Raw genomic sequence first — 230,686 nt, 5'->3', positions numbered from 1 at the left:
TGCTTAAGACCTCTTACTTTCTACAACTAAGAAACCTGTCCAGCTGTACGATTGATTGTTAAATTCGATGGTTGTTTGACTTGTTTCTGTGGCATCTTTAGCGTTATTGATCATTACGGTTAACGCGATATCTTCACCTAACACTTCGATTACAGAGGCTTGTTCATTAAAGCCAATAATATTAATGGTGTGTATCTTTCCGCGTGCATCTAAACTCGCCTCAACTGACTCATTGAAGTAACCATGTGTTTCGATAACATTAGCGAATAGGCTATTTTTTGCTTGTCGACGAAGAATTAAGCTAGTTTCACTGCGTAAGTTAAAGTCAGGATCATTAGCGCCAGTACGGGTAAAGAATAGAGTATCATCAGCGCTACTTGCACTTAACCAAGTGTAATAGCTGCTGCCTTGTAACCAACTTACTAAGTTAGTGTTTTGGCCTTTTCCTTCACTGACATTCCAAAGGTGTTGGTAACCGGCATCATCACCCATAGGATTGAGCGTAGAATGTTGTTTATGTTCAACATTAGTGCGGATGATTTGGCCTTGGTATTGCAGTGAATAATCATACTGATGGTCTTTATCACTGCTTAATCGGAATAAATCTAACAACAATGGCTGTGTTAATTGTTGATGTTCAATTAACACCAATGAACGCTGTTGCTCAACACCTGGGTAAAAGTCTTCAGCAAAGGCACTCATCGCTTGTATTTTTCCTTCACCGATAAAGAAGTGCGGAATACCATGTTTGCTATCAGCAAGCTCAACATCAAAGTCATTCTGACAACCCGCATCAACGGAGACTAGGTTGTGGGCGATTGTTTGGCGTGCATAGGATTTGTTTTCATCAAGGTATCGACCACCGAATTTAGGTTCAATGTTCACCCAACGACCAAAGCCATAATCGCGCAATACTTCTTGATCATTATTAAAGTAAGTCATACCTAAAGTATCAAAGTGACCATGGCCCATGCCGTGTTGGCCATAGTTCATCACTAATTGGCTGATGTCGCCTTGTGAATTTTGCATACGGATAAAGCCTTGTGCGCCTTTATCTCCATCTGGCCCTTCATTTAATTCAACACTTGGTAAGCAAGGCACTTCAACGGATGCTTGTGCTTGGTAAGCTTGAGATAAAGCAACACCGCAACCACTGATCCAAATTTGCTCTTGGATGTTGGCAATGCCATATAGGTTAGTGTCTTCTGGGTAATGCTTCGCATATAAGCTGACGGCAATCACTACGCCTTCATCTTTAATATCCATACTTTTTGATGCATCGTTTAATGATGGGAATACACCATTAGGGTAAGCCGTTGATAATAAAGATTGGATAGTTTTACCAATCACCTGATTTTTAAAGTTAAAAATATCTAATTCAGGGCGGAAACGTTGTGTTAACTCAGCTAATAAACACAAAGGACGAATCGCATAACGATGGTAATAAGGTCCTTCAATGTAATAACCTGAAGGTGCAAATAAATTACTTAACTGCGCAAGAAATCCACCTTGGATATCATCGCCCGCTAAACCATGTAAGGCTAAATCAATATACTTTTCTTGTCCTATGGCTGCACCGCATGCTGCTGTTGCGGCAACCGCCCATACACCGTGATTATGAATACGATCAAAATCAAAGTGATACTTGACTGTTGCTACCTCTAACATAGGTTCAAATAACTGTTTCACAATATGCTGACGTTGTGCTTCCGTTAACCAGTGTTTAATACAGCTATAGCCTAGGCTCGAATATAACAACCAAACATGTTCATTGAGCATTTGGTGGAATAAACGACCCGGTGGGTTGGTATTACGCTGCTCTTGAAACCCTAGTACTAAGTACTTGTCCGCATATTGCGTTAATAACGCTGCTGCAAACTGTGCATATTTATCTTCACCAGTAATCAGAAATAAACGGCCAGCTTGTTCAATATATTTATAGTTTTGTTGGTGTTTATTATGCGCATAGCCACCGGCTGGGCTATGCCCAGGTACGTCTATTGGTAAGGTTAGGTATTTATCGGTATCTTTGATTAAAGCATCTAAACTACGGCCCATTAGACTGGTTTTTCCTAGCTCCTGCTGAATGGCTTCAACTTCTTGCTGATTCATCAGAACAGCGTTAACAGTGGAGAGCATTATGACCTCGCTACATATAAAGTGGATAAAAATTGCTTAATAAAGTAATACAAATAAACCTTAAAATCACTTTAATTTTTTAATTTTTAAGGATGACCTCTCTATTTTTAGATTTTAAATAACACTAAAAAAGCTAAAGCCTTTTATAATCTCACTGCTTCAACCAGCGATTTACTTTGCTTTTTATTCTTTATCTACCATAAGCACCTAGGCGGGTTGGCTGAATATGTTCCAGCTTACTTAATGTTTATATAGGATAATTTTTTGATTGTGATGTCGGTGGATGATCTAGATCACACATAGTGTCTTTTTGTATTACAAATTGAGTTGTGTGATGTACAATTTTTAACTTATAAATTGTATCAATAAGATGTAAATGCATTGTGACCGTTTAGTGTGTTGATGCTGCAATTGATCTTAATACCGCGCTTTATACCGAGTGCATCAAGCGACGCTATTCGCTGCAACAGATTGAGATAGTTAAGTACAAAGACAATGAATCCATTTTTAGAATAGAGGTAGCAAATGGCTAATTTCAATATCGCTTTGATCGGCGAATGTATGATTGAATTACAGGAAGTAAATGGCGTTTTACGTAGAAGTTTTGGCGGAGATACTCTAAATACAGCTGTATATTTGTCACGTTTAACATCAGGTAAAGATGTTAATGTTAGTTATGTAACTGCCTTAGGTGAAGACAATATAAGCCAAGAAATGATCGATGCTTGGAACAAAGAAGGCATTGATGCACAATTTGTACAACGCTCCGCAACCAGACAACCTGGTTTATATATGGTTGAAACCGATGAAACAGGTGAGCGTAGTTTTTTATATTGGCGTGATGCTGCCGCTGCTAAATTTTGGCTCGAAACAGCAAGTGATGAATATATTGAATCGTTATTAAAACAAGATGTTATTTACCTTTCAGGCATTAGTTTAGCGATATTACCACCTGCTAGCCGTGAAAAGCTTTATGATCTATTAGCTCGTTATAAAGCAGCTGGTGGTAAAGTTTATTTCGATAATAACTATCGTCCGAAGTTGTGGGATTCTGCTGAACAGGCTGCTGAAGGATTTAAACGTATCCTAGCTGTTACGCATACGGGGTTATTAACATTTGATGACGAACAAGCTTTATTTGGTGATACAGACGTTGAGCAATGTATTGAGCGTACCCGTGCATTAGGCGTGCAAGAAATTGTTATCAAACAAGGTGGCAGTGAATGTTTGATCATTACTGCTGATGATTCAATTAGTGTTGCTGCACAAAAAATAGCACCTGAAAAGGTTATCGATACCACAGCTGCGGGTGATTCATTTGCTGCTGGTTATTTATCAAAACGAACTTTAGGTGGAACAACAGTGGCTTCTGCTGAAAAAGCACACCAAGTAGCAAGTACTGTGATACAGCATAAAGGTGCAATTATTGATATGGAATATATTGCCCCATTTGTAGATTAATCATTCATATTTAGGATAGTAGAAATGACAACATTAAATGAAAAGTTACAATCACTGAAAGTGATCCCTGTTATTGCCATTAAAGATGCTAATGATGCTGTACCACTGGGTAAAGTATTAGTTGAAAATGGCATGCCTTGTGCGGAAATTACATTCCGTACTCCAGCAGCTGCACAATCAATTAAAAATTTACGTGAAGCATTTCCTGAAATGTTAATTGGTGCTGGCACAGTACTAAACAGTGAAACTGTTGATTTAGCCATTGATGCGGGTGTTGATTTTATCGTTAGTCCTGGCTTTAACCCAACAACCGTTAAATACTGTCAACAACGTAATATGCCAATTATTCCTGGTGTGAACAATCCATCGTTAGTTGAGCAAGCAATGGAAATGGGATTAACTACCCTTAAATTTTTCCCTGCTGGACCATCGGGTGGCGTTGCAATGTTAAAGTCGCTAACAGCTGTTTATCCAGTTAGCTTTATGCCAACTGGCGGTGTTTCACCTGCTAATATTAATGATTACTTAAATATTAATGCAGTATTAGCCTGTGGTGGTACGTGGATGGTACCTGCTGATCTGATTGATAACCGTGAATGGGATAAGATTGGTGAATTAGTGAAAGAAGCCGTTGCTGCACTAAACTAATTACAGTCATCGCATCTAGTTAAGCTATAAAAACCTCAATAAGCGCAGCTTATGAGGTTTTTTATTTGATACGTTTATTTAGCTGACTTGCTTAAGGTCTCTGAAATATTGACGTTTTGACTTTTATCTAGCTCATCATCTTCAGGTAAAGGTTGACCAGTATAAGCATGTAAAAAAGCTTCGCATAACAGTTCACTGTTAGTTGCATGACGTAAGTTATTCACCTGACGACGAGTACGTTCGTCTGTCAATATCTTCAATACCTTCGTAGGTATAGACACAGTCACTTTTTTTACCTGCTCACTTTTTTTCCCGTGTTCGGCATAAGGGCTGATATATTCACCGTTCCATTGTGTTGACATAGTAATAACCTTTTAAAAAATATGCTTTATTTTACCTCGATAAATTAAACATGGCAATCTATACGTACAGAGGGCTAGAAGTCTATAATTTAAAAGAGAATAGAAACAAAAGAGAATAGAAACAAAAGAGAATAGGGGAAGGCTTAAGATTTTTCTTTAACAGGGCTAAGTGCCGAGATTAAATCCTGTGCAGAAGCAACTAATTTACTGCTTTTAAAAGGGTTTAGTGACAATGTTTTATCTTCATTGAGGGTAATATCATAAAATTGTGGCAGATTAAAATTAACCTGTTCAGTGTCGGCATTAGGTAAATGATTATTAGAAGTATAAAAACGGTTTACGTTTTGTACAAACTCATTTTTTGAGCCAGCAAAGTTTAAGAATGTTTCGACATCATTTTCTGCATTAGCAATATAAACATTAAAACCATTATGGTAATTCTCAAAAGAATTGAATCAAACCTTCACTAATGTGGGATTCAATCACATCGGCGGTTTGATCGTAATGCGTGGTTTTTAAATTCAATGAACTTGTGGATAACTTCTTCTTCGAGATATGGCTATAAATATCCACCGCACTTTCTAAATGTTGCAGTGATACACCTTTACGCTCAAAGTAAAAACCAAATTTTCTGCCACCCGTCCACAATGTTTGTACCGAACGAGTATGTACGGTATGTAAACGTAGTTGAATGAATTCATTAAGTTTACTACCAAAGGCCTTACAGATTTGCTCACTAAAATGACGGCTATAACAGAAAAGGTCTATTTGTTGAGGGGGATGCATCTTGATGCATTTTCGACAAAATAGTATTAAGTGCTTCAACCACCGAGAATTGACTATTAAAGTGCAAAGTACGTACTTCATTCCATGAATTTCGGTAAATAAAGTCGATACTACCAATCAAACTCTCTTTATGTTCACCATAAGCCATTACGTTGTCGACTTGGTTTAATTCACTCTCTTCTGTATCTTGCCAATGACGTGTTGGATCTTTTTCAACATTTAAGAAAATAGATAAATGTTTAATTGCACAGGGTTCACTGAGTGCTTTATCACTGGCTTTAGGTACATAGATAGGGAAAACCGCATACAAGTCTCTGGCAAATTGATTAAGATTTTTATCAACGAGGTCAGAGCCTTGATTATATAAATGTAGAGTAGTGTCTTCATCATACAGTCCATTCACATAACTCCAAGCAACCAGCTTAGATAAATAAGGTGAATAACCTAGGTTAGGTGTTGATGCTAATTCAAATGGATCCAGCGTACTATTAAATAAATACCAACCGGCTTTATTTTTGCGATGTTCTGGAATTTGGATCAGGCTAAGGTCATGCTCAATTAGATTCGGTGAGATATTAGGGTTAATAATATCCACTTTACCAGGCAGTGTTTCATGAGCTGCATAGAGCTTACGCGATAATATACCAATATCTTCGGCACTGATCGATTCACTAATATCATTGACTCGAGCAAATTTTATTAAGTTACTGTAACTTAACATTAATGCATCAAGTAAAAGGTGATTAGCTTGTTTTACTTCGCTTATTTTCCAGTTATTACGATTATCTAAATCAACAATTTGGCTAGCAGTCCAACCCCATTGTTTCACAAGTTTTTTTAAAATAGTACGGCGCCAAGCATGACTTTCATTGTAAGAGGGTTTAGATAACATCTCTTCAGTTTTAAAGTAGAAACAAACACGCACTAACTCTAAACGCTGTAAATCATTAATGCTGATTAAGTAATGACTTACTTTTTCTAACATTAAACAATAGGGATCAAGGTGTTCATCATAACAATCTTGTTCTTGGAAACTTTTTTTGTAGGAAGTCGAGATCAGCTCTGTATTGGGGTATTCCCAAGAGTAAGCTTCCATTAATATGGTTTTTAAGGTGGCTTTATACGGGTTATCAATCCCTTTATATAGCTGCCATAAGGTTGCACCAAATAATTCTTCAGCTGGTACACGGTGTAAACCACCTAGGTCTAACCAATCATCTGGATTGATTTTTCCAGTGTCATAAAGATTTTTCACATAATTATCATAATCATGCTCATGTTCATGCGGAATTTGTCGCCATAGAATTCGACGGCCAGCAACACGCAATGAAGTACGATAAAACTCATCTAATAACAGCATATGCTGTGAGCTACCACAGGACTCATTACTTAATGATGCTTTATTTTTAACTCTGAACTTATTATCAGGAATAAGGAAGAAGTTAAGTTCTACGCCTAAACTTTCTGCCCAATAAGTAATTTCCCAAGATTTTTCATTAAGTAATGCTACTCGGTCTGCACCCAAGGTATGTGAATAACAGATCCAAATATCAAAATCACTTTCAGAGCATTGCCCAATAGAGGAAGTACTGCCCATTGCATATAGGCCAATAATTTCGTTTTTTTCTACAGGTGGCTCAGGGACAACGGAAAAAAGTTGCTTGGCAAGCGTTTGATGTTCTTGGGTTGGATTGAATTGGCTAATGCCCGTTGGTACATCACCTTCAACATATCCCGGAAGGCTAGGGGAGTGATAATGAAATAGGAAAGGACAAATTTGAAATACGTTGGCTTCGTCTTGTTTCATTAATGCGAGAGCAGATCTAACACGCAAACGAGAAAACTCATCTGATTTATCGCGTAATTGAATGATTTCTTGGCTCAAGCTGTGTTCCATTAGTACAGGTATTAGTGTTAATTCAACCTTATAAAAAGTGTGAGCATCATAGCATTAATTCTGGTTGTTGGTAAATATAGTGTGAAATGAGTTGATTTTGGGAGGAACTAGCCCTCAGCATAACTGAGGGCTAGTTAACTTAATCTTCGGTTATTTGGTAAGGTAAAGGAGCGCAATACAGTGTTGAACCCTCAAGTTCTTTTACTTGGAAAATATCATCAGTATTTGTATCTTTTGGTAATACCGCGAGTACCTCAATGTGCCCATCGCCATATTGACTAGCAGACACGATAGTACCTACTCTTTTCCAGTTATTATTTAATAATACTTCCACTGTTTGCCCCGCTTTAGGACAATCCGCTGAACGACCTGTTAGAATAAACATGGCACGCTTGTTTGCGCCTCGGTACTTGGCGCGCGCTACGGTTTCTTGCCCAATGTAACAACCTTTAGTAAAGCTAATACCATCTAATGCCTGTAGATTTAGCATTTGAGGAATAAACTGCGCGGTTGTTTCCGCAGTTAAAAAGCCAACACCTGCAGCAATATTCATTGCATTCCATAAGCTGTCGTCAAAGACTTGTGCTTTGTCTTCTAAATCTACTAACAATGCTTCTGCTACAGCATTCTTCATGACCGCAAGGTAACGCAATGAAGGGTAAGGTTGTTTGATTAATACTGTGCCAGTGTCTAATAATCGGCTAGTATCATGAGTTGCTGCTGTATCCACCTCTTCTGCAATATATTCTGCTGATTTGTGACCCGCTAAGCCTAATATCTTATATTCAGTCTCTTTTTCAATAGTGACTTTAGAGAATGCGGCATACTTTTTAAGTTCAGGTAGTTGCACCTCTGACACAGAGCTAGGTTGGGTTAATAGAATACGATCAGCTAATATAATCACTCGGGCAATGGTCCATGCTTTACCTTGAGGGTTACAGTGTGCCGCTAATGTTTGCTCACCCGGTACTAATTGCGTTAAATCACAAGTTAGTTGTCCTTGTAAAAAAGTAACACGGTCTTCACCTGTAATGCTGATCAAGTCCCAGCTATCGAGTGGACAGAGAACAAGATCGGGTAATTGGCTAATATTCTCAAGTTGGCTAAGTGTTAGCATGGTTGGCCTCATTTATGGACGAATGTGTTTTTTTACAATGTTATCGCCAATCGTCTATTTTACAACTGCTAAATGATGGTATTGATGTCGTACACGCTATATTTCTTAGAATAAATAACTGACTAATATAGGTGCTTATAATAAGCTACTGGTTTGTTTCAACGTTTATACGTATAAGTTGATAAGCAACTTAACGTTTTCATTTAAAAAGGAAGGTTTAGTCATGCCAAAAGAGGTTCCTCTTTCTCGTTTAATATGGGCTTGTCGTCGTGGTATGTTAGAACTCGATGTTTTGCTTATGCCATTTGCAAAAGAAGCATACAGTGATTTAAGCGAACAACATAAGCTGTACTTCCAACGTTTATTAACCTGTGAAGATCCCGAGTTATTTGCGTGGTTTATGGGCCATGAGAAATGTCCAGATCCACAGTTGGCTGAAATTGTCGATGTCATCCTTAAGCGCGTTAAAATATAAGATAAGCACCGATCCTTCTGTTATCGCCAAAGTCTTGGCGATAACTTTACTGCTGCTCAGTGCTATTATACTTTACTTATTATGGGGAGTTGGTTGGTTTAGTGCTCTGTTATTAATCATATATATTCTTGTCTCTGCCTATTTTGTTTGTTCTTCGGTACAACTGCCTTTCAGCTGTCTTTTATCCGATGCTGGTCATATTGAAATAAGCGAACCGAAACAGCTGATAGGGGTGATCGATAGGCGCTCTTTTTATAATGCTTGGGTGATGTTTTTATGTGTAGAGCAAGTGGATGCATTATTGGTAGAAGTAAAACACGATAATCCTAGAAAGTGGTTTATCGTGTTTTATGACAGTGTAACGGAACAAGAGTATCGATTACTGGCACGTTTGATTAATACAGCATACGCAGGTTAATTATTATTAGGATTTAAAATCGTTGGCTTGGGATTATCATTTTGTTCGGGGTAATCTAAGTTGTAATGTAGGCCACGACTCTCTTTCCTTTGTATTGCACTCTTGATAATCAACTCAGCGACTTGTACTAGATTTCTTAGTTCTAATAAATTATTACCAACTTTAAAGTTACTATAATACTCAGTGATCTCATGCTGTAATAATTCAACACGACTTAAAGCACGTTGTAGGCGTTTGTCTGTACGTACTATACCGACATAATCCCACATAAATAAACGTAGCTCGTGCCAGTTATGCTGAATAACCACTTGCTCGTCGGAGTTTTCGACTTGGCTGTCATCCCAGTCTGGAATCTTGGCAAATTTACGTTGTTTATAAAAAGGAATTCGATTAATAATATCTTTAGCGCTAGCATGCGCATAAACAATACATTCTAATAATGAGTTAGAAGCCAAGCGGTTAGCACCATGTAAACCGGTATAAGTGACTTCACCAATAGCATATAAACCATCAATATCGGTTTGACCGTGATGGTCGATCATCACACCACCGCAGGTATAGTGAGCCGCTGGGACAATAGGCATTGGCTGCTCTGCGATATCTAACCCTAGTGATAAACAACGTTGGTATATAGTAGGGAAGTGCTTAATAATAAATTCTTTGGGTTTATGGCTAATATCTAGATACATACAATCCACACCTAAGCGCTTCATCTCATAATCAATCGCTCGTGCGACAATATCACGTGGCGCTAATTCACCACGTTCATCAAAGTCGGGCATAAAGCGAGTCCCGTCGGGGCGTAATAATAGTGCCCCTTCGCCACGTAATGCTTCAGTTAATAAAAAGTTTTTTGCATCTTTATGGTACAGGCAGGTTGGATGAAATTGATTAAATTCCATATTAGCGACGCGACAACCGCTTCGCCATGCCAGTGCAACACCATCTCCACTAGAGACATCCGGATTACTAGTATATTGATATACCTTACTTGCACCGCCTGTCGCTAGAGTGACAAAGTGAGCGTTAACGGTTTCAACTTGTTCAGCTTCTCTATTCCAAACATAAGCTCCTAATACACGGTTGGCAGGTAAATTTAATTTACGTGTCGTGATTAAATCAATGGCGTTATAACCTTCCATTAGGGTGATGTTTGGGTGGTTTTTAACGGCACTTAATAAAGACTCTTCAATCTCTCTGCCCGTCGCATCGGCGGCATGTAATATTCGACGATGAGAGTGACCGCCTTCACGCGTTAAATGATATTGTGTTTCTGATTGGTCGTTGGTTTCTGTATCAAAATCAACGCCCGTATCAATTAACCATTGCATACTTTCTTTAGCGTTAGTGACGGTAAAGTTAACTGCATCTTCATCACATAAGCCGGCACCGGCTATCAGTGTGTCTTCAAAATGTGAGTCGGTACTATCGTCATCAGAGAATACCGCTGCTACACCGCCTTGTGCATAATAAGTGGAACCTTCAGAAAGTTTTCCTTTACTTAAGACTCTTACATTGCTGTGATCTGCAATTTTTAAGGCTAATGATAAGCCCGCTGCACCTGCGCCAATAATTAATACATCACAAGTGTATTGATGTTCAGGTGTTGTTTTATTCTCTGCCATGGCATTATATGCTCTGTTTTGGGTAAAGTAGTGTAACTAACATTTCGAATAACTAGAGAGTTTATCCAAAAACATCATTGTTTTGAATTAATTTGGAACTTTCTTTTTTATAAAAGTCATATCTGTGAGAATTGATAGCTCACTATAATATAGGTAGAAAAGCTCAATGAATGAGCGTGAATTAGATTTACAGTTAATACAACGTATACAAAATGGTGAGCAACAAGCATTTGCATTATTAGTACGTAAGTACCAGACGCGTGTGGCCAATATATTAACACGTTATGTGCGTAGTTCAGGTGATATACCTGATGTATCGCAAGAAGTGTTTATAAAAGTATATAAATCATTACCTAACTTTAGAGGTGATAGTGCTTTTTATACTTGGCTGTTTCGCATTACGGTTAATACTGCAAAAAATTACTTAACCAGTCAAAGTCGTCGTCCGCCTGCGTCAGATATAGATGCAGAAGAAGCTGATAGTTACGATGGCAGTGGTGCTTTAAAAGATGAGGACAACCCTGAGTCTCTTTTACATTCTCAGGAAATAAAAGAAGTCATCTTAAAAGTGATTGGTGGTTTACCAGATGAGTTAAAGTCTGCGATTACTTTGCGCGAACTTGAAGGAATGAGCTATGACGAAATTGCACAAATTGAAAATTGTCCAATTGGTACCGTCCGTTCTCGTATCTTCAGAGCACGTGAAGCAATTGACAAACAACTCAAACCCTTATTAGAAAATTAATTGGAATTGATGATGAAAGAATACTCACAAGATCTGTCATCGCTCATTGATAATGAGTTTGATGACCAAGAGATCATCGACACAGTACTTGAGGATGTTGAATTACAGCAACAATTCTCAAGATACCAGCTAATTGGTGACGTTCTTCGTGAAGAAAGCGATGGCTTAGATTTACGCGTTGATGTGACTGATAGTGTAATGGCAGCGATTGCTAACGAAGTTCAACAAGATAATGTTGTGCCATTAGTAACTCCTGATAAACAAGAAACTAACGTTGTCCCATTCATGAAGCGTTTTGGTCAATATGCAATTGCTGCCTCGGTAGCAGGTGTTGTAGTGGTCAGTAGCCTAGTGGTGAATCAAGACAATGCAACCGATGCAAGCTCAACACCAGTACTGAATACCGTACCTTTTGGTGGCGCAGCTGCACCAGTAAGTTTGCAGGCGACACCAGCACAAACAGAAAGTGACATTAAAGAGCGTAATGAACGTTTAGAAGCGTTAGTGAAGGACCATCAGTTACAGTTGCAAACAAAACCTTAAGGTTGGCGATGAAACATCGATTATTTTTAGTTGCGTTAGTGTCACTTATTTCGTTAATAGTGTCACCGCAACTAATGGCAAGCTCTGAGTCCGAAGTAGCACAACCTGAGCAAGCAAAAACAGCGCAAGTAGCTTTACCATCTGCATTAACTTATTTAAATAACATGAAGCAAGCTTATAATAACTTGAATTATACGCTGCTTTATTTAAATACAGCCCAAAATAAAATAGAGCCAAAGCAATTAGTCCATGGCGTGATTGATGGTAAGCGTATCAGTTACTTTACCTACTTAAATGGGGCAATGCGTGAGTCGTTACAATTTGATGGTAAAATTAGTTTTTATCAACAAGGCACTAAACCATACAGCTTAATCAGTCACCAGGATCAAAGTGTGTTTGCTGATATTGCTAACTTTGATTTCAAAAGTGGCAATAGAAGTTATGAATACATTATCCTAGGGAAAGACAGAATCGCAGGCAAAAAAGCCATAGCGATACGTATGATAAGTAAAGATAAATATCGTTACAGCTATATAGTCTGGTTAGATCTAGGCAGTTATTTACCCCTGCGTTTAGATATTATTAACAAATCCAATATAATACTTGAGCAAACCATGGTTGTTTCAATGAATATTAGTCATACCGTCAGCCCTTGGATAAAACAACTCAGTACACAATCCACACCAGATATATTAACCTTGCCACAAACGACTACATCAAATATTGCACAGTGGAATGTCGATTGGCTACCAACTGGCTTTAAAGTCATAAAAGACGATCAACATAAATTAATGATGCATGATACTGATCCAGTCTCTTACTTAATGTTGAATGACGGTATTGTTAGCGTGTCAGTGTATATTTCTAGTAATAAATCTTTATTGGCTGATCAGCAAAACATTATTCAACGTGGTGGTACTCTAATCTATACTAAACAAGTCAATAATGCTGAAGTTAATATTATTGGACAAATACCATTGGTCACAGCTGAAAAAATAGCAGCATCAATTAAACCGGTACATTAATGTTAAAAGAAACAGGTCGTATCATTGAGATAACCGAAATAAACGGTGAAAAGAGTGTCATTGTCGAGTGCATCTCTAAATCTGCCTGTAAATCTTGCAGTAGTAATGATAATTGTGGTGTTGGTGTCGTTGCCAAAGGCATTAGTGATAAGTCTCACCACATCTCCATGCCATATAAAGAAGGGATGGAAGTAAATAAACAAATAGAATTATTAGTTAATAATAAAGATATCGTACAAAGTTCTTTGGTTGTTTATATCATTCCGCTTATTTTATTTGTTGTTACTTGCATCATTTCCAACTTAATCACCGATAATGAACCTCTTATTATCCTATTTTCAGTATCTGCATTACTTATTGGTAGTGTTATTGCCAAACTTCTATCCGCAATCCTTTATCCTGCTAACAGTTTAAACAAGATAATAAGCACAAAATAACAGCATAAAAGCGTGTTATTTTGAGCGGTTTGTTGGTTAATTAAGCGGTCAGTAAAATAATCAAAAAAACAGTAATAAACGCTTGCTTACCTTTTCAAGATCCCTATAATGCGCATCCACAGACACGGGACGGAACGCAAGTTACCCAGCGAGTTTGAGAACAAAACAAACGCAGTAAACGCTTCGAAGTTCGCTTCGAAATAAAGTTGAAAATTAACGTTGACATTGTTCGAAAGGCGCGTAATATACGCCGCCTAGCCGAAAGGCACGCTCTTTAACAATTTAATCAAACAATCTGTGTGAGCACTTATTGTTGATGTGATTTCAAATTAGAAATCCTAACTTAGTTAGGTAACATCAATGCTTAGTGACACACGAATTAATTCATTAATTCAGAATAACATTGTACTTCGGTACATAGTTTTAGTCAGTAATATTGAGTCGCAACTTAGGTTGCAAATTAAACTTTAAATTGAAGAGTTTGATCATGGCTCAGATTGAACGCTGGCGGCAGGCTTAACACATGCAAGTCGAACGGTAACAGAAAGTAGCTTGCTACTTTGCTGACGAGTGGCGGACGGGTGAGTAATGCTTGGGAATATGCCTTATGGTGGGGGACAACAGTTGGAAACGACTGCTAATACCGCATAACATCTCCGGATCAAAGTGGGGACCTTCGGGCCTCACGCCATAAGAGTAGCCCAAGTGGGATTAGCTAGTTGGTAAGGTAATGGCTTACCAAGGCGACGATCCCTAGTTGGTCTTAGAGGATGACCAGCCACACTGGAACTGAGACACGGTCCAGACTCCTACGGGAGGCAGCAGTGGGGAATATTGCACAATGGGCGCAAGCCTGATGCAGCCATGCCGCGTGTGTGAAGAAGGCTTTCGGGTTGTAAAGCACTTTCAGCGAGGAGGAAAGGTTGTACTTTAATAGAGTGCAGCTGTGACGTTACTCGCAGAAGAAGCACCGGCTAACTCCGTGCCAGCAGCCGCGGTAATACGGAGGGTGCGAGCGTTAATCGGAATTACTGGGCGTAAAGCGCGCGTAGGCGGTTAATTAAGTCAGATGTGAAATCCCGTGGCTCAACCTTGGAACTGCATTTGAAACTGGTTAACTAGAGTTTTGTAGAGGGTGGTAGAATTTCAGGTGTAGCGGTGAAATGCGTAGAGATCTGAAGGAATACCAGTGGCGAAGGCGGCCACCTGGACAAAGACTGACGCTGAGGCGCGAAGGCGTGGGGAGCAAACGGGATTAGATACCCTGGTAGTCCACGCAGTAAACGATGTCTATTAGAATTTTGTAGCTATATGCTGTGGGATTCAAAGCTAACGCATTAAATAGACCGCCTGGGGAGTACGGCCGCAAGGTTAAAACTCAAATGAATTGACGGGGGCCCGCACAAGCGGTGGAGCATGTGGTTTAATTCGATGCAACGCGAAGAACCTTACCATCCCTTGACATCCAGAGAATCTGTTAGAGATAGTAGAGTGCCTTCGGGAGCTCTGAGACAGGTGCTGCATGGCTGTCGTCAGCTCGTGTTGTGAAATGTTGGGTTAAGTCCCGCAACGAGCGCAACCCTTATCCTTATTTGCCAGCGGGTTATGCCGGGAACTCTAGGGACACTGCCGGTGATAAACCGGAGGAAGGTGGGGACGACGTCAAGTCATCATGGCCCTTACGGGATGGGCTACACACGTGCTACAATGGCAAATACAAAGGGCAGCTAACCAGCGATGGTATGCGAATCTCCTAAAGTTTGTCGTAGTCCGGATCGGAGTCTGCAACTCGACTCCGTGAAGTTGGAATCGCTAGTAATCGTGGATCAGAATGCCACGGTGAATACGTTCCTGGGCCTTGTACACACCGCCCGTCACACCATGGGAGTGGGCTGCACCAGAAGTCATTAGCTTAACCTTCGGGATGGCGATGACCACGGTGTGGTTCATGACTGGGGTGAAGTCGTAACAAGGTAGCCCTAGGGGAACCTGGGGCTGGATCACCTCCTTACGTAAAGAAACACATTGACAAGCCTTCCGGTGAATTTGCTTAGGCAAATAAACCTACCGGCATGAGTTTTTGCTCCGCAAATACTCATCGAGTGCCCACACAGATTGTTTGATTAGAATGATAAAGCGCAAAGTAGTTTCCGGTCCCCATCGTCTAGAGGCCTAGGACACCGCCCTTTCACGGCGGTAACAGGGGTTCAAATCCCCTTGGGGATACCAACTACTACTTTCAAAGATACTTAATAACTATTTTATACATAGAATAATTATTAAGTGTTTTTAACACTGCTCTTTAATAATTAGGAAAGCTGATAAATGTTCTTATTTATCGCACAAAAACAATGAGTTACTTGTAACTTGATTGGTGTGATAAATAAAACGAAATGTTTAATTCATTAACGTGAATTAAACGAGTTCTCAATATTAAAACTTCGGTTTTAGTATTGTAATCAAGCAAATAGTTCATTTTTACGAAGTAAATGTGAACACAAATGCACATTACATGCAAATGTAATGAGTACGTATCTACACACTCTTAGAGTGTTAGGTGCACGAAAAACGTAAACGTTTTTCATATGTAAATATGAGAGTCGCAAGCGTCTTGGAAACAACATACACATTTAGACACTGTTTAGGTGTTGTATGGTTAAGTGAATAAGCGTGCACGGTGGATGCCTAGGCAATTAGAGGCGATGAAGGACGTGGTAATCTGCGATAAGTCCAGGGAGTTGATAACAAGCGTTATATCCTGGAATTTCCGAATGGGGCAACCCGGCACTTAGTGTCATCGTTATGTGAATACATAGCATAGCGAAGCAAACGAGGGGAACTGAAACATCTAAGTACCCTTAGGAAAAGAAATCAACCGAGATTCCGACAGTAGCGGCGAGCGAAATCGGAACAGCCCTTAAGCTGTTTAAAAGTTAGTGGAAGGCTCTGGAAAGTGCCACGGTACAGGGTGATAGTCCCGTACACAAAAACTTCTTTACAGTGAAAACGAGTAAGTCGGGACACGAGAAATCCTGATTGAATATGGGGGGACCATCCTCCAAGGCTAAATACTCCTAATTGACCGATAGTGAACCAGTACCGTGAGGGAAAGGCGAAAAGAACCCCTGTGAGGGGAGTGAAATAGAACCTGAAACCGTGTACGTACAAGCAGTAGGAGCGGATTTATTCCGTGACTGCGTACCTTTTGTATAATGGGTCAACGACTTAATTTCAGTAGCAAGGTTAACCATTTAGGGGAGCCGTAGGGAAACCGAGTCTTAACTGGGCGAATAGTTGCTGGGATTAGACCCGAAACTTGGTGATCTAGCCATGAGCAGGTTGAAGATTGAGTAACATCAATTGGAGGACCGAACCCACTAATGTTGAAAAATTAGGGGATGACTTGTGGCTGGGGGTGAAAGGCCAATCAAACCAAGAGATAGCTGGTTCTCCTCGAAAGCTATTTAGGTAGCGCCTCATGTATCACTGTTGGGGGTAGAGCACTGTTAAGGCTAGGGGGTCATCCCGACTTACCAACCCTTTGCAAACTCCGAATACCAACAAGTGCAATCATGGGAGACACACGGCGGGTGCTAACGTCCGTCGTGGAAAGGGAAACAACCCAGACCGCCAGCTAAGGTCCCAAAGTATATGTTAAGTGGGAAACGATGTGGGAAGGCTTAGACAGCTAGGAAGTTGGCTTAGAAGCAGCCATCTTTTAAAGAAAGCGTAATAGCTCACTAGTCGAGTCGGCCTGCGCGGAAGATTTAACGGGGCTAAACATATCACCGAAGCTGCGGACGCATATTTATATGCGTGGTAGAGGAGCGTTCTGTAAGCCGTCGAAGGGAAAGGTGTAAACCATCCTGGAGGTATCAGAAGTGCGAATGTTGACATGAGTAACGATAAGGGGGGTGAAAAACCTCCCCGCCGGAAGACCAAGGGTTCCTGTCCAACGTTAATCGGGGCAGGGTGAGTCGACCCCTAAGGCGAGGCCGAAAGGCGTAGTCGATGGGAAACGGGTTAATATTCCCGTACCCTTATATTTTGCGATGGGAGGACGGAGAAGGCTAGGTGGGCCTGGCGATGGTTGTCCAGGTTCAAGCGTGTAGGTAGGTGACTTAGGTAAATCCGGGTTGCTATATACTGAGACGCGATGTCGAGCTACTAAGGTAGTGAAGTCATTGATGCCATACTTCCAGGAAAAGTCTCTAAGCTTCAGAAATATGAGGATCGTACCCCAAACCGACACAGGTGGTCAGGTAGAGAATACCAAGGCGCTTGAGAGAACTCGGGTGAAGGAACTAGGCAAAATGGTACCGTAACTTCGGGAGAAGGTACGCCCTTGACGGTGATGAGACTTGCTCTCTAAGCTGTTGGGGGCCGAAGATACCAGATGGCTGCAACTGTTTATTAAAAACACAGCACTCTGCTAAATCGTAAGATGACGTATAGGGTGTGACGCCTGCCCGGTGCCGGAAGGTTAATTGATGTGGTTAGACTTAGGTCGAAGCTATTGATCGAAGCCCCGGTAAACGGCGGCCGTAACTATAACGGTCCTAAGGTAGCGAAATTCCTTGTCGGGTAAGTTCCGACCTGCACGAATGGCGTAATGATGGCCATGCTGTCTCCACCCGAGACTCAGTGAAGTTGAAATCGCAGTGAAGATGCTGTGTACCCGCGGCTAGACGGAAAGACCCCGTGAACCTTTACTATAGCTTAGCAGTGAACTTAGAGCCTACATGTGTAGGATAGGTGGGAGGCTTTGAAACCGCGTCGCCAGATGCGGTGGAGCCGACCTTGAAATACCACCCTTGTATGTTTTGAGTTCTAACCATGGCCCCTGAATCGGGGTTTGGGACACTGTTTGGTGGGTAGTTTGACTGGGGCGGTCTCCTCCCAAAGAGTAACGGAGGAGTACGAAGGTTGGCTAATCACGGTCGGACATCGTGAGGTTAGTACAATGGTATAAGCCAGCTTAACTGCGAGACAGACACGTCGAGCAGGTACGAAAGTAGGTCATAGTGATCCGGTGGTTCTGAATGGAAGGGCCATCGCTCAACGGATAAAAGGTACTCCGGGGATAACAGGCTGATACCGCCCAAGAGTTCATATCGACGGCGGTGTTTGGCACCTCGATGTCGGCTCATCACATCCTGGGGCTGAAGTCGGTCCCAAGGGTATGGCTGTTCGCCATTTAAAGTGGTACGCGAGCTGGGTTTAGAACGTCGTGAGACAGTTCGGTCCCTATCTGCCGTGGGCGTTTGAGAATTGAGAGGAGCTGCTCCTAGTACGAGAGGACCGGAGTGGACGAACCGCTGGTGTTCGGGTTGTTATGCCAATAGCATTGCCCGGTAGCTACGTTCGGAATCGATAACCGCTGAAAGCATCTAAGCGGGAAGCGAGCCTCAAGATGAGTTCTCACTGGAACTTTAAGTTCCCTAAAGGGCCGTTGGAGACTACAACGTTGATAGGCAAGGTGTGTAAGTACGGCAACGTATTGAGCTAACTTGTACTAATTACCCGTGAGGCTTAACCATACAACACCTAAGTAGTGTTGTTATGTGACCAAGATAGTCAAAGAAGACGTTAAAATATAAGCGCTTGTGATAGCGTATTTACATAGAGCTGATTAAACAGAACAACAACAAAAAAGAACATTAGAATGTCACTTTCCTAATTACAATTTATGCTTGGCGGCCATAGCGCTGTGGTACCACCTGATCCCATGCCGAACTCAGAAGTGAAACGCAGCTGCGCCGATGATAGTGTGGGGTCTCCCCATGTGAAAGTAGGTCATCGCCAAGCGCCTTATTCAAAACCCCAGTCTAAACGGCTGGGGTTTTAATATTTATAATAAGTTATAAATAAACGATTTTTTCTGATAATAATAGCGCTGTGGTACCACCTGATCCCTTGCCGAACTCAGAAGTGAAACGCAGTTGCGCCGATGATAGTGTGGGGCCTCCCCATGTGAAAGTAGGTCATTATCAGATCCCCTTTTGCTGATATGGCTCAGTTGGTAGAGCGCACCCTTGGTAAGGGTGAGGTCGGCGGTTCAAATCCGCCTATCAGCACCATTTATGGTTCCCTCATCTTTAATCCTATTATTTTAACTCCCTATTTATACTTCTAATATTATCCCCATCTTCTATTTATACCAATCATAGTAAGTAACTGATCTATTTTACTTGTTAAAACAACTTATTTTTTCGTTGTAAGTTTCGTATAGGGAACAACCATTTACATCAACTTACGCCTCAAACTAAGCCATTTTTCCGGCGCAAAATTTAGATCAGTTATTTAATACAATTGGTATTATTTTTATTTTCCTATATTTTTTATTAAGCATTTTTATTTTCTGTATTTTGTGGTTCTATTCTTTATTGTTATTGGCACTAGGGAATGATGGAACTGACACAGTATTGTGATTGTAGATAAACTTATTTTATGGATGAATGGAGTTCGGTACTGTGTCTTTTAAGAAATCTTTTACTCAGCAGGAAGCTATTCCTGATGAAGGTATTGAAGCGGCAATAGAGATAATGAAGTCGGGTAGGTTGCATCGTTATAACGTTAACTCTGGTGAAAAGAGTTTAACGGATCAACTTGAGTTAGCCTTCAGCCAATACATGGGAGTTGATAACTGCTTAGCTTGTGCTTCTTGCGGTTATGCACTGCATATTGCATTAAAAGCATTAGGCGTAAAAGAAGGCGATAAAGTCCTTTGTAATGCGTTTACTTTAGCCCCTGTCCCTGGTGCAATAGATAATGCTGGCGGTGTGCCAGTATTAGTCGATATTGATAAACAACTTTGTATCGACTTAGATGATTTAGAAAATAAAGCGCGTGCCAGTGGCGCTAAATATTTATTACTTTCCCATATGCGTGGTCACATCTCTGATATGGATCGCATCATGAAAATTTGTAAAGACTTCAATCTATTATTAATCGAAGATTGTGCTCATACCATGGGGGCAAAATGGAATGGTAAAATGAGTGGTAGTTTTGGTGATGTTGCTTGTTTTAGTACTCAAACCTATAAACATATGAATTCAGGTGAAGGTGGGTTATTAATTACGCCTCACAGCGATGTGATTAGCAAAGCTATTATCTACTCTGGCTCTTACATGCTTTATGATAAACACTATGCTGCGCCTGATAAGCAAGCCTTTGATGCCGTTAAGTATACGACCCCTAATTACAGTGGGCGTATGGATAACTTGAGAGCTGCGATATTATTGCCACAGCTTGAGTTACTCGATAAAAAATGTACTGCCTGGAATGACAGATATTTTGCAATGAGTGATATTTTTAAAACAAGTAATGAGATTGTGTTAATTGAACGTGATATCAAAGAGCAGTTTGTGGCTAGTTCTATACAGTTCTTTATCCCTGCTTTATCTCCTACTCAATTTCCATTACTTATTCAGGCGTGTGAAGCACAAGGAGTCTCTATTAAATGGTTTGGTGATAGTGAGCCAAACGGATATACCAGTAAATATGATAGTTGGCATTACATTAGTGATAAAACTAGCTTAGTAGATACTGAGCGTATTTTAGCGACTTTAATTGATATTCGTATTCCACTTACTTTTACCTCGAAGATTGTATGACGGTTGCCAAGATTATAAATACACAGGTCGAACTGGCAGTGGCTAAAATTTGAGGCTGGTGAAGTAAAAGAATTATATAAAAAGACCAGTAACATAAGTGACTGGTCTTGGTGTAAACGGTATTTAGTGTAAGTACTATGTCTTTTTCATCATATATTGACGGAAAACTTCAATCACCCACATCCATAAAATATGTCCTAATGTTTCAGAAACAAGTTCATTTATCGGTAAATCCCATATCGCAGGTGCCCAGCCAAACACAGGTAAGGTAATGCCGTGGAAAAGGATTGTTAATAAGATACCAACCCCAACCCCCTGCCATAACGTTATTTTGGGACAACGTTCTGCAAGTACACAGTAAAGCATTGCAAAAAAGATAGAGAATAGGTGATGAACACCTGCAATACCCCAGTTAACAACATGCTCAGAATAAGTGTAAGTCATATTTTGATTGGTATAATAAGTGATATTAATCGAGCCAATGTCGGCACTTAATAATATCTTACGACAAGAGTATCGTTTTATCTGTCTGAACTTTTATATGACAAATTTATTTAGTAAAAAATTCGTCCATTTTATTTAACATAAGTATAGGAATAGAAGGTTATAGAGGTCAGCATTAATGAGTTATTAAATACAATCTTATTATGAGAAAAATATGTAGAAGTCATTACGACCCTACATTTTTTAAATGTAGGGTTTAGGTCTCTGTGTCTTGTATCTTGCCAACTAATAATACTGGTGCAGCATCTAATTCAGTGGCGTCCATCATTGAGGCAATGCGTTCTACAGCAGAAAGCAGTTGGCTTTGCTCCCATTCATCAAGGTTCTTATAACGTTTTATAAAATGTTCTTGTAACGGTTTTGGCGATGAACTTAAGACTTCTTTACCCGCTTCACTTAATGATAAGTGGACCTTGCGTTTATCTGTTTTGCTGCGCGTTCTAATAATAAAGCTGCGCTTTTCAAGCCTATCAAGAATCGTGGTGACAGTTGCGGCACTCAAGGTTATTTCTTGAGCAATTTGTTTTGCTAGCGGCGCATCAAGTTGATCAATTTTTTGCATCACTAACAACTGCGGGCCAGTTAAGCCTGATTCTTTATTTAATTGACGTGAGTGTATACTGATAGCCCTGATCACACGGCGTAACGAAATTAATAACTGCTCTTGCTTTTCCATAATACTCACCTCAAATTTTTGCGTAGGATAGCAAAAAAATCATAGGGCTCATGTTTAAAATCATAAAAAAGCAGAATAACGGAGCTTGTTATTCTGCTTTTTATTGAACAGCTACTATTGAGGATATTAAATGTTAAATTTGTTTAACTTCACCCTATAGTTATTGTTTTTAATCCATTAATTCAATTTTAGTAAAATCGATTTTATTCTCTTTTGGAGAGCGTTCAATATCTGCAACTTTACGTAAATATTTTAATAGAATATAAGCAAAGCAACCTAAGATTAAGCCAATTGCCAATGCACCAACCCATTGAATTTGTAGAAAGTTTAATTTAAATAATAATGTTAAACCACTCAACAAAGCAATATTACCAATGATGTAAGGTATCTTACCAAAACGTTTTACTGTTAAGTTTAGGTTATCCGTGTATAAGCGGATTAGCGAATCAAGCGAGTTGACAACAAATGTAATACCAACAATCACCATCGCTAAGTTATAAAAACCTGCTGTCGGGATTGAATTTGCACTGTAGTAATAAAGGACAGTAAACCAAACTGCAATTGGAATTGATGGGAATATCATCATTGCACCAAGTACTTGATAAGTTCTCATTCCACTTACAAAGCGAGAAGTGAACTGACCAATCATAATACTCCAAGCAAACCACCAGAATAGGTAAAATTCATGGTAATCATTTAACGGTAATACAAAGTGATGTAAGTTAGCAAAATAGTCGCCGAGTAACCCAAAGGTCGTGAAGAATTCTCCAACGCTTGAACTTTCAGATAAAAAGGCACCTGCCCACATCATGATGATCAACGCAAAGAATAACCAACTACTACCTAGGCTTAAAATTCTTACATAGCGAATACTGGTACTTGAGTACACTGCTACGGCAATCGCTAAAAAGACAATCAGGTAGAAGCTACCAACAATAGATTCACCATCACCTATTCCCGGTAAGTACCAAGGTAAGTTAGTTAATAGCAAATAAGCTGTAAAAGCACAGGTACCAATGATAACTATGTTGTTAATCGCTTTGATTAGCGGTATTTCGAAAAATTTGACTCTTGGTTCTATCACGCAAAAATAGAAACAAGTAACAAAATAAAATGCCCAAATTAAGAAGGCCCAAAAACCAAATTCAATTGAAAGAGGGTTGGTAAAGCCATATTCTGGACTAGTAGCTAAATCTGCATATCCAGCAAACTCTGTCAGTGGGAACATAATTAAACCAACATCTAATCCAGAGGTAAAAAGGATTGCGATGAAAGTGAATTTACGCACAGGTGTAACACCTATACATTGCATGTTACCCCAACGGTATAAGATAAATGCAATTGCGGCAAAAACGAATAGAATGCCGGTTGAAAGCCAAAGCGTCATTATTTGGCCTCCCTAAAGAGTGTGTTAATCAACATAGATAATTCCTTATTTTATGTTTTAAAACGCAACGCTATTATTTTTTAAGACAACCTCTGCCCTCAAACCTTAAGTATCGTGATAATGCCGATAAATGGCATGTATGGATGACGATAGTTAAACCCTGAACAAATAACGTAACTAATAGATCATTTGCAGTAATTGCTTAGGCTGACCTTTAACCTCGTTATGTATTAGTAAACATTCACTGTCTACTAATACACAATATTCAATTTATAAATCGATGTGTCGTTTAGGGGATTGTAGTCGCTGTGTATTTTCCCAATCATCAGCGACTTTCACGTTAGCTTTGTTAGGGCTTAGTAGTGTCTTTCCTAAGATGATATCTGCGGCACGTTCTGCAACCATAATGGTTGGTGAATTTAGGTTGCCGTTAGGGATAGTAGGGAAGATAGAAGAGTCAACGACTCGTAGGTTCTCGATGCCATGTACTTTCGTTTCTGAGTTCACAACAGCCATTGCATCTTCACCCATTTTGCAAGAACAAGAAGGGTGGTAAGCACTTTCAACTGAGCTTCGAACAAATTGATCGATCTCTTGGTCGGTTTGTATTGCTGAGCCAGGCTGAATCTCTTCACCTCGGTATTCATCTAATCCAGGTTGATTAATAATCTCTCGGGTTAAACGAACACAAGCTCGAAAGCCTTCGATGTCATCTTGATGTGATAAATAGTTAAATTGTATTTGCGGAGCAACATTCACATCACTTGATACTACTTTGACAGAGCCACGACTTTTAGGCTTGTTATGCCCAACATGTACTTGGAAGCCGTGACCTGCAAAAGCTTCCTTACCGTCATAACGCATTGCAGCCGGTAAGAAATGATATTGAAGATCTGGCCATTCTAAGCTTGCTTTAGAGCGAATGAATCCACATGACTCAAAGTGATTTGTCGCACCTAAGCCTGATTTGTTTAAGATCCAACGCATACCAATTAATAGTTTATTAAGTGGATCAATTTTCCCGTTTAAAGAAATAGGTTTTAAGCACTTAAATTGAAAATAAAACTCTAAATGGTCTTGTAAGTTTTCACCCACACCTGGTAACTCATGACGTAGCTCAATACCAGCAGCTTTTAATATTTCACCTTTACCAATACCAGAAAGTTGTAAAATATGTGGAGAGCCGATAGAGCCTGCGCTGAGTAATACTTCTTTATTACACAGCTGATCGGTTAGTTTACCGTCTACTTCATAACGGACACCGACTGCTTTTTTACCTTCAAGTAATACTTTGTGCACTAATGCATGAGTTACAACGGTTAAGTTACTGCGTTTCATCGCAGGTCTTAAATAAGCATTAGCTGTAGACCAGCGTACACCGTTTTTGACCGTCATATGCATTGGCCCAAAACCTTCTTGCTGTTCAGCGTTGTAATCGGCAGTCGCCAAATAGCCAGCATCAACTCCTGCATCAACAAAAGCTTGATATAATGGGTTTTTCATATTGTTGCCATTATTAGTGGCTAGCGGACCAGAGTCACCACGGTAATCGTTACCGCCAAATGACCAAGTTTCAGCTTTCTTAAAATAAGGTAAACAATGCGCATAATCCCAATCTTTTGCACCGGCTTGTTGCCATTCATCAAAGTCTCGAGCATGACCACGAACATAAACCATGCCATTAATTGATGATGAACCGCCTAATACCTTACCGCGAGGACAATGCATGCGGCGATTATCTAAATAAGGTTCAGCTTCAGTTTCAAATTGCCAAGCATATTTTTTGGTGTTCATTGGAATTGATAAAGCAGTTGGCATTTGGATAAAAATACTTTTATCACTACCACCTGTTTCTAATAATAATATTTTATTTTTAGGATCTTCAGATAAGCGATTGGCTAGTACACAACCAGCGCTGCCTGCACCAACAATAATGTAATCATACTGATCGTTAGTCATAGTCATCCTTAAAATGGGCTTTCTAGATTTTGCATACCAACATAAACGGCTTTTATTTGGGTATACGCTTTTAAGGTTTCGCTACCATTTTCACGGCCGATACCTGACATTTTGTAACCACCTACAGGCATTTCCGATGGTGATGCACCATAGGCGTTAATCCAACAAATACCTGCTTCAATTTGGTGTATAACACGATGGGCTCTAGTGATGTCTTGAGTGAAGACAGCGGCTGCTAAACCTAGGCGAGTATCATTTGCTCGTTTAATAACATCTTCTTCATCCGTAAAGGTGAGTACTGACATTACAGGGCCAAATATCTCTTCTTTAACGATTGTCATTTGATCCGTACAATCAGTGAAAATCGTAGGAGCAACAAAGAAACCATTTTCGGCACTTTTAGGTTGTAATGCTTTACCGCCAGTTAATAACGTTGCGCCTTCTTTTTTGCCAGTTTCAATATAATCGAGCACTTTTTGTTGATGGTCTTTTGAAATTAACGCGCCAAAATTTGTCTCTGGGTTCATTGGATCGCCACAGATGATATTTTGCTCTGTACGCTCAACTAAACGTTTGATAAAGCGAGGGTAAATTTCTTCTTGAACAAATACGCGTGTACCGTTAGTGCATATTTCTCCTTGGGTGTAGAAGTTGCCTAACATGGCTGCTGAAACCGAATTTTCAATATCTGCATCATTAAAGATCATTAAAGGTGATTTACCACCTAATTCCATGGTGACTTCTTTTAATGAACTAGCAGCTGCAGCCATTACTTTTTTGCCCGTTCCCACTTCACCGGTGAAAGAAACTTTTGCAATATCTTCATTACCAGTTAACCAAGCGCCAACACCCCCATCGCCTTGTACAACGTTAAAAACACCATCAGGAATGCCGGCTTCAGTAAATATTTCAGCCAAACGCATTGCACCACGCGGTGTTTCTTCAGATGGTTTGAAAATCATTGCATTACCACAAGCTAAAGCGGGAGCGGCTTTCCAACAAGCAATTTGTAATGGATAGTTCCAAGCCCCAATGCCTGCACAAATACCTAATGGTTCACGACGAGTGTAATAAAAGTCATCGCCTACAGTTTGTTGGTTGCCTTCAATGCCCGGTGCTAAACCTGCAAAAAATTCGATTGAGTCTGCACCCGTTACGATGTCAACTTCGAGTGCTTCTTGTAGAGGTTTACCCGTATCGATAACTTCACTAGCAGCGAGGTCATCATTATACTTACGTAATAATTCGACTGCTTTAAGCAGTAATCGGCTACGTTCCATTGCGCTCATTTTCGACCACACAGCAAAACCAGTTTTTGCACTGTCGATAGCTGCTTGTTGGACAAGTTCTGTAGCTGTTTCAACTAAATAGCTTACTTCACCTGTGCCTGGATTAATTACTTCGAATGTTTCGCCTGTGCCATTAGCAATGTATTGCCCGTGCACATAATTTTGATGAACGACTAATGATGACATTTTTTTCTCCATACTGTGTAATGACAGTATTAATAAAGGCTTTAGATAGGGTCTGAGCTTGTTTAAAGTCGGCTTCAGGGGTTGAGCTCAACGCACTACGTAACCAGAATCCATCAATGATCGCGGCTGTTTGTTTTGCGGCATTAACTGCTTCAACATCTGTAAGTAGTTGTTTAAACGAATAGAGTAGGTTGCTGTATAAGCGTCGGTTATTGATATGTTGTAGTCTAGCCAAGCCAGGGTCATGCATTGCTTGAGACCAGAAGCTTAACCACGTTTTGGTGGCTGCATTGGAGCGCTGTAGTTCGGTAAAGTTAGCTTCAACAATCATGAATAGTCTGTCTTGAGCAGAGAGCGATTTATCAGATATTTTAGCTAACAACACTTGTTTTATTTGATCGATAAGGTATCTGAGAGTAGCTTCAATTAAGCCTTGCTTCCCCCCAAAATAATGGCTGATTATGCCAGATGACATGCCTGCTATTGCACTAATTGTATTAATAGTCGAGTGCTGTAAACCATAGCGTTCTACTGAGATTAATGTTGCCTCAATAAGCTCTTGCTGCCTGACTTCTTTCATCACAGGTCTTGCCATAAATCACTTCCTTTTAATGTTAAATCGTTCAAATAGTTAATTGATTGAACGATCAATTAACTATAATCCTAATGATTAGTGCACTAACTATCAAGGAATAATTTTTAGGTTTGATCAAATAATGAATTGGTTTGTTTGCCTGTTAAGTATTAAATTATTAACAAATTTACCCATGAAGTGTTGCGGTTGGTGGGGTTAAGCTAATGGTTTGTAAATGAAATGTAATAAAATAATGGTAGATTAAATTAGTTTGGTAGGTAACTATTTTCAATGCTTAATGAAGCGCTATAACGATAATAAGATGGTCACTTAATTATTATAAGGAGCCTTTTCCAAGGTCTGATTATCTTGATCGTGGTCAGTATCATGCACCATTTACTGAATATATTTGTATTTAATACAGCCTGTTTATCCATTGAGAGTGTTCGTATCTACATAATCTTATGTTGATTATTTAACTTAACTCTACTTTTTACTCATTTGTGCTCAATATAAGTATTAATTTAATTAATTACAGTGTTAATTAGAAAATATTTATGTTCTAATTTGAACATTAAAGTGCGTTACCGAACATTTTTTTAAAGGATTCCGAAATGAGCCTCAATAGAACGAACAATATTAAACAATTAGCTGAAGAAGAGTTAGATGTCCTTATTTTAGGGGGTGGTATCAATGGTGCCGTTGCTGCTGCATCTTTGGCGGCTAAAGGCGTTAAAGTTGGTCTAATCGATAAAGGAGATTTTGCAGGAGCAACTAGCTCTAATTCTTCAAATCTCGCATGGGGTGGTATTAAGTATTTAGAAAGTCATGAGTATCGTTTAGTTAATAAGCTTTGTAAGAGCCGTAATAACTTAATGAAGCATTACCCATCATCAGTGACTGAAGTTCGTTTTTTAACGACTATTCAAAAAGGTTTCCGTTTTCCTGTTTGGTTTGTATTTATGGGCACGCTTGCTTATTGGTTATTCGGCCGTTTATTCACTATGGCTCCTAAGTACTTGACGCGTAATACGATTAAACAACTTGAGCCAAGTATTAAGGTTACTGGTGCGCAAGCGGGTTTCGAATACTCAGATGCTTTCTTAAAAGATAATGATTCGCGCTTTGTATTTAACTTTATTACAGCCGCTGCAAAGCAGTCTGCTATCGTTGCAAATTATGTAGAGTCGGTTAACGCGGTGCGTGAAAATAACCAATGGGTAATTCAGGCAAAAGATAAAACCAACGATCAAGCATTTACAATTAAAGCCAAAACGCTAATAAATGCTTGTGGTCCATTAGTTGACCAAGTTAATAAAGGCACCAAACAGAAAACATCGCATCATCACTTATTCTCTAAAGGGGTGCACTTAACAGTTGATCGTATTTCAAAAGAGCATCGCGTGTTAGCCTTTTTTGCAAGTGATGGACGTTTATTCTTTGTGTTACCAATGGGTTCTAAAACCTGTATTGGTACAACGGATAACCAAGTTGAAAGCCATCAAACCTCAGTGACAGATGAAGATCGCAAATTCATTCTTGATAATGCGAATAATTTATTAGATTTAGATAAGCCATTAACTAAAGATGACATTATTGCTGAACGATGTGGAGTCCGACCATTAGCTATTGAAGCTGAAGAAGGGGTTGCTGATTGGGTTGCATTATCTCGTAAACATGCGATTGATGTTAATAAGGCAGATAAACACATCAGTATTTTCGGTGGTAAGTTGACTGACTGTATCAATGTTGGTGATGAAGTTGCTGATATTGTAGAAGATTTAGATATTCCAATGAATAGGTCTAATGCGCTTTGGTATGGTGAGCCTGCTGATCAAGTTAAGGCTAAGTTCATGACTGCGATGCAAGAGGTGGACAAGTTAACACCTAAAGGCGCTTTGGAACCTTTATCAAGTCGTTTTTGGCGCCGTTATGGAGAGGATGCATTTACTTTATTGAAAGCGATTAAAGAGAACCCAGCTAAAGCAGAGCTTGCATTAGAGCATACGGAGTTTACGTGGGCTGAAATTGATTGGGTTGCTGAGAATGAAATGATTGTTAACCTTGAGGATTTACTGCGTCGACGTTCAAAAGCAACACTAGTGATTCGCAAAGAGCTATTAGACAATGCTGAAGGGTTAGAAGCGGTAAGTAAGCGTTTATTTGGTGATGATGCACAACAAAAAATCGATGAATTCCGAACTTAAGCTTATTTTATTCATATTATAGTTAACCTCAACTCTGCATAAGAAACGCCGCTTATTGATGATTTTTATGTTAACAAGCGGTGTTTAGTTAGGCCATAATGTTCGTATTGCTTAGCGCATGTTCGTTTGATTATAGTATCAATCATAATATTCAAATTAACATCACTAATGCTATTGATAGCAATACGATACCTTGCTGGGACCTATTCAATAAAGACTGCGTGTTTTTAGTCCCATTTGCTCTACATCTTTAATCTCTATCTTATGTTTAGCCTTTCATCAGAAAAGTTTATTTCACCGATATCAGTGGAAGTTCTGATGGTAGGTTAGTGTAGTTACTATAAATCTGATCAAATTGAGATAATGCAGCGACTTTCACTGAAGCGGAGATTGCCCATTTAGTTGCATCGGCGACCAACCATGTTTGTCGTGAGTTGTTTACAATACACTTTGATATTTCTGCCTCAGCAGTTTCATGCTCCATTGCACAATGACTATTGGTAATCCCTGCGCAGCCTAATATGCCAATATCTGCTTCAAAATTATTGAAGAACTCTGTGACATTATTACCAACAACATCTTGTTGTTGCGATCTAAATAATCCACCTGCGATATAAACTTCAATATCTGGATTCATTTCTAGTATACGAACGACCTGAAGATTGTTAGTGATCACTCTGTGTTTGGTTTTTAAATAATAGGCAATACGTGTCACTGTGGTGCCTATCCCCATAATAATGGTCGAGCCATCAGGGATCGAATTAGCAACTTTTTGGGCTATTTTATCTTTTGCATCAAACTGTATATCACTACGATATTGATAACTGCTATTGCTCAATTGAACTGGTAGGCCAACGCCACCATGAATACGTCGAGCATAACCCGCTTTACAAAGTTGATTTACGTCTCGACGAATTGTTTGCGTTGTCACTTGAAAGTGTTCAGACATCGCATCTATCTGAACATCTTCTCTTTGACGTAAGCGTAATAGAATATTTTGCTGACGAGCATTAAGTTTTATCATGCTTTAACAAATACATCAGGTTTATCAGTAATAATCATTTCTACACCCCAAGATCTAAATTTATTGGCTTGTGTCACATCGTTCAGTGTCCAAATGATCAGTTTAAGCCCGGTATCAGTGACTTTTTTGGCCATGGTTTCTTCTAATATTTTATGGTCAACATGCACACTATATAAGTTTAAAGGCTTCAGCTTTTCTAATTTAATCAATGGATTTTTATCAGTAATATAACCTAAGCGAATACCCGGTATGACTCGATGACAGTGTGCTAATGCTAAATCAGAAAAGCTAGATATGATGAGCTTTTCATTGGGAAAATTTACTTTAGCTAATACTTTTGAAACTGCATCTACAAGTGGTTCAGCTTGCTCAGAATGATGAACCTTAATCTCAAGATTCATATTCAAATCATTTTCCATGAAGAAGAGTAAAGTCTGCTCCAAGGAAATAATCTGTTCGCCAATAAATGCCTCTGAAAACCAACTGCCAGCATCTAATGCTTGCAATTGACTCAATGTAAAATCAGCGACTAAGCCTTCACCGTTTGTACAACGATCAACGGTTTCATCATGGAAGATGACTGGGATTTTATCTGCGCTAAGTTGTGTGTCTAACTCAATCCATTTTGCACCTGATTGCAGTGCTTTTTTAAACGCTGATAATGTATTTTCTGGTGCCAATGACGCTGCACCGCGATGACCTGCGATCATAAATTTACCTAGTTATGTTCATTTGAACTTTTATGGTGTTGTTAATGATAATGTATTTTAGAAAATATAAAAGACTTAAAATATAGCAGTTTGTCATATTAACTTAACAGTTAATTGGTATTTATAGGTGCTGGTCTACATTTTTGTAACCTACTATTTGCACAATATATATTTTCATATGACTCTTTTGGTGTTCATATGAATAATTTTATGGGGTGAGAAGCACATACAAGTTATCTCACTCTTTTTGTTTTAATAAACGAATTGATTTATTAAAGCTAACTTTACAAACAAAGGTACTATTTATGATAAAGGTAATCGGAACCGTATTAACTGCTGTTGCATTGCTGGTTGGTTGTGGCGAAAAACCTGCTGAAACAACAAAAGGTGCTAAAACAGTTGAGCCAATTGATATCAACATGAGTTTGGTATTTACTCAAAACGAATTATTGACTAAAGAGCTAATCAAAGCGACGGATAAAATTCGAGAGCGTACTAATGGAGGTGTAAACATCAAAGTTTATCCTGGTGGGCAATTACCAGTTTATAAAGATAACCTTGAGCAAGTTGTTAATGGTGCCGATTGGATTGCGGTTGAAGATTTAAGTTACCTTGGAGATTATGTTCCTGACTTTGCTGCGTTAGCTGGTCCAATGTTATATAACTCTTACGACGAATACCTAGCCATGATGGATACTCAATTAGTCGCTGACTTAACTGCTGAAGTCGAAGAGAAAGGTATTAAAGTGTTAAATGCTGATTACATGTTTGGTTTCCGTCATATGATCACCAATAAAGAAATTAAAAACTCTGCAGATATGGCAGGCATGCGTATTCGTGTTCCTGGTAGCCAATTATTTATTAGTACATTAGCGTCGATGGGTGCTGCGCCAGCATCATTACCTTTTCCTGAAACCTATGCGGGTGTTCAACAAGGTGTGGTTGATGGTCTTGAAGGTTCAATTTTGACTATGTACTCAACTAAAATGTATGAAGTGGCTAAAAACATGTCATTAACCAAACACTTTTTAGGGACTGTAGGTCTTTATATCTCACCTAAAGTTTGGGATAAATTCACACCTGAGCAACAGCAAATCATTAATGAAGAGCTAGCGGCTGGTGCTGTGTCGAATACCACTGAGTTAGTTAAGTTAGATGCTGAATACACTCAAAAACTACAAGATTTAGACGTTAAATTTAACGAAGTTGATAGCGCTGAATTTAGTAAATTAACAGCTGATGTTTACAATCAATTCCCTGCTTGGAGTGATGACATCCGAAGCCGAATTGGTGCAGAGCTTGAAAAAATCCGTGCTGCTGAGTAAGTGATCAGTTTTAAAAGTACTATCAGATAACTGCTTTATTGGGCTTTCAATAAGGCAGTTATTTTTTACGTTATGAAATGTCATTCATACCATTATCGATTACTTCCATCGTTTTTAAATAGCCTATTTTGAAGGTTTAAAATGACGATGTTACTGCGTTTATAGTGAAGTAAGTGTGAATGATTAATAACGAATTTTACTTAACAATCATTATTTCAATGAGTTAATAAGTAGGAGAAGTCATGGGCTTCTTAGTTAAAAATTTTGAAGAGATATTCGCGTCCATTGCCATATCCATTACCATTTTGATGGTGATTATTAATGTATTTCTTCGTTATGGATTTGGTTTTGTTGTGCCATGGAGCGAAGAGCTAGCGGTTATCTGTTTTATTTGGTCAGTCTACTTTGGTATTAGCTCGTGTTACAAACATAAGCTACACATGGGGGTTGATGTTGTTATTGCATTATTACCTGAAAGAGCAAAGCTCCCATTTAATCTGTTGGTTTTATCATTTTTATTAGTCATTAATGTGATTCTTGCTTATTTAAGTTACGACTACATGATGCTATCTAATAAAGTTTCTCCTGTGATGGGGATGTCTTATTTTACCATTAACGGTGTGTTGTTTTTGTGCTTTTCTTTAATGACGATTCATACCATCAACTTCATTCGAAGTGATTTAAAACAGCTATTTAAAAAGCAACCCAATACTCTATAGGTGACACAGTGGAAATCTATCTTCCCATTATTATTTTGTTCGTTTTATTTTTATTAAACGTACCTATCGCATTTTCATTGATCGCCTCTTCGTTGGTTTATTTTTATTTATCAATACCTCGATTCCAGTCAGCTTAGTGATGCAACGCTTTATTTCATCTGCTTCATCCTTCCCGTTATTGGCGATTCCCTTTTTTATAATGGTGGGATCAGTGATGAATTATTCTGGAATAAGCCGTAGTTTGCTGTCATTTGCAGATTCAATCATTGGCCATAAAACCGGTGGTCTTGCACATGTGAACGTTGCGTTAAGTACGCTGATGGGCGGAATTTCTGGGTCTGCTAATGCAGACGCAGCAATGCAATCTAAAATACTGGCGCCTGAAATGACCAAACGAGGTTATGACTTGCCGTTTACTGCTGCGATAACTGCGGCATCATCAAGCATTAGTCCAGTGATCCCACCGGGGATTAATCTTATTATTTACGCGTTATTAGCGAATGTATCAGTGCATCAAATGTTTATTGCGGGGTATGTGCCTGCATTTATGATGGCACTATCTTTGATGGTGACTATTGCGATCATTGCTAGGCGACGTAATTATGCGCCTTCAAGGTCGCAAGCTGCATCAGTTAAAGAGCGCCTACATCATTTAGGCAAAGCCATTCCTGCTTTATTAATTCCATTTGGCATTATTCTAGGTATGCGTTTTGGTTTATTTACGCCAACAGAGGCAGGGGCTATTGCTGTTTTATTGTGTGCCATTATTGGGTTATTTGTTTACCGTGAATTAAAGTTTAGCCATTTCCTGGTGATCTTCAAAGAGACGATTCAAGGTACGAGCAGTGTATTGTTTATTATCGTCGGTGCGATGATCTTTGGCTATTACATGACATTAGAGCAAATTCCGCAGAATGTCGCTTCAGCTTTAATTTTAGTGACTGATAACAAGTTAGTTCTATTAATGCTGATTAACTTATTGTTATTGATTGTGGGTATGTTCATTGAGGGTGGAGCGGCAATGATCATCTTAACGCCATTATTACTACCTGCAGTGCTGAACCTTGGGGTTAACCCTGTTCACTTCGGCATTATCGTGATTGTTAATATTATGATTGGCGGTGTAACACCTCCATTTGGTTCGATGATGTTTACCGTTTGCTCGATACTAAAAGTAAAGCTGGTGGATTTTGTGCGTGAAGTGTTGCCTCTTTTATTGGCATTATTAGCTGTATTAATGCTGTTAACCTACTCAGAAGGTTTAGTGATGTTTTTGCCTAATTTGCTATAAGTTGAGCGTCTGTTTAATCATTAAATATAAGCTGATAAGCCCCATAGATATTAAGAGATATGATGAAATTACCAAAAAATACATTAACGAATGAATGGAAAGATGTGCAATGGGTGCTGACTGATGTTGATGATACGTTAACTTGGGAGGGGCAGTTACCACCAGAAACATTAATCGCTTTGTCTGCTTTACAACAAGCGGGTTTGAAAGTCGTTGCTGTGACTGGAGCATGCGCAGGCTGGTGTGATCACATTGCTCAGCTTTGGCCTGTCGATGCGGTAATTGGGGAGAATGGTGCTTTTCTTATGGAAAAGAAAAGTGGATTTTTAACTCTTACCTCAGGTGAATCAATGCCCACTATTATTAAAAAGCAATCAGTACTAAAACAGCAAATCATGGACATTTTAGCTGATTATCCCGATTTAAAATTAACATTAGATCAGTCGTACCGTCTATGTGAAGTTGCCATTGATATTGGGCAGAATCGAACTCCTGTCTCTCCTGATGTTATTGCCGAAGTGATCTCGAAAATCAAGGCTTTAGGTGCGAATTCCACAGCAAGTTCCATTCATATCAATAGTTGGTATGGAGATCATTCTAAAAAAGCTACCTCATTTAGTTTTTTGCAAGCAAAGGGGTTGTCTCAAGCACAGATCATAAAAACAGCCTGTTATATCGGTGACTCATTAAATGACGAGCTTATGTTTGCTAACTTACCTAAAAGTGTTGGTGTCGCTAACATTAAAAATTACTGGAGCAAGCTTAAGCATCACCCGCAAGTTGTCATGTCTGAATCGGGTGGATATGGCTTTGCAGAGTTTTCTAAACTTTTATTAGCTGTAAAAGAAACTAATTGAACGTAATACGGGTTTATTTTTTAGTATTTTTAATACAAGGAACAACAACATCATGATTCAATTACCAAACTTAAAAAAATGGTTAGTAACGGTTTTAATTGCAATACCCTTAGCTAACAGTGCATATGCAGAAAAAATAGTCGTCGCTCACCGAGGTGCAAGTGGTTATTTGCCTGAGCATTCCATGTCAGCTAAGTCAATGGCTTACGCTATGGGGGCAGATTATATTGAGCAAGACGTTGTTATGACGAAAGATAATGCGCTGGTGGTATTACATGACCATTATTTAGATCGTGTCACTAATGTTGCTGATATTTTTCCAAATCGTAAGCGTGAAGATGGGCGCTACTATGCGATCGACTTTACTTTAGCAGAAATTAAACAATTGGATATGACTGAAGCTTTTACTATTAAAGAGGGTAAGAAAACAGCTATTTATCCAAAACGTTTCCCGCTTTGGCAGTCGCATTTCAAAGTACACACCCTACAAGATGAAATTGAACTGATTCAAGGGCTCAACACTAGTACTGGGCATGATGTAGGTATCTATGTTGAAGTTAAAGCTCCTTGGTTTCATCGTCACGAAGGAAAGGACATCAGTAGTGCCGTGTTAGATGTATTTAAGCAATATGGCTACACTAAAAAAGCTGACCTAGCTTACTTACAGTCTTTTGATGTTAATGAACTCAAGCGTATTAAAGACGATTTATTACCTGAACGAAATATGGATATTAAGCTTATTCAGTTAATGGCGGAAACAAGTTGGGGTGAAACCAAAGAGTATATTGATGGTAAAGTCGTAGACTATAACTACGATTGGATGTACCAACCTGGTGCGATGAAACAGATTGCCGAATATGCTGATGGAGTAGGGCCTTGGTACCCAATGGTAGTCTCTCCTGATTCAAAACAAGGCGATTTAATCTTTACTCTTTAGTGGAAAATGCACATCAAGCAGGCATGAAAGTACATCCTTATACCTTTAGAATCGATGAAGGTCATGTACCTGGATACGCAAAGGATTTTGAAGACTTCTTAAATATCTTTTTCTATAAAGCGGATGTAGATGGTGTATTCACTGACTTTCCGGATCGTGCGGTTAATTTTTTAAAGGAAAAGAAAGGGTAAATTAACTTACTATTAATAATAGTTAACAGAGATTCGATAATACGTCATGTCCTGTTAACTATTGTTTAAGCTTAATCTAACCTCAATACTGGATAAGAAAAGCGAGTCAACACCGCTATTTATTACGGATTTCTGCATTAAATTATTTCTTAATAACCCGTTATTGCTTCAATAATTTGGCTTGAACTACGCACCACTAGCAGCATTGTCTATTACATGATTTAAGTATCTGATTTTATATGATGTTTCGCTTTCATTAACCAGAACTGAGGTTAATCTAATAATGTAGGGTCTTGAGCAATCATTAATGCTTTCATCTCCTCAAAATGTTTACGTGAGAAATCTTCTATTCCCTCCCAGTCTTTTGCTGTTTTCTCCGCGACTTCATTGGATAACACATTTAGTGGCTGCCCTGTCGACCAAGCAGTAACAAGAATCTGACAAGCACGTTCTAATGTCCAAATATCATCAAAGGCAACACCAATATCGGTGCCAGTTACCATCACTCCATGATTACCCATTAACAAACGGCTATTATCTTTTAATAAGCTACATAACCTTGCACCTTCCTCCGTTGTATCTGCCATCCCCCCAAACATAGTATCTATGGACACTCTGTTGAAGTATCGTGCTGTATTTTGATCTATAGGTGGAATATGTGGGTTTTTCATGGTGGAAACAGCTGTGGTATAGATCGGATGTAAATGCATGGCTACGCGTACATGGGGCAGGTTTTGGTGAAGTTGTCCGTGGATAGACCACGCAGTAGCATCTACATCTGGATGCTCTGTAGTACTAGGGTCGTCTGCATCTAATAAGAGCAGGTCACTGGCTCTTACTTGTGAAAAATGCTTCCATTTAGGGTTGATTAAGAATTTTTTACCATCTTCAGAAACTGCTGCACTGAAATGATTAGCAACCGCTTCGTGCATACCTAAATGTGCAATAATACGAAGCGATGCTGCAAGGTCTATTCGTGTTTGTTGTTCTATTGATAGAGTCATGGGTTACTCCCGTAAAAAGTGCACAGGCTTGACTGTGCACAATCATATTAAGATTTAGGCATTAGTTGTTCGATATCTTCAGCAGTAGGCGCTTGAAAATTATATTTTTTCAATAAAGTATCGTATTCCGATGTTTGTTTGAATTTCTCTAACCCCTCGATTAGTGCTTGTTTTACTTCATCATTACCCTTCTTGATACCAAAGCCATTAAGCACTGGATAGATTAAAGTTTCAGAAGAGATGGATACACGATTACCTAGTTTATCGACCACACCACGTGCAACTGCTGCATCGGTAATTTGTGCTTCTACTGCATGCGATAGCATAGCTTGTGTGGTTTGTGGGTCAGTAGGGTATTCACGAATAGAGATTGGTTCTAAACCAGAAGCAACACAATACTCAGCTGAAACTGTTTGTAACTGTTTTAACCAAGAAGTCCCCGCCATTGAGCCAACCGTATGACCACAAAAATCTTCTGGTACCTTTGGTTGGTAGTCACTGCCTTTTACTGACAAGATCGACTCACCACTTTTTAAATAGGGGATCATATCGATTATTTTTATACGCTCTGCAGTGATATACATAGAAGAGTTAGTAATATCAAACTTCCCTCCACGTAAGCCTGGGATTAAATTAGCCCAACGTGTATCAATAGTGACCGCCTCTTTGCCCATCACTTTTGCTAAGCCAGTGATAAATTCAATATCAAAACCAACAGGTTTGTTATTTTCCATATATTCATAAGGGAAAAAAGTAGCATCTGTGCCTGCTATGATTTTATCTGGTTCATTGAAAGCAAATGTATTAAAGGATAATGCAGCACCTACGATGCCTGCCAGTGCTGCTCGTGTTGTTAAACGTTTTTTCTTTATAAAGTCTTTCATAATAATTCCTTTCATTAGTTTAGATTTTAAGATTTAACCGAATCTGAACCGGCTTGTTGAACAAAAAACGAGGCGCCTTTAGGTTTTTCTGGCAATCGTAATTGATTAGGTGTGCTTCGGGTTTCACCGCTTTCTGTGCCATACACTAGTAGCCCTGTATGTATGCTTGGTAAAGGGTTTTCTCCGAAAGGCAGTGCATCTTCTGCTGCATAGACGCTAATGTATAAAGTTCGAGGTAATTCTGTTTCATTAGGGCTAGAAGCATGTAATAGGCGTGAATGCATAAAACAAACTGATCCTACAGGGCCGAAACAAGACACTGGATTTTGACAATATAAACGTTCAACTTCAGAGCTAACCGCACCAGTAAATTGGTCATTATGCCAATGAGTATAAAGTGGACCTTTATGGCTACCAGGAATGACCTGTAATGGGCCATTTTCCATAGTTACTTCACTGATCATTAATAGGCAAGTAACTAGGTCATCGTTGCTATGTGGTGTAAATGGAAAGTCTTGATGCCATTTCACCTGTGTTGCTGTATGCGGTAATTTCGAATTTACTTTACTGTGGTGTAAACGTGCACCACTACTGCCTACAAGTTGACCTGCAATTTCTGATACACGCGAATCTAATGCGGCTTTTTTGTAGGCTTCAGATATCTCGGTTGGAGAAGTTACACGGCGCAGTGATGGATGAGTTGCACTGTGGTCACTCTCTATATCAAAACGTGCGCGCTTATCTAATGTTTCACCCCAAGGTTCAGCGTGTTGACGGCTATCTTCAACCCAATCATCAAAGTCACTTTGTAACGTCGCAACTTCTGGAGCTGTTAATACATTTTCCACTACTAAAAAACCTTGTTCGTGGTATTTATCTATTTGCCATTGTTCAATCATAATAACTTTAACCTTATTTAATTTAGTGAAACATCTTTTAAGAAAGCGTCTACACGAGGGTTATTACCGTCTCGTAATACTTGAGGGGCGTCATCACAAACCACACGACCTTGTTCCATGAACACAATGAGATCAGAAAATTTGAAAGCAAAGTTCATTTCATAAATGACTATGCGCATTAAGATAATGCTTAGCAACTTTTGTTGTTTGATGGCCTCTATGCCACTAATCAACTTAAATAATTTTTGAAAATGACTTTTACGTTAAGCACTTTTTTATATGCAAACTACACCTGATTAAGAATCATATCCGCCGCTCTATCCGCAATCATGATTGTAGGTGCGTTAGTATTACCATTGATGAGCGACGGCATTACCGACGCGTCAACCACACGCAAACCAACAACACCATTTACTCTTAATTGTGGATCGACTACAGCCCCATCATCACTACCCATCCGACAAGTCCCAACAGGATGGTATACCGTCTCAGCATTTGAGCGAATAAATTCATCAATATCGGAGTCATCCGCATCCTGATTAGTTAGCCCTATACCCTCTCCGAGTACGTCCTTAAAAGAAGGCTGCTGTAAAACATTAAGCGTTGTTTTTACAGCATCACGAAGAATAGTCAGATCCTCTGGATCAGATAAGTAGTTAGCAATAATTTTAGGGTGTACACTGGAGTCTTTACTTGAAATTTTGATTGTGCCTCGACTTTTTGGGTATCCATGATTAACGTAAATCGTTAATCCGTGTTCTTTCGGCCAAGAACTATCATGACTGGTCACTAAAGCCGGAGTGAGATGAAGTTGTAAATCTGGATAAGCCAAATTTGGATCGCTTTTAAGGAATGCGCCTGTTGATAGTGGTGCTTGTGCCGCGATTCCCTTTCTTCCTGCCATATATTGTGTACCAACCATCAACGCACGGAATGGATTCAACCAATGATAAAGACTAATCGGCTTGGTGATTCGAGACATAATACAAACACAAAGATGATCCTGGAGATTTTCACCGACCTGAGAACGATCAGCTATGACATCTATACCAAGTTCATTCAGCAATTTTGCTGGCCCAACACCAGAAAGTTGCAATAATTGGGGCGAGTTAATTGCCCCCCCGATAAGATGACCTCTTTACTACTATGTACTTGATGTAGGTGACCTTGACTTCGGTACTCTACCCCGATAGCGCGGTTATCTTCCCACAGAATCCTAGATGCTAATGCACCGGTAATAACAGAAAGATTACTTCTTGACTTAATGGGTTTTAGGAAACCAGTAGCCGTACTCCAACGACGTCCTTGATATACAGTCGCATCAAATTCGCCAAAACCTTCCTGGTTTTCTCCGTTAAAATCATCATTGCATCTAAAGCCAGCTTGCTTCCCTGCTTCAATAAACAAACTAGATAATTCAGATGTAGGGACGGCACGCGTTACACGTAAAGGCCCCGTCTTTCCATGATAAATATTGTCATCACGTTCATTAGCCTCTACCTTCTTAAAATAAGGTAAAACATCCTTGTAAGACCAACCCGTTGCACCCAATTCTTCCCACTTATCGTAGCAACCTGCGTTACCACGGGTATATACCATTCCATTTATGGAACTTGATCCACCTACTACTTTACCTCTGGGCCAAAAAGTTCACGATTATTTAAACGATTTTCCTTTTCAGTATAATAACCCCAATTTATTTTTTCATTAGGAGCTACAGCTGGAAGTGCGGCAGGAATATGAATTAATGGATTTTTATCCCAGTTTCCTGCTTCTAGCAAAAGAACATTTATATTGGGATCTTCACTTAATCTATTGGCCAACACACATCCTGCCGAGCCTGCACCAACGATTATATAGTCATAAGTCATAATTAAATCCTTTTGAAAAATGTATAAAAATATAGTCAATCCAAGATAATCAAAGTGTGAAATAGCCGAGTCAAGACCGTACATGTTGCAGCATAAGCCAGATTAACGAAGTAACACACTTAAATTGAATCAACCAACTAGGTTTATAGAAAAATTATGCAGTAATATCTACAACGTCTAGTTTCTTGTTTTTGTTGACCAAGTAATACAAGGCACCTGCAAAGATAAACCCTATTATCGAGGCAATATCCACTCCGCCAAGCAACTCGAACAATGGGCCGGTATATAAGCTAATACCCATAAACGGCACTTCAATAAGTATGCTTAACCCGTAAACCATCATCGCATTAACATTCCAGCGTCCATATATTCCGCCTCCTGCTTCAAAAAAGGACGGTATATGATATTCACCTTTCTGAATCAAAAAGTAATCAACTAGATTAATTGCGGACCAAGGGACTAAGAAGTAAATGAGGAGATAGATGAAGTTTGTAAAGCTGGTTAAAAAGTCATCACCTACTGCCGTTGCCATAAAGAAAGCAATAACGTGAAAGATAACGACAGCAGAAATTCGTGTTGACGTGCTTATATCCGAATTAGGAAATACACCTTTAAACATGGTCAATATGCTCAATGTCGCAGTATAAGAATTAATACAATTGACCAGTGCTGTTGCAGCGAACATAACAACAAGAATAGACAGACCGATCCCCCCATAATTTTCTTTTAGTGCCATAAGCGGGTCACCAGCTGTTATCTGTGATCCCAAGAACGCACCGATTATCATGGCGATGACAGCTCCTAGGGTACATCCCAAATACGTCCCCCAAAATGCGGCGGCTTCATCGCTATCTGGAGACATGTATCTTGAATAATCAGACACGTAAGGAGCAAACCCAATCAACCAAGACGCAGTAATCATCATCATCATAAAGAATGAAGCAACCGAAAAGTTTCCCACTTCAGTAAGACTTGGGTAGTCTCCTATATTGAAAGCGGCTTCTGCTGCAATCAATAATAAGATAGCCCCTACTATCCAAGCAGCAACTGATGATAGATATCGAACGAGCGAGTATCCAACGATAGTAATAACTAGACTGGTCAATGTAGCAAACAAAATGGCATATGATGCTGGTATTCTCTGGTATTGCCAGTAGTAAGGCCTGTTCGGCAACGACCAAGTTCGAAACAAAAAAGCCAAGAAGTATCAAGAAAACGATTTTAGTCAGTATCCCTGCACCTCTTGATCCAAACTGCCCTCGAGCTTGCAACATCTGTGGTACACCAAGCTTCGGTCCTTGTGATGCATGAAGACCCATCGTAATTCCACCGATAAGTCCACCAATAATAATCGCTAATACGGACCACCAAAAAGACAATCCGCTAATGATACCGATTGCCCCAGTAATCAAGGCTAAAGGCACCATGTTAAAACCGAACCAGATGCCAAACAATTCGCGCGACTTTCCTGTACGTTCATCTAAAGGAATAAACTCAACGCTTCTTTTTTCCATACTTATCGACGTTTTCGTCGGCTTATCATTAATATTCATAAATCCCTCTATTACTAGTTAATGTTGTTAAAAATGTGTTGTATGTCCAATGCAAGAATTAAACAGAAATTAACTCTTACTTTAAGTACCAACCCAATGGTTCTTCGTTATGGTATGTTGTGATTTGTTTGGTTTCTAAGTAATTATCAAGACCCCAAGTGCCCAATTCTCGTCCTATTCCACTCTGTTTATAACCACCCCAAGGCGCTTGTAAAAATAAAGGTTGTGAACAATTCACCCAAACAATGCCTGCTTGTAGATTCCGAGCGACGCGGTTTGCTCTATCGATATCTTTAGAAATAACACCAGCAGCCAGACCCAACTCCGAATTATTAGCACTCGCGACAGCTTCTGCTTCATCTTTAAAACGACGAAGAGCAACGACAGGTCCAAAAATTTCATCTGTCCAGATAGGATGATCTTCTGGAACATCTCCAAAAACGGTCGGCTCAATAAAGTACCCTTTATCAAATCCGTCGGCTCGTTTACCACCAGTTAGTACATTGATGCCATCTGAATTACCCTGTTCAAGCGTGGCAATAATGGCATCGTACTGCTTTTTGTTGACAACTGGGCCTAACTGAACGTCCTGATCCATACCATAACCAATGACGACTTTTTCAGCCTCTTGTACTAAGCGTGATGTCAATTCGTCATAAATGCTGTCATGAACCAGTACTCTGGAGGTTGCAGAACAAACTTGGCCTTGGTTCCAAAAATACCAAACATGATCCATTCAACTACTGTTTCAATATTGACATCATCAAAAATAATCAGTGGAGATTTCCCACCAAGCTCAAGGCTTATGTTTTTGACTGTATTTGCGGCTGAACGCATAATCTGCTTGCCCACTGGGCCACTACCAGTAAACGCAACTTTATCAACAGCTGGATGTTCACATAAGATAGGGCCTATTTCTGAACCGTGACCGGTGACTATGTTTAAAACACCTTTAGGTAATCCGATTTTTTGACAGATACGGCCGAGCTCTATGGCAGTCATTGAGGTAACTTCTGAAGGTTTTAATACCATAGTACAACCCGCTGCGAGAGCAGGAGCGACTTTCCAAGCCGCCATATCGAGTGGAAAGTTCCATGGAATAATGGCACTGACGACACCTAATGGTTCTTTACGAACCAAACAGCTATAACCCTCACTATGAATCTCTACCTCAGACTCTTGGTTATTATCAAAATCTTCTGCTAGATTGGCGTAAAACTCAAAACAAGCGACTACACCGCTCATATCTAGCTGAGCTTCTGTAAAAGGTTTTCCGTTATCTTGTACTTCTAGCGTTGCCAAAAAATCCAAATTATCGTTAATTTCTTTGGCGATAGCTCGTAGATACTCAGCACGTTGTGTACCTGTTAATCCGGACCAGCTACCGCTATCAAATGCTTCTCTAGCGGCTTTGATAGCCACTTCTGCATCTTTAACAGTGGCGCTAGCTATCTCTGCAATCACACTTTCATTACTAGGGTCAATACTAGCAATGGTGGCTTCGTTTGATGGTGCTACCCATTTGCCATCAATATAAAGTTCGTTATACGTGCTCATTAGTTACTCCTATAGAAATACTGTGTATCAGCATGTGTTGTATCACTTTTGATTAAATTACCTGTTTTTACATCATGGTGGCATCGGTGCCGGCTTGTTGAACAAAAAACGAGGCGCCTTTAGGTTTTTCTGGCAATCGTAATTGATTAGGTGTGCTTCGGGTTTCACCGCTTTCTGTGCCATACACTAGTAGCCCTGTATGTATGCTTGGTAAAGGGTTTTCTCCGAAAGGCAGTGCATCTTCTGCTGCATAGACGCTAATGTATAAAGTACGAGGTAATTCTGTTTCATTAGGGCTAGAAGCATGTAATAGGCGTGAATGCATAAAACAAACTGATCCTACAGGGCCGAAACAAGACACTGGACTTTGACAATATAAACGTTCAACTTCAGAGCTAACCGCACCAGTAAATTGGTCATTATGCCAATGAGTATAAAGTGGACCTTTATGGCTACCAGGAATGACCTGTAATGGGCCATTTTCCATAGTTACTTCACTGATCATTAATAGGCAAGTAACTAGGTCATCGTTGCTATGTGGTGTAAATGGAAAGTCTTGATGCCATTTCACCTGTGTTGCTGTATGCGGTAATTTCGAATTTACTTTACTGTGGTGTAAACGTGCACCACTACTGCCTACAAGTTGACCTGCAATTTCTGATACACGCGAATCTAATGCGGCTTTTTTGTAGGCTTCAGATATCTCGGTTGGAGAAGTTACACGGCGCAGTGATGGATGAGTTGCACTGTGGTCACTCTCTATATCAAAACGTGCGCGCTTATCTAATGTTTCACCCCAAGGTTCAGCGTGTTGACGGCTATCTTCAACCCAATCATCAAAGTCACTTTGTAACGTCGCGACTTCTGGAGCTGTTAATACATTTTCCACTACTAAAAAACCTTGTTCGTGGTATTTATCTATTTGCCATTGTTCAATCATAATAACTTTAACCTTATCTAATTTAGTGAAACATCTTTTAAGAAAGCATCTACACGAGGGTTATTACCGTCTCGTAATACTTGAGGGGCGTCATCACAAACCACACGACCTTGTTCCATGAACACAATGCGATCAGAAACTTTGAAAGCAAAGTTCATTTCATGAGTGACAATCACCATGGTGATGCCTTCTCGAGCGAGGTCTTCAATCACTTGTAATACTTCATTAACCTTCTCTGGGTCTAATGCTGATGTTGGTTCATCGAATAACATAATTTGTGGGCGCATCATCAATGCACGGGCGATGGCTACGCGTTGTTGTTGTCCCCCTGATAACTGATGTGGGTATTTCCATGCGTGTTCTAACATACCTACTTTATTAAGGAGTTGGTAAGCCTGCATTTCTAGTTCTTTTTTATCACCTAAGTTATGATAACTTGGCGCTAACAATAAGTTTTTAAGTACAGTCATATTTGGAAATAAGTTAAAACTTTGGAATACCATCCCTATTTTGGTGCGATGTTCTTGATGCTCTTCGATATGAGGTTTAGTCGAAGCATGATGTACATACTTCAAAAAAGCTTCTCCATTTAATTCAATTTTTCCGTTATTTAATTCTTCAAGACCATTTAATAATCGGATTAAAGTGGTTTTACCTGAGCCTGAAGGCCCAATAATAGAAACGACTTCACCAGATTTTATCGTTAAGTCGACCGCGCCGAGTACCTCTACACCGTTGTACGCTTTATGTAATTTAGAAGCTTCTAGTGCTGGAATATCAGAATTAGGAGTTGGCTCTGTAACTATCGCAGGTGCATTTTTTACTTGCTCAATCAATGCTTCTGGTAATATATGGTCTTTGGTCGACTTTGTTACATCAAGGTAATTTTCTAATCTTTTTAATAGGAAATCGAATATCGTAACAATCGCAACATAATAAATTGCAACTGCAGCCATGGTTTCTAATACTAAAAAGTTTTGTGAGTATAAACGTTGCCCTACCATTAAGATTTCGGTCAACGAAATGACTGAGACTAATGAGGTTAGTTTTACAATAGAGATATATTCATTAGCAAGTGAAGGTAACGCAACACGTATCGCTTGTGGTATGACAACCAGCCACTGCATTCCCGTAAATCTTATGCCTAAGGCTCGAGCCGCTTCACCTTGCCCTTTAGGGACTGCAAGTAAACCACCACGATGAATTTCAGCAACATAAGCACTTTCACACAGTACCATTGCAATTAAACCAGCCCAAAAAGGTTCTGCTAAAAGGGCACCGGTCGCTGGGATGAGTTGTGGCATGTTATAAACAAATATGAGTAATACTAATAAAGGTACGCTTCGAAAAAACCAAATATAAAGTTTAGAAGGTAAATTGAGCATTGGATTTTTAGACTGTTTACCGAGCGCCAATATAAATCCAAATACGATACTTAATCCCCAACTTGCTAAACTAAGTTGAATAACTGTCCAGCTTGCGAGCCAAAAGTCAGCTAGGTTGAAAAGACTAAACATATAATCCCAATCAAATATCATAAAACGCACCTTCCTTGAAATATTGAGCAAGAGAATGATTTAAATCAATACGGCAATCTCTCTCTTGTGTGTTTACTATGCGATTGTTTTATGGAACGTGGCAATTATATTTTTTGTCTCTTCTAGTTAAAAAAATTTATCTAGTCTGGAAGACTGATACAAACTATGTTTAGGCTATTTAGCTTTTTATTTTCGCCCTAAAAAAGAGCGAGACTCACCAAAATAGAGCGCTGCAGAGGTGTTTAGGGGATTTAGAGTGTTGAGTTAACATCATGGGTTTTTGCAAGGATATGTATAAAATGCTTATGGCATTGCTTTTGCTTACTATCCAATATGCCAACCCAGTTAACGCTTATAAATAGAGTGCACATGAAAAATTTTACCCTTAAACAGCTCCATTATTTCTCTACAGTAGTAGAGACCAAAAGTATTGTTGAAGCCTCTAGAAAATTATTTATTGCGCAGCCTTCTATCTCTATAGCAATTAAAAATTTAGAGCATACCTTTGGTCAGCAACTATTAATTCGTCATCATGCGCAAGGTGTCTCATTAACACCCGATGGGCGTCGATTTTATGAAAAAGCACGTGAGTTATTACGTCTATCACATGAGTTTGAACAAAATACATTAGCTGACAATGATCATATCGGAGGCAAAATTTCCATTGGTAGCTTTGAGTCTGTTGCTCCTTTATATGTGCCTAAGTTGATTGCAGGTTTTAAAGGTTTATATCCAGATATTGAGATTCAACTCTGTGATGGTGAACAACATGAGATGATGATTGGTTTACATCGAGGAGAGTTTGATTTAGCTTTTTTGTATGACTTAGAGTTAGATAACTCGATTCGTAAAGAAGAGTTGAATGCTCCTCATAAACCTTATGCGTTACTTGCTGCAGATCATCCGTTAGCACAAAAAAAGTTAGTGACACTAGCAGAGCTTAGTCAAGAGCCGATGATCCTATTAGATGTTATTCCAAGCCGTAATTATTTTTAAGTTTGTTCACTGAGAAGGGGTTACATCCTAAAGTTGCTTATACATCACCTTCCATAGAGATTGTGCGTTGTATGGTGGGGCAAAAACAAGGTTTTTCAATTTTAGTTAGTCGCCCAAGTACCAAAGTTACCTATGACGGACAAACCTTAGCATATGTGGAAATTGATGATGAGATGGAAAGTTCTACCTTGATTATGGCGTATTTGAAAGTGAACCAGCCGACTAAACCTGCCAGGTTATTCATGGATTATTGTCGCCAAGCGAACTTAGATTACATCGAGAGTTAAGAATAAAAACAACCATCATTTTTATATCGCTATATTAAATCGGTCAACATTTTTCCTATTTAGAACCTATATTTATAATAATTTACTGCTTTTATTTGCTGCCATATTCTTTAGTTATGTTTTTAGAGTTAATGACTCTGTCATAGTGAGGATTGCATAAATGGAAGAGAATATTAGAGAAATAGATACACTTGTTATTGGTGCAGGCCAGGCTGGGGTTGCGATGAGTGAGCACCTAACACGTCAAGAAGTGCCACACTTAGTACTTGAAAAAAATCGCGTAGCAGAGGCATGGCGTACAGGTCGCTGGGACTCTCTAGTCGCGAATGGTCCTGCTTGGCATGATCGTTTTCCTAATATGGAGTTTGCAGACAATCACCCAGATCAGTTTGTTCCTAAAGAGCAAGTAGCTGACTATTTTGAAGCGTATGTTGATAAGTTTAAAATGCCTGTGGAAACGGGTGTTGAAGTATTGAGTGCATGTCGCGATCAAGGCAAAGGCGGTTTTATTGTTACGACGTCTAAAGGTGCATTTAAAGCGCAGCGTATTGTTTCTGCCACAGGGCCTTTCCAAATACCTATTATTCCTGCTATAGCTCCTAAAAATCCTGATTATCACCAAATTCATTCTGCAAAATACCGTAATCCAGAACAACTACCTGAAGGTGGAGTAATGGTGATTGGCGCAGGTTCATCAGGTGTTCAAATTGCTGATGAGTTACAACGCTCCGGCCGTGATGTGTATTTATCGGTTGGTCCACACGATCGGCCACCACGCACTTATCGTGGTCGTGATTTTGTCTGGTGGTTAGGCGTGTTAGGTTTATGGGATATTGCTGCCAATGAGCCTGGTAAAGAACATGTAACGATCGCCGTGAGCGGTGCAAATGGTGGTCAAACTATCGACTTCAGAGAGTTGGCTAAACAAGGCTTGAATCTAGTGGGGCGTACGCAATCTTTTACTGATGGTGTTGTACATTTTAATAATGACTTAGCAGACAATATTAATGCCGGTGATCAGAACTATTTATCGTTATTAGATAGAGCAGACCAATATGTGTTAGCAAATGGTTTAGATCTACCAGAAGAGCCAGATGCACGTAACTTATTAGCAGATCCTGAGTGCATGGTAAATCCAATTAAATCAATAGATCTTAAAGCAAATAATATTACAACAGTGATTTGGGCAACAGGTTATGCCACAAACTACGATTGGTTAAAGGTTGATGCGTTTGATGAAAATAATCAACCTAAGCATCACCGAGGTATCTCTACTGAACCTGGTGTTTACTTTCTAGGTTTACCTTGGCTATCTCGTCGAGGCTCATCATTTATCTGGGGTGTATGGCATGACGCTAAATACATTTGCGATCAAATTACTATCCAACGTCAATATCAACAGTACCAAAGTGTAGTTTAACTAAGGAGTTATTATGCCTACCCATACTCGTATTCGTATGTTTAACACAAAAGAAACATACCCTAACCAATCTCTTGATAACGACTTATGCCAAGCAGTAGTTGCAGGCAATACGGTTTATGTTCGTGGTCAAATTGGAACTGACTTTGAGGGAAATCTAATTGGCTTAGGTGATCCTAGAGCGCAAACAGAGCAGGCGATGAAGAATATAAAGCAATTGTTAGAAGAAGCTGGCAGTGATATGTCGCATATCGTTAAAACAACAACCTATATTACAGACCCACGCTTTAGAGAGCCTGTATATAAAGAAGCAGGAAAGTGGTTAAAAGGGGTTTTCCAATTTCTACTGGATTAGTGGTGTCAGGATTGGCACAACCTGAGTGGTTAGTTGAAATTGATGTAATTGCGGTTATCCCGGAATAATAAGGAGTTAATATGACTATTTCTATTGCAGGCTATTGTCCAGACACAGGACAGTTAGGCATCGCTATTAGTTCATCTAGTATTGCTGTTGGATCTCGTTGTCCTTGGTTACTAGCTAGTGTAGGGGCAGTTTCAAGTCAAAATATTACCTTGCCTGCACTAGGTCAACAAACCCTTGAGCAATTAGCTGAAGGGCTGAATGTTAAAGAAGCATTAGAGGCCGCATTAGCAACAGATCAATTTAGCGATTATCGCCAAGTAACGGTTATTGATGCAAAAGGTGAAAGTGCTTGTTTTAGTGGTGCTAAAACGCTTGGCATTCACAATATGGTACAAGGTAACAACTGTGTTGTTGCCGGTAATATGTTATCGCAACAATCAGTTATTGATGCCATGGTAAGTAACTTTGAGTCAACTAGCAGTGAATTAACAGAGCGTTTGATTGCTGCGTTAGAGGCTGGCGTTCAAGCTGGCGGCGAAGCGGGGCCCGTTCATTCTGCCGCAGTGAAAATAGTAGGTGATTGTTCTTGGCCGATAGTTGATTTACGTGTTGATTGGGCAGATGAAAATCCAATTCAGGAATTGTCTAAACTGTGGGAAAATTACCAACCACAAATGCAAGATTACATCACACGCGCATTAGACCCACGTGAAGCACCGAGTTATGGAGTGCCGGGTAATGAATGAGTCGGCCGAACCGTTATCAATCAAGGATTGGTTAACACAGTTGTTATCTTTTGATACAACTAGTCGTGAATCTAACCTAGCGTTAATTTTCACTATTAAAGCGTACCTTGAGAGCTTAGGTATTGAGCCTACCCTGATTTATAATAAAGAAGAAACAAAAGCTAATTTATATGCTCGCTTTGGTCCAGAAGGGAACGGCGGTGTTATGTTGTCTGGTCATACGGATGTCGTACCTGTAGATGGACAAGATTGGTCATATCCTCCTTTTCAGCTGACTGAACATGATGGTAAATGTTATGGCCGTGGTAGTGCTGATATGAAAGGCTTCCTTGCTTGTGTATTAGCCGCGATACCTATGTTTCAAAAAGCATCATTACGTATGCCGCTGTATTTAGCTTTTTCCTATGATGAGGAAGTAGGATGTTTGGGCGTACGTAGTTTAATTGAACATCTTAAAGCTTCTCCAGAAAAACCTGCTATGTGTATTATTGGCGAGCCTACTAATATGCTGCCAGTATATGGTCATAAGGGTAAAGTGGCGATGCGCTGTGATGTAACGGGGCATGCTTGTCACTCGGCTTATGCGCCCGAAGGTGTCAATGCCATTGAGTATGCTGCTAAGTTAATTAATAAATTAACGGAATTAGCTGAGCCATTAAAAAATGAACTTGATTCACGTTTTGATCCACCTTATAGCACTTTACAAACCGGTGTGATTAAAGGTGGTGCTGCCTTAAATATTGTGCCTGAATCCTGCCAGTTTGATATCGAAATGCGTTATTTGCCGGGCACCGAAGCTAATGAGACATTTAATCACTTGCAAGATTATGCGCAACAAACCTTAGTGCCACAAATGCAGGGTGTAGCTGAAAAAGCTAATATTGAGTTTAAGTCGTTAGCGCAATACCCGCCATTATTAACTGATCCGCAATCAGAGTTTGCACAATGGTTAGCATCATGGAGTAGCTGTGACAGTTTTCAGACTGTTGCGTTTGGTACCGAAGGCGGATTGTTTGATGAAGCTGGAGTCGCAACTTTAGTTTGTGGTCCTGGCAGTATGGAGCAAGGGCATAAGCCAGATGAATTTGTCAGTATTCAACAGCTTGAGTGTTGTAATTTAATGTTATCTAATTTATGCGATTGGATGAAAGTATAAATTTAAACATAATATAAGTGAGTTAATTTAATAACTTATATTAGGGGCTGTTGATCTTTCGAGTTTGTTTTTATAGCCAACAAATGGTGCCCTTCGGATTCAACACAGCACATTATGCTCTTTGTTGGCCGAGATTTGCTTAGAATGACTAGGCTACACCTCGTCTGCCTCGATCAAAACGCGCTGTGTTGAACAAAATTCGAACGGCAAAGATCAACAGCTCCTAGGCTATTACCATGGAGGAATAGATGAAAGAAATAAAAAAAGTCGTTTATTATAATATGCCTACTGATCTTGTATATGAACGTCAATTATTACAGGAATGGCAGATAGATGATCTTGAATTAGTTGAAGTAACTGGCAGTAACTTAATTGAAGATGTTCAGGAAGCTGACTCTTTAACCCTTGAATATACTGAAGTTAATGCAGCTAGCTTAAAAAGCCTGCCTAATCTTAAGATAATTGCGTTACAAAGTATTGGGGTTAATGAAATTGATATTGATTGTGCTGATCAAGAAGGTATTTATGTGACTAATTCACCAGGTTTTTGTGCCTATGAAGTCGCTTCGCATGTGATGGCGTTAATACTCGATTTAAATCGTAAAATCAGTTTTTATGATAATGCTGTGAAAGCAGGTCAATGGGCACCTTTCTCCGGATCTAAAATAGAGCGTTTACAAGGTAAAACAGTGGGGCTAGTTTCTTTAGGTTCTATTCCTTTAGCTTTAATCCCTATGTTAAAAGGCTTTGGTTTTAATATTGTTTTTTATAGCCCAAGTAAGACTGAGCAAGATGCACAAAGATTAGGTATTACTCGTTGTGAGTCATTAACAGATTTGTTGAATATTTCAGATATCGTTTCGTTACACACGCCATTATTGCCTAGTACCAAAAATATGATGAATGCAGACACTTTTGCGCAAATGAAAGACGGGGCAATGTTCATTAATACTGCTCGTGGCGAACTGGTTGATGAATCTGCTTTAGTGGCTTGTTTACAATCTAATAAAATTTCTGCAGCTGGTTTGGATGTGTTAGTGGATGAAGCAAACCATCAAAGCGAGTTAATTGGTATGGAAAATGTGATTGTTACTCCACATGTTGGTTTCTTATCGAAGCAGTCATTGTTAGATAGTAGAAAAATTGCCTTACAGCAAGTCGTGTCATGTTTATCTAAAGGTGAGAAACCAGCGGCAGCGGTGAATAAGAATATGCAAAAAATAAAAGGGTAAAAAATAGTATCGGTATTCTATACCGGAAAATCTTCTCTATTAATGTTTTCGGTATAGAGTAACGATAAAAATAGGTTGATGTGTTGTGATATTCTGCCATCATTTGCTTATTATTTTTATCAACAATGAGTGATCGCCATGTCGTTCTTATCTCAACCTTATTCATTAGTTAACCTATGAGCACAGCACTTACCCGCCAGGCTTTTCTAATCTTCTTTTCCGCGGTATTTCTACCGATGTTTTTGGCGGCTGTTGATCAAACCATTTTAGCAACAGCGACACCCAGTATTGTTGCTGACCTTGGTCAGTTGCATTTATCTTCATGGATTGCCATTGGTTATTTATTAGCAACGATAGCTACTGTGCCTATTTATGGCTGGTTAGGTGACCGTTACGGTCGTCGTAATGTATTAGTTTGGGCATTGGGGATTTTTTGTATTGGCTCAGTGGTTGGCGCAGTAGCTTCTGATATGCCTGAATTAATCATGGGACGAGTTATCCAAGGTTTGGGTGGCGGTGGTTTAATGAGCCTATCACAAGCGTTGATTGCAGAGTTGATTCCACCAAGGCAACGTGCCAAATATCAAGGTTACTTTGCCTCTATGTTTGCCTGTGCCAGCATTGGTGGGCCAGTGATTGGTGGGTTAGTGGTAACTCACTATACTTGGCATTGGTTATTTTGGGCCAATATCCCATTAGCGATGATCGCTGCTTGGCGTTTACTTCGCCTTACCCCTAAACCTATTTTAGAACACAGAAATAAACCCATTGATTGGGTTGGCTTATTGGTTTTTCCTTTGTTATGTACCGTCTTTTTATATTGGGCATCAGTGGGCGGACAAGACTTCCAATGGTTGTCTTTGACCAGTTTAGTGTATTGGGTTGTTTTCGTGGCCTTGGGGGGATTTTTTACCGCAACCAATGTCGTCATTCTACGCCTTTTTTACCTAACCATTTGCTGGTGGATAGGGCTATCTATATCCCGTTATTAACTTCATTATTGTTTGCTGCTTGTATGTTTGCATTAATCTTCTTCTTGCCTATTTATTTACAATTAGGATTAAAAACCAATGCGGCAACCTCGGGTTTATTATTATTACCTTTAACAGGTGGTCAAATCTTCGGGGCATTATGTAGTGGTCGCATTATGTCTAAAACAGGTGTGCCTAAATGGATACCTGTCATTGGTATGTCATTGTCTGCATCAGGCTTTATTGCGCTAGGGAGCTTGCCTCCAGAGCCAGTATTAATCGGTTTTTTGGGTATGCTTTGTGGTATTGGTTTCGGCACTGTGATGCCAACTACACAGTTAGTGATTCAGACTGTCGCAGGCAAAAGTAATGTCGGTACTGTGACGGCATTAGCTTCATTGAGTCGTAATTTAGGTGCTGCAACAGGCACTGCGTTGTTTGGCGTGTTGCTTTATGCCTTATTACCAGGGTTTGATCATAATACCAGTATCGAAGCGTTACGAAGTGGTTCTCATGAGCCGGTTGTTAATGCCTTCCAAACCAGCTTCTATGTTGCAGCTGTCATTGCTGTGCTAGCCGCTTTGAATGCCGCGAGGGCTCCACTGATTACACTTAGTAATGATTAATATTGTTATCTCTTCATATGAAAAGGACTTATCCACTGAAGTAATACTTCCCTCATTAGTTCATCGCTTAGCGTTAGCTTAATAAGCGATAAACTTGTCTCCTCATGTTAAATAGCAGTCTGTTTTTGGTTGAATAGTGACCGATGGCTCAATGATCAAAACCGGTTTTGATCATTTCCGATAACGAGACTTAGCTCAAACAATAACCAATAACATTTAAGGTAGACTGAATTAAATAAATAAAATTACTCAAATAAAGGTGATTTTATGAGTTAACTCCGACGCGATTAAACAGCCTAGAACGCTATTATCAAATGAGGAAATAACAATGAAAATCAGTAAATTAAGCCTTGGACTTGCAGCGGCAAGTTTACCCTTTTCTAGTTTAGTCAATGCAACAACCGTTGAATATTGGACCACACAAACTCAATCAGACCGCCTTCAAACCATTGAAATTATGGCAGATGTCTTTGAGGCATTAAATCCTGGTATTGATGTGAAAGTGATTGCAGTTGATGAGAACGATATGCCTAAACAAATTGCAGCAGCAGCAGCGGCTAATACTTTACCGGATATGATTGAAGTAGGTTCTGATTTGTCTTTAGCGTTTGCTGAAGAGGGCATTGTTGATGCGGATTCGAGCACTGAGTTAATTCAAACCATAGGCAAAGATCGTTTCTACTCGGGGGCGCTGAAATTAGTAGAAAGTGCAGCGTTGAATGAATATGTTTCTGTCCCTTACAGTGGTTGGGTGCAGGGGATCTGGTATCGTGCCGATTGGTTCAAAGAAGCTGGGCTTGCTCCCCCAACCACCTGGGAAGCGATTGAAGCGGCAGCCAAATACTTTTATAAACCCAGTGATAACCAATACGGTATTTTAATTGGTACCAAGGCAGATAATTATGCAGAGCAATGTTATACGCAATTTGCTTTATCTAATGCTGCTGGTCAGTTTAATAAAGATGGCGAGCTTATTTTTAACTCTGCAGCGCAAAAACAGGCTTTAGATTTTTATACCGAGTTAGCGCAATACAACCCACCTGGCCCGCAAAGCTGGCGCGCACGTGATTATTACCTGCAAGGTAAGTTAGCGATGTTCTTTTACTCTTCTTATATTTTAGATGATATTGCCTTAGCGGAAGCTGCTGCGAGCTCCTTGAGTTCCGATAACTTTAAAGATTTAAAAGGCGCCGCTTTTGATCCTGACTTAGCAAAAAATACCCGTTTAGCGACTACCATTACTAATACATCGCCTTCTTCATTCGGTACCTTAGTTGGCTTTACCATGATGAAAAATGATAACCAGGAAGAGGTCAAAGCGACTAAAGCCTTTATTCAATATATGAATGAAAAAGACCAAGTAGTTGCTTACTCGCATATGGCAGTGGGAGGGCACTTGCCTATGCTGCGTGATATTGCTGAAACAGATGAATTCCTTGATGATCCTAAAGGCATTTTTGCGCAATACGGTAAAGAATCGATCAAAGAGATTGTGGCTGGTTTTGACAGTATTAAAAACTTCTCTGTTGTCGAGGGTAAAACCTTTCCAAAATCCGGTGAAATCTTTGCAAAACAGATCATTCCTCGCATGATTTATCGTGCCGCAATTGAAAAAGAACCAACACAAACCGCCTTAGATTGGGCTGAAAAACAGATGCAAACGGTGATCGCAGAATAACTGTAGGTATTTTTTATTAAACCGTGTGGTGACTGTTTACTGTCATCGCACGTTATGTGAATGCCTGTAAGGAGAGATGATGACACCATTAGAGCGCGCTGAAGCTAGGTTTGGGTGGAAGTTAGTTGCACCAACCATTGCGATTTTAGGCTTACTCATTTTATATCCATTAATGTACAACGTGTATTTGAGTTTTTTCGATGTGCAATTAAACGGCTCTAAAACCTTTGTTGGTATTGAAAACTATATCAAGCTGTTATCTAACAGTGATTACTATAGTGCTATTGCCACCACTAGTTTGTATCTATTGGGGACTGTCGTCGGCACCACGTTACTTGGATTAGCGATGGCATTATTGCTACGTGATCCTTTTATGGGCAGAGGCTTAGTGAATGCGGCGATTATGTTGCCCTATGTTGCCCCTGTTATTTCGGTGGTATTTGGTTGGCAGTTTTTATTTGATCCTATTTCTGGGGTGGTGAATTACCTATTTGTTGATTTGCTAGGTTTGTGGAGTGAGCGTAGTAATTTGATTGGCGATCCTGATTCCGCGTTGTGGGTGGTGGTGCTATTTGATATTTGGAAACATGCACCGATTGCTTATTTGCTTATCTTATCTAAGTTGGTGTCTATTTCTCGAGATCAATATGAAGCAGCAGCCATTGATGGTTATGGCCCAATAGGACGATTTTTTCATGTCACCTTACCCGAGCTTTATTTTGTGTTAGCCACGGTAGTGTTGTTACGTTTAATTTGGAATTTAAATCGTTTTGAAGATGTTTATCTATTGGCTCCGAATGTAGAAACATTACCAATCTTTACTTACTACCAAGCGTTTACTGGTGTTATTGATCAAGGGTTAGCCGCAGCCACCTCTGTTATTCAATTAGGTGTATTGTCGATTTTTATCTGGTTCTATATTAAAAAAATCATGAAGTGGTAACGATTATGTTAGGAAAAAAAACCATAAAAGGACGTATCGGGTTTACGATTGCTATTTTACTGTTAGTGAGCTTTAGCTTATTACCCTTTGCGCAAATTCTATCAACGTCATTAAAGCACCAATATGATTGGGGGAATCCTTCATTGATTCCACAAAGTATTAATTTAGATGCTTATAAAGAGTTATTAGGGTTAACCGAAGCAGAGAAAGTAGAAATACCTGCGGCGATACAAAAAATACTCAACAACCCTAAGTTGTCAGCAGAGAAAAAGCAGGCAATAGCCGCTAAATATACGGCTAACGACAATCTATTTCCCTTTGGTAAATATATGTTAAACAGCGTGATATTTTCCGTGGGTGCAGCAAGCTTTTCGCTAGTTTTTTCAGTGATGGGCGCTTATTCGATCAGTCGTTTACGCTTTAAAGGACAGGTGGTGATACAACGATCTGTGTTATTTGTGTATATGGTCGGTGGCGTGTTGTTAATGGTGCCTCTCTATCAAATGGCGATGAATGTTGGGTTAGCATCTTCTTTATGGGGAAGCGCTTTTTGTTTGTTCCTTATTTATATTGTACAAACACTGCCTGTGGGTATGTATATGTTGGGTAACTATTTCCGTGGTATCCCATTTGCACTTGAAGAGGCAGCAATGATGGATGGCTGTTCTCGTAAAGAAGCGATTATTAAGGTGGTGTTACCTTTATCACTTCCTATGTTAGCCACGGTATTTATTTATTGTTTTATTATTGGTTGGAATGAGTATTTATTTGCGTCGGTATTTTTAAAGCAATATCCAGAATTTCATACTTTACCATTAGCACTTCAAGAGTTATTTGTTTCAAAAAATGCAATCTGGGATCGTATTATGGCGGCCTCTATGCTGACCCTTGCCCCGATTGTTATTTGTTTCCTATTAGCATCTCGCTTTATGAAAGGCGGTAAAACAGACGGTGGGGTTAAAGAATAATTATGGCTGCGATTAAATTAAAGAATATTGTCAAAAGCTTCGGTGACACAGCCGTGGTGAAAGGGATTGATTTAAGTATTGAGGATGGTGAGTTTGTGGTACTAGTAGGGCCATCTGGTTGTGGAAAATCAACGACCTTGAGGATGATTGCAGGTTTAGAGCAAGCCACTTCAGGGGACATTGTGATTGGTGAGCGAGTGGTGAATGATATTGAACCGCAACACCGTAATATTGCTATGGTGTTTCAAAACTACGCTTTATATCCGCATAAATCAGTGAGAGAGAATATTATCTTTGCCCTGCGTCGATTAAAGGTTGATAACGCGGATATTGAACGACGTTTAGCTGAAGTCTCTGAAATGTTGCAACTAGAAGAGTTATTAGATCGCAAACCTGCTGATTTATCTGGTGGGCAGCGTCAACGCGTTGCCATGGGACGGGCGATCATCCGTGAAGCGGATCTGTTCCTGTTTGACGAACCTTTATCAAACTTGGACTCCAAACTTCGTAGTCATATGCGCACAGAAATAGGCAAAATTCATAATAAATTCGGGCGAACTAGTGTTTATGTCACCCATGATCAAGTGGAGGCGATGACTTTAGCTGATAAGGTGGTGGTATTGCATGATGGTTATATCGCTCAAGCCGGCACACCAATGGAGGTGTATTTAAATCCTGCTAATGTATTTGTTGCGCAGTTTATTGGGTCTCCTTCCATGAATATTATTGAGGGCACCTTGTTTAACGATTATTTGCTGGTGGACAATTACCGTTTACCTAGAAAGCAGTTGTCTAATGTTGCTTTGCAAACAGTGATTGATCAGCAAGGGATACCGGTGAAAGTAGGTATTCGACCTGATTTCTTTAACGATAGTCGTTTATTTCCAGAGACCGACAACACCTTTAACTTTACTGGGCTGCAAATAGATTTAATAGAGCCGATGGGTTTTGATAAGGAGGTTTTGTTTAATTTAGCGGGTGAGGCGGTAAAAGCTAGATTGGATTTACGCTCTGAGTTGCAACGAGACCAGCAGATCGATTTAGTTGTAGAACTGTCACGGGTGTTGCTGTTTGATAGTGAAACTGATCAGCGCTTATAAGTGAGCATAATCAGATGTCTATTAAACAATTAGCCGATTACTTAGGACTCTCAAAATCAACTGTATCTAGAGCGTTAAATGGATATAGTGATGTTAACGCTGATACACGCTTAAAAGTGTTGGAAGCGGCTAAAATACTCGGTTATAGAGCCAACCCTACGGCGCAGCGATTAGCTTCAGGGCGCTCTAAAAACATTGGTATTATCTTACCTGCTAATGCGCGTATGTTTGTTTCATCTGCTTTTTCTAAGGTATTAGCGAGTGCTTCTGAGTTTTTAATCACACAGGGGTATCAACTGATAGTGACAACAATCTCTGACACGCAAGATGAGCAAAAAGTCTATTTTGATTTTATCACCAGTGGTTTGGTGGATGGGCTGTTTATCGTGAGAACTCGACACAATGATCCTCGCATTACGTTATTAAATGTTCATCACTTCCCCTATGTTTGTTTAGGTTATGAATCTGGTTATCAAGATGAACGATTTGTAGATGTGGATAATCAAGATGCTTTTTATCAATTAACACAACGTCAAATTAATGCAGGGCATCAGCGTATTGCTTTCCTTAATGGTCCAGATCAACTGACTTTAGCTACCGCTCGCCAATTGGGATATTTAAAAGCGATGCAAGAAGCTTCATTAACAGTTGAACAAGGTTATTTATTACATGGAGAGTTAACGGAGCGTGATGCTATTGAGATGACCAAGCAATTAATGGCCTTAACACAACCTCCAAGCTGTATTTTATGTGCTGATGATGCGATGGCTTTAGGGGCGATGGTAGCGTGTGAAAATTTAGGTTACCAACCTGGAGTGGATATTGCGATTGCGGGTTATGGTAACTACGAGCATAGCCAATACACTAAACCCTCAATCACCACACTTGATTACGATACACATGGCGTTGGTAAACAGATCAGTAAGCTGATATTGAATCAACTAGAGGGGAAAAACTTCACCATTCAAAACTGGTATCAAGCCTCTATTATTATTGGTGAATCCGATCTGTTGAAAGATAAGCCTATCTGTTAAAACCCAACTTTTATTAATATTTTTAACCTGCGATTTATTGATTTTTTTACAGAAATAGTGATTTGGCTGTTAAAATTCTATTAATCCTCTGAAAGTCACTCTTTTTGCTTTTTATTAACCATTAATTATGTATGTTAACCGACCACAAAAATATCCTAACTCGAGTTATAAATAAATGAATGAAGCCGTATCAAGTTTAAAATCGCGCTTAAATGCGTTTGGTCCCGGAATATTAATGGCAACCGCTTCTATTGGCGGTTCGCACCTTGTTGCATCTACCCAAGCAGGTGCTATTTTTGGTTGGCAACTGCTGTGGTTAGTGGTTGCGGTTAACGTTCTAAAATATCCTTTTTTCCGTTTTGGTGTTGAATATACATTAGCGACGGGTAATAACTTGATCGAAGGCTATAAAGGCAAAGGTCCTTGGTATTTCTACTGTTTTGCGGCATTAAATGTTCTTGCTGCTGTGGTGAGTACGGCGGGCGTACTATTATTAACAGCAAGCTTGCTACATTATGCGTTGCCAGTTAATGTATCGGTGACTCTATTATGTTGGTTGATACTGGGCGTGTGTTTAATGATCCTATTATTTGGTCATTTTAAAGCCTTAGATAATGTGGCTAAAGTGATCATGGTTATATTAACTATTACTACGGTAGCCGCTTTTATTGTTGCCTTTAATAATGGTCCTATGACACCTGCAGACTACGAAGGTCCATCACCTTATAAACTAGCTATGTTAGGTTTTATGGTGGCATTGATGGGGTGGATGCCAGCACCTATTGAAGTTTCTGCATTAAGCTCTCTTTGGTTAAAAGCAAAACAAAAACAACAGGTAATTACTAAAAAACAGGGATTATTAGACTTTAATCTTGGTTACTGGTTAACAGCTGTACTGGCGTTAGTGTTCTTTGGGTTAGGTGTCTTGGTACAGTATGGGCAAACCAGTGGTACGGTATTGGGTGGGGTTGCTTTTGCACAGCATTTAATTGATATGTACGCATTAACCATTGGTGAATGGTCTCGTCCTTTAGTCTCTATGATTGCTTTCTTATGTTTATTTGGTACTACAATCACAGTGTTAGATGGTTATTCACGTACCTTGAATGAATCACATAAGCTATTAGGTTTTAAACAGTCTAAACACAGTTTAAATATCTGGTTAATCATACAATCCTTAGCAGGTATGACGATTGTATTGTTCTTCAAATCAGCGTTAGCACCTATGTTAACCTTTGCGATGACCTTAGCTTTCATTACTACGCCTGTGTTTGCGTGGCTTAACTTTAGATTGGTAAGATCTGAGCCTAGTATTAAACATGGTAAGTTCTTACAAGGACTAACTTGGTTAGGCATGATCTCATTTAGTTGGATTTGCATTGGCGTTCTTGATTTGGAAGTTTTGTTGAATAACCATTTCATCTTTTTAAACGTTTTAAAAATGCCGCATTAAGCGGCATTTTTATTGCTTGCACTTTTCACTTAATCGGGAAGTAACATGGCTTTAATTAAACTGAGTTTAATCATTGTTATTATCATTTTATTGTTTGTTTTTAGTCGCTCTGTGAGTGCGGATATCTTTGGTTTTTTTAACCGAGAAACCTTTTTATTATCACCGCCGGTACAGGGGCAATTATTAGATGATGGTAAAGCGCTAGTAGGGAAAACAGTCTATAGAGAGCTATATTATGATGGTCGACATTTAGATCAAACTGTTACTGATCAGCAGGGGAGATTTATCTTTCCATCTTCTACTATAAAAACCTCAAAACCGTCCAGTATGTTTGGTAGTGGCTCACTGATGCAACATATCTATTTAGGTGAGCCGAGCGAGAATGAGTTTACCTTATGGTTAGCTAAGTTATTTTATAATGGCAACCAAAACTCATTAACCTTAAAAGATAAATTAAGCCGTTTACAGTGTGACATAACCAACACAGCAAAGACTTATGATGTTCCTGTGCAAGAAAACCCTGAACAGGAGATGGTTATTCATACTTTATGTAATAGGGAGTTAGGCCTGTAGATAAGTCACGATAGAGAAGGTAAGTACTTGTTAATGCAGATAAAAACACTGTGGTTTTATCTGCATTAAGAGAGGGTAATATATTGGATGCTTTAAAAAAGGCTTATTATTATTCAGCTTGCTCAGTGGTTTGGTTATTAATTACTTCTAATGGAATGTTATGCTCTTTTAAGATGCTAACGATCTCATTAGGTGGTGTTAAGTCTGTGATTAACATATCTAACTCACTGATATTACCTAGAGTTAACCATGGCATTACGACCAAATTTGGTATGGTCAACAGCAAGGAATACGCTACGGCTATTTTCGATAATCGCTTGTTTTACACGTACCTCATGATAATCAAAGTCTAATAGTGAACCATCATAATCGATTCCGCTGATACCGATAATGCCAAAGTCTAAACGGAATTGTTTGATAAAGTCTAAAGTCGCTTCACCAACAATACCACCATCTCTGTTACGAACTTCACCACCGGCTAGAATGACTTTAAAGTCATCGTTAGTCATTAAAATGCTCGCGACATTGATATTATTAGTAACAATGCGTAATCCTTTATGGTTTTTAACCAACTCTTTAGCGATGTATTCCGGCGTGGTACCGATATCAATAAATAGGGTCGCACCATTGGGAATGTATTTTACTAATGCTTGGGCAATGGCATCTTTAACATCTGACTGACGAGATTTACGATCATGGTATGAGCTATTCACTGAACTTTGTTGAGTTGTTGCTCCGCCATGGTGTCTACGAATTTTATTTTCATCGGCTAATTCATTGAGATCTCTACGGATAGTTTGAGGGCTAACATTGAAATGCTCAACAAGACTTTCAGTACTGACATAGCCATTTTTCTGTACTAAGTTAACGATCTCTTGGTGTCTTGTTGTCTGTTTCATTGAACCTCTCTCCTGCGCCCATGGCAAAATTTATTAAAAACAGTTTACTGTGTGGGGATTAGGAATAGCAAGTGTAATGCGCGTTTTACGTTCGAATGAGAGACAAATAGATAGGAATTTTACAATATAGATAACAAAAGAGCGCTCAAGGCGCTCTTTAATTGGATTTAATCAATGAGTTGGTTAAGGTGTATCTTCGTTATCTTCATTATGAAGGTCAGCCCATACCGTGGCACATTTTACTGCGCGCTTCCAACCATTATAGCGTTGCTGGCGTTTCTCTTGTACTGCAACGGGTTCAAAAGAGTGCTCAATAACGGCTTTGTTTTGTAGCTCATCTAAACTACTCCAGTAACCTACAGCAATACCTGCTAAATAGGCCGCACCTAGCGCTGTTACTTCAGTAACCGCAGGGCGTTGTACTGTTGTGTTAAGCACATCCGATTGGAATTGCATTAAGAAATTATTCGCTACAGCACCACCATCTACACGAAGAGAGGCTAGTTCCATTTCAGCATCTGCTTGCATTGCATCAAGTACATCACGAGTTTGATAAGCAATACTCTCTAATGTCGCGCGAATAATGTGATTCGAATTGGTGCCTCGTGTTAAACCAACAATAGTACCACGTGCATAAGGGTTCCAATAAGGTGCGCCTAAACCAGTAAAGGCTGGAACAACATAAACGCCGTTTGATGAACCAACTTTAGTAGCAAAATACTCAGAATCTTTTGCATCTGAGAGTATTTTCATCTCGTCGCGTAACCATTGGATAGAAGCACCACCCATGAATACAGCGCCTTCTAATGCGTAAGTGGCTTCACCTTTTGGACCACAAGCTAGCGTTGTTAGAAGACCATGTGTAGAAGTGATTTTCTCCTTACCAGTGTTCATTAATAGGAAACAGCCTGTACCGTAGGTGTTTTTAGCTTGTCCTTTTTCTACACACATATGACCGTATAATGCAGCTTGTTGATCACCTGCAATACCTGCAATTGGAATACGTGTGCCGCCTGTTCCACCAATATTAGTTTTACCGTAAACTTCAGAAGAGCTTTTACTTCCGCCATCATAGAAGCAGGAATGCCTAATTCAGCAAGTAGTTTTTCATCCCACTGTAATTTATTGATATTAAATAACATGGTACGAGAAGCATTGGTGTAATCAGTTACATGTACGCGACCTTGTGTCATTTTCCAGATTAACCAAGTATCCACCGTACCAAATAGTAATTTACCTGCTTCAGCATCTTCGCGTGCACCTTCGACGTTATCTAAGATCCATTTTACTTTAGTGCCTGAAAAGTAGGGGTCTAGCATTAAACCTGTATTTTCACGCACGTAGTCTTCTAAACCATCACGCTCTTTAAGCTCTTCACAAATGCTAGCTGTACGGCGACACTGCCAAACAATCGCGTTATAAACCGGTTTACCTGTCTCTTTATTCCAAACAATAGTGGTTTCACGTTGGTTAGTAATACCGATACCTGCCACTTGATCACTACGAATGCTCGCTTTCGCTAAACACTCTGTTAATACTGAACTTTGTGTTGCATAAATCTCCATTGGATCATGCTCTACCCAGCCAGAATGTGGATAAATTTGTGTAAATTCTCGTTGAGAAACACTAATGATATTTGCATCATGGTCAAGGATCACTGCTCGAGAGCTGGTTGTGCCTTGGTCTAACGCTACGATATATTTTTTATCTGTCATTATATTTTTCCTTTTACTATTTAATCTGGACAACTGTCGTTACTGTAAACAACATGTTTGTATTTTTTAATCACACTCATTTGGAATTGTGCAGCCAAAGCCTTCTTCTGGCAGGTATGGTGAAATCACTTTCGGGTAAACCCAGGCACCAAAACAAGCTCCTAAGATAGGCGCAATAATCGGTACGATGAAATATGGGATCTTCTTGCGCCTGTTAATGCAAAATCCCAACCTGCTATGTAAGCAAATAATTTAGGGCCAAAGTCACGAGCAGGGTTCATGGCAAAGCCAGTTAGTGGACCTAGAGAGCCACCAATAACTGCAATTAATACACCGATTAACACTGGGTTTAGTGGGCCTCGCGGTGCGCCATTATTTTCATCTCCTAATGCTAAGATTGCGAACATAAGTACTGTTGTAATGACAAACTCAACAAAAAATGCTGTTACTAAAGAAATGGACGGGTGTGGGTAAGTAGAGAAAATACCCGCCGTCGATAAGGCTTCTTGGCTACTTCTTACAAAGTTATGCGCAATCTCATAATCACTAAATAAGTTGCTATATAGTGCGTATACTAAGGCTGCGGAGCAAAATGCACCAAGTAACTGGGATATAATATACGGTAATACTTTTTCTTTGTTAAACCCATGAAATAACGCAAGTGCAATGGTAACAGCTGGATTAATGTGTGCCCCAGAAACACCTGCAGTACAATAAATGGCGATAGCTACGCCCATGCCCCACATGATACTAATTTCCCATTGGCCAAAGTTTGCGCCAGCTAATACTAATGCTGCTACACACCCAACACCAAAAAAGATTAATATTGCGGTGCCAATAAATTCAGCGACACACTGCCCCATTAATGAATGTTGTTTACTCATTTTGTATTCCTTTCGTTATTTAATGATTAACGCTCTGTGTTTTAATGTGCACAAAGATACTTATCATTAACATTTTTACTACAAAAATAGATTTATTTTGAGCGTTCGCTCGCATTTTGATTTAAATCGAGCGTTATTTGGTTGGTTTGATCATATTTTTGATTGATTAGATATTGGGGGTTAGGCTTGTATTATTAGAGGGATAATATTTATAAGGCTTTATTATCAATTAAATAGCTTGTTTTTAGTCGTATTGTATTATTAATTTGATTGAAAAGGTTAAATAATTAACTTTTCATTAAAGAAAATATTACTTTCGTTATAAATATTAATTCGAACATTTATACTATTGTCGTAATCTGGGTATCATTAGGTAGGAAAAGCGCTATTAAGCTTGTACAAGATTAACTAGCTGTTTGAGATAGCAATTAAGTTAAAGCGCTTATTTTTGTAAGCCGGATAGGCAGTGTTAGTGGTGATAATTACTCATTACATTCACCTTGATAAGGGATGCTGGCTTTTCTTATTTTTCCATTTTCTCCTGGAAAGTCAGTAAACATCGCCTCTAATAACTGTTCAAATACACCTGCCATGATTTCACACTCACCAATACTGGTGACTTGAGATTCATATACTTTGCTATTGTCTTGTGCACTGGTGATATCTAATGCTAATACACGGTTATAAGTCGTGACAATATTACTGGTTGGGCTATTAATCTTTTTATGGCGATCTCTGTGCTGGATTCGAGCGAACTTTCCGCGGTGTATTAACCTAGAGCGTGGGCGAGTATCAGGAATGGTTACAATATAGGTATTACCTTCATTAATGCCATAATCAATGGTGGCAATGTAGTCGGCTTGAGTGATGTCAGAAATAACACGGTAGCCTACCGTATTGAGTTTATTTGCTATTTTTTGCTTATAACTAGCGAGCTCTAATGAGTTGTTAGGTAGGCCTTCAGCTGTAGCGATATAAATACTACCTGTGGTGGTTAGTTGATCTTGATAAAAGGTAGTGCGAGTGGTGTCAACGCTATAGCTGCTACATGCACTGATTAGCATGATAAGTGTTAATAAAGCGGTTATTTTTATTTTTTTCATCTTCATACCCTTAACTATTACAGCGGTTAATTTCTGGTTTGTTTGGTATTGAAAAGGTGTTGCCTGAATTAATTAAATTCGCTTTGACCGTTAAACATCATGCTAATTAAACCTTCCCTTAATGCACCATTAGACAGTTGCATGTGTTGAATGTTCAAAGATTCGAAGAGCGCGATAAGAATCGCTAAACCACTGGCAAAAACAGGTACTCTAGAGTCTTCTAACCCGACAATGTTGAGTTGTTCCATGGTTTTACAGGCGATGCACTGTTGTTTAATTTGTTGTAATAACTCAAAGGATAGTGAATCGCTGAGTTGCTGTGCTTGATTCACTTCATTAACGGCTTGAATAGTACCTGATGCACCTAAGGTGAGTTCCCAATCATGTTCACTGTATTGAGGTTTAACGGTAGAGATGACTTGTCGTGCGGCATTGATGGCATTGTTGAAGTTGTATTCGCTGAGTTGTTGGTCTGCAAAATAATGATTTAACCAAGTGACGCAACCAATATTCATACTATTAGCTACATGTACTTGATTGCCTTGCCCTAAAACCAGTTCAGTACTAGCACCACCAATATCGATCACTAACAGACGCTTATCTGTTTGCTCTGTATAGGAAACGCCTTTGAAGATGGTTTTAGCTTCTTGAATACCTGAGATTAGATTAATTGGATGACCAAGTATGTTTTCAGCTACTTCAATAAACGCTTTATTATTAACGGCAATTCTTAATGCTGCAGTGGCGGTGATAAGTACTGTCACAGGTTGGATTTGGTCTAACAACAACCTAAAGTTTTCTAGGCAAGCCCATCCCCTTTGCATTGTTGTTTGATCAAGTTGTTTGTCGCCATTTAAACCAGCAGCTAAGCGTACTTTTTGCTTATGTTTTGAAACAACGTTAAAACCATTCCCTTGCTTACTGACAGTAAGCATGTGGAAGCTATTGGAGCCTAAATCAATAATGGTGTAACGCGCTGCTGTCATATTATCTTTTATGTGACCTATGATAGTTATCTTTACGGTTGTTATTAGAATGTACTTTATATTTAGTGACTTTCATAACCGGTAAAGAATCTAATAGGGAGTCTTTGTCGTATTCGCTCACTGGAATAGTATGTTTAATATATTCTTCAATAGAAGGCAAATTAAATACATATTTTTCACAAGCTAAACTGATTGCTAACCCTTTTTCGCCTGCTCGACCTGTTCGACCGATGCGATGAACGTAATCTTCACAGTCATCAGGTAGATCAAAATTGAATACATGGGACACTTTTGGAATATGCAATCCACGTGCAGCAACATCAGTAGCAATTAAAATGTCGATTTGACCTTCAGTAAATTGCTGTAAGATTTGTTCACGTTTCTTCTGTGGCACATCACCAGTTAATAACCCAGCACGATGACCGTCACCGGCAAGGTAACCCCACACTTTTTCACAAGCATGTTTAGTGTTAGCAAAGACAATTGCTTTTTCTGGCCATTCATCTTCCATTAAACTAAGTAATAACAACATCTTATCTTCGTTTGATGGGTAGAAAAGTTCTTCTGTGATATTGGCTGAAGTCATTACTTCAGGTTCAATTTGCACATGTTCAGGGCTATTCATATGTTCAAAAGCAAGCTCTTGCACTTTATGAGATAAGGTGGCTGAGAATAATAGATTAAGTCGTTGGTCTGCCGCTGGCATGCGACGGAATAGGTAACGAATATCTTTGATAAAGCCTAAATCGAACATACGATCGGCTTCATCTAGGACAACGGCTTGGATCGATTCTAGGTTGATAACGCCTTGTTTTGCGAAATCTATAATACGACCACAAGTCCCAATTAAAATATCAACGCCTTTTTCTAGTTTGGTCTGTTGAATTTCAACTTTCTCGCCCCCATAAGCTAAACCAAGGCGCAAAGATGTTGAGTCAGCTAATGACATGGCATCTTTATGGATCTGAATCGCAAGCTCTCGAGTAGGTGCTAAAATAATAGCCCTAGGTTGGTTCTTACGGCGGTTTTCAGGTGCTTTGTTAACCAATAGGTGATGGAATACGGCAGGTAGAAACGCCAAGGTTTTACCGGTACCTGTTTGAGCTTGTCCTGCAATATCTTTACCTTGTAAGGTAATTGGCAGTGACAGCGCTTGAATAGGTGTACAGTATTCGAACCCTTTAGCGGTTAAACCTGAAAGTAGACTTGGCTCTAGAGGCAAGTCTGAAAATTTTGTTTGAGTTAGGTGTGTTTTATTCATTTGCAGAGCATAGCAGTTTATACTTGCAATAAATATTGAGATCGATTCAAATATCAAAAAATATATTTTAGTGGTGAGCATGTTATAGTAGCTTTCTATTAATAAATTCCTTTCTGGAGAGAAAAATGAGCGAAAATATCGTAACCTTAAGTGATGCAACTTTTGATGCAGACGTAATCAATGCATCTACTCCTGTGCTAGTAGATTTCTGGGCAGAGTGGTGTGGACCTTGTAAAATGATTGCACCAATCTTAAGTGAAGTTGCTGTTGAATACGCAGGTAAAGTAACTGTTGGTAAACTAAACATCGACCAAAACAGCGATACACCACCAAAATTTGGTATTCGTGGTATCCCAACTTTATTACTATTTAAAGATGGTAAAGTTGCAGCAACTAAAGTGGGTGCACTTTCAAAATCACAACTTACTGAGTTTTTAGACGCTAACGTTTAATCATTCTTTATCAGAATGAAGGTTAAGTGCAGAACACTTCATCTTCATTCTGGACAGCTTCAAATATTAATGTTACCTTTACGCTCAAATTATGAGCAATTCACAATTTACGCTATCCAAACACGTTATCTACCCTTTATCCCAAATTTAAAAAACATCAAAAACAATTATGAATCTAACCGAATTAAAAAATACTCCCGTATCTGAGCTTGTTGAGCTTGGAAGTACCATGGGGCTTGAAAATTTAGCCCGTCTAAGAAAACAAGATATTATCTTCGCAATATTGAAAGCCCATGCTAAAAGTGGTGCTGATATTTTCGGTGCTGGTGTTTTAGAGATTCTACAAGATGGTTTTGGCTTTTTGCGTAGTTCAGACAGTTCGTATTTAGCTGGTCCTGATGATATTTACATTTCTCCTAGTCAAATTCGTCGTTTTAATTTACGTACGGGTGATAGTGTAGAAGGTAAAATCAGACCGCCTAAAGAAGGCGAGCGTTACTTTGCATTATTAAAAATCATGCAAGTAAACTTCAACAAACCTGAAAACTCTCGTAATAAAATATTATTTGAAAACTTAACGCCAATTCATCCTGATGAGCGTTTACGTTTAGAGAATGGTAGTGGTAGTACAGAAGATATTACAGCGCGTATTCTTGATTTAGTTTCTCCAATCGGTAAAGGTCAACGTGGTCTAATCGTTGCACCACCAAAAGCCGGTAAAACAATGTTGTTACAAAACATTGCGCAAAGTATTTCAATTAACCACCCTGAAGCAGAACTTATTGTTCTATTAATCGATGAGCGTCCGGAAGAAGTAACAGAAATGCGTCGTTTAGTACGCGGTGAAGTAGTTGCCTCTACCTTTGATGAGCCAGCTAACCGTCACGTTCAAGTAGCAGAAATGGTTATCGAAAAAGCAAAACGTTTAGTTGAGCACAAAAAAGATGTAATCATCTTACTGGACTCTATTACTCGTTTGGCACGTGCTTACAACACAGTGATCCCAAGTTCAGGTAAAGTATTAACCGGTGGTGTAGACGCTAACGCATTACATCGTCCTAAGCGTTTCTTTGGTGCTGCACGTAATGTTGAAGAGGGTGGTAGTTTAACTATCCTAGCAACAGCACTTATCGATACCGGTTCTAAAATGGATGAAGTTATCTATGAAGAATTTAAAGGTACGGGTAACTCTGAGATTCACTTAAACCGTAAGCTCGCTGAAAAACGTGTTTACCCTGCGATTGATATTACTCGCTCAGGTACGCGTCGTGAAGAATTGCTAACTAAAGCTGACGAATTACAACGTATGTGGATTTTACGTAAGATTGTTCATCCAATGGGTGAAATCGGCGCAACAGAATTCATGATTGATAAGCTTGGTTTAAGTAAAACAAATGATGATTTCTTTGAAGCAATGAAGAATCAGAAAGCTAAATAGTTTTATATAATAAAATAAAACAACAACGCTACTTAGGTAGCGTTTTTTTTATCTTAAATAACTGAACTAAAGTACTTTTATCAGCGTAAATTATATTTGTATTTTTACAGTTAATTAGTATAAACAACAGTTCATTAGTTTAATTGGTATAACGATGCTTCTCTTCTCTAGAAGCGAGGTTAAGTAGGTAAAATGAAGTTTGATGATTTACGTGATTTTTTAGATCAGCTAGAAGAAAAAGGGTTATTAAAGCGTATTAGCCAAGAGATCGATCCGAATTTAGAGATGACTGAAATCTCCGATCGTACTTTGCGTGCTGGGGGCCCTGCTTTATTATTTGAAAATCCAAAAGGGCATGATACGCCGGTACTCACCAATCTATTTGGTACACCTGAACGTGTTGCATTAGCCATGGGCAAAGAAAAGGTCAGTGAACTACGTGAAGTGGGTGAATGGTTAGCTTACTTAAAAGAGCCTGAGCCACCTAAAGGTGTGAAGGCAATGTGGGAAAAACTGCCGATCTTCAAACAAGTGCTGAATATGCCAACTAAGCGCGTTAAATCACCAGCTTGTCAGGAAGTGGTGATGGAAGGTGATGATGTTGATTTAACTAAACTGCCGATCATGAAGTGTTGGCCTGGTGATGTAGCACCGCTGATCACCTGGGGGTTGACTATTACTCGTGGTCCTTATAAAAAACGCCAAAATTTAGGTATCTACCGTCAGCAATTAATCTCTAAAAATAAAATTATTATGCGTTGGTTATCGCACCGTGGTGGTGCCATTGATTACCGTGAATGGGTGGAAGCAAATCCAGGCAAACCATTCCCTGTAAGTGTTGCCTTGGGTGCTGACCCTGCCACTATTTTAGGGGCTGTGACACCTGTACCAGATACTTTATCTGAATATGCATTTGCTGGTCTCTTACGTGGTTCAAGAACCAAAGTCGCGACGGGGTTAAGCAATGATTTAGATGTGCCAGCTACTGCTGAAATTATCTTGGAAGGATACTTAATGCCAGGTGAAGAAGCACCTGAAGGTCCTTATGGAGATCATACTGGTTATTACAATGAAGTGGATGATTTCCAAGTGATGACAGTGACGCATGTCACTACCCGAAAAGATCCTATTTACCACAGTACTTATACTGGTCGCCCACCTGATGAACCAGCTATTTTAGGCGTAGCATTAAATGAGGTCTTTGTGCCGATCATTAAGAAGCAATTTCCTGAGATTGTGGACTTTTATTTACCACCAGAAGGTTGCTCATACCGTATGGCGGTGGTCTCCATGAAGAAGAGTTACCCTGGACATGCAAAACGTGTGATGTTGGGCATTTGGTCCTTCCTGCGTCAGTTTATGTACACCAAGTTCATTATTGTATGTGATGATGATGTCAACGTACGTGATTGGAATGATGTGATCTGGGCGATAACAACACGTATGGATCCAAGTCGTGACACCACTATGGTAGAGAATACACCCATCGATTACTTAGATTTTGCCTCTCCTGTGTCAGGGTTAGGCTCAAAAATGGGCTTGGATGCTACTAACAAATGGCCGGGTGAAACCACACGAGAGTGGGGCGAGCCTATTGTCATGGATAAAGACGTTAAAGAAAAAATAGATGGTCTTTGGAATGACCTAGATATTTTGTCATAATACTATTTTAATCAAGCTATCGAACCGTTAGATATTGTTAGCCAATAATAAAAGAGAAAAGAATGCCACAAGTTACCTGTAATGTTGCTTCAATCGAGAAGTTAAATGCGTTTTTATACCGTATATTTTTAGCCCCTACGAAAGCTGTCTCTTTTAAAGCGGGACAATATGTATCAGTGATCATGGGAGAGGGCGATAAACGTCACTTTTCGATTGCTAACACACCATCAAGTGAGTTGGTTGAATTGCATATTGGTGCAACACCCGATAATAAATATGCAATGCAAGTGGTTGAAAAAATGCAGTCAGGTGAGCCTGTGGAAGTTGAAATTGCCAACGGTGCTGCTTATTTGCGTGAAGAGTCTACTCGCCCGATTATTTTAATGGCTGGCGGCACAGGTTTCTCTTACGTGAAATCAATTCTAGAGCAAATTGTAGAGGCGAACTTAGAAAACCCTGTTTACCTATACTGGGGCGTTAAAGAGTACTCACACTTCTATTTTGAAGATCAAGCTAAAAGCTGGTCAGAAGAGCATAATAATATCCACTTCCACCCAGTAGTTGAACTACCAGAGGAAGATTGGTTAGGCAAACATGGTTATGTACACCAAGCTGTTTTAGACGAGTTTGAAGACCTATCTGAGTTCGATATCTATATTGTTGGCCGTTTTGAAATGGCTAAAGTGGCGCGCGAAGACTTCATTAAGCGCGGTGCAGTTATCGATAATATCTATGGTGATGCGTTCGCTTTCATCTAGTTTGTAGCTATTCCCTTGCCTATTCTCATATAGGTAGGGGAAATATCTTGCTAGCATTTATAAATACAATCTTCAAAAGCGTGCATTAGGCCTTATTTAGGTTATAAAACAAGCAATAATAGCTGTATATTCGTTTAAATCTCCTCGCTGTTAGGCTGAAAAGCATGTAAAATGCGCCATCCATTTTCTAGAGAATCATAATATGCCAACTAACATTGATAAATTTAGTGATATTCGTCCCTATAATGACCAAGAGATACAACCAGCTATCAAACGTGTCATCAATAGCGAAGAATTTATGGACGCTATTTTAAGCTTCCGTTTTCCTAAGTTATCTAAGTGTTTAGGGTTTGTGATTAAGCCTCTATTACGTCGTTATTTCCTCTATAAATGGGGCAGTATCGATAGCATTGATAAAATGCAGAAAGTGGTGGGTGTGTATATGCAACATATGATCGATTCTACCACCACTAAATTCACTTATTCTGGCTTAGAAAATTTAGATCCTGAACAAAATTACTTATTTGTTTCTAATCATCGTGATATCGCAATGGACCCATCTTTTGTTAACTGGGCGCTTTTCACTGAAAACTTCCACACGGTACGTATTGCAATTGGCGATAACTTATTAAGTAAACCTTTTGTTTCAGACCTGATGCGCATGAACAAAAGTTTTATCGTAAAACGTTCTGTGACGGGTGTACGTGAAATGATGAAGTCATTATCGACCTTATCTGATTACATCAGTACTTCGTTAAAATTCGATAGTAGTATCTGGATTGCCCAAAAAGAGGGTAGAGCAAAGGATGGTTTTGATAAAACCGACCCTGCGATCATTAAAATGTTTTACGTAAACGGTAAAAAACAAAAAATTCCTTTTGATGAATATATTAAGTCATTAAATATTGTACCTGTTGCGGTTTCTTATGAGTTAGACCCATGTGACCAGCAAAAAGCACGTGAGTTATATGAGTTGTCTGAATCTGGTGAGTACAATAAAGGACAGTTTGAAGATATTGAAAGTATCGTTAGTGGTATTATCGGTCAAAAAGGCCACGTACATGTAGCCTTTGGTCAGCCATTAAGCGGTGATTTTGAAAATGCCGAACAAGTGGCTGAAGAGATTGATACCCAAATCTATCGAAACTATTACTTACACCCATCTAACTTAATTGCTGCGCAACAAGATGTTGATAACCTTTCTGCTAAAGATATCGCCGCATTCAAAGCGCGTATTCAAGCAATTCCTCCAGAATTACAGGAAACAGTATTAAAAATGTATGCCAACCCTGTTGGTCATTTTACTAGCTAAAAAGCGTTTTAATTAAACTGAATTAGGTAGATATCCCATTTGTTATGCACATTTAACATTTTGTTAAATGTGCATTTTTCGCGTGTCTGACTGTTTTATCTATTTGATATTTAAGTGTTATTTTTTATTTTTTGTTGTGGGTCAAATTTTAAATAAAATAGTTAACAGAGTTATCCACAGATGTTTATACAGCGAAAGTGAATGTCCACTTACCTTTTAACCACCTCGTAGACTGCTCTTTATTTTCTGTATTTACTCTTTAATCTATTTTTCTTGTTTAATTGCAGAATATCCAAAAACGAGGTCACTATTTTGAAGCGTGATAGGTATACTATCTACCCATTTTATTTGATTGGTAGTTATCTATGGCTGTAGTTCCTGAAAATCCTTTTGTGCTGGTTGACGGCTCTTCGTACTTATATCGTGCATTCTTCTCTCTCCACACTTAACTAACTCTGCTGGTGAAGCGACTGGTGCTGTGTATGGTGTGGTTAACATGCTGCAAAGTTTGTTAAAGCAATTTAGCCCAACACACATAGTGGTAGTGTTTGATGCAAAAGGAAAAACCTTCCGTGATGACATGTATGCAGAATACAAAGCAAACAGACCAAGCATGCCCGATGATTTACGAAGTCAAATTGAGCCTTTACATGCAGTTATCAAAGCGATGGGGTTACCAATATTAACGGTACCTGGTGTAGAAGCCGATGACGTTATTGGTACATTAGCCTTACAAGCGAGTAAAAAAGGGATTAAAACCCTGATCAGTACTGGCGATAAAGACATGGCGCAGTTAGTTGATGAGAATACTTATCTGATCAATACCATGACTGATACTGTACTTGATGTGCCTGGTGTGAATGAAAAATTTGGTATTCCACCGGAAATGATCATCGATTACTTAGCGTTAATGGGTGATAAGGTTGATAATATTCCTGGTGTACCTGGCGTTGGCGAAAAAACTGCTTTAGCAATGTTACAAGGTCTAGGTAACATGGATACCATCTATGAAAACCTAGATAAATTAGCGCCATTAGGCTTCCGTGGTAGTAAAACCATGGCCAAAAAGATGCAAGAAAATGAAGCCATGGCTCGTTTATCCTATCAACTTGCTACGATTAAATTAGATGTGGAATTAGAAGTAGGTCATGATGATTTTAAACCAATTCCACAAGACACTGATGAGCTGATTAAGTTATTTGGTAAGCTTGAATTTAAACGTTGGTTAGCCGCCTTATTATCGGGCGATAACTTAGTGGCTAAAGCCTCTTCAGGCCAAGAAAGCCAAGCTAACCCTGCCTTTGTTGCTGCCAAATCCATGGTTGACCGCGATAGTTACAAAACTATCTACACAAAAGGTCAATTACTGCAGTGGATTAAGAAATTAAAACAAGCGGATATCTTTGCTTTTGACACTGAAACAACTAGCTTAGATTACATGCAAGCTAAGATTGTCGGTTTATCTTTTGCGATTCAAACCAATGTTGGCGAGGAAGCTGACCCAATCATTGAAGCGGCATACTTGCCATTAACACACGATTATATCGATGCACCTGCACAGTTAGATTTAACTGACACATTGGCTTTATTAGAGCCAGTTTTATCATCAGAAGAGTACAAAAAAGTAGGTCAAAATTTAAAGTATGACCGCAGTGTATTACTGAATCACGGTATTACGCTAGGCGGTATTGCTTTTGATACTATGCTCGAATCCTATGTGTTAGATAGTACAGGTAAGCATGATATGGATACCTTAGCGCTAAAATACCTAGGCCATAAATGTATTAGCTTTGAAGATATTGCGGGTAAAGGTAAAAAACAGCTGACCTTTAATCAAATTGTAATTAAAGAAGCCGCACCTTATGCTGCTGAAGATGCTGATATCACGTTACGTTTGCACCTTGAATTACAAAGCCGCTTACAGGATACGCCTGAGTTATTAACTGTATTGAATGAGATTGAGATGCCGTTATTAACCGTACTTTCAGATATTGAAAGAGGTGGTGTTGAAATTGATAGCGAATTATTAAAAGTACAGAGTACTGAAATTGCGAAGCGTTTATTAGAGTTAGAAGAGCTAGCTTACGAAGAAGCAGGTAAACCGTTTAACTTAAGCTCGCCAAAACAGTTACAAACGATTCTATTTGAAGAATTAAACATTCCGGTGATCAAGAAAACACCAAAAGGTGCTCCTTCAACAGCGGAAGAAGTATTGCAGGAGTTAGCGCTTACTTACCCATTGCCTAAGTTAATTATAGAGCATCGTGGATTAAGTAAACTGAAATCAACGTATACAGATAAGCTACCATTAATGGTTAATGAAGAAACAGGTCGTCTTCATACTTCATACCATCAAGCGGTGACAGTGACAGGTCGTTTATCATCAAGCGATCCAAATTTACAAAACATTCCAATTCGTAGCAGTGAAGGTCGTCGTATTCGCCAAGCTTTTATTGCGCAACCTAAGTTATAAGATTGTGGCTGCCGATTACAGCCAAATTGAATTACGTATTATGGCGCATTTATCGCAAGATGAAGGTTTATTAACGGCATTCTCAACGGGTAAAGATATCCATAAAGCAACGGCCGCTGAAGTTTTCTCAGTTTCACTTGATGATGTCACTGTAGACCAACGCCGTAGCGCTAAAGCAATTAACTTTGGTTTAATTTACGGCATGAGCGCTTTTGGTTTAGCCAAGCAATTAAATATTGGTCGCCAAGAAGCACAAACCTATATGGACCGTTACTTTAGCCGTTACCCAGCTGTGTTAACTTACATGGAAGACACGCGTTTATTAGCGAATGAAAAAGCTTATGTAGAAACGATTTTTGGTCGTCGTCTACAGTTGCCTAACATTAACGCTAAAAACGGTATGTTAAAGAAAGCAGCGGAACGTGCAGCTATTAATGCACCAATGCAAGGTACAGCTGCTGATATCATCAAAAAAGCGATGATTGATATGGCAGAGTGGGTAAAACAGAAGCCACAGGGGAGCGTACAAATCTTAATGCAAGTGCACGATGAATTGGTGTTTGCAATTAAAGAAGAGCTTGTTGAAACTTACACAAAAGAGATTCAAGCGATTATGGCTGGTGCTGCTAAGTTAGACGTACCATTGATTGCTGATGCAGATGTTGGCGATAATTGGGATGAAGCTCATTAAACTAACAAATTGGTTTTGCTTAATTTGTGAACTAATTATAAATTGTCATGACTAATTACTGAAGATAGCGATTTCATAACATCTTCCCTGTTTCCCTCAATATGTATCCGTGTATTGAGGGTTTTTTTACCTTATGAAACACAACTCTCGCACACACCGTGCGCTTCTAATACTTTATTAGTGATATTAAACCCAAATTGCGATGCTTTATTTGAAAAAGCGTCATCAATGCTAGGATCACTCAGTTCAATCACACACTTACATTTATCACAAATCAATAGCTGCATAGGGTGTTCGCAACCAAGGTGACAGCACATCAAATAAGCATTCAAAGACTCAATGCGATGAATAAAGTGGTTTTCTAGTAAGAATTCTAGAGCACGATAGATAGTGGGGGCTTAGCTTTACTGTCAGTTTTTTGTAACTGTTCTAACAACTCATAGGCAGTAATTGCACCTTGGTGTTCAGCCATCAATGTAAACACTTGTTGGCGAACTGGAGTAAAGCGTACATTGTTTGACTTACAAATGTCGATCGCACGAGCGAGTAAAGGATGAGACATAATAACTACTTCTATCGGTAAAATTAGTCATCATAATAACATAGCGTTAGCAGATTGAAGTACTCAATTCGGATGTTAATTGACCTACTTCTTTTTTAATAATGAAGCGCTTAGGATTTATCTACAGTGCTGTCGGTGTTGCTTGGCTAATCACCGGGTGATGGTAGTGACCTGCACGTTGAATTGTTTGCGTTGGTGTTTCTCCAAATAACTCTTTGTAATAAGCATTAAAAGTACTGATATGAAAGAAGCCAAAGTTCAACGCAAGGTCGGCAATGCTATGTTGATTATCTTCACTTAATAAAACTCTTCTTATCTCATTCAAACGACAATCTCTAATATACTGAATAGGAGAAACGCCAAAGCCTTGCTCAAAACAATATTGTAATGTTCTACGACTGACATTGCTGATTTGACATAACTCAGTGATGGTAAGAGGGTAGTTACCTGTTTCTTGAATATATTCAGTGATATCAGTGATCACTCGTTGTGCTGTTTGTTGAGAAACACTCACCTGATGTTGTTGGTATTCGGTTTGGGTTAATAAGTCAGCCACCTTTGAAGTGATTAGCGGTGTTAAATGCTTTACTCGCTCAGGGGTTTTATTATCGAGTAAATGCATACTGCCAGTGGGCGAGTTGTTGTTGCCTAATAGTAAGCTGATCAGTTTCGCTAATTCGTAACTCACATAAGGGGTTGCTTTAGAAACTTGTAAGTGTGTACTTTTATTTTGCCAAAGGTCGTAATCAGCCCCGATCATTTCAGTATCTAAACTATGTTTATTGATCACTAGCCCATAAATATGGAAGTCAGGCGGTGTGATTAACTCAAATTCAATTCCTGAAGGGCGTGTCATTATTTGCCCTGCTAACACGTCACTATTATTGATTTTAGGGCGTTGTGTTTGTAAGGAAAAACCTAACCATAAATTATCGTCTTTTACACAACACTGTTGTTGTAAGGTGCGATTAGTAAACTCTTCAAAAAAGTGTACGCCCCCTAATGTTAATTCATCTAAGTATCCGCTAAATAAACCATTGCTATGTTGGTTATAGCGCTGTTCCCATTGTCGTAAACTTTCTGCCTGTTGATTAACATCAAAGGTAAAGGATTTGCACCGCTCTAGTGCAGAGGTGGTATTAACTTGGTGCTGCTTGGGAAATGTCATTTTACCGCCTCCTTTTTAACTGCATTAATATGATGCGGTTTTTATTTAACTTGTTGTTTTATATTTGTTTTTTTGTTGCGCAATTGCGTTATTTAGTTGGAACACTCTTCGCAACTACTACTTTATATTGAGTGCAAAGTTTGCGCCTAATTTTATTTTGAGGTACTAGAAATGTCCAATTATCGCTATCAGCTTGGTAGTCACCTTTATCAATTTGAGAGTTTAGCAGACTTAATGGCTAAGGCTTCCCCAATGCGATCCGGTGACCAGTTAGCTGGAGTAGCAGCATTATCTGCAGAACAACGTGCCGTCGCACAAATGTTATTGGCTGAGTTACCATTAAAAACCTTTCTTCAAGAAATGCTTATCCCCTATGAGCAAGATGAAATAACTCGACTGATTATCGATGAGCATGATGCGACTGCTTTTTCTGAAATATCGCACCTTACTGTGGGTGACTTTCGCAATTGGTTATTACAAGAGAGTACTACAGAGGCAGATTTTGCACGCATTCGTGCTGGTTTAACGCCTGAAATGGTGGCTGCAGTGAGTAAAATCATGCGTAACCAAGACCTTATTTTAGTGGCGAAAAAGTGCAACATCATTACTCAATTTAGAAATACCATCGGTTTGCCTGGTCACTTATCAACACGCTTACAACCTAATCACCCTACCGATGATGTCAGCGGCATCGCGGCGACGATTTTTGATGGACTGATGTACGGCAATGGTGATGCTGTATTAGGGATTAATCCTGCTACAGATAGTGTTTCACAGGCTGTGAAATTAATGAAGTTGATGGATGATGTGATTCAGAATTATGAGATCCCAACACAATCTTGTGTATTAACGCATGTAACAAATACCATCGAAGCGATTGAACTTGGTGCACCTGTTGATCTGGTTTTTCAATCTATTGGTGGCACTGAAGCAACTAACCAAGGCTTTGGCGTTAACCTTAATGTGTTAGATGAAGCCCATCAAGCAGCCCTTGAACTCAAGCGTGGCACTGTGGGTGATAACCTGATGTATTTTGAGACTGGACAAGGTAGTGCGTTATCTGCCAATGGTCATCACGGTGTTGATCAGCAAACCTGTGAAACACGCGCTTATGCAGTTGCACGTAAATTTAAACCATTACTCGTTAATACAGTGGTTGGTTTTATTGGCCCAGAATACTTGTTTGATGGAAAACAGATTATCCGTGCTGGATTAGAAGATCATTTCTGTGGGAAATTATTAGGCTTACCAATGGGGTGTGATATCTGTTACACCAATCATGCCTATGCAGATCAGAACGATATGGATAATTTACTGACCCTATTAGGAGTTGCTGAATGTTCTTTCATCATGGGCATTCCAGGCTCTGATGATATTATGTTGAATTACCAGACTACCTCTTTTCACGATGCCTTATATGCGCGCCAAGCATTAGGGTTACGTCCTGCGCCTGAGTTTGACCAGTGGCTTAAAAAGATGCAAATCTCCCCTGAAAATAATGCGACTCAGTTAAGTAATACGCTACCAGATAGCTTTGCTAAACCTCTGAATCTGATTAAGGAGTTGTCATGAGCAAACCTAATTCAACGGATCAGGCAAAACATTCACATAGTGTCCACCAAGACCCTTGGGCTAAGTTACGTCAATTCACTGATGCACGTATAGGTCTGGGACGTGCAGGAACTAGCTTACCAACCTCAGAGCTATTACGTTTTCAGCTCTCTCACGCACAGGCGATTGATGCTGTTCATGTTCCTTTGGATGTCGATAAATTATCCGAACAATTTGAGTGCTCATCAGTACTTTCTTCTTATTTACCGATACAACGTTTACATAGTAAGGCGGCTGATCGTATGGAGTATCTGCAACGTCCTGATTTAGGTCGTCAGTTAGATAAACCTTCTATTGAGCGTTTAGAAGCACTTAGTGGTGAAGCTTATGATCTGGTATTTGTGTTAGCCGATGGTTTGTCCTCCTATGCCATTAGTCATCATGCTAAAGCTTTCGTTGAACTGTTTATTCGTCGCTTACAAGAAGAATCTCCTCAACCATTAAAAATTGCCCCTATCTGTGTAGTGCAACAAGGGCGAGTCGCCGTTGGTGATGATGTCTGCGAGGCGTTAAATGCTAAGCAAGTGGTATTACTGATTGGTGAACGTCCTGGATTGAGTTCGCCTGACAGTATGGGATTGTATTTAACTTGGGGGCACAACGCGGCATGGAAGACTCGATGCGTAATTGCATTTCAAATATAAGACCTGAAGGGCTTAAATATCAGGCGGCAGTACATAAGAGTATTTATTTACTTAATGAGTCTCGTCGACTGTCTTTAACTGGTGTGAACTTAAAAGACAGATCCGAAGATTCATTAATAGAAACAGAGCAAACACAGCATTTTAGCTTGACCAATTTACCTTCAAGCGATGATAAAAGTTAGCACCAACCTATGCTTACAAAACATAACAACAAACATTTAATTATAATAATTTAACTACTAAAAAAGGAAGTACTACTATGTCTACTAATCAAGAATATCTTGCTCAAAGGCAATTAAAAAAAGGAGCAGCTGGATGGATCTTGCTTGCAGGTTTGGGGGTTTCATACGTTATCTCTGGTGATTTTGCAGGGTGGAACTTTGGTATCGCCCAAGCTGGGTGGGGTGGTTTTGTTATCGCCGCTGTATTAATGGGCGTGATGTACTTAACACTAGTATTATCTTTAGCTGAAATGTCAGCTGCAATACCAGCGGCAGGTGGCGGTTACAGTTTTGCTCGCCAAGCAATGGGACCGGCTGGTGGTTATCTCACCGGGTTAGCAGTATTGATTGAATATACATTGGCACCTGCTGCGATTGTTATCTTTATTGGATCATCAGTGAACGAGCTTTTAGGTTTTGATGGACCGATTGTTTATGCTTTGTTTTATCTAGCCTTTATCGGTATTCATATCTTTGGTGCTGGTGAAGCGTTAAAAGTGATGATGGTGATCAGTGCATTAGCGGTATTAGCGATTATTGCTACAGGCGTGGTGTTATTACCTGAGTTTGATACAAATAACTTATTTGATATTGAACCATTAATTGGTGGGACTGACTTCTTACCAATGGGTTATTACGGTGTGTGGGCTGCATTGCCTTTTGCAATGTGGTTATTCCTTGCTGTTGAAGGTGTACCGCTAGCCGCTGAAGAAGCAAAAGATCCAGCGAAAGATGTACCAAAAGGCATTATCGCTGCCATGATCTTCTTATTATGTACTGCAATATTAGTCGTTGTATTAGTAGCTGGCGCTGCTGGAGCACAAGTGACTGCAGGTAGTGCGGTACCATTAGTTGATGCCCTAAATATGACAGGTAACCCAAATGTTGCGACTATGGTTAATGTATTAGGTTTAGCGGGTTTAATTGCTTCATTCTTCTCAATTATCTACGGTTACAGCCGTTTAGTGTTTGCACTGTCTCGTGCAGGTTACTTGCCACAAAAACTATCATTAACCAGTAAACGTAAAGTACCTGTTCGTTCACTTATATTTCCTGGCATTTTAGGGTTTTTATTATCGTTAACAGGTGAAGGCGATTTAATGCTGTCAATGGCAGTGGTTGGTGCAACGGTTTCTTATGCCATGATGTCAGGTAGTCATATCTTATTACGCATCAAACAACCGGGTTTAGCACGTCCATATAAAACACCAGGTGGTGTGGTCACGTCTGGTATCTCGTTTGTATTATCACTAGTCGCATTAACCGGTGTGTATGCTTACGACGTAAGAGCGTTCTACTTCACGCTAGTTTTATTTGTAATCGGTATGCTGTATTACGCATTTATTGGTCGTAATAACCTCGTTGCTAAGTCTGCTGAAGAAGAGTTCGCGTTATTATCTCAAGCTGAAAATGAATTAGCCGCTAGTTAATGCTTCTCATATTGCTTTAATATTCAAAAACCCACCACTTTTGGTGGGTTTTTTTGATCTTTCTGTACTTATACCAATCATAGTAAGTAACTGATCTATTTTACTTGTTAAAACAACTTATTTTTTCGTTGTAAGTTTCGCATAGGGAACAACCATTTACATCAACTTACGCCTCAAACTAAGCCATTTTTCCGGCGCAAAATTTAGAACAGTTATTTAATACAATTGGTATTAGCCTAACTATTTCCACCTTCACTTATTATAAAGTAATTATAAATAGGTATTAGTTTGCGGTTAATTTCATCAAAATAAGGTGATTTTTTGCACGTAAATGATCTATGCCTCATTTTTTACCGTATGGTTCCGCTCTTTTGCACCATTATAAAAATAGAACGATATAAGTAAGGTAAAACAATGAATAAAGTAAATAGGGTCAACCAGGTTTTTTCAAGAATTTTAATATTATTATTCGTTGAATCTATTGTAATGGCGTTTGTGTATGGAACTTACTTAGAAGCTATTTTGATAGGTTTACCTGCGATGTTAGTACCATTATGGTTTATGAAAAGTATTCCTGACGCCGCTTTAACGAAACACGCCTCTGCTATAGCGGCTATGATTTTTGCATGTTTGCATATTCATCAAATGAACGGCTTGATTGAAGTGCATTTTGAGATTTTTATCTTAATGGCAATATTGATTATTTTCAGTGATTGGAAGGTCTTTATTTCAGGCACCTTATTAGTTGCGGTACATCATTTATCATTTTATTTTATGCAAGTTAATGGAGCTAATATATACGTTTTTGACCAAGATCGGCTGTTCTTTTCAACGGTGATTATTCATGCTGCTTATGCGGTGATTGAAGCTATTATCGCCGGTTGTATTGCTAAGGTGTTATATGATGATAGCCAAGTCGGAAAAGAGCTATCAAGAGTGACTGAGATATTAACGGAAGATGAACAATCTATTGATTTAAAAGTAAGAACTGATACCAATGGGAATATTATCTTAGGCGGATTTAACGATCTTTTATCGGTACTTGATAATGTTGTTAGTAGTGTAAAAATACAGGCGCAAGAGTTTATCGTCAACTCTGAAAAATTAACTTCTGCTAAAACAGACCTAGCATTTTCTGCTAATAACAGACAAGCCGAGACCGAAAAATATCGCCTCTTCAGTAGAAGAGATGGCAGTAACGGTTGGTTCAATTGCACAGGATACATCAACACTCAGCAATCAGATGAAAGAGGTTGCAGAGGCTGCGCAAACGGCAAATGTTTATATTGAAGAAATCAATGTGAAAAATGCTGAGCTCGCTGGGTCATTGAATAAAACGAGCACTGAAATCAATGCATTAGCTGACTCAAGTGATATTATTGCTGGGGTGTTGTCTGAAATTACCGGCATTGCTGATCAAACAAATTTACTCGCTTTAAATGCAGCGATAGAAGCCGCTCGTGCAGGTGAGCAAGGTAGAGGGTTTGCAGTAGTAGCGGATGAAGTGAGAGCGTTAGCAAATCGCACCAAAGAGAGCACTGAAAAAGTGAATGAAACGCTTGCCAAGTTGGTGACACACTCCCATTCATCCACGCAATCTATGGCGCAATGTATTGATGCTGTCGAATTAGTTATTGATGTAGCAGCTCAGGCCAGTAGAGAGATTGCTCACTCAACAGATTTAGCTTCATTATCTAGCGAAGTTGCTGATTCAGTGGCTGCAGCGGTAGAAGAACAATCAGTTGCAACGAACGATATCGCGCAAAGTACAGAAAGAGTGAGCTCTCTAAGTAAAGGTGATACTGCTAAAGTTGACATATTGGCACAAGAAGCCGCGAAGATATCTCAATCTGTTTTATTATTAGAGTCAAACATTGCCCGTTTCAAGTAGTAAGGTTAAGCCTGCACATTATATTATCTGTGGCATATGGTTAGTGCTCACTATCGCTGCTGCAATCTATTTTATAAATGGCCGTTTAGCTGATTTCGATCCAGAGCAAACGCTAAGCGGTACCGATCCTGTTTCATGGATGCAAAAAATAAGGGAAATAGATCAGCTCAAAGACCAAGATTTAAGCAATACTATTGTCCACTTCACTAGTCAAAATTGCTCATGTACTCAATACAGCGACAATCATAAAGGTGAAATTAACCAACGAGCAAGTGTAGAAGGCTTTAACGTTATTAATGTCATTGTATCTGAAAAAGTAGCCCCCTTAGTTCCTTCGACACCCGCCATTTTAATCACCGATCAAAAACAAAAGCTACTCTACTTTGGTCCTTATTCTGCTGGTTTAGCCTGTAGCGCTTCGAATGGCTATGTGGAAACGGTATTGGGTAATTATGCGAAAGGTTATAGTGCGAGCTTAATGGTGAATGATACTAGTGGTTGTTATTGCCATCTTTAGATAACCTTCAATATGACGATTAAAACTAAAATTTCAGGAGGTTGAAGTTTTATTGCTAATTGATCATTATGTTTGTACCAACAACCTAATAATAAAAACATCATGAACCGTTTTTCACCCTCAATAATTGCTCATATAAACAAGTTATGATGAAGGCTAGCCATGAACAAATTAAATATAGATAAGTTAATCGATCATTTCCCACTGCTCAAAACGTTAATTGCATTACAGCCTGTTAGTTGGTTTAACCCTGAAATTACACCTGTTGAACAAGGTATAAAGCAGGTCGGACTTAATCAGTTGGATATACAGCAAGCCAGTGACCGCTTAGCTCGATTTTCGAGTTACTTGAGGAAGGCTTTCCCTGATACGGCTAAAAACGACGGTATTATTGAATCTGAAATCATCGATATCGAAAAGATGAAGCAGCAATTGCAGCTTGACTATGGCAAGCCATTAGTTGGGCGCTTGATGTTGAAAAAGGATAGCCATTTACCCATTGCCGGTTCTATTAAAGCACGTGGTGGTATCTATGAGGTGTTAACTCATGCTGAAAAATTAGCGATACAAGCTGGTTTGTTAAAAGAGGAAGATGATTATGGCAAGTTGTATTCTGAATCCTTTAAGCAGTTTTTTAGCCAATACCGCATTGCTGTTGGCTCTACGGGGAACTTAGGCTTATCTATTGGTATTATCAGCGCTAAGTTAGGGTTTTCTGTCTCGGTACATATGTCTGCCGATGCACGCCAGTGGAAAAAAGATAAACTACGATCGCATGGTGTTAATGTCGTTGAATATGAGCAAGATTACGGTGTTGCGGTGGAGCAAGGGAGAAAAGAAGCTGAGCATGATGCTAATTGTTTCTTTATCGATGATGAAAATTCACAAACATTGTTCCTAGGTTACTCGGTGGCTGGCCAGCGTTTGCTTAAACAGTTTAATGACTTGCAGATCAAGGTCGACCAAGATCATCCTTTATTTGTTTACCTACCTTGTGGCGTTGGTGGTGGGCCCGGTGGAGTAACCTTTGGATTAAAAGCAGCCTTTGGTGACCATGTACATTGTATCTTTGCTGAGCCAACTCATTCCCCTTGTATGTTATTAGGTGTGCATACTGGTTTACATGATCAAATATCGGTACAAGATATCGGCATTGATAATGTCACCGCAGCTGATGGTTTAGCAGTAGGGCGCGCATCGGGATTTGTTGGTCGCTCAATGCAAGGTTTAATAGATGGGTATTACACACTTACCGATCAAACCATGTATAACTACCTGGGTAAAATGGCTCGCTTAGAAGGTTTACAACTAGAGCCTTCAGCGGTGGCTGGGGTAATCGGTCCGATGATCGTGTCTGAGAATAGTGAGTATTTACAAAGACTAAACTTAGAACATCATAAAATGGTTAATGCCACGCATTTAATATGGGCTACTGGCGGTAGCATGGTGCCTGAACAAGAGATGCAAGATTATATCGCGAAGAGTGTTCGTTAGTATTTAGGGTATAAAAAAACCGCCTATAGAGGCGGTTTATAAAGTGTGTTTAATCGTTAATACTTATAGAGATTCACTACGAATAATACGTTCATCAACCACTGTTTCATCAGCAATACTATCCGCTGTGCTGTAAGCGTTATCAGCATCTGGGTATTCTGATAATAAGTATTCAGCTAGTGCATCTTGCTCTGTACCTGTATCTGCAAAGCTTGAGTTACCTGGATCTTCAGTTGTCATAATTTCAGTAAGGTCTGTGTTCAACTCACTACAATCACCACCTGCCGCAGTACATGGGAACGGGTAACCATCACCACCTTCTGCAATGTAAGTGAGTGTAATAACAGAGAAGGTCATGCTGTCTTCATCTGCTAATTCACCACCAGAAACAACTGTGTAGTCATATGTACCGTCACCGTCAGTATCAACCGTTAGTTCTTGAACTCGCTCACCTTCAACGGTTTGCGTTAAAGTTGTTACGCCAGTCTCTTCGTCGGTAACTGTACTAAACTCACGAGCCGTTTGTGTTTCATCGTAAGTTAATGACATACCAGATAGTTGAGGGAAACGACCACCAGTGACATCAGATACAGCGTGTTCTGCAATCTCTTTTAGCTGTTCAGCCGTTAGGTCTAATACTGTTAACTCATTGTTGAATGATAAAGCAGTTTGTAAATCGTATTGTGAGATATCACCTTCTTCTTTACCTGCATTTGGGTAAGCTGCTGGTGGGTAGTACTCTAGATCTTCTGCACTTGTTGAACCTGCTGGGTAAGCAGCGTAACCAATCTCAGCACGGATACCACCACCATTTTTGATAGAGATTTGTGTATCAACACCGTCAATGAGGTTTGCGTACCAAAGGTTCGCTTCAGCAGTTAGATTACCTAGGTTGGTTTCTTCAGAGCGTACTGAAGCTCGAATACCATTTAAGAATACATCTGTATGCCCCACAATATTACTTTCAGACTCGATAATAACGTCGTTCACAGCATCAACGATGTTATCAACATCGGTATTAGCTTCACCAGATAATGACGTTACCATTGTTTCATCACTGATGTATGAACCGCTGACATCCTCATCAATTGAATCAACGATAATGTTACCGTTATCATCAAATTCAACGACTAAACGGCCTAAGTATTTGTAATCACCATCAACATTAACCAGTGCGACATCATTACCGTCAGCATCTTCAAATAGCTCAGGTACTCTCCAGCTGCTTCATCGCCATCCCATAAACGGTCTGTGCTATCTGCAAGTAATGTATTCGAGCCACCTGCGACAATGATATCGACGTCAGTAAGTAGCGTTGCTAATTCTTCTTCGATAGAAATACTTTGCATGTGTGCGAGTAAAATGACTTTATTGATACCTAGTGCTGTTAGTTCATCCACTTTTTCTTGGATTAGTACTGCAAGGTCTGCAGTATCGTCACTTGCAGGTAGTACCGTAATATCCCCTGTATCGGTAATGATTTCATTGGTTGGTGTTGTTGCACCTACGATACCGATTTGCTCACCATCTACTTCAATGATCGTGTATGACGCTAAGCTGTTCGGAATCTCACTAGCGATTAAACCATCTTCAACTACTAATGTTGCCGTGTTTTCGTCATCAGCAAAAATCATGTTTGAGCTTAGGTAAGGGAATTGTGCGCCTGGATAAGTGCCATCAACATCAATAATTGATGCAAATTCTTCAGTACCACCATCAAGGTCATGGTTACCCACAGCAGAAGCTTGTAAGCCCATTGCGTTAACCATTGCAATATCAGCACGGCCATTGCCCGGTACGTTGATACCATCAACATTGCTCATTGATTCATCACTACCTGCTACATAACGTACACCTGGATGTAGTTATCACCAGAGCTTAGGAATAGTGTGTTATCTGGGTATTGATCACGTAATGCATCAACGTTACTTGCAAAGTTACCAGCATTATCTAGTGCGGTTGCATTTGAGCCATCCATGTCGGCCATGTGTAATAGTTGTAACGTATAATTTGAGGTATCAGTAGTATCATCGTCATCACTATCGGTATTACAAGCGGTAAGTGAAGCGGCGATTAAAACAGAGGTGACAATTTGTGAGAGGTAACGTTTCTTAAAATATGGCTGTTGCATTGCTCTTTCCCTAGTAATTTTAATGTAAGTATATTGTTAATATTCAGTCCATTTAGTTGACCATCCAGTCAACCTGTTGTTTAAATTACCTTCACTTTGTGAAAGATGCATCACTTTTTTTAAAAAATGTATGTTTTTAACTCTAAATGATTAATTTTTGACCCTTTAAGGGGCTGGATTGTTAATCAAATATTAACGTTACACATAATGTATTTTTTAAAACAGTGATGGCCTTCATCCTTTTATCCAATGAATTTATTTAACGTTATGACCTAGTGGACAACAAATATTGAGAAGCATAATTACAAGGGATTGTTGTAGTTTTATTGCAGTTTTATCATATTTTTATGTCTAAAACGTAAAACACATATTAACGATTAACATACCGTTCACAGCTCAGCTCGCTTAGCCAGTATTCCTCTTTTTCATACCCTCTATTTTAATTCCTTTGTAAACCTCGTTAAAAAACATGATTATCAAACTTTCTTAATAGGTATTTTTCAAAGGGTTACCAACATGACGCATATTCTGCATCGCCACTGCCATGCTCAACTACCAACCGTTACTGGTGGTGAGGGGATTTATTTATTCGACCAAACTGGCAAACAGTATTTAGATGGTTGTGGAGGTGCTGCGGTGTCCAATCTAGGTCATAGCCATGCGGCAGTAAAAAAAGCCATGATCGAGCAGATTGAATCGATTCCCTTTGCTCATACTGGTTTCTTTACGAACCAGCCAAGTGAAGACTTAGCGACACTGCTAACGGATTTAGCGCCAGACCCGTTAAACCATGTTTACTTTGTTAGTGGTGGCTCGGAAGCTGTGGAGTCAGCATTAAAAATGGCTCGTCAGTATTTTGTGGAAATAGGACAGCCGAGTAAAACCCAATTTATTGCTAGACGCCAAAGTTATCATGGTAATACCTTAGGCGCGTTAGCCGTGGTGGAAACGAGTGGCGAAGAGAAAAATTCATGCCATTACTTTCTGAAGTAAAACATATCTCCCCTTGTTATGCGTATCGTGATCAACAAGACAATGAATCAGAATTAGATTATTCATTGCGTGTTGCCAATGAATTAGAAACTGAAATATTAGCTGTAGGCGCTGAGAATGTAATGGCCTTTGTTGCTGAGCCTGTAGTAGGCGCAACGGCAGGTGCTTTACCTGCAACTCAAGGTTACTTTAAGCATATTCGTGAGATCTGTGATAAATATGATGTGTTGCTTATTCTTGATGAAGTGATGTGTGGTATTGGGCGAACAGGTACTTTTTATGCCTTTGAACAAGATCAAATCGTTCCTGATTTAGTGACTATCGCAAAAGGTTTAGGTGCAGGGTATCAACCGATTGGTGGTGTCGTGATCAGTGACAAAATTTACGATGCTATTGCCAATGGCAGTGGATTTTTCCAGCATGGACATACGTTTATGGCGCATCCCGTTGCTTGTGCCGCAGCATTAGCGACGGTACAAACTATTGTCTCGGAGAACTTGTTAGATAAAGTACTCGAGCAAGGTATAAAATTACGCGCTAAGTTAAGAGAAGTATTATCTCCGTTACCTTATGTTGGAGATGTTAGAGGGCGTGGTTTATTTATTGGTGTTGAGCTGGTGGCTGATAAACAAAGCAAAACACCATTACCGACTTCAACCGAAGCAAACAAAGTGATTAAACAGCTAGCCATGAAGCATGGGTTAATGTGTTACCCGATGGCGGGTACTATTAATGGTCGTGCTGGGCATCATATTCTATTAGCTCCGCCATTTATAATTAATGATAAACAACTAGATGAGTTGGTGAGCAAACTAAAAGCAGCTTTGATCGAAGCAGCACAAGGTTGGGTATGATGATCTCTGAACAAACACATAAATCTGCGATTATTGTTGCGCCCAATGGTGCGCGTAAAACCCGACAAGATCATCCCGCTTTACCTGTGACTATTGAACAAATTGTTGATGATGTTGTTGCTTGCCGTGATGCTGGTGCAGCAATGGTGCATCTCCATGCACGTGATAAAAAAGGCCTACACTCCTTAGCGATTGACGATAATATCAAAACTTTAACAGCCGTTAAGCAGGCAGTTGGCGATTCAATTATAGTGCAATTGACTACGGAAGCCATTGGACAATATCAACCTCCAGAGCAGATGCAGCTGATCAAAGAAACCCTACCTGAAGCGGCTTCTTTTGCTTTGAAAGAGTTAATTCCTGATGACTCATATTTAGCAGTGGCAGAACAATTTTTTCATTGGGTAGAAGAGCGAGGTATTATTGCTCAATACATTCTCTATTCAGTGGAAGATGTACAACGTTACTTTTCGCTGATTAAACAAGGTATTTTACCGAGTAAAAACCACCATATTTTATTAGTGTTAGGACGTTACCATCAACAATTACGTTCTTCAGCCACTGACCTTGCGCCTTTTTTAAGTCAACAGTTATTAACAGCAAAAACGCGTTGGGCAACCTGTGCCTTTGGTCCTGAAGAGCATCAGTGTTTGATCAGTGCTATGTTGATGGGAGGCGATGTGCGTGTTGGTTTTGAAAACAATCATTTTAATAGTCAAGGAGGGGTGGCCGACAGTAATGCACAACAAATTATCGATATTAAAGCGGTGAGTCGTTTATTAAATATCGACTTACATGATGCTAATAGCTTTCGTCGTGCTTTGTGTGCTCAATAATAAAATTATAAATCGCTGTTTTCAGCTAGGTTTGCCGTGATCCATTGCTTAAATTCATAAATCTTTCGAGATGAAAGTCGGTAGCTTGGTATAAATGCATAATAGCCATAATCGGTGTTCATACTAATATCAAGGGGATTAACCAGTTCGCCACTGGCTAAAGATTTATGCACCATAAAGTCTGGCAAAAGTGCTAACCCTAATCCGCCTTTTGCCGCTTCTAAGGACATGTAGAAATGTTCAAAACCAGTGCAACTATAATTACTGCTAAAGGTTAACTGGTTTTGCTTTTTAAATTGCTCCCATAATCGCGGACGCGTTATATGAAAAATACCATCAAAGTGCTGTACATCTTGTATGGTGTTAATAGGTTTATTAGCCAGTAATTGAGGAGAGACAACTAACACTAACTTTTCTTTTCTTAATAGCGTGGCATTTTCATAATGTGTTGAGAGAGATAAACAACGAATGGCGATATCACTTTCTCCATTGGTCTTTTTGATAATACCATCACCGGTTTTTATTCTGACGCGAATATTTTTATTGAGATCATAAAATTGTTGGATATGTGGAATTAACCATAAGCTAGCAAAAGAAGGCGTCACATTTAATGATAAAACTTCTTCCACTTGATCGATCAACACTAAGCTTTCAGTCGTATATTGAATAATTTCCAGTGCTTCGATGATTTTAGGCAGATATTGCTCGCCTGCACTGGTTAACTCAATACCGTTTAAACGTCGATTGAATAGAGGTTGCCCAAGTTGTTTTTCTAAGGAGGCGATATTTTTACTCACTGCGCCTTGGCTAACAAAAAGCGCTTGTGCTGCTTTTGAAAAACTCATGTTATCGGCCACCGCCACAAAAGTACGTAATGCTTTTATTGAGGGTAAAGTGGTTTCATTAAGCACGGAGTTTCTCCTAAATTAGCTGGGGTTATAGTTAAGCTTTTCAGCGCCATTTAAGCAAGTCGTTTATGATTTGTGCCAACATGATCTGTATGAATTTCAAGCTATAAAGGCCATAAATCATCACCATTATAAAGTAAGTATCCATAAACTTGATTGGTGCATCGCAAAACCGAAATAAAAACGGCAGGTAATCTGCCCTTAAATGGTGCGAAAATAAAAATAACGCACCAAAAAAGAACGTGTAAGTGATTGTTTAATAAGCAATGTGTTTGAGTTTAATACAGCCCTTTCTGTAAGGACTTGAGAGTCCACATATTTTCCTCTATAGGCTTGATTCTTGCTTGTCTATATAGGAAAGTACCACCGAAATAAATCTAAAAGGAAGTTAAATATGTTTTTAAAAAAATTAGCAATGGCAGCGGCTGTAGGCGCAACATTCATGGCAAGTTATGCAATCGCAGAAACTAAACACGTAGTAATTGGTACTGGTGGTCAAACGGGTGTTTATTATCAAGTAGGTGGTGCTATTTGTCGTCTAGTAAACCGTGGTACAGCTGAGCACGAAATTAACTGTACTCATAAAACAGGTGGTTCAGTAACTAACATTAACGGTCTAAAATCTGGCGACCTTGATATGGGTGTTGCTCAATCAGATTGGCAGTTCCATGCATACAACGGTACTGCTCCAGAGCAATTCCCTGCAGGTGCATTTAAAGAATTACGCTCTGTATTCTCTGTATATGCAGAACCGTTCACAGTGGTTGCACGTGCCGATGCAGGTATTAAAAGCTTTGATGATTTAAAAGGTAAAAAAGTAAACGTAGGTAACCCTGGTTCTGGCCAACGCGGTACGATGGAAGTACTAATGGACAAAATGGGTTGGGAAATGAGTGATTTCGCTGTTGCGTCTGAACTTAAATCTTCAGAGCAAGCTGCTGCACTATGTGATGGTAAAGTAGATGCAATCGTATTCGTTGCTGGCCATCCAAATGGTTCAATCAAAGAAGCAACAACGTCTTGTGATGCAGTACTAGTACCTGTTGATAACGACGTTGCTCAAAAATTAGCATCTGATAACCCATACTACGCAATGACAAGTATCCCAGCTGGCATGTACAAAGGTACTGACACTGATACTGCAACATTTGGTGTAGCGGCTACGTTTGTTAGCTCAACTAAAACAGATTCAGAAACAGTTTACCAAATGGTAAAAGCTGTATTTGAAAACTTCAAACGTTTCAAGAAGATGCACCCTGCATTTGCTAACCTGAAAGAAAGCGATATGATCACTAAAAATCTATCTGCTCCACTTCATGAAGGCGCGATTCGTTACTACAAAGAAAAAGGTTGGATGTAATCTAACCCTTAGTTAAATAGAGCGGGAGTAGTTATACTTCCGCTTTTTTGTTTTAAAAAAGCAGATATACCAAAACTACTTATTTAAGTGTTTTTGGTATATCTCAGTTGTAAAGGGCAACCCAATGCCAATTACGATGGATATCAATATAGATAATCTAAAGCATCAATTACGCATTTTTAGAAAGATCTCTCGTTACACCAGATCGCATTGTCATGCGTACCAATAGGAATTTTCTGATGACTGAAAAAACACTAATGAATGATGAGGAATTACAAAATCTCGTCGCTTCCACCGATACAGGAGGAAGAAACCCAACCAATCAAAAGATAGTTAAGTTGATGGCGGGTGTGGCGTTAACTTGGTCTATATTCCAAGTTTGGATCGCCTCTCCCTTACCTTTTTTATTCGGGTGGGGTGTATTCTCAAGTGGAGAAGCAAGATCAATTCATTTAGGCTTTGCTATATTTTTAGCCTTCCTTGCATATCCCGCTTTTAAAGCATCTTCACGTAGTAAAGTGCCAATGGCTGATTGGGGGTTAGCGATCATTGCCAGCCTCTGTGCTTTGTATCCATTTATTGCTGACTCTATGTTAGTGGATAGCATCTTTGGTATTCGCCTAAGTGACCGTCCAAGTGCACCTAATCCAGTGGATATCGGTGTTGCTATTGTCGGTATGCTAACCTTACTAGAAGCGACTAGACGTGCCTTAGGCCCACCATTAATGGTCGTCGCTATGATCTTCTTAGGTTATACCTTCTTAGGGCCTTATGCGCCTGAGTTAATCGCTTGGAAAGGATCGACATTTGGTGGCGTTATGGATCACCAATGGTTATTTTCTGAAGGTGTATTTGGTATTGCTTTAGGTGTGTCAACTGACCTTGTATTCCTATTTGTCCTGTTTGGCGCATTGCTAGACCGTAGCGGGTGCAGGTAACTACTTTATCAAAGTTGCTTTCTCATTAATGGGGCACTTACGTGGTGGTCCAGCTAAAGCAGCGGTGGTAGCGTCGGGCATGACGGGCCTTATTTCAGGCTCATCGATTGCTAACGTAGTGACCACAGGTACCTTTACCATTCCGATGATGAAACGTGTTGGTTTCTCTTCTGAAAAAGCGGGTGCTGTAGAAGTGGCTTCTTCGGTTAATGGTCAAATCATGCCACCAGTAATGGGCGCCGCGGCGTTCTTAATGGTTGAATATGTGAATATTCCTTACTTTGACGTGGTTAAACATGCCTTTTTACCAGCTATCATCTCTTACATTGCATTGGTTTATATTGTGCATTTAGAAGCGATGAAATTAAATATGAAAGGGTTAACCCGTGAAGGCGAAGTGAAAACGGCTAAAGATGTATTAATCTCTTGGGCAATGACACTGTTACCAATTATCGCGTTAGCAGGCGGAGCATTTTACTTATCTGAGCTTTACGCTGCATTGGCAACTACAGAAGCTCGTTTAGGTTTAGTACTGGCGGTGATTGCGATTCAATACTTTGTCTTTAAAAAGATTAAAGCTAAATCTAGCGAAGATAAGTTGGCAAAAACGATTTCTACCGGTGCGATTGTATTAGGTAATTTAGTGATTGCTGCCTTTGGTTTATTCTTCGTGGTTAGCTTGTTGAAGTCTTTTGTTGCACCAGACTTACTATTCTGGGTAGTTGCTGCATTGGTTGCGGTCACTTATGTGGTATTAGTGAAAATAAGCTCTGCTTACCCTGATTTAGTGATGGACGATCCAAATTCTCCTGTACTTAGCTTGCCTGAAACAGGTCCAACGGTGAAGTCAGGATTACACTTCTTACTACCTGTAGTGGTGTTAATTTGGTGCTTGATGATCGAACGTAAATCACCGGGTTTGTCTGCATTCTATGCAACAACCTTGATGATTGTGATCCTGTTAACGCAACGTCATCTATTTGCTTTCTTCCGTAAAAAATCAACATCAGGCATGGTCAAACAAGGCTTTAATGAGTTGGTTGATGGCATGATCACCGGTGCAAGAAACATGATCGGTATTGCTATCGCAACAGCGGCAGCAGGTATTATCGTTGGTGCCGTATCGCAAACGGGTATTGGTTTAAAACTGGCTGCCTTGGTTGAGTTCTTGTCCATGGGACAGATCATGTTGATCTTGGTTTGGACAGGTATCCTTAGTCTTATTCTAGGTATGGGCTTGCCAACTACTGCAAACTACATTGTTGTATCGTCTTTACTAGCGCCTGTAATTGTTAGCTTAGGTCAACAAAATGGATTAATCGTACCACTGATTGCAGTACACATGTTTGTGTTCTACTTCGGGATCATGGCGGATGTAACGCCTCCAGTAGGTTTAGCATCCTTTGCCGCCGCTGCAGTATCGGGAGGCGACCCAATTAAGACTGGTTTTGTGGCCTTCTTCTATTCATTGCGTACTGCTTTATTGCCATTCCTATTCATCTTTAATACTGACTTACTGTTAATGGATGTGACCTTCTTAGAAGGGATAGCGATATTTATTACCGCCACCATGGCAATGTTGATATTTACCGCGGGCACACAAGGTTACTTCATTGCTAAATCTAAGCGTTGGGAGTCATTGGCATTATTAGTGATTGCATTTACATTGTTCCGCCCAGGTTTCTGGATGGATTATGTTATCCCACCTTACGATGAGCGCGCTGGTACTGAGTTAGTAAATGTCATGGAGGAGGTTGATCCAGGTACTGAGCTACGTGTATTAGTTAATGGCCAAAATGATGTAGGTGACCCAGTGACACTCACCATGTTAATGGTGGTTGGTGAAGGTGAAACAGGTCAGGAGCGCCTTGAAAATTATGGTTTAGAACTACTTCCACAGGAAGATGGTTCAATCATGGTAGATGGTATTGGTTTTGATAGTACTGCTGAAAAAGTAGGTTTCGACTTTGACCAAATCATTATTGATGTCGGTGTGCCAGTAGTACGTCCTGCTAAACAATGGTTCTATATACCAGCGCTATTATTGCTGTTTATTATCATTAGATTACAACGTAAACGTCGTGACCTTAATGATGCAGCTGAAGCCCGTTCAGAGAACACACAAACAGTGAATGCTTAACCTTTAAGGTTAAAACTGTTATTGATTTAATACCGCGCTTGCCTTGTAAGCGCGGTATTTTTTTGCATTCCATAAAGTTATACCCCTGTCTTTTTATTCCTTTGTCAGCTTCGATCAAACACATAACAATAGATCTTTATTTTCGATACTAAGACAGACCCATAAACAATGAATATTGAACAGATCAAAAAACTTACCTCAATGCCAGCTACAGCTCCAACTGTAGGACCAGATAAAGTCCGATGTATTAATAGAGAATTCTTTATTGTGACTTATGAGACAGACAGTGAAGCATTGCAAGCTGTTGTTCCTGAACCATTACAATTTGACCAGCCGATTGTTAAGTTTGAAGTGATTAAGATGGAGGACTTTAGAGGATTTGGTTCATTCACTGAGTCTGGGCAAGTAATTCCTGTGACTTTAGATGGTCAAGCAGGGAAGTATGTCCATCAAATGTATTTAAATAACTTTCCGGCTATCGCTGCGGGTCGTGAAATTTGGGGCTTCCCTAAAAAATATGCACAACCAGAATTATTGTACGATTCAGACTGTGTTTTAGGTCGAGTCTTTTTTGGTCAATGTGAAATTGCTAGAGCAACTATGCCCTACAAATGGCATGCTATGGACCTTAAACAAGTAAAACAGAGCATGGAAAGTGAGCCAGGTTACCTATTAAAAATCATTCCTAATGCGGATAACACACCATTAATTACACAACTAGTTAAGTATCATATGCAAGATGTGGTGGTGAAGGAGGCTTGGTCTGGACCGAGTGCCTTGGAGTTGTTTAACCATGCCTTAGCACCAATGGCAGAGTTACCCGTAAAGAAGGTGCTCAGCGCACAGCATATCATTGCTGATCTAACATTAAGCTGGGGTGAAGTCGTGGTTGATTATCAAAACGATTATTAACTGCTGCTGAGTTAACCCTAGTTTATTTGAAGCGATAAATTGGTGTTATTAAGGTCTAAACCACCATTAATAACACCAACCGTTATGTAGATTTAACGGAAAATAACCGTTTTATTACCGTATACAAAAGCACGGCTTTGCGTGTGTAGTTTTACCGCTTTTGCTAATGCCACGGTTTCTGTTGTACGACCAACCGCAACCAGTGATTCTGGTGAGAAGGTGTGATCAACATTCTGCACCGATTGTTCAATGATAGGACCTTCATCAAGGTCTGAAGTTACATAGTGAGCTGTTGCTCCAATCAGTTTCACACCACGTTCATGAGCTTGGTGATAAGGTTTTCCACCTTTAAAACCAGGTAAGAAAGAGTGATGAATATTAATCGCTCGACCCGCTAATTTGTCACATAGTTCATTAGATAAAATTTGCATATAACGTGCTAATACGACTAATTCTGTGCCCGTTTCTTCAACAATTTCCATTAACGCTTTTTCTTGTTCTGGTTTGTTTTCTTTGGTAACAGGTAAGTAGATAAAACGGATCCCTTCACGCTCTGCCATCGCGCGTAAATCTTTATGGTTAGAGACGATCGCAGTTACTTCCATATTGATTTCACCTTTGTGTAAGCGATATAAAAGATCGGCTAAACAGTGATCGAATTTACTCACCATTAATAGTACTTTACACGGTTTATCAGCGGGCTCTAATTTCCAATCCATATCGAATTTTTCGGCAACTTCTGGAAACTCTTTGCTGAGATCTTCAAAGGTGTGGTCCCCCGATTCAATATAACCGACGGCACGCATGAAGAAGCGTTTGGTAGTAGGGTCATCAAATTGAGATAGTTCACTTAAATAACAGCCTCGCCCTGATAAAAATGAAGTAACAGAAGCGACTATGTTACTGCTTGCTGAGCATGTTGCGGTAAAAATAAATTCTTTAGGTTTTTCAGTTGCCATTGTTAATGCCTTATATATTTTTAGCTTCAAATAGAAGCATTACACTGTTAGTTGATGAAGGTGAAACATGCTTGAAAATGTATTCACCATCGCTTAAATTTCATTACATATTCGGGTAGTTAGGCCCTCCTAACCCCTCTGGTACTTGCCAAGTAATATTTTGAGTTGGGTCTTTGATATCACATGTTTTACAATGCAAACAGTTCTGCGCATTAATCTGCAGTTGTTGTGCTTTGCTTTCTGGTTCTTCAACAAATTCATACACCCCTGCAGGGCAAAAGCGTGCTTCTGGACCTGCAAATAAAGCGAGATTTTTTTCTATAGGGATAGTTTGGCTTTGTAATTTAAGGTGACAAGGCTGATCTTCTTCGTGGTTTGTATTAGAAATAAACACAGAAGAAAGCTTATCAAAGCTGATTTTATTATCAGGTTTAGGGTAAGTAATATCAGCACACTGTGCAGCTGGTTTCAGCTGTTCATGGTCTGGCTTAGTATCATGCAGGGTAAAAGGCAGTTTTCCCTTGAACCAGTTTTGATCTAAGTAGTTGAAAGCACCACCCATGTAAGTACCAAACTTATGCATAGCGGGGCCAAAGTTACGTGTTTGATGTAACTCTTCATGCAACCAAGAAGCTTTGAAGGCATCTGTAAATGAACTTAATTCATTGCTCACAGGCGTTTCACTAGACAGGGCTGCAAAAATACTTTCTGCTGCTAATATGCCGCTTTTCATTGCCGTATGTGTGCCTTTTATCTTGGCAAAGTTTAATGTCCCTGCATCACAGCCAATTAACAACCCTCCCGGAAAGTGCATCTTAGGTAAGGAGTTCAAGCCACCCTTAGCAATCGCACGTGCACCGTAGGAAATACGCGTACCGCCTTCTAATGTGTCTTTAAAAATAGGGTGGTGCTTCATACGTTGCAGTTCATCAAATGGACTGATGTAAGGGTTTGAATAACTCAAATCAATGACAATACCTACCATCACTTGATTGTTTTCAGCGTGATAAAGGAACGACCCACCGCTTGTTTCTTTCGTTAACGGCCAGCCAGCGCCATGTACCACTAAGCCTGGCTTATGTTTACTTGGATCGATTTCCCATAACTCTTTAAGTCCAATACCGTAATGTTGGGTATCTGATTCACTATCAAGGTTATATTGCTTAATTAATTGTTTGCCTAAGTGGCCACGGCACCCTTCAGAGAAAATGGTGTATTTACCATGTAACTCCATGCCTGGCATGTAGTCCGCTTTTTCCTCTCCTTTTGCATCGATTCCCATATCACCAGTGATCACGCCTTTCACTTCGCCATCATCGCCATACAAAATATCTGCTGCGGGAAAGCCAGGAAAATTTCCACGCCCAATTCTTCTGCTTGTTCTGCTAACCAGCGACATAGGTTACCTACACTGATGATGTAGTTACCTTCATTGTGCATGGTTTTAGGGACTAAGCTATTAGGTAATTTTTGTGCCTTTTCTGCATTCTTTAATAGGTAAATTTCATCGCTAGTCACTGGCGTATTGAGTGGTGCGCCACGCTCTTTCCAATCTGGAAAGAGTTCGTCTAATGCGCGTGTTTCAAAGACTGCTCCAGAAAAAATATGAGCACCTACCTCTGAGCCTTTCTCTATGACACAAACGCTCAGCTCTCGCTCTTCTTTCTGTGATTGTTGCATTAATCGACAGGCCGTAGAGAGACCTGCCGGTCCTGCACCAACGATAACGACATCAAATTCCATTGATTCACGCATTGCTGGTCTCCTTTATTAATGAGTAAATATAGTTAACGCTTATAGTGCATTTTCTAGTTCAGGTAGTGTGTCGAATAGATCCGAAACAATTCCATAATCAGCGACTTGGAAAATAGGAGCTTCAGGATCTTTATTGATAGCAACAATCACTTTTGATTCTTTCATCCCCGCTAAATGTTGGATGGCACCAGACACACCAACTGCGATATATAAGTCAGGGGCAACAATTTTACCGGTTTGACCCACTTGCATATCATTAGGTACAAAGCCTGCATCTACTGCCGCACGTGTCGCACCTACCGCCGCTCCAATCTTATCCGCCACTTTTTCTAGCATGGAGAAGTTCTCCCCATTTTGCATTCCACGACCACCCGAAATAACGATTTTTGCAGAGGTTAACTCAGGGCGTTCATTGACGACTGTATCGTTATTAATAAATTGAGATAATGCTTCATTAAAGGCGCCATCTACTGCCTCTATGGTTGCGCTTCCATTTTGTTCTGAAGGAGAAAAAGATGTACCGCGAATCGTGAGTAGTTTAATTGGGTCAAGCGATTGTAAAGTAGCAATAATATTACCTGCATAAATAGAACGTTTGAACGTATCTGGACTTTCGACAGAAATAACATCCGATAAAAGGGACACATCGAGTTTTGCTGCGACGCGTGGCAATACGTTTTTGCCATTAGCTGTTGATGGAGCAAGTATATGGGTATAGTTACTGGCTATCGACATAATGAGTGCTGCTACATTTTCGGCTAGTTGGCCGTTATAGCAAGGCTTATCAGCGACTAAAACACGTGTGATGCCACTGATTTTCGCTGCAGCCTCTGCTGCTGCAGTACATGTTTCACCTGCGATTAATAGATCGATATCGCCGCCAATTTCTGTTGCTGCTGTAATTGTATTCAGAGTGATCTCTTTTAGGCTGCTGTTATCGTGCTCTGCGATAATTAAAATAGTCATTACAGTACTCCTTCAGTTGTTTTTAGTTTTTCAAGTAGCTCATCAACAGAGCCTAAAATATCACCCGCTTCACGTACTTGTGGCGACTCGACATTTAACATTTTAAAGCGAGGTGTTAAATCGAGACCAAATTCTTCGATTGGCTTAACCACTAACGGTTTACGTTTTGCTTTCATAATATTAGGTAAAGAAGCAAAACGAGGAGTGTTTAAACGTAAGTCACAGGTAACGACTGCCGGTAAAGTCAGTTCAATGGTTTGCAAGCCAGTATCAACTTCACGTGTTACTATCGCTTTTTCATTATTAATATCTAATTTAGAGGCAAATGTTGCTTGCCCCCAATCTTTGATGGCCGCTAACATTTGTCCTGTTTGGTTGTTATCTTTGTCACTAGACTGTTTACCCAGTAAGACGAGATCAATCTCTTCTTCTTCAATCACTTTAGCGGCTAGCTTCGCGATATTAAGTGGCTCTAACGTGGCGTCTGTTTCAATCAAAATACCTCGGTCAGCGCCCATTGCAAGTGACGTTCTGATTTGATCTTGAGATTGTTTATCACCGATAGACAGAACGATAATTTCAGAAGCGATACCTGCTTCTTTTAAACGAACAGCCTCTTCGGTGGCAATTTCACAGAAAGGGTTCATTGCCATTTTGACATTAGTCAGGTCAACATTACTACTGTCCGTGTTAGGTCTAATCGTCACATTTGGATCGGTTACTCGTTTTACCATAATTAATATTTTCATAACTTACCTTCTATCTGTTGTGCATAAATGCTAATTAAAATGTAGTCATCTTGGTGACTGGTTATTCTGTTTTTTCTTTGGGTTTAAATAAGCCTTGAATGATGCGGTCAATCATAATCGCGCAAAATAGAATCGCTAAACCTGCTAATAAACCTTGTCCTTTTGCTGCAAACTGCAGTGCTTGCAGTACGTCGGTTCCTAAGCCTTCTGCACCGATCAATGACGCGATAACCACCATTGATAAACACATTAAAATAGTTTGGTTAATACCGGCCAAAATGCTCTCTTTTGCTAATGGTAATTCCACATCCAGTAATAATTTTTTACGTGAACAACCAAAGGCTAGGGCACCTTCTACAATCGATGCGGGCACTTGTTGAATGCCTAATGTTGTTAAGCGTACTACCGGCGGCATACCGAAAATAATGGTCGCTAACACACCTGGTGGTTTGCCTGTGCCGAAGAATGCAATGATTGGAATTAAGTAAACAAAAGCGGGCATGGTTTGCATGAAATCCAGCGCAGGTTTAGTAATTGAATCGATAGTTTTGTTTTTGGCACATAACACTCCCAGCGGTACACCCACAACAACACAAATTACCGCAGCAGCGCCTAATAAAGAGATGGTCGCCATACTCTTTTCCCAGTAACCAAAAAACGCCAGGTAAGAAAGGGCAATTGCAGTATAAAAAGCGGCTTTGTAGCCTGAGATGCGCCATGATGTAAACACGATTAACATCATGATCACAGGCCAAGGTGTACCTACTAATAATGTTTCAATTGCATCTAGGAAAAGGTTAATTACTTGTGTGATAGCATCAAAGAAGTTCGCACCATTAAGCGCCAGGAAGTCGAACATTGAATTAAGCCAATTGGCAGTGGTGTTAAAAATAGTTTTATCCGAAGGAAACTCCACTAACCAGCAGATTTGTTCTGCGGAAATAAAACGGTATAGCGTTAATGGATAAATAAAGGCCAGAATAGCGATGCCACAGATCAGTGCTTTAATATGGAAACCGCTGCCGACCTCTGGGTCTTGTCGCCAGCGACAATATTGTTTCTCGTAAACAGCATTGGCGGTAAAACCTTGAATAAGGAAGATAATAAATAATAGTAAGCCCCCATAAATAGCGTTTTGACTAGCGCCTTTAGCATTCTCTTCGGCAGCGAGCACTGCTTTTTCTGCAGCTCTTCTTAGATTATCGGAGTTACGAAAGAAAGCCTTAGCGTTGGCTTCTCCATTGTTTAGTGCGGCTTGCCCTTTAGTGGCCATCTCTTGAGATTTAGCAAACAAACGGTCTGCTTGAGCAAGTTTACCGCCTCCTGCTTCACCCCAGATGCCTTGCCCAAGTAAAATGGATGAGATTAAAATAGCAATAGCACTCACCCAAAAGAATCCCCACACACTGCGTGAAGCAGCCCATAGCGGGCCAAATAAAGCGGCAAAAAAGTTAAAAGAGATATGCAAACGAGTGTCCGTTTGGATCTTAGTAAAATGCCCTTGATAATAACGACTTTGACGTTGAGTAAAGTGTTGAATGGGTTGCGTATAATCGACTTGGTTAAGCGAAGCTGTTTGTTGAGTATTCATCTTATTCTTCTCCCTTAATGCCTTTAAGCAGGGTATCTTTACTGATCACACCTATATCTTGGCCCGCATCATTAGTAACTATGATAGGCAATGTAGTGGTGACAGAGAGGTCGATTAATGCTTCTAGGCTAGTATTTTCATCTGCACGCAGTGCGGCTGTTTTATCAATGGAAATAGGTAATGTCGTATCGTTAATGGCTAACATAATTGAGTGGGCATTGATTAACTTGAGGTTAGAAATACCTTTTACAAAGTCTGCGACATAATCGTCAGCAGGTTGCATCACAATCTCTTCCGGTGTGCCTATTTGGATCAAACACCCATCTTTCATAATAGCAATACGGTCACCAATACGAATAGCTTCGTCTAAGTCATGGGTAATGAATACGGTGGTTTTTTGTAGGTTTTTAGTTAGTTGTACGAATTGGTTTTGTAGTTCATGGCGGATTAACGGATCGAGTGCACTAAAAGGTTCATCCATTAATAATACTTCAGGGTCGCTGGCTAGTGCTCTGGCTAAGCCAACACGTTGTTGCATCCCCTGATAGTTGATGGGGCAGTCGATACTCATAACCGGTTAAATTAACCAGTGATAAAGCATGCATTGATGTTTCCCAACGTTCTGCTTTAGGTAAACCTTGTACTTCCAATGGGAAAGCGACATTATCAGCAACGGTACGATGTGGTAATAATGCCATGTGTTGAAACACCATGCCGATATCTTTGGCACGCGTTTCTCGAAGCGCATTAGGAGTTAATGCAGACATATCTTGGTCGAGTACTTTAACCAAGCCTGCTGAAGGCTCAATTAAGCGGTTAAGGTGGCGAATAAGCGTAGACTTACCGCTACCCGAAAGGCCCATAATACAAAATATTTCACTTCGTGCTACTTTGAATGAAACATCTGCAATACCAACTACACAACCAAAACGTTCGAGTACAGTAGCCTTATCTAAGCCTTCGCTTTTAACTGCTTGCATTGCTTCTTCGGCTCTATCGCCAAATATTTTCCATACATTTTCTAATTGAATTACATCTGTCGTCATACTAAGCCATACCTGTTGTTAAGGTTTTTAGAAATATGAAACATTTGGGCATGCCCTTCATTAGTCCAAAGAAGGGCTGCTCACTGTTTAACTCGGTGTTATAGACCTAACCAAGCGTTGACTATATCTTGATTATTCTTAACCCATTCCGCTGCAACATCGGCTGGTGATTTCTTATCAACCACCACTGAATAACTCCACTCGCTCATAATGTCTGAGGTGATTGCGAAGTTTTTCAGGATCTCAGCTGCTTCTGGCTGATCTTTTTCCAATGATTTTGCATAGTGCATTTGCACATAAGTAACAGGCCAACCTGAATCTGCATTAGATTTTGCTAACCAATCCGGATCGTCTGTTGGTTGGACTGTTTTCCATGTTGCATCGTTATGTTTTGGTTCTGTTAAGAACACGATGTCATACAAAGCAAAGATATAATGTGGTGTGTAACAAGAGAAAACATAAGGTTTCTTAGCTTGTACTGCAGCATCCAGAGAAGCAAAGTTAACTGGAATATCCACTTGTACTAACTTCATGGTTTGGTCATAGCCATAGCTTTTAGCGCGGATGATTTCGACAGTCGTTGAAGCAGCGCCAGGTTCACCAGCCCAAATTTCACCTTCACCATCACCATCGCTATCTAATAGGGCTGATTTATCAGGATCGGTCAGGTCGTAAATCGATTTAATATCGTATTTATCTGACATCTCCTTAGTAATACACAGCCCTTGTTTTGCTTCTACACTATGTTGGTTTTTCACAACCGTGCCATTTTCAACCACATACTTCTGGTAGAGATTTTGTTGATTGGGTAACCAAACTTCAGGATGCAGTTGCATTGAACCTCGGTCCATCGCTTCCCAAATAATTGGGTTAGTGCCGCTTTGCATGCCCACATCTAAGCCTAAGTTCTCTTCTAGTACGATTTTAATCACATTCGAAGTAACTCCTGCTGATGGCCAACTTGGCACCCCTAAAACAAGGTCAGCTGCTTGTGCTGAAACGCCTGTTAAACCTAGTGATATTGCTAAGCATAATTTTGTTACCCTTTTCATATTACTCTCCATGGTTATAGTTTTATTTATTTACTTACTTCTCACTTTCTCGTTCTTCGAATCGTAAAGACAATCACTCACAACAATCGCTGGGTAAGCTGTCCCTATGATTTCTACATCTACTTTACTTCCTTCGACCGAGTATTCTGGGTCAATAAAGCCAAGTACAATGTTCTTCTCTACACGGTATCCATAAGCTGCAGAGGTCACCGTGCCGACTACTTTTCCATCGACACAAATAGAGTCGCCAGGATGTGCTGCTGCAATATCACAATCGACAGTGATGGTGACAAATTTTCTGCGCATTGGTTGACCTTGCTTAGCAAGCAATGCCGCTTTACCTGGGAAGTCAGCTTCTTTATCAATCTTAGTGAAGCGATCTAATGCACTTTCAAAGGGGTCAAACTCAGTGATAAGGTCTGCTTTCCAATGGCGGTAGCCTTTCTCAAGACGCATCGACTCTAGTGCCATTGAACCGAATGGGATAAGACCGTAATCAACACCTGCTTCAGTTAATAGCGTATGTGCGAGTAATAATTGTTCATTTGGAACATGTAGCTCCCAACCTAATTCACCACTGAAGCTCACGCGTAATGCTTGTGCTTGTGCATGACCGATGTATACCGGTTTAGTGGTTAACCATGGGAAAGCTTCGTTAGACCAATCTGTACGAGGTGATAGGCTCGCGATTAAATCGCGTGATTTAGGACCGGTTACAGATAAAATTGTGTGAGTATTTGTTAGAGAAGTAATTTCAACACCTTCTTTAGGTAGGTGTGAACGTAACCAATCCATATCTTTATATTCAGCTGCGGCAGCAGAGCCATACCAGAATGTATCTTCAGATAGTTTAGCGATAGTCGCTTCGCCTAATACGTTACCTTTTTCAGTTAGGAAGTAACAAAGACCAATACGGCCCACTGTCTTTGGAATATTTGAACACATTAAGCTGTCTAGCCATTCTGCTGCTTTTGGCCCTTTAATTTCAAAACGGTTAAAGCCATTGACTTCCATAATACCGACGTTTTCAGTTACGCCTTTTACTTCTGCAGCAACGATTTTCTTGTCAGTGTCAGTGAAGCGGAAGCTATGTTCAAACTTGTAATCAGCATCAGGTTTGAAGAACATTGCACGTTCCCAACCATTGACCACACCAAATTCTGCATGTTGCATTTTTAACGTAGTGTAAATAGGCGTTGTTTTAGCTAAACGGCCAGCAGGGCGTGCTTCATGCGGCATGTGGAAGCGGAATTCGTTTTGGTAATCTTCAATGGATTTTAATGCTGTAAACTCTGTGTTGGCATGCGATGTAAATCGAGCCAGGTCAATACACCATGTGTCCCATTCTGATTCACCGTGTACGATAATTTCAGCAAGGATCTTACCGTGACCACCACCTTCACCCAAACCAGCACGTAAGCCGATGATTGAGTATAAGTTGTCAAAACCAGGGGTTTTACCAACGAGCGGGTTACCATCTGCAGAGTAAGTGATCGGGCCGTTTACAATACTGTGAATACCGGTTTCTGCTAAGCATGGCATACGTTCAAATACACGCTCCATGTTATCTAAACAACGGTCAAGGTCATCAGGACAAAGTGCATTCACGAAGTTAGGATCAATACCATCCATACCCCATGTTTTACAACGTTGTTCATATATACCGACTAATAAACCATTTTTTTCTTGGCGGCTGTAGAAGTCATCAAGTGGATCACGTAATAGTGGGACACGCTTACCGAACGCTTCAATTTCTGGAATAGTTTCCGTTAAGAAGTACATGTGTTCCATTGAGATAACCGGATATTCAATACCCAGCATTTTGCCTAGCTCATTAACACGGTAACCACCGGCATTAACTAATTTGTCACAGCTCACTTCACCATTTTTAGTCTGCAGTACCCAAGTACCATCTTCTTTTTGGTGAATATCTTCTACTGGATTATGACGGAAAATTTCAGCACCTGCCTTACGTGCTTCACGCGCTAATGCTTGTGTTAATTGTGCCGGGTCGATATCGCCATCTAGCGGATCCCAAAGCCCACCAACTAATTCATGTGTTTCAATTAACGGGTGACGTTTAGCACATTCAGCAGGGTCTAATAGTTCAAAGTTAACCCCCATTCCTTTCGCTAATGAAATGAAGTGATTATAACCATCAAGGTGCTCTTGTGTTGAAGCAAGGCGAATACCACCTGAGGCGTGGTGATAGTTAATTGGATTCTCTGGGTCTGCTGCTAATTTCTTATAAAGCTGAATACTGTGGCTTTTTAAACCAACCATCGTTTGTGTTGCACCAAAGTTTGTTACTTGTGCCGCTGAATGCCACGTGGTCCCAGAAGTTAATTCATTACGTTCGATTAAGGCTACGTCAGTACATCCTTCCTGGGTTAGATGGTAAAGCGTACTACATCCCCCAATACCACCACCAATAACGATAACTTTGTAATGCGATTTCATAAACACTCTCCTAAAGTATGGGTATCAATTTTCTTAATTATGTTTGTAAGGTTCATGGCAAATATGATGATTCAGCTTAATTAAAATCAAAATGAATGCGCTTCCATTTTTAGTGTTTTGCAAGCTTGGTGCCGACTTTTTAAAATCATTAAAAAAATGTTTTTAATGCCTGATTTATATGACGTTAAGCTGATAAACCTGATTAAAAAATAAAATCCTAATTAATAAAAATATTTCTTCGCGCACAATTTTGGTGATGTTTCAATCAAAAACGCGCCATAATTGACCACGATCAATTATGGTGCTAACTCTTTTTCATCTCTATATGAACCGTTCCATAAGGGGATATGATTAAAATGGAGGTTATTATTTTTGTGTTATAATCTATTTATGCTGTTGAAGCACAACAGAGTATTAGTTCAGGAAGAGTTAAGTTGTGGCTTATGAGGGTAAACGTAATCACTCATTGTTAATGAGTCATATTAAATCATTGAGGATAGTATGAAAGCGCATAACAATTTGTCGGCTGATCCGACCATGAAAGACGTTGCCATTGCGGCGGGTGTTGCGTCAGTTACCGTCTCACGGTATTTAAATGATCCCGCTGTTGTGAGTGACAGAACAAAGCAGAAAATAGATGCGGCGATCAAACAGTTAAATTATGTTCCACATGCCGCCGCTCGCACATTAGCTTCAAAGCGTTCGAGGATGATAGGAGCTGTCATCCCCTCTTTGGATAGTAGTTTATTTGGGCGAACCATTGAAGTGTTTCAAAATCAAATTTCGACGGCAGGGTATAATATGATGCTGGCGTCCAATAACTACAACATCGAAAAAGAGTATGAACATATTACGCAAATGGTCTCACATGGGATGGATGCGTTAATATTGGTTGGTCAATCTCGCGATAAACACATTTATGAGTTACTCCAAGCTAAGTCTATTCCCTATGTATTAACATGGGCTGTGGATGATAATTTTGAACATCCGTGTATTGGTTTCGATAATCAAGCCGCCGCTGGAGACATTACACGTTATCTATTACATCTTGGGCACACTAAATTCGCGATGATCTCCGGCTTCACTGAAAATAATGATCGTGCATTAAACCGTTTGATAGGGGTGAGAGCCGCGCTAGAAAAGCAAGATTTGAGTTTATCTGACGATAACTTATTACAATCTAAATTTGGTATCGAAGAAGGGCGTGAAGCATTCCGTTTATTGATGTCGCGAGCAAATAAACCGACAGCCATTATTTGTGGCTCTGAACCATTCGCTTATGGAGTTATTTTTGAAGCTAAAAATATGGGCATTAAAATACCAGAAGAAGTCTCGATTGTTGGTTTTGATGATATGGCTTTAGCTTCTAATATTACGCCTAGATTAACCACGATCAGAACGCCACAGGAACAGATGGGTATGCTTGCCGCTAAGTATTTAGTCTCGAGGTTGAATGGAGAAGACATTCCATTACCACAACCTTTAGCCACTGAGCTGGTGGTGAGAGAATCTTGTGCTCCGCCACCCAAATCTTAATGGTATTGCTGTGATAGGCAGTAAAACCATCGAGTAGAATCGTGAGCTCGATGGTGTGAAGAGCAAAGGTGCTATTGGCAAGCTAGTAGTGTGTTCTCAATTAAGGTGGCTACTGTCATTGGGCCAACTCCGCCAGGTACTGGCGTGATAAAACTTGCTTTCTGTGCTGCAATATCAAATTCCACATCGCCGACGAGTTTACCAGTCGGTAGGCGGTTAATACCTACATCGATCACGACTGCACCCGGTTTTATCCAATCTCCTGGAATAAAGCCCGGTTTGCCAACGGCCACCACTAAAATATCAGCTTGTTCTACAAAACCTTGTAAGTTTTGTGTGAAACGATGGCAAACTGTGGTGGTACAACCCGCAAGTAATAGCTCCATGTTCATTGGGCGGCCTACGATATTAGAAGCACCTACAATCACTGCGTGCTTACCTTTGAGTGGAATATTATAACGTTCAAATAAGGTCATGATTCCTTTAGGTGTGCAAGACCGTAGTGTTGGAATACGCTGACAAAGGCGACCTACATTGTAAGGGTGAAAACCATCAACATCTTTTTCCGGTTTAATGCGTTCAATTATTTTAGTGGTGTCGATGCCTTCTGGTAAAGGCAGTTGTACTAAAATACCATTGATCTGTGGATCGTCATTGAGCGTATCAACTAGCGATAACAGATCTGCTTCATTGGTGGTTTCTGGTAGATCAAATGATTTAGAGGTAAAGCCAACTTCCTCACAAGCTTTACGTTTACTGTTCACATAAACTTGAGAGGCTGGGTCTTGTCCAACTAACACAACAGCTAAGCCAGGAATCGATAAACCATTTTCAGCACGTGTTTTGACCAGTGCTGCGACTTCGGAACGAACGGTTTTGGAAATAAGTTTTCCATCAATATACTTTGCTGTCATATTTATCCCTTATTGTTGGTTTTATAATCAATTAAAATCAGTATATGTTTTTTTAAAAAAAGATAATGCTATACATTTGCAATTCATTTTTACCTATATGTAACAATCAAGGGAGTTTTAGCGGTGGTATTTAGTCAGGGTAAAACCGAGAATGGCGGGGTTTGCACTAGTGTCAATAGCTTATTTTCTATTAAATCAGTAGGTTGTGATAATAGGGGGTAAAAGTGTTTTTATGCTAGAATGTCGCGCTTATTATTAAGCATAAAAGTCTAAAAATAAAAAAACGAGAGTCATTTGTTACCATGTATTTATGGTACGGAATAACTAATTAAATATTAATTTAATACGGAGCTGGTGTTTCTATTCACTAATATGAGTAGTTAAATATCAGAAGTTATGAAATTTAAATCTAAAAAATACAGTATCGATTCTACTGATTACCAAGTAGGCCAAGATAATATCAATAAGTGGGGCTTTGATGTCCACAACACCGTTTTCACCGCTTCAGTCGCGTTATCAATTCTTTTTATCGTCACGTTATTAATGCTTGAGCCAGCAGATGCAAAGGCAGCCATTGATTCAATTAAAGGCGCTGTTTTATCTAATTTCGACTACCTATTTATGTGGGGCGCGAATATTTTACTGTTGCTAGCTATCGGGATTGCATTTTCTCCCTTAGGTAAAATTCGCTTAGGTGGTGATAAAGCAACAACCGACTATTCAACCACTTCTTGGATTGCCATGTTATTTGCTGCTGGTATGGGCATTGGCTTAATCTTTTGGGGGTAGCAGAACCAACAGCGTTCTACACGGATTGGTACGGCACACCGTTAAATGCAGCACCTTTTACACCTGAAGGGCGTGAGTTAGCATTAGGCGCGACGGCGTTTCACTGGGGATTACATGCCTGGGCAATCTACGGTATGACAGCGTTATGCCTTGCTTACTTTGTGTATAACAAAGGCTTACCGTTATCGATGCGTTCTGTGTTTTACCCGATCTTAGGCGATAGAGTATGGGGGAAAATGGGGGATGTGATTGATGTATTGACCGTACTTGTGACTTTGTTTGGTCTAGCTACTTCGCTAGGTTTAGGGGGCTCACAAGCTGCGAGTGGCATTAGTCATGTATTTGGTTTTGAAAATAGCTTATATCTACAACAGTTTATTATTGTATTGATCATGGGCTTAGCGATTTTATCGGTAACGCGTGGTATGGACGGCGGTGTTAAGTTGTTAAGTAATATCAACATGGTCATTGCGTTTGTTTTCCTAGGGTTAATCGCTGTATTAAACTTCACTACGGTATTGGATTCTTTATTCACATCAGTGGTAGGTTATGTGAAAAATATCGTTCCATTAAGTCAAGCATCTGGTCGTGATGATACATCATGGTTACATGGTTGGACTGTGTTCTACTGGGCCTGGTGGGTAGCTTATGCTCCTTTCTTTGGTATGTTCGTAGCGCGCATCTCTAAAGGTCGTACAATCCGTGAATTCCTTGTTTGTGTCCTTGTGATCCCTACGTTAGTGACCACTTTATGGATGGCTGTTTTTGGTGGTGTGGCTATTGACCAAATCATTGAAAAAGTAGGTTTATTAGGCGCAGAGCAAGGCATTACTGACGTATCATTAAGCCTATTCTACATGTTAGATGCTTACCCGATTGGTGACATCCTATCTGTTATCGCAGTCGTGCTGATTGTTGTGTTTTTTGTGACAACCCTCGACTCTGGTTCTATCGTTATCGATAGCATGACAGCGGGTGGTAAGTTAGAAGTACCGATGAAACAAAAAATCGTTTGGGCCATTATTTCAGGTTTGATCGCAATGGTGATGTTATGGATTGGCGGTACGCAATCTATCCAAGCATTGCAATCGATTACTATCATTGCAGCACTCCCATTTACAGTGATTCTGCTGATTGGGTGTGTGAGCTTAATGAAAGGCATGTTAACTGAAGTTGAAAAAAGTAATTAAATAACAAGTGTCGCTACTCATTTAAAGAGTAGCAAATACACTTTTTATTGAAACGCCCTTATAACGATTACAAGGGCGTTTTTTTATGGGAATTGCCGAGTGATACCAATTGTATTAAATAACTGATCTAAATTTTGCGCCGGAAAAATGGCTTAGTTTGAGGCGTAAGTTGATGTAAATGGTTGTTCCCTATACGAAACTTACAACGAAAAAATAAGTTGTTTTAACAAGTAAAATAGATCAGTTACTTACTATGATTGGTATGAGTGCAACCTGATTTTTGCTCATAATGAATAGCTTTTACTGCTGATTTGATAATACCTGTCGACACTTTGAGTCGTTTTACCCCAGTCTGATGATTGAACCTGTTGTTGGTGGTATTCAAAAGCCATCTGGTCGATGGACTCTTTATAAATATTAAACCGATTAACATTACCCTTATCTGAGTCACAATAAAAACCAAACAACCTGCCTTAGAGCGTTGCTCTATTTTTTTGTCTAGACAATTTAATTTACACTCTATTTATCCCATAACCAGCGTAAATATTTCTTTGCCTTTAGCGTCGGTATGCCCTATGAACCTAAATACTTCAAGCCTGTATCATTTAGCAATTGCACTTACCATGGCAACTGTGTCCCATCGTAGACAAAGAAAGATCCAGAATGTTTGCTTTGCAGGTTTTCAATCACATTCATCATGCCTGTAATACTTTGCGCTGGCGTTATTTTACCATCGGCTCCGCCCATTGCTGTCTTTACCCAACCAGGGTGGATAACTGCCGCTTTTACGCCATCATCTGAGAGTCCGCCAGCAAGCGATTTGATGATTTGATTAAGCGCAGCTTTGGATGCGCGGTAACTATAGCGACCACCAGAGATTATTATCATCAATACTAGCGAGAATAGACGTAAGGCCAATAATAGTTTTCGCTTTACTCGCTAGAATATTTGCTAATAGCGCTTGAGTGATTAGCATCGGGGAAACGGTATTGACGGTTAATACTTCTAGCCAGCCTTTTTGATCCATATCTCCTAAGGCCTCACATTCAAATCCACCCACGCCAGCGTTATGAATAAGTACATCTATGGGTTGATTTTTAAATACTGTTGTTAACTCAGAGATCTGATCCTCATCCATCACATTCAGTTCATGAAGTTGAATATTGGAATGAAGTGTCGCTAACTGAGATAGCTCTGTTGCCTGCGTGAAGTGACGAGCACAGGCAATGACATGGTGACCTTGCTGCGCATATTGCTTTACGAATTCAAGACCTAATCCACGATTTGCACCGGTAATAAAAATAGTTGCCATTATTATTTCTCTATTAAAGCATCAAAAAAACACGAAAAAAGAAGCGATATTTTTATAAATATCGCTTCTAATGATAATGCGGTTAGACTCTATTAAGCATTAAGCATTAAGCATTAAGCATTAAGCAGTTCGTGTCACTGATGCCTTGTGTTGTGCTTTCTTGTCTAATGAGCCACTAAAGCGCGTTAATACAAGAGCGAATAACACCACAATCGCACCAATCCAAGGAGTATTCATTAGTCCCGCTTCTTCAACGATTAAACCGCCTCCCCAAGCACCTAGCGCAATACCCACGTTAAATGCGGCAATGTTAAGGCCAGATGCAACATCAACAGCGTTAGGCGTATGTTTTTCCGCCAGTTTTACAACGTAAACTTGCAGGCCAGGGACATTACCAAAGGCAAATGCGCCCCAAACTAAAATAGTAGCTACCGCTGCAATAGGGTTAACCGCAGTGAAGTTAAATACCAGTAGCACGGCAGCAAGACCTGTAAAAATAACGCTTAGCGCTTTAATTGGACCCAATTTATCCGCCATTTTGCCACCCCAGATATTACCAATAGCAACCGACACACCATAAACCAACATGATCAGACCGATAGCGCTGGAATCAAAACCAGAAACCTGTTCCAGAATCGGTGCTAAGTAAGTAAATGCTATGAAGGATCCACCGTAACCAATTGCTGTAATGGCGTAGACCAATAATAAACGAGGTTCCGAGAGTACTTTCAATTGCGCTGAAATCTTAGTTGCTGCTGCCTGCTTTAAGTTATTTGGTACTAATAGCGCGCTGCCAATAAGTGCAATTAACCCGAGTAGTGCTACGACTAAAAATGTTGACTGCCAGCCGAATGTTTGGCCAATATAGGTTCCCAGCGGAACGCCCGTCACCAATGCGACTGTTAAACCCGTAAACATGATCGCAATCGCACTCGCGGCTTTTTCTTTTGAAACTAAACCTGTCGCAATAGTCGTGCCTATTGAAAAGAACACACCATGCGCCAACCCTGTTAGGATACGAGCAGTAATCAAGGTTTCATATCCAGGGGCTTGCCATGCCAATAAGTTGCCTGCGACAAACAGTGCCATCACTGAAAGCAATACATGCTTACGGTTCCAGCTGCCAGTCAGTGCAGTTAAAACAGGTGCACCGATAGCAACACCCATTGCATAAAGGCTGACCAACAGTCCAGCTGAAGGTAATGAAACATTTAAATCTTGTGCCATGGTAGGGATTAACCCCACAATGACAAATTCGGTTGTACCGATCGCAAAGGCGCTGAGCGTCAATGCAAATAATGCTAAAGGCATATTTTTTCCCTCTTTTTGTATTTTGATATTGGAACACAATTTGTGTTTTCGTTTGATGGGCGCATTATTATTGATTTTTAAGTAGTTAAAAATCGAGTTATTAACAAATTACTTTTGTTAATATTGCAAATATAGTTATTGATAATGAAAGGTGAATAGCATGCTGACACGTTCTGATGATTTAGCAATCTTACTCACAGTGATCGACAGTGGTGGTTTTTCTGCTGCTGCTGACAGCTTAGATATTCAGGTCGCTAGAGTGTCTCGCGCGGTGAGCAAAGTCGAAAAACAACTGGGTGTCACTATTTTAAACCGCACCACAAGGCGGATAGAACTGACCGATGAAGGACGGCAATTTGTTGACTCAGTACGTGTCGGGTTGTTACAGATTCAGCAGGCAGAAGAAGAACTTGTCTCTCGCGGAGAGCTGCCCGCGGGCAGGTTACGGATCGACGCGGCAAGTCCTTTTGTATTTCATCAGCTGGTGCCACTGATTCACTCTTTTAAACAAGCTTTTCCAGATATTGAATTAGAGATCACTTCCAATGAAGGTTTTGTAGATCTATTGGAAAAAAGAACCGATCTGGCGATCCGTATCGGTAAATTAAACGATTCTACGTTACATGCGCGGCCGTTAGGGAAAAGTTTATTATATATAGTGGCATCACCAGAGTATCTAGCCAAAAGAGGCGTGCCTAAACAAGTCAGTGATTTATCGAGTCATGAACGGCTTGGTTTTGCCGGCGCAAAAGTATTAAACCGCTGGCCATTAGCTGGAAGTGATTATATTGAGCCAACATTGACCGCTAGTAATGGTGAAACTGTGCGGCAACTGGCACTCGCTGGCAATGGAATTGCTTGCTTATCAGGTTTTATGGTCAATAAAGATATCGCAGCTGGCAGGTTGGTGCCGTTATTAGAGCAAGGAAAACTGCTTAATACCGATCGCGAAAAAATTAATGCGGTCTTTTATAAGTCTTCTTCCGTTGCTAAACGGATATCCGCATTTATTGATTTTATTCAGCCAAGGCTGTCTTTGTAATCTGCCATATAAAAGCATTTTATTTTTGCAAATATTACAAAATTTATTTGTCATTGATGCACTGTCATTTACTCAGAGCACTCCTACAATGGGGCTTTTAAGGTCATCTAATATGACCGTCAATTCACCTATGGTAGGTATATATCACTATGAAAAACAAGCATATATCGGCTTGGTCGTATAATACTTCTCGCCATTCAGTTGAGCAATCAAGTGTCAGTCACTGTGAGATCAATGCAAACGAGATTTTGCTGGAAAATGAAATCGCAGGCATCAATCCAGTTGATTGGAAATTCATTCAAATCCGCTTAACTGGGAAGACGGGCACACGCCAGGAGTCGATGGGGTTGGTAGAGTTGTAAAAGTCGGCGAAGACGTGAGTGAGACTTTACTTGGCCAGAGAGTCGCATTTCATCAGTCATTAAAAAAGCAGGGCAGTTTTGCTCGTTTTAGCGTTTTAAATGCTGGGCGAGTGATGAAAGTACCAAAAAGCATGTCTTCTGCTTTGGCGGGGGCATTACCTTGCCCTATGCTGACAGCCTGGCAAGCTTTTAGTAAAATACCGGTTAAGGCAGGGCGCCGTGTCCTGATCGTTGGGGTTGATGTAGTCACGAATTTAACTGTGTTTTTAATCCTTTAGTTTATTAATTATGTGTCTAGCTATTATTGCAAGAAGCGATTTTGCTCCTTGCATCTTCCTTATTAATGATTGTGTTGGTCATCTTTTGATAGCTTTAAACAGTTGTTAAATGGCATTTTTAAGTAATTATTTTCTGTTATAATTCTTCTTTTGAAATGCCAGTTGAAGGTTAGTCGCAATCACATTTTTAATGTGGACGGGTTAGTACTCTGATTTGGCTTATTGATCGTTTTTCATTTTAATCTTGGTGTTTTATGCAAAATTTCCCTTCAAACCGTTTCTCTATTGCTCCGATGCTTGATTGGACTGATCAATATTGCCGTTACTTCCATCGTTTAATGAGTAAAAATACACTGCTTTACACTGAAATGGTGACCACCGGTGCGATCCTTTACGGTAAGGGCGATTACTTACAAAGAGATGCGGCGGAGCATCCAGTGGCATTACAATTAGGTGGATCTGCACCTTTAGATTTAGCGCAAGCTGCTAAAGCAGGGGCTGAGCGCGGGTTTGATGAAATTAATTTAAACGTGGGTTGCCCTTCTGATCGTGTGCAAAACGGTCGTTTTGGTGCTTGTTTAATGGCCGAAGGCGCATTGGTTGGTGATGCGGTTAAAGCGATGCGTGATGCTTGTGATTTACCGGTGACAGTGAAAACTCGTATTGGTATTGATGATTTAGATTCTTACGAATTTTTATGTGATTTTGTAGAAAAGGTCAAAGCGCAAGGGTGTGATACGTTTATTGTGCATGCGCGTAAAGCGTGGTTAAGTGGTTTAAGTCCAAAACAAAATCGAGACATTCCACCGTTAGATTATGAACGAGTTTATCAGTTAAAGCGTGATTTTCCTGAGCTAACTATTGCAATCAATGGTGGAATTAAAACCTTAGAAGACTGTCAAACTCACCTGCAACACCTTGATGGTGTGATGTTAGGGCGTGAAGTTTATGCTAACCCTTATATTTTAAGTACGGTTGATCAGCAACTATTTGGTTGTGATAAAGTACCGTTAACTCGTTTTGAGGTATTAGAAAAAATGTATCCCTACATTGAAGGGCAGTTAGCACAAGGTGTACATTTGAATCGTATTGCTCGTCATATGTTGGGGTTATTTCAAGGTTTATCGGGTGCACGCGCATGGCGACGTCATTTAAGTGAAAATGGGCATATCCCTGGTTCTGGTATTGAAGTGATGCAAAAGCAGCATCATTTGTTCACGAAGAGTAAGGAAGTGAGATGAAGAAGCATTTATTATTTCTGCTAGTAGCGGTGCAATTAGTTTTAGCGGGGTGTACTAGTACACCTGTCGTTAAAGAGGAGCCGATTATCGAACCTGAGCCGCTAACCTTAGTAAGTAGTGGCAAACCGAGCAAAGTGCTTCCCTCTTTTACAACCTACAGTTGGAATGATGATTACAACTTTGTCTTAGCCAAAGAAGAAGCGACTATGTTGGTGTTAACACCTTATATACGTCAGCAAGTTGCTAAGTATATGAGCAGCAAAGGTTACAAGTTGGTTAGCAATCCTGATCAAGCTGAAATGGTGATTGGTTTTTTATATGCGGCCGATGATGTGATTGCTAATAACCAAGTAGAGCAACGTTTTGGTTTAATTCCTGGAACCGTTCGTGAGAAAGGCGCTGACCCGCGTTATAAAAAAGGCTCATTAATATTAAGTGCTATGGATAATAGAATGACAAAAATCTATTGGCGTTCTGCAGTGAGGGGTTTTTCTGATTTAGAGAGAGATAAAGTCACTACAAACGGCAGTAAAATGCAGTATATTTTAAGTATGCTATTAGGTGATTTCCCTGAAGCAGGGCGTTAATTAACACGACTTAATTTTGCTATAAAAAAACACACCTAGGTGTGTTTTTTGTTTTTGATATGAAATTATACCAATTATATTAAATAGCTTTAACTGCTATCCCATCATTCACTTGGTAATCACTGTTCACTAAAAAGGCTTGAGTTGCTAGTTGTGCTGATTCGGCAACTTCTGTTAACGCGTATTCAACCTGTGTTACGCCTTCTGTTTTTAGTTGTTTTTCAACTTGTCTTAATAGGTTTTTACCTACACCGCGACGGCGTGTTAAGTCTCTGATTTGTAATTGGGATAGAGTGGCCGTTGTGTCTGATATTTGTACTTTAACTGCACCAATATGACGCTCATTAAACATAGTCATAAATAAGCGAGATCCTGAGTCATTTAATTGCTCAGTGATTGCTTCTGTGGTTAATGAGGTGGCAGGCAGGTAGTCGCTGTAAATTTTTTGTAAATCGATGACAAGTTGTGTTGATAAGGTATCAGCAATAAAAACGGATAATCGCATACAGTGCTCGCTATTATATTTATTGTATTTTGAGAGGGCTTACTTCGGAGTAAAGCAAGTGTTGATGATCATATTGTACTTTTTTCTGGTCTAACATCATACGCTGTTTTTCAGGTATCAGTTGGCTGAGTTTAACCAGTTGAAAGTCTCTATTCGGTGCACCTAAACGTTGTGATAAGTAGCTTAGAGTTTCTGGATAAGGGTGACCAATTAAGATGGTATAAGGTGTTGTTAAGCTATGTTTAACGGCTTGATCAAACTGTTTATCCATGGCTTCTGCGGTGCGCTCGTTATCTAAAAAGATGTGTCTTCTTAATGCGGGTAAACCCGCAGCAATAGCTGTTTTAGCAGCAACACTTTTAGCACTAGTTAAGCTATCAACAAAGAATAATCCCTGTTGTGATAATAATTCCATGGTCCACTGCATCGGCGTTGCTTCTTCTGTTAGCTTGCTGCCCATGTGATTATTCACCCCAATCGCATAGGGAATATCATTTAATGCATCAATTAAGGTGTGTTGAAAGCCATGTTTAGTCATCTGCTCCATCAATGCACCTTTGCCTAACAGGTGATTGTGGCTATGCGCTTGCATTGGAATATGTAGCAGTACTTCTCGATTTTGTTGATGTGCTAACTTGGCAATCTTAGTGGAATAAGGGGTAAAAGGGAGAATCGCAAAGGTGATTGCACTCGGTAGTTTCAAGAAGGCTTGATTATGACGGTTATAACCAATGTCATCGATGATGATCGCAATTTTACCAATGTTATTAGCGAAAGAGTTTGTTGAGCAGGTCATTAATCCGATACACAACAATAACTGACTCAGTTTTTTTAGTTGGATTAGCACGTGATCATCTTCTCGATAACCAACGTAACGGGTCTTCCGCGGTGCCTTTATGGCTTAATTCAAAGTACAAAGTATTTCTCTCTTGGCCACCACTGTGGCCTGCTAATGCAATGGCATCGCCCTCTAAAACGACGTCACCCGCTTTATATAAAAGCGTTTGGTTGTAGCCGTATAAAGTAATGTAATTATCACTATGGTCAAGTGCGATCACCATGCCGTAACCTTTAAAGTAACCGGCGAATAATACACGACCTGTTGCCACCGCGCGTACTTTTTCACCCTCATTGGTAGCGATTGCAATGCCTTTCCATTTTACTTGGCTGCTGCGTGCGCTACCAAAGCGATGCAGTACCTTACCTTCAATTGGCCATTTTAATTTGCCTTTTAAGCTGGCTAATTTTGAGTTGGTTTTTTGTTGTTTGTTTGCCGCGGCCTTGGCTTTTGCGTTGGCTGCTGCTTGTGCCTTGGCTTTTGCGATATTCTTATTTTTAAGGGCTTGTGCAGCGGCTAATTTAGCTGCCGCTTCTTGTTGTCTTTTACGTTCTTCAGCGGCTTTTTTAATACGCGCACGGAGTGCTTTTTCTGAATTATTGAGCTTTGCTATTTTGTTAGCTTGATAATTAATGTCTTTTCTTAATGCTTGTAAGGCTTTGTCTCGCTTACTTTTTTCTGCCGTTAAGTTCGCTTGTCTTTGTTTTTGTTGCTCGTAAAGCGTTTCTAATGAGGCTAATGTCTTGGTTTGAGACTCTTGGTTTTTAAGGAGTTTTTGCTCTGTTTCATGCAGTGATTCAATACTTTCCAAGCGAGCGTCATTTAGGTACTTGTAGTAGCTTCTAGCACGGACGACTTTACTTAAATCTTCTTGATTCAAAATCAATTTTACCAAGTCATTTTCACCTGTCATATAAGCACTGACTAGTTGCTGTTGTAATAATGACTGTTGAATGGATTTTTCTTCGTTGAGCTGTTTGGTTTCTTTTTGTAAGTTCACCAATACAGTGCGCTGTTGCTCGATGTCTGTTTTAGTTTGGTTTGCGGTTAAGGCGATGCCAGCAACGGCTTTTTCACTTTTTCTAGTTCATTTTCTAACTGCTTTTGTTGCTTTTCTTGCTGCGCTTTAGTTTGTTTATTTTCTTTAATTTGGCGTTGAATGGTATTTAAGTTAGCGGCGGTAACCGTCTGGCTAAATAGGACAGTGATAAAAAGAGCGATGAAAGTTAGGTAACTTAGTTTTCTGCCGTTAGATAAGTTAAACATCACTGTAATTTATGGCCTTATAGGGTGAATAGGGAGTTTCTTAAAAATATCAATTATGAATACGACTTACAAATGTTAATAAAGTTAGATAAAAATATTTAAGATGGCCGCTTATTGTATGCGAATCTAAATCAATGTGTAGGGGGTAGATGAAATTAAATGTCGTTATGCTGAGAAAGGTGAGCTGGATACCCTACCCCAAGGCAGAGTATCCAATAACCAAGATTACTTAACAGTAATGATTGGTTGACCTGTCATCTCTGCAGGAATTTCCATTCCCATTAGCGATAACATAGTTGGTGCGATATCACATAGACGTCCGCCTTCAGCGATAGTCGCTTCACGGCCCATGTAGATAAATGGCACTGGTAAGTTAGTATGAGCAGTGTGGATGCCGCCTGTATCAGGGTCAACCATTTGCTCTGCATTACCGTGGTCAGCTGTGATTAGACATTCACCGCCTACTTCTTGTAGTGCGCTGACTACTTCACCAATACAGCTATCAACTGCTTCACATGCTTTAACTGCTGCTTCAAATACACCAGTGTGACCTACCATGTCGCCATTCGGGTAGTTACAAATGATTACATCGTATTCATTACTCTTAATTGCACCAACTAGTTTTTCAGTTAGTTCAGCTGAGCTCATTTCTGGTTGTAGATCATAAGTTGCTACAGCAGGAGAGCTGATTAGTGAACGTTTTTCACCTTCAAACTCATCTTCAACACCGCCGTTAAAGAAGAAAGTCACGTGTGCGTATTTTTCTGTTTCAGAGATACGCAGTTGCGTTTTATCTTTTTTCGCTAACCATTCACCAAGTGTATTTGTTAGTGATTCACTTGGGTAAGCGGCAGGCGCTTTGATATCTGCAGCGTATTCAGTCAATGTTGCAAAGTGGATGTTTGGCACAACTGCGCGCTCAAAACCACTGAAGTTTTCATCTGTGAATGTGTAAGTTAGCTCACGTGCACGGTCAGCACGGAAGTTTAAGAATAATACTGCATCACCTTCGTTCATTGGTGCTGCTTCACCGATCACAGTCGCTTTTACGAACTCATCGTTTTCATCACGTGCGTAAGCTGCTTCAAGACCAGCTAGTGCGCTATCTGCTGTGTATGCACCTTTTGCTGCCGTTAATACGTTGTAGGCTTCTTCTACACGATCCCAACGATTGTCACGGTCCATTGCAAAGTAACGACCTACTAAAGAAACCGTACGGCCTACACCTAGCTCTTTGTATTTTTCTTCGTATTTAGTCAGTGTATCTTCTGCACTGCGTGGTGGCGTATCACGTCCATCTAAAAATGCGTGTACATAAATTTTAGTTGCGCCACGTTTAGCGGCTAGTTCGATTGCTGCTAGGATATGCTCATCGTGTGAGTGAACACCACCTGCAGAAGCTAGACCCATGATGTGTACTGCTTTGTCAGCTGCTACTGCTTTATCAACTGCTGCTGCAAATACTGGATTTTCGAAGAAATCACCATCTTGGATTGCTTTGGTTACTTTAGTTAAGTTTTGGTAAACAGTACGACCTGCACCGATGTTAGTATGGCCAACTTCAGAGTTACCCATTTGACCTTCTGGTAAACCTACATCCATACCTGAAGCAGAAATCAGACCATTTGCGTAGTCTTTACATAGTTGGTCTAGTACAGGTGTTTTAGCATTAGATACTGCGTTATCAGGTGTGTCTGGGCGATTTCCCCAGCCATCTAGAATTAATAAAACTAGTGGTTTTTTAGTCATTGTCATTTTAAACCTCTTTTAATGTCCTGGCATAATGTCCAAATTATCTCCACTTTGATTTTACAACATTTGTGCGTCTTGTCACTGAAAAAGCCCGACGTGAGATCAAAGCAAGTCAAAATAACCGTAAAAAAGTCGTTTTCATTTATTATTCTAAATCTCAAGGCTGATATTCTGTTTTTCACAGGGTATACTCAGATGCGAATTTATCCACAGAGAAGAAGAAACAACTTATGCAAGAGTATATTGATTTTATTAGTAATAACCCTATGTTATCTGCAGCATGGGTAGTTATTGCCGTTATGTTAATTCATAGCGTAGTCAAAAATAAATTAAGTAAAATTAACAATGTTAATCCACAACAAGCTACTTTATTAATTAATAAGCAAGACGCAATCGTTGTAGATGTGCGTAATGCGGACGAGTTTAAGAAAGGGCATATTGTGAATGCTAAAAACATTACCGTGTCACAAATTAATGAAGGAAAGTTTGCTGCTATTGAAAATCACAAACAGAGCCCCATTATAGTGGTATGTGCAACGGGAACACGTTCTTCTGGTGCCGGTGACAAACTAGCTAAAGCTGGTTTTGAGCAAGTAAATAACCTATTTTCAGGAATGAGTGGCTGGACAGCTGCAAATTTACCAACAACTAAAAGGTAACAGAAATTATGGCTACTATTACAATGTACACAACTCCTTATTGCCCATACTGCCAACGTGCAAAGCAATTATTGGATAGTAAACAGGCTGAATATCAAGAGATTGATGTGTCTGATCGTTCACTACGTCCGGAAATGACGAAAATCACTGGTGGGACGACTGTGCCACAAATCATTATTGATGGTGATCCTATCGGTGGTTGTGATGAATTATACGCATTAGAACGTGCTGAAAAGTTAGATGCACTATTAGCTTAAACAATAACAACATAATTTAATTAAAGATTAAGGGAAGATCATGCCAGAACAAGAAGACAAGCAAGTAGAATTCAATATCCAACGTGTTTACGTAAAAGACATCTCATTCGAATGCCCAAATTCACCAGAAATTTTCAAAAAAGAGTGGGCTCCAGAAGTTAAAATGGATATCGATACACAAGCTCAGAAATTAGAAGAGGGTGTATACGAAGTAACGTTATCATTAACTGCAACTGCAAAAGTTGAAGAAGATGTAGCGTTCTTATGTGAAGTACAACAAGCAGGTATCTTCTCTGTATCTGACCTTGAAGGTGCTCAATTAGCACATTGTCTCAATGCATTTTGTCCAAATATCTTATTCCCATATGCGCGTGAAGCGGTATCAAGTATGGTAACGCGTGGTACTTTCCCACAGTTAAACTTAGCGCCGGTTAACTTTGATGCTTTGTTTCAACAAGCAATGGCAAGTAAGCAAGCAGAAGCTGAAAAACTAAACTCTTAATATACACTGCTGACATATTCTAGGTAGGTAATGAATGGCTGAGAAAGCGACTATTTCGGTATTAGGTGCAGGATCTTACGGTACTGCACTGGCGTTATCACTGGCTCGTAATGGGCATGACACTTTAATTTGGGGTCACAACAGTGAACATATTGAACGTTTACAGTCAGATCGTGAAAACAAGGTGTTTTTGCCTAAGGTTACCTTCCTAGTAAGCTTCACCCTGAAGGTGATTTAGCCAAATGTATTGCTGCGACAGATACTATTTTATTAGTGGTGCCTAGCCATGTATTTGGCTCGGTATTGTCACAGGTTAAACCTTTTCTTCGACCTGAACATCGTATCGCTTGGGCCGCCAAGGGATTAGAAGCGGAAACAGGGCGTTTATTACAAGAAGTTGCTCGTGATATTGTCGGTGATGATTATCCACTGGCTGTTATTTCAGGGCCTACTTTTGCGATGGAAGTAGCGAAAGGCTTACCTACCGCTATTGCTGTTGCTGGATCTGACCGTGACTTTACACAAGATATTGCTGATCTATTCCATAATAACAAAAACTTTAGAACTTATGTTTCTGCAGATTTTGTTGCTGTGCAACTGGGTGGCGCAGTTAAGAATGTGATTGCGATTGGTGCCGGCTTAGCTGATGGTTTAGGGTTTGGCGCTAATGCACGTACAGCCTTAATTACTCGTGGTCTAGCCGAGTTAACTCGCTTAGGTGTGGCGTTAGGTGCTTCTGAGTCTTCTTTTATGGGAATGGCCGGATTAGGTGATCTCGTCCTTACTTGTACTGATAATCAATCTCGTAATCGTCGTTTTGGCTTAGCTTTAGGCAAAGGCAAAGGGATCGATCAAGCGCAGGTTGAGATCGGTCAGGTTGTTGAAGGTTACCGTAATACCGAAGAAGTGTATAACTTGGCAAAACGTGTTGGTATAGAGATGCCAATTTGTGAGCAAATCTATTACGTTTTATATCAAGGTAAAGCGGTGAATGTGGCTGCGATGGACTTATTATCTCGTACTAAACGAGGTGAGTAGTTTTAAGCTAATTTGAACTAGTTGTTTAGCAGACACAAAAAAGGCCTCAATTGAGGCCTTTTTTATTACTTTACTAACTAGCTTAATAAACGAGCTAAGAAAGCTTAGATTAAGCTTCTTGTAAGATGTTAAGCATGCGACGAAGTGGCTCAGCAGCACCCCATAGTAGTTGGTCGCCAACAGTGAATGCACTGATGTATTCAGGACCCATTGCGAGTTTACGGATACGACCTACAGGAATGCTTAATGTCCCTGTTACTTTAGCTGGAGATAGCTCAGAAACCGTTGCTTCACGCTCGTTAGGTACCACTTTAACCCACTCGTTGTGTGAACCTAAGATTTTTTCAATCTCTTCTACTGATACATCTTTTTTCAGTTTGATAGTCATTGCTTGGCTGTGACAACGCATCGCACCGATACGTACACATAAACCATCGATAGGTGTTTGCTTGTCGCTAGTGCCTAGAATTTTGTTGGCTTCAACTTGTGCTTTCCACTCTTCTTTAGATTGACCAGAAGGCATAGGCACGTCAATCCATGGGATTAAGCTACCTGCTAGCGGCGCACCAAACTGTTCAGTTGGTAATGCATCACTACGGATGAAGTCTGCCACTTGTTGGTCAATTTCTAAAATAGCAGATGCTGGATCAGCTAGTTTGTCTGCAACAGATGCTTCAATTGCACCCATTTGGCTAATTAGTTCACGCATATTACGTGCACCAGCACCTGATGCTGCTTGGTAAGTTTGTGGAGCAACCCAATCAATTAGGTCAGCTTCAAATAAACCACCTAATGCTAATAGCATTAAAGAAACCGTACAGTTACCACCAACGTAAGTTTTAATACCGTCAGTTAAACCTTGTTGAATGACATCTTTGTTAACTGGGTCTAATACGATGATGCTGTCATCTTTCATACGTAATGAAGATGCTGCGTCGATCCAGTAACCATCCCAACCGCTGTCACGTAGTGCAGGGTAAACAGAGTTAGTGTAATCGCCACCTTGACAGGTAATAATAATATCCATTTCAGATAACGCTTCAATTGAAGACGCATCTTTTAATGTGTCGGTTGGTTTACCAATTTCAGGAGATGCTAGACCAACTTGTGAGGTGGTGAAAAATACTGGCTCAATCGTTGCAAAATCATTTTCTTCACGCATTCTTTGCATAAGAACGAATCCAACCATACCGCGCCAACCAACTAAACCCACTTTTTTCATGGTCTATATTTCCTTAATTTTAATAGTTTAAAAGAGAACGATTAATCATTAACCGAGTACAGAATCTATCATTAGAGGCATTAGCAAGGCTAGTGATTTGATGGTTTGTAGGGAAAAAAGCGAGAAAGTTACCTTGATTGCTTAATTTTTATTAAACCATCAAGGTAAGTCATTGTTACTTGGAAATAGTCGTTTTAGCGGGAGAGGCTAAAAGGACAAGACTTAATCGTAAATTGTTGGGATTGGCTGACGTTTATGCTGTGTACGCAGGTAAATCGCAATCAATTTCTCTTCGATTTCAGGGGCAACGTCTTTGCCTTCTAAGAAATCATCAATTTGATCGTAAGTCATCCCTAACGCCACTTCATCTTCAAGTTGCGGTTGGTTTTCTTCAAGGTCAGCGGTTGGTGCTTTTTCCACTAATAAACTGGGTGCACCTAAGTGTCTTGCTAAAGCACGAACTTGACGTTTACTTAAACCAAATAGCGGTGCTAAATCACAAGCCCCATCACCGTGTTTGGTGTAGAAACCGGTAATGTTCTCTGCGCTATGGTCAGTCCCAACCACTAAACCATTGGTTAAACCTGCAATTTCATATTGTGCAATCATACGCATACGCGCTTTTACATTGCCTTTCACAAAGTCGAAATTTGCATTGTCAGTGAGTTTTACTTGGCTGCTCTGTAGTGCCGCGACTGTTGTTTCATGAATGCCGTCAGCACCAGATTGAACATTGACTGTGACACAACTAGTTGGTTGAATAAAGCTCACAGCAAGCTGCGCTTCATCTTCATCTTTTTGGACTGCGTAAGGTAAACGCACGGCAACAAATTGATAGTCACTGGTGTTTTCTTCTTGGTTTAGCTGGTCTACAGAAAGCTGGCATAAGCGACCTGCAGTGCTTGAATCAACACCACCACTGATACCTAATACCAGCGTTTTACAATAGGCTTTTTTTAAGGTGCTTTTAATAAAGTTAACGCGACGTTCAATTTCATTTTCTACATCGATGTCTGCTACAACACACATCTCTTTTAATATTGTTTGTTTCATGAGGTTGCCCATTAGTTTGAAGGTGAATGCATTAGTCTCAATGATTATGCAAAAAAGTAGGTGTCTTTTACAGTAATAATTATTTTTATAGTTGCTTCTTTATTTGATATCAAAATGTGCTGGTGAAAGTCCATTAAATAGCGCTCATTAAAAGACTAAACCTAGCAGCAAGCTAGTTTCAGTTTGTATGATACCTTTCACCGCACGAATTTCGCCTAATAACCCACCCAAAACAGAGATGCTATCAACTTGAATATCTGCGATTAAATCCCATTGACCATTAGTGTGGTATACCGATACGATTTCTGGAAAAGCACGCAAAGACTCAATAATTTTTTCTTCCTCTTTTGCCTCTACTAATAGGCTCATTAATACCCTGACGGCATCTTGCTGTGCTTCTTGTTTTAATTTAACCGTGTACCCAAGAATAACGCCTTCTCGTTCTAGCTTATTTAAACGGTTTTGTACCGTTGCACGAGAAACACCCAGCGCTTTACTTAAGTTAACCACCGGCATACGTGCATCTTTACGTAACAGAGCCAGTAACTTCCTATCTGTGTGATCTAGTTTATTCATGACGCTCAAACCCTTACATATTGTCATTTTATATATACATAATGCTATTTTATGATGCAAATTAATACATTTTTATGTCTTTTTGTTGGCTCAGTGGCTTGTTAAAATTTTTGCATTGAATATGCAGTTAGCAGTAGTGAAACAAGGGGAAATGAACATGACGTTATTTTTGGATGTAAATGCAGCAAGTAAGTTAGTGTCTAGATTAGGTGTTAGTGAGTTTATGTTTGGATTATTAGCATATATGGAAGATGATTTTTGTCATTGGTCTGAATTTGATAAGTCAGCAAGAACTGCTGCCCATAGTGACGTTGGTGTTATTGAATTAATGCCCGTTGCCGATCAAGTTCATTATGGTTTTAAGTATGTGAATGGTCATCCAACTAATCCGTTACAAGGTTTATCTACTGTGATGGCATTTGGTGCCTTATCGGACGTAAGCACTGGTTTTCCACGTTTATTAAGTGAATTAACTATCTCTACTGGATTACGCACTGCAGTAGCATCGGCGATGGCTACAAAAGCGTTAGCGAGAGCTGATTCGAGCACCTTAGGGTTGATTGGTTGTGGTGCCCAAAGTGCTTTTCAAGCGATTGCTTTACATTGTTTAGTGGGTATTCAAGAAGTCAGGTTATTTGATATCGATGCGGATGCCATTGATCAAGTTGCTATGCACTTGAGTGCTTACCCAGCATTAACTGTGATTAAAGCAGCATCAGCGAAAGCGTGTGTAAAAGGCGCTGATATCGTGACAACGGTGACTGCAGATAAAGCCTATGCGACTATTTTAACGCTGGATATGATAGAACCAGGTATGCATATAAATGGTGTTGGTGGAGATTGCCCAGGTAAAACTGAATTACATATTGATGTGTTAAAGGCTGGGAAAATATTTATTGAGCATGAGCCACAAACCCGTGTCGAAGGGGATATCCAACAGTTGCCAGCGGATTATCCTGTCCATCCTTTATGGAAAGTTATTAAAGGGGAAGAGCAAGGACGCGATGAGCCACAACAAATTACTATTTTTGATTCAGTGGGATTTGCTTTAGAAGACCTTTCTGTTTTGCGTTATCTCTTTGAGCAAGCGGTAAAGCATAACATAGGCGAAAAAATCGATTTAGTGCCCGAGATGGAAAACCCTAAAGATTTGTTTGGTTTAATGTTGGCGCGCAGTCAGGCGTAAAGCTAATAGTAGCAGAGAGGTTAGGCGATAGTTGGATTAGGCATGACGTTTCTGCCATTCATACATTCAAATACAGCGATTGTTAAGAATAAAAAACGCACTTTAACGGTGCGACCGCTACATTATTGAGCAATGGTAAAATAATAAAAATTAAAGCATTTTATTTACTGTGATTATTTTTATGTTAAGTCGTTTTTTATTAACCGTTAGTCGTAATATTTAATGGTGTGAAGTCTCTTTTGGCTGTTTTTATTGATTATTAGAGCGTTTTTGTTTTTTGGCGCGGTTGTTGCTCTTATTTAGTATCTGTTTAGCAAGACCACAATGGCATTTAGCCTATTTTACTTATCCATGTTGAAATAATAGAGGAATTACAAGCATGAAAAACAAACTGATCAAGTTAGCTTCTGCAACATCATTATTAGCCTTATCTATCGGTGCAGCAAATGCGAATACATTAGACGATATTAGCGAGTCTGGGGAATTAAGAGCCTGTTTTGATGCCGGTTATATGCCATTTGAAATGAAAGCAAAAAATGGTAATTACATCGGTTTTGATGTTGACCTTGGTAAGTTAATGGCCAAACAAATGGGCGTTAAATATGTACCAGTAAATACAGCATGGGACGGTATTATCCCTGCTCTATTAACCAATAAGTGTCATGTAATTATGGCGGGGATGACAATTACCGCTAAACGCAATATGCGTGTTAATTTTGCTGACCCTTACATTACTGTTGGCCAAGCGATTCTATTAAATCCAAAACATAAAGGCAAAATCCTGAGTTATAAAGACTTAAATAGCGCTGATTACATTGTTGCAAGTAAGTTAGGTACTTCTGGTGAAGAGTCAGTGAAAAAGATGTTACGCAATGCACAATATAATGCTTTTGAAACAGAAACGGATGCAGCTTTAGAAGTTGTTAATGGTAAAGCGGATGCAATGGTTTATGACATGCCTTTCATCTCTATTTACGCTGCACAAACTAAAGGCAAAACCTCAGCAATTCTTGAACCGTTTACTTATGAGCCATTGGGTTGGGCAGTAAGACAGGGTGATCCAGATATGCTGAACTTCTTAAATAACTTCTTAAAACAATCTAAAGGTGATGGTTCTTACCAACGCATTTATGACAAGTGGTTTAACAGTGACGCTTGGTTAAGCCAAATTAAATAAGTATCACTGCCTCATGATGAGATCTACCTTTGTAAATCAAGGGCGATCTCATCGTTAACACAATTAATCTGTAATTATTTAAAAAAATTAGCGTTATAACGTTGATTTTCCTTCCCCTTTACCAGGTGAAATTATGAAAGAACAACCACACAGGCTTAAATGGCATATATTATTTGTCATTACTATTTTTGCACTTGCTGCGGCAGTTTATTCTGCTTCTCAAACCATCAATTATAATTGGCAGTGGCATCGTGTATTACCCTATATTGTTGATACTTCTCCCGTTGATATTATTGCCCAAGGAGATGGTAGCGCTAGCATTAATAACAGCAGCTTAACCATTACCTATGATAACGGCGACCCAGATAGAGTGATCAGCAATGCTGATACGCTTTTAGTGTCCGATGGTGATATTATTTTTGAAGGCGACTTATTAGCTCGACAAGAAAGTGTCAGAATGGGAGTGTTAATAGAAGGTTTGTTAACTACTCTTGAAATATCCGTTATCTCTTTGTTTTTCTCACTATTTATTGGGTTAGTCGCGGCATTAATGCGTATCTCTAATAATCCATTTAGCAAAAATTTATCTCTGTTATATGTGGAAGTGATTCGTGGCACACCGCTATTAGTTCAGATTTTTATTGTTTATTTCTTCCTCGGTACCGTCTTTGATTTAGAACGTTTTACTGCCGGTATTGTCGCCTTATCAGTATTCACTGGGGCTTATGTCGCTGAGATTTTACGCTCAGGGATTCAATCAATTTCACCTGGACAAATGGAGGCTGCACGCTCTTTGGGGATGACTTACCCGAAGGCGATGATGTATGTCATCTTACCGCAAGCTTTTAAACGTACACTGCCACCAATGGCTAGCCAGCTCATTAATTTAATAAAAGACTCTTCATTGGTCTCGGTGATCTCTATTACTGATTTAACAAAAGCAGGGCGTGAAGTAGTAAGTGGTAGTTTTGCGACTTTTGAAGTGTGGTTTACGGTAGCTGCTTTATACCTATTGTTAACATCAACTCTATCTTGGGCAATTCAACGTATTGAAAAGAGGTTAGCAAATAATGGTTAATACATATAAAGGTCATGACATGGTAGTCACTGCTAATGTCGATAAAATCTATCCGAATAATTGTCATGCCTTAAAGAAGGTCACTACTAATATTAAACGTGGTGAAGTAGTGGTGATTATCGGGCCATCTGGCTCAGGTAAATCAACATTTTTAAGAACCTTAAACCAATTAGAAACCATTACCGATGGCGATATCATCGTGGATGGTGTGAATATGTATGACGATCGCACCAATATTAATAAGTTGCGTGAAAATGTCGGCATGGTATTCCAATCTTTTAATCTTTTTCCACATCTAACGGTTAAAGAAAATGTCATGTTAGCGCCACTTAAGGTCTCTAAACTGCCTAAAAGTGAAGTGGACGCTGAAGCTCAAACATTATTAAAACGTGTGGGCTTAGCCGAAAAAATGGATGTTTACCCTGCGCAACTATCGGGCGGTCAGCAACAGCGTGTTGCAATTGCTAGAGCCTTAGCGATGAAACCAGACATGATGTTATTTGATGAACCAACGTCTGCACTGGATCCTGAAATGGTAGGTGAAGTGTTAGATGTAATGAAGTCATTAGCAGCAGAAGGGATGACCATGATCGTAGTAACCCATGAAATGGGGTTTGCCAACGAAGTGGCGGATCGTGTGTTGTTTATGGAGGACGGTTCATTGCTTGTTGATGACATTCCTGAAAACATCTTTGGCACAGTGGCGAATCATCCTAGGTTACAAAGTTCTTATCCAACATTCTATAACCCTGTAGATGTTGTTGTATTTTATGAGGTAATTAATGTCATTAGTTCAATCTCCTAATGCGGTAGTGATGATCTGCCCTTGGAATTTCTATTCAAATCCTGAAACATCGCGTGATAATGCGTTTCAAAATATCACTAACAATGATGATAAGGATATTAGCGGTTTAGCTAAAAAGAGTTCGACTTAATGGTAGATAAATTAGAGTCGAATGGCGTTAGAGTACATGTCTTTAATGATTATGGTGAGAATGAAACACCAGATAGCGTTTTTCCTAATAATTGGTTTTCAACTCACTCAGGTGGAAATATTGCGATTCACTCTATGTATTCACCAAGTAGACGAAGAGAGCGCCGCAGTGATGTGATTGAACTATTGAAGCGTGAATATCGTGTTCAGTCAGTGGTCGATTTTTCAGGCCTTGAATGGGATGATATCTTCCTCGAAGGAACTGGTGCGATGGTGTTAGACCATATTGAGCGTGTTGCTTATACGGCTAAATCTAACCGTGCTAATGACATTTGTTTAGAAAGGTTTTGTACCATGTTTGGTTATGAGCCGATGGCTTTTGAAAGTGCAGATAAAAATGGGACGCCGATTTACCACACCAACGTCATGATGGCGATTGGTACTGATTATGCGATGGTTTGTTTGGATATGATTGTTGACCTTGAGCGCCGAGCTGAAATTAAGTTACGCCTTGAAGAGAGTGGTCGAGAGGTGATTGATTTAAGCTTTGAACAAATTGATCAATTTGCAGGTAATGCGCTAGAGCTAACTAATGCTGATGGTAAGTCTGTTTTAGCTTTATCGCAGAAAGCTTATGACGTATTAACAGCAGCACAAATTACGACCATTGAAAAATCAGCCATGTTACTGCCAATATCAATTCCAACCATTGAATTAGCAGGTGGTTCAGTACGTTGTATGTTAGCAGGAGTTCATCTGAAACGACGTACAAAATAAAGGGAGTGTTATGACTCAATGTTATGTTAGATCGGCAACTGGTGTATTGCAGCAAGTTTTACTATGCCCGCCTACCCATCTTGACCTGAACCCTATTAATAAAATAGCCGAAGACTGGCTGGACCAAGGGCAAAAAATTGACCTTGAAAAATGTGCTGCAGAACATCAGCAGCTTGTCTCTATTTATGAAAGAAATGGTGTCAAAGTAGAGTTACTAGAAGCCACTAAAGCCTTAGACAGTCAAGTGTTTGCACGTGATTTTGGCTTTAACTTAAAAGAAGGTTATGTCCTAGGTCGCTTTAAAGAAAAAGTAAGACAGGAAGAGTCACAAAAATACGCCGCCAAAATGAGAGAGTTAGGTGTACCTTTGATTGCAACTTGTGAGGAAGGTGTAGTTGAAGGCGGTGACTTTTGGCAATTAGACGATAAAACCTTAGCCATAGGCGTGCTACAACGTTCCAACGAACAAGGTATTGAGAGCATTAGAGCACAATTAGCCCCACTGGGTTATCAAGTGCTATCGGTGCAATCAAAACCTGAGTATCTGCATTTAGATATGATCTTTAATATTATTGGTGAAAAAACCGCAGTCACTTATTACGAAGGTTTGCCAACAGCCTTTCAGGAGTATTTGGATAAAGCAGGTTACGATTTAATTAAGATTGAAGAAGCCGGCGTATTTAAGCACTTTTGTAACCTGCAGGCATTAGGTAATAAAAAGGTGATTTCATTAGCTACTAATATCAAGGTGAATCAAGCACTGAGAGACAGAGGTTTCACTGTATTTGAATTAAATTCCACTGAAATTTTAAAAACCGGCGGCGGACCACACTGTATGACCTTTCCTGTTAGACGTACTTAATTTGTCTTGTCGATTGCTTTAAATTAGCCTCTATCTGAGGCTAATCTCTTAAACAACTACTTTTCTTATACGTTCTTATCTAAAACTCCGTTAAAATAATGTTTTATTCTTCAGATATTAAGGTTTCTATTATGTCGTTAAGTGTTGTTATTCTTGCTGCTGGCAAAGGCACACGCATGTGCTCTCTCCTACCTAAAGTACTTCATAAAATTGCAGACAAGCCAATGGTGCAACATGTTATTGATACGGTTAAAGGAATTGGCGCTGATAACATTCACTTAATATATGGTCATGGTGGAGACATCATGAAACAAAATATTCAAGATGCTCGTTTAAATTGGATTGAGCAAACTGAGCAGTTGGGAACTGGCCATGCAATGCAAATGGCACAACCGCACTTCAACTCAGGCGAGAAAATTTTAATCGTTTACGGTGATGTGCCTTTATTATCTGAAACAACGTTAGCCAAATTAGTGGATATTCAACCTGCTGGCGGTATTGGTTTATTAACCATTAAATTAGATGACCCAACAGGTTACGGGCGTATCGAACGTGCTAATGGCGAAGTAGTTGGGATTGTAGAGCAAAAAGATGCTAACCCGGAGCAATTAGCCATTAATGAAGTGAACACAGGTATCTTAGTGGCTGACGCTGATGCGTTAAATCGTTGGTTACCAGCGTTATCTAATAACAATGCGGCGGGCGAGTTTTACTTAACAGATATTATCCAGATGGCTTATCAAGAAGGGTTATCCATTGAAACGGTTCAACCAGAAAATGCATTTGAAGTGGAAGGGGTGAATAACCGTTTGCAACTGGCTAACCTAGAGCGTGCATATCAAGCTGATAAAGCAAATCAACTACTGTTAAGTGGTGTGATGTTACGTGACCCAAGCCGTTTTGATCTACGTGGTGAGTTAACCTGCGGTCAAGATGTAGATATTGATATCAACGTTATTATCGAAGGTAAAGTCAGTCTAGGTTATGGCGTTAAAATTGGCGCAGGTTGTATCTTAACTAATTGTACTATTGCCGATAATACAGAAATCAAAGCTAACTCTATTATTGAAGGTGCAAATATTGGTGAAAATGCATCAATTGGTCCGTTTGCTCGGATTCGCCCTGATACAGAGATTGCAAACGAAGTGCATATTGGTAACTTTGTTGAAGTGAAAAAATCATCGCTAGGCGAAGGCACTAAATGTGGGCATCTAAGCTACATCGGTGATAGCCAAGTAGGCAGCGGTGTTAATGTAGGGGCTGGTGTGATCACTTGTAATTATGATGGTGCGAATAAGCATCAAACCATTATCGGTAACGATGTATTTGTGGGCAGTGATTGCCAAATTGTTGCTCCAGTGAGAATTGGCCATGGTGCGACAACAGGTGCAGGAACGACAGTGGTTAATGATGTACCTGATAATGCATTATGTATTTCACGTACTAAGCAACGAAATATTGGAGGTTGGAAACGTCCTGTTAAGCATAAGTAGTTTTATATAGGGAAACTATGGATAGGTTGATAACAAAAATTATCAACCTATTTGTGTTTTACACTTTATTCTTCTAGGGCCTGTTTATCTTTGCCGTTTGAATTTTGTTCAACTCAGCGCATTTTGATCGAGGCAGACGAGGTGTAGCCTAGTATTCTAAGCAAATCTCGTCTAACAAAGAGCAAAACGCGCTGTGTTGAACCCGAAGGAAGCATTTGTTGACAATTTCTACTGCGTTTTGGCTTATTTATGTAGAATAACTACACCACATAAGCTCAGCCTTGTATAAATAGCCAACAAATTCCTGCAAAAACAAACTTGAAAGATAAACAGACCCTAATGTTTATTTAGCAGTATTTTTTAGTTCGACCTAAAAAGGTGCTTTTTTGAACATTTAAAGTGCATTTTTTATAAGTATTTAATAAGCCCATGCTACTTTCCTGACTCGCTTCATAGTTAATTCATCATTTTACGTAATTTTTTATGATTAATTTAACACTCGATTTAAGTTGTTAATTTCATAAGCTATATTCATTTTTTACATCATTGTGATTGATGCTTTTTATTTTATAAGTCCAGTGGAAGACCAGTATTAATGCGTATTTTGGTATTTAAAATACTCATTTTAAATACTCATTTTAAAATGTGCTTATCTGCTAATTAACACGTTGTAAACATTTCTGTTAACCCACCTCGTACCCACCTTTTATTGAATTTGTAAAAGTACTTTTTTTAGTTGGTATAGTTAATGCTAATGCTTTGAGTATCTCTTTTGACGGTAGTGGCACAAAAGTTGTTCAAGGTGATTAACGAATGGGAAACCTTCAAGGCGTACAAGAACAAGTAAAAATGATCGGTATGGATTTTGGCTCTACAACGAGTAGTGCAATGATCGCAGTCGCCGGAGTAGGGATGAACTCAGTAACGGGTCGTATGGCCTTTTCTGCACCTGAGATTGTTTATCGTTCTAAAGTAGAATTTACTCCATTTAAAGGGACTGAGATTGATACCGATGCGATTGCTAAGTTATTAGATACTTGGTTAGAGACCGGAGAAAATATTTTCTCCGGTGGGGTTATTATTACTGGACTCGCAGCATTACGTAACAATGCTGAGCATATTGCTGCATTAATTAAAGCACGCATTGGACAGGCGGTTATAGCAACCGTTGACGATCCTAATCTTGAGTCATGGTTAGCTTTTATGGGATGTGTTGCTTTATTATCCCGCCACTATAAACATGAGACGTTAATTAATCTTGATATTGGTGGAGGGACAACGAATCCTGCTGCAGGTCAAAATGGGCAAGTTAAAAGTACTGGGTGTTTCTACATTGGTGCAAGACATTTTCAATTTACCCCTGGGACTTATCAAGTAACAGGTATTTCAGAATATGGTTATGCAATATTAAAACACTTGAATACCAGTATTAACATTGGTGATATCTTACCGGCTGCGTTACTTGAGCAAATCCTCGATTTATATCTACAAGGATTAAAAGCCCTCACCTCAGGCAATACTGCTTTTTTCGACGCGAGTATTGGTAAAGCCTTATGCCAGACTCCATTTACGTTTTCTTCTCATATTCAAACACCATTAGTGACTTTTTCTGGTGGTGTTGGTGAACTGATTTACAAGTTCGCTGAAAAAGAATCTGTACCTGATACCACTTTTTTCGGTGACTTAGGCATTGATTTAGCTAAAAAAATTATCTCAGATCCTTACTTCTCACAACATATCTCTAATGTCCGTCCTGAAAATATGGGCAGAGCGACCGTTTATGGCCTTACTTTGCATAACACTGAGATATCAGGAGCAACTTTATTTTTACCTGATACATCTGCATTACCGTTAAACGATGTGCCTATTGTTGCACGGCTCGATATCACCTGTGATTTGGATGAGTTAATTAATGCGATTTCAGTGGTGGCACAACGCAGTGGTAAGGCATGTATTCAAATGCTGCCTATTATAAATGCTGAAGATCTTGTTATAGCGGCCACGTTAATACAAATCAAAGCGTTAGGTCAAAAGATACATCAAGCCTTATCTACTTTAACGATTGATCTGCCTCTCGTTATTCTTGTTCCTGGTAACTTTGGTAAGGCTTTGGGTAATTATGCAACAGATTGGGGGACTTCCTCTGCAAAGCTCATGATCATTGATGAAATTCCAGATCGTAATGCTCAATTTGTCAATATTGGCAGTCCCTATCGTGGTGTCGTGCCGGTTTCTTTTTATGGTATTTATTAGCGCTGAAGGTTGATTGAATGAAAAAATTATTCCACTTAAAAATATCCATGTGCCTGTTCCGGGCCCTGAGGAAGTGTATTCTTTTAAAATATTAAATGAAGTCTTTTATTTTCAGGGCCTTAAAGGTCTATTGGGCGCTGCAGATATTAGTAAAGCAGGTGATCGAACGACTAATCTCGCACCTAAAAATGCCATGGACAGAGAGGCTGCACGGGCTATTCTCGCATCATTAACATTACAGCATATTTACGATAATCCATTGACTACAGATGATGGCCATGTTGATTCAGTAATGAGAGCGGGTTATGAAATTGATATAGAATTATTTCAAAGTATTGCTGGCATGACTTTAGGTGAGTTAAAAGATCATTTATTAGCTAGTAATGGTACGCGAGTAGCGGCTGTCGGCTTGGCATTAACGCCTGTTATGGCTTCAGCCCTTACCAAGTTAATGGACGTACATGAGTTAGTTTATTTACCGGGTAAAATATTTCGCCCTACAAAAGCAAGAACCTTAATTGGAACGCCCAAAACACTCTCTTTTCGTTTGCAACCTAATCATCCCAAAGATAACTTAGATGCTATTTCAATGATGGTTTATAACGATTTGGCGATGGGAATGGGGGATTGTCTGATTGGAGTTAATCCTTCTGATGGTTCTGTCGATAATATCGCAGCCATGTTATGGCACATTGATAAGTTACGTCGAGAAACTGGAGCTCCGACTCAAATTTGTGTGCTTGGCCATATTAAAAGTCAGTTAACTGCCTTAAAGCAAGGCGCACCAGTAGAAATACTATTTCAAAGCTTTGCAGGAACTGATGAAACTTTAACAGGTGAATTTGATGTCACGGTTGAGTTTCTAGATCAAGCTGTTGAAACGATGAAAAAGGAAGGGCCATTAAAAGAAATAGCTGAGCAGTTTATGTATTTTGAAACTGGTCAAGGTAGTGAAATGACATACCGTAAACATAACGGAATGGATATGGCGACTTGTGAAGCTCTGTGTTACGGATTATGCAGAAGATATGATCCCTTTATGGTCAATAACGCTACAGGCTTTATTGGTCCAGAAACTCACCTTAATGATTTTGAGTTGATGGTATCAACGCTTCAAGATCACTTTATGGGGAAACTGTTGGGCTTACCAATGGGTATTAGCCCTAGTTATACACTACATTCAAATTCACATTTAGAAGGTCAGCAAATGGCTGTTCAATTGGCCACAGCAGCAGGCGCTAATTTCTTTATGGATATTTATTTAGGCACTGACCGGATGTTGGCTCACTTTGTTAATTCAGGTCATGATGATCAAACGTTAAGAGAAGTTTATCACCGTAATCCTGCTCCTGAATTCTTACAGTGGGCTGTAGAAAAAGGCATTTATATACAACACACTAATGGCAGTGTCGAGCGAGGCCCTAACTGGGGTAATCCAAGGTTGTTCATTAGCAGTGATTTAGAGTTTCAACGCCTTCATGAAGCAACCCCTAATGCTCACTGGGTTTGAAAATGCTGGCCCTCGTCCTGCACATAAGGTGCAAGAAGTCATCCGAATTAATCAATCCGTAGGGCGAGAAGCCGTTCATTCACATCTTAAACCTGAGTTATTTACTGGTTTTGATTTTAGAGAATTTGTTTCTACCGCAAAAGACCATGCCGAACATCTTAAAAACCCTGAAGTGGGGGCCAAGCTCCAGCAATCTGATTTAGATACATTATCTACAGAAGGTAATGACGTTCAAATTATTATTACTGATGGTTTATCCGCAGAAGCTGTTCATCACAATGTCCCAGATATGATTCCTGTTTTAATGGATGGATTAGCCAGCCGAAATTACTCTTTAGGCAAGCCGATTGTTACGCACTTTGGGCGCGTTAAGTTAGCGGAATGTATCGCGGATGCATTGGATTGTAATGTAGCTATTTTATTAGCTGGTGAGCGACCTGGTGGAGATGCTCTTTCTTCAAAAAGTATGTCAGCTTATCTCGTTTTAAAGTTAAAAAATGAAACTGCAAGACAAGCCGCCGCTATTTACAGTGAGCATGAAAAAATTCGTTATGAATACACATTAATTACCAATATTTATGAAGGAGGTTTACCGCCTATTGAAGGAGGAAGTGTTGTTGCAGAAAAAGTAATGGAAATTCTTGAGAATCAAGCTGCAGGTAACCGACTAGAGGATTTACTGAAAGCCAAAATCGCATAACCCAATTTAACAAAGTAATGGCCAATAATATTTTATGAATATTTAACATACATCTACATACATTAAATAAGGATATAAATAATGAGATTGAAAAAGATAGTGATTAAAAAAGTAACGTTAGCAACCACTTGTGTCATGTTATTGCTATCGCCGGTTGTTCAGGCTGATTCTATGCGACTTAAGTTTGCTCATCAAAATAATGTTTATGATGCGGATCAGTTATTAGCTGAAACCTTTAAAACGTTATTAGAAGAAAGACTGATGGAGATTTAAAAATTTCAATCTATCCTGGCACGCTAACTGGCTCTGAAGAGGAGGCGCTGGAATTTGCTAAGGCTGGTACTGTTGCTTTGGCTGCAACGAGTGCTGGACACATTGCTGGCTATTACGAAGATATTCAATTTTTACAATTACCTTATTTATTTAAAAGCTTAGAGCACTATAAAGTGGCGAGAAGTTCTGGTGTCGTAAAAGAAATTTTGGCTGGAGCAAGCAAAGCCACAGGGATGAAAGCTTTAGGGGTATATTCTGATTGTAATGGCTTTGCAATTGCAAGTAAGGAACCAATCAATAGTTTAGCTGATGCAAAAGGCGTCAAGTTACGTGCAATGCAGAATCCTCTGTTTATAGATATTTATGAAGCCTTTGGTTTCACTGTAACTCCGACAGATTGGGGGAATTATACACTTCTTTACAAACTGGAATGGTAGAGGCAGATGATTTAGGAGTTTATTGTAATGACATATTTAAAATGAGTGAAGTGGTTGATAGCTATGCAATTTTAAATCAAATGTGGACACAGAAAATCTTATTTATGTCGCCAAAAGTATGGGACAAATTAACTGATGAGCAAAAAGTTATTGTAACGGATATTGCTGATGAAGCAATTGAGCTTACAGATGCGTGGCAATATGCTCGTGAAGCAAAATTCATTGAACAAGTGAAAAAAGATAAAGAACAAACGATCACTTATCCTGATACTGATGAATTTAAAACTGCCTCTGAGTCTGTTTATACGAAATGGTTTGCAAAAGAGCCGCAATGGAAAAAATGGTATGAAGAAATTCAATACCTTGATCCAAATGCTCGTTTGCCTAAAGCCTTTAAATAACCGTATAAGTTTTGTATCCGTTATGTATTAAGCATCTGTTTTATGTAACGAGTACTAAATGGTGCAGTCTTTATGGTGAGACTGCACTGTTAACAGTATTGTATAAACAGTGAGGTAAATAAGATGCCTAATATAAAAGAGGCCTTACCAGATAATAAAATTGAATTGATAACTAATAAAATGAGTGACCTATGTGGTCGTATTTTATTAGTTTCTATGTGTTTTTTAATCATCTTACTTGGCGTGAATATCTTTCTAAGGTATCTCTTTGATTCCCCTATTGCTTGGTCTAATACCATATCAAGATATATCTATATTATTATTGCTTTAGTAGGGAGTGCTATTGCTTATACTCAGCAAGGTCATGCCCGCATTGATATTCTTTATAACCGTGTTGGCCCCACAACCCGTAAGGTGTTTGATCTTATACATTGCATGATCATGATGGCCCTTTGTATTATTTTCTTTGTGGTTGGTGGTGAGCATGTGGCAACTATGTGGCCTGTTAATCCCCCTATTATTCCTTGGCTTCCTGTAGGTAGCATATACCTGGCTATTCCCGTCTTTTCATTACTTATTTTCTTTTATCTATTAAGCAAAATAATATCGATTTTTAATAAGCGGAGTGTTTCATGACTTTTATTTTTTTAATGATTCTATGCTTTATTGTGCTAATGGCTATTCGTGTTCCGATTCCTTTTGCCCTACTTGCATCAACACTCGTTTACTTTATTGGTGCTGATATTCCATTAAGCATTATGGTGGTTAGGTTATTTCGCTCCTTCGATTCCTTTGTTTTATTAGCTATCCCATTCTTTATTTTAGCTGGGAAAGTGATGGCAGAGTCAGGTATTAGTGATCGTATTATTCGATTAGCTGATTTGATAGTAGGTCGAGTAAAGGGCAACTTGGCTTACGTTAATATTGTAGTCAGTATGTTTTTTGGAGGTATTACTGGAACTGCTATTTCAGATACCACTGCGATTGGCTCGGTTATGATTCCTGCAATGACTAAAGCTGGTTATAAGAAGAGTTTTAGTGCTGCGGTAACTGCTGCATCATCAACAATGGGACCAATTATCCCTCCTAGTTTAATGTTTATTCTTTATGGATCTATTGCACAAGTCTCTATTAAAGATATGTTTTTAGCAGGAGCAATACCTGGCGTAATGGTAGGTGTTGCACAAATTTTAGTTGTTTGGCTTTATGGGAAGAAAAATGATCTCCCTAGAAGAGAAGAAAAAATTAGCCGTAAAGAAGGTTTCAATATTGTAGGTAATGCTTTCTATGCGATGTTGTTACCTGTCATTATTTTAGGTGGCATTTTAATGGGAGTGGTTAGCCCAACAGAAGCCGCTGTTATTGCTGTTTTTTACGCCATCTTTGTTGCTATTTTTGTTTATCGTTCTTTAACTTGGAAAAGGTTAATGGGAGCGATTCGTGAGTCTACGGTCGAAACTGGTAGTGTCTCTATTATTATTGCTGCAGCTGGGATTTTTGGTTGGGCTTTATCAAACGAACAGTTACCCATGATATTTGCTGAGTACTTAGTGGAAAATATCGAAGCTACTTGGTTAATTTTGTTATTAATTAATGTGCTTTTATTTTTCTTAGGTATGTTTATGGATTCTATTCCAGCATTGATGATTGTGACACCTGTGTTGTTACCTGTCTTTGATATGCTAGGTATTGACCCATTACATGCAGGAATCTTTATGTGTGTGAACTTGATTACGGGTTTAGCAACCCCACCAGTAGGTTGTTGTTTATTTGCCTCTTCAATTATTTCTGGTGAATCAATGGAGAAAATAAGTAAAGCAATACTACCGTTTATTTTAGCGAATGTGATTATAGTATTGTTAATAACTTATGTGCCTTGGATTACGTTGTTCTTACCATCGTTATTGGGCTAGTAAGAATACTAGGGGCTGTTGACTTTGCCGTTCGAATTTTGTTCAACACAGCGCGTTTTGATCGAGGCAGACGAGGTGTAGCCTAGTCATTCTAAGCAAATCTCGGCTAACAAAGAGCATAACGTGCAGTGTTGAACCCGAAGGGAAGCATTTTTTGACTATTTCTACGGTGTTTTCGCTTATTTATGTAGATACACAAGCTCAGCCTTGTATAAATAGCTGCAAAAACAAACTCGAAAGATCAACAGCCCCTAATCATAATCAAGAGATTATCTTATTTTAAAGATATAAAAAAACCGATGTAAATATATTTACATCGGTTTTTAAAAGCGCTAACAGCAGATTATATAATCTGTATTAAATTAGCATTTTTTAAGGTTTAGCGGGCGTTTACACACTTGTACATTTTTTAAATGCGTTAGTGTTTCAGCTGGCATACCTTTTGGTAATTCAATCGTTGAGTGATCGTTGTTTAGACGAATATCACCAATGAAGCGACTATTGATGTTTGCTTCGTTTGCGATTGCACCTACGATGTTTTTAACTTGAACACCGTGCTCACGACCTACGTCTAAACGGAACATTTCTAGCTCTACATCAGTTGGACGACCACGACCACGTGGTTTGTCTTCGTTGCGTGAACGATCGTTGCGATCACCACGAGAACGGTCATTACGGTCACGACGAGGGCGATCACCACGAGAGAATTCACGGTCATTGCTACGTGGTTCAACAAATTTTTCTTCTACTGGTTGCAATGGTTTCTCTTTTGCGCCATTAGTAATAATGCAGCAGCAAGATCTAAATCATCAAGATCAGTGTTATTTTGAATTTGTTCGAACAATGTACGGAAGAACGTTAAGTCTTCACTTTCACATACAGAGAACAATTGCTTTTGGAAGTTATCAATACGTGTTTGTGTTACTTCATCACGTGTTGGTAAGTCCATAATAGTAATTGGTTGGCGAGTTGCACGTTCAATTGCTTGTAATAAACGACGCTCACGTGGTGCAGCAAATAAGATTGCTTTACCAGTACGGCCAGCACGACCAGTACGGCCGATACGGTGAACGTAAGATTCAGTATCTGTTGGGATATCGTAGTTTACTACTAGGCTGATACGCTCAACGTCTAGACCACGTGCTGCAACATCAGTTGCTACTAGAATGTCTAGGCTACCTGCTTTAAGACGTGCAATTGCGCGTTCACGTGTTTGTTGGTTCATATCACCGTTTAGTGCAGCACTGCGGTAACCGCGTGCTTCTAAACGTTCAGCTAATTCAACTGTTGCTGTTTTAGTACGAGCAAAGATGATTACACCATCAAACTCTTCAGTTTCTAACATACGTGTTAATGCATCTAGCTTGTTTACACCACGTACGATCCAACATTTTTGTTCAATGTTTGAAACCGTTGATGTTTTTGCTTTGATCTTAACTTCTGTTGGGTTGTTCATGTAACGCTTAGTAATGCGTTTAATTTGATCAGGCATTGTTGCAGAGAAAAGAGCTGTTTGGCGCTTTTCTGGCATCTCTTTCATGATCGTTTCAACATCATCAATGAAACCCATACGTAACATTTCATCTGCTTCATCTAATACTAATGCTTGCAGGTTTGAAAGGTCTAACGTTTTACGTTTTAGGTGGTCCATGATACGACCAGGTGTACCAACAACAACTTGTGGTCCACGAGCTAATTGTTTGAACTGAATGTTGTAGCTTTGACCACCGTAGATAGGCATAACGTGGAAACCACGTAGGTGACGTGAGTACGATTGGAATGCTTCTGCTACTTGGATTGCTAATTCACGTGTTGGTGCTAAAACCAATACTTGTGGATGGTTTTTAGATACATCGATATTAGCTAATAATGGTAATGCGAATGCCGCTGTTTTACCTGTACCTGTTTGTGCAAGACCTAATACGTCTTCACCGTTTAATAGGTGCGGGATAGTTTGTGCTTGAATTGGAGATGGTGATTCGTAACCCATTTCAGTAACAACTTTTACGATTGACTCTGGTAAGTTTAAATCTTGGAAAGTTGGTCCTGCTACTTGGTTTTCTGACTCTGACATAAGTGGCCTCTTGAGTTTATAAAATGCTGCACATTACTCGAATGTGCGTTAAATTCAGCCTATACCTACATCAGCTTAACAATTTAATATTGTTAAACGTGGTCCATTAACTTTTCGCGAAATCAATCGCGTAGTAGGTGTTACTCTGAATATTTTGCTTCGCTTTAGATGGATCATTTTGCGAGGGAGGCGCATTCTACTGTATTTGTGTATTAAATGCTCGCTTTATTTTGACAAACAGCACGTTTTTTACAAAAATATTGTGCTAAGCATAAGATATTTCGAAAATTATTTTGTTATCTTAAATGTTAGGTAGTTTGTCTTTTGATTTTTATTTCATTTAACTTTCCTATTACTTAGGTTATAACGGTGCGCAAAACATAATGTGTAACTAGGATGTGTAAATAATGGCAAAAGTAGAAAAATTATCAGTCATGCAGGGCGTCGCTATCTTGGTGTCTGCTTTACTGGGGTCTGGTGTCTTTATTATTCCTGCTATTGCCTCACAAGTATCTGGTAGTTGGTCATTATTAGCGTGGGCGATTATGGGTGTATTAATTGCCCCAATTGTTTTCACCTTTGCACAGCTTGGTAAGTTTTACCCTCATGCCGGTGGTACTGCTTATTATGTACAGCAAGCATTTGGAGAACGAAGTGGGCGGTTAGTGAGTTGGTTATTTATTTGGGTGGTGGCATTGGGCACACCAGTGATCACTATTACAGCAGCCAACTTTTTACAAAATGCGTTAGTTGAAATGAAATTACTGAGTGAGGTTGTTGATTACCGCTTAATGATTGCGATTGGTATTTTATGCTTAGTATTTGTAATTAATTTATTAGGCTTAAAGACCGCTGCGATTATTCAATCCGTATTAAGTGTGGTGATTGTTAGTACTTTATTATTTGCATCGGTAGATGTGCAGTTACAACAAAACTTACCCTTACCTACTTCTGAATTTAGTGTAAGTAAAGTCGCATTAACAGCTACCTTTATTCTGTGGTGCTTTTAGGTATAGAAGCAATCACCCATATTGCTGATGACTTTAGGCATCCTGAACGTGATTTCCCATTAACTATTTTTATCGGTATCACTATTGCGCTTGTGGTGTACGCCTTGATTAGTATTAGTTTATTAAAGATGGGGTTTTATGGTGATCAAGAGAAGAACTTAAACTCTGTAGTACACCTTGTTGAAGCAAGCTTAGGCAGTAAAGGTTATCTATTAGTGAACCTAGTAGGGTTTTGTACCTGCTTTATCTCTGTCAGTTTATATTTTGTAGGATTTTCTCGTTTATTACAAAGTATGGCAAAACAACAACAGATCCACAGTTCATTCCAATCTATTAACTCACACAAGGTTGCTTACTGGGGATTAAGCTTTGCTGTCGTGTTATGTTTAAGTATGTTGTTGGTTGCAGACTCAATGCAGTTAGCAATAGATAATCTGATCGCTTATGCGAATGGTTTATTTATCTTAATTTACTTAGCGGCGGGTATTGCAGGCGTGAAGTTATTAACAGGTAAAGGAAAGTATTTAGCTATGATTGCTAGTGTAACCTGTTTAGTGTTGTTTATTGCCTTGGGGAAAGAGATGTTATTTGCGTTGTGTTTAGTGGCTGTTTTAAGTGTTTATTATACGGCTATCTATTCTGCAGATAACCGTATTAAGATTAGCTAATCAGATTATTTATAGAAAGAGTGATCGCCTTGAGCATGTTCAGTTACATCACGTACTGCGTTTAGCTCACCCGAGAACTCTTCTAATAGCTCTTTCTCGATACCTTCTTTCAAGGTTAAATCTACTTGTGAACAACCGTTACAACCACCACCAAATTCGATGATAGCCACTTGATCTTCAGTCACTTCGATTAGTTTGATAAAACCACCGTGGCTCGCAAGCTGCGGGTTGATTTGTACTTGAATAACGTACTCAACACGTTCAATAAGTGGTGCATCATCATTCACTTTACGCATTTTAGCGTTTGGCGCTTTTAGCGTTAACTGTGTACCAGTATCTTCTTCTACTAGATCAACAAATGCATCTTCTAAGAAAGGCAAGCTTACTTCATCCACTAAAGCATCAAAACCTTCAAAGCTTAAACGTGTATCGCTCTCTTCAACTGCTTCTGGTGGGCAGTAAGATACACCACATTCTGCTTTTGGTGTGCCCGGGTTGATAACAAACACTCGGATGTTAGTGCCTTCTTTTTGCGGCGCTAGTAATTTTGCAAAGTGTGCTTGTGCAACTGGAGTAATTTCGATCATGTTAAACCTTTATGCTTGAGTAATTTACTTGGGCATTATAACGACAATTCCCTATAATAATAATGAAAACAGTAAAATTGCTAAAAATAATAAGCATATGATAGAACTGCTTATACTTTCACTAGAGAAGATAACCTATCAATACAGCTAGTTAGCTCGGTCTCCTAATTCAGTTCTGCTAATGCACCACACATCTACTTTACTAACGCCCGCATTCAGTAAACATTCACAAATGCTATTAATAGTTGCGCCAGTTGTCACCACATCATCAATTAAAACAATCTGTTTATCCTGTAAATTAAGCTGTGAACTATCTAAGGAAAACGCTTGCTTGAGGTTTAAGTTACGTTGTGTACGCGTTAAACCTTCCTGTGCAGTGGTTACTTTTATGCGGTTTATTGGCATCACTAATTGAGCGTTAAGCGGTAAGTATTGTAATAGTACTTGTGCAATTAACTGCGCTTGATTAAAACCGCGTGCTCGATGTTTTGCTTTATGTAAAGGCACTGCGATTAGGTAATCAAATTGTTGTAGTTGTTGGTTTGTGTAACTTTGTTTAACTCTGATTGCGAGAAGTTGCCCTAACAGGTCTGCATAGATCAGCTGATGATTATATTTGAGTTTTTTGATTAAACTTGGAAAGGGCGCTTGATAACCTGAAACAGCCACTAACTGATCAAATTTGAAGGGGTGCTTCAAACATTCTCCGCAAACATTTTGTGTTTGTGGTAAACCATAACCACAATGTAAACAACAAGGACGCTCTGTTAATATTGCTTGATAACAATATTGGCAGATTAATTGGTTAGCACTGTGCAGCCCACATAAAAGGCAATGGCTAGGTAAACAAGCTGTACATAAAGCTTGGCTTTGTTGCATTAGTCGCGCGAGAAAATATTGCACATAAGCCCCTACAGATTAACGAGGTAAGAGTGAGTATAGAACAAAATATTGCAATGACAGGTCCGTTGACCTATCAAACTATTGGCACAGGCCAAGATCTGGTATTAATTCATGGTTGGGGTGTCAGTAGTGCTATTTGGGAGCCTGTTGTTAAGCAATTAAGTGAACATTATTGCGTGCATTTAGTGAATCTACCTGGCTTTGCTGGAGAGCCAGAGTTAGAGACTTATAGTTTAGAGAATGTTGCTGAAACGTTATTAGCTTATCTACCCGAAAAAGCAGTTTGGTGTGGTTGGTCTTTAGGTGGATTAATTGCAACTTACATTGCTCATCATTACCCAGAGCGTGTGGAAAAGTTAATACAGGTATGTGCGGCACTTAAATTTGTAGAAGCGGCGCCATGGCAAGGGGTTAAAAAAGACGTTTTTAGTGCCTTTAAATTGGGCGTAACTAAACAACCACAGAAAACCTTGAATCGCTTTTTTCTCTATTAGCCATGGGCAGCGAGACAGTTAAAACGGATATAACAACAATAAAGCAGCTCATGTCAGATCAGATAGAAGCTAAACCATCTGCTTTGTTAGGTGGATTAATATTACTCGATGAAGTGGATTTACGTGAGGAGTTTAGTCAATTGACTATGCCATCCTTGAGCCTATTGGGTGAACACGATAATTTAGTGTCTGTGGCGAATAAAACAAAATTATCTGAGTTGTCTCCAATGAATCAACAGGTTATTTTGCAACAGTCATCTCATGCCCCCTTTATTAGTGAACCTATTTTATTTAACCAGGTCTTAATATCGTTCATTGATGCTTAAAAATCGTGAATACACTTTATTTTTGATTAAAAATTAACCATAATGGTGTGGTTATTACATTTTTATTGGGAGGATCTATGGAAATAAATTCAGCATTTTCTTCAGGTGTGAATAGCTTAAACAAAGCGTCACAACAAATTACTGAATCCAGCGATCGTATTGCTAAGCAAACAACCAGTAATCAAAATAGTGCGCAAAACCCAGAAGGAGTTAACCCTCATAGCTATGTGTCGGGTCCGGTAACTACTGAATTAGTGAATATGAAGTTAGCGGAAATTCAAGCTCAATCAGCTGCTAAGGTGATCACTACGGCAGACGACATGGTGGGCTCACTAATCGATGTGTCTGTTTAACCCTAACCATTATGGTTAATGTAAATGTTCAACTTCCTCCTGTTGTTGCAGCGCCTTTCCCTCAGGCTGCAGAAGGCTTACATCGTGAAAATCTTCTGCAATCTGCTATTCCCAAAACCGAAGAAGCACATGCTTACGCAAAAATACGTGGTGAGCAAGAGCGTGAAGATACAGCTTATCAATCACGAGAGATTATTCAGAATAATGAGCAGGGGAAGGGGAGTTCACATCAGCAGGAACAATCGCCTCACTCTCAACAAAGACGTAACTTTTTCTTTGCTGCAAAATTAAAGCTATTACCGCACGAAGTAGAAGCGTTGAATGTTGAACTGAACGGAATTACTGATTTTAATGAGGTTATTTCAGTGATACAGGCTAAATACAAAGATGCGGTTTCACCTTATCCACAGCCAACAGTTAATTACAATGTGTAGTCTCCATCAATAAAAAACACCGTAGTCATTGTAATGACTACGGCGCTTTTTTGTCAGTCTAATACCAATTATATGAATATTGGCTAGAGCAATCTTTTAATTAGTGAGTTTGACAGCTACCGCTGCTACAACAATCGCTTTCTGGTTTCGCACTATGAACATGTCCGTGAGATAACTCTTCAGCTGTTGCAGCACGAACTGATACTACTTCACCTACAAATTGCAGTGCCATGCCTGCTAGAGGATGGTTCGCATCAATACTTACATTTTCTTCAGTAACGGCCGTTACTTCAACAGTACGTGGGCCTTGATCTGTTTCAGCTTGGAATGACATGCCTACTTCAATTTCATCAACACCTTCAAATAAAGAGCGAGGTACTTCTTGTACTAGTGCTTCTTGGAAAGGACCGTAAGCATCTTCTGCTTCAAGTTTTACATCAAACTTGTAGCCGGCTTCTTTGCCTTCTAGCTCTTTTTCTAAACCTGGTACTAAGTATTGTGTACCTTGAATAAACTCAAGAGGACTACCGTTTTCTGTGCTATCTAGTGCATTACCGTCAACTTCAGCCACACCAAAGTGGATGGCAACTACTGAGTTCTTTTCAATTTTCATTATTTTCTCTCTTTATTCTTTATCGGGTTCAGATGGATCAAAAACACCAATTATTTGTTCAAATTGACGTGTTGCTGATTTAGCCTGGTTAGGCGTTTGTGTTTGTGTGTACCCACAGCTAACACACGTTAATGTCTCAACTGCGTTTTCTAATGTCAACGCAATACTATCAATCGTCTTACATTGTGGGCATTCTGCTCCGGCGATGAAGCGTTTTTTATTTTTAGATACTGACATAGTCCAATCACAATTAACAAAAAGTACGACATCATATACTGATGATAGTTGCAGATGCAAAGCATGCTAAAATAACTTGAAGTAACGCATTATCAAGTAAAGGCTAGTAGTGATGGCTGAACATTACAAATTTCGTTATCATCTTGCTCTAATTTTATCTGATTGACATTGAGACTCTGAATTTATGATTGTTGCTTCTAATATCGAATTTATCCGCGGCGGAAAACCTCTACTGGAAAATGCCAGTGCAACAATTAATCCAAAACAGAAAGTTGGCTTAGTCGGTGCTAATGGTTGTGGGAAATCTAGTTTCTTTACACTACTTAAACAACAGCATCAAGTTGATGCCGGTGAATTGACCATTCCACATCATTGGCGTTTAGCTAGTGTTGCACAGGAAACCCCTGCGTTAGACATGAATGCGTTGCAATATGTGATTGACGGAGACCATGAGTTTCGTGCGTTACAGGCTAGATTAAAGCAAGCTGAAGAGGCTGATGATGGGACTAAAATCGCAGAGATGCATATTCTCTTAGATAATGCGGGTGGTTATACCATTGAATCCCGTGCTGCAGAATTGTTAGCGGGTTTAGGGTTTACCGAGCAAGCACAAGGACGTCCCGTTAGCGACTTTTCAGGTGGCTGGCGTATGCGCCTTAACTTAGCACAAGCACTACTTTGTCCATCAGATCTATTATTACTCGATGAACCGACCAACCACTTAGACTTAGATGCGGTGATTTGGTTAGAAAAATGGTTACATCAATATCAAGGTACATTGATATTAATCTCTCATGACCGTGATTTTATCGATAGCATTGTGGATAAAATTATTCACATTGAACAAAACAAATTATTCGAATACACAGGTAACTACACTAGCTTTGAACGCCAACGAGCTGAAAAATTAGTACAGCAACAATCTTCCTATGAAAAGCAACAGGCGCAAATGGATCATATGCAGAGCTATATTGATCGTTTCCGTTATAAGGCGAATAAAGCCAAACAAGCACAAAGTCGTATTAAAGCTCTTGAGAAGATGGAGCAGATCTTACCTGCACACGTGGATAACCAATTTAGCTTTTCATTTAGAGAGCCTGAAGCCTTACCCATGCCGTTGTTAACATTAGACCAAGTGAGTGCTGGTTATGATGACTTGCTTATCCTAGACAAAATCGAGCTAAACCTAGTACCTGGTAGCCGTATTGGTTTACTTGGACGTAATGGCGCAGGTAAATCAACCTTAATTAAATTGCTCTCTGATCAAATGAAACCTAAATCAGGCAAGCTAGAGGTCAACACTAATGCAAAAGTAGGTTACTTTGCGCAGCACCAATTAGAGTTTCTAAATCTGGATGAAAGTCCAATGCAACACTTGGCTCGTCTAGCACCAGATGAAAAAGAATTACCTTTACGTAACTTTTTAGGTAGCTTTGGTTTCCAAGGTGATAAAGCCTTTGATCTTGTTGGCCCCTTTTCAGGTGGAGAAAAAGCGCGTTTAGTCTTAGCCTTACTCGTATGGCAAAAACCTAACTTACTGTTACTCGATGAACCAACCAACCATTTAGATTTAGAGATGCGTCACGCTCTAACGGTTGCGCTACAAGCATTTGAAGGTGCAATGGTGGTTGTATCACACGATAGACATTTATTACGTACTACGATTGATGACCTTTACTTGGTACATGATAAAAAAGTACAACCGTTTTCGGGTGATCTAGATGATTACCATCAATGGTTATCGGATCAACAGCGTATAGAAAAGCAAGCTGAGCAAGGAGAAGAAAAAGTTGTATCAGTGAGTGCAAACCGAAAAGATCAAAAAAGATTAGAAGCTGAGTTTCGTAAAAAACTAACGCCGTTCAAAAAACAATTAAGCACAGCGGAAAAAGCCATGGACACTGCTTCAGCACGTTTAACTGAAATAGAACAACAGCTGAGCGAAAGCGATCTCTATGAGCAAGAAAACAAAAAGAAACCAACTGATTTGTTAAAGGAACAAGGTGAAGTAAAAGACCTTTTAGAGGAAAATGAGATGCTCTGGATGGATGCACAGGAGCAAATAGAAACGCTGCAATCTGAATTCGAGGGTTGAGTTTTAGGTGCAGCTTCGCCATACTCTGTGCGCAATGATTCACCAATACATGAAATAAAAAGGGATTAAAATGAGTTTTGAAGCAAATGAATATTTCGATGGTAACGTTAAATCAATCGCATTCCAAAGTGAAACATTACCTGCAACAGTAGGTGTAATGGAAGTTGGTGAGTACACATTTGGTACCAGTGCTTACGAATACATGACAGTAGTGAGTGGTAGCCTAACAGTGCGTCTTGTAGATACAACTGAATGGAAAACCTACAAAGCTGGTGAAACATTTGAAGTTGAAGCAAACTCAAGCTTCGATGTGAAAGTCGTTGTACAAACTGCTTACCTTTGTTTATACAAAGCATAAAGTTTACTAAGGTAAACGAGCAATAATAGAATAAGGAGCTTAGGCTCCTTTTTTAATACCGATCAAAAATAGTAAGCTGATAGCTAGTTTTCAGTATTCGCCACAAATGTTATTTAGTTAACAAAATCATTTCATACTTAACAACCTAACTCTATTAATTCCAAGAAGATCACAATTAATCATACAATATTATTATAAATTGGCGTCCGTTAACTATCTACCAATCATATTAAGACAATAATCAGTGACTTATTATGATTAGTATTATCCATGAAAATGATCAATGAAGATAAGCGGGTACTCTAATGAAAAAAGTATATTTAAGTGCGATCGTTGCCACTTTGCTGGTGGGCTGTGCAAATACCGAATCAACGTCGAATAACCAAGTCACATATGAAACAGGCAAAGTAGCTAATTCGACGACACCTTTACCAGCGACTGCACATACAGCGACATTAATTGCTAATTTAGATCCTAATAAAGCACCATCACAAAACTTCGATCTGACTAAATGGAAAATCAATATTCCAATGGAAGATGATAAGCCTAACCGAGCAGGTAAAGTGATGGAAATTTCAGCTCAAACATTGGGTAGTACCACTGATCCATATACACATCCCGATTGGTTTTATACAGATGCAAGAACAGGTGCAATGGTTTTTGCTACACCAAATAAAGCAATGACAACGCCTAATAGCAAAAATGCCAGAAGTGAATTACGCGCAATGCTGGCTAAATCTTATAAAGATCCCAAAAACAATTTTGCAATAGCAGCTAATCCTGATGCAGCAGATTATGGCTCTATAGGTGGTGAATTATCTGCAACCTTATCTGTAGATTGGGTAAGCACTAGCGGTAACGCTGAAAAGAATGGTGCTTTCTCGTCTGTTATCGGTCAAATTCATGCTCAGAAAAATGAGCCGTTAAAAATTGCTTATCGTAAATTACCAGGACATGAGCATGGTTCGTTATATTGGCGTTATGAAATCAACGCGACTGGCGATAACTATAGTAAACGAAAAGATATCTATCATAATGTGTTTGGACAATATAATTTAAGAGCAGGATCAGTTGACCCAATTGATGGTATAAAATTAGGGGAAGTATTCTCCTACGACGTTAATGTCGAAGGCAATATGATGAACCTTACCTTTATTAAAAATATTGGTGAAGCAGATGAGGTCGTAAAAACATTCTCTATTGATTTATCTAAACCTCACTATCAGGGAGAGGAGTATGACGAAGGTTATGCAAACTCTTGGATGTATTTTAAAGCAGGTAATTATAATCAGTGTAATGTTGGTTCATCGGAATGCACAAACAATGGTATTGATGCTGGTGACTATGCCAAGGTTAGTTTTTATGAGTTAACTTTAGATCAATAATATTAGATTGGAAAACTAAGTGTTTTAACTATTAATGCCTTTCATTTTCGTGAAAGGCATTTTTTTATAGGTTTAGTTATTGCTTCATATCATTAACTCTCAATATATTAAGCATTATTAGTGCTTGTTAGCTAATTAAGTAAGATCTTAAGATCAGATTTATTCAATGTATTTCATTATATAAAGCATAAATTCATGTTGTTTTGTCTGAAATACACCCGTTTTGTTGCTTAATTGAACACTTAGACACTTTTTTACAAATAAACATAATAAAACGCTTGCTTACCTTTTCAAGATCCCTATAATGCGCATCCACAGACACGGGACGGAACGCAAGTTACCCAGCGAGTTTGAGAGCAAAACAAACGCAGTAAACGCTTCGAAGTTCGCTTCGAAATAAAGTTGAAAATTAACGTTGACATTGTTCGAAAGGCGCGTAATATACGCCGCCTAGCCGAAAGGCACGCTCTTTAACAATTTAATCAAACAATCTGTGTGAGCACTTATTGTTGATGTGATTTCAAATTAGAAATCCTAACTTAGTTAGGTAACATCAATACTTAGTGACACACGAATTAATTCATTAATTCAGAATAACATTGTACTTCGGTACATAGTTTTAGTCAGTAATATTGAGTCGCAACTTAGGTTGCAAATTAAACTTTAAATTGAAGAGTTTGATCATGGCTCAGATTGAACGCTGGCGGCAGGCTTAACACATGCAAGTCGAACGGTAACAGAAAGTAGCTTGCTACTTTGCTGACGAGTGGCGGACGGGTGAGTAATGCTTGGGAATATGCCTTATGGTGGGGGACAACAGTTGGAAACGACTGCTAATACCGCATAACATCTCCGGATCAAAGTGGGGGACCTTCGGGCCTCACGCCATAAGAGTAGCCCAAGTGGGATTAGCTAGTTGGTAAGGTAATGGCTTACCAAGGCGACGATCCCTAGTTGGTCTTAGAGGATGACCAGCCACACTGGAACTGAGACACGGTCCAGACTCCTACGGGAGGCAGCAGTGGGGAATATTGCACAATGGGCGCAAGCCTGATGCAGCCATGCCGCGTGTGTGAAGAAGGCTTTCGGGTTGTAAAGCACTTTCAGCGAGGAGGAAAGGTTGTACTTTAATAGAGTGCAGCTGTGACGTTACTCGCAGAAGAAGCACCGGCTAACTCCGTGCCAGCAGCCGCGGTAATACGGAGGGTGCGAGCGTTAATCGGAATTACTGGGCGTAAAGCGCGCGTAGGCGGTTAATTAAGTCAGATGTGAAATCCCAGGGCTCAACCTTGGAACTGCATTTGAAACTGGTTAACTAGAGTTTTGTAGAGGGTGGTAGAATTTCAGGTGTAGCGGTGAAATGCGTAGAGATCTGAAGGAATACCAGTGGCGAAGGCGGCCACCTGGACAAAGACTGACGCTGAGGCGCGAAGGCGTGGGGAGCAAACGGGATTAGATACCCTGGTAGTCCACGCAGTAAACGATGTCTATTAGAATTTTGTAGCTATATGCTGTGGGATTCAAAGCTAACGCATTAAATAGACCGCCTGGGGAGTACGGCCGCAAGGTTAAAACTCAAATGAATTGACGGGGGCCCGCACAAGCGGTGGAGCATGTGGTTTAATTCGATGCAACGCGAAGAACCTTACCATCCCTTGACATCCAGAGAATCTGTTAGAGATAGTAGAGTGCCTTCGGGAACTCTGAGACAGGTGCTGCATGGCTGTCGTCAGCTCGTGTTGTGAAATGTTGGGTTAAGTCCCGCAACGAGCGCAACCCTTATCCTTATTTGCCAGCGGGTTATGCCGGGAACTCTAGGGACACTGCCGGTGATAAACCGGAGGAAGGTGGGGACGACGTCAAGTCATCATGGCCCTTACGGGATGGGCTACACACGTGCTACAATGGCAAATACAAAGGGCAGCTAACCAGCGATGGTATGCGAATCTCCTAAAGTTTGTCGTAGTCCGGATCGGAGTCTGCAACTCGACTCCGTGAAGTTGGAATCGCTAGTAATCGTGGATCAGAATGCCACGGTGAATACGTTCCCGGCCTTGTACACACCGCCCGTCACACCATGGGAGTGGGCTGCACCAGAAGTCATTAGCTTAACCTTCGGGATGGCGATGACCACGGTGTGGTTCATGACTGGGGTGAAGTCGTAACAAGGTAGCCCTAGGGAACCTGGGCTGGATCACCTCCTCTACGTAAAGAAACACACAACAAGCTTTTTATAAGCCTTTATTCCTACTTGTAGGAATGATGTGAGTGCCCACACAGATTGTTTGATTAGAATGATAAAGCGCAAAGTAGTTTCCGGTCCCCATCGTCTAGAGGCTCTAGGACACCGCCCTTTCACGGCGGTAACAGGGGTTCAAATCCCCTTGGGGATACCAACTACTACTTTCAAAGATACTTAATAACTATTTTTACATAGAATAATTATTAAGTGTTTTTAACACTGCTCTTTAACAATTAGAAAGCTGATAAATGTTCTTATTTGTCGCACAAAAACAATGAGTTACTTGTAACTTGATTGGTGTGATAAATAAAACGAAATGTTTAATTCATTAACGTGAATTAAACGAGTTCTCAATATTAAAACTCAGGTTTTAGTATTGTAATCAAGCAAATAGTTCATTTTTACGAAGTAAATGTGAACACAAATGCACATTACATGCAAATGTAATGAGTACGTATCTACACACTCTTAGAGTGTTAGGTGCACGAAAAACGTAAACGTTTTTTATATGTAAATATGAGAATCGCAAGCGTCTTGGAAACAACATACACATTTAGACACTGTTTAGGTGTTGTATGGTTAAGTGAATAAGCGTGCACGGTGGATGCCTAGGCAATTAGAGGCGATGAAGGACGTGGTAATCCGCGATAAGTCCAGGGGAGTTGATAACAAGCGTTATATCCTGGAATTTCCGAATGGGGCAACCCGGCACTTAGTGTCATCGTTATGTGAATACATAGCATAGCGAAGCAAACGAGGGGAACTGAAACATCTAAGTACCCTTAGGAAAAGAAATCAACCGAGATTCCGACAGTAGCGGCGAGCGAAATCGGAACAGCCCTTAAGCTGTTTAAAAGTTAGTGGAAGGCTCTGGAAAGTGCCACGGTACAGGGTGATAGTCCCGTACACAAAAACTTCTTTACAGTGAAAACGAGTAAGTCGGGACACGAGAAATCCTGATTGAATATGGGGGGACCATCCTCCAAGGCTAAATACTCCTAATTGACCGATAGTGAACCAGTACCGTGAGGGAAAGGCGAAAAGAACCCCTGTGAGGGGAGTGAAATAGAACCTGAAACCGTGTACGTACAAGCAGTAGGAGCGGATTTATTCCGTGACTGCGTACCTTTTGTATAATGGGTCAACGACTTAATTTCAGTAGCAAGGTTAACCATTTAGGGGAGCCGTAGGGAAACCGAGTCTTAACTGGGCGAATAGTTGCTGGGATTAGACCCGAAACTTGGTGATCTAGCCATGAGCAGGTTGAAGATTGAGTAACATCAATTGGAGGACCGAACCCACTAATGTTGAAAAATTAGGGGATGACTTGTGGCTGGGGTGAAAGGCCAATCAAACCAAGAGATAGCTGGTTCTCCTCGAAAGCTATTTAGGTAGCGCCTCATGTATCACTGTTGGGGGTAGAGCACTGTTAAGGCTAGGGGGTCATCCCGACTTACCAACCCTTTGCAAACTCCGAATACCAACAAGTGCAATCATGGGAGACACACGGCGGGTGCTAACGTCCGTCGTGGAAAGGGAAACAACCCAGACCGCCAGCTAAGGTCCCAAAGTATATGTTAAGTGGGAAACGATGTGGGAAGGCTTAGACAGCTAGGAAGTTGGCTTAGAAGCAGCCATCTTTTAAAGAAAGCGTAATAGCTCACTAGTCGAGTCGGCCTGCGCGGAAGATTTAACGGGGCTAAACATATCACCGAAGCTGCGGACGCGTATTTATACGCGTGGTAGAGGAGCGTTCTGTAAGCCGTCGAAGGGAAAGGTGTAAACCATCCCGGAGGTATCAGAAGTGCGAATGTTGACATGAGTAACGATAAGGGGGTGAAAAACCTCCCCGCCGGAAGACCAAGGGTTCCTGTCCAACGTTAATCGGGGCAGGGTGAGTCGACCCCTAAGGCGAGGCCGAAAGGCGTAGTCGATGGGAAACGGGTTAATATTCCCGTACCCTTATATTTTGCGATGGGAGGACGGAGAAGGCTAGGTGGGCCTGGCGATGGTTGTCCAGGTTCAAGCGTGTAGGTAGGTGACTTAGGTAAATCCGGGTTGCTATATACTGAGACGCGATGTCGAGCTACTAAGGTAGTGAAGTCATTGATGCCATACTTCCAGGAAAAGTCTCTAAGCTTCAGAAATATGAGGATCGTACCCCAAACCGACACAGGTGGTCAGGTAGAGAATACCAAGGCGCTTGAGAGAACTCGGGTGAAGGAACTAGGCAAATGGTACCGTAACTTCGGGAGAAGGTACGCCCTTGACGGTGATGAGACTTGCTCTCTAAGCTGTTGGGGGCCGAAGATACCAGATGGCTGCAACTGTTTATTAAAAACACAGCACTCTGCTAAATCGTAAGATGACGTATAGGGTGTGACGCCTGCCCGGTGCCGGAAGGTTAATTGATGTGGTTAGACTTAGGTCGAAGCTATTGATCGAAGCCCTGGTAAACGGCGGCCGTAACTATAACGGTCCTAAGGTAGCGAAATTCCTTGTCGGGTAAGTTCCGACCTGCACGAATGGCGTAATGATGGCCATGCTGTCTCCACCCGAGACTCAGTGAAGTTGAAATCGCAGTGAAGATGCTGTGTACCCGCGGCTAGACGGAAAGACCCCGTGAACCTTTACTATAGCTTAGCAGTGAACTTAGAGCCTACATGTGTAGGATAGGTGGGAGGCTTTGAAACCGCGTCGCCAGATGCGGTGGAGCCGACCTTGAAATACCACCCTTGTATGTTTTGAGTTCTAACCATGGCCCGTGAACCCTGGTTTGGGACACTGTTTGGTGGGTAGTTTGACTGGGGCGGTCTCCTCCCAAAGAGTAACGGAGGAGTACGAAGGTTGGCTAATCACGGTCGGACATCGTGAGGTTAGTACAATGGTATAAGCCAGCTTAACTGCGAGACAGACACGTCGAGCAGGTACGAAAGTAGGTCATAGTGATCCGGTGGTTCTGAATGGAAGGGCCATCGCTCAACGGATAAAAGGTACTCCGGTGGATAACAGGCTGATACCGCCCAAGAGTTCATATCGACGGCGGTGTTTGGCACCTCGATGTCGGCTCATCACATCCTGGGGCTGAAGTCGGTCCCAAGGGTATGGCTGTTCGCCATTTAAAGTGGTACGCGAGCTGGGTTTAGAACGTCGTGAGACAGTTCGGTCCCTATCTGCCGTGGGCGTTTGAGAATTGAGAGGAGCTGCTCCTAGTACGAGAGGACCGGAGTGGACGAACCGCTGGTGTTCGGGTTGTTATGCCAATAGCATTGCCCGGTAGCTACGTTCGGAATCGATAACCGCTGAAAGCATCTAAGCGGGAAGCGAGCCTCAAGATGAGTTCTCACTGGAACTTTAAGTTCCCTAAAGGGCCGTTGGAGACTACAACGTTGATAGGCAAGGTGTGTAAGTACGGCAACGTATTGAGCTAACTTGTACTAATTACCCGTGAGGCTTAACCATACAACACCTAAGTAGTGTTGTTATGTGACCAAGATAGTCAAAGAAGACGTTAAAATATAAGCGCTTGTGATAGCGTATTTACATAGACTGCTACGATTAGATAGAGCAAAAAACAAGAACATTAGAACATCACTTTCCTAATTACAATTTTATGCTTGGCGGCCATAGCGCTGTGGTACCACCTGATCCCATGCCGAACTCAGAAGTGAAACGCAGCTGCGCCGATGATAGTGTGGGGTCTCCCCATGTGAAAGTAGGTCATCGCCAAGCGCCTCATTTAAAATAGCCCCACTGGTTAGTTCCGGTGGGGCTTTTTTAATTGTGTTGATTTATGCTGACCTACGCAGAAAGTAGGGCGAGTTTACCGAAAGGTAAGGGTCACGAGCAATATTCACCCATCGCCAAGCGCCTAACAACGATAAACCCCAGTCTTCGAAAGAAGGCTGGGGTTTTTTCGTTATTGGCTGTTGGTTTAGGAGCTACTTGAACATGGGATAAACAAAAGCAGCGACGCAGTCACCATCCTGATGTGTGACAGTAGGGCGAATATCGCGACAGCGATGGGTTATGAGCAATGTTCACCCATCGCCAAGCGCCTCATTAAATGAACCCTGTTGACTCACGTCGACAGGTTTTTTTTATGTCTGCTGATTTATGCTGACATACTTGAACATGGGATAAACAAAAAGCAGCGACGGAGTCGCCATCCTGATGTGTGACAGTAGGGCGAATATCGCGACAGCGATGGGTCATGAGCAATGTTCACCCATCGCCAAGCGCCTCATTAAACGAAGCCTGTTGACTCACGTCGGCAGTTTTTTTATGCCTGAAATTCGAGGATATAATACTTACCGCACTGACCTATTCTGTTTACGACAAATCCTTTGACCTTGGGGCGCTGGCTTTAGCCTGCAGTGTCTTTGTGTTAATTTTGCTTTTAGCTTATGACATTAAAAATTAAATAATCATTAGCTTCTCCCATTTAGGGTATTAGCCGAATGTGGTCGTTTTCTGTGTTTAAGGAACTGATTAATACTCACAATATCACTAAAAGCCAACACATTAAAACTGCAGGCTAAAGCCAGCGCCCCGAATATCAAGCTTCGCTTGATAGCTGTCGCTCTGTTATGAGATCAGTGAAAGTGTTGAATTTTAATGTTGATGTAACGTATTTACGAAACATCTTTTGACCTTGGGGCGCTGCCTTTAGGCTGCTTCTTTTGATTTTAATGTTTTATGTTGTGAACTGTTTATTGGTTCGCTTCGCTCATCGAAACTAATACACATATGCGATAACTCGCATACTGGCAGGCTGAAGCCAGCGCCCCAAATATCAAGCTTCGCTTGATAGCTGTCGCACTGTTATGAGATCAGTGAAAGTGTTGAATTTTAATGTTGATGTAGCGTATTTACGAAACATCTTTTGACCTTGGGGCGCTGCCTTTAGGCTGCTTCTTTTGATTTTAATGTTTTATGTTGTGAACTGTTTATTGGTTCGCTTCGCTCATCGAAACTAATACACATATGCGATAACTCGCATACTGGCAGGCTATAAAAAGGAATCGCAGAGCTCTTCCGCTCATAACACTAGGCTGTCGCCTAATTCGCCCAGCGCTCCGGATATTAAGCTTCGCTTAATGGCTATCGCACTTATTTAATTTAACTTTGAAGTTAGTATTCTGTTCCCTACTGGACTTATACCAATCATAGTAAGTAACTGATCTATTTCACTTGTTAAAACAATTTATTTTTTCGTTGTAAGTTTCGTATAGGGAACAACCATTTACATCAACTTACGCCTCAAACTAAGCCATTTTTCCGGCGCAAAATTTAGATCAGTTATTTAATACAATTGGTATTAATCAATATTTTCTTTAGTTTTCTCTTTTCTATCATATTTATATGGATCATTAGTTTGTATTTGATAGCATAAATTATCCTGTTATAAGAGAGACGCTTATGTCTAAAAAAATTATTCGTATTGCAACACGTCATAGTCCTTTAGCGATGTGGCAAGCTAACTTTGTTAAAGCTGAATTACTTAAACATCATGATGATTTAACGGTTGAATTATTACCGATGAAAACTAAAGGCGATATTATTCTTGATACACCTTTAGCTAAAGTTGGTGGTAAAGGTTTGTTTGTTAAAGAACTAGAAGTGGCTATGTTAGAAAACCGAGCTGATATTGCCGTTCATTCTATGAAAGATGTGCCTGTGGACTTTCCTGAAGGATTAGGGTTAAGTGTTATTTGTGAGCGTGAAGATCCTCGTGATGCTTTTGTATCTAATCAATTTAAAGAAATTGCAGACCTACCTGAAGGCGCTGTAGTAGGAACTTGTAGTTTACGTCGTCAATGTCAAATAAAGTCGTTACGTCCTGATTTAGTAATTAAAGATTTGCGCGGTAATGTAAATACGCGTTTACGAAAATTAGATGATGGTGAATACGATGCTATTATTTTAGCGGCTTCTGGTTTAATGCGTTTAGAGATGCACGATCGTATTGCTAGCTTTATTGAGCCTGAAATTAGCCTTCCTGCTGTTGGTCAAGGTGCTGTGGGTATTGAATGTCGTTTAGATGACCAAGAAACTATGGCATTATTAGCCCCATTAAATCATCAACAGACTCGTATCAGAGTGACTGCTGAACGTGCAATGAATTTAGCATTAGAAGGTGGTTGTCAGGTTCCTATTGGTAGTTTTGCTCTGTTGGATGGCGCACAAGTATTTTTACGTGGTTTAGTCGGTAGTGTTGACGGTAAGAATATAATACGTAAAGAGATAACTGGTCATGTGGATCAAGCCCATGAACTTGGTGAGAAACTTGCTCAACAACTATTAGATGCAGGTGCTAAAGAAATTTTAAGTGAAGTATATAAGTGATTTGTAATGACCGGTTACTGATAACACGATTTGCTCCTCATGCTCAACAACTGGTTGATGCCTTGAGTGAGGTGGGTTGTTTCTCTATTGCACAACCCTTATTAACAGTAGCCGGTTTAAATGATCCACACACGCTAGGTGCCTTTTTATCAGGGCAGTATGATGTTGTGATTGCCGTTAGTGGTAATGCAGTTAAATATGCACAAGATAATATAATTGGTGAGTGGCCTAGTGCTGAATATTACGCAGTAGGTGAATCAACAAAAGAGAGCTTAAGGCTAGCCTGTAAGCAAAGGGTTATGTGTCCTTTCTCTCGTTTTGATAGTGAAGGTTTATTAGCGCTTGATGCCTTACAAGATGTCGCCGGTAAGCGCATTTTAATCCTACGTGGTGAGGGTGGAAGAGACTTACTCGAAAACAGTTTAATTGAACGTGGCGCTCAAGTAGATTTTTTTCAGACATATAAACGTGTAAAACTCGATCTAGATGGCATTCATTTAGTTAATTATTGGCAACAAGCATCTATAAATGGTGCTATTATCAGCAGTGTGGAAATTTTAAATCAATTATTTGTACTTGTACCAAAGGAATATACAAGTTGGTTATGTAGGTTAACTTTTTATGTTCCAAGTCAACGTGTTGCTGATCAAGCTCGCTTGTTGGGTGTGGAAAATATTATATTATTACCTAGTTTACAGACAAACCAGATAGTGGATTTTTTTCATAATAAGTGATCTCCTCTGTATAGCCCATTAGTTTTAAAATAGGAAAATTATGACTGATACTAATACTGAAACTCCAGAAATATCAACTGAGCCAGAAGTGCAAGTTGAAGAGAAAAAACGCAAAAAATATTCCAAGCTATTAGTAGCTGTTATCATCATTCTGTTCATTATATTATTTTTTGTTTTAGGTTTTGGTTACTACTTTTATAAAAATCATGTAGGAACAAACAGTGCTTATCAAGAACAGATTGAAGTATTAACGGATAAATTAGATTCTCAGACTGCGCGATTAAGTAGTCAGCTTCAGCAAACTAAATCATCAAATGATACTGTTAAGACACAAGTCGAGCAGCTTAATATTCAACTTCTAGATAGTCAGAATAAGACTAAGTTGTACCATGATGATATTCAATCATTACGTCGTGCCGTATCTGAAACTAATGTGCGTCACCCAAGTGATTGGATTCTAGCGGAAGTAGAATACTTGATTAATTTATCAGGGCGTAAGTTATGGTTAGAACATGACTTAAATGCAGCTATTGCGCTATTAAGCACCGCTGATCAACGTATTGTTGAAATGGGAGACCCAAGCCTTAATCCACTTCGACGTGCATTATTAGAAGATATAAATATGTTAGAGGCGTTACCTTCTCGTGATGTTGACGGTATTATTTTATCCTTATCTAGTCTAGAGCGTCGAATTGATACCTTGGTGATCGCTGGTTTAACTATGTCTGAAGCGAAACAAACTGATACACAAGAAGTTTCTACTGACATTTCAGATTGGGAAGCAAACTTAGATCGTTCTTGGGATTCATTTATCGAAAGCTTTATTGTTATCTCACACCGCGATAAACCCGTTGAGGCATTATTATCACCTGAGCAAGCCTGGTACTTAAGTGAAAACTTAAGAAACCATTTATCTAAAGCTGAATTTGCAGTGTATCGTGAGCAACAAGAGATCTATGATATTGCCTTACAAGGTGCTTTGAAGTTAGTTTCTGTTTATTACGATATGAATGATAAAAGTACACAGCAGTTTTACAATGCGGTTCAGAAACTCAGTAAAGAAACGATTTCAATTGATTACCCAGATCAATTCAAAAGCGCACCTTTACTTTCACACATCTTAAAGCAGCGCATTAGTAAATCATTCACCATTGAAAGTGCGGAGTAGTTGATATGATTGGATTAATAGCGATTGTCATCATCTTACTCACTGGGTTAATTTTTGCGCCTGAATTGAGTGCTCATAAAGGCTATATATTAGTTTCCTTTGATAGCTATACAACCTATGAAACCACTATTATTAATGCTGTTTTTATTGCCATTATTTTTTACTTCATACTATTGGCATTAGAGTGGCTACTACGAAAAGTACTCTCAATGAGCAGTTTGACACGTGGATGGTTTGGGCAACGTAAAACACGTAAAGCACAAAAGAATAGCTTATTAGGTATGTTGGCATTATTAGAAGGTAATACTAAGCAGGCGCAGAAGTTACTCTCTAAGTCTGCTGATCGAAGTGACTCTCCTGCACTCACTTATATTGCAGCTGCACGTGCGTCTCATAAAAATGGTGAGTTTAACCAGCGTGATGATTATTTACAGTTAGCCAGTGAATACCCTAAATCGAAACTTGCTGTTGGATTAGTGTGGGCTGAGTTACAGCTAGATGCACAGCAATATGAAAATGCATTAGTCACCTTAACTAATTTAAATCAACAGTTTCCAAAGAATAAGCAAATCTTGGAGCATTACATTGCATTGTATCCGGCAATGAATGAGTGGCGGAAGTTAATTACCTTATTAAATACTCAACGTAAGCTATTAACTTTGAATGCAGTACAAGTCGCTGAGTTAGAGTTATATGCACATCAACAACTGTTTCAACAACTTGCTGCAGAAAGTGGGCAACTGCTTAATGATTATTGGCATAAAGATGTGGCTCGTTGGATGCGTAAAGAACTGTCTTATCAACAAGCAGTATTAGAAGCTTTCATTGATAATGACCACGGTAAATTAGCTCAAGAGTTCCTATTGGAAAAACTGCAACGTCAGTTCTCTCTACCGTTATTACCTTACTTACAAAAGATAAAAGTAACGGATCATTACCCAATTATTACGTTTCTTGAAAAACAGTTAAAAAAATCTGCACATGCGGATTATGTTCATCAAGCATTGGCGCACTTAAAACTTAAAGAAAATCACCCTAAAGCCGCGATAGAACATCTTACTGAAAGTTTGAAAACATTGCCTAATGTGACGGATTATCAGTTGATTGCTTCTTTAATGGAAGAGCAAGAAATGCTAGAGCAAGCTAATCAGTATTATCGAGAAGGTTTGGCTTTTGCTTCAACTTCAGCTATTACATAACGTTTAGTTTGATTTAAGTACATTCAAATAGCGCTCAAGGAAGCCGTTGTTTGAATGTACTTGTTCCTATACCAATCTCCACTTTTTATAATCGTTAAATATAACAAGAGCTCGACGGGAATTAAGCAAACCTTTTTCTAAGTAAGCGACGATATCTGACGACTCATACATCCAAGTGATCTTATTATCTTCTTCAATACGTAAACAAGGTACTGTGCCTTTGCCACCTTGTTCAATCAGTAGGGCTCTATTTGCTGGTTTCTGTGCATCTACTAATTCGATGTTTAATGCATTTTTACGCATTACTCTTCTGACTTTGACACAGAAAGGGCAAGCAGCGAATTGATATAGTTGTAAGCATTTAGTTTGTTGATCCACTTTCTGTTGTGATGCTGCATCTCTTTGCAGTTTTTTAGGCGAAAATATAAAGTTAAGCAGTAAAATGATACGGCCTAATATCCAACGAATAATTTTCATTTTTATCTCTTTATGTTAATGAACAGGGTAAAATTGTAACTGATCTGTGGGTGGCATAAAAGCGTTCAAAGAGATAGGTGCCATTGTAGTAGTATACTTTGCTGCTTAATGTGCATTAAGCGCTTATAAAGCATTTTACAGAGATTTTATGATTATAATAAAGGAAATATATTAGATGAATGCTCTTGCTTCACCTTGCGTTGGACGTTGTCGTTTAAATAACCAAGATATCTGCATCGCTTGTTATCGAAGTCTAACTGAAATCACTGAGTGGTCACAGTCATCAGATAGTGAAAAACAGATTATCATTAAAAATATTAGCTCGCGTCGCCAGCAAAGCATTAATCAAGAGTGAGCTCCAGAGACATCGCTAATGACTAAGGTAAAACCATGATAAATAATAAAGCAGTTAGTATTTTAGGTAGTGGTTGGTTAGGTGAGCCATTGGCAAATCATCTTTCTCAAGCTGGTTATGAGGTGGGTTTATCAACACGTACTCCTACAAAAGTTAGTGCATTAAAAAAACGAGAGTTACACCTCATATCATTGATATTGAGGCGCTACAGGGCAATTTAAAAGACTTTCTACAAGCTCAAACATTAATTATTAATATCACCTGTAAAGCTTTACCTGCCTTTGAAAAACTTGCTGAAGAGATTGCAAAAAGCCCAGTGCAGCAGGTGTTATTTATTAGCTCTACTTCTGTCTATCCTAATGATGCAGGTGTTTGTCAAGAAAGCGACCTACTAGTGCCAGAAACAAACCTTAGAAAAATAGAAAAGTGTTTCACTGATAACACTGACTTTGAGTGTACAGTACTTCGTTTAGCAGGTTTGATTGGCCGTAAACGCCATCCTGGTCGATTCTTTGCTTCGGGTAAAAGTATTAAGGATGGTTTCGCTAAGGTAAATCTTATCCATCAAGCGGATTGTATTAAACTGATTGAAACGATATTAACGCAACAGGCTTGGGGAGAGATCTTTAACGGCTGTGCGGACAATCACCCAACAAAGAAAGACTATTATACTGAGATGGCCTTGTCGCTTGGGGTGCCTAAACCTGACTATATTATCGCTGAAAATAGTGCGACTAAAGTAATTAGTAATGAAAAAGTTAAACGCACATTAGACTATCAATTCATTTATCCTAATATTTTAGATGTCTCTTTCTAATTTATTAATATTAAAAGATTTTTTGTCTATGTTATGATTCTGCTTATCATAAATTAACCTTAATTAAATTGTGGTTAATCGCATTTTTAAATTAAATGTAAGCGTTTTACCTGTTATTTAAACCTACCTTGATATTCGTCAATTTTAAAAGTCACTATTGCGTTATCTTTCACCTAAATTAATTAGGTGAGAGAAACATTATGAGCAAACAAAAATTAGTCATTATTGGCAATGGTATGGTTGGCCACCGTTTTATCGAAGAGTTTGTCGATAAGGGAGGGTTAGCTAACTTTGATATTGTTGCTTTCTGTGAAGAACCTCGAGTTGCATACGATCGAGTACATCTTTCTTCATATTTCTCTCATCATACTGCCGACGAGTTATCACTGGTTAAAACAGGATATTATGAAAAAAATAATATTGAAATGTTGGTTGGTGAACGCGCATTAACGATTAATAGAGCTGAAAAAGTGATTCACTCTCAAACTGGTCGTGCGGTCTTTTACGACAAACTAGTCATGGCCACTGGGTCTTATCCATGGGTACCACCTATTAAAGGCAATGAAAGTAAAGACTGTTTTGTTTACCGTACCATTGAAGATTTAAACGCCATTGAAAAAGTAGCGCGCAACAGTAAAAAAGGCGCGGTAGTTGGTGGTGGTTTATTAGGTTTGGAAGCTGCTGGCGCCCTAAAAGCATTAGGTGTAGAAACACATGTTATTGAGTTTGCTCCAGTCTTAATGGCAGAGCAATTAGATGCGCAAGGTGGACAAATTTTGCGTAGTAAAATCGAAAGTATTGGTGTAAGTGTTCATACCGGTAAGAATACCCAAGAAATTGTTGCTAGTGGTACAAATGCACGTAATACCATGAAATTTGCTGATGGCACTGAGTTAGAAGTAGACTTTATTGTCTTTTCTACTGGTGTTAGACCACAGGACAAACTCGCCAAGCAAACTGATTTAGAAACAGCACCTCGCGGTGGTATTAGTATTACTGACCAGTGCGTTACTTCTGATCCAAATATCTTTGCCATTGGTGAATGTGCTTCTTGGAATAGTCAGTTCTTTGGTTTAGTTGCACCAGGTTATAGCATGGCAAAAGTCGCAGTAGATACATTGCTCGGCACTGACAATGCATTTACCGGTGCTGATATGAGCGCCAAATTAAAATTGTTAGGTGTTGATGTGGGCAGTATTGGTGATGCTAATGGGCGCACTGAAAATTGTAAAAGCTATGTTTATTTAGATGGTGATAAATCTGTCTACAAACGCCTTATTGTCTCTGAAGATGGTAAGCAATTATTGGGCGCAGTATTGGTCGGAGATACAAGTAGTTATAGCGATCTTCTTCAGTACAAATTAAATAATATCGAATTACCTAAGCACCCTGATTCATTAATACTACCTAACTATTCTGGACAAGGCAGTACTGGTTTAGGGGTTGATGCCTTACCTGAAACTGCTCAAGTTTGTTCTTGTTTTGATGTGAAAAAATCTGATATCGCAGAAGCGGTAAGCGCAGGGCATACCACCATTGGTGCAATTAAAATGGAAACTAAAGCCGGTACTGGCTGTGGTGGTTGTGTTCCTTTAATTACCCAAGTATTAAATTCAGAATTAAAAAAACAAGGGATGGAAGTTAAAAATCACCTTTGTGAGCATTTTGAATATTCTCGCCAAGAGTTATTTCATTTGATTCGAGTTGAAGGCATTAAAACCTTTAAAACGCTCTTAAATAAATACGGCAAAGGGTACGGTTGTGAGGTGTGTAAACCGACTGTCGCTTCAATTCTTGCATCATGTTGGAATGATTTTGTATTAGCAAAAGAACATAACGGCTTACAAGATACTAACGATATTTTCTTAGGCAACATGCAAAAAGACGGTACTTACTCTGTTATCCCTCGTATGCCAGGTGGCGAAGTCACACCAAGCGCGTTAGCTGCAGTAGCGAGTGTTGCTGAACAATATGAACTGTATACCAAAATTACTGGTGCACAGCGTATTGGCTTATTTGGTGCCCATAAAAGCGATTTACCGGATATCTGGTCACAACTTATTAATGCTGGATTTGAGACTGGTCAGGCCTACGCTAAAGCTCTGAGAATGGTGAAAACCTGTGTGGGGAGTACATGGTGTCGTTTTGGTGTTCAAGACAGTGTTGGCTTAGGTGTTGAACTTGAGAATCGATATAAAGGATTACGTACACCTCATAAAATGAAATTTGGTGTATCAGGCTGTACTCGAGAATGTGCTGAAGCACAGGGTAAAGATGTTGGTATTATTGCAACAGATGCAGGTTGGAACCTTTATGTTTGTGGTAATGGTGGAATGAAACCTCAACACGCGTCATTACTTGCTGCTGATTTAGATAAAGAAACATTAGTCAAATACATCGATAGATTCATGATGTTTTATATTCGCACTGCCGATAAATTAACGCGTACTTCTGTGTGGTTACAAAATCTAGAAGGTGGCATCGATTATTTAAAAGAGGTTATTGCAGATAATAAACTGGGCCTTAACGACCAGCTCGAACAAGAGATGGCTGAAGCGATTAATAGCTTCCAATGTGAATGGACAACAGCGTTGAGTGACCAACAGCAGCTTTCTCGTTTTGCACATTTTATTAATAGTGATGCTCAAGATGACAACGTCATTTTCACCCCTGAACGAGGACAAAAACGTCCTGCTTTTTTCGATGAAAAAGCACCTGTTTATCAAATTAGCTTGGAGGAAATGAAATGAGTAAATGGATATCTGTTTGTGAGTTAGACAAGGTTTATGAAGGTACTGGTGTGTGTGCATTAATCGAGGGTAAACAAGTGGCTATTTTTCGCCCCACTGAAGAAGCGCAAGTGTATGCATTAGATAATATGGACCCTTTTGCTCATTCAAATGTAATGTCTCGAGGCATTATTTGTGAACACCAAGCGCAATTATGGGTCGCTTCACCATTAAAAAAACAACGATTCAACTTACAAGATGGCCATTGTTTTGAAAATAAAGAGGTTGCATTAACGACTTATAAAACGCGCATTCAGTCGGGCGCGATAGAGGTGCAAGTTCATTAGTTGAGATTTAATAGCCTAAATACTCCTTATATTTTAGGAGTATTTCACTATTCAATTTTATTTTAAAACTTTACTTATAGGAATCTAACTATGTCTTACATTAAACCTAACGAATTCGTTCAAACCATGATCGATGCGGGTGAAAACAAGGTCATGATGTCAACTCGGGACACTATTTTACGTGCTGTAATGGGCGGTGCAATTTTAGCAATTGCAGTTGCTGTAGCCATAACAGCTGCTGTACAAACAGGTTTAGCCATTGTAGGTGCATTAGTCTTCCCCGTTGGATTTGTGGTACTTAATCTAATGGGGTTTGACCTATTAACTGCTATGTTTGCATTGGCACCCTTAGCGCTATTTGATAAGCGTGCGAACATTACTAAAAGCGCTATTTTACGTAACTGGTTATTAGTTGCTTTAGGTAATTTGATTGGTGCGGTTGCCGTTGCTTTTTTAGTGGCATTAACTTTTACCATGAACTTTAGTGTTGAACCTGGTGCCGTTGGTCAGGCATTTATTAAAGCGTCTACTGCTCGCTCGTTAGGTTTTGCAGAGCATGGTGTAGATGGTTGGATCACTGTGTTTGTGAAAGGCATTTTATGTAACTGGATGGTGTGTTTAGGTGTGGTCGGTTCAATGACATCTAAGTCTGTAGGTGGTAAAACCTTAGCGATGTGGTTCCCAATCTTTATCTTCTTTGCTTTAGTGTTTGAGCATGCTGTGGTGAATATGTACTTATTCCCATTAGGTATGATGCTAGGCGCTGAATTTACTATTATGGATTGGTTAACGTGGAATCAATTACCAGTTACATTAGGTAATATTGTTGGTGGTTTAATCTTTACTGGGATGGCATTGTACGTAACACATGCTAAAACATTACCGGCGAAACAAGCTTAAGCGATAACATTGAGGGTAGTTAATAGAGAATTAACTACCCTCATTTATTATTTATCCAGCTAAATCCATATATAACCAAACCATATATGCGATGTAACCTAACAATAATAAACCGCCTTCTACACGTCCTAAAATGCTTTTCTTACCTTTATGCCAAGCAATAGAGAAAACGATTAATGCAATGGTTAATCCAAGCATTACTGGGTAATCTCGCGAAATAACAGCTGGGTCAAAACTACCTGGTCTGATTAAGCCTGGTAACGCCATAACACCTAAGATGTTAAACATATTAGAGCCAATGATATTACCCACTGCAAGGTCAAACTCTTTCTTACGGGCTGCAGCAATAGTAGTGGCTAACTCAGGTAAACTAGTACCAATCGCCACAATCGTTAAACCAATAATGAGGTCACTGACTTGGAAATATTCTGCCACTTCGATTGAGCCCCATACTAGTAAGCGCGAAGAAGCAATCAGTACAATAATACCAATCACTAACCATTTTATTGCTTCACCTTTACTAATCTCTTCAGGTAATTCATCTAAAATTTCTTGAGGTAGGCTGTCTTTACCATTGCTTTTTGCTTCCCAGATAGTGAAACCTAGCATGGCAATCATTAAGCCTAGTAAAAATAGACCATTTAAGAAGCTTAAATGCTGATCTAATAATAGATAATAGCTCACTAGCATAATCGCTAGTAATACTGGCATTTCACGTTTCAATAACTTTGAATGAATATGTAATGGATAAAAGAGTGCGGTGATACCTAGCATTAAACCAATATTAGTAATATTAGAGCCAATAGCATTACCAATTGATAGGCCTGTATTACCTTCAAATGCGGCCATTGATGACACTAACATTTCCGGTGCAGAGGTACCTAAACCAACAATCACTATGCCTACGATTAATGGTGATATAGAAAAACTACGTGCGGTATTAGAGGCGCCTAATACAAATTTATCTGCACTCCAAATAAGTAGTGCAAAACCAACAAGAATTGCGATTGCTGGAACGAATAAAGTGTCCAAAACATTCTCCTGAGAAAGTTAAGTTATCCTAATACCATTCATTGTTTAAGGTGAACGGTGTATATCTGATCATAACAAGATTATCTACGCGGTGACCTGATAAGGTAATGCGTAAATCAGTGATTATAACGGGGGATTATTATCACATGACAGATTAACTAATGCAGTACAAAAAAACGCCGAGCATTCTCATGCTCAGCGTTCTTCCATATTCATAAGGCAAGTGGGGTTTAGCCACGGCCTTCCGCAATTGCAGCAACAGCAGCTAATTCAGCAGCTTGCTTCTCATGCTTTTCTTGGCGATCTTGAATATCCATTAATTCATTAGTGATTAAGTTTTCTTCAATTTCACGTAGTGCAATTACTGTTGGCTTATCATTCTCAGGTTCAACTAAAGGTGTTTTACCTTGTGTCGCAAGCTGGCGAGCTCGGCGAGAAGCCATTAAGATTAGATCAAAACGGTTGCCTACTACATTTACTGCATCTTCAACGGTTACTCGTGCCATTGGTTAACTCCAAAAGTTAATTACATAAAAAAGGGCGGTTATTATATGTGCTAAATAGCAATTGATCCAGCATCTTAGTATAGAGATTATACTTCTAATAACGCCTTGATTGTTTTAATGTGTTTTATTGCTTGTTTTTGTTGCTCACTGCGCAATGCGCGTACAATAGCAGAAAACTCTTGTATCGCGGTATCAAAATCGTCATTGACGATTAAATAATCGTATTCATTGTAATGAGACATTTCAGATTGTGCTTCTTGCATACGCTTAGCAATGATCTCTTGGCTATCTTGACCACGTTTATTAAGGCGTAATTCTAGCTCTTCACGACTTGGTGGTAAGATGAAAATACCTTTGGCATTTGGCATTACTTCACGAACTTGTCGTGCGCCTTGCCAGTCAATATCCAGCATAACATCAATGCCTTGCGCTAAAGATTCTTCAATCGCTACACGTGATGTACCATAGTAATTACCAAATACTTCAGCCCATTCAAAGAACGCATTTTCTTCAATTAACTGTTTAAATTCTGTTTCACTTACAAAATGATAATGTTCACCATTCACCTCACCAGGGCGAGGAGAGCGAGTCGTATGCGAAATCGACACCTGTGAAGGTTGGTTTGATGGATCGCTTAATAACGCCTGGATTAAACTAGATTTTCCTGCTCCACTTGGTGCTGAGACGATATAAAGAGTGCCGACATGGGACATAATTATTTTCCTGAAACTATTTTAAATTGAGTGCTTTTTGGTTGTTTTTTGAACGACCCGATTAGTGGGGGCGAATTATGGCTTATTTTATCGGCAATGTCTTTTATATTGGCAAATTTTTATGACTATTTGGCTGTGTATTGGAAACTGAAAAACTGCAAAGAAATTAATCTTTCCAGTTATTTTTGATTTCAAGTATTTTATCTAACTCTTGCTCAAAAATATCAACAAGCTTTGGATCGAAATGTTTGCCTTTTTGTGACTTAATAAAATCAACTGCTTCTTCAACAGGCCAAGCATGTTTGTAGGGGCGCTCGCTGGTTAATGCATCAAATACATCAGCAAGTGCTACAATACGCCCTACGATAGGAATTTCTTCGCCTTTGAGTTGTTTAGGGTAACCACTACCATCCCATTTTTCATGGTGAGTCATAGCAACAACTTTGGCTAATTCGATTAAATCGGAATCTGACTCACCAAGAATCTCCGCACCAATTTCAGGGTGTTTTTTCATTTCTTCAAACTCTTCATCAGTGAGTTTTCCAGGTTTGAGCATGATCCTGTCAGGTATACCTATTTTGCCAATGTCATGCATAGGAGCGGCATGCAGTAGGTCATCTGCTTCTTTACGAGAATGACCACAAGCGAGCGAAATCACTTTAGAATAATGGCTCATACGTAGAATATGCATACCCGTTTCATTATCTTTATATTCTGATGCTTTTCCTAAACGTTGAATCACTTGTAATCGTGTTCTTTTCAGCTCGTCTATATCAACTAATGATAGGTGGGTTTTGACTCTTGCTTTAACAACAGCAGGAGTAACGGGCTTAAATATATAGTCTACAGCGCCTAAATTTAGCCCTTTAGCCTCATCGATAGCATCGTTTAATGCAGTAACAAAGATAATAGGTATCGATTTATAAGCAGCTTGTTTTTTTAAATATTCGCAAACATCATACCCGGTCATTTCAGGCATCATTACATCAAGTAAAATTAAATCTGGCGCATCTTTTTCAATTAAACGCAGTGCATCGGCTCCATTTTTAGCAAAAATTAACTTATAGAGATCTTTAAGTATGTTATTTAATACTTTTAAATTAACCGGTTCATCATCTACGATTAATAGGGTTTGTTTATTATTTAGCATTTAAGTTTACTCTGTTAAACAGGTTCGTTAGTTGGCTGTAATGATTCAACCAGAGTGTCAATATGGTTTAATGCAACGTCGAATTCAAAGTCGTTACAGGCTGTAATAATCGTTGTTATTTCATTTTTCCGATCGGACTCAAATTTCTCTAGCGTATCGAGAAGGTCATCATCAAACTCACTGTTTTGCACATGCTCTTTAAGCATCAGTAATGTTTCAATTAACTCTGTGTAAGAAGGTTGTTTAGGGGTTATTTCGATTGCTGTATGTGTTGCTGAACTCATTCTATCTGCACACTCAGTTATTTCATGGAGCTCGTTTAATGCCTCACTTAAGAAGCGTGATGCTTTTTCTTTTGATTTTTTTCTACATGCGTCTTCTAAAGCCTTAAAAGAGTACATTAATTTATTTAAAGCGAGGTTGCCAGCTACCCCTTTGTATTTATGCGCAGCTTCTTCCAATAGGGGCCAGGCTTGCGTGTCGAGTATATCTTGTAAGGTGTCAATGTGTGTTTTAGATTTGTTTAAAAAGCGCGTTACTTCATTAAATAATGAGGTTTTCGAACCCCATAATTCAACACCCTTATCGAGGTCTACACGCAGGTATTTTTCTGCAATAGGCGTCGTTTCGGCCATTTGTGTATCACCGGAGGTGAGAACGCGAGTGATCTCTTTTAACAATTGCGGCACGTTAATTGGTTTATTGGCAAATCCATCCATTCCAGCTTCTACAGCAGATTGCTTGTCCTGAGGCAAAACTCCGGCTGTCAGAGCGATGATAGGTAATCGATCTAGACCATTCTCTTGCTCATATTGTCGCCTCATTCTTGCTGCTGTTAAACCATCCATGACAGGCATTTGAATATCCATAAGTACAAGGTCAAATTGCTCACTTTCCATTTTAGCAATGGCTTGTTTACCGTTAATTGCTACTGAGACTAAATGCTGATTGCGCTTTAATACTAGCTTCAACAAGTCGATATTTTGCTCAATATCATCCACAATCAAGATACTTAACTGCGGCAATTGAATTTGTTGAGCCTGTTTATTGATGGCACTTGGTTGTTTCGCATTTTTAACAGGTATGTTGAACTCGAAGGTTGACCCTTTGCCTAGTTCACTTTTAGCTGTAATCGTCCCACCCATTAGTTCTACAAGTTGTTTACTGATGGTTGTTCCTAAACCTGTCCCCCCAAAGCGGCGACTCATGGATCCATCTGCTTGTGCAAAGGCTTTAAAAACAGAGTGTAATTGTGCTTCCGTCATACCCATCCCGGTATCAACGATGGCAAAGTATAAAAGATCAGGTTCAGGGCTGTTAATTATCACGGTGATTCCACCGTGCTCAGTAAATTTGATCGCATTACCAATAATGTTTGTGAGTACTTGTCTTAGTCGATCCGGCACCCCGTGATAATAGCGTTGTACATCTTCATCAATTTGTAATTCAAGATGTAAACCTTTGCGTTGCGCTTGTAGCCACAGTGTTGAGACAACAGAGTCCACTTCTTCGACGAGATAAAAATCGCGGTATTCTAGCTGGAACTTGCCTTTATCTAGTTTTGCGCTATCCAAGATGTCATTTAAAATATGTAATAACGAACGAGCAGATTGATTAATCGTTGAAATTTGTTTTCTTTGATGAGTGCTCAGTGCTTCATCTAATAAAATATCACTAAAACCAATAATGGCATTCATTGGGGTGCGAATTTCATGGCTCATGTTAGCTAAAAAAGCGGCGCGAGTAGCAGCGGCTTGTTCAGCTTTATCTTTTGCTTTAAGTAGCGCCGACTCCATCACTTTTCGGTCGCTAATATCCATGATGAATCCATCTAAGTAATAGCCATCACCTTCTTCTATTTTTAGCGCTCTACCGTGAGACAGTACCCATTTCACTTTATTGTGTTTATCTATCATTCTAAACTCTAATAGATAACCGTCAGGATTATGCAGGTCTGTAGTGATCACGCGCTCTTTATCATCGGGGTGAATAAATTCACTGAGATGGTACTTAGGCTCATCACCTAGAAAATCTTCCGCAGGATGGCCGAGCATGTTGACCACTTCATCGCTGATAAATACATTGGACCAAGGTGCTTGGTCATAGCAACGATAAGCAATGCCTGGAATATTGGAAATTAATGAACGTATTTTGGTTTCTTTATCTCGTAGAGTCATCTCCAACGCCTTGCGTTGGCGTAAGTCTGAAATAAAGGCAACAAACATGCTTTCTTCATCAAGCTCGATATGACCAATGCCTAAATGCACGGGAATCTTTACACCGTGCTTGGTTAATACAGAAACTTCACGGCCTTTACCGATGATTTTAGCTTGTCGAGAGGTGAGGTAATTTAAAATATATTGGTCATGATGTTGTTGGTCAGTGCCAGGTACAATCATTTTTACATTTTGGCCAATTAATTCCGCTTCTGACCAAGATAATAATTTTGATACTGCTTTATTAACGCTAATGATGATCCCTTGAGCATCAATGGTGATAATGCCGTCCAGCGCAGTGTCCATGGTCGCTAATAAGCGGCGTTCATTGTTGGTTGCTCGTGCTGAGATATCTTTGTAACGGAAAAGCAGATTGGTGCCTAATACAATAAAGATGATCACCACGGTGACTGTGGTGATCCCAAACGCGAGCATGATCGAGATATCACTGCTTTGCCCTGAAAGTTCAATACCTGGCGGTAATACAAAACGTGCAGCAGCCATACCTGTATAATGCATGCCTGCAACAGCAAAGCCCATCACTACACCTGAAATGGCCATTTTAGTGTTTTGGTTATATTGCAATTTCTTACTTTTGTCTAAACCAAAACTCACCCATAAAGCGACAATTGCGAGTAATACTGCAACCACAATAGATAATACAAAAAGACCTAAGTTATACCTAAGCAGCGGGGCCATTTCCATGGCTGCCATGCCAATATAATGCATTGCGCCAATGCCTGAGCCAACTAACACCCCGCCTAAAATCAACTGTTTTAATTGTATTTTTTCTCTAGTGATTAAGGTTAAAGCTACCCAAGAGGCGGCCAAAGACGGGAGAAATGATAATAAGGTTATATTCAAATTGTATGAGATATCAGTGCACAACTCTAAGGCGATCATTCCAATGAAGTGCATAGCCCAAACACCACCACCTAATGCGATACTACCGATTAAGATCGAGATACGTTTACGTGTGGGTGTTGCATTATATGCTTGATGGGCTATTTGAAATCCCATGTATGAAGATAATATTGCTATACACAATGAAATAACGACTAGCCATGGATTATAGCTAGAAAGGGCAAATAAGTTGTATTCATTGTATTCAAAAAGCAATGATATTTGTTCAGTCATATGGTCAGCACCGACTTAAAATAAAAAAATATGCTGTAATAGCATTAAAGTAGTTTGATTTTCTAATTTCTAGACAATGTTGAATCTATAGGATAACTGGCGCGGTGTAAGAAGGGAAAACAGCAGTAACTTTCGACCTTAATTCCTTATTATTAGCCTCATCCTATGAGATAAAATGTCTCGTTAGATAATCTTGTACCTAGTATGTAACCTAATGACCGAATAGACGGTCTGGTTCTCTAATATTGGTAATATTAAATATCTATCGGCAGGTTTGATAAAAAATGAAGTTTTTTCTAAAAATTTATTTTTATCAAACCATTATTAACAAGTTGAGCTTAGACTTTAGTGTCAAATGTATGTTACAGCAATTAAAATAGTTCAATTTTTATACTTTTTAAACAAGAGTTTATAAAAAATTATATTTTTACTTTAAATATGTAAATATTTGATAAAGGGGGAGTGCCAATAGTGTTTATTGGCACAGGTTTGAATTACGCTTTTTCACGCTGTTTCATTTTTTGCGCTTGTTTAATCGCTCTGTTTTCTTCTAGCTGACTCACTGCATCTGAGCCAATATGGTTTTGACCGCGCTGCTCAGATAAACGAATTTGCTTTTCACGTTCAAGAAAACGTTGTTTTTGCTCTTCAGAAAGTGAATCATGACATTGATGACAGCTAACGCCTTGCATGTATTTGTCTGATTTTTTATCTTCCTCGGTAATAGGTAAGCGACAACCGTGGCATTGGTCATATTGACCTTTTTCTAGCTGGTGGTTCACTGATACGCGATTATCGAAAACAAAACACTCGCCTTTCCACATCGTTTCTTCTTCAGGTATTTCTTCTAGGTATTTTAATACACCACCTTCTAAGTGGTAAACCTCATCAAAACCTTGTTCTTTTAGGTAAGCTGTTGATTTTTCACAACGAATACCACCAGTACAAAACATAGCTACTTTCTTATGTTTTTCTGGATCTAGGTTTTCTTTAACGTACTCTGGGAATTCACGGAAGTTAGTGGTTTTTGGATCCACTGCATTCTCGAAGGTACCAATGCTAATTTCATAATCGTTTCGAGTATCAACCAGTAAGACTTCAGGGTCGCTGATTAATGCATTCCAATCTTTAGGCTTTACATAAGTTCCCACTGTACGGTTAGGATCAATGCCCTCCACACCCATGGTAACAATCTCTTTTTTCAGTTTAACCTTAGTGCGATAGAACGGGTTTTCATCATCAAATGAAAACTTAGCAGTAAGAGATGCTAACCGAGGATCCGCTTTTAGCCAATTTAGGACATTATCAATACCTTCTTGATCGCCTGCGATGGTTCCGTTGATTCCTTCGCTTGCTAACAATAAAGTGCCTTTAACTTGGTTTGCATTCAATATATTAAGTAATGGGATTTGAATCTCTTCGTAATTGGCTAGTTCAACAAACCTATATAAAGCACAAACAACTGTATTTGACATGTTTTTTCCTCGTTCTACGGACCGAAACGTAAATTAGCCACGCATTATACGAATAGAAACGGCATTAGCAATTTTTATATTGTCTTAATTTTAATCTAATTTTCCTCATAAAATTTTTAACCCAGTACTTTTTATTATTAATAATTGAAACTTAACAAGTTTCTAACAAATACCGTGCAATCCAGTGATTAATAGGTCGCACATCAAAAAATATAGAAAATAATAAGTGGTTTGATCAAATAAAAGGTAATTCATATTCTTTTATAGGTAGCGGATCTGGCTAGCGGCTGTTTAGTGTCTATACTCAATTTATTCAATATTTATTAAAAACAAAAGTTTAGAGCGGGGATAGGGATAACCATGCGTTTACATTTAATTAGAGCAAGCCATTTGATCGCTGTTGTTCAATATATGCATAGTTTGTCTTTGCCTGTTGACACTTTATTGCAGAAGGCGGAGTTAGACCATGTTCCTTTGGATGATGCTAATCAACTTATTTTAGAAACTAAGGTGTGGCGATTTTTAGAGCTTGCAGCGGAAATGAAAGCGATGCCACATTTAGGTGGCGTGTTAGCTGAACAAAGTGATTTAGCAGAATATGGCGATTTCACTAAGCAGTTATTAGAAGCTGACAACCTGTATCAAGCACTGCACTTTTTAATTCATAAGATTGGTTTGCATAATAATAATAGTTTGTTTTGGCTTAAAGAGAATGAGCAGTGTGTTTGGATCTGTCGGCCACAATATCCCTACGTAAAAGATAAACAGTGGCAAGCGGAACAACATGTATTAGGTTTACTGTGTAAGATCATTGAAAACTATGCAGGGCCCGGTTGGCAGCCCAGTAAAATAAAGTTACAAGATACGCTGGGATTGGGGTTAGAACATTCTCAATTTTTTAGTAATGCGCAAATACAATTAGGACAACGTTATTCAGGTATTGCCATTGAACATAGTTTGTTACAGGAACGACAATTATCAAAAACCTTTGCTAACGCATCTAGCTTAGAGTCTATACCTGACTGTTTTGTCCAAAGTTTTAAGTTATTGTTAAAACAAAATTATTTTGGTCAAGGTTGGTTAGCTGAGAATATTGCATACTCATTAGGGACGAGTGTGCGTACCTTAAAAGAAAGCTGCAGGAGCAGGGGACATCATTACGTAAAGTATTTGATGAAGTAAGGTTTCAGCAAGCCTGTGATCTGATTGATCAAGATATCTATGATTACCAAGTTTTGGCTGAAAAGCTCTCTTACACTCATGTGAATAATTTTGTACGTGCTTTTAAACGTTGGAGTGGCATAACACCTAGAGAGTATATGCGTTTACGTGATAACCAATTATTAAATAAAAGTGCTTTCTGCTGAGTATTTATACTAATTGCATTAAATAAGTTATTTTAATAAGTAAAATAGATCAGTTACTTACTGTGATTGGTATTAAATACACAAACAGTATATTTTTCATTAAACCTCTGTGGTCTAAGTTTCCATAAATTACGTATTAATCATCATTAATACAGTGATAAGGAAAAAATAATGAAGTTTCTATTATTGATAGTAGCAGTCATCTTACAAGTGGGTTGTACTGGTATACCAGAAGGGATGAAAGCGGTTAAAAACTTTGATAGTGAACGATACCTAGGGACCTGGTATGAAATAGCGCGTTTAGATCACTCTTTTGAAGAAGGCTTAGAGCAAGTGACAGCTACTTATTCAATGCGTGAAGATGGTGGTATAAAAGTCGTTAATAAAGGTTACTCTACAGAAAATAAACAGTGGAAAGAGGCTGAGGGTAAAGCCTACTTTGTTGATGATAAAAATACAGGGCATTTAAAAGTATCGTTCTTTGGCCCATTTTACGGCTCATATATTATTTTTAAAATGGACCAAGTTGATTATCAATATGCGTTTATAAGCAGTTATAACCATGAGTATTTATGGCTTTTATCTCGCACTCCTGAGATCAGTGATGAGATTAAACAAGACTTTATTAATACTGCACAAGAATATGGTTTTAAAACCGAGCAGCTTATTTTTGTGAATCAGCTGCCAGCTTCATAATACTCAGTTAACTTGTTTTGTTTGCTTGAGTTCATCGAGTACATCATTAAGTGATGCTTTGATATTGTGTCCTAACCCGATGATCTGCTCATCGGGAATGACGAGGTCGGGCACTTGATATACTGTCATTTCTGCTGCTAATGCTGATATAACCCCATTGCTTGAATCCTCAAAGGCTAAACAATTTTGTGGTGCTATGTTTAAGCGTTGCGCTGCGAGTAAGAATATTTCTGGATGAGGTTTGCTATTGCTGACTTCACAACCACTGCTAATATGCTCAAAATAATGATCTAACCCAGCTAACTTTAGCTTAGTTCTTGCAAGTTGCTGGTGGGTAGAGGTAGCTACCGCTACTGGAATAGAGCGGGCTTTAAGCCAGTCTAATAATGCGACAACACCTGCTTTCACAGGAATTGCCTGCGTTTCCACGATTGGCCAATAACCGTCCATCCAAGCTTTACGTAATGGAGCATAGTCTATGTATTGTGCATAGTGCTCCATAATCGCTTGTTCAATACCTTGTGCATTGCGACCAATGATCTTGAGGTAAGCGCTTTTAACAAAAGGCAGCGATAGTTGCTGACAAGCTTGCTCAAAGGCTTGCATACAGACACGCTCGGTATCTAGCAGCAAACCATCCATATCAAAAATAGCGGCTTGGTAAGTCATAACAGGTCCAGTCAATAAATAATGGTTGGTTAGTTTACCTGCTTTTTATTGAAGTTTCCTATACCAATTTTCTAGCGGGTTTAAAGGTGATAAATCCAACAAATACGCCGCTGATCACACACAGGCTTGCAATCAATGTGAGTAGACTAATCTCTTCTTGATAAAATAGTGTGCCCCCTAATAAGCCAAAAATAGGCACTAATAAAGTGAGCGGTGCGACCATGGTTAATGGGTAGGAAATTAATAAACGATTCCAAATCCAATAACCTAACAACGTCACAGGGTAAGCTTGAAACAATACCGAAAAAATAACCCGGCCGTTGAGTTGGTCAGGTAATGACGTAAAAGGCAAACTACCCGATTGCCAATAGACAATTAAGAATAAAGGGATAGGTGCACATGCCATCGCCCATAAACTAAATGCAAACACTTGTTTCGGCGCTGCTTTTTTTACAGTAATGCTTGCTAAACTCCAAGATAAGGCGGCAAGCAATATAAGCACTAACCCCGATTGAGTGATTGAACCATTGGTTGTGGTTAAACAGATCAATAATCCAACCAGTGCGAGGCAACTTCCTACTATTTTATTAAAGGAAAGCGACTCTTTTAGTAGGAAGTAGCCTAGAAATAACCCAAACACCACGTTCATCTGTAATAAAACCGACGCCATGCCAGCGCTTAATCCTGATTGAATTGACCAAGTTGCCATCCCCCAAATGCCTATGGCAAATAACCAACCATATACAATTAAATATAACCATGACACATTAGGTTTTCTAACAAAGAAGATAGCGGGTAAGCTTGCTAAGCTGAAACGTAATGCCGTTAATAATAGTGGGTCAATCTCGTTAACACCGAGTTTTATCACTGAGAAGTTTAATCCCCATACCACCATGACTATCACGCCTAATATCAAATCATTTTTTTCATCTTATCTCCTTTATGGGTTAATCACGGAATGCTTGATCTTGTGGTTATTATCAAACAAACTAAAAAAGAGAACAGATACAAAAATTAAAAATAAAAGCGGTACAATTTAATGGGGAAGAAAAGTGAGGTATAAGCAGTTAGCGCAACAGTGCATACAACAAATCGAATCGGGACAACTCGCTGTTAATAGTAAAATGCCGTCATTACGTAACTTTAAACTCTTACATAATGTCAGTATGACAACGGCTTTAAATTGTTATCAACATTTAGAATCTTTGGGTTGGTTATTAGCCAAACCACAATCAGGTTATTATGTTGTACAACAATCTATCATGCAGGGAAAGCCTAACACACCGACTTTGGTGAACTTTAAGAGCATCACTACCCAACCGCAATTGCCATCACCTTATAACCCGTTTGTTGATCCTTGTCCGTTTGGCATTGCACGTTATGACCCCGAATTGATGCCGATTGTTAAATTACAACAGAGCGTTAAGCGTGCAATCAAACAGCAGGGTAGTTTATTAAGTCATTATCCCGATCCACAAGGAGAAATGTGTCTACGAGAAAATTTAAGTAAACACTTTCAGCAGGTTGATTTTCATTTTGCGGCTGAGCAGTGTGTGATCACCCATGGTTGTTTAGATGCCATAAGAACAGCAATTGAAATCACCACTGAAGTTGGGGATGCGGTTGCTATTAGTTCGCCCTGTTTTTCAGGCTTATTGGAATTACTTGGGGTGATGAAGCGAGCTGTTGTTGAGATCCCCTCCGTTGAAGAAGGGATCGATCTTGAGCAACTGCAAAAGCAGATGCAATTAGGAACGATAAAAGCCGGATTGTTTTGTACATCGCATATGAATCCGCAAGGTACATCCATGAGTGCCTTACAAAAACAAAAACTAGTTGAATTAGCGACACAATATAAAATTCCGATTATTGAAGATGATGTGTATTTAGAGTTAGGCGCGCAGCAGGTCATTCCTTTACCAGCAAAACATTGGGATAGTGAGGGGTATGTATTGTGGTGTGGTTCAATATCTAAAACCATTGCCGCAGGTTATCGGTTAGGCTGGTGTTTACCTGGGCGTTATTTAGATGCTTATTTACGACAACGCTTATTTGCCAACCAAGGTGTTACATCACCTTTACAATTAGCAATCGCAGACTTTATTGAACGTGGTGACTATGCTAATCACCTAAAAAAATACGTTTATATTTACAGCAACAAACACGGCAGTACATTCATTATTTGCATGAGCACTTACCAGTAAACAGTAAAATCAGTCATCCTACAGGTGGTTTTGTATTATGGGTTGAGGTTGCTAAGCTTAATACAGGTAAATTAAAGCAATTAGCGAGACAAAATAATCTTGATATTCGTATTGGTGATGAGTTCAGCACATTGGGCTTATATTCAGATTGCTTTCGTTTAAATATTGGCTTTAATATGGCGACTACTCAGATTAATTCAAAGATGTTGTGTTTAATGGAATTAATTACTACCTGCTTAAAGGAATGAATATGTTGGAGAATCCACAAGCATTAAGCGATGCTATCAATCAAACAATGCCCTTCGGAAAATATGCTGGCAGTAAATTAATTCATCTACCTGAGCCCTATTTGGTTTGGTTTAATAGTAAAGGTTTTCCAGAAGGCAAACTTGGTGAACAATTAGCACTTATCTATGAAGTTAAATTAAATGGTTTAGAGAAGTTGCTGGGGCCATTGATTAAATAGGTTTATTGATCGTAAAGGAGTGACGTATGTTGAAAGTGACAAAGTGTTTACCAATAGTAATGATGGTCGCGAGTCATGCTTTACTAGCAGAGCCTCTCAGCAAAGAAGCGGGTTGGGGTGTGACATTAAGCGTGAATATTGGGTATAGCGGCGGTACCTCACAATTTGATACGGACGATGATAACCAAATCACTGATAATTTAACCAATAGCGGTCAGTTTTCAGGATCGAGTTTGACCTACCCTCTAGGCACTGTGCTGTACACTTTAGATAACCTTAATACGCAATTTTTTCTTGGTAATAGTCATGATCAAGTCGCCATTGCTCAGTTTCAATATGAACTTGGATTAAGGCATCAGTTTAGTGATGACAGTAAGTTGACCTTTGCTTTTTTCCCAAAATTATCTTTCTTTAACGAAACCTGGTCAGATCCTTTTGTTGAATCAAGTAACCGTGATACTACCGATGTGAGTGTTGGTGGTGCAAGGATTGCCGTGGAACGCATTTTGGGATCTCCATTTACATTTAAATATGCGGTGGCTAGCAGCAGCATTGATGATGAGGAAAGTGGGCAAAGTCAGTTAATGGATGAACAGGAAATAGCGGCATTACAGCGCGATAGCTTGTATCAAAAATTCGAAGTAGAAACCTTGTTACCCATCGACAGTGGATTATTGCTTAAACCAAGTTTGCAATACACACATCGCAACGCAGAAGGCGATGCCAATAGCTTTAATCAATACGTTGCTCAAGTCGCGGTGATGTTGTTTCGTGATAGACATACCCTAATAACGACTTTAGGTGTTGGCAAACGTTTTCATCAACAAGAAAATCCTATTTTTGATACAACACAAAAGGTTGATACTGTCAGTATTTTTTCTGTGTACAGTTATCAACGTCCCTTTAACTGGAAGAGCTGGGATTGGACCGTAATGCTTGGATATAGCAGAGAGGATGCCAATATCGAATTCTATGATAACGATAGTTTTATTGTATCAACAGGCATGGTATATCAGTTTTAGAGCGGTTGTTTTGTATACGGTTTTATTTATTTTGGCTGAAAACTAGACTCTTTTAACTGTGACTTAGGTCTCATTAATTGGCTTGAAATCAGCCATTTTGTTTTAATTTTGAGCGAAAAAATCAGAAGTCAGACTATTTGGTGACTATTTTGTTAGTGTATTGTTAAGAACTCTGATTAAGGAATGATTGTTGTTCTCGTTAATACTAATTATCACAGGGTAGTGTTTAAGAGGATTATTTCTTATGTTGGACCAAAATGTTGCAGTGATTGCAACTTTTCTTATTTATTTAGCGATGATGATGGGTATTGGATACTGGGCTTATCGCAAAACCGTCAATTCATCAGATTACTTTTTAGGAGGACGCCAATTAGGTCCTTGGCCAACAGCTATTTCTGCTGGTGCTTCGGATATGAGTGGTTGGTTGTTATTAGGATTACCAGGTTATGCTCTGGTTGCAGGCTATGGGTCATTTTGGCTTGCTGGTGGTTTGCTTGTTGGTAGCTGGTTAAATTGGCTTATATGTTCAAAGCGTTTACGTACTTACACTATAGTGACTAATGATTCATTAACATTACCGGACTATTTTGCACGTCGTTTTGAAGATAAAAGCAAGTTATTACAAACTATTTCTGCTTTCTTCATTCTATTATTCTTCCTTTTCTATACCAGTGCTGGTCTAGTTGCTGGCGGTAAATTATTCCAAACTGTGTTTGATTTGGATTATAAAATTGCCGTGATTATTGGTACTGTCTGTGTGGTTTCATACACCTTATTTGGTGGGTTCTTAGCGGTATCTTGGACTGACTTAGTACAAGGTTTGTTAATGTCTGCTGCACTGGTTGCTGTTCCGCTGATTGCAATGGATGGATCATTAGGCGATTTAACGTCTTCTTTAGCCTTAAAAAATCCAGAATTACTATCTGCCTTTAGTAATACTGACGGTACTCCGATGACGGCTATTGGCATTATCTCGTTAGCAGCATGGGGCTTGGGTTACTTCGGTCAGCCACATATTTTAGCGCGTTTCCAAGCGGCAAGTAGTAATAAAGATCTGACCACTGCACGTCGTATTTCAGTGATTTGGACTGCGTTATCGATTGCTGGTGCCATTCTAGTTGGCTTAGTGGGGATTGGTTTTGTAGATAATAACTTAGGCGGTGTATTAGAAGATAGCGAAACAATCTTTATGTTATTGGTTAACAGTGTCTTCCACCCAGTGGTTGCGGGGATCTTATTAGCGGCTATTCTAGCAGCGATTATGAGTACTGCAGATTCACAACTGTTAGTGTCTTCTTCAGCATTAGCAGAAGACTTCTACAAGCAGCATATCAACCCAGAAGCGAGCACAGAGAAAGTGGTACTTGCAGGGCGTTTAGGCGTGGTTGCTTTATCATTGATCGCCCTATTTTTAGCCTTCAGTCCAGACAGCTCTGTATTAGGTTTAGTATCGTATGCGTGGGCTGGTTTCGGTGCTGCATTTGGTCCTGTTATCGTATTGAGCTTATTTTGGTCTCGTATGAATCGTGCCGGTGCATTAGCAGGTATTTTAGTTGGTGGTGTGACAATAGTAGTTTGGAAGCAGTTAACTGGCGGTTGGTTCGATGTTTATGAAATTGTCCCTGGTATCTTGTTTGCTACAGTGGCTATTGTTATTACTAGTCTATTAAGCAGCCAACCAAGCGAAACTATATTAGCCAAGCATCAAGAGATGAAAGATAAACTCTCTGTTTTATAACTGAACTTTTACGCTCTATCTAAGCCTCATTTAATTATTTAAATGAGGCTTTTTTGTTTCTGACGTTTGACTATTTGTGCTTTTAGTCTTTACTTATCAAGAGTTTTGTTGCTCATAATAGGTATTATTCTTATACGTTTAACATTGAGAATATGACTATTTCACTAAAATATTAATAAATAAAGCAATAAAAATAGTACCTTCAAGGTCTAATTGTTTACATTCATTTATATAAAGGCAGAACTTAATATGAAAAAGCTATTTTCGATGTTACAAATGACGCTATTAATGGGGTTTGCATTATTACAAAGTGCTAATGCTGCTGACGCAATTTACACTAGTTATTTTAGTAATAAAGCGGCTGGTGGATATGATGTCGTTGCTTACTTCACAGAAAATAAGCCAGTCGAAGGTAACAGTAAATACACTTTAGAATATCAAGGTGCTGATTGGCTCTTTTCAAGTTCAGATAATTTAGCGTTATTTAAAGGTGATCCTGAAAAGTATGCACCTCAATATGGCGGTTACTGCGCATGGGCAATGGCAAGTGATAATACGGCACCTGGAAAGCCTGCTTTCTGGAGTGTTTATAAAGGCAAACTTTACTTGAACTACGATGAATCTGTTCAAGCAACATGGGTTAATAATAAAGATAAGTTTATTGAACAAGCGGATCTTAATTGGAATAAATTAAACAAGGAATAACATGAAACTATTACCTATTTTTAGTTGGGCAGTTGTAATATGGGTGGCTAAGGTATTTTTATTATCTTTACCTTACAAATTTACATTACACCCAGATACACAGCATATTTTTGGTACGATCGGTGCGTGGATGCAAGGCTTTTTAGGCAACACAATTGGTTCTCTATTTGCTAACTACGGATCTTACGCTGTAGGTGGTGTCGAGTTAATTACATCACTGGTACTCTTATCACCAGCATTGTTTTGGGTGCTTAAAAAGGTTGGCATATTAAGTTGTGCACCAAGCCGCGCATTAATGCATGCGATTGGTGGTTTAATGGCTTCTGCTGTGATGGCGGGTGCGGCATTCTTCCATCTATTTACACCGTTAGGTATCGAGGTAATACACGAAGGTAAAAGCGATGGTGGTAGCCTGTTTTATACTGCAGTTTCTATTCTAATTTTAGGTTTCATTTTATTTGTTACAAACTACCGTAACTATAAAAATAAATAAGTCAGTAAGGAACACTTTTGTTAACACGTATTTCGTTAGTACTTTCATATATTTTATGGTGTTGCCGATTTTTGGTTGCTCCGTGGAAGTACTTTCAATTAAACGCCAATTATTTCAATCAAGATCTGCATATATTTTCTAAGTTAGATATGGATTTGTTGATACCTGAACAATGGCGTTTATCACAATTTGTTGACCAAGGTGAAGATACTGGTGCTAAACAGCCGGAATCTTATCCGGTTTTCTTAAAGCCTGAATGGGGGCAAAACTCACAGGGCGTGTGTCGTATAGACTCGCAAGAGGCGTTACAACAGCACAGAGCTAATCGCCCTAACGTTGGACCCCGTTATTTAATTCAGGCGGCTGCTAAGGGGAAAAGAGAGTTTGAAATATTCTTTATCCCTGGTGCAACCACAGATCACTCTTCAGCGATTATATCGGTGACAGAGACTTGTAATCACAGTGATGATGAGATGCCCGTTAATGGTATTTATAATTGTGACACCTATTATCAATCTTGTATGTCTCAACTAAGCGCAAAGCAAATTGCGAAATTAGAGTCGCTGTTTTCGAAAATTGGGTCGTTTCGTATCGCACGTTTCTGTGCAAGAGCGGACTCTTTAGAAGCGCTGCTTAATGAGCAATTTTCTATTGTAGAAATTAATGTTTATGTACCGATGCCATTAATCTTATTAACCCAAGATATACCCGTAAGTTGTAAATTTAAATTCATCTTTGCGAGTATGAAACAATTAGCTTTAGTCACTAAAGGTATTCCAGCTTCGCAACCGGTGAAATCAATTTTCTTTCAAAAACTACAATCAGCTCGATTATTAAAATCGAAACTAAAAAATGAGCTTTCCTAATGAATATAAAAAAAATAATTTATGCTTGGATCAGTAAAAAATTCATGGGCGGTTGTAGTAACTACAATAGCTTAGAAGTCCGTCGTAGTTGCAGAAGTAAAGAGCAAGCAAGAGACCGTTTTAAGCAGGGTAATATTCCACATGCACAAGGGTTAATTTTCTTTAATCCATTTGCTGCGATTCGTTTTGCTAAACAGCATGGTTTTCCTTTGGTTATTAAACCTAATGTAAGTGGTTTTTCTCGTGGTAGTCATTTCCCTATTCGTGATTACAAAGAGTTATGGAAAGCGATTTTCCTGGCTAAGTTATGGTGGCCATTTACTGTTGTTGAACAATTTTTAGAGGGTAGTAACTATCGTGTTGTAGTGGCTAATGGCAAAATCGTTTCAGTATTACAACGTTATGCACCTTCTGTTAAAGGTGACGGTAGTTCGACTATTCGTGAGTTAATGCAGAAAGAAAATGCGATTCGTGAAAAGATGCAATTGTATCCAGTCATTTCACCATTAAAAGAAACAGCTCAATCTCGTGCTTTTTTAGCAAAACAGGGATTAGATTTTGATTCTATTTTACAAGCAGAACAACGTGCAACATTATTTTATCGTATCTCTTTAGCGCCAGGTGGTGTTGTTGAAGTGATTGATAAACAATTACTACCGGAAGCTAATGAAACGCTTTTTAAAAATGTTTTAAACTTATTTGATGCGAATATATTAGGTATCGATGTTATTTTAGAAAAAGGCATTGAGTTTGATTACCGTGAACAAAAATGTATCTTCCTAGAAGTAAACTCTCGCCCATATTTGAAAATGCATGCTTATCCTCGTTATGGTGAAGCAGAAGATCTCAGTGAATACTTCGATGAGTTAGATGCATTGGAAGTTAAACAGTCAGACACTTTCTAGGTGTCTGCTTTAACACGCACCTTTTATCTTTTTACAGGATTTCATTCCTTCCTGTTAGGATTAATGCCTTTATTTATCGCAGTTATCCTGTGGGATAAAGGCCTTACCATCAGTGATATCGCCTCTTTTATTGCACTCACTGCCGTTGGTTTCATACTCGCTTTATATTATTGGGATCGTCTTCGTGCTCAGCACAGTTGGACTAAACTGATTAGTTTATCGTTTCTCTTACAAAGCCTGTTTGTGATGCTCTTAATATGGGGCTCTCATGATTACTTGATTAGTATTGGAGCCCTGGTTAATGGCGCGGCTGGCTGTTTTTATTGGTCAACACAGCGCCTTTTATTTCAAGCAATCACTGAAGATAATAACACTGGGAATACCTTCGGTAATTTTCAAATATTAGTTGTTTTTGCACTAAAAGTTGGGGTGCTCATTGGTAGTTACCTATTAGGTATGGAGTACTTTGTTGGTTTGCTAGTCTTGTCTTTAGCGTTATCGCTGTTAGGTTTTGTATGGGTGAATAAAAGTTTAAATAACCATACACAATTAGACAAACTCAAACAGGTACCCGCTTTTACTTTGCAGCAGGTTGCTAAGTTTCAAGATCAACATCGCTCCTCGCTTATTTTTGTAGTGGACGGACTATTCCTATTTCTAGAAAGTTATTTCTGGATGTTAACTATCTACATGTTAACCCAAGAAAATGTAATGCAGTTGGGGCTTATATTAATTGCATTGAGTATTCTATTAGCCTTAATATTTTTTGTGATTAAAAAGTATATTGATAGAGTTAATGCGCAAAAAATCTATCGTATTGCGGTACTAGGTTATGCATTTTCTTGGGCGATCAGAGGCTTTCTGGATAAAGAGATGGATAGTCTAGTGATTTATAGTGGTCTATTACTGGCTGCTTTCTTGAGTAACTTCTTCCGTCTCGCGTTTAATAAACGATTCTATGATATTGCTCGTCAAGATAAACCAACACGTTACATTATCTGTAAAAGTTATTACTCACAATGCATGCTAGTGGTCTTCTTTAGCATTATTGCGGTCTTTACCATGACATCAGGTACAGCGATTCACCAGTTACAGGTGATTTATTACCTATGTACGCCATTAGTCTTGGTTTATTTTGTATATGGGCAACGTAGTAAACCTATGCCGGAATAATGCAAAACGCCAGCGAGAAGCTGGCGTTTTGTTTTGATCGATAGACAAAAGCCTTAGTCCATTAAGTACTCTAAGCCATAAACTAACTCAGTGCGTTTAACCACTTCTTTACAGGCTAAACAGATACCTGGCATAAATGACTCACGATGCTGTGAGTTATGCTCAATCTTTAAGGTTTCACTTAATCCACCAAAGAATACGGTTTGTTGTGCTACAACGCCCGGTAAACGAATAGAGTGTAACTTCACATTATTTAACTCTGCGCCACGTGCCCCTTCGATTAACTCTTTATCGCTGCAAGGTGTCGCCGCTTTAGTGCGCGCTGCTGAGATTAACTCGGCTGTACGAATACCCGTACCCGATGGGCTTTCTTCTTTTTGTGGACTATGTGCTTCAATGACTTCAACATCTGGTAAGTATTTAGCTGCTTGAACTGCAAATTTCATCATTAATACTGCGCCAATAGAGAAGTTAGGTGCGATCAAGCCGCCTAGTTTTTTCTCTTGTGCTAATGCTTGTAACTCAGCAACTTGTTGCTCAAGGAAACCACTGGTACCGATAACTGGGCAAGCACCTGCATTAAGGATAGTTTGTGTATTATTAAAACCTGCAGACGCAGCAGTTAAATCAACAACAACCTGTGCTCCCGTAGATTTGATTAATGCAGCTAGATCATCGCCAAAGTCACATTCTGCAACCAGCTCTAACTCGCTATCATTATTCACTGCTTTGACGGCTTCACTGCCCATACGACCTTTTGCGCCGTTTACAATTACTTTAACCATGGTTGTTCCTATTGATTTAAAAAGTGGTAACTGACAAATCCAATCCAACTCAATGCAAGTAAGCACCAAGGTAGGAGAGAAGTGTTAGATTTATTAGAGGTGTCTGTTTCAGGTTGAACATCAGCAATTGGCGACTTTTTCTTCTTAGCCTTATCTGCTTGACGTTGTTTGCTTTTAGCTAACTTTTTATATTCAGCAATACCTTTTTGAATACCTTGGGCAACCAATTTGGTTTGCTCCTTAGTTTGCCCTGGCTTTTGTACTTTTTTAGCCATTGCCAGTGCTTCATCTTGAGTTTCTTGCGAAACTGCTGGTTGTTTATATTTCGCCATCGATATTCTTCTTTAGGTTACTTCTTGTCTTTTTTACTTTTCTTTTTTTGTTTCTTTTGCTGCTTTTTCAATTTTTTAAGCGCTTTCTTTTTGGACTTTTTCTTACCGCTTTTCTTGGTATCCCCTCCGAGAGAAGCGTTAGTTACTTTTTTGCGCATTCTTAGAGCGTTTAATCGCCTTTCGAGTAATGTTTTCAAAAAAGTTTTCTGGATCTTCGTAATTATATTTAACTAAGTGTTCTACTAATAACTTAGTGATCACTTGTGTCTCAGTGATTTCATCTCGGCTTCTACCACATCCACCACAATGTTTTTTATTACTTGTACAATCACCTGTGCACGGACTAAATTTCATCTAATGTACCTTGTATTTTTGATCGCAAGACGCGCATTGTCTGGCGGTCTTGTTTAACTCGTGTTTAAATAGATTATAAAAAAATAATCATGAGCTACTTTCTATCTCTATACAGTCCGTTGTATAACAAATTAGATCTATAGTTAACATGCATTTTAATAAATTAATCCCATATTCTAGCAATTTTATAGAGCCTATTCATGATTTTTAAAGTTTTAATTGTATTACTGTGCAGTCTACTGCTTACCGCTTGTTCCGATGTTGAAGACCAACTTAATAAGGACTATGGCAAAGAGCAACCTAGACCAAGACAATTAAGCACCGATGACGCATTAGCAGAAGAGTTTCGAGATCAAGTGATGCCGATTCTAGAAAAACGCTGCGTAGTTTGTCATGGTTGTTACGATGCCCTTGCCAATTAAAACTATCCTCCCCTGAAGGGATTGATCGTGGTGCAAGTAAAGCCTTGGTTTATAACGGTCAACGCATTTTAGGAGCTGCTCCTTCTCGCTTATTTATTGATGCTCACAGTACGGAAGAGTGGCGTCATAAAGGCTTTAAATCAGTGCTTAATGAACGTGACCAAACAATGCTGGCTAACTTGGAAGGCAGCGTTATGTATAAGTTATTAATGCAAAAAGAGCGTAATCCACAACCTGAAGGTGTATTACCAGAACAGTTTAATTACTCTTTAAACAGAGAAGATCAATGTGCTGATATTAACGAGTTAGCAGAATACGAGGAAGATTTCCCGTTATCAGGTATGCCCTATGGTTTGCCTAACTTAAGCCATGATGAGTTCAAAACATTAGAGCAGTGGATATCACGTGGCGCACCTATGTCTGAGCCTTTGGCTTTGTCAGATGAAACAGTCAAGCTGGTTGAGCATTGGGAGAAAAAGCTTAATGGAGACTCACGTAAAGATCAGTTAATTGCGCGTTATATTTACGAGCACCTATTCATTGGCCATATCTATTTTGATGCTTTACCTATTAGTACAGATACACCACCGCGTTTCTTTCATTTAATACGCTCATCAACGCCTCCTGGCGAGCCAGTGAAAGTGATTGCCACTCGTCGTCCTTATGATGGCCCTAAAGTAGAACGTGTTTATTACCGGTTAGTGTTAGACAGAGCGATCACCTTAGCTAAAACCAATCTACCTTATGTGTTAAATGAAAAACGAGAGCAGCTTTGGGATAAGCTTTTTTATGATGCTGATTTCACGGTTAACTCATTGCCGGATTATGCGGACTTCAATCCCTTTTTAGTTTTCAAAGATATCCCTACTTATTCTCGCTATCAGTTTATGTTACAGGAAGCATATTTTACCATTGGCGGTTTTATCAAAGGGCCCGTTTGCCGTGGTCAAGTGGCAGTAAATGTGATTAACGATAAGTTCTGGGTATTCTTTGTTGACCCTGAGTCTACCGCTAATAAAGATGTCGACCAGTTTGTATACAGCCAAGCTGATAATTTGCGACTCCCCGCTGAGTCGAGTAGTAATAACCTTTCCATTAGAGAGTGGTTGTCCTATGCAAAAGGTAATCGCCAATATGTTAAAGCTAAGAGTGACTTCATTAAGAAAGAGATGGATCATGTCGAAGGCTTAACCTTGGATAATATTTGGTCGGGCAATGAAAATGCGGCGTTAACGGTATTCCGGCATATAGATAGTGCAACTGTGGTAAAAGGTGCAATAGGTAAACAGCCTAAAACGGCTTGGTTAATCGATTACCCTGTACTAGAGCGTATTCATTATCTACTAGTCGCTGGGTTTGATGTGTATGGCAATGTTGGTCACCAGTTAACCACGCGTTTGTACATGGACTTTTTACGCATTGAGTCAGAAGCAAACTTCATTTCATTTATTCCAAACGAGTATAGAAGGTCAGTATTAACAAGTTGGTATATTGATGCAACGAAGGAATTAAGCGAATACCTGAACGATGAGAACTTGATGAATGCTCGCCCATCAGGGATTGAATTTAATACAGACTTCCCTAAAGAAGAGCTACTAAGTAAGTTAAAAAACTATGTTTACGCACCTGATATGTTACGCGCTAAAAATACTCAGTATCGTGTGCCACTCGAAGATATAATGCTCAAGCGTTTGAATAACTTAGATAACTCCGTAGTGCTTTCACTGCCACAGGTGTCGTTCATCGTGGTGGAAGATGAAAACGGAGCTGACAGAGGTTATACAATATTGCGTCATAACGAACATGAGAATGTATCAAGCTTGTTAAATGAAGCAGCTAACCGTCTAACTTCTAAAGATAACTCAGAAATATTTAAAGGCTTCTTAGGTACGTATCCAGGATTGATCTTTAAAGTAAATGCAGCAGATGAAGCTGACTTTGTACGTTTATTTTCTGAAGCAAAAGATAAAAAGAAATTTGCAACCTTAATGGCGACCTATGGCATACGTAGAAGTAACCCTAATTTCTGGGAAGTCAGCGATTATTTACATGACCTCTACTTACAACAAGACCCCATTGAGTATGGTTTGTTTGACTATAACCGCCTAATTAACCGTTAAAGTGCTTTTACCAGAGGTATGATAATTATTTTACATTTGTATTTATCATAACTCTTTCTAAAAATATCTCTTAATGGGTGTTTTTGGTTGATTTTAGTGAAGTTAGGTACTATTTTGTTGAATTAATTACTCAATAGGCAAAATACACTGATGGAACTCACCGCTGATCTTTTTAAAGATGTTAAAAAGTTACCTGTTTTACCGCTCATTCTATTAGAACTAATGGACTCTTTCTCTGATGAGGATGTCAGGGTAGAGGAAATTGCGGCAAAAGTAGCAAAAGATCAGTCGATTAGTGCAAAGGTGATCCGCATGGCAAACTCTGTGGTTTATCGAAGAGGCAAAGAGGTCGAGTCTATTGAAGAAGCTGTTATTCGATTAGGCTTTAATCAAGTCAGAAGTATTGTCGTTGCAGCCAGCTTATCAAATGTATTCCCTGATACACCTAGCTTCGATAAAGATAAATTTTGGGAAGAAACTTTCATTACGGCGAGTATTGCCAAACATTTAGCAAGACATACGAAAATCAACAGCGATACCGCTTTTACTTGTGCCATGATGCATAATATCGGCGAACTATTATTACAAACCATTAAGCCCGCTGAGTGTAGTTTGATTAAAGTTGCTATTGATGCAGGACAACCGCGCTTGTATGCGGAGCGTGAAGTACTTGGTTTTGATAATACGCAAGTTGGTGCAGCGTTAGCCAGACATTGGAACTTCTCTTCCGTATTTATCGATGCTATTGAGCAGCAATTAGATCCGTTAGAATATGACAACACATCGCAAGCTGCAGTATTAATTCGTCTTTCAGTGTTTGCTCGTTTTGCTTGGTCGCTTAATCTTCCTCCTGACGTGATAATTAAACGTTTCCCAGAGCCATTAACCCAAGAAATTAATTTAAAAGTAGAAGGGTTGTTAGAGACGTTTAGTCAGATGATTGAAGAAGGTCAGACACTCGCACGTGATATTAAAAACTAACGGAGAATACATAATCTGTTTTAATTTTTAACTACTTCAAATCTGTGGCTAGGTGAATTGCTTAGCCATTGTCAGTAAAACTATATTTATCATTGCCCCATAAATATTGCTAACCTAGCGATATTGAATCATCTCCTCTTTAAATTAACCTTTACTACTGTCTATTAATTATTTTTATGATTAATAGACCATTTTATCGATTGGAATTAATCTACTCTTGAAAAGTATGACATTAAATGACGCATTAGGATTTTGTTATATAAAATCAATGGCAAATTGCAGCTCGACGTAGCATGTTTGGGGGATAGTCAGTTATACTCGTGATTCAAATTGAGAGGGGAAAGTATGATTTACAGTATGACGGCATTTGCACGCAAGCAATTAAAAGGTGATTGGGGGACAGCAGTTTGGGAAATCCGCTCTGTGAACCAACGTTATCTTGAAACATATTTTCGTTTGCCTGAGCAATTTCGTGGTTTAGAAACAAAATTAAAAGATACATTTCGTAAGCGCTTAGAGCGCGGTAAAGTCGAATGTAGTTTACGTTTTGATGCTAACTCAACCAGCAGCACATGTCTGAATATGAATCAAGAATTAGCCACTCAACTAATTCACAATGCGCAATGGGTGACTGAGCAAATAGGCACAGGGCAAATAAACCCTGTTGATATTTTAAAGTGGCCAGGTGTGATGCAAGCGCCAGAGCAAGATATCGACGCCGTTAGCGCAGAGCTGATGGCTGGTTTTGAAAGCACACTAAATGATTTCATTGATTCTCGTGCCGCAGAAGGTGCAAACCTAGGTGTGTTTATCGAGCAACGCTTAACTAATATCAGCGAGCAAGCAGCTACTGTACGTGACTTTATGCCTGCTGTTCACGCTTGGCAGAAAGCGCGTATTTTGAAAAAATTTGAAGATGCTAAAGTTGATTTAGATGGTACACGCGTAGAGCAAGAGTTAGTGCTGTTAGCGCAAAAATCAGATGTAGCTGAAGAGTTAGACCGATTAGATTCTCATGTCTCTGAAGCACGTAATGTATTAAAAAAAGGGGGCGCTATCGGCCGCCGTTTAGACTTTATGATGCAAGAGTTCAACCGTGAAGCAAACACATTAGGCTCTAAAGCAATCAACACCGACATCACAGCCGCAGCCGTTGAGTGTAAAGTATTAATCGAACAAATGCGCGAACAGGTACAGAATATTGAGTAGTGTTTTCGGTTGTTTGTAGTTGTTCTTGAGTTCTTGTAAAGCCCCGTATTTCGGGGCTTTTTTGTTCGTTCTGTGTCATCACTATTGATGTAAGTTTATGAAAAATAAGTAGGTTGACGCTCTTATACGGAAGGGCAAGGCTGTAATGCTCGCTATTGATACCGGTTTATATTTTCGAATCGCAAGAGGTAACCCCTCTTAGGTGGTTAAATACACGTTGGCTAATAAACGAAGTCAAATTGCATTACCTGAATCTTACCCCCATTGTTCAATTAGTCAGGCAAAAAATAGCAGCGGAAATTTGTTCTCAAGTTAGTACAGGGATTGATCCTAAATCGAAACGCAAACGTGAGTAGCAGGAAGTGATTCGCACTGTTGATGACCTGTTTGATGATTTTTATAAAAATGACCTTAAGAAGTGTTTAAAACATCCAGATATACCATTACGTCTCTATCGTAAAGAGCTTAAAAAGCACCTTGGTGCTTTAGCAATTAAAGATGTTAGCCCTCACGATATAAGAGAAATAATTCAAACGGTAATGGATAGTGGGCGTTCTTCTACAGCTAACCAAGCGCTAATATACGCTAAGCAATTATTTTGTCATGCAGGTGAAACTGAATTGAATTACCTATAACAGCACAAGCCTTTACTCAATCTGATGCTGGTGGGGTTAGCAATAATCGAGATAGGGCATTAAGTCTTGATGAACTCAAAATAGTCTTTACAGTTTTTAATGATAATAGCGAAATCTTCACTCGTGATAATTATTTAGCTTGTGCTCTACTTCTTTCTTTAGGAGTAAAAAAAGAGGAGTTAATATCTGCCAAGTGGGAAGATTTCGATGTTGAAAATAAGTTATGGCACATGCCAGCTGAAAATAAAACAGGAGTAGCGATTACGATACCATTGCCATCGGCTTCGATATTGTAGCTTAAAGAGCGTTATATACGAACATGTGGTTCTGAGTACGTACTCCCGTCAAGAAGGTCGAGTAAGCGTAGAAAGTATATTTCTGACGACACTTTAAATAATGCATTAGCTAAATTATTTGGTAAAAAAGTAGAGCGAGTAATGCCTGATTACAGAGATCATAAAGAATGGCTAAAAGTGAATGGTCATAAGCTGGTGGTTTGAAAGCTTAAGCTGATTCCTAAAATGAGGGAGTATTAGACACTTTAGAGTATATTCTTCTAGCACTAATGTTTGATAAATTTTGTAACTTAATAATTTTTGTCGATATTTATTACACTTAAAGACGGTTTTTATTAATGGGTGGGAGAAATAATTTTAACTTTCTAATAATTATGGCCTTTTTATATTTTTTATAGTTAGAGAATGTATTTTTTACCCCATTCAACAGATCCTACTTTTTTTACTGTCAGATTTCCTTACAGCGTTGTGACATATTTTTGATTTGGTTGTGCTTAGTATTAAACCTTACATCATTTAGGAAAGCTTATCTCTGCAATTTTAGGTACTTTTGAGATAAAAGTTGCTGCAAAAATATAGTTTCTTACCTTTTTAAAATAATTATTGTGTTTATATTTTTACTCTGGCGTGATTTTTGCTCATAGATACAGCTAAATGTTTGTTTTGAAATAAATTTTAAGGGCTGGAAACAATGAATAAGTTTATCCAAATAACTATAAAACAATGTTGTGTTTTAGTTGTACTTTCGTTTTTCTCTTTAGGGAGTTCTGCGACTGCAATATTAAAAACAAATTATGAATCTTATGAGTCTAGCCTTAGTGCTCAATTTCACGATGGAACGGCTAAAGAAGTTTATTCTCAAGGCAGTTTATTTTATGGTTTAGGTGAAGACAATAGTTATACACATGAGGCTTTTTTTACAAAAAAATATAAAGATGGTCAATCTAATGAGTCATATACTCATGACTCACATACAAAAGTTATTAGTGATGGAGGTAGTCTTCAGTTTACCCTGATACAGGGAAAGGTAGATATGGCGAATCAATTAGGTGAGAGTTCTGCTTCTGAGTGGTTTAATTGGGATTGGAATTTTGAGGTATTGAATGAGAATACATTTTTAAATTTACTTTTAAACCCTGTTGGCTCTGACGGAGATAGTTTGTTAAAGTTAACTAATATTACTACAAATACAGATGTTTCTTTTGATGGTGGAACTGAAGAAAGTGTACTTTTAGAACAAGGAAATAACTACCTTCTTTCATTAAGCCTTCATAACTCGTCTACATGGGATGGCATAGACAATTATAATAGATTGTATTTGAGTAATGCAGTTTTCCCTGTTCCAGAGCCAAATAATATTTTAATCCTATTACTTGCCTTAATTTCTTTAATTCCATTACGAAAATCATTAAATTAATTTATAAATTAAGAAAGATTATGTTATTTATTTTGAAGTAATTATGCAGTAGATATATTACTTCTATTTACTAGCTTGTTGTTAACCAAGTGATGACACAGTGGGGTTTTTATTGTGTTATTTTAATTAAGCTACTGTTTTGGATGAGATATATTTTATTATTCAATAATTAGATGCAAAATATTGAGTAGTGTTTTTAGTTGTTTTTAAACTCTTATGAAGCCTCGTATATCGGGGCTTTTTTTATTCAGAACTACCAATGTAGTAAACATTTATTAATCATGGTTAATACTTTTCTCTTAACTTGAAATCACAAATAAATGATTGTTTTTATTGAAATTTATTTGATCTAATGGGGTGGGCTAGATTAAATAATATCAATTGTATTAAATAAGTGATCTACATTTTGCGCAGGAAAAATAGCTTAGTTCAAGACGTAATTTAAGCCTTTCGACGATTAACTTCGTTAATGGTCTATCGGAGAATTAACCAAAAGATGTTAATTCTTTAATAGTTGTTCTATTTGCGAAAATAACAACGAAGGAGTCAGTTATTTTAACAAGTAAAATAGATCAGTTACTTAGTGTGATTGGTATAAATAGACGCTGAGCGAAATAGGTTTATTGCTGGCGAATATTCTGACTATTTAGACACTGTATCCAATATGCTAAGTGAAGGATTATCTATTTAAAATTGACAATCTTTCAATAAAGCGTGTGTTTATCTTTTATTTATTGACGATTACTATTACTGCATTAAATAATTTACCCTCTCTTATTAGGAAGATACCATGTCTGAATTAACTATTATTGCGAATATTATTGTAAAACCTGAGCACCTAGCATTTGTTACGTCTGAGCTATTAAAGTTAGTTGAAATCACCAAAACAGAAGCGGGGTGTATTAACTACGATTTACATCAAGATAAAGAAAAACCTACCCATTTCATGATGTTTGAAAAGTGGGCAAGTCGAGAGTTATGGTCGCAACATGGTGCTGCTGCTCACCTCTCTGATTATGTGCAGGCAACGGAAGGTAAAGTTGAGCGTTTTTCGGTTAGTGAAATGAATTTGTTAACTGCTTAATTTTATTAGTAATTATCAAACTATTAAAGCCTCATATTATGAGGCTTTATATTACACATTTAATGTGTTTTGATTATTTTATATATCCACGGACCAATCTGTTCGGCTGCTTCTAAAATAATCGAAAAGTGATTTGCTTGTTGCATTATTTCGATTGTATTTTGTTGTGACTGCTTAGCATATAGCTTTGCAAACTCGGTGACTTTTATTGGATCAAATGCTTCATCTTGGCTGCCTATCCATAAACCAAAGGGGCTGGCGTGAACTAATTGCTTATTGGGCTGAGAAGGGGTGATTGCTTTAGACATGTTGACAGTATTGAAAGGGACTATTTTCGGATTATCAGTTAACACTGTATTTGGGTAATTAAACGTGACTGCCTTTGAGTGACCAAATAATAAACCTCCACTGACACTATTCGCTATAAACTTACTGACTTTTACCTGTGCAAATTGGAAAGCCTGTTGATCTTCTTGGTAATTAGTATCAGATCGATATCCAAAGTAGGGCGCGATAAAAGTATAGCCAGCTATTGCTAGAGGGGCTGTTTGTTGGGTAGCCCATTCTGCATAATTAAGTAATAAACCCGCACCGGCAGAATGCCCACCTAAAAAAATAGGGCTGTTAGGAAATTGCTGTTGGGCTAGACTGATCAAAGTATTAATGTCTTGCCATACTTGCTGTTCATTAGGTGTATCTCCACGGGTTCCTTGTGAATAACCGTGACCTCTTAAATCTGGTGTATAAACAGCAATATTAAACTTATCACGTAGTGTGACGCCTATGTGAGAGTAACTTAAGCCACTGTGCGCGCCCGCCCCATGGTAAAAAATAAGTACCGCATGTGGGCTCATAGGAAGGTAGGCGCGGTAAGCGAGTAGGGTTTGATCACTGGCTGCTATATATTGTAAATCCGCGGTAGCTTGTTTATCGGCTGCTTGAAGTTCAGTGAGTGAGAAGAAGGCTTGCTCTTTATGATGTGGTAGGTCCTGAGGAGATTGTTGAGCATGAGAAAAGAGAACAGATGTGCTAAATAGTGTGAGCAATACTTTTATCAGTTTCATTTTTCATCCTTACAGCCAGTATATATGCCCTGAGGTGGTATGTTTACTGCCAAAAGTGCGTTGCGACTCTCGAATTAGGCCATGCTAATTCTTCCAATGACTTGTTCCATTTTACTGATCACAAGCACTTACTTCTGTGTGGTAAGTTTCATTAAAGAAATAAATATACTTCCACACTGATATATTCTATATGTCAGTGTGGAAAGGCGTTAACTTACAGTGCCCAAGCAAGACCAATCCTCATGTCTCGACCAGGTGCCATATCGCCAGCTGCACCATAGATGGTCGGACCAAAAGTTGATTGATCTCGGTATTGCTTATCAAATAGGTTACTAACCGTTAATGTTAGCTTTAATGAGTCGTTTTTCAGTGGTTGCCATTGCCCATAAAGATCGTGAACACCGTAACCTGCTTTTTCTAATACATCGTCATGTGTATCAGTAAGGCGTGCAACAAACTGTCCTGACCAACCAAACTCTAACGAATCTGAAAATTGGTAACTGATGCTAGTGTTGACATGATCACCAGTGGAGATACCAAGGTCAGTATCATAATAACCGCCTATGGGTTCACCGTTTAACTCTGAGACACTGTGGTTGTACGCCACACTAGCCTGTAATGCAGACCAATTATAACTTACACCCAGTGTAACCCCTTTATTGACTAATTCTCCGTCATTATTAAATTCTGTATAGTTAGTTTCTCCCCATTCGCCGTAGGTAATAACATCATCAATGGTGGCGTAATAGACATTAGCAGATAGCCCTACCCCTGCGAGATTATAATCAATGGAAAAACTTAGGTTTTCAGCCCTCTCTTCTTTCAAATCAGCGGCATTAGTATAACCACCTGTATAGATGAGGTAACTTTCTCTCACTTCAACACCACGCATCGCCTGTGCAAAGCCAAGCTCTAATTGCAGGTCATCATTTGGAGAAAACAATACACTGACATTAGGGCTAAAACCTTTGCTTTCAAACTTTTGTTGGTCTGCATCGGTTGTTTTATAAATATCGTAGCGACTTCCTAAGTTTAACAATAATGCTTGTGCTAGCTGAAACTCTGCTTGCAAGTAGATACCATAAACATCGCCTTTTTCGTCACGTGCATCTTCGCTGGTGGATTGATAAGATGATTTATCACGACGGTAATCTAATCCATAAGTAATTGAACCGTCTGAGAAGTGATTGGAGTTACGTATATCAACACCATAAGTGCTAATTTTACCCTCTGCGTCATCGTCTACACGAGTAATATTGTTTTCTGTATAATAAGCATTTGTGTCTAACGCTAGCCATTGATTGTTTTCAGGAGCGATTGAGTACTCTAGCTTACTCGTTGTACGGTGAGCTTCCATTTCTACACTAGGGTTGTTACCTGCTAAAGCCCAGTTCGGTCTAAGCAATTTTTCACCATCATCAATGCGATGATCGAAGCTGATACCCACCCGTTGATTATTGTCAAATCGACCAACAACCTTCACTAACCCATTTTGTTGTTCATATTCTGTATATGCAATTTCGTTTCCATTGCCATCTTCATAATTATCAGATTCAGTTTGAACCACAGTGGCCATTGCACTCCAATGATTATTTATTTTTCCATATAAACTAAGGCTGGTTTTATATGCACTAGCATTGGTGTTATAACTGCCTTTGATTAACGCACCAAAACGCTCATCTTCTTTTAATAAGTCTTCAGGATCTTTTGTTGTAAAGTTAATTGCACCGCCTAGTGCACCAGCACCACTTAGCGCATCACCAGCTCCTGCTTGTACTTCAACTTGTTTAAGTAATTCGGGTTCAATAGAGATACTGCCTTGGTGGTGAAATGTACTGGCAGATTGTTTCGCACCATCTATGGTGACGTTGAGCATATTACTCTCTGAGATCACGTACATATACTTTTTGCGATACTGTTGAGGCACCACCTACCGAAATATCAGCCTCATTTTTGAAGACATCTTTAAGGTCAGAGGCTTGAGACTTTTCTAAATGTTCTTGGTTGATATTGGTTTCAGATAAGGAGATGCGTTCACCTGTTACTGTGATCGTGTCAAACTGTTGGTCTGCGCTTAATTTTGGACTAATAAGCGCAGATGTAACAGCTAGTGCTAGAACACTATGTTTTAGCTTTATATTCTTATTCATTTAAAAACTCCATTTAATAATGATAATTATTACTAAATGAAATTATAAAGATTTAGACTCGTTTAAAAAGCATTGTTACAAATATTACAAATGATATTTAATATCAACTAAGTGGAATGTCTATTTGCATTTGTAGTCCAGGGTACAAGTTTTGTGCGTTTAATTTTCCTGAATTAGCCTCAATATGACGTCTTGCTAATGCTAATCCTAAACCAACCCCATCAGTATTTTTATCTCGAGACTGATCCACTCGAAAGAAGGGCTGAAATATACTTTCTATAAGGTGGTCTGGTACGCCATTTCCTTGGTCACTAACCGAGATGGCAACATTTTTATGGTGCTCTGTGACATTAACTACCACTGCTTTATTGTTTGGGCTGTATTTTAAGGCGTTGCGAATCAAGTTTTCCAGTGCTTGGCTAAGTGAACGTTGACTGCATTTAATAAGTTGTAAACACTGCGGAGATGTTAATGTTATCTTTGCATTAGGAAATTCAAATTTAGCATCTTCAACAATGACCTCCAATAATTCAATTAGGTCGAAAGGTTCCCCTGTTAAAATGGGTTTTTCATTTTCAAGCCAAGCGAGTGTTAAGGTATCCTCTATTAAAGAGCGAATTTCTGATGTTTCTTTTTCTAATCGAGGTAATAGGTCTAATTGTGATATACCTTGTTTAGCACTACCTATCGCTAGTTCCATGCGCGTGATAGGTGTCCTTAATTCATGTGATAAATCAGCGATGAGCTGTCTTTGTTGAATAATAAGCGCACCGGTATTTTCTGCCATTTGATCAAAAGCATCGGCCAAGTCTGTCAGTTCATCATTACGCTTGCCTAAGTTAGGTCTGACTCGAACATTAAAGTTGCCTTTACTAAATTTTTTGGTCGCGACTCTTAAGCGTTGCAATGGCGACATTAGGTACCGATAGAGTAATGACGTCAGTAATAATAAAGGTAATAAAGGCAGCGCGACTTGTTGAAATAGGTGTATTTGTTTTAGGTAAGTACCGGCCTCATTCGCTCTGGTAGGCGTATTAAAAAATGTGTTCGCTTATCTAAGAATGGTAATTCGATTACTGGGTTTTGATCAAAATAAAGGTGCACTTTCCAGTCAACACCACGACCTAATCTAAATTCTTCATTAAACTTTTTATCTACATAACTGCCGAATTCAGGTGTCAATTGTGAGGTTATAATAGCAACCCATGTTTTTTCTGTTTGTTGTAGGGAGGTTATCCAATCTTGTAAAGCCTGTTGATCACCTTGTAAATATAGTTTTTCTGCTTGTTTGGCATAGTTTATTAATTGTTGTTGGTCTTCTGTTTTAATAAAACTCATTTCTAGCTGTGTTTTGTCTGTAAGGTAATTAATAAATGCAAACAGCCCCACAGTAACAAAAAATATAGAAGCTAATAAACGCCAAAATAGAGTATTCTTCATGATAAGCGATAGCCTTTTCCGTGTACGGTTTTTAGACCATCAGAGAACATACCTGTGCCTATTAATTTTCGACGAATACGGCTTATATGCATATCGAGACTACGATCATAAGCACTAAATTCACGCTCTAATACGATTTGATAAAGGTAAGGTTTACTAAGTATTTCATTTTTATTTTCTAATAAAACCCAAAGTAAATTAAATTCAATATTAGTCAATGTGAGCGGTTTCTTGTTATAACTGGCTTGTAATAAATGTTTATTCAAAGAAAATAAACCAATATTTAATTCTGCTCTGTTAATGCTATTTTTCTTGTTATTCATCGTACGCCTTAATAAGGCATTAATACGTAACATTAACTCTTCAATATTAAATGGTTTTGGCAGGTAATCATCTGCACCACGACTGAAGCCTTTAATACGCTCTTCTTCCGCACCGCAAGCAGTTATCATTATGACAGGAGTATCACGACACGAGCGTAAACGCTTTAAGACAGAAAAACCATCAAGTTTGGGTAATAAAACATCGAGTAAGATGAGGTCGTATTTGTTGTTAATTGCTTTTTCTAGTCCTGCTTCTCCATCAAAACATTGTTCCACTAAAAAGTTATTATTGATTAGTATTTCGCTAACCTGATCATTTAATAACTGGTCATCTTCAATGATGAGTACGTTAGCTGTTTTAAACAAGGTTCATCACTCCATCGATGATAATTAATCTCATTTAGAATAATACTGTTTTTCGTCATGAATAACAAATCACGGCTTGAGAGTGTTGCTGTGAGGGCATATTTAATTGAAAACGACATCATTATCATTGATGGTGGCAGGTAACTTTATTGAAGGGAAACCCAAATAAAGGTAATGGAGTATGCACTGATATATACTCCATGAAATAAGTTAGTCACTGAACGTGACTTGTTGAGTGAGAATACTTGGTTGACGGCAAGTCAATACCTTACCTTCACGAATCGACCACAGCACTTCACCTTGGCGTTGTATTACATTGGCGTCATCGTAACCTTCAAGAATGATAAAGTTAGCCGGTTTATCTATTTCAATACCATAGCGATCGGTGATATTAAGTGTCTTGGCGCCATTATCGGTAATAAGGTCTAAGGCAGTTGATAAGTCTTCATAACCCATCATATGACAAGCATGAATCCCTGCATCTAATACGCGTAATAGTTTACCGTTACCTAATGTGTACCAAGGATCTTGTATTGAATCTTCGGCAAAACAAATATTCATGCCGGCATCTCGAATTTCCTTAACACGGGTAATGCCACGAATTTTGGGATAAGAATCAAACCTTCCATTAAGGTGTAGGCTTTCAGTAGGGCATGAGACAAAGTTTATTTTGGACTTTTTAAGTAACCGAAACAGCTTACTACAGTAAGCATTATTATAAGAGTGCATTGCTGTAGTATGACTTGCAGTCACTCGTGAACCAATATCCTTCTCTAGAGCTTCTGTTGCTAATACTTCTAAAAACCTTGACGCGCCGTCATCAATTTCATCACAGTGAACATCGACTAATTTATTATGCTTTTCTGCAAGTTCGATAACCCATTTCATCGACTCTACACCATATTCTCGGGTATATTCGAAGTGAGGGATTCCACCAATAACATCAGCGTATTGCATAGATTTTTCCATTAATGCTTTTCCATTTGGAAAAGACATTATCCCTTCTTGCGGGAAAGCGACAATTTGGAGTTCGAGGTAAGGTGATAATTTTTCGCGTAAATCATGGATAGCTTTTAAAGCCACTAAATCTGGGTCGGTTACATCGACATGAGTACGAATATATTGCACGCCATTAGCCAGTAATAATTCGACTGCTTTTAAAACACGAGTTTGAACATCTTCATGGCTCAACATAGATTTACGCTCACCCCAACGTTCAATGCCTTCGAATAATGTACCACTCATATTCCAATTGGGTTGACCAGCAGTTAATACGGCATCTAGGTGAATATGAGGCTCAACGAAGGGTGCACATAACAGGTTACCTTGGGCATTAATATCTGCATTATCTGTATCTAGTGTCTGATCTTGGGCTTTAATTTCTGAAAAAAACCATTTTCACAAATAATGGTATGAAGTGCCGGTTGTCCTCTTAAACGCGCGTTAATTATTTTCATATTGTTTCCTAATCTCTTTTATTTAGGTTAGTTAGGCTTGATCAAAATCAGCCGTTCCATTGCTAAGGCATTTTGTAAGCATAGACGTTGTTGTGAGTCACTTAAGTTGTTCTTGGTGAGCAACTCAATACGTTTTAATCTGTGAGTTAACGTGTTGCGGTGAATATTGAGTGCAGAGGCTGTTTGTCTTGCGGATCCTAAGTGTTTAAAGTAGCAACTGAGTGTACTTTTTAAGAGTTCTGATTGCTTATCAAAACGATTATAGAGTTCGCCTAAATTATTTCTGCAAAAAGGTTTAATTGGGCATAGTCTTCTATCCCTGAAAAGAGTTGAAGAATGCCTAGATCTTGATAATGAAAAACATGATTAGTTTCTTGGTAGCGAGCAAAATCCACTGTTTGTATTGCTTGTTGTGTTGCTCTGCGTAATTGCTGTATCCCTTGGCCTTCACTTACTCCTATATTACAACTGACCCCGTGTTGATTAAGCGTTTTGTATAATGTGTTCCACTTCGAGAGGCTTTGCTCTTGCTGGTCTAGCGGTAACGGAAATGATAATAACCAACCTTGATGGTATTCTAATAATGGAAATTCACTTTGGTGGTCGGATAAAAATTGATTTAATAAAAACTGACAGTGGCTGAGATCTCCTTTTTCAAGGCGTTTAGGCACCACCATTGCAATAGAGAAAGCACCAGTAGTATTAATACCAAACTCACCGGCTTTTATGAGCGTCATTTCAGCAGGGCTAGAGCTAGTTAATAGGTGCTCCATTAAAGCGCGGGTAGATTGATGTGCTAAATCTGACTTAATGATTGAGTTTGATAGCAATTCAGTTACTTTAACCATAGGTAATGAGTACGGTTGCTCAAAGATAGGAAAACCTATTTCTTCTGCGACTGTTAATACTTGTGCTGGTATATTTTTTATATAAGTTGAATTGGTTAAAATGACTAATCCACTAGCTTGTTTTTGTTTACCAAGGTGAATTAACTTAATAAAGTCTTCAGTTTGCCATTGCCAGTTTAAACCGGTTACAAAAATCAGTTCACCACCACTTATCCAGTCTCCGATATCGTTATTTTCAGCAACGTAAGGCCAACGAATGACATTCTCAGCGCCTTGTTGTCCTGCTTGTAACGTTATCTCTTCAAGTCCTGGTATAAGTGAAAGTGACTGAACTTTGATCATCCATTAGGCGCCTTGTACTGTTTTTGATTTTGTAGAGTTTATATACAATAAAATACAGTAGGCTAATGAAGCAACAACGATACCGACTAATGGTGCAATCCATGGGGAGAAATAAGCTGCAGCTGAACCAATAATATAGGCAAAGATACCTTGCATATTATATTGCGGTAAGTCGATTTCTGAGAGGGCTGGCATATTTCCACGGAAGCGAACCCAAAAGTCGGTCATGATGATAGCGCCGATAGGTGGAATAAAAGTGCCTAATAAGATAAGGAATGGGATCAGCATATTATACATTCCCATAATCGCCATCAATGTACCTATAGCCGCACCAACAATGGTAATTAGTTTACGCTTCTCTGTTCGTAATAAATTACAACCAGCCGCTGCAAAGTTATAAATAGTGTTATCTTGAGTAGTCCATATATTAGTAAATAACATAATAACTGCGGCTATCATGAAACCTTGTGAGACAAGCACATCTACGATATCTGATTGTTGGTAAACTAATGCGCCAAATGCACCAACAAATACCATTAAACCATTACCAATGAAGAAAGCGGCTAATGTAGCAGTGATGGCAATCTTTCCTGATTTAGCAAAACGACTCCAGTTTGTGGCTTGTGTTCCACCACTAACAAAGGTGCCAAATACAACAGTGATTGCAGCGCCTATTGACATACTTTCTGTGGGTTGTTTGGCCACTAACTCTCCAATCCCACCTACGTCAATTAAACCTTTGTAGAAGCATAAGCCAATTAGAAATAGCATCAGAGGAACTGAAATTTTAGATAGTATTTCAAGTGCCTTATAGCCAATTGATGCACTAATGCAGAAACCAAAACCAAATAGAATCATTAAAGGTGTTGACCATGCACTAGGTAAATCCAGTAGTTTAACTAAAATAATAGCGATGGTTGCTGTACCCCATGCATACCAACCAATTTGTGTAAATCCGAGTACAAAATCAGATAATTTACTGCCCTGAAGCCCAAAGCTATATCGTCCTAACAAAACGGTATTTAAACCCGTTTTAAAGGCTACATATGCCAAACCAGCAGCGTAACTGCCTAATAAAAGATTACCAATGAAAACAATGCCTAAAATTTCATTAAAATTAAATGCCGTACCTAGGCTACCTCCCGCCCACATTGTTGCGGTAAAAAAGTGAAACCAAGTAATACTGACATCATTGACCATAATCCTTTGCGTTGGTCAGCTGGCACAGCACTGAGTGGGAAGTCGTTTTTACTATCCATAGTCTTGTTCCTTTCGTTGAAGTAGATTAATTCAGATGTTTACAACATTTGTGCCAATCTAAAAAAGGAATTGTTGGAATAAATTAACTGTGCGGAAAGTGCACAAATTAACCTTTTAATTGTACCAGGTGCACTTTTTTGATTTCTGTGATGTTATTGATAAAAAGGTGCAACAACTGCAATTGCACCAAGCAAGCGCTTAATGCAATGTTATTGTGCATTATTGGAAGTACTAAAGATGGATTGTAGTTGTTTTTTATGGCGTTAATCCACAAGCATATTCGCACCAACTGTGTCGCAAATGGTTGTAAAGTTTTCGCGATTATTATTAATGGTTTCTCTTACTATATTTTGTTCTTGTTCAGATAAATTAGTGCGCCATTTATCGGCTGAAGATTTATTTAACTGCTCTGGTAAGCTCTCTAATCCTGGGGCATCGTACCCCGCAAAGGTTAGCATCTTACTCACCACCCCTTTGGTGTCATCAACTAAGTTATTATAAGCGATGGTCATCCAACGAGAATTATCTAACTCTTTAAGCTGGTTGATTGCATTAATGTTTAGGGTTATCCAAGATTCAGGTAATCTCTTAAAACCTTCACTTGGGTAATACCGTGTTTTATCGGGGTAAGAACGATAAAAATCACTGAGTTTTTGATGAGGTAGCGCTTTGCCTGGTTCATTAAATGATCTATTTTTTAAATTAACCATCACTCGTTTAATCATTGCCTTGATGGTAACTAGAAGGCTTGGTTTGGCAGCTGGCTCTTGTTGATTATCACATTGTACATAACTCCAACAAGGTAACTTAGTATCTGGCCAGTAGTGTACGTATGGAGGAGAGTCTTCATCTCCTTTATAGGCATCATTAAAGCCTACTTTTTCACTGGCAATAACGCCCATAATGTCACGTACAATTAAGATAAATTTTGCATCAGGTAACACATTGGCTACATAACTAATTTTATTCAATAAATGCGGGTTTTTAGTGATTATTCCACCTTTCGCGTGGCGAGAATAAACATAGTTATTAATAGCTTCTTTTGAAGCAGGGTCAATACTCTCTTCAGTGGCACACCCACATAAAGTTCCCGTTCTTCGTGAACCGATGGTTAGACCGAAAGCCTGCCAAAACTTACGACATTCAAAATCATCATCTGAAGTCAAATCTACCGCTTCAGGGCATGCTTTCATCACCATGTCATGTGATATTGTGGTCCCTGAGCGAGTAATGCCGATAATAAATAATGGTGACTTTTTACTTTCCATATAAAGATGAAACCTCTTTATTGATGTGATGATTTTGATGAACAGTGCATTATCATCATACCTTAATGATTAAGTAAATAATTTATAAAAGTTAGTGTCTGATCTAAGTGATAGGGGAGGGGATGGGTTGACCCTCTAACAAACTAGCGATATTAGAGGGTTTGATTAGTCAGAGGTAAATAATAATAAACTAACGTGTCCAGTTGGTTTTACTGAGCTCTATGATTTCATTACCTTTACCATTAATTAAGGCTTTCATCATATATAAACTAAAGCCTTTGGCTTGTTCTAGTTTTATTTGAGGCGGCATGGCGAGTTCTTGTTTTGCCGTTTCAACTTCTAATACCACAGGGCCTTTGTGTGCCATCATATCGGACATCGCTTGTGGTAGTTTTTTCGGATCATCCACATGAATACCTTTGATGCCGCAAGCTTCTGCAATGCTGGCGAAGCTTGGGTTATCTAAATCCGTATCATCTGATAGGTAGCCACTGGCTTTCATTTCCATTGCGACAAAACCTAATGATCGGTTGTTATAAACAATGATTTTGATTGGTAAGTTGAGTTGTTTCAGTGAGAGTAAATCACCCATTAACATAGAGAAACCACCATCACCACACATCGCAATGATTTGACGTTCTCGATCTAAGGATTGTGCCCCCATTGCTTGTGATAAAGCGTTAGCCATTGAACCATGGTTAAACGACCCAATGATACGGCGCTTGCCATTCATGGTTAGATAACGAGCCGCCCAAACGGTAGGTGTACCTACATCACAAGTAAAGACAGCATCATCACTGGCTTGCTCATCGAGCAGGCGGGTTAAGTACTGCGGATGAATCAAACCGTGTGAAGTTTTACCGTTAGCTAATAGGTCTAAATCGGCGCGAGCTGTTTTATAATTTTTCAAACACTTATCAAGATGCTGACTACTACGTCCACCAGTTAGTTGTGTGAGCAGGGAAGTTATCGTGGTTTTAGCATCGCCTAATACACTGTGATCGACTTGTACATGTCGACCTAATGATGCGGGCTGATTATCAATTTGTAACACGGTACTATCACTTGGATAAAACGCTTTATAGGGGAAACTTGTACCAATCATTAATAAGGTATCGGCTTCGCCCATGGCATGGTAACCCGATGCAAAACCAATCAAACCTGTCATACCTACATCATAAGGATTATCGTACTCGAGGTATTCTTTACCGCGCATTGCATGCACTATTGGTGCTTGTAGTTTTTCAGCGAGAGCAACCACTTCTTTATGTGCACCTTTACAGCCTGCACCACATAATAATGTTATTTTTTTACTGTTATTAAGTTGGTCTGCAAGGGTATTAATATCTGACTGGTCAGGTAGATAGATGGCGGGTTTAGGATGACTCCACTTAGCAGAGATACCTTCTGGCATTGATTTTAATGCAACATCACCAGGTAACACTATAACACTGACATCATTATGTAAAATAGCTTGACGCATGGCTGTTTCTAACAGGTAAGGCATCTGTTCAGGGTTAGAGACAAGTTCACAGAAAACACTACATTCTTTAAACAGTTCTTGAGGGTGTGTTTCTTGGAAATATTGACTGCCAATTTCTGATGAAGGGATATGTGCAGCGATTGCTAATACAGGCACTTTATTACGATGACAATCAAATAAGCCGTTGATTAAATGTAGATTACCTGGCCCACATGAACCTGCACATACGGCTAACTTACCTGAAGTATGTGCTTCTGCACCAGCAGCAAAAGCAGCCGCTTCTTCATGGCGAGTACCTAGCCATTCAATACTGCCCATTTTTCGTAAACTATCACTAATCCCATTGAGTGAATCGCCAGTTACTCCCCATATACGTTCTATTCCAGCTTGGTCTAGGGTTTGAGTGATAAAGCTTGCGATACTTTGGCTCATATTAAGGTACTCCTTATTAGTAAGTTGATATATCACCTTCAATGGTTGTGTTTAGTTACTGCTCCGTGTAATTGCTTATTTGATATTATGATTGTCATCTCGTGAGACGATTAAAAAGAAACTGAATTTTTTTGATGGTATAGCGTAATGCTTTTGCATTTGTCTATTTTATGATCATCCTCTCCTAGACGGGGTTTTTCAAGTACTTATTTATATTGTCATTTTGATATTAGTTTGGAAACCAGTAAGACACTAAGCTAAGTCTTGTTGTTACTAAGCTTGGTAATACAGATATAGTAAAGAGCATAAACTTGAATATGATTGGATGTTTATTATTTTTCCTTTATATTCACTATTTCACTAATGAAACACTAGATTGGTGGACTTTTGCTTATCCTAAATGAGTTGGATTCGATTCTTCTTAGGTAAACCTAACACTACTACCAATAGAGAGTTGCTTTGTGATAACAACGATTAAACCCCTATTTTTACTGCTAATGAGCTGTTTTTTATTAATGACAGGTTACGGATTAAGTAATATTTTATTGCCTGTTCGTATGCAAAATGACGGCATTAGTATTGATAATATTGGTTTGGTGTTATCGATGTTATCAGTTGGTTTTTTGGTGGGTTCTTATTACAGCCGTAAACTACTTCAGCGCGTTGGCCATATTCGTATCTTTGCTATGTGCGGTAGTTTAACCTCTGTGGCTATCCTCCTATCGGGCCTTTTTCCTGACCCTATTTTATTAGCGATTATGCGAGTAGTGACTGGGTTCTGTATGGCTTGTACTAATGCGACTTTAGATAGCTGGTTGAGTTTTAGTGCCACCGAAAAAAATCGAGGAAGAATACTCTCCATCAATCAAATGGTGATCATGAGTGCACAATTTTTAGGCCAATTTTTATTAAATGTAGCGCCCATTGAAACCATGACGTTATTCGTCATTTCTGGAATTTTACTGAGCTTAGCTATAACGCCGATTGTCGTCAGTAAACAAAAAGGGCCTATTATCGAAGACAGTGAATCCATGTCGTTAATGATGATTATTAAATTGTCACCTCTTGGTGTTGTCAGTTGTTTTTACTGTGGTGTGTTTTATTCTGCGTTATTAAACATGCTACCGATTGTTGCCAATGATAATGGTATTAAAGGGTTTAACCTGTCTATCTTCATGGGCTCTGCGATTATTGGCGCGATTTTATTGCAATTTCCTGTTGCGTATTTATCTGATAATTTTGACCGCCGAAAAATCATGTTAGGTATGGTATTAACCATCATTACAGCAGCCGTCTTAATTCCTATTTTAATTTCGCTTAATCTGTTTTATTTAAGCTTGTTATCGATAGCGTTAATCACTGGGGTTGTCGCTTGCTTGTATCCAATGAGTATGTCTGAAACATTTGATAAAGTGGTAAAAGAACAAATTTTATCGGCAATGGCGTCGTTGTTATTTATCTATGCGTTAGGCAGTATTACAGGTCCTTTTTTAGCCTCCAAGGCGATGAAATGGTTTGGTAATGATGCCTTATTTAGCTTTATTGTTGTCTTTGCGATCAGTTTGTTAGCATTTATTTTATTACGTATGAAACAACGCCCAGCACTGCCGCAAGAAGATCAAGACCATTTCGTCATGCAAACCCCTTCTGGTGTCATATCTGAACTTGATCCTCGAACGGATTACGTTGAACCTGCTTTTGAGCAAAGTGCAGAAGTGGATGTGGCTGTTAGCTTAGCGACTAAAAATCCTGGTATTGCGGTTAATATGGCAAAAGCAATTGCAGCGAAAGACCCACAAAATGCCACCCATTTGGCAGCAGCATTAAGTACCATTGAAGAGATTAATATTGCTAAGCTATATGCTGCTATTACTACTGCTGCCCCTGAAATGTCTGTACATATCGCGGAAGCGTTGACTACGGCATCTCCCGAGCAAGCTGAAGAGCTGGTGGATTGGATAACCAATGACCATCCCGATCAACTTGCAAATATCATTGTTGCTATCGCCAATGCAATGCCTGATAACGGTATTAGTGTGATGGAGCATGCTGCTGAAAATATGTTTGATGAAGACCCGTCGGTGTTGTTAGAAATGACTGAACAATACATGACAGAGTTTTCTGACTCTTTAGATGAAATGCGCCCGGTTGATAGAAGTGCGGCTGCATCAGAACAAACGGCTGCGGATCTTTACACGCGTTTAAGTGATATCTCCCTGGAACATTCTGCTGAGCTTGCCCTAACAGTCTCAGAAGCATTACCTGAATCTTCGAATGCAGTGGCAGAAGCTTACATCAATAACTTGGTAGAATCTGATAATGACCAAGAAGTAGATGCAGAAGCGACTGAAAATATTGAGGAAGCCGTCAGTGACTACCTAACTCATGTTGTAGAGAATATGCCTGAATATGCGGTTGATGTAGCGAGTACTATTATTGACTCTGTACCTGATGTTGCCTCTGAGATGGTAGAACTACTGCAAGAGTCGGATGCGCTTGATAGCGATGAATTAACCGCCTCTATTGATGATAAACCAGAAGAAAATACCATCGAAGAACAGTTGTTCGATGCCGTTCAAACACAAACGACAGAGTCTACCAGTAATAAATAATCGTCTATTGTAGAAAGCTAAGTCGAGCAGGGCAAACTGATACAAAAAAGCCAACTTAATTAAGTTGGCTTTGCGTTAAAGGTATTAATGATCTGTTAACGTTTAAGCATCATTAATGCATGTTTTTATTGACCATTTAATTTAAGTGCAGAGAAGGTCACGCTATTGTAGTCACCATTCTTTTTATCGACAGCAAAGTCTCCTGTGCCTGCACAACCTGGACCCCAAACTGGTGTGTGTCATTAACACTACATTGACCATATGCACCGGCTTTAAAGTAGAATGCATCCTGTGCGTAACCCGTTGGTGAATCTTTCTCGTCAATACCTTTGCTTAGGTCGATATTGTAAGTAACATCTTTATGGCGAGCAGTAGTGAAGGTTAGGTGCATGATGTTACCTTTTACATCAACAACATAACTAAACTCTTCACCCATTTTAATACCCGCTTCACCAGGCTCTTCTAGGTTTTCCCAAGTATTACCCCATACCGGGTAAGCAATATCAGCACGGTTTGGATCTTTCTTCGCTAGATTACGTTCATAGTTCCAAAATACTGAGCCATATTCATGACCAGGGAATTTTTTAAAGAAGATTTTTAGAGGCTCATTACCATGACCAAAGCCTGTTTTAGCTTTAATTTGATCATCATATTTTTTAGCATGAATTTGTCCAACTACTACTGAATGTGCCGCTGGTCTTTCCGGGAATTTAGCATGTTCAGAAATATGGTTTACCTTTAAGGTTGCTTCTAATATTCCACCCACTTTACTGTAATCTGCCGAGTGTGTATTACTCTCAAGGGCAAAGTTATTTAGTGGGGCTGCTGTATCAATATCAAATCTTGCACCACGTGGCATTTGGCGTAATTCAGAACGCGCATTTTTAGAGTTCTTTGTGGTGACGGCTTTGTTTTGTACTTCAAACACTAAGTTGCCATCTTTATCTAAGAAGAAAAAATCTTCATGGGAGTAGCTCATCATAGCTACCCCTTCAATCTCATCAACTCGACCATCTTTATTGATATCGGCTGGAATGGTTATTTTCCAGTTTGTCATATCAAATTTATCAGCAGGAACTGGGTACGATACGCCATTACCAGCGACATCAGCGAGAGCTAACGTAGGTAAAGATAGTAACAGTGAGCCAGCAATCATTAGGTTGGTTTTCATTTTTATCACCTCATTATGTAATATTGTCACACATAATAGCGGGGTAAAAAGTGAACAAAAGCTCATTGCCTTGGATGTGTTTAGTTGATCACATAGCAATAAGCAGATCTTATGATGGGATCAAATATTTTAACCTAGACGGTCAATATTGTGAGAGTTTGATCTCATTCTAATGTTATACCAATCATGCTCATTAATAGGTGTTAGTCATACATTAATTTCTGTGCTTTTTCTTGGTCGAACTCTTTTAGAGATTTTCTAGCGAGTTGTCTAAAAGGCAATGCTTTTACGATCTCTTCAAAAGGTTGTATTGCAAAGGCCCAAAATATAGAAGCATCTAATCCTAAAATAAGAAAAGCACACAAAGGGATTGATATAACCCATTGACCTGTAAAGTTTATTTTAAAAACAGCCGTGGTTTGTCCTACTGCACGTAGAATGTTGCCATGTACCGTATTGTAACCTCGTACTATCGGTAAAAAGATATAAAGCGGTGCAATAATCGTGAGAGCTTGGTAGGTTGCCTGGTCTAACTCTGGATAAATTTGATCTATAAATAAACTTAATATCGCAAACAACACGGCACATAATACTGAAATCACTACAGCGATATCGATACTGGTATCCACATTCTTGACTAAATCATCCATCTTTTTCGAACCAATTGCTTGGCTAACTGTGATTGCTGAAGAGTGTGACCAAGCTGCGATAAACTGAGTACCAGCACGGATCCATGGCATTACCAAGGTGATCGCTACATAGGCATTAATTGCCAATTGCGAGTACAGTAATTGATAGATCGTGGCGCCAATAAGCAGGATCGTCACATTGGCAGCAACAGGAATATTTCGATAAAATGCGCACGTATATTTGCTAGCATATTGCTATCATTTGATGGGGGAGTAAAGGTGAAATCAGAGTCAAGGTGTATATATAAACCCAAATATATCATACGCACAGTGATAGCAATGACACTACCTATCGCAGCACCCTGAACTCCTAAACCCACGCTGTTTATTTCAGCTGATAGGTGATAACCATGTATTAATAAGTAAGAGAGAATGGCATTAATCGGTAGCTCAATGAGGTAACCTTTAAAGGGAACTTTGGTTTTACCTAAGCCATTAAACAGTGCAATCATCACCTGCGTAATTGCCGTGAACAGGATGATATATTTAGAGATATTAAGGTACTCTGCAATCTCTCGATGCAAGTTCATATCATCGGTTAACAAAGCAATTAAAGGGCGGTCAAACAGGGTTAATATTACCCAAAAAATGACTGCGATAGCGCCATTAATGAAAAATCCAGAGCATAATCCTTTATTGAGCGATACTTGATTATTAGCACCCACAGCTCGACTTAATACTAACTGTGTACCATTTGCTAAGGCCATTTGAATCCCTAAAACAGCCGCTACAATGGTGGTGGCAATACCGATCGCAGCCAATGGTATTTCACCTAAAGGCGATACAAGTAAGGTATCTATCATTAACATAGATTGCATTAATAGACCGTTTAGCGCGAGAGGCCAAGCAAGTGAAAAGTTCTTTTTTACATAGGATTGGGAAGACACTGATAAACCTTAACTTAACTCTTACATTGCTGACATGAGTTAATGTAATCGATGAAAATAGACGGTGAATGGCATATATTTCGATTATTACGGGTATGATTTTATGTTGATAAAGAAAGTGAGACAATCAAAATAGATGCTAATTAAGTAGTATTGTACTATTTTATATCTGGATCGATCAATTTCATTATCTGGAGATTGTGAAGCAAATGCTTATTTATCGATTAATTTGAACGATCGTTCTTAACTAGTTATAGTGTGTTAGTATAAACCATATACAGTCGTTGTATGTTCAGTTTATTGACTGCAAAAGAGGTAATGATGAGTAAGAAAATTCAATTAGATATCGTATCAGATGTTGTTTGTCCGTGGTGCATTATTGGCTACAAAAATTTACAAAAAGCAATTGATGAATTAGGTGTTGAAGAGCAAATTGAGTTGCAATGGCAACCTTTTGAATTAAACCCTAACATGCCAGCGGAAGGACAAAATTTACGAGAGCATGTTGCTGAAAAATACGGCTCGTCATTAGAAGAAAGTAATCAAGCTCGAATTAATATCGGTCAACGTGGTGCAGAAGTTGGTTTTACTTTTAACTTTTTTGAAGAGATGAAAATTGTTAATACCCGTGATGCGCATATTTTATTAGAGTATGCCTATGAAAAAGGTAAACAAACGGAATTGAAATTGGCGCTATTTAGTGCCGCGTTTACTGACCAAAAAGATGTCTCTAACAGAGAAACACTATTAGCTGAAGTCGTGAAAATAGGTTTAGATGGTGAGGAAGCATCTGCTCGTTTAACAACACAAGCTTACCTGGATCAAGTCGTTGACCATGAAAGATATTGGCAAGGGTTAGGTATTTCAGCCGTGCCTACAGTTGTATTCAACCGTCAAAGTGCGTTATCTGGTGCACAACCTGTAGAAGCTTATAAACAGGTGATCACTGAGTTATTGGCAGAAGCTTAAATTGACTAGGTTAGGTTAAGTATTATCATCGCTTAACCTAACTTTTAGTCGTTTATTAAGGCTTGCAATGCAGTTTGGTTTTTTAATAAAGCTTCAAATTGTGCAGCCGGTAAGGGTTTACTGAACAAGTAACCTTGGGCAAACTCACAATCTATACTTTTAAGAAATTGCATTTGCTCCTTGTCTTCAATCCCTTCACCTACTACTTTCAAATTCAACGCTTTTGCCATTGCAACAATCGCCATTACCAGTGATTTATCTGATTCGTTTTCAGCTAAATTCATGATAAAACCACGATCTATTTTTAATTTAGAAAAGGCATATTTTTGTAGGTAACTTAAGGCAGAATAACCGGTACCAAAGTCATCAATACTGAGTTCGACTCCCATGTTACGTAATGTTTGCAACATTTCAAATAACTCTCCTTCTTGATTAATAATGAGGCTTTCAGTGACTTCGACATCTAAGCGTTCAGGTGGTAAATCAGCGGTTTTCAGTACATTTTTGATATCAGAAAGTAGTTGTTTGCAGTTTCTAAATTGCACACTAGAAAAGTTAACGGCAATTTGTAACGGTGTAATACTTTGCCATTGTGCCGCTTGGTTGACTGCTGTCTGTAAAGCAAAGTTGCCTAACTGATCTCATTAAGTTATTTTTTTCTGCGACGGCAATAAATTCATCAGGTGGTACAAAGCCGAGTTCACTATCGGTCCAACGCATTAAGGCTTCAGCGCCTATTATCTTGTTGGTTGTAAGGTCAATCAGCGGCTGATAATACATTTCAAGGTTATTTTCCTTGAGCGCTGCGTGCAAGCGTAAGTTGATGGCTACTTTGCGGTTCACCTCGTCATTCATCTTAGGTTCAAAGAAATTAAAGTTATTACGGCCATCGCCTTTTACTTTATACAAAGCCATATCCGCACATTTTAATAGTGTTTCGGCATCGTCTGCGTCATCAGGGTAAATTGCTAATCCTATACTACTGGATGTATGGAAGAGATGTTTTTCTATTTGAAAAGGTTGTTCAAAAAGGTGGTGCATTTTAACCGCTATTTGAGTCGCTTCCTCGAGTCCTTCTAGGTCATTAATCACTACCATGAATTCATCGCCACTTAATCGCGCAACGGTATCTGTTTTGCGTAACGCTCCACGTAAACGTAGGCTGGTTTCTATTAATATTTTATCGCCGGCCGCATGTCCTAAGGTATCGTTAACTTGTTTAAAGTTATCGAGATCTATATACATGAGTAATACTTTTTTATGATTACGTTGTGAACGAGCGATAGCATAATTGAGTTTTTCTAAGCTGTAACTTCTATTTGGAATGCCCGTTAGCGAATCATGAGTGGCTTGATAGGCTAATTTTTTCTCAGAAAGCTCACGCTTTTTAATTTCATTTTCAAGCTCAGAGTTATGCTTTGATAGTTGTTGACGACGCTTTTTTGAGTCACTAATTTGATGGTGAAGTTGGGCATTTTTGTGCTCAATATAAAATAGGTAATATAAAGTTAAAAATACTGGGAAGCCTAATAAAGAGATCACCACCACAAACCATTTCGAAGTAAATAAGTCATTGTGACTAATATCTTCAAACCAGGCTTCAATAATAAAAGGTGCACCTATTATCTGTTCTGTTAAATGAAAGCTATGAATTAAGTCATTGTGATGATGTAGGTCTGTGTCTTCGGCATGTGAAGTGGCGGCTAAGGAATCCCATATAAAGAGATCGCCTTTAGTGCTTCGAAGTGTGATATGGCTGCCACTGCCTTCATATTCTAAGGTCGTAAGCAGGGATGTCATTTGCGCTTTATTAAATTCAGCCACTAGTAAAGCAATGGGATGATTATGAAAGTAAACAGTCGTTGATAAACGGATTATTAAGGTATCGTTGAATTCATTAACCAGTAATGTTTGTTTTGATTTCTGTAATTCAGAAATATTGAGGTCTTGATAGTTAAATGGGAGCGTACTGTTACTATCAGCGATGATATTTTTATTTAATTCAACTAGAGTCACGCGAGAGAACACTGGGGTGAGTTTGTCTTGTGGGGAAATTAATTGTCTTTCGATCATTTCTCGCAAGTTAAATAGGCTTGCACCTAATCCATAGGTCATCGACATACCCGCGCTTTTATTCGCGAAGAAAGTGATTACTACTTTATCTTCAGATGCAATTAATAGATTATGCTTGGCAAGTTTAAAATAATTACTTAGTAACTCCCCGTAATGACTGATTCGTAAGTGAAGCTCATTGTCTCTTGATTCTTCAAGTTTATTTTGACCTAGGTTGGTTACTGTTAAAATAAGTAATAGATATCCGGCAAGGGTTACACTTGCAATCACGAGAGTCTTTTTTTGAGTAAACCAACGAGGCATAGATGTCCTTACTGTGATTTTGTGTTAAAAAATCAGGATAAAAATAGAACACAGAAGGGTAATATTTCTTAACTAATAAATTATATTCACCACTGTTTTGAATCTCTTTAAGATATAGATTAAATGCATTTCGTAGATTTGGCGAGTCTTTACGGAAGACAACGCCCATCTCTTGGTTTTCTGAAATCGGGCCAATCACCTTAGTTTTACCCGCCACTTCTCTAATGCGATTAATATATCAGGCACATCCAGTAAGGTTAGCTCAGCATCGTTATTTAATATAGCTGGAATCATCTCATTTAGCTTTCTTTCTGTGACAGGCAATATAATTTTAGCGCCTGTATTGTATAAGTTATATAGATCAGGGTCTAAACAGGTTTGTTTCATTGCTAAGACTTCACGGCTTTTTAATAAGCCTTTTACCGTTTTGATATCTTGTTTAATTGAATCTGATGGCGTAATAGGCTTAAGTGTTGAGTCTGCTCTTGCCATTAACCAAACGGCAGAGGGGAAATAAGGGGTAGAAAAATCAACGACTTCTTTTCTCCAAGGCAATATAGTTGCCCCTGTGGCCAGTATATCTCCTTTTATCTCATGTTGAATGTGTCCTTTGACGACGACATCATTGACATAGCTTGCATTACGTCCGGTGAGTAGCGTGATTGAGTTATGCCAAGTTGCTTCAACAAATTGGTATCGTAAACCTAAATGTTCAGCAAATCTTTGCATTAATTCAACATCTAAACCACTTACTAGCGTCTTGTCACTCTCTTTATAAATATTAATGAAGTTTGCATAGGGAATGCCAATATGTCGTAACACACCGTCTGCTTTGATTTCTGCTAAGTCGCGAGCATGACTCACCTGACTATAAAAGCCTAAAATAAGCAGAAACATTGCCAGCCACTTAAATTTAGTATTTACCATAAAAAGGACCTTGGAAGAGAGAGAATTATTTTACGTTTTCTTTATTGTACCTCTTAAGGGTAGGTTGTAAAAGCCACGATTGTGAAGTGGCTTAATGATTTAGACCATGCTGTTAAATACATTTTTCATGGCTGTTATTAAGTTATCTACATCATCTTCGTCATGGAAAAGGTGAGTGGATATCCTTAAGGCATGAGTATCCAAGGTATCACTCTGTTGCACCTTAAAATCAGTGGTACGGATAATAAAACCAGTTTGTTCACGTAATGCATCTCTAAATGCAGTGAGCGTATCTGAATCATTCACATCTGCAAATGGATTAAAGCTGGTGATAGCACTAGCTAGTTGATCAATGTCTGGAGAGTAGATGACAGCATCTGGAAAAGCAGACTTAATCTGTTGTTTACAACGTTTACTAAGCGCAAGTACACGCTCTTCAATTACATCTCGTCCAATCTCATCCCACATTGCACAAGCATCAGCTAATGCTTGTTTAGCAGGATAGTTATCATTACCTATATATTGTAGTTGTAATTGCGCACCAAGGTAATCTGCATGGCCTAAGGAGGAGTTAATAAACCATAATGAGGTATCACGGTCAGACCAATATTGATCTAGGCGTTGTGCACTGTTTAAGACAAATAAAATGCCTGTTGCGCCTGGTCCGCATTGCCATTTATGTCCTGAACCAGCATAAAAATCACAGCCAATATCATGCAGATCAAGGTCCAACATACCAATTGCATGCGCACCATCAATTAAGGTGGGGATTTCGTTCGGTATGGCGACTTCTTGGCAAATTCGCTTAGCAGGTAAACGAGTCCCAGTTTTGTAAGTAATATGTGAGAAAGTAATTAAGCGGACTCGACCTGAATACTCGCTTACGGCATGGGTAAACAGATCAACAAATTCTTGCTCAGTAATGTTTTCATCCCCAGTATCTACTGGAATATCTAAATAGATCACCTCTACACCATAGCGTTCGGAAACAACATGTAATGGCGATTCTGCAGCAACATGCTCATGGTGAGTTGTTAATATTATATCGCCTGATTCAAATTGCAGACCGTTTAAAATAGAACACATGCCATCCGTTGTATTGCGACTAAGAATGATTTCATCTGCATTTGCACCTAAACCAGCCGCGATACTCGTACTCATTTCTGTGGTATAAGGCCACTCTCCAAATTTGTCTTGCATATCCCATGGATTTTCAGCCACACTGAGGTTATTGGCATAATAATTCTTTAACACACTACTTGGCATCGAGCCGGTGGTACCCACATTCATGTAGGTGGTGTTTTTGTCCAATACAAACTGTTTTTTTACTTTATTCCAGATCGATTTATTGTGGCGAGCGTTGTAAGACTGGTGGTTATTTTTGGCGTTTGCTGTGCTGGGTAATAAGCCTGCGGTGATACCTGCTGCGGCGATGCCTGAGGTTACTTTTAAGAAATGTCGTCGTTCGTTAGACACTGCTTTATCTTCAATCATATAAAATCCCTTCAGTTAGATGAAAATATAAGCATAAAGGAATTAATAAGAAAAGCGATGATGCTTTTATGAATTTGACTGTAACATACTGAAAGTTATGGTTAGACCTCAGCTCTTTACCTTGGTCATCATTAACGGACAACTGCTGATTTAGTGGCTTCTGTTTGCGAGATTTAATTTAAATGATTTGTAAAATATCGAAATCATGAACTTTATTATTTATGGTCATGCTGACTTCTGCATCAATTTTTTGACCGAGTAACATTGCCCCAATCGGTGATTCTGGTGTGACGACTAACACAGTATGTTGTTGCCATTTGAGTTTTACACCGCCTGCTACAGGACAAATAAACAAGTACTTAGCTTGAGCATCTTGATCAACTAAAACCACTAAGGAGCCTAATGCTCCTTTTAATGAACTTCCTAATGGCAAGCTAATACAAGCATCGATATCTGCTTGGCATTTTAACGCTCTTTGAGATTGTCCATGGGCGAGATAAGCTGCTTCAAGGGCTAATGTATCATATTGGTTTTCAGCAATATTTTCTTCATTAGTGGCCGTTTCATGTGCGCTTTTTGCTGCAGCTTGTGCGTTATTTAGTTGCTGCTGCAAATGGGTCATGAGTTGCTGGTGTAGCTGAATTTTGTTCATTTTAAAATCATTAAATAGGGCTAGGTTTACAATGCTCGGATTATACCTAGCCTATTTAAGAATTGATTGTGAAAATCTTATTTTCCAGCTTTATTTAGTCTTTATCTTTCAAGTATTGCTCAATATTGACGCTATCGATTTGCGATGCATGCAAATATTGTTGAGCATATTGTAAGTAGGTACCGCTGCTTAAGAATAACCTAAATATCGCTAAATTGAGATGTTTATCCATGGTGATTTGATATAACACATCGATAGCTTGGCTTAATGATAAGGTCGCTTTAACGGGTGACTTAATGGTTGTTAAAGCGATAAAAATATCACTGAGAAACATAATATGCTCAGCTATACTCAAATCAACCTGTGTAGAACTTTTAGGGTAAGCAATGGCCGTCAATCGACTATGATACATAGATAAGTCAATAACAGTGCTTTGACTTTCTGCATTAGACAGTGCATTCAGCATGTTTTTAATTGAGCTAAGTTGTTGTTTTGCTTCCTGAGCTTGCTCTACTGTTGCAGTGCCTTGTTGAATCGATAGTTGATAAAATTCATTACCATGAGTTAGTGCGTTGTTAGTCGTGCTAGGTTGCTCTAGTTGACTGGTTAATTCATGGTTTATTAAATACTCGGTCGCCGGTAACTTCTGCTTTTTCATGGCAAGATTAATGGCTTCAACCGCTGATAGTCCGAGACTGTTATCAAAGTAACGTAACCATGTTTTTTCGCTCACCTGTTGTAAACGTTGGTGATCTTGGGGACTTAATGAGGTGTGTCCTTGGTTTAGTTTAGCCACAAACTCAAAGTCTCTCATCAGTTGCAGTTGTTGCTTAATGAGTTTTTCTTTTAGCGGTTTATTCTGCTCTGGATTCGCTCTACTTTCCTGATAATAATGTATTTCTGCATCTCTCCAAAGCACCTCAAAACGCATGCGGATCTCATGTATACGATTATAAGGAGTATCTAACTTCGTCCCTTTATTAACTAAGTCATCGGCATTTAAGTGTTGATATAAATGTGTCCAAGCCATTGCTTGAAAATGATTAAAAGCTGTTTCATTAGATAAAGTGAATGTTGAAAATTCAGGAGAGTGTGATTTACTCGCGGCGATTCCTAACAGGCCAGTTAATGTAGGATAACGATTAATTTGGTTATTGTTATTAAGTGCTTTGTTATCAATAATTTTAGCATTGAGCGAAGCAAATAATGACGCTCTTTCTTGGTGTTTTATATTTTGCTCTGCAATTATCTCACTCATCTCTGCGATTGTTATATTTAACGAATTTAACTCACGGAAACGGCTTGTTTTAGGCGTAAATTTCTTGTAATTATTTGACTTAGCAGCCTCTAACGAATGTATTAAACGCGTTAATGCTTTACTGATAGGTACAGTAAATAACCAGGATAAAAGGATTGATAAGGCTAAACAGGCTAACAATATCTCAAGAGATGTTTTTATACTAGGTAATAATAAAGCTTGTTTAGGTGTCAAAAATGCTAGGTAACTAGGGGCGTTTGTTTCTCCCTCTAGAGGCGTTAAATAAGCATAATAGTGCTGCTTCTCGATTTCGATTTGAGTTAATTGGTCAGTTGTTTTTGAATCAATTAAATCCATTAATAATGGGTAAGGGGAGTACAGTGGACTTTGCCATTTTTCTGCGTTTGAGGTGGCTAAGAGATGCCCTTTATTAGTGAATAGGTAAAGTTCATTATGTAAGTCAGGTGAGCTTATATCTTTTAACGCTTCACTGTAGTCAGCTAGTTTAGTTTCAATAGCAATAACCGCATTTATCTTGTTGATTTTTTTAGAGTAGGTTAGGTTTTTTTCTGTCTGCGAGGTAATTGCTAGTGGCACTTGCTGCGCAGCCTTGTACCATTCACTGGTCGTGATGTCGCCGGTAGTTATCTCTTGAAACTTGCTGAGGAAATGGAACTTGTTATCGAAATACAGCTCTTCACGAATCGTTTCTGTTGCGTTTTTCTGAATCGAGACAAGCAACCACTTTGCCTGTTTTACTTGATGAATATATTGTGCACTTTGTGGTTTGTCTAAAGCCACCAGTTTTTGCAAATTGCCGTTTTTAAAGCCTACAGAAAGTGATTGATAACGTGTTTGTTGATTCAGTATTTGTGCAAAACGGGTAATGGCACTAGGTGTGAGTCGATTATTAACACTGATCATCTGTGAATTAGATAAAGCGGTGAGTTGCTCATCCATTTGCAGTTTATTTTGTTCTGTACGCTGAGCTATTTGAGCCGCGGTATATTGATAACTTCGTAAACTGCTGTCTTTAGCTAACTTTTGACTATGATAAAAGTGTAAACCCACTGCAACGACGCTAATTAATAAACAGGAAAATAAAAAGGCACTAAATAACCGAACACCGATCGACAGAGTTGCTTTTGTAGCAGATTTAGACATGACTTTTCCTGATATTAATACGATTATTCCTAACAAAAGTTCAAGGTGCTAGGTACTGGTTAAT

The 230,686-nt window shown here is 39.2% G+C and carries 201 protein-coding genes, 3 tRNA genes, 7 rRNA genes and 18 pseudogenes (1 of these 229 cut by a window edge); 128 read left to right on the top strand and 101 right to left on the bottom strand.

The features are described 5' to 3' along the window. Position 1, bottom strand: partial view of a heparinase II/III domain-containing protein gene (locus tag ACLKL2_RS11915; protein WP_413691832.1) — a 1-nt sliver only. 2,147 nt of this gene lie to the left of the window's left edge; only 1 of the gene's 2,148 nt is visible here; the start codon is cut by the window's left edge — 1 of its three bases falls inside, at position 1; its stop codon lies beyond the left edge, outside the window. Between the two features lie 2 nt (positions 2 to 3). After that, the gene (locus tag ACLKL2_RS11910) at positions 4 to 2,112 is read right to left on the bottom strand and encodes a heparinase II/III domain-containing protein (RefSeq protein ID WP_413691830.1); all 2,109 of its coding nucleotides are present in this window, start codon (positions 2,110 to 2,112) and stop codon (positions 4 to 6) included. 552 nt (positions 2,113 to 2,664) lie between these two features. Between ACLKL2_RS11910 and ACLKL2_RS11905 the strand changes: the two genes are divergently transcribed. Both ACLKL2_RS11905 and ACLKL2_RS11900 read left to right on the top strand, forming a co-directional pair. Continuing rightward, on the top strand, positions 2,665 to 3,600 hold the full coding sequence (locus ACLKL2_RS11905) for a sugar kinase (protein ID WP_113820097.1): 936 nt from the start codon (positions 2,665 to 2,667) through the stop codon (positions 3,598 to 3,600). A 24-nt stretch (positions 3,601 to 3,624) separates the two neighbouring features. After that, on the top strand, positions 3,625 to 4,248 hold the full coding sequence (locus ACLKL2_RS11900) for a bifunctional 4-hydroxy-2-oxoglutarate aldolase/2-dehydro-3-deoxy-phosphogluconate aldolase (protein ID WP_113820098.1): 624 nt from the start codon (positions 3,625 to 3,627) through the stop codon (positions 4,246 to 4,248). Between the two features lie 74 nt (positions 4,249 to 4,322). Here the strand turns inward: ACLKL2_RS11900 and metJ are convergent, their stop codons facing one another. The 4 genes and pseudogenes from metJ to ygfZ form a co-directional block, all read right to left on the bottom strand. Next, positions 4,323 to 4,610 (bottom strand): met regulon transcriptional regulator MetJ, encoded by a 288-nt coding sequence (gene metJ / locus ACLKL2_RS11895; protein ID WP_113820099.1) that lies wholly within the window; start codon positions 4,608 to 4,610, stop codon positions 4,323 to 4,325. Between the two features lie 143 nt (positions 4,611 to 4,753). Then, positions 4,754 to 5,396 (bottom strand): annotated as a pseudogene (locus ACLKL2_RS11890) (class I adenylate cyclase). Further along, positions 5,359 to 7,281 carry a class I adenylate cyclase gene (locus ACLKL2_RS11885; protein WP_413691829.1) on the bottom strand — a complete coding sequence of 641 codons (1,923 nt, stop codon included), beginning with the start codon at positions 7,279 to 7,281 and terminating at the stop codon, positions 5,359 to 5,361. Before ACLKL2_RS11885 ends, ACLKL2_RS11890 begins: the two are co-directional and overlap by 38 nt. A 151-nt stretch (positions 7,282 to 7,432) precedes the next feature. Then, complete coding sequence (gene ygfZ / locus ACLKL2_RS11880; protein ID WP_113820101.1) at positions 7,433 to 8,410, bottom strand: tRNA-modifying protein YgfZ; 978 nt, start codon at positions 8,408 to 8,410, stop codon at positions 7,433 to 7,435. Positions 8,411 to 8,633: 223 nt separating this feature from the next. Between ygfZ and ACLKL2_RS11875 the strand changes: the two genes are divergently transcribed. Continuing rightward, the gene (locus ACLKL2_RS11875; protein WP_413691828.1) at positions 8,634 to 8,885 is read left to right on the top strand and encodes a succinate dehydrogenase assembly factor 2; all 252 of its coding nucleotides are present in this window, start codon (positions 8,634 to 8,636) and stop codon (positions 8,883 to 8,885) included. After that, positions 8,857 to 9,303: a protein YgfX gene (locus ACLKL2_RS11870; protein ID WP_413691827.1), complete on the top strand. Its 447-nt coding sequence runs from the start codon at positions 8,857 to 8,859 to the stop codon at positions 9,301 to 9,303. Before ACLKL2_RS11875 ends, ACLKL2_RS11870 begins: the two co-directional genes overlap by 29 nt. Here the strand turns inward: ACLKL2_RS11870 and nadB are convergent. Continuing rightward, on the bottom strand, positions 9,300 to 10,928 hold the full coding sequence (gene nadB, locus ACLKL2_RS11865; protein WP_113820104.1) for an L-aspartate oxidase: 1,629 nt from the start codon (positions 10,926 to 10,928) through the stop codon (positions 9,300 to 9,302). The genes ACLKL2_RS11870 and nadB overlap by 4 nt on opposite strands. Positions 10,929 to 11,094: 166 nt before the next feature. Between nadB and rpoE the strand changes: the two genes are divergently transcribed. From rpoE to ACLKL2_RS11810, 11 genes are all read left to right on the top strand, one after another. Next, positions 11,095 to 11,673: an RNA polymerase sigma factor RpoE gene (gene rpoE, locus ACLKL2_RS11860; RefSeq protein ID WP_113820105.1), complete on the top strand. Its 579-nt coding sequence runs from the start codon at positions 11,095 to 11,097 to the stop codon at positions 11,671 to 11,673. 9 nt (positions 11,674 to 11,682) lie between these two features. Next, on the top strand, positions 11,683 to 12,216 hold the full coding sequence (locus ACLKL2_RS11855) for a sigma-E factor negative regulatory protein (RefSeq protein WP_413691825.1): 534 nt from the start codon (positions 11,683 to 11,685) through the stop codon (positions 12,214 to 12,216). Positions 12,217 to 12,224: 8 nt separating this feature from the next. After that, entirely contained in the window at positions 12,225 to 13,241 is a 1,017-nt protein-coding gene (locus ACLKL2_RS11850) for a MucB/RseB C-terminal domain-containing protein (protein ID WP_413691823.1), read from the top strand. Further along, on the top strand, positions 13,241 to 13,678 hold the full coding sequence (locus tag ACLKL2_RS11845) for a SoxR reducing system RseC family protein (protein ID WP_413691822.1): 438 nt from the start codon (positions 13,241 to 13,243) through the stop codon (positions 13,676 to 13,678). Before ACLKL2_RS11850 ends, ACLKL2_RS11845 begins: the two co-directional genes overlap by 1 nt. A gap of 469 nt (positions 13,679 to 14,147) precedes the next feature. Continuing rightward, positions 14,148 to 15,689, top strand: a 16S ribosomal RNA gene (locus ACLKL2_RS11840). A 142-nt stretch (positions 15,690 to 15,831) separates the two neighbouring features. Then, positions 15,832 to 15,907: transfer RNA gene (locus tag ACLKL2_RS11835), tRNA-Glu, on the top strand. Between the two features lie 425 nt (positions 15,908 to 16,332). Next, positions 16,333 to 19,218 (top strand): 23S ribosomal RNA (locus ACLKL2_RS11830). A gap of 152 nt (positions 19,219 to 19,370) precedes the next feature. Further along, positions 19,371 to 19,486 (top strand): 5S ribosomal RNA (gene rrf / locus ACLKL2_RS11825). Positions 19,487 to 19,558: 72 nt separating this feature from the next. Next, positions 19,559 to 19,674, top strand: a 5S ribosomal RNA gene (gene rrf, locus ACLKL2_RS11820). Together the 16S, 23S and 5S rRNA genes with 2 tRNA genes alongside form the textbook arrangement of a ribosomal RNA operon. Positions 19,675 to 19,682: 8 nt before the next feature. After that, positions 19,683 to 19,758, top strand: a tRNA-Thr gene (locus ACLKL2_RS11815). Positions 19,759 to 20,151: 393 nt separating this feature from the next. Then, positions 20,152 to 21,294: a DegT/DnrJ/EryC1/StrS family aminotransferase gene (locus ACLKL2_RS11810; RefSeq protein ID WP_413691821.1), complete on the top strand. Its 1,143-nt coding sequence runs from the start codon at positions 20,152 to 20,154 to the stop codon at positions 21,292 to 21,294. Between the two features lie 135 nt (positions 21,295 to 21,429). Here the strand turns inward: ACLKL2_RS11810 and ACLKL2_RS11805 are convergent, their stop codons facing one another. The 6 genes from ACLKL2_RS11805 to betI all read right to left on the bottom strand — a co-directional run bounded on the left by ACLKL2_RS11805 (position 21,430) and on the right by betI (position 27,890). Continuing rightward, positions 21,430 to 21,738, bottom strand: a complete 309-nt coding sequence (locus tag ACLKL2_RS11805; protein ID WP_413691819.1) for a DUF1440 domain-containing protein — start codon at positions 21,736 to 21,738, stop codon at positions 21,430 to 21,432. Between the two features lie 256 nt (positions 21,739 to 21,994). Continuing rightward, positions 21,995 to 22,474: a MarR family winged helix-turn-helix transcriptional regulator gene (locus ACLKL2_RS11800; protein WP_413691818.1), complete on the bottom strand. Its 480-nt coding sequence runs from the start codon at positions 22,472 to 22,474 to the stop codon at positions 21,995 to 21,997. A 169-nt stretch (positions 22,475 to 22,643) separates the two neighbouring features. After that, positions 22,644 to 23,861 (bottom strand): BCCT family transporter, encoded by a 1,218-nt coding sequence (locus ACLKL2_RS11795; protein WP_413691817.1) that lies wholly within the window; start codon positions 23,859 to 23,861, stop codon positions 22,644 to 22,646. Between the two features lie 270 nt (positions 23,862 to 24,131). Continuing rightward, complete coding sequence (betA, locus tag ACLKL2_RS11790) at positions 24,132 to 25,820, bottom strand: choline dehydrogenase (RefSeq protein ID WP_181817700.1); 1,689 nt, start codon at positions 25,818 to 25,820, stop codon at positions 24,132 to 24,134. An 8-nt stretch (positions 25,821 to 25,828) separates the two neighbouring features. Further along, the gene (betB, locus tag ACLKL2_RS11785; protein ID WP_413691816.1) at positions 25,829 to 27,295 is read right to left on the bottom strand and encodes a betaine-aldehyde dehydrogenase; all 1,467 of its coding nucleotides are present in this window, start codon (positions 27,293 to 27,295) and stop codon (positions 25,829 to 25,831) included. Next, positions 27,243 to 27,890, bottom strand: coding sequence for a transcriptional regulator BetI (betI, locus tag ACLKL2_RS11780; protein ID WP_413691815.1), 648 nt, complete (start codon positions 27,888 to 27,890; stop codon positions 27,243 to 27,245). Before betI ends, betB begins: the two co-directional genes overlap by 53 nt. Before the next feature lie 593 nt (positions 27,891 to 28,483). Between betI and ACLKL2_RS11775 the strand changes: the two genes are divergently transcribed. After that, a complete protein-coding gene (locus ACLKL2_RS11775; RefSeq protein ID WP_113818354.1) occupies positions 28,484 to 30,076 on the top strand; it encodes a glycerol-3-phosphate dehydrogenase/oxidase in 1,593 nt (530 codons plus the stop codon). Between the two features lie 289 nt (positions 30,077 to 30,365). Here the strand turns inward: ACLKL2_RS11775 and ACLKL2_RS11770 are convergent, their stop codons facing one another. Next, positions 30,366 to 31,100, bottom strand: a complete 735-nt coding sequence (locus ACLKL2_RS11770; protein ID WP_220149647.1) for a DeoR/GlpR family DNA-binding transcription regulator — start codon at positions 31,098 to 31,100, stop codon at positions 30,366 to 30,368. Further along, the gene (locus ACLKL2_RS11765) at positions 31,097 to 31,810 is read right to left on the bottom strand and encodes a glycerophosphodiester phosphodiesterase family protein (protein WP_413691813.1); all 714 of its coding nucleotides are present in this window, start codon (positions 31,808 to 31,810) and stop codon (positions 31,097 to 31,099) included. The genes ACLKL2_RS11770 and ACLKL2_RS11765 overlap by 4 nt, the downstream gene beginning before the upstream one ends. Before the next feature lie 305 nt (positions 31,811 to 32,115). Between ACLKL2_RS11765 and ACLKL2_RS11760 the strand changes: the two genes are divergently transcribed. The 6 genes from ACLKL2_RS11760 (at position 32,116) to ACLKL2_RS11735 (ending at position 37,130) form a co-directional block, all read left to right on the top strand. Further along, positions 32,116 to 33,135 carry a C4-dicarboxylate TRAP transporter substrate-binding protein gene (locus ACLKL2_RS11760; RefSeq protein ID WP_113818356.1) on the top strand — a complete coding sequence of 340 codons (1,020 nt, stop codon included), beginning with the start codon at positions 32,116 to 32,118 and terminating at the stop codon, positions 33,133 to 33,135. A 242-nt stretch (positions 33,136 to 33,377) separates the two neighbouring features. Then, positions 33,378 to 33,854, top strand: a complete 477-nt coding sequence (locus ACLKL2_RS11755; protein ID WP_413691812.1) for a TRAP transporter small permease — start codon at positions 33,378 to 33,380, stop codon at positions 33,852 to 33,854. 46 nt (positions 33,855 to 33,900) lie between these two features. Continuing rightward, positions 33,901 to 35,145, top strand: coding sequence for a TRAP transporter large permease (locus ACLKL2_RS11750; protein WP_413694310.1), 1,245 nt, complete (start codon positions 33,901 to 33,903; stop codon positions 35,143 to 35,145). Positions 35,146 to 35,204: 59 nt separating this feature from the next. After that, positions 35,205 to 36,002, top strand: a complete 798-nt coding sequence (locus tag ACLKL2_RS11745; RefSeq protein ID WP_413691811.1) for an HAD family hydrolase — start codon at positions 35,205 to 35,207, stop codon at positions 36,000 to 36,002. A 52-nt stretch (positions 36,003 to 36,054) separates the two neighbouring features. After that, a complete protein-coding gene (glpQ, locus tag ACLKL2_RS11740) occupies positions 36,055 to 36,939 on the top strand; it encodes a glycerophosphodiester phosphodiesterase (RefSeq protein WP_413691810.1) in 885 nt (294 codons plus the stop codon). After that, entirely contained in the window at positions 36,939 to 37,130 is a 192-nt protein-coding gene (locus ACLKL2_RS11735; protein ID WP_413691809.1) for a glycerophosphodiester phosphodiesterase family protein, read from the top strand. Before glpQ ends, ACLKL2_RS11735 begins: the two co-directional genes overlap by 1 nt. A 272-nt stretch (positions 37,131 to 37,402) precedes the next feature. Here ACLKL2_RS11735 and ACLKL2_RS11730 read toward each other — a convergent pair whose 3' ends face one another. The 13 genes and pseudogenes from ACLKL2_RS11730 to ACLKL2_RS11670 form a co-directional block, all read right to left on the bottom strand. After that, entirely contained in the window at positions 37,403 to 38,134 is a 732-nt protein-coding gene (locus tag ACLKL2_RS11730; protein ID WP_413691808.1) for a class II aldolase and adducin N-terminal domain-containing protein, read from the bottom strand. Between the two features lie 47 nt (positions 38,135 to 38,181). After that, positions 38,182 to 39,018: an ABC transporter substrate-binding protein gene (locus tag ACLKL2_RS11725; RefSeq protein ID WP_413691807.1), complete on the bottom strand. Its 837-nt coding sequence runs from the start codon at positions 39,016 to 39,018 to the stop codon at positions 38,182 to 38,184. A gap of 26 nt (positions 39,019 to 39,044) precedes the next feature. Continuing rightward, the gene (locus tag ACLKL2_RS11720; protein WP_413691806.1) at positions 39,045 to 39,917 is read right to left on the bottom strand and encodes a phytanoyl-CoA dioxygenase family protein; all 873 of its coding nucleotides are present in this window, start codon (positions 39,915 to 39,917) and stop codon (positions 39,045 to 39,047) included. Between the two features lie 17 nt (positions 39,918 to 39,934). Next, entirely contained in the window at positions 39,935 to 40,096 is a 162-nt protein-coding gene (locus tag ACLKL2_RS11715) for a hypothetical protein (protein WP_413691805.1), read from the bottom strand. A 107-nt stretch (positions 40,097 to 40,203) separates the two neighbouring features. Further along, the gene (locus tag ACLKL2_RS11710; protein ID WP_413694309.1) at positions 40,204 to 40,899 is read right to left on the bottom strand and encodes a GMC oxidoreductase; all 696 of its coding nucleotides are present in this window, start codon (positions 40,897 to 40,899) and stop codon (positions 40,204 to 40,206) included. 96 nt (positions 40,900 to 40,995) lie between these two features. Further along, positions 40,996 to 41,516, bottom strand: a pseudogene (locus ACLKL2_RS11705) (GMC family oxidoreductase); the annotation flags it as partial. A gap of 26 nt (positions 41,517 to 41,542) precedes the next feature. Beyond that, complete coding sequence (locus ACLKL2_RS11700) at positions 41,543 to 41,788, bottom strand: lycopene cyclase family protein (RefSeq protein WP_413691804.1); 246 nt, start codon at positions 41,786 to 41,788, stop codon at positions 41,543 to 41,545. A gap of 154 nt (positions 41,789 to 41,942) precedes the next feature. Beyond that, positions 41,943 to 42,893 carry a purine-cytosine permease family protein gene (locus tag ACLKL2_RS11695; protein WP_413694308.1) on the bottom strand — a complete coding sequence of 317 codons (951 nt, stop codon included), beginning with the start codon at positions 42,891 to 42,893 and terminating at the stop codon, positions 41,943 to 41,945. A gap of 46 nt (positions 42,894 to 42,939) precedes the next feature. After that, positions 42,940 to 43,302 (bottom strand): annotated as a pseudogene (locus tag ACLKL2_RS11690) (cytosine permease); the annotation flags it as partial. Between the two features lie 115 nt (positions 43,303 to 43,417). After that, positions 43,418 to 44,898, bottom strand: a pseudogene (locus tag ACLKL2_RS11685) (aldehyde dehydrogenase family protein). Between the two features lie 67 nt (positions 44,899 to 44,965). Beyond that, positions 44,966 to 45,838, bottom strand: a complete 873-nt coding sequence (locus tag ACLKL2_RS11680; protein ID WP_413691802.1) for a phytanoyl-CoA dioxygenase family protein — start codon at positions 45,836 to 45,838, stop codon at positions 44,966 to 44,968. 17 nt (positions 45,839 to 45,855) lie between these two features. After that, positions 45,856 to 46,614 (bottom strand): amino acid ABC transporter ATP-binding protein, encoded by a 759-nt coding sequence (locus tag ACLKL2_RS11675; protein WP_413694307.1) that lies wholly within the window; start codon positions 46,612 to 46,614, stop codon positions 45,856 to 45,858. A 123-nt stretch (positions 46,615 to 46,737) separates the two neighbouring features. Beyond that, positions 46,738 to 47,355, bottom strand: a pseudogene (locus tag ACLKL2_RS11670) (amino acid ABC transporter permease); the annotation flags it as partial. A 390-nt stretch (positions 47,356 to 47,745) separates the two neighbouring features. On the opposite strand from ACLKL2_RS11670, the gene ACLKL2_RS11665 reads away from it, so the two are divergent. The 16 genes and pseudogenes from ACLKL2_RS11665 (at position 47,746) to ACLKL2_RS11590 (ending at position 62,923) form a co-directional block, all read left to right on the top strand. Then, positions 47,746 to 48,372 (top strand): LysR family transcriptional regulator, encoded by a 627-nt coding sequence (locus ACLKL2_RS11665; protein WP_413691801.1) that lies wholly within the window; start codon positions 47,746 to 47,748, stop codon positions 48,370 to 48,372. A gap of 2 nt (positions 48,373 to 48,374) precedes the next feature. Continuing rightward, positions 48,375 to 48,659, top strand: coding sequence for a LysR substrate-binding domain-containing protein (locus ACLKL2_RS11660; RefSeq protein WP_413691800.1), 285 nt, complete (start codon positions 48,375 to 48,377; stop codon positions 48,657 to 48,659). Between the two features lie 160 nt (positions 48,660 to 48,819). After that, complete coding sequence (locus ACLKL2_RS11655; protein WP_413691799.1) at positions 48,820 to 50,079, top strand: flavin-containing monooxygenase; 1,260 nt, start codon at positions 48,820 to 48,822, stop codon at positions 50,077 to 50,079. 13 nt (positions 50,080 to 50,092) lie between these two features. Further along, on the top strand, positions 50,093 to 50,434 hold the full coding sequence (locus tag ACLKL2_RS11650; RefSeq protein ID WP_413691797.1) for a RidA family protein: 342 nt from the start codon (positions 50,093 to 50,095) through the stop codon (positions 50,432 to 50,434). An 80-nt stretch (positions 50,435 to 50,514) separates the two neighbouring features. After that, positions 50,515 to 51,189, top strand: coding sequence for a DUF1028 domain-containing protein (locus ACLKL2_RS11645; RefSeq protein ID WP_413691795.1), 675 nt, complete (start codon positions 50,515 to 50,517; stop codon positions 51,187 to 51,189). Further along, positions 51,182 to 52,345 (top strand): acetylornithine deacetylase, encoded by a 1,164-nt coding sequence (argE, locus tag ACLKL2_RS11640; RefSeq protein WP_413691794.1) that lies wholly within the window; start codon positions 51,182 to 51,184, stop codon positions 52,343 to 52,345. The genes ACLKL2_RS11645 and argE overlap by 8 nt, the downstream gene beginning before the upstream one ends. Before the next feature lie 248 nt (positions 52,346 to 52,593). Further along, positions 52,594 to 53,577 carry a C-terminal binding protein gene (locus tag ACLKL2_RS11635; protein WP_413691793.1) on the top strand — a complete coding sequence of 328 codons (984 nt, stop codon included), beginning with the start codon at positions 52,594 to 52,596 and terminating at the stop codon, positions 53,575 to 53,577. Positions 53,578 to 53,753: 176 nt separating this feature from the next. Beyond that, positions 53,754 to 54,569: an MFS transporter gene (locus tag ACLKL2_RS11630; protein ID WP_413691791.1), complete on the top strand. Its 816-nt coding sequence runs from the start codon at positions 53,754 to 53,756 to the stop codon at positions 54,567 to 54,569. Then, the gene (locus ACLKL2_RS11625) at positions 54,539 to 55,174 is read left to right on the top strand and encodes an MFS transporter (protein WP_413691789.1); all 636 of its coding nucleotides are present in this window, start codon (positions 54,539 to 54,541) and stop codon (positions 55,172 to 55,174) included. The genes ACLKL2_RS11630 and ACLKL2_RS11625 overlap by 31 nt, the downstream gene beginning before the upstream one ends. A 328-nt stretch (positions 55,175 to 55,502) precedes the next feature. Continuing rightward, complete coding sequence (locus ACLKL2_RS11620; RefSeq protein WP_413691788.1) at positions 55,503 to 56,852, top strand: ABC transporter substrate-binding protein; 1,350 nt, start codon at positions 55,503 to 55,505, stop codon at positions 56,850 to 56,852. Positions 56,853 to 56,928: 76 nt separating this feature from the next. Beyond that, a complete protein-coding gene (locus ACLKL2_RS11615) occupies positions 56,929 to 57,795 on the top strand; it encodes a carbohydrate ABC transporter permease (protein ID WP_413691787.1) in 867 nt (288 codons plus the stop codon). Between the two features lie 5 nt (positions 57,796 to 57,800). Next, complete coding sequence (locus ACLKL2_RS11610; protein ID WP_413691786.1) at positions 57,801 to 58,763, top strand: carbohydrate ABC transporter permease; 963 nt, start codon at positions 57,801 to 57,803, stop codon at positions 58,761 to 58,763. 2 nt (positions 58,764 to 58,765) lie between these two features. Then, positions 58,766 to 59,863 (top strand): ABC transporter ATP-binding protein, encoded by a 1,098-nt coding sequence (locus tag ACLKL2_RS11605; RefSeq protein WP_113818365.1) that lies wholly within the window; start codon positions 58,766 to 58,768, stop codon positions 59,861 to 59,863. Between the two features lie 14 nt (positions 59,864 to 59,877). After that, positions 59,878 to 60,897 (top strand): LacI family DNA-binding transcriptional regulator, encoded by a 1,020-nt coding sequence (locus ACLKL2_RS11600; protein WP_113818366.1) that lies wholly within the window; start codon positions 59,878 to 59,880, stop codon positions 60,895 to 60,897. A 235-nt stretch (positions 60,898 to 61,132) separates the two neighbouring features. Then, positions 61,133 to 62,306, top strand: a pseudogene (locus ACLKL2_RS11595) (NRAMP family divalent metal transporter). Positions 62,307 to 62,395: 89 nt separating this feature from the next. Further along, positions 62,396 to 62,923: a DUF6795 domain-containing protein gene (locus tag ACLKL2_RS11590; protein WP_413691785.1), complete on the top strand. Its 528-nt coding sequence runs from the start codon at positions 62,396 to 62,398 to the stop codon at positions 62,921 to 62,923. Between the two features lie 109 nt (positions 62,924 to 63,032). Here ACLKL2_RS11590 and ACLKL2_RS11585 read toward each other — a convergent pair. The 6 genes and pseudogenes from ACLKL2_RS11585 to rhlB form a co-directional block, all read right to left on the bottom strand. Continuing rightward, a pseudogene (locus ACLKL2_RS11585) lies at positions 63,033 to 63,822 on the bottom strand (DeoR/GlpR family transcriptional regulator). Between the two features lie 183 nt (positions 63,823 to 64,005). Continuing rightward, positions 64,006 to 65,537, bottom strand: a pseudogene (gene glpK, locus ACLKL2_RS11580) (glycerol kinase GlpK). Positions 65,538 to 65,603: 66 nt separating this feature from the next. Continuing rightward, a pseudogene (locus ACLKL2_RS11575) lies at positions 65,604 to 66,421 on the bottom strand (MIP/aquaporin family protein). A gap of 482 nt (positions 66,422 to 66,903) precedes the next feature. Beyond that, positions 66,904 to 67,524 (bottom strand): DUF4136 domain-containing protein, encoded by a 621-nt coding sequence (locus ACLKL2_RS11570; RefSeq protein WP_413691784.1) that lies wholly within the window; start codon positions 67,522 to 67,524, stop codon positions 66,904 to 66,906. 68 nt (positions 67,525 to 67,592) lie between these two features. After that, a complete protein-coding gene (locus tag ACLKL2_RS11565; protein ID WP_413691783.1) occupies positions 67,593 to 68,510 on the bottom strand; it encodes a guanosine pentaphosphatase in 918 nt (305 codons plus the stop codon). Position 68,511: 1 nt separating this feature from the next. Further along, positions 68,512 to 69,771, bottom strand: a complete 1,260-nt coding sequence (gene rhlB / locus ACLKL2_RS11560; protein WP_413691782.1) for an ATP-dependent RNA helicase RhlB — start codon at positions 69,769 to 69,771, stop codon at positions 68,512 to 68,514. Positions 69,772 to 69,896: 125 nt separating this feature from the next. Here rhlB and trxA point away from each other — a divergent pair, with 125 nt between their 5' ends. The 6 genes and pseudogenes from trxA (at position 69,897) to polA (ending at position 78,557) form a co-directional block, all read left to right on the top strand. Then, a complete protein-coding gene (gene trxA / locus ACLKL2_RS11555; RefSeq protein ID WP_113818767.1) occupies positions 69,897 to 70,223 on the top strand; it encodes a thioredoxin TrxA in 327 nt (108 codons plus the stop codon). A gap of 169 nt (positions 70,224 to 70,392) precedes the next feature. Beyond that, positions 70,393 to 71,661, top strand: a complete 1,269-nt coding sequence (gene rho, locus ACLKL2_RS11550) for a transcription termination factor Rho (protein ID WP_113818768.1) — start codon at positions 70,393 to 70,395, stop codon at positions 71,659 to 71,661. 192 nt (positions 71,662 to 71,853) lie between these two features. Then, the gene (gene ubiD, locus ACLKL2_RS11545; RefSeq protein WP_113818769.1) at positions 71,854 to 73,323 is read left to right on the top strand and encodes a 4-hydroxy-3-polyprenylbenzoate decarboxylase; all 1,470 of its coding nucleotides are present in this window, start codon (positions 71,854 to 71,856) and stop codon (positions 73,321 to 73,323) included. A 62-nt stretch (positions 73,324 to 73,385) separates the two neighbouring features. After that, entirely contained in the window at positions 73,386 to 74,081 is a 696-nt protein-coding gene (gene fre / locus ACLKL2_RS11540) for an NAD(P)H-flavin reductase (protein ID WP_113818770.1), read from the top strand. Positions 74,082 to 74,283: 202 nt separating this feature from the next. After that, the gene (locus ACLKL2_RS11535) at positions 74,284 to 75,393 is read left to right on the top strand and encodes a 1-acyl-sn-glycerol-3-phosphate acyltransferase (RefSeq protein WP_113818771.1); all 1,110 of its coding nucleotides are present in this window, start codon (positions 74,284 to 74,286) and stop codon (positions 75,391 to 75,393) included. A gap of 365 nt (positions 75,394 to 75,758) precedes the next feature. Next, positions 75,759 to 78,557 (top strand): annotated as a pseudogene (gene polA, locus ACLKL2_RS11530) (DNA polymerase I). A 131-nt stretch (positions 78,558 to 78,688) separates the two neighbouring features. Here the strand turns inward: polA and ACLKL2_RS11525 are convergent. The 3 genes from ACLKL2_RS11525 to ACLKL2_RS11515 all read right to left on the bottom strand — a co-directional run bounded on the left by ACLKL2_RS11525 (position 78,689) and on the right by ACLKL2_RS11515 (position 80,287). Beyond that, positions 78,689 to 78,889 carry a hypothetical protein gene (locus tag ACLKL2_RS11525; RefSeq protein WP_413691781.1) on the bottom strand — a complete coding sequence of 67 codons (201 nt, stop codon included), beginning with the start codon at positions 78,887 to 78,889 and terminating at the stop codon, positions 78,689 to 78,691. Between the two features lie 41 nt (positions 78,890 to 78,930). Continuing rightward, a complete protein-coding gene (locus ACLKL2_RS11520; RefSeq protein WP_413691780.1) occupies positions 78,931 to 79,119 on the bottom strand; it encodes a hypothetical protein in 189 nt (62 codons plus the stop codon). A 121-nt stretch (positions 79,120 to 79,240) separates the two neighbouring features. Beyond that, a complete protein-coding gene (locus ACLKL2_RS11515) occupies positions 79,241 to 80,287 on the bottom strand; it encodes a helix-turn-helix domain-containing protein (protein WP_413691779.1) in 1,047 nt (348 codons plus the stop codon). A gap of 171 nt (positions 80,288 to 80,458) precedes the next feature. On the opposite strand from ACLKL2_RS11515, the gene ACLKL2_RS11510 reads away from it, so the two are divergent. The 7 genes and pseudogenes from ACLKL2_RS11510 to ACLKL2_RS11480 all read left to right on the top strand — a co-directional run bounded on the left by ACLKL2_RS11510 (position 80,459) and on the right by ACLKL2_RS11480 (position 88,095). Beyond that, positions 80,459 to 81,859 (top strand): ethanolamine ammonia-lyase subunit EutB, encoded by a 1,401-nt coding sequence (locus tag ACLKL2_RS11510; protein WP_413691778.1) that lies wholly within the window; start codon positions 80,459 to 80,461, stop codon positions 81,857 to 81,859. After that, a pseudogene (gene eutC / locus ACLKL2_RS11505) lies at positions 81,856 to 82,724 on the top strand (ethanolamine ammonia-lyase subunit EutC). The gene ACLKL2_RS11510 and the pseudogene eutC overlap by 4 nt, the downstream one beginning before the upstream one ends. A 77-nt stretch (positions 82,725 to 82,801) precedes the next feature. Beyond that, positions 82,802 to 84,193 carry an ethanolamine permease gene (eat, locus tag ACLKL2_RS11500; protein WP_413691777.1) on the top strand — a complete coding sequence of 464 codons (1,392 nt, stop codon included), beginning with the start codon at positions 82,802 to 82,804 and terminating at the stop codon, positions 84,191 to 84,193. A 414-nt stretch (positions 84,194 to 84,607) separates the two neighbouring features. Beyond that, positions 84,608 to 85,483: a hypothetical protein gene (locus tag ACLKL2_RS11495; RefSeq protein ID WP_413691776.1), complete on the top strand. Its 876-nt coding sequence runs from the start codon at positions 84,608 to 84,610 to the stop codon at positions 85,481 to 85,483. Continuing rightward, positions 85,437 to 86,084: a methyl-accepting chemotaxis protein gene (locus ACLKL2_RS11490; RefSeq protein ID WP_413691775.1), complete on the top strand. Its 648-nt coding sequence runs from the start codon at positions 85,437 to 85,439 to the stop codon at positions 86,082 to 86,084. The genes ACLKL2_RS11495 and ACLKL2_RS11490 overlap by 47 nt, the downstream gene beginning before the upstream one ends. After that, a complete protein-coding gene (locus tag ACLKL2_RS11485; RefSeq protein ID WP_413691774.1) occupies positions 86,068 to 86,601 on the top strand; it encodes a DUF6436 domain-containing protein in 534 nt (177 codons plus the stop codon). Before ACLKL2_RS11490 ends, ACLKL2_RS11485 begins: the two co-directional genes overlap by 17 nt. Positions 86,602 to 86,763: 162 nt before the next feature. Beyond that, the gene (locus ACLKL2_RS11480) at positions 86,764 to 88,095 is read left to right on the top strand and encodes a D-serine ammonia-lyase (protein ID WP_413691773.1); all 1,332 of its coding nucleotides are present in this window, start codon (positions 86,764 to 86,766) and stop codon (positions 88,093 to 88,095) included. A gap of 63 nt (positions 88,096 to 88,158) precedes the next feature. On the opposite strand, the gene ACLKL2_RS11475 is transcribed toward ACLKL2_RS11480, so the two are convergent. The 3 genes from ACLKL2_RS11475 to ACLKL2_RS11465 all read right to left on the bottom strand — a co-directional run bounded on the left by ACLKL2_RS11475 (position 88,159) and on the right by ACLKL2_RS11465 (position 90,226). Further along, on the bottom strand, positions 88,159 to 89,142 hold the full coding sequence (locus tag ACLKL2_RS11475; protein WP_413691771.1) for a 5'-nucleotidase C-terminal domain-containing protein: 984 nt from the start codon (positions 89,140 to 89,142) through the stop codon (positions 88,159 to 88,161). Positions 89,143 to 89,234: 92 nt separating this feature from the next. Further along, complete coding sequence (locus ACLKL2_RS11470; RefSeq protein ID WP_413691769.1) at positions 89,235 to 89,918, bottom strand: hypothetical protein; 684 nt, start codon at positions 89,916 to 89,918, stop codon at positions 89,235 to 89,237. 17 nt (positions 89,919 to 89,935) lie between these two features. After that, a complete protein-coding gene (locus tag ACLKL2_RS11465) occupies positions 89,936 to 90,226 on the bottom strand; it encodes a hypothetical protein (RefSeq protein ID WP_413691767.1) in 291 nt (96 codons plus the stop codon). A 516-nt stretch (positions 90,227 to 90,742) separates the two neighbouring features. Between ACLKL2_RS11465 and ACLKL2_RS11460 the strand changes: the two are divergent. Then, positions 90,743 to 92,073, top strand: a pseudogene (locus ACLKL2_RS11460) (aspartate aminotransferase family protein). Continuing rightward, complete coding sequence (locus ACLKL2_RS11455) at positions 92,070 to 92,909, top strand: 3-keto-5-aminohexanoate cleavage protein (RefSeq protein ID WP_413691766.1); 840 nt, start codon at positions 92,070 to 92,072, stop codon at positions 92,907 to 92,909. Before ACLKL2_RS11460 ends, ACLKL2_RS11455 begins: the two are co-directional and overlap by 4 nt. Positions 92,910 to 92,914: 5 nt before the next feature. Here the strand turns inward: ACLKL2_RS11455 and ACLKL2_RS11450 are convergent, their stop codons facing one another. Beyond that, positions 92,915 to 93,820 (bottom strand): LysR substrate-binding domain-containing protein, encoded by a 906-nt coding sequence (locus ACLKL2_RS11450; protein ID WP_413691764.1) that lies wholly within the window; start codon positions 93,818 to 93,820, stop codon positions 92,915 to 92,917. Between the two features lie 391 nt (positions 93,821 to 94,211). On the opposite strand from ACLKL2_RS11450, the gene ACLKL2_RS11445 reads away from it, so the two are divergent. The 4 genes from ACLKL2_RS11445 (at position 94,212) to ACLKL2_RS11430 (ending at position 99,167) form a co-directional block, all read left to right on the top strand. Further along, the gene (locus ACLKL2_RS11445) at positions 94,212 to 95,177 is read left to right on the top strand and encodes a TAXI family TRAP transporter solute-binding subunit (protein ID WP_413691763.1); all 966 of its coding nucleotides are present in this window, start codon (positions 94,212 to 94,214) and stop codon (positions 95,175 to 95,177) included. Positions 95,178 to 95,416: 239 nt separating this feature from the next. Continuing rightward, positions 95,417 to 96,115 carry a hypothetical protein gene (locus ACLKL2_RS11440; protein ID WP_413691761.1) on the top strand — a complete coding sequence of 233 codons (699 nt, stop codon included), beginning with the start codon at positions 95,417 to 95,419 and terminating at the stop codon, positions 96,113 to 96,115. Between the two features lie 28 nt (positions 96,116 to 96,143). Then, positions 96,144 to 98,255, top strand: coding sequence for a DUF3394 domain-containing protein (locus ACLKL2_RS11435; RefSeq protein ID WP_413691760.1), 2,112 nt, complete (start codon positions 96,144 to 96,146; stop codon positions 98,253 to 98,255). Positions 98,256 to 98,423: 168 nt separating this feature from the next. Continuing rightward, positions 98,424 to 99,167 (top strand): acetoacetate decarboxylase, encoded by a 744-nt coding sequence (locus ACLKL2_RS11430; protein WP_413691759.1) that lies wholly within the window; start codon positions 98,424 to 98,426, stop codon positions 99,165 to 99,167. A 92-nt stretch (positions 99,168 to 99,259) separates the two neighbouring features. On the opposite strand, the gene purU is transcribed toward ACLKL2_RS11430, so the two are convergent. The 8 genes and pseudogenes from purU to ACLKL2_RS11390 all read right to left on the bottom strand — a co-directional run bounded on the left by purU (position 99,260) and on the right by ACLKL2_RS11390 (position 109,745). Next, positions 99,260 to 100,126 (bottom strand): formyltetrahydrofolate deformylase, encoded by an 867-nt coding sequence (gene purU, locus ACLKL2_RS11425; RefSeq protein ID WP_413691758.1) that lies wholly within the window; start codon positions 100,124 to 100,126, stop codon positions 99,260 to 99,262. Between the two features lie 103 nt (positions 100,127 to 100,229). Then, positions 100,230 to 101,869: pseudogene (locus ACLKL2_RS11420) on the bottom strand (electron transfer flavoprotein-ubiquinone oxidoreductase). A gap of 51 nt (positions 101,870 to 101,920) precedes the next feature. Continuing rightward, complete coding sequence (locus ACLKL2_RS11415; protein WP_413691757.1) at positions 101,921 to 102,847, bottom strand: electron transfer flavoprotein subunit alpha/FixB family protein; 927 nt, start codon at positions 102,845 to 102,847, stop codon at positions 101,921 to 101,923. Then, complete coding sequence (locus tag ACLKL2_RS11410) at positions 102,847 to 103,596, bottom strand: electron transfer flavoprotein subunit beta/FixA family protein (protein WP_413691755.1); 750 nt, start codon at positions 103,594 to 103,596, stop codon at positions 102,847 to 102,849. The genes ACLKL2_RS11415 and ACLKL2_RS11410 overlap by 1 nt, the downstream gene beginning before the upstream one ends. A gap of 61 nt (positions 103,597 to 103,657) precedes the next feature. After that, complete coding sequence (locus ACLKL2_RS11405; protein WP_413691754.1) at positions 103,658 to 105,187, bottom strand: ABC transporter permease; 1,530 nt, start codon at positions 105,185 to 105,187, stop codon at positions 103,658 to 103,660. Between the two features lies 1 nt (position 105,188). Further along, positions 105,189 to 106,050, bottom strand: a pseudogene (locus ACLKL2_RS11400) (ATP-binding cassette domain-containing protein). Positions 106,051 to 106,331: 281 nt separating this feature from the next. Next, a complete protein-coding gene (locus tag ACLKL2_RS11395) occupies positions 106,332 to 107,285 on the bottom strand; it encodes a glycine betaine ABC transporter substrate-binding protein (RefSeq protein WP_413691752.1) in 954 nt (317 codons plus the stop codon). Between the two features lie 30 nt (positions 107,286 to 107,315). Continuing rightward, complete coding sequence (locus tag ACLKL2_RS11390) at positions 107,316 to 109,745, bottom strand: GcvT family protein (protein ID WP_413691751.1); 2,430 nt, start codon at positions 109,743 to 109,745, stop codon at positions 107,316 to 107,318. 501 nt (positions 109,746 to 110,246) lie between these two features. Here ACLKL2_RS11390 and ACLKL2_RS11385 point away from each other — a divergent pair. Further along, a complete protein-coding gene (locus ACLKL2_RS11385; RefSeq protein ID WP_413691749.1) occupies positions 110,247 to 111,281 on the top strand; it encodes a LacI family DNA-binding transcriptional regulator in 1,035 nt (344 codons plus the stop codon). Between the two features lie 71 nt (positions 111,282 to 111,352). Here the strand turns inward: ACLKL2_RS11385 and folD are convergent, their stop codons facing one another. Then, a complete protein-coding gene (gene folD, locus ACLKL2_RS11380) occupies positions 111,353 to 112,195 on the bottom strand; it encodes a bifunctional methylenetetrahydrofolate dehydrogenase/methenyltetrahydrofolate cyclohydrolase FolD (RefSeq protein WP_113819469.1) in 843 nt (280 codons plus the stop codon). A gap of 396 nt (positions 112,196 to 112,591) precedes the next feature. Here folD and ACLKL2_RS11375 point away from each other — a divergent pair. Further along, positions 112,592 to 114,174: pseudogene (locus tag ACLKL2_RS11375) on the top strand (BCCT family transporter). A 618-nt stretch (positions 114,175 to 114,792) separates the two neighbouring features. Here ACLKL2_RS11375 and ACLKL2_RS11370 read toward each other — a convergent pair. The 3 genes from ACLKL2_RS11370 to ACLKL2_RS11360 form a co-directional block, all read right to left on the bottom strand. After that, the gene (locus tag ACLKL2_RS11370; protein ID WP_413691747.1) at positions 114,793 to 115,062 is read right to left on the bottom strand and encodes an SDR family oxidoreductase; all 270 of its coding nucleotides are present in this window, start codon (positions 115,060 to 115,062) and stop codon (positions 114,793 to 114,795) included. After that, the gene (locus tag ACLKL2_RS11365; RefSeq protein WP_413691745.1) at positions 115,034 to 115,486 is read right to left on the bottom strand and encodes an SDR family NAD(P)-dependent oxidoreductase; all 453 of its coding nucleotides are present in this window, start codon (positions 115,484 to 115,486) and stop codon (positions 115,034 to 115,036) included. Before ACLKL2_RS11365 ends, ACLKL2_RS11370 begins: the two co-directional genes overlap by 29 nt. 120 nt (positions 115,487 to 115,606) lie before the next feature. Then, on the bottom strand, positions 115,607 to 116,797 hold the full coding sequence (locus ACLKL2_RS11360) for an MFS transporter (RefSeq protein WP_028868055.1): 1,191 nt from the start codon (positions 116,795 to 116,797) through the stop codon (positions 115,607 to 115,609). Positions 116,798 to 116,957: 160 nt separating this feature from the next. Here ACLKL2_RS11360 and ACLKL2_RS11355 point away from each other — a divergent pair, with 160 nt between their 5' ends. From ACLKL2_RS11355 to ACLKL2_RS11335, 5 genes are all read left to right on the top strand, one after another. Then, entirely contained in the window at positions 116,958 to 117,839 is an 882-nt protein-coding gene (locus ACLKL2_RS11355; protein ID WP_413691743.1) for a LysR family transcriptional regulator, read from the top strand. Between the two features lie 149 nt (positions 117,840 to 117,988). Beyond that, positions 117,989 to 118,201 (top strand): hypothetical protein, encoded by a 213-nt coding sequence (locus ACLKL2_RS11350; RefSeq protein WP_413691742.1) that lies wholly within the window; start codon positions 117,989 to 117,991, stop codon positions 118,199 to 118,201. A gap of 14 nt (positions 118,202 to 118,215) precedes the next feature. Then, entirely contained in the window at positions 118,216 to 118,479 is a 264-nt protein-coding gene (locus ACLKL2_RS11345; protein ID WP_413691741.1) for a hypothetical protein, read from the top strand. 254 nt (positions 118,480 to 118,733) lie between these two features. Beyond that, entirely contained in the window at positions 118,734 to 119,720 is a 987-nt protein-coding gene (gene dusA / locus ACLKL2_RS11340) for a tRNA dihydrouridine(20/20a) synthase DusA (protein ID WP_413691739.1), read from the top strand. Beyond that, on the top strand, positions 119,717 to 120,307 hold the full coding sequence (locus ACLKL2_RS11335) for a DUF4136 domain-containing protein (protein WP_413691738.1): 591 nt from the start codon (positions 119,717 to 119,719) through the stop codon (positions 120,305 to 120,307). Before dusA ends, ACLKL2_RS11335 begins: the two co-directional genes overlap by 4 nt. A gap of 79 nt (positions 120,308 to 120,386) precedes the next feature. On the opposite strand, the gene panM is transcribed toward ACLKL2_RS11335, so the two are convergent. The 5 genes from panM to gpmM all read right to left on the bottom strand — a co-directional run bounded on the left by panM (position 120,387) and on the right by gpmM (position 124,671). Further along, positions 120,387 to 120,812 carry an aspartate 1-decarboxylase autocleavage activator PanM gene (panM, locus tag ACLKL2_RS11330; protein WP_413691737.1) on the bottom strand — a complete coding sequence of 142 codons (426 nt, stop codon included), beginning with the start codon at positions 120,810 to 120,812 and terminating at the stop codon, positions 120,387 to 120,389. Between the two features lie 19 nt (positions 120,813 to 120,831). Next, the gene (locus ACLKL2_RS11325) at positions 120,832 to 121,659 is read right to left on the bottom strand and encodes a divergent polysaccharide deacetylase family protein (RefSeq protein WP_413691735.1); all 828 of its coding nucleotides are present in this window, start codon (positions 121,657 to 121,659) and stop codon (positions 120,832 to 120,834) included. Positions 121,660 to 121,663: 4 nt separating this feature from the next. After that, positions 121,664 to 122,650: a murein hydrolase activator EnvC family protein gene (locus ACLKL2_RS11320; protein WP_413694306.1), complete on the bottom strand. Its 987-nt coding sequence runs from the start codon at positions 122,648 to 122,650 to the stop codon at positions 121,664 to 121,666. A gap of 47 nt (positions 122,651 to 122,697) precedes the next feature. Next, entirely contained in the window at positions 122,698 to 122,919 is a 222-nt protein-coding gene (locus ACLKL2_RS11315; RefSeq protein WP_413691734.1) for a hypothetical protein, read from the bottom strand. A 222-nt stretch (positions 122,920 to 123,141) separates the two neighbouring features. Beyond that, positions 123,142 to 124,671: a 2,3-bisphosphoglycerate-independent phosphoglycerate mutase gene (gene gpmM, locus ACLKL2_RS11310; protein WP_413691733.1), complete on the bottom strand. Its 1,530-nt coding sequence runs from the start codon at positions 124,669 to 124,671 to the stop codon at positions 123,142 to 123,144. A 227-nt stretch (positions 124,672 to 124,898) separates the two neighbouring features. On the opposite strand from gpmM, the gene ACLKL2_RS11305 reads away from it, so the two are divergent. From ACLKL2_RS11305 to gpsA, 4 genes and pseudogenes are all read left to right on the top strand, one after another. Then, the gene (locus tag ACLKL2_RS11305; protein WP_113819455.1) at positions 124,899 to 125,327 is read left to right on the top strand and encodes a rhodanese-like domain-containing protein; all 429 of its coding nucleotides are present in this window, start codon (positions 124,899 to 124,901) and stop codon (positions 125,325 to 125,327) included. A gap of 8 nt (positions 125,328 to 125,335) precedes the next feature. After that, entirely contained in the window at positions 125,336 to 125,584 is a 249-nt protein-coding gene (gene grxC, locus ACLKL2_RS11300; RefSeq protein WP_113819454.1) for a glutaredoxin 3, read from the top strand. A 40-nt stretch (positions 125,585 to 125,624) separates the two neighbouring features. Further along, on the top strand, positions 125,625 to 126,086 hold the full coding sequence (secB, locus tag ACLKL2_RS11295; protein WP_113819453.1) for a protein-export chaperone SecB: 462 nt from the start codon (positions 125,625 to 125,627) through the stop codon (positions 126,084 to 126,086). 34 nt (positions 126,087 to 126,120) lie between these two features. Further along, positions 126,121 to 127,124: pseudogene (gene gpsA, locus ACLKL2_RS11290) on the top strand (NAD(P)H-dependent glycerol-3-phosphate dehydrogenase). A 109-nt stretch (positions 127,125 to 127,233) separates the two neighbouring features. On the opposite strand, the gene asd reads toward gpsA, so the two are convergent. The 3 genes from asd to ACLKL2_RS11275 all read right to left on the bottom strand — a co-directional run bounded on the left by asd (position 127,234) and on the right by ACLKL2_RS11275 (position 129,975). Further along, on the bottom strand, positions 127,234 to 128,346 hold the full coding sequence (gene asd / locus ACLKL2_RS11285; RefSeq protein WP_413691731.1) for an aspartate-semialdehyde dehydrogenase: 1,113 nt from the start codon (positions 128,344 to 128,346) through the stop codon (positions 127,234 to 127,236). Between the two features lie 222 nt (positions 128,347 to 128,568). Then, entirely contained in the window at positions 128,569 to 129,399 is an 831-nt protein-coding gene (gene nadE / locus ACLKL2_RS11280) for an ammonia-dependent NAD(+) synthetase (protein ID WP_413691730.1), read from the bottom strand. 147 nt (positions 129,400 to 129,546) lie between these two features. Then, positions 129,547 to 129,975: an Lrp/AsnC family transcriptional regulator gene (locus ACLKL2_RS11275; RefSeq protein ID WP_413691729.1), complete on the bottom strand. Its 429-nt coding sequence runs from the start codon at positions 129,973 to 129,975 to the stop codon at positions 129,547 to 129,549. Between the two features lie 157 nt (positions 129,976 to 130,132). On the opposite strand from ACLKL2_RS11275, the gene ACLKL2_RS11270 reads away from it, so the two are divergent. From ACLKL2_RS11270 to ACLKL2_RS11200, 15 genes and pseudogenes are all read left to right on the top strand, one after another. Further along, positions 130,133 to 131,161 (top strand): ornithine cyclodeaminase, encoded by a 1,029-nt coding sequence (locus ACLKL2_RS11270; RefSeq protein ID WP_413691728.1) that lies wholly within the window; start codon positions 130,133 to 130,135, stop codon positions 131,159 to 131,161. Positions 131,162 to 131,540: 379 nt separating this feature from the next. After that, entirely contained in the window at positions 131,541 to 132,338 is a 798-nt protein-coding gene (locus tag ACLKL2_RS11265) for a transporter substrate-binding domain-containing protein (protein WP_413691726.1), read from the top strand. Between the two features lie 133 nt (positions 132,339 to 132,471). Beyond that, positions 132,472 to 133,416: an amino acid ABC transporter permease gene (locus tag ACLKL2_RS11260; protein WP_413691725.1), complete on the top strand. Its 945-nt coding sequence runs from the start codon at positions 132,472 to 132,474 to the stop codon at positions 133,414 to 133,416. Positions 133,417 to 133,435: 19 nt separating this feature from the next. Continuing rightward, complete coding sequence (locus ACLKL2_RS11255; protein WP_413694305.1) at positions 133,436 to 134,221, top strand: amino acid ABC transporter ATP-binding protein; 786 nt, start codon at positions 133,436 to 133,438, stop codon at positions 134,219 to 134,221. Then, complete coding sequence (locus ACLKL2_RS11250) at positions 134,199 to 134,351, top strand: hypothetical protein (RefSeq protein ID WP_413691723.1); 153 nt, start codon at positions 134,199 to 134,201, stop codon at positions 134,349 to 134,351. The genes ACLKL2_RS11255 and ACLKL2_RS11250 overlap by 23 nt, the downstream gene beginning before the upstream one ends. After that, complete coding sequence (gene ctlX, locus ACLKL2_RS11245) at positions 134,351 to 135,127, top strand: citrulline utilization hydrolase CtlX (RefSeq protein ID WP_413691721.1); 777 nt, start codon at positions 134,351 to 134,353, stop codon at positions 135,125 to 135,127. Before ACLKL2_RS11250 ends, ctlX begins: the two co-directional genes overlap by 1 nt. A 10-nt stretch (positions 135,128 to 135,137) precedes the next feature. Continuing rightward, a complete protein-coding gene (locus ACLKL2_RS11240; protein ID WP_413691720.1) occupies positions 135,138 to 135,989 on the top strand; it encodes a dimethylarginine dimethylaminohydrolase family protein in 852 nt (283 codons plus the stop codon). Positions 135,990 to 136,120: 131 nt separating this feature from the next. Beyond that, on the top strand, positions 136,121 to 137,482 hold the full coding sequence (glmU, locus tag ACLKL2_RS11235; protein WP_413691719.1) for a bifunctional UDP-N-acetylglucosamine diphosphorylase/glucosamine-1-phosphate N-acetyltransferase GlmU: 1,362 nt from the start codon (positions 136,121 to 136,123) through the stop codon (positions 137,480 to 137,482). 813 nt (positions 137,483 to 138,295) lie between these two features. After that, entirely contained in the window at positions 138,296 to 139,735 is a 1,440-nt protein-coding gene (locus ACLKL2_RS11230; protein WP_413691718.1) for an ethanolamine ammonia-lyase reactivating factor EutA, read from the top strand. 13 nt (positions 139,736 to 139,748) lie between these two features. Then, positions 139,749 to 141,245 (top strand): ethanolamine ammonia-lyase subunit EutB, encoded by a 1,497-nt coding sequence (gene eutB, locus ACLKL2_RS11225; RefSeq protein WP_413691717.1) that lies wholly within the window; start codon positions 139,749 to 139,751, stop codon positions 141,243 to 141,245. Then, positions 141,229 to 141,945 (top strand): ethanolamine ammonia-lyase light chain EutC, encoded by a 717-nt coding sequence (locus ACLKL2_RS11220; RefSeq protein ID WP_413691716.1) that lies wholly within the window; start codon positions 141,229 to 141,231, stop codon positions 141,943 to 141,945. The genes eutB and ACLKL2_RS11220 overlap by 17 nt, the downstream gene beginning before the upstream one ends. Positions 141,946 to 142,026: 81 nt before the next feature. Next, positions 142,027 to 142,218, top strand: coding sequence for a hypothetical protein (locus ACLKL2_RS11215; RefSeq protein ID WP_413691715.1), 192 nt, complete (start codon positions 142,027 to 142,029; stop codon positions 142,216 to 142,218). After that, positions 142,191 to 143,056 (top strand): annotated as a pseudogene (locus ACLKL2_RS11210) (TRAP transporter substrate-binding protein). The gene ACLKL2_RS11215 and the pseudogene ACLKL2_RS11210 overlap by 28 nt, the downstream one beginning before the upstream one ends. Before the next feature lie 123 nt (positions 143,057 to 143,179). Then, positions 143,180 to 143,692, top strand: coding sequence for a TRAP transporter small permease (locus tag ACLKL2_RS11205; protein WP_413691713.1), 513 nt, complete (start codon positions 143,180 to 143,182; stop codon positions 143,690 to 143,692). Beyond that, complete coding sequence (locus ACLKL2_RS11200; RefSeq protein ID WP_413691712.1) at positions 143,689 to 144,969, top strand: TRAP transporter large permease; 1,281 nt, start codon at positions 143,689 to 143,691, stop codon at positions 144,967 to 144,969. Before ACLKL2_RS11205 ends, ACLKL2_RS11200 begins: the two co-directional genes overlap by 4 nt. Positions 144,970 to 145,331: 362 nt before the next feature. Here the strand turns inward: ACLKL2_RS11200 and ACLKL2_RS11195 are convergent. Then, positions 145,332 to 147,043, bottom strand: a pseudogene (locus ACLKL2_RS11195) (DEAD/DEAH box helicase). Positions 147,044 to 147,450: 407 nt separating this feature from the next. On the opposite strand from ACLKL2_RS11195, the gene ACLKL2_RS11190 reads away from it, so the two are divergent. After that, positions 147,451 to 148,053 carry an amino acid permease gene (locus tag ACLKL2_RS11190; RefSeq protein ID WP_413691711.1) on the top strand — a complete coding sequence of 201 codons (603 nt, stop codon included), beginning with the start codon at positions 147,451 to 147,453 and terminating at the stop codon, positions 148,051 to 148,053. Beyond that, positions 148,041 to 148,721: an amino acid permease gene (locus tag ACLKL2_RS11185; protein WP_413691709.1), complete on the top strand. Its 681-nt coding sequence runs from the start codon at positions 148,041 to 148,043 to the stop codon at positions 148,719 to 148,721. The genes ACLKL2_RS11190 and ACLKL2_RS11185 overlap by 13 nt, the downstream gene beginning before the upstream one ends. A gap of 5 nt (positions 148,722 to 148,726) precedes the next feature. Here the strand turns inward: ACLKL2_RS11185 and nfuA are convergent, their stop codons facing one another. Together nfuA and ACLKL2_RS11175 are read right to left on the bottom strand one after the other, a co-directional pair. Then, positions 148,727 to 149,308 (bottom strand): Fe-S biogenesis protein NfuA, encoded by a 582-nt coding sequence (nfuA, locus tag ACLKL2_RS11180; protein ID WP_113819440.1) that lies wholly within the window; start codon positions 149,306 to 149,308, stop codon positions 148,727 to 148,729. Between the two features lie 147 nt (positions 149,309 to 149,455). Further along, complete coding sequence (locus ACLKL2_RS11175; protein ID WP_413691708.1) at positions 149,456 to 150,211, bottom strand: phosphoribosyltransferase family protein; 756 nt, start codon at positions 150,209 to 150,211, stop codon at positions 149,456 to 149,458. A 29-nt stretch (positions 150,212 to 150,240) separates the two neighbouring features. On the opposite strand from ACLKL2_RS11175, the gene ACLKL2_RS11170 reads away from it, so the two are divergent. From ACLKL2_RS11170 to ACLKL2_RS11155, 4 genes are all read left to right on the top strand, one after another. Continuing rightward, the gene (locus ACLKL2_RS11170) at positions 150,241 to 150,705 is read left to right on the top strand and encodes an alpha/beta fold hydrolase (protein ID WP_413691707.1); all 465 of its coding nucleotides are present in this window, start codon (positions 150,241 to 150,243) and stop codon (positions 150,703 to 150,705) included. A gap of 50 nt (positions 150,706 to 150,755) precedes the next feature. After that, positions 150,756 to 151,031 carry a hypothetical protein gene (locus tag ACLKL2_RS11165; protein ID WP_413691705.1) on the top strand — a complete coding sequence of 92 codons (276 nt, stop codon included), beginning with the start codon at positions 150,756 to 150,758 and terminating at the stop codon, positions 151,029 to 151,031. A 77-nt stretch (positions 151,032 to 151,108) separates the two neighbouring features. Next, positions 151,109 to 151,384: a hypothetical protein gene (locus ACLKL2_RS11160; RefSeq protein WP_413691703.1), complete on the top strand. Its 276-nt coding sequence runs from the start codon at positions 151,109 to 151,111 to the stop codon at positions 151,382 to 151,384. Between the two features lie 11 nt (positions 151,385 to 151,395). Further along, positions 151,396 to 151,818 (top strand): hypothetical protein, encoded by a 423-nt coding sequence (locus tag ACLKL2_RS11155; protein ID WP_413691701.1) that lies wholly within the window; start codon positions 151,396 to 151,398, stop codon positions 151,816 to 151,818. A 100-nt stretch (positions 151,819 to 151,918) separates the two neighbouring features. Here the strand turns inward: ACLKL2_RS11155 and slyD are convergent, their stop codons facing one another. Together slyD and ACLKL2_RS11145 are read right to left on the bottom strand one after the other, a co-directional pair. Then, a complete protein-coding gene (gene slyD / locus ACLKL2_RS11150) occupies positions 151,919 to 152,431 on the bottom strand; it encodes a peptidylprolyl isomerase (RefSeq protein WP_413691699.1) in 513 nt (170 codons plus the stop codon). A 12-nt stretch (positions 152,432 to 152,443) separates the two neighbouring features. Next, positions 152,444 to 152,668, bottom strand: a complete 225-nt coding sequence (locus tag ACLKL2_RS11145) for a YheV family putative zinc ribbon protein (RefSeq protein ID WP_113819435.1) — start codon at positions 152,666 to 152,668, stop codon at positions 152,444 to 152,446. Between the two features lie 184 nt (positions 152,669 to 152,852). Here ACLKL2_RS11145 and ACLKL2_RS11140 point away from each other — a divergent pair, with 184 nt between their 5' ends. From ACLKL2_RS11140 to ACLKL2_RS11090, 11 genes are all read left to right on the top strand, one after another. Then, a complete protein-coding gene (locus ACLKL2_RS11140; RefSeq protein WP_413691697.1) occupies positions 152,853 to 154,763 on the top strand; it encodes an ABC transporter ATP-binding protein in 1,911 nt (636 codons plus the stop codon). 70 nt (positions 154,764 to 154,833) lie between these two features. Continuing rightward, positions 154,834 to 155,121, top strand: a complete 288-nt coding sequence (locus ACLKL2_RS11135; RefSeq protein ID WP_113819433.1) for a pyrimidine/purine nucleoside phosphorylase — start codon at positions 154,834 to 154,836, stop codon at positions 155,119 to 155,121. 305 nt (positions 155,122 to 155,426) lie between these two features. Next, on the top strand, positions 155,427 to 156,506 hold the full coding sequence (locus tag ACLKL2_RS11130) for a polysaccharide lyase family 7 protein (RefSeq protein WP_413691696.1): 1,080 nt from the start codon (positions 155,427 to 155,429) through the stop codon (positions 156,504 to 156,506). Positions 156,507 to 157,171: 665 nt separating this feature from the next. Next, positions 157,172 to 158,711 (top strand): 16S ribosomal RNA (locus tag ACLKL2_RS11125). Positions 158,712 to 158,825: 114 nt separating this feature from the next. Further along, positions 158,826 to 158,902, top strand: a tRNA-Glu gene (locus ACLKL2_RS11120). Between the two features lie 423 nt (positions 158,903 to 159,325). After that, positions 159,326 to 162,210: ribosomal RNA gene (locus ACLKL2_RS11115) — 23S ribosomal RNA — on the top strand. Between the two features lie 154 nt (positions 162,211 to 162,364). Further along, positions 162,365 to 162,480 (top strand): 5S ribosomal RNA (gene rrf, locus ACLKL2_RS11110). Positions 162,481 to 164,169: 1,689 nt separating this feature from the next. Beyond that, positions 164,170 to 165,096 (top strand): hydroxymethylbilane synthase, encoded by a 927-nt coding sequence (gene hemC / locus ACLKL2_RS11105; RefSeq protein WP_413691695.1) that lies wholly within the window; start codon positions 164,170 to 164,172, stop codon positions 165,094 to 165,096. Further along, the gene (locus ACLKL2_RS11100; protein WP_413691693.1) at positions 165,093 to 165,830 is read left to right on the top strand and encodes a uroporphyrinogen-III synthase; all 738 of its coding nucleotides are present in this window, start codon (positions 165,093 to 165,095) and stop codon (positions 165,828 to 165,830) included. Before hemC ends, ACLKL2_RS11100 begins: the two co-directional genes overlap by 4 nt. Before the next feature lie 40 nt (positions 165,831 to 165,870). Further along, positions 165,871 to 166,998, top strand: a complete 1,128-nt coding sequence (locus tag ACLKL2_RS11095; RefSeq protein ID WP_413691691.1) for a uroporphyrinogen-III C-methyltransferase — start codon at positions 165,871 to 165,873, stop codon at positions 166,996 to 166,998. Between the two features lie 5 nt (positions 166,999 to 167,003). Continuing rightward, entirely contained in the window at positions 167,004 to 168,197 is a 1,194-nt protein-coding gene (locus ACLKL2_RS11090; protein ID WP_413691690.1) for a heme biosynthesis HemY N-terminal domain-containing protein, read from the top strand. Positions 168,198 to 168,263: 66 nt separating this feature from the next. Here the strand turns inward: ACLKL2_RS11090 and ACLKL2_RS11085 are convergent, their stop codons facing one another. Continuing rightward, a complete protein-coding gene (locus tag ACLKL2_RS11085; RefSeq protein ID WP_413691689.1) occupies positions 168,264 to 168,674 on the bottom strand; it encodes a glutaredoxin family protein in 411 nt (136 codons plus the stop codon). Positions 168,675 to 168,849: 175 nt separating this feature from the next. Here ACLKL2_RS11085 and ACLKL2_RS11080 point away from each other — a divergent pair, with 175 nt between their 5' ends. The 6 genes from ACLKL2_RS11080 to ACLKL2_RS11055 all read left to right on the top strand — a co-directional run bounded on the left by ACLKL2_RS11080 (position 168,850) and on the right by ACLKL2_RS11055 (position 173,822). Next, entirely contained in the window at positions 168,850 to 169,029 is a 180-nt protein-coding gene (locus tag ACLKL2_RS11080) for a DUF1289 domain-containing protein (protein WP_413691687.1), read from the top strand. A gap of 35 nt (positions 169,030 to 169,064) precedes the next feature. Next, the gene (locus ACLKL2_RS11075) at positions 169,065 to 169,250 is read left to right on the top strand and encodes a 2-dehydropantoate 2-reductase N-terminal domain-containing protein (RefSeq protein WP_413691686.1); all 186 of its coding nucleotides are present in this window, start codon (positions 169,065 to 169,067) and stop codon (positions 169,248 to 169,250) included. 95 nt (positions 169,251 to 169,345) lie between these two features. After that, positions 169,346 to 169,846: a hypothetical protein gene (locus ACLKL2_RS11070; protein ID WP_413691685.1), complete on the top strand. Its 501-nt coding sequence runs from the start codon at positions 169,346 to 169,348 to the stop codon at positions 169,844 to 169,846. A gap of 200 nt (positions 169,847 to 170,046) precedes the next feature. Further along, positions 170,047 to 172,596, top strand: coding sequence for a nitrite reductase large subunit NirB (gene nirB / locus ACLKL2_RS11065; RefSeq protein WP_413691684.1), 2,550 nt, complete (start codon positions 170,047 to 170,049; stop codon positions 172,594 to 172,596). Further along, positions 172,593 to 172,922, top strand: a complete 330-nt coding sequence (gene nirD / locus ACLKL2_RS11060) for a nitrite reductase small subunit NirD (RefSeq protein ID WP_413691683.1) — start codon at positions 172,593 to 172,595, stop codon at positions 172,920 to 172,922. Before nirB ends, nirD begins: the two co-directional genes overlap by 4 nt. 90 nt (positions 172,923 to 173,012) lie before the next feature. Then, positions 173,013 to 173,822, top strand: a complete 810-nt coding sequence (locus ACLKL2_RS11055; RefSeq protein WP_413691682.1) for a formate/nitrite transporter family protein — start codon at positions 173,013 to 173,015, stop codon at positions 173,820 to 173,822. 51 nt (positions 173,823 to 173,873) lie between these two features. Here the strand turns inward: ACLKL2_RS11055 and ACLKL2_RS11050 are convergent, their stop codons facing one another. The 6 genes from ACLKL2_RS11050 to ACLKL2_RS11025 all read right to left on the bottom strand — a co-directional run bounded on the left by ACLKL2_RS11050 (position 173,874) and on the right by ACLKL2_RS11025 (position 182,051). Further along, positions 173,874 to 174,854, bottom strand: a complete 981-nt coding sequence (locus ACLKL2_RS11050) for a calcium/sodium antiporter (protein WP_413691680.1) — start codon at positions 174,852 to 174,854, stop codon at positions 173,874 to 173,876. 230 nt (positions 174,855 to 175,084) lie between these two features. Then, complete coding sequence (gene rpoZ / locus ACLKL2_RS11045; RefSeq protein WP_113819230.1) at positions 175,085 to 175,360, bottom strand: DNA-directed RNA polymerase subunit omega; 276 nt, start codon at positions 175,358 to 175,360, stop codon at positions 175,085 to 175,087. An 86-nt stretch (positions 175,361 to 175,446) separates the two neighbouring features. Further along, positions 175,447 to 176,073 (bottom strand): guanylate kinase, encoded by a 627-nt coding sequence (gmk, locus tag ACLKL2_RS11040; RefSeq protein ID WP_413691679.1) that lies wholly within the window; start codon positions 176,071 to 176,073, stop codon positions 175,447 to 175,449. A 166-nt stretch (positions 176,074 to 176,239) separates the two neighbouring features. After that, entirely contained in the window at positions 176,240 to 177,223 is a 984-nt protein-coding gene (locus ACLKL2_RS11035; RefSeq protein ID WP_413691677.1) for an HD domain-containing phosphohydrolase, read from the bottom strand. A gap of 14 nt (positions 177,224 to 177,237) precedes the next feature. Continuing rightward, positions 177,238 to 180,576, bottom strand: a complete 3,339-nt coding sequence (locus ACLKL2_RS11030) for an MHYT domain-containing protein (RefSeq protein ID WP_413691676.1) — start codon at positions 180,574 to 180,576, stop codon at positions 177,238 to 177,240. Positions 180,577 to 181,070: 494 nt separating this feature from the next. After that, positions 181,071 to 182,051 carry a rhodanese-related sulfurtransferase gene (locus ACLKL2_RS11025; protein ID WP_413691675.1) on the bottom strand — a complete coding sequence of 327 codons (981 nt, stop codon included), beginning with the start codon at positions 182,049 to 182,051 and terminating at the stop codon, positions 181,071 to 181,073. Positions 182,052 to 182,411: 360 nt separating this feature from the next. On the opposite strand from ACLKL2_RS11025, the gene ACLKL2_RS11020 reads away from it, so the two are divergent. From ACLKL2_RS11020 to ACLKL2_RS11010, 3 genes are all read left to right on the top strand, one after another. After that, positions 182,412 to 183,233, top strand: a complete 822-nt coding sequence (locus ACLKL2_RS11020; RefSeq protein ID WP_413691673.1) for an AraC family transcriptional regulator ligand-binding domain-containing protein — start codon at positions 182,412 to 182,414, stop codon at positions 183,231 to 183,233. Beyond that, complete coding sequence (locus ACLKL2_RS11015) at positions 183,149 to 183,418, top strand: helix-turn-helix domain-containing protein (protein WP_413694304.1); 270 nt, start codon at positions 183,149 to 183,151, stop codon at positions 183,416 to 183,418. Before ACLKL2_RS11020 ends, ACLKL2_RS11015 begins: the two co-directional genes overlap by 85 nt. Positions 183,419 to 183,589: 171 nt before the next feature. Then, positions 183,590 to 184,114, top strand: coding sequence for a lipocalin family protein (locus ACLKL2_RS11010; RefSeq protein WP_113818895.1), 525 nt, complete (start codon positions 183,590 to 183,592; stop codon positions 184,112 to 184,114). Positions 184,115 to 184,117: 3 nt separating this feature from the next. Here the strand turns inward: ACLKL2_RS11010 and ACLKL2_RS11005 are convergent, their stop codons facing one another. Next, on the bottom strand, positions 184,118 to 184,783 hold the full coding sequence (locus ACLKL2_RS11005) for an HAD family hydrolase (protein ID WP_413691672.1): 666 nt from the start codon (positions 184,781 to 184,783) through the stop codon (positions 184,118 to 184,120). A gap of 58 nt (positions 184,784 to 184,841) precedes the next feature. After that, on the bottom strand, positions 184,842 to 185,687 hold the full coding sequence (locus ACLKL2_RS11000; protein ID WP_413694303.1) for an EamA family transporter: 846 nt from the start codon (positions 185,685 to 185,687) through the stop codon (positions 184,842 to 184,844). A 148-nt stretch (positions 185,688 to 185,835) separates the two neighbouring features. Between ACLKL2_RS11000 and ACLKL2_RS10995 the strand changes: the two genes are divergently transcribed. The 10 genes from ACLKL2_RS10995 to ACLKL2_RS10950 all read left to right on the top strand — a co-directional run bounded on the left by ACLKL2_RS10995 (position 185,836) and on the right by ACLKL2_RS10950 (position 194,355). After that, positions 185,836 to 186,987 carry a PLP-dependent aminotransferase family protein gene (locus ACLKL2_RS10995; protein ID WP_413691671.1) on the top strand — a complete coding sequence of 384 codons (1,152 nt, stop codon included), beginning with the start codon at positions 185,836 to 185,838 and terminating at the stop codon, positions 186,985 to 186,987. Further along, on the top strand, positions 186,966 to 187,235 hold the full coding sequence (locus tag ACLKL2_RS10990; protein ID WP_413691669.1) for a hypothetical protein: 270 nt from the start codon (positions 186,966 to 186,968) through the stop codon (positions 187,233 to 187,235). The genes ACLKL2_RS10995 and ACLKL2_RS10990 overlap by 22 nt, the downstream gene beginning before the upstream one ends. 2 nt (positions 187,236 to 187,237) lie before the next feature. Further along, positions 187,238 to 187,453, top strand: coding sequence for a DUF3820 family protein (locus ACLKL2_RS10985; protein WP_413691667.1), 216 nt, complete (start codon positions 187,238 to 187,240; stop codon positions 187,451 to 187,453). 26 nt (positions 187,454 to 187,479) lie between these two features. Next, positions 187,480 to 188,475: a DUF2860 family protein gene (locus ACLKL2_RS10980; protein WP_413691666.1), complete on the top strand. Its 996-nt coding sequence runs from the start codon at positions 187,480 to 187,482 to the stop codon at positions 188,473 to 188,475. 244 nt (positions 188,476 to 188,719) lie between these two features. Then, positions 188,720 to 190,213, top strand: a complete 1,494-nt coding sequence (gene putP, locus ACLKL2_RS10975) for a sodium/proline symporter PutP (protein WP_413691665.1) — start codon at positions 188,720 to 188,722, stop codon at positions 190,211 to 190,213. 249 nt (positions 190,214 to 190,462) lie between these two features. Beyond that, positions 190,463 to 190,918: a YHS domain-containing (seleno)protein gene (locus ACLKL2_RS10970; RefSeq protein ID WP_413691664.1), complete on the top strand. Its 456-nt coding sequence runs from the start codon at positions 190,463 to 190,465 to the stop codon at positions 190,916 to 190,918. A 1-nt stretch (position 190,919) separates the two neighbouring features. Beyond that, entirely contained in the window at positions 190,920 to 191,411 is a 492-nt protein-coding gene (locus ACLKL2_RS10965; RefSeq protein WP_413691663.1) for a hypothetical protein, read from the top strand. A gap of 17 nt (positions 191,412 to 191,428) precedes the next feature. Further along, entirely contained in the window at positions 191,429 to 192,277 is an 849-nt protein-coding gene (locus ACLKL2_RS10960) for a hypothetical protein (protein WP_413691662.1), read from the top strand. Beyond that, positions 192,277 to 193,182: a cyanophycin synthetase gene (locus tag ACLKL2_RS10955; protein WP_413691661.1), complete on the top strand. Its 906-nt coding sequence runs from the start codon at positions 192,277 to 192,279 to the stop codon at positions 193,180 to 193,182. The genes ACLKL2_RS10960 and ACLKL2_RS10955 overlap by 1 nt, the downstream gene beginning before the upstream one ends. A 63-nt stretch (positions 193,183 to 193,245) precedes the next feature. Further along, positions 193,246 to 194,355, top strand: coding sequence for an MFS transporter (locus ACLKL2_RS10950; protein WP_413691660.1), 1,110 nt, complete (start codon positions 193,246 to 193,248; stop codon positions 194,353 to 194,355). Between the two features lie 53 nt (positions 194,356 to 194,408). Here the strand turns inward: ACLKL2_RS10950 and dapB are convergent, their stop codons facing one another. Genes dapB through ACLKL2_RS10930 form a run of 4 tightly spaced genes read right to left on the bottom strand, consistent with a single transcriptional unit; the run spans position 194,409 to position 195,826 of the window. After that, positions 194,409 to 195,140: a 4-hydroxy-tetrahydrodipicolinate reductase gene (gene dapB, locus ACLKL2_RS10945; protein WP_290040885.1), complete on the bottom strand. Its 732-nt coding sequence runs from the start codon at positions 195,138 to 195,140 to the stop codon at positions 194,409 to 194,411. An 8-nt stretch (positions 195,141 to 195,148) separates the two neighbouring features. Further along, a complete protein-coding gene (locus ACLKL2_RS10940) occupies positions 195,149 to 195,472 on the bottom strand; it encodes a DUF2956 domain-containing protein (protein WP_413691659.1) in 324 nt (107 codons plus the stop codon). Positions 195,473 to 195,489: 17 nt separating this feature from the next. Next, positions 195,490 to 195,630, bottom strand: coding sequence for a hypothetical protein (locus tag ACLKL2_RS10935; protein WP_413691658.1), 141 nt, complete (start codon positions 195,628 to 195,630; stop codon positions 195,490 to 195,492). Beyond that, positions 195,611 to 195,826 carry a DUF1289 domain-containing protein gene (locus tag ACLKL2_RS10930; RefSeq protein ID WP_413691657.1) on the bottom strand — a complete coding sequence of 72 codons (216 nt, stop codon included), beginning with the start codon at positions 195,824 to 195,826 and terminating at the stop codon, positions 195,611 to 195,613. The genes ACLKL2_RS10935 and ACLKL2_RS10930 overlap by 20 nt, the downstream gene beginning before the upstream one ends. Positions 195,827 to 196,026: 200 nt before the next feature. Between ACLKL2_RS10930 and ACLKL2_RS10925 the strand changes: the two genes are divergently transcribed. From ACLKL2_RS10925 to ACLKL2_RS10895, 7 genes are all read left to right on the top strand, one after another. After that, a complete protein-coding gene (locus ACLKL2_RS10925) occupies positions 196,027 to 196,248 on the top strand; it encodes a hypothetical protein (protein ID WP_413691655.1) in 222 nt (73 codons plus the stop codon). Then, positions 196,215 to 198,368: a fatty acid cis/trans isomerase gene (locus ACLKL2_RS10920; RefSeq protein WP_413691653.1), complete on the top strand. Its 2,154-nt coding sequence runs from the start codon at positions 196,215 to 196,217 to the stop codon at positions 198,366 to 198,368. The genes ACLKL2_RS10925 and ACLKL2_RS10920 overlap by 34 nt, the downstream gene beginning before the upstream one ends. A gap of 150 nt (positions 198,369 to 198,518) precedes the next feature. Further along, the gene (locus tag ACLKL2_RS10915) at positions 198,519 to 199,349 is read left to right on the top strand and encodes an HDOD domain-containing protein (protein WP_413691652.1); all 831 of its coding nucleotides are present in this window, start codon (positions 198,519 to 198,521) and stop codon (positions 199,347 to 199,349) included. 345 nt (positions 199,350 to 199,694) lie between these two features. Continuing rightward, entirely contained in the window at positions 199,695 to 200,558 is an 864-nt protein-coding gene (locus tag ACLKL2_RS10910; protein WP_113818912.1) for a YicC/YloC family endoribonuclease, read from the top strand. Between the two features lie 362 nt (positions 200,559 to 200,920). After that, positions 200,921 to 201,193, top strand: a complete 273-nt coding sequence (locus ACLKL2_RS10905) for a phage integrase central domain-containing protein (RefSeq protein WP_413691650.1) — start codon at positions 200,921 to 200,923, stop codon at positions 201,191 to 201,193. 987 nt (positions 201,194 to 202,180) lie between these two features. Continuing rightward, a complete protein-coding gene (locus ACLKL2_RS10900) occupies positions 202,181 to 202,906 on the top strand; it encodes a hypothetical protein (protein WP_413691649.1) in 726 nt (241 codons plus the stop codon). A gap of 790 nt (positions 202,907 to 203,696) precedes the next feature. Continuing rightward, a complete protein-coding gene (locus tag ACLKL2_RS10895; RefSeq protein WP_413691648.1) occupies positions 203,697 to 203,990 on the top strand; it encodes a putative quinol monooxygenase in 294 nt (97 codons plus the stop codon). A 59-nt stretch (positions 203,991 to 204,049) separates the two neighbouring features. Here ACLKL2_RS10895 and ACLKL2_RS10890 read toward each other — a convergent pair whose 3' ends face one another. From ACLKL2_RS10890 to poxB, 13 genes are all read right to left on the bottom strand, one after another. Further along, positions 204,050 to 205,054, bottom strand: a complete 1,005-nt coding sequence (locus ACLKL2_RS10890; protein ID WP_413691647.1) for an alpha/beta hydrolase — start codon at positions 205,052 to 205,054, stop codon at positions 204,050 to 204,052. 214 nt (positions 205,055 to 205,268) lie between these two features. Next, a complete protein-coding gene (locus ACLKL2_RS10885; protein ID WP_413691646.1) occupies positions 205,269 to 206,948 on the bottom strand; it encodes a TonB-dependent receptor domain-containing protein in 1,680 nt (559 codons plus the stop codon). After that, entirely contained in the window at positions 206,932 to 207,204 is a 273-nt protein-coding gene (locus ACLKL2_RS10880) for a hypothetical protein (protein ID WP_413691645.1), read from the bottom strand. The genes ACLKL2_RS10885 and ACLKL2_RS10880 overlap by 17 nt, the downstream gene beginning before the upstream one ends. A 103-nt stretch (positions 207,205 to 207,307) precedes the next feature. After that, positions 207,308 to 208,120 (bottom strand): HAMP domain-containing sensor histidine kinase, encoded by an 813-nt coding sequence (locus ACLKL2_RS10875; RefSeq protein WP_413691644.1) that lies wholly within the window; start codon positions 208,118 to 208,120, stop codon positions 207,308 to 207,310. Between the two features lie 80 nt (positions 208,121 to 208,200). Then, complete coding sequence (locus tag ACLKL2_RS10870) at positions 208,201 to 208,644, bottom strand: histidine kinase sensor domain-containing protein (protein WP_413691643.1); 444 nt, start codon at positions 208,642 to 208,644, stop codon at positions 208,201 to 208,203. After that, positions 208,641 to 209,333 (bottom strand): response regulator transcription factor, encoded by a 693-nt coding sequence (locus tag ACLKL2_RS10865; RefSeq protein WP_113819890.1) that lies wholly within the window; start codon positions 209,331 to 209,333, stop codon positions 208,641 to 208,643. The genes ACLKL2_RS10870 and ACLKL2_RS10865 overlap by 4 nt, the downstream gene beginning before the upstream one ends. 210 nt (positions 209,334 to 209,543) lie before the next feature. Then, positions 209,544 to 210,671 (bottom strand): cytosine deaminase, encoded by a 1,128-nt coding sequence (gene codA / locus ACLKL2_RS10860; RefSeq protein ID WP_413694302.1) that lies wholly within the window; start codon positions 210,669 to 210,671, stop codon positions 209,544 to 209,546. Between the two features lie 146 nt (positions 210,672 to 210,817). Further along, entirely contained in the window at positions 210,818 to 211,090 is a 273-nt protein-coding gene (locus ACLKL2_RS10855; protein WP_413694301.1) for a PucR family transcriptional regulator, read from the bottom strand. Continuing rightward, positions 211,063 to 211,980, bottom strand: a complete 918-nt coding sequence (locus ACLKL2_RS10850; RefSeq protein WP_413691642.1) for a PucR family transcriptional regulator ligand-binding domain-containing protein — start codon at positions 211,978 to 211,980, stop codon at positions 211,063 to 211,065. Before ACLKL2_RS10850 ends, ACLKL2_RS10855 begins: the two co-directional genes overlap by 28 nt. A 3-nt stretch (positions 211,981 to 211,983) precedes the next feature. Further along, complete coding sequence (gene codB / locus ACLKL2_RS10845; protein WP_413691641.1) at positions 211,984 to 213,132, bottom strand: cytosine permease; 1,149 nt, start codon at positions 213,130 to 213,132, stop codon at positions 211,984 to 211,986. Continuing rightward, positions 213,111 to 213,239, bottom strand: a complete 129-nt coding sequence (locus ACLKL2_RS10840) for a hypothetical protein (RefSeq protein WP_413691639.1) — start codon at positions 213,237 to 213,239, stop codon at positions 213,111 to 213,113. Before ACLKL2_RS10840 ends, codB begins: the two co-directional genes overlap by 22 nt. A 264-nt stretch (positions 213,240 to 213,503) precedes the next feature. Then, positions 213,504 to 214,508, bottom strand: coding sequence for a sulfotransferase (locus ACLKL2_RS10835; RefSeq protein ID WP_413691638.1), 1,005 nt, complete (start codon positions 214,506 to 214,508; stop codon positions 213,504 to 213,506). 190 nt (positions 214,509 to 214,698) lie between these two features. Then, positions 214,699 to 216,423 carry a ubiquinone-dependent pyruvate dehydrogenase gene (poxB, locus tag ACLKL2_RS10830; RefSeq protein ID WP_413691637.1) on the bottom strand — a complete coding sequence of 575 codons (1,725 nt, stop codon included), beginning with the start codon at positions 216,421 to 216,423 and terminating at the stop codon, positions 214,699 to 214,701. Positions 216,424 to 216,884: 461 nt separating this feature from the next. Between poxB and ACLKL2_RS10825 the strand changes: the two genes are divergently transcribed. Beyond that, the gene (locus tag ACLKL2_RS10825; protein WP_413691636.1) at positions 216,885 to 219,035 is read left to right on the top strand and encodes an MFS transporter; all 2,151 of its coding nucleotides are present in this window, start codon (positions 216,885 to 216,887) and stop codon (positions 219,033 to 219,035) included. A gap of 157 nt (positions 219,036 to 219,192) precedes the next feature. Here the strand turns inward: ACLKL2_RS10825 and ACLKL2_RS10820 are convergent, their stop codons facing one another. From ACLKL2_RS10820 to ACLKL2_RS10810, 3 genes are all read right to left on the bottom strand, one after another. Next, positions 219,193 to 220,206: a polysaccharide lyase family 7 protein gene (locus ACLKL2_RS10820; RefSeq protein WP_413691635.1), complete on the bottom strand. Its 1,014-nt coding sequence runs from the start codon at positions 220,204 to 220,206 to the stop codon at positions 219,193 to 219,195. Positions 220,207 to 220,409: 203 nt separating this feature from the next. Continuing rightward, positions 220,410 to 221,033 (bottom strand): MATE family efflux transporter, encoded by a 624-nt coding sequence (locus ACLKL2_RS10815; protein ID WP_413691633.1) that lies wholly within the window; start codon positions 221,031 to 221,033, stop codon positions 220,410 to 220,412. Further along, the gene (locus tag ACLKL2_RS10810; RefSeq protein WP_413691632.1) at positions 221,030 to 221,782 is read right to left on the bottom strand and encodes an MATE family efflux transporter; all 753 of its coding nucleotides are present in this window, start codon (positions 221,780 to 221,782) and stop codon (positions 221,030 to 221,032) included. Before ACLKL2_RS10810 ends, ACLKL2_RS10815 begins: the two co-directional genes overlap by 4 nt. A gap of 318 nt (positions 221,783 to 222,100) precedes the next feature. Between ACLKL2_RS10810 and ACLKL2_RS10805 the strand changes: the two genes are divergently transcribed. Continuing rightward, positions 222,101 to 222,751 carry a DsbA family oxidoreductase gene (locus ACLKL2_RS10805; protein WP_413691631.1) on the top strand — a complete coding sequence of 217 codons (651 nt, stop codon included), beginning with the start codon at positions 222,101 to 222,103 and terminating at the stop codon, positions 222,749 to 222,751. Positions 222,752 to 222,795: 44 nt separating this feature from the next. Here the strand turns inward: ACLKL2_RS10805 and ACLKL2_RS10800 are convergent, their stop codons facing one another. The 6 genes from ACLKL2_RS10800 to ACLKL2_RS10775 all read right to left on the bottom strand — a co-directional run bounded on the left by ACLKL2_RS10800 (position 222,796) and on the right by ACLKL2_RS10775 (position 230,622). Continuing rightward, positions 222,796 to 223,332, bottom strand: coding sequence for an EAL domain-containing protein (locus tag ACLKL2_RS10800; protein ID WP_413694300.1), 537 nt, complete (start codon positions 223,330 to 223,332; stop codon positions 222,796 to 222,798). Beyond that, positions 223,307 to 225,127, bottom strand: a complete 1,821-nt coding sequence (locus ACLKL2_RS10795; RefSeq protein WP_413691630.1) for a putative bifunctional diguanylate cyclase/phosphodiesterase — start codon at positions 225,125 to 225,127, stop codon at positions 223,307 to 223,309. Before ACLKL2_RS10795 ends, ACLKL2_RS10800 begins: the two co-directional genes overlap by 26 nt. A gap of 195 nt (positions 225,128 to 225,322) precedes the next feature. Beyond that, positions 225,323 to 226,054, bottom strand: a complete 732-nt coding sequence (locus tag ACLKL2_RS10790) for an ABC transporter substrate-binding protein (protein ID WP_413691629.1) — start codon at positions 226,052 to 226,054, stop codon at positions 225,323 to 225,325. Between the two features lie 99 nt (positions 226,055 to 226,153). Beyond that, entirely contained in the window at positions 226,154 to 227,548 is a 1,395-nt protein-coding gene (locus ACLKL2_RS10785; RefSeq protein WP_413691627.1) for an aminotransferase class V-fold PLP-dependent enzyme, read from the bottom strand. Positions 227,549 to 227,726: 178 nt separating this feature from the next. Next, positions 227,727 to 228,200 carry a transcription elongation factor gene (locus ACLKL2_RS10780; protein ID WP_113819908.1) on the bottom strand — a complete coding sequence of 158 codons (474 nt, stop codon included), beginning with the start codon at positions 228,198 to 228,200 and terminating at the stop codon, positions 227,727 to 227,729. 94 nt (positions 228,201 to 228,294) lie between these two features. Next, a complete protein-coding gene (locus ACLKL2_RS10775) occupies positions 228,295 to 230,622 on the bottom strand; it encodes a hypothetical protein (protein WP_413691626.1) in 2,328 nt (775 codons plus the stop codon). Positions 230,623 to 230,686 lie beyond the last annotated feature (64 nt).

The organism is Psychromonas sp. KJ10-2 (assembly GCF_047323255.1).
Classification (GTDB): Bacteria; Pseudomonadota; Gammaproteobacteria; order Enterobacterales; family Psychromonadaceae; genus Psychromonas.
Note: the sequence above shows the minus strand (reverse complement) of the source record. Positions and strands in the feature narration are given on the sequence as shown.

Excerpts from the sequence above, each read along its gene's own strand:
- ACLKL2_RS10880 (WP_413691645.1), bottom strand. The coding sequence starts at position 207,204 with ATGAATAAGAATATAAAGCTAAAACATAGTGTTCTAGCACTAGCTGTT.
- ACLKL2_RS11665 (WP_413691801.1), top strand. The coding sequence starts at position 47,746 with ATGAAAAATTTTACCCTTAAACAGCTCCATTATTTCTCTACAGTAGTA.
- nirB (WP_413691684.1), top strand. The coding sequence starts at position 170,047 with ATGAGCAAACAAAAATTAGTCATTATTGGCAATGGTATGGTTGGCCAC.
- purU (WP_413691758.1), bottom strand. The coding sequence starts at position 100,126 with ATGGCAACTGAAAAACCTAAAGAATTTATTTTTACCGCAACATGCTCA.
- ACLKL2_RS11155 (WP_413691701.1), top strand. The coding sequence starts at position 151,396 with ATGGTTAATGTAAATGTTCAACTTCCTCCTGTTGTTGCAGCGCCTTTC.
- nirD (WP_413691683.1), top strand. The coding sequence starts at position 172,593 with ATGAGTAAATGGATATCTGTTTGTGAGTTAGACAAGGTTTATGAAGGT.
- ACLKL2_RS11805 (WP_413691819.1), bottom strand. The coding sequence starts at position 21,738 with ATGACTTACACTTATTCTGAGCATGTTGTTAACTGGGGTATTGCAGGT.
- ACLKL2_RS10890 (WP_413691647.1), bottom strand. The coding sequence starts at position 205,054 with ATGAAACTGATAAAAGTATTGCTCACACTATTTAGCACATCTGTTCTC.
- dapB (WP_290040885.1), bottom strand. The coding sequence starts at position 195,140 with ATGGTTAAAGTAATTGTAAACGGCGCAAAAGGTCGTATGGGCAGTGAA.
- trxA (WP_113818767.1), top strand. The coding sequence starts at position 69,897 with ATGAGCGAAAATATCGTAACCTTAAGTGATGCAACTTTTGATGCAGAC.
- rhlB (WP_413691782.1), bottom strand. The coding sequence starts at position 69,771 with ATGAATAAAACACACCTAACTCAAACAAAATTTTCAGACTTGCCTCTA.
- ACLKL2_RS11430 (WP_413691759.1), top strand. The coding sequence starts at position 98,424 with ATGAATATTGAACAGATCAAAAAACTTACCTCAATGCCAGCTACAGCT.
- ACLKL2_RS11165 (WP_413691705.1), top strand. The coding sequence starts at position 150,756 with ATGTCAGATCAGATAGAAGCTAAACCATCTGCTTTGTTAGGTGGATTA.
- ACLKL2_RS11615 (WP_413691787.1), top strand. The coding sequence starts at position 56,929 with ATGATGACACCATTAGAGCGCGCTGAAGCTAGGTTTGGGTGGAAGTTA.
- ACLKL2_RS11200 (WP_413691712.1), top strand. The coding sequence starts at position 143,689 with ATGACTTTTATTTTTTTAATGATTCTATGCTTTATTGTGCTAATGGCT.
- dusA (WP_413691739.1), top strand. The coding sequence starts at position 118,734 with ATGCAAAATTTCCCTTCAAACCGTTTCTCTATTGCTCCGATGCTTGAT.
- ACLKL2_RS11770 (WP_220149647.1), bottom strand. The coding sequence starts at position 31,100 with ATGATAAAACTTAATGCTCGTCAGCAAAATATTCTATTACGCTTACGT.
- ACLKL2_RS11080 (WP_413691687.1), top strand. The coding sequence starts at position 168,850 with ATGAATGCTCTTGCTTCACCTTGCGTTGGACGTTGTCGTTTAAATAAC.
- betA (WP_181817700.1), bottom strand. The coding sequence starts at position 25,820 with ATGACTAACGATCAGTATGATTACATTATTGTTGGTGCAGGCAGCGCT.
- ACLKL2_RS11305 (WP_113819455.1), top strand. The coding sequence starts at position 124,899 with ATGCAAGAGTATATTGATTTTATTAGTAATAACCCTATGTTATCTGCA.
- ACLKL2_RS11005 (WP_413691672.1), bottom strand. The coding sequence starts at position 184,783 with ATGACTTACCAAGCCGCTATTTTTGATATGGATGGTTTGCTGCTAGAT.
- ACLKL2_RS10780 (WP_113819908.1), bottom strand. The coding sequence starts at position 228,200 with ATGAACAAAATTCAGCTACACCAGCAACTCATGACCCATTTGCAGCAG.
- ACLKL2_RS11190 (WP_413691711.1), top strand. The coding sequence starts at position 147,451 with ATGGCAAAAGTAGAAAAATTATCAGTCATGCAGGGCGTCGCTATCTTG.
- ACLKL2_RS11390 (WP_413691751.1), bottom strand. The coding sequence starts at position 109,745 with ATGAAATCGCATTACAAAGTTATCGTTATTGGTGGTGGTATTGGGGGA.
- ubiD (WP_113818769.1), top strand. The coding sequence starts at position 71,854 with ATGAAGTTTGATGATTTACGTGATTTTTTAGATCAGCTAGAAGAAAAA.
- ACLKL2_RS11730 (WP_413691808.1), bottom strand. The coding sequence starts at position 38,134 with ATGACTCTATCAATAGAACAACAAACACGAATAGACCTTGCAGCATCG.
- ACLKL2_RS11635 (WP_413691793.1), top strand. The coding sequence starts at position 52,594 with ATGAAAGAAATAAAAAAAGTCGTTTATTATAATATGCCTACTGATCTT.
- ACLKL2_RS11405 (WP_413691754.1), bottom strand. The coding sequence starts at position 105,187 with ATGAATACTCAACAAACAGCTTCGCTTAACCAAGTCGATTATACGCAA.
- ACLKL2_RS10835 (WP_413691638.1), bottom strand. The coding sequence starts at position 214,508 with ATGGAAAGTAAAAAGTCACCATTATTTATTATCGGCATTACTCGCTCA.
- ACLKL2_RS11845 (WP_413691822.1), top strand. The coding sequence starts at position 13,241 with ATGTTAAAAGAAACAGGTCGTATCATTGAGATAACCGAAATAAACGGT.
- ACLKL2_RS11475 (WP_413691771.1), bottom strand. The coding sequence starts at position 89,142 with ATGGTAACGTCATTATCTGGTGAAGCTAATACCGATGTTGATAACATC.
- poxB (WP_413691637.1), bottom strand. The coding sequence starts at position 216,423 with ATGAGCCAAAGTATCGCAAGCTTTATCACTCAAACCCTAGACCAAGCT.
- ACLKL2_RS11565 (WP_413691783.1), bottom strand. The coding sequence starts at position 68,510 with ATGACAGCAGCGCGTTACACCATTATTGATTTAGGCTCCAATAGCTTC.
- ACLKL2_RS10795 (WP_413691630.1), bottom strand. The coding sequence starts at position 225,127 with ATGCCTCGTTGGTTTACTCAAAAAAAGACTCTCGTGATTGCAAGTGTA.
- ACLKL2_RS11875 (WP_413691828.1), top strand. The coding sequence starts at position 8,634 with ATGCCAAAAGAGGTTCCTCTTTCTCGTTTAATATGGGCTTGTCGTCGT.
- betI (WP_413691815.1), bottom strand. The coding sequence starts at position 27,890 with ATGGCAAGACCTGTGATGAAAGAAGTCAGGCAGCAAGAGCTTATTGAG.
- ACLKL2_RS11655 (WP_413691799.1), top strand. The coding sequence starts at position 48,820 with ATGGAAGAGAATATTAGAGAAATAGATACACTTGTTATTGGTGCAGGC.
- ACLKL2_RS11455 (WP_413691766.1), top strand. The coding sequence starts at position 92,070 with ATGATGATCTCTGAACAAACACATAAATCTGCGATTATTGTTGCGCCC.
- betB (WP_413691816.1), bottom strand. The coding sequence starts at position 27,295 with ATGTCATCATTAGTCGTTCATCAAAATTATGTGCACGGGCAATACATT.
- rpoE (WP_113820105.1), top strand. The coding sequence starts at position 11,095 with ATGAATGAGCGTGAATTAGATTTACAGTTAATACAACGTATACAAAAT.
- ACLKL2_RS11435 (WP_413691760.1), top strand. The coding sequence starts at position 96,144 with ATGGGGCACTTACGTGGTGGTCCAGCTAAAGCAGCGGTGGTAGCGTCG.
- ACLKL2_RS11720 (WP_413691806.1), bottom strand. The coding sequence starts at position 39,917 with ATGATTGAACAATGGCAAATAGATAAATACCACGAACAAGGTTTTTTA.
- ctlX (WP_413691721.1), top strand. The coding sequence starts at position 134,351 with ATGGTAGATAAATTAGAGTCGAATGGCGTTAGAGTACATGTCTTTAAT.
- ACLKL2_RS11090 (WP_413691690.1), top strand. The coding sequence starts at position 167,004 with ATGATTGGATTAATAGCGATTGTCATCATCTTACTCACTGGGTTAATT.
- ACLKL2_RS11220 (WP_413691716.1), top strand. The coding sequence starts at position 141,229 with ATGCTCACTGGGTTTGAAAATGCTGGCCCTCGTCCTGCACATAAGGTG.
- panM (WP_413691737.1), bottom strand. The coding sequence starts at position 120,812 with ATGCGATTATCCGTTTTTATTGCTGATACCTTATCAACACAACTTGTC.
- ACLKL2_RS11680 (WP_413691802.1), bottom strand. The coding sequence starts at position 45,838 with ATGATTGAACAATGGCAAATAGATAAATACCACGAACAAGGTTTTTTA.
- ACLKL2_RS10915 (WP_413691652.1), top strand. The coding sequence starts at position 198,519 with ATGGAACTCACCGCTGATCTTTTTAAAGATGTTAAAAAGTTACCTGTT.
- ACLKL2_RS10850 (WP_413691642.1), bottom strand. The coding sequence starts at position 211,980 with ATGATCAAAGTTCAGTCACTTTCACTTATACCAGGACTTGAAGAGATA.
- ACLKL2_RS10940 (WP_413691659.1), bottom strand. The coding sequence starts at position 195,472 with ATGGCGAAATATAAACAACCAGCAGTTTCGCAAGAAACTCAAGATGAA.
- asd (WP_413691731.1), bottom strand. The coding sequence starts at position 128,346 with ATGAAAAAAGTGGGTTTAGTTGGTTGGCGCGGTATGGTTGGATTCGTT.
- ACLKL2_RS11160 (WP_413691703.1), top strand. The coding sequence starts at position 151,109 with ATGGAAATAAATTCAGCATTTTCTTCAGGTGTGAATAGCTTAAACAAA.
- ACLKL2_RS11415 (WP_413691757.1), bottom strand. The coding sequence starts at position 102,847 with ATGACTATTTTAATTATCGCAGAGCACGATAACAGCAGCCTAAAAGAG.
- ACLKL2_RS11725 (WP_413691807.1), bottom strand. The coding sequence starts at position 39,018 with ATGAAAGACTTTATAAAGAAAAAACGTTTAACAACACGAGCAGCACTG.
- ACLKL2_RS11145 (WP_113819435.1), bottom strand. The coding sequence starts at position 152,668 with ATGTCAGTATCTAAAAATAAAAAACGCTTCATCGCCGGAGCAGAATGC.
- ACLKL2_RS11765 (WP_413691813.1), bottom strand. The coding sequence starts at position 31,810 with ATGATCGCAGGTCATCGCGGTGCAGCGTCATTGGCACCAGAAAATACA.
- ACLKL2_RS11350 (WP_413691742.1), top strand. The coding sequence starts at position 117,989 with ATGAAAAACAAGCATATATCGGCTTGGTCGTATAATACTTCTCGCCAT.
- ACLKL2_RS11520 (WP_413691780.1), bottom strand. The coding sequence starts at position 79,119 with ATGTCTCATCCTTTACTCGCTCGTGCGATCGACATTTGTAAGTCAAAC.
- ACLKL2_RS11480 (WP_413691773.1), top strand. The coding sequence starts at position 86,764 with ATGAACAAATTAAATATAGATAAGTTAATCGATCATTTCCCACTGCTC.
- ACLKL2_RS11710 (WP_413694309.1), bottom strand. The coding sequence starts at position 40,899 with ATGTCTCGAATCACCAAGCCGATTAGTCTTTATCATTGGTTGAATCCA.
- ACLKL2_RS11275 (WP_413691729.1), bottom strand. The coding sequence starts at position 129,975 with ATGAATAAACTAGATCACACAGATAGGAAGTTACTGGCTCTGTTACGT.
- ACLKL2_RS11055 (WP_413691682.1), top strand. The coding sequence starts at position 173,013 with ATGTCTTACATTAAACCTAACGAATTCGTTCAAACCATGATCGATGCG.
- ACLKL2_RS10970 (WP_413691664.1), top strand. The coding sequence starts at position 190,463 with ATGAAAAAGCTATTTTCGATGTTACAAATGACGCTATTAATGGGGTTT.
- ACLKL2_RS11620 (WP_413691788.1), top strand. The coding sequence starts at position 55,503 with ATGAAAATCAGTAAATTAAGCCTTGGACTTGCAGCGGCAAGTTTACCC.
- ACLKL2_RS11775 (WP_113818354.1), top strand. The coding sequence starts at position 28,484 with ATGAGCCTCAATAGAACGAACAATATTAAACAATTAGCTGAAGAAGAG.
- ACLKL2_RS11465 (WP_413691767.1), bottom strand. The coding sequence starts at position 90,226 with ATGCAACAGCCATATTTTAAGAAACGTTACCTCTCACAAATTGTCACC.
- ACLKL2_RS11140 (WP_413691697.1), top strand. The coding sequence starts at position 152,853 with ATGATTGTTGCTTCTAATATCGAATTTATCCGCGGCGGAAAACCTCTA.
- ACLKL2_RS10895 (WP_413691648.1), top strand. The coding sequence starts at position 203,697 with ATGTCTGAATTAACTATTATTGCGAATATTATTGTAAAACCTGAGCAC.
- rho (WP_113818768.1), top strand. The coding sequence starts at position 70,393 with ATGAATCTAACCGAATTAAAAAATACTCCCGTATCTGAGCTTGTTGAG.
- ACLKL2_RS10840 (WP_413691639.1), bottom strand. The coding sequence starts at position 213,239 with ATGGATAGTAAAAACGACTTCCCACTCAGTGCTGTGCCAGCTGACCAA.
- ACLKL2_RS10985 (WP_413691667.1), top strand. The coding sequence starts at position 187,238 with ATGTTGGAGAATCCACAAGCATTAAGCGATGCTATCAATCAAACAATG.
- ACLKL2_RS11370 (WP_413691747.1), bottom strand. The coding sequence starts at position 115,062 with ATGATAATAATCTCTGGTGGTCGCTATAGTTACCGCGCATCCAAAGCT.
- ACLKL2_RS10980 (WP_413691666.1), top strand. The coding sequence starts at position 187,480 with ATGTTGAAAGTGACAAAGTGTTTACCAATAGTAATGATGGTCGCGAGT.
- secB (WP_113819453.1), top strand. The coding sequence starts at position 125,625 with ATGCCAGAACAAGAAGACAAGCAAGTAGAATTCAATATCCAACGTGTT.
- eat (WP_413691777.1), top strand. The coding sequence starts at position 82,802 with ATGTCTACTAATCAAGAATATCTTGCTCAAAGGCAATTAAAAAAAGGA.
- ACLKL2_RS11570 (WP_413691784.1), bottom strand. The coding sequence starts at position 67,524 with ATGAAAAAAATAAAAATAACCGCTTTATTAACACTTATCATGCTAATC.
- ACLKL2_RS11255 (WP_413694305.1), top strand. The coding sequence starts at position 133,436 with ATGGTAGTCACTGCTAATGTCGATAAAATCTATCCGAATAATTGTCAT.
- ACLKL2_RS10965 (WP_413691663.1), top strand. The coding sequence starts at position 190,920 with ATGAAACTATTACCTATTTTTAGTTGGGCAGTTGTAATATGGGTGGCT.
- ACLKL2_RS11250 (WP_413691723.1), top strand. The coding sequence starts at position 134,199 with ATGTCATTAGTTCAATCTCCTAATGCGGTAGTGATGATCTGCCCTTGG.
- hemC (WP_413691695.1), top strand. The coding sequence starts at position 164,170 with ATGTCTAAAAAAATTATTCGTATTGCAACACGTCATAGTCCTTTAGCG.
- ACLKL2_RS10925 (WP_413691655.1), top strand. The coding sequence starts at position 196,027 with ATGATTTTTAAAGTTTTAATTGTATTACTGTGCAGTCTACTGCTTACC.
- ACLKL2_RS10900 (WP_413691649.1), top strand. The coding sequence starts at position 202,181 with ATGAATAAGTTTATCCAAATAACTATAAAACAATGTTGTGTTTTAGTT.
- nadB (WP_113820104.1), bottom strand. The coding sequence starts at position 10,928 with ATGGCAGAGAATAAAACAACACCTGAACATCAATACACTTGTGATGTA.
- ACLKL2_RS10790 (WP_413691629.1), bottom strand. The coding sequence starts at position 226,054 with ATGGTAAATACTAAATTTAAGTGGCTGGCAATGTTTCTGCTTATTTTA.
- ACLKL2_RS11335 (WP_413691738.1), top strand. The coding sequence starts at position 119,717 with ATGAAGAAGCATTTATTATTTCTGCTAGTAGCGGTGCAATTAGTTTTA.
- glmU (WP_413691719.1), top strand. The coding sequence starts at position 136,121 with ATGTCGTTAAGTGTTGTTATTCTTGCTGCTGGCAAAGGCACACGCATG.
- ACLKL2_RS11025 (WP_413691675.1), bottom strand. The coding sequence starts at position 182,051 with ATGTCAAATACAGTTGTTTGTGCTTTATATAGGTTTGTTGAACTAGCC.
- fre (WP_113818770.1), top strand. The coding sequence starts at position 73,386 with ATGCCACAAGTTACCTGTAATGTTGCTTCAATCGAGAAGTTAAATGCG.
- nadE (WP_413691730.1), bottom strand. The coding sequence starts at position 129,399 with ATGAAACAAACAATATTAAAAGAGATGTGTGTTGTAGCAGACATCGAT.
- grxC (WP_113819454.1), top strand. The coding sequence starts at position 125,336 with ATGGCTACTATTACAATGTACACAACTCCTTATTGCCCATACTGCCAA.
- ACLKL2_RS11470 (WP_413691769.1), bottom strand. The coding sequence starts at position 89,918 with ATGAGCAATGTTGATGGTATCAACGTACCGGGCAATGGCCGTGCTGAT.
- ACLKL2_RS10910 (WP_113818912.1), top strand. The coding sequence starts at position 199,695 with ATGATTTACAGTATGACGGCATTTGCACGCAAGCAATTAAAAGGTGAT.
- ACLKL2_RS11395 (WP_413691752.1), bottom strand. The coding sequence starts at position 107,285 with ATGAAAAGGGTAACAAAATTATGCTTAGCAATATCACTAGGTTTAACA.
- metJ (WP_113820099.1), bottom strand. The coding sequence starts at position 4,610 with ATGTCAACACAATGGAACGGTGAATATATCAGCCCTTATGCCGAACAC.
- ACLKL2_RS11495 (WP_413691776.1), top strand. The coding sequence starts at position 84,608 with ATGAATAAAGTAAATAGGGTCAACCAGGTTTTTTCAAGAATTTTAATA.
- ACLKL2_RS10805 (WP_413691631.1), top strand. The coding sequence starts at position 222,101 with ATGATGAGTAAGAAAATTCAATTAGATATCGTATCAGATGTTGTTTGT.
- ACLKL2_RS11490 (WP_413691775.1), top strand. The coding sequence starts at position 85,437 with ATGAAAGAGGTTGCAGAGGCTGCGCAAACGGCAAATGTTTATATTGAA.
- ACLKL2_RS11590 (WP_413691785.1), top strand. The coding sequence starts at position 62,396 with ATGGCTTTAATTAAACTGAGTTTAATCATTGTTATTATCATTTTATTG.
- ACLKL2_RS10875 (WP_413691644.1), bottom strand. The coding sequence starts at position 208,120 with ATGTCGCCATTGCAACGCTTAAGAGTCGCGACCAAAAAATTTAGTAAA.
- ACLKL2_RS11700 (WP_413691804.1), bottom strand. The coding sequence starts at position 41,788 with ATGACTTATGACTATATAATCGTTGGTGCAGGCTCGGCAGGATGTGTG.
- ACLKL2_RS11870 (WP_413691827.1), top strand. The coding sequence starts at position 8,857 with ATGTCATCCTTAAGCGCGTTAAAATATAAGATAAGCACCGATCCTTCT.
- ACLKL2_RS11030 (WP_413691676.1), bottom strand. The coding sequence starts at position 180,576 with ATGACTGAACAAATATCATTGCTTTTTGAATACAATGAATACAACTTA.
- ACLKL2_RS11800 (WP_413691818.1), bottom strand. The coding sequence starts at position 22,474 with ATGGAAAAGCAAGAGCAGTTATTAATTTCGTTACGCCGTGTGATCAGG.
- ACLKL2_RS11385 (WP_413691749.1), top strand. The coding sequence starts at position 110,247 with ATGAAAGCGCATAACAATTTGTCGGCTGATCCGACCATGAAAGACGTT.
- ACLKL2_RS11260 (WP_413691725.1), top strand. The coding sequence starts at position 132,472 with ATGAAAGAACAACCACACAGGCTTAAATGGCATATATTATTTGTCATT.
- ACLKL2_RS11610 (WP_413691786.1), top strand. The coding sequence starts at position 57,801 with ATGTTAGGAAAAAAAACCATAAAAGGACGTATCGGGTTTACGATTGCT.
- ACLKL2_RS11630 (WP_413691791.1), top strand. The coding sequence starts at position 53,754 with ATGAGCACAGCACTTACCCGCCAGGCTTTTCTAATCTTCTTTTCCGCG.
- ACLKL2_RS10785 (WP_413691627.1), bottom strand. The coding sequence starts at position 227,548 with ATGATTGAAGATAAAGCAGTGTCTAACGAACGACGACATTTCTTAAAA.
- ACLKL2_RS11745 (WP_413691811.1), top strand. The coding sequence starts at position 35,205 with ATGATGAAATTACCAAAAAATACATTAACGAATGAATGGAAAGATGTG.
- ACLKL2_RS11240 (WP_413691720.1), top strand. The coding sequence starts at position 135,138 with ATGACTCAATGTTATGTTAGATCGGCAACTGGTGTATTGCAGCAAGTT.
- ACLKL2_RS11760 (WP_113818356.1), top strand. The coding sequence starts at position 32,116 with ATGATAAAGGTAATCGGAACCGTATTAACTGCTGTTGCATTGCTGGTT.
- slyD (WP_413691699.1), bottom strand. The coding sequence starts at position 152,431 with ATGAAAATTGAAAAGAACTCAGTAGTTGCCATCCACTTTGGTGTGGCT.
- ACLKL2_RS10820 (WP_413691635.1), bottom strand. The coding sequence starts at position 220,206 with ATGAAAACCAACCTAATGATTGCTGGCTCACTGTTACTATCTTTACCT.
- glpQ (WP_413691810.1), top strand. The coding sequence starts at position 36,055 with ATGATTCAATTACCAAACTTAAAAAAATGGTTAGTAACGGTTTTAATT.
- codB (WP_413691641.1), bottom strand. The coding sequence starts at position 213,132 with ATGTGGGCGGGAGGTAGCCTAGGTACGGCATTTAATTTTAATGAAATT.
- ACLKL2_RS11715 (WP_413691805.1), bottom strand. The coding sequence starts at position 40,096 with ATGCGCATAGTCATTTATGAAATGAACTTTGCTTTCAAATTTTCTGAT.
- ygfZ (WP_113820101.1), bottom strand. The coding sequence starts at position 8,410 with ATGCTAACACTTAGCCAACTTGAGAATATTAGCCAATTACCCGATCTT.
- ACLKL2_RS11645 (WP_413691795.1), top strand. The coding sequence starts at position 50,515 with ATGACTATTTCTATTGCAGGCTATTGTCCAGACACAGGACAGTTAGGC.
- ACLKL2_RS11795 (WP_413691817.1), bottom strand. The coding sequence starts at position 23,861 with ATGACGCTTTGGCTTTCAACCGGCATTCTATTCGTTTTTGCCGCAATT.
- ACLKL2_RS11905 (WP_113820097.1), top strand. The coding sequence starts at position 2,665 with ATGGCTAATTTCAATATCGCTTTGATCGGCGAATGTATGATTGAATTA.
- ACLKL2_RS11900 (WP_113820098.1), top strand. The coding sequence starts at position 3,625 with ATGACAACATTAAATGAAAAGTTACAATCACTGAAAGTGATCCCTGTT.
- ACLKL2_RS11605 (WP_113818365.1), top strand. The coding sequence starts at position 58,766 with ATGGCTGCGATTAAATTAAAGAATATTGTCAAAAGCTTCGGTGACACA.
- ACLKL2_RS10775 (WP_413691626.1), bottom strand. The coding sequence starts at position 230,622 with ATGTCTAAATCTGCTACAAAAGCAACTCTGTCGATCGGTGTTCGGTTA.
- ACLKL2_RS11205 (WP_413691713.1), top strand. The coding sequence starts at position 143,180 with ATGCCTAATATAAAAGAGGCCTTACCAGATAATAAAATTGAATTGATA.
- ACLKL2_RS11410 (WP_413691755.1), bottom strand. The coding sequence starts at position 103,596 with ATGAAAATATTAATTATGGTAAAACGAGTAACCGATCCAAATGTGACG.
- ACLKL2_RS11445 (WP_413691763.1), top strand. The coding sequence starts at position 94,212 with ATGTTTTTAAAAAAATTAGCAATGGCAGCGGCTGTAGGCGCAACATTC.
- nfuA (WP_113819440.1), bottom strand. The coding sequence starts at position 149,308 with ATGATCGAAATTACTCCAGTTGCACAAGCACACTTTGCAAAATTACTA.
- ACLKL2_RS11440 (WP_413691761.1), top strand. The coding sequence starts at position 95,417 with ATGACTGAAAAAACACTAATGAATGATGAGGAATTACAAAATCTCGTC.
- putP (WP_413691665.1), top strand. The coding sequence starts at position 188,720 with ATGTTGGACCAAAATGTTGCAGTGATTGCAACTTTTCTTATTTATTTA.
- ACLKL2_RS10950 (WP_413691660.1), top strand. The coding sequence starts at position 193,246 with ATGCCTTTATTTATCGCAGTTATCCTGTGGGATAAAGGCCTTACCATC.
- ACLKL2_RS10935 (WP_413691658.1), bottom strand. The coding sequence starts at position 195,630 with ATGCGCAAAAAAGTAACTAACGCTTCTCTCGGAGGGGATACCAAGAAA.
- ACLKL2_RS11360 (WP_028868055.1), bottom strand. The coding sequence starts at position 116,797 with ATGCCTTTAGCATTATTTGCATTGACGCTCAGCGCCTTTGCGATCGGT.
- ACLKL2_RS11230 (WP_413691718.1), top strand. The coding sequence starts at position 138,296 with ATGGGAAACCTTCAAGGCGTACAAGAACAAGTAAAAATGATCGGTATG.
- ACLKL2_RS11850 (WP_413691823.1), top strand. The coding sequence starts at position 12,225 with ATGAAACATCGATTATTTTTAGTTGCGTTAGTGTCACTTATTTCGTTA.
- gmk (WP_413691679.1), bottom strand. The coding sequence starts at position 176,073 with ATGTCCCATGTCGGCACTCTTTATATCGTCTCAGCACCAAGTGGAGCA.
- ACLKL2_RS11535 (WP_113818771.1), top strand. The coding sequence starts at position 74,284 with ATGCCAACTAACATTGATAAATTTAGTGATATTCGTCCCTATAATGAC.
- ACLKL2_RS10870 (WP_413691643.1), bottom strand. The coding sequence starts at position 208,644 with ATGAAGAATACTCTATTTTGGCGTTTATTAGCTTCTATATTTTTTGTT.
- argE (WP_413691794.1), top strand. The coding sequence starts at position 51,182 with ATGAATGAGTCGGCCGAACCGTTATCAATCAAGGATTGGTTAACACAG.
- ACLKL2_RS11135 (WP_113819433.1), top strand. The coding sequence starts at position 154,834 with ATGAGTTTTGAAGCAAATGAATATTTCGATGGTAACGTTAAATCAATC.
- ACLKL2_RS11265 (WP_413691726.1), top strand. The coding sequence starts at position 131,541 with ATGAAAAACAAACTGATCAAGTTAGCTTCTGCAACATCATTATTAGCC.
- ACLKL2_RS11020 (WP_413691673.1), top strand. The coding sequence starts at position 182,412 with ATGCGTTTACATTTAATTAGAGCAAGCCATTTGATCGCTGTTGTTCAA.
- ACLKL2_RS11855 (WP_413691825.1), top strand. The coding sequence starts at position 11,683 with ATGATGAAAGAATACTCACAAGATCTGTCATCGCTCATTGATAATGAG.
- ACLKL2_RS11755 (WP_413691812.1), top strand. The coding sequence starts at position 33,378 with ATGGGCTTCTTAGTTAAAAATTTTGAAGAGATATTCGCGTCCATTGCC.
- ACLKL2_RS11095 (WP_413691691.1), top strand. The coding sequence starts at position 165,871 with ATGACTGATACTAATACTGAAACTCCAGAAATATCAACTGAGCCAGAA.
- ACLKL2_RS11910 (WP_413691830.1), bottom strand. The coding sequence starts at position 2,112 with ATGAATCAGCAAGAAGTTGAAGCCATTCAGCAGGAGCTAGGAAAAACC.
- ACLKL2_RS11270 (WP_413691728.1), top strand. The coding sequence starts at position 130,133 with ATGACGTTATTTTTGGATGTAAATGCAGCAAGTAAGTTAGTGTCTAGA.
- ACLKL2_RS11130 (WP_413691696.1), top strand. The coding sequence starts at position 155,427 with ATGAAAAAAGTATATTTAAGTGCGATCGTTGCCACTTTGCTGGTGGGC.
- rpoZ (WP_113819230.1), bottom strand. The coding sequence starts at position 175,360 with ATGGCACGAGTAACCGTTGAAGATGCAGTAAATGTAGTAGGCAACCGT.
- ACLKL2_RS11035 (WP_413691677.1), bottom strand. The coding sequence starts at position 177,223 with ATGCTAAATAATAAACAAACCCTATTAATCGTAGATGATGAACCGGTT.
- ACLKL2_RS11075 (WP_413691686.1), top strand. The coding sequence starts at position 169,065 with ATGATAAATAATAAAGCAGTTAGTATTTTAGGTAGTGGTTGGTTAGGT.
- ACLKL2_RS11515 (WP_413691779.1), bottom strand. The coding sequence starts at position 80,287 with ATGACATTTCCCAAGCAGCACCAAGTTAATACCACCTCTGCACTAGAG.
- ACLKL2_RS11085 (WP_413691689.1), bottom strand. The coding sequence starts at position 168,674 with ATGAAAATTATTCGTTGGATATTAGGCCGTATCATTTTACTGCTTAAC.
- folD (WP_113819469.1), bottom strand. The coding sequence starts at position 112,195 with ATGACAGCAAAGTATATTGATGGAAAACTTATTTCCAAAACCGTTCGT.
- ACLKL2_RS11510 (WP_413691778.1), top strand. The coding sequence starts at position 80,459 with ATGTCCAATTATCGCTATCAGCTTGGTAGTCACCTTTATCAATTTGAG.
- ACLKL2_RS10930 (WP_413691657.1), bottom strand. The coding sequence starts at position 195,826 with ATGAAATTTAGTCCGTGCACAGGTGATTGTACAAGTAATAAAAAACAT.
- ACLKL2_RS11650 (WP_413691797.1), top strand. The coding sequence starts at position 50,093 with ATGCCTACCCATACTCGTATTCGTATGTTTAACACAAAAGAAACATAC.
- ACLKL2_RS11600 (WP_113818366.1), top strand. The coding sequence starts at position 59,878 with ATGTCTATTAAACAATTAGCCGATTACTTAGGACTCTCAAAATCAACT.
- ACLKL2_RS11365 (WP_413691745.1), bottom strand. The coding sequence starts at position 115,486 with ATGGCAACTATTTTTATTACCGGTGCAAATCGTGGATTAGGTCTTGAA.
- ACLKL2_RS11215 (WP_413691715.1), top strand. The coding sequence starts at position 142,027 with ATGAGATTGAAAAAGATAGTGATTAAAAAAGTAACGTTAGCAACCACT.
- ACLKL2_RS11355 (WP_413691743.1), top strand. The coding sequence starts at position 116,958 with ATGCTGACACGTTCTGATGATTTAGCAATCTTACTCACAGTGATCGAC.
- ACLKL2_RS11010 (WP_113818895.1), top strand. The coding sequence starts at position 183,590 with ATGAAGTTTCTATTATTGATAGTAGCAGTCATCTTACAAGTGGGTTGT.
- gpmM (WP_413691733.1), bottom strand. The coding sequence starts at position 124,671 with ATGACAATGACTAAAAAACCACTAGTTTTATTAATTCTAGATGGCTGG.
- ACLKL2_RS10955 (WP_413691661.1), top strand. The coding sequence starts at position 192,277 with ATGAATATAAAAAAAATAATTTATGCTTGGATCAGTAAAAAATTCATG.